Below are 230686 nucleotides of genomic sequence, written 5' to 3' on the forward strand. Positions count from 1 at the left end.
CGCCAATTCGATATTTTGCAAGGGCCAGTGCGCTTCTCGGCAACCGGCCGGATTCGCGAGCCTGCTGCCAGCTAACACGGCATCATTCATTTAGAAAATCCTACATCGTGTGCGTGGGGCGATCCGAGCTCAAAGAGCCAGCAAGGTATGACTCAATTTTGGTTCGCGCGGTTTCATCATCACCGTTAAATTGAACACCAATACCCGCAGCCCGATTACCCTGAGCGCCTTTTGGCGTAATCCACACCACTTTACCGGCCACTGGAATTTTCTCTGGCTCGTCCATCAGATTGAGCAACAGGAAGACTTCGTCCCCCAGCTGGTATTGTTTTTGGGTGGGTATGAACAACCCGCCTTGTCGGATGTACGGCATGTAGGCAGCGTAAAGTACCGCCTTATCTTTAATGGTCAGGGTCAGTATACCGCTGCGTGCTCCGAATCCGGGGCCCATATCAAACACCTTTGAATGCTAAAAGTTTCGTGACGTTATTTTATGCTATTTTTCGCCAAGAATTTCCCGATAATTCACAATCATAGCAGCTGAACTTAAACAAAGCTCAACTTGCCTTACGCCGCATCGGCATCAACGATCGCCAGGCGATCAGTAGTTGACTGGCTTCCAGTTCGGGACTGGCGTTATAAACCGCTGCACTCCGGCTTTCTTTTACTTTATCCAACAACTCATGGGCACGCCAAGCCGGATTGCTTCGGGCAAGGTAGCCAAACATGTCCGCGGTTTCGGGGTCAGACACTTCTCCACCGGCACAGCAGCGCGCCAGATCTGCTGCCCAGCTCTCAAACAGCCCAAGCGCATCATCAACACCCAATGTTTTGAATTTCTTGGCCGCTTCACCTACCCCAACCTGTCCCTTCATGAACTGGCGAAAGGCGCCGAAAGCGGCATCCCGAAGCGACAGAAACTCGCCAGTGGCGTATTCAAGTGCTAATCGAGGCGCATTGCCGGAAAGCAACAAACTTCGCGCAAGATCCCGATCCGATGGACGGCTTTCCTCGTCTAGGCTCGCCACCTTCGTAGCCATCCATTGGCTCGCCTGCTCGGCGGTGGGAAGCGGCAACACGAGCGCCTGACAGCGCGACCGAATCGTAGGCAATATCGGTCGGCCGCTCTCCTGCAATAACAGTAAGGTTACATCCGGCTGGGGCTCTTCCAAGGTTTTGAGCAACGCGTTAGCAGCATTAATATTAAGCTGGTCCGCCCGGTCAATGATGGCGACCTTATGCTGGGCCACTTGAGACGAAGACACCGCAAAAGAGGTCAAAGACCGGATCTGATCAACTTTGATCATCCTTGATTTTTCAGGGGCGTAGACTCGCAAATCGGGATGAGTTCCTGCTGCTACCAGCTCACACTGTTTGCAACGCCCGCACGCCAACGGCAAACCATTCGCCATCCCGCTCGGTGTTTCACATAGAAGGAGCGCTCCCACGGCTTGCGCCCAGGCTTGCTTACCGACACCTCGTTCACCACCAACCAACAACGCATGAGGCAGGCGCCTTTGAGTCAAACGCTGCTGGATGCTTTGCCAGTGGTTGGCGAGCCAAGGCATTTCCTGTGCTATGTCCGTCATTGATCCGGGCCTGTGGAACGTCGTTGACCATCATGTCGAAGTTGACGCTTGATGGCTTTTAATAATCGCTTGAGCCGATGCAGATCTTCATCGCGTTGCGATAGCGGCTCCTGCCTATAGTAATGGCTGTTTACCGCACGGGCAAAAGTCCTTGCAGATTCCGCCACGGCGGGGCGCACAAGGGCCAAACGTTCGGCTTGCACCATCGGGGTTTCGCCACTGCGCACCGGAACCCCGGCTTGTTGACAGATACGCCGCCAGTTATCCAAGGCTCTGCCAAACCCATCACGCCGCTCGCCAGACTTCAGACTGAGCCCCGAAACAACACCCGCAATCAATAGCGCCAAACCGACAATGCCAGCCGTGATATACCCCAGCTCCTTCAACCCCATTCCTCCCGGTAAACGGGACATAAGATCTAACTGGCTCTGGCCTTGATAACCTACGACCCAGCGTTGCCACTGGTAGTTAATCCGGTCTAGCTGAAGCCCGACCCACTGGAGTGCCGCGAAATCCTGATAGCGCTGCAGCGATGTGACATCATTTTCAAGAAACGAGCCTTCTTCCTCTACTGCATCTCTCAGCCCGGATTCTATTCGGCTCGGGGCAATGGCCGCTGTGGGATCCACTCTCACCCAGCCACGGCCCTCTAACCACACTTCTACCCAAGCGTGTGCGTCGTATTGGCGCACGATCAGATATTCTCCTCCCACACCCGGGTCACCGCCCTGATAACCAACAACGACCCTGGCCGGAATGCCCGCCGCTCGAAACAAGAAGGTCGAAGCCCCTGCGTAATGAGCACAAAAACCACGCTTATTATCAAACAGCAAAGCGTCTACCCCATCGTCCGGCATGGCGGGCGGGCGAAGAGTGTAGTAATACGCCTGTTCACGGAACCTGCCCATGAGTGTATCCACCAACTGTTCAGGCTTCAGGTCAGCGGCCATGGTTTCAGCAAGCGCACGGGTTCTCGGGTTGCCACTGGGCGGTAATTGCAGATAGCGGTTTCGCTGAACAGGGTTTAGCTCCGACATCGACGCGCTCGGTGCTTCAGCCAAGGCCATGCGGTAACGTATCGGGCTGTTGGCAGGTCTCTCAAACCGAAACAAATCCTCGCCGGCCCCAAAAACATTGTTTGAAGCCGCTACTGAGTTCTCAAGGGTAAAGGCCCAGCGCTGATCTGTTGGCTCCATCAATACATCGTATTCATTCTCTGCCAGTGGGCCAGCCCCGCCGTCGGTCGCGACCCGCCCCAGCCGCCGGAAGGGCTCCTCATCTCGCTGGCGCCAGGTTTCGCCGTCCAGATAATCAAGGATCAGCCCTCGCCAATAACGATCCCGGTAAGCCGGATTTTCATCGCCGAAGGTGACCCGAAAAGCCCGCTCACTGCTTTGAGCCAGATTGGAAATATCACCGGGGCGCATGGTATCCGAGATACCACTGCGCGCCTGCCCCGATACCAACGGCACGCTCCACAATGGCGCCATTCGCGGGAAAAACACGAAGAGCAACACCACAATTGGCAGGGTTTTAAGCAACAACAACCCTAACCGTTTCCAGCCTGCGCGGAAGTTACCCGGCAACGCCGGCGCATTCAAAATTTGAAGCCCTACCAATAGACACCCTATGGCGGCAAAGGTAATCAGCGCCCAAATAATGCTTTGTTGAAACAGAAAATTTACAGCCGCGAGATAAATCAGGATAAAAAACAAAACATAAAAATCCCGGGCTGTTCGGGTTTCCAGCCATTTCAAACCGACCGCCAGCACAAAAAAAGAGGCTGCGGTATCAACCGTAAACCGGCCTTGCACCGTAGCCACATACACAGCGACCAACACCAACATAACGCCGATTTTCAACCACCGACCAGGTAGTCGGAACCTTCCTTGCTGGGCTAACCAACGCCACACGGCCAACACAGCACAGGCAGCCACCAACCACAAAGGTAATCGATCCCACTGCGGAGCGAGTAGTAAGACAAAGGCCCCAATCAACCAAAGCAAGGCGCCTGTAGGAATGGCCTGCATCGTGCTATCGCCATCGACAGCGTGCCTCAGGCTGAAACGGCTCAACAAGCTCATTCCGATGCCCCCGTGTAACCCGTATTCAAGGATTTTCGTGTTCCATACGACAAAGAATCTTGATCCCTAGGCGGCATTTCGCCCCAAACGGCGAGTGCACGTAAGCAGCGCTCCCCATGAGCCGAGCCAGAATCCGGCTCAATGATTCCACCCGGAAGATTGAGACCGAACTGGGCCCCTTGCTGAACGCGGTCCGCCACAAGCCAAGCCAGATAACTTAAACGAAGCTCTGTATCTGCGCCCGGAAACGCATTAAAGTCCAGCCAATGGGGGCTCCCCTGTTCGCCTTGCCAATCTGCGACCACCATCTGGCCGGAACGGGCAAAGCGTTTCCACATAACACGCTGACTGAGATCTCCCTCCCGGAACGGCCGCAAATCCGCATTATCCTGCCCGATCACCGGCTTAGCGGCCGTTGTTTCAGCGCCGTCGTCAACCTGACTTCCCACTTCCGGCGCGATCAAAGGGCGCGGATACGCTAGAGCGGCCGAAGAAGGTCGCAGCCAGGACCAGGCTTTTAACAACCCAAAGGGAAAGCGGGTTTCTATGCGGATCCGATCCGGGCGCACATACCCCCGATGGGCAGATGGAACCGGCAAAACTACGTCTTTAGTTGCGCCTGCGAGGATATGAAGCTGCTCTAGCATCGAATCTTCCACGGACACCTGGATCGCCACGGCCTGATTCTTACCGGCAGTCAGCCTTAAATAAAAAGGAATATCACCACCGGCTGTGCCTTCGCCGGTCCGCGTCACCGACAGAGACAGGCCCGACAGATTTCGGTGGGTTTGGTGCATGGCACCAATAAACACAGTTCCCAGCACGAAGGTCATCAGGTAAATGAGACTGTTTTGATAGTTGATACCAGTAATCAGCATGATCAGCAGCAGGATGCCAAATACAACCCCTGCCCCGGTGGGCAAAATGAAGAGATTCTTCTGGTTTAACAGCTGGTTATCAGAACGGGGAATGCGCCGATTAACCCAACCCCGCCATTGATGTAATAAACCTTGCCTCAACATCCTCTCCAAGCCTTATATGCTTTTAACTCTCACCCGGTTTGGCGCTCATCAAACCACAGTTTGGCACCTTAGACACAACTATACTGATTAACTGTGGGTTCTGATCACACCTAAGGCACTTTCTGATTGAAAAAGTGTCTGACAACCCGAATACTCCGTTAAAGGGAGCATATCGGCTGAACATAGCATTCTCAGCGACGGCTCTGAACAGACACGGTAACGCACGAGGCACTAGTTATGACTCGCCCATCACTTCTTGCAGCAACCATTGCAACTACCTTGACCAGCCCCGCTTGGGCCGGCGTACAAGCCATGAGTTCTGATGAGATGGTTGATACCTACGTTAAAGACTCCGCCGTTATCGTAGTGCCCAGAAATCAGCAAAAATCCGAAACTGACCGTCAAAAAGTGATTCGTGCCCTGACCATTTCACCAGGTGAGCCGGTGATCACCGAAGCAGAAGAGGAAGCCTATCGGGAAGCGTTGCAGCGGTATATTGACGATGGCCGAAGAGATGCGTTGTCCGATGCCGAAAAGGAATTTGTGCGCAAAGCACTGCTCCTCCCCATCGACGAACTCGCAAGCGCGCAACCGCCGGCTGATTTTACACCAAGAACGCTGCCTTTGGTTTTCGGTCAGCAGCCCGAGATTCCGGACGAGCCGTTCACGCAGACGTTCATGAACGATCAGCTTGGGCTTGGGTTTGACGGGAAAAATTTGAATTTCAGCATTGGCAACCCACCGGGGTTAGATCAGATACAGGTACCACAGGGGATTAATGAGGGGCCGGTTACTTTAACACCTCGGCCAGGCGGCGGGTTTGATTTATCGATTGCAGTGCCAGACCGTTGATCACTTAGATGCAGCTCTACACGTAAAAACGGCAATCCGCGGGTTGCCGTTTTTACGTTCATGCATTTAATTCAGGCATAAAAAACGCCCCGCAGAGCGGAGCGTTTCTTCACCAGTTAAGCGATCAGATCAGATTAGTGACCGTATACTGCCAGCTTGGAGTTAGAGATGGTCAGGTTATCGAGGGCAACCGAACCAATAGAGGTACCGCCAATCTCGATCGCACCGATGTTCATGTCCATGGTGATGTCGTTGATATCGATACGTAGAACGTCAGTCGCGGTAGAAGCACCCAAGCCGTTACCTTTGTATACATCTACGTCGGCAATAGCGAAGTTGTCAGTAAGCGGGTTGCCGGCCTGCTCGAAGAAGGTTCCACCCATGATAGCCATATCCCGGATACCAACGCCCAAAAACTCGACGTCAAAATCCATATCTACCACGTTAAACGCTACGTCCAACTGCAACTGATCAGTAGCTGTGTCAACACGGATATCGAGCTGAGCCAGATTACCGTGACCAGACAGGTTGGAAACAAGAGTCGTGCTTTGGCTTCCGTCAGCGGCAACCAAAGACATAGAGTTAGCGGTCATACCCCAGTCGATCGGAGCGCCGGAGGTTGAGTGTACAGAGATGAACGCATCACCATCGGCTTCAACGTCAATATCAATATACAAGTCATCCAACAGGTTTGTGCCAGCGCCGCCCGCCAAACCAGAACCACCAATTTCAATGCCGTTTACAGTAAACGAACCTTCATCCGTATACACGAAGGATCCGATGCTTACTTGGGTTTCCAGCTCGATGGTCACACCAGCCTGACCGGTGATGTCGCCCATCATACTGTCATCCATAGCTTTCAGGTCAGCATTCGCTGCAAAAGGTGCGGCAGCGATAGCGGTTACCAGAGCAATTTTTTTCAGGCCTTTCATCTTATTCTCCTTATGAAACTCATCTTGTTTTTATCTGAGCTTTTTAATGGCGTGGAGTTGGATACCCCACGACTTCATTTAAGATTGTTTTACACTCTTAATCTGTGACCATACTCACAAACCGCTACCTTTCGATTACATTCAGAAACAAACAACGATGAGTTCACATTTTAGTCAGGAAGCATCTTCCTTCGCGTCATAAAACCACTGGAAAGGCTTTGTTTGGGTTACGGGTGCAGCCCAAGCAATATCCCCGCCCTCTACCTCGTACCCAATCACTTTATTTCCCGAGACCCCGAGCCGGTGTTCATGTTCTATCACGAGCACTTCGGTCTCATTTTCCTCACTTAGCCGCCCAGTGTAGAGAATTGCTGCAGCATTGATTTCTCCTTTTCTTGCCACAGATTTGAAAGCAGCCCTATACACGCTAATTTTCGCAGCCGCAGGCATCCCTTCGACCTGACTGTCGAGGTTAAGTCGCTTTACCGTCTCCCCATCTTTCATGAGCATCCAGGCCACGGGCTCGTTTGGCTCGGAATCCAGAAGCGCCCCTTGATATTCGTCCGTTGCCGTATCAGATAATCGAATGAGTTGTTGCTGGGCCGTTGCCAGAATGCCCGCCAACTCTACCTCTGAAATTTTGCCATCAGCCAAAGGCCCATGTTCAGGGAGACCTTGAGCTAATGACACCGAAGCCCCAAGCGTAAAAAGACTGAAGGTTGCGACAAGTGCGTGCTTTTTAATTCCGAACATAGTGATACATCCATTATTGTTATGCAGATTTTCGGTTCGGGGACGTAAAAACAGGTAAAATGCCACGCAGCCCGAACAGCAACGTCGCTTATTAAATCAGCGCGCAGCCTTAGCGGACAATGCAGATTATGTGCAGCATGTATCATTCTTCCAATTTTTAACGGAGGTAACTTGGCTCTTCCTCTTTGTCAGCCGCTATCCCGAAAACAGTACGAAATACTCTGTAGCCACGCCTCATGCCAAGATGATTTCGTATTTCTGGGCAGCCCGGCCAACGCTGGAGAGCGCGGTTCTGCCCAAGGGTTTTCAAGCAATGCTGCAGATCAGGTCGTGCTGAACGCCACAAACGGTGCAGGAATCGATACCGGGGTTGTGGCTGATCGCATGGATGCCATTCAAGGGCCTTACGCCACAATTCACTTGGAAGAGCCCGAACACACTAGCCCGTTCACGGGGGGATGGGTTGGCCACATCGCTTACGAGTTTGGCTACGCTCGGGAACCACGCCTGAATCAACTGCAACCCGAGGGACAATTCCCATTACTCTTTGCCGGTCTCTATCTATGGTTCGCCAGTGAAGACCTGGAATCCGGCAATTGTTACTTATGGGTTCACCCAAAGCTCTGCGACACCGAACAAGAAAGATTGGCTAATTGGCTAAAAGATGAAGACGGTTCGAATCGCCGAGGTTCCTGGGATATCAGGCGAACCTTCAAGGCCACTCAAAGCGCAAGTTCGTTCCGCAACAAAGTGCAGCAGGTACGAGATTATATTGAGGCTGGCGATTGTTATCAGGTGAACCTGTCGCAGTCATTTGAAGGTCAGTACCAAGGCGTACCTTGGACGGGTTTCAGCGCATTAAGCAAAGCGAATCCCACACCTTATGCCGCCTTTTTGAAGCACCGGAACCGTACGATCGTATCCGTATCGCCCGAACGGTTTTTGGATATCCGAGGGAACCGAGTGGCCACCAGTCCCATTAAAGGCACCCGCCCCCGAGGAACCACCCCCGAACAAGATGCAGCACTGGCTCAGGAACTACTCGCATCCGAAAAAGATCGTGCTGAAAATCTGATGATTGTCGACTTGCTAAGGAACGATCTGAGCGTGAACGCCCAACCCGGCTCAGTAAAAGTTGACGAGCTTTTTACGTTGGAAAGCTACGAAAACGTGCACCACTTGGTCAGCCACATCAGGGCGGAACTGAAAGACGGCGTATCACCGTTGCAGGCATTATTCGATGCCTTCCCCGGCGGATCAATTACCGGTGCGCCTAAAATTCGTGCGATGGAAATCATTCGTGAATTAGAACCTCACTGGCGTGGGCCCTATTGTGGCTCGGTATTTTATTACGGGTTAGACGGAAAACTCGACAGCAACATCGCTATTCGCACCTTACTCTGCGAGAACGAGCATACGGATGAAGACGGGCTTGAGCATGGCACCATTCGGTGCTGGGGAGGCGGTGGAATCGTTGCGGATTCGGAGCCAGAAGCGGAGTATCAGGAAACGTTGACGAAAGTTCAGCCCTTAATGAAGTTCCTTGAGGATTTGAAACTCTGACCTGCACCGCCTTCTGGCGGCACAGGTCAGTCACTTGAGCGATTAAGCGCTGTGCACGGCGCTGGCCTTCAGGAACTCTTGTTTGAGATCTTCAAAGGTCTGCACCGCTGGGAACTGCGGGAATTCCTCAATCACGTTCTGTGGTGCATGGAACAGAATACCGGCCTCGGCCTGCCCCAGCATGGTGGTGTCGTTGTAGGAATCACCGGCTGCAATCACGCGGTAGTTCAGCAATTGGAAAGCACGGACCGACTGGCGCTTAGGGTCACGCTGACGCAGCAAATAATTGGTGATCTGGCCATTCTCGGCTACTTCCAATTTATGACACAGCAACGCTGGGTAACCCAGTTTCTTCATCAACGGCATGGCGAATTCGTAGAAGGTGTCAGACAAGATCACCACCTGGAAACGCTCACGCAACCAATCCAGAAACTCACGGGCACCCGGCAGCGGGTCCAGCGTTCCGATCACTTCCTGAATGGCCGGCAAACCATAACCGTGCTCGTCTAGAATACGCAGACGCTGTTTCATCAGCACATCGTAATCAGGAATATCCCGGGTGGTTGCCTTGAGCTCCTCAATACCGGTTTTTTCTGCAAATGCGATCCAGATTTCCGGGATCAATACGCCCTCAAGGTCAAGACATGCGAGTTCCACGACGGTCTCCTGATTCATTGATTGTTGAGAGAGCACAACCTGCGCTCATCTTTCGTGCGGGTATCATATGAAAAAAGAGGCGCAAATGCATCGGGTATCGGGGTAGCTCTCCTACCGACAATGCATAAACATATAGATTGTCATTCCTTCAGGTTATGTGGTGTTTGTTGTAGCCTTGGAAAATTCTGTATTACCAATGCTGGAGCAACATGACTGATATCGACTCTCTCCGCACGGAACTTGACGGCCAAAGCCCCCGAGCGATTCTAAAAGCCGCCTTGGCACGTTACGACAACATCGCCATTTCTTTTAGCGGTGCTGAAGACGTGGTGCTCATCGAAATGGCCCACAAGCTAACGGATAATCTGAGAGTATTCACGTTAGATACTGGCCGCCTGCACCCCGAGACTTACGAGTTCATAGAGAAAGTCCGGCAGCATTATGGTATTGAGATCGAAGTGTTATTCCCGGAGGCCGAGGCCGTTCAGAATCTTGTCAGCAAAAAGGGCATGTTCAGTTTCTACGAGGATGGCCATTCCGAGTGTTGCGGTATTCGCAAAGTGGCACCGCTACGCAAGAAACTGGCCACGGTGGACGCCTGGATCACCGGCCAACGTCGTGACCAAAGCCCGGGGACCCGCAACGATGTCCCCGTGGTACAGATTGACGGGGCCTTTTCAACAGACGACAAGTCACTGGTAAAGTTCAACCCATTGGCAAACTGGAGCTCGAAAGAAGTATGGGACTACATCCGGATGTCGGAAGCCCCTTACAACGCACTTCACGAAAAAGGCTTCATCAGTATTGGTTGTCAACCCTGCACCCGCCCCGTATTGCCGGGCCAACACGAACGCGAAGGCCGTTGGTGGTGGGAAGAAGCCACCCATAAGGAATGCGGGCTCCACGCCGGCAACCTGATTGGTAAATCCGGATAATCCAAGCCCAGAAGAAAGCCCGCCGGTGCTCCCACAGGCGGGCTTTTTATTACTCGCGGCTAATACGTAGGCAATTCGATGTTTTCAAACAGTGCGGCAATTTCGGTACGGCTGCCCTGATGTGCCACCACACGATCGATCATTTCTTTGGTCAGGTGTGGCGCAAACCGGTTCATGAAATCGTACATATAACCGCGCAGGAAAGTCCCTTTACGAAAGCCAAGACGCGTGATGGACGGGCGGAACAATTTGCTAGCATCCAACGCAACCAGGTCGGTATCCACTTTCGGATCGTAGGCCATACTGGCGATGATCCCTACCCCCAAGCCAAGCCTTACATAAGTTTTAATCACGTCAGCATCGGCAGCCGTGAACACAACTTTTGGTGACAACCCCTTAGACTGGAATGCTTCGTCCAGCTTGGAACGCCCGGTAAAGCCAAAGACATAGGTCACCAACTGGTATGCCGCGAGTTCTTCCAGAGTCAGGTCTTGCCCTTGTGCCAACGGATGGTCTTTGGGCACCACCACACACCGGTTCCAGCGATAGCACGGCATCATCAGCAGGTCGTTAAATAACTCCATGCCTTCGGTGGCGATGGCAAAATCGACAGCGCCGTTCGCTGCCATTTCCGAAATCTGCATCGGGGTGCCCTGATGCATATGTAACGACACGTCGGGATACTCTTCAATAAAACCCTGAATGACCGGCGGCAGTGCGTAGCGGGCTTGCGTATGAGTGGTGGCAATACTCAGATCGCCCTTACGCTGGTTACTGAACTCTTGGGCAATTTTTTTAATACCTTCCGCGCGCCGCAGAATCTCGCCGGCTTCTCGGATGATAATTTCACCCCCCGGAGTAATGCGCGTTAAATGCTTTCCGCTTCGCGCAAAAACTTCCAACCCTAGCTCGTCTTCCAGCAAACGGATTTGCTTTGAAATCCCAGGCTGAGAGGTAAAGAGGCTCTGGGCGGTTGCCGACACATTCAAATCGTGGTGTGCAACTTCCCAGATATAACGCAGCTGTTGTAATTTCATTAAATCCGTCGCTCCCAGATAAGACCTTTTACCGAATAATACGCATAAAAAAAATAATTTTCATTCTTTTTGGGTATACATGAACGCCTATCACTAGTGTAGCTTAATTAACTGCTTTCACAGCTCCACCAGAGAGTTGCATCTGTTTTACTCTTGACTTGAGCGTGACAAAGCACACAATCGCTTATCGAAGCTATTTATGATTGCGTTGAACCATGCTGTTAAACACCAAGTTTCTAAGGCCAGCCCCCGATCGTCGAGCGGTTGTAAGAGAGCGTCTGAACACGCTTCTTGAACCCTCTGGCAACAAGAGGCTGAATCTAGTTGTTGCGCCAGCAGGCTTTGGTAAATCGACACTTGTCAGCCAGTGGTGCGCGCACACCACCTCCCCCATAGCCTGGCTTTCGTTAGATTCCCATGACGACAAACCCGGGCAGTTTTGGCAGTACCTGATTGGTGCTTTTGAACACGCCGGCTTGATGGGATTAGAAGACGCGAAAAAACAGCTTTCTCAAGCGTCCGGCGAAGACCCGACGGCTGCGATAACTTGCCTAATTAACACATTAGCGACCGAAGACACGCCTTGGTCGTTAATTCTGGATGACTACCACGTCATTTCTAATGCTGACGTTCATCGCCAACTCGCATGGTTTATTGATTACCTGCCGCACCGCATGCTGGTCACCCTAGCTTCTCGTACCGAACCACCTTTACCCTTGGCCCGCTGGCGTGTCCGCAGACAAGTTCAAGACATTTACCCGAGCTTGCTCGCGTTCTCTGAAGACGAGTGTCTCTCGTTTTTCCGCGACAGTATGGCGATGGATCTGACCGAACCGGAAATCCGTGCGATTTGCCGGCGCACGGAAGGCTGGGTGGCTGCGATGCAGTTATCCGCTTTATCCGGAAAAACCAGACAAGAACCGCGAAGTCAAAGCACTCTTAGCACGCCTGTCGCGGCTGAAGGCAAGCTGATCAGCGATTACGTGTTAACGGAAGTGCTCGAGCAACTGCCCGATGAGGTTACAAGTTTTTTGTTGGATACGGCCTGCTGCCCCCGGCTGTGCGCGCCTCTCTGCAATGAGATTCTGGAGCGAACAGACAGTGACGAGATGCTTGAATCTTTAGTCACTCAGAACCTTTTTATTATTCCTCTGGACAATCGTAACGAGTGGTTCCGATACCACGATTTGTTCCGCGAAGCATTACTGCAGCGCGCGCGCATCCTCGATAGTGAAAAGGCGAACACGCTGCAACGGCGCACCGTAAACTGGCTACTCAATCACGGTCACGTACAGGAGGCCATTGCCCAGATCGTCAGCAGTGAAGATACTAAACGATTAGCCCAGGTGCTGGCAGAGCACGGTAACAACCTGATTCACAGCGGCTTTCATTTACCGGTACTGGATTGGCTCAGATACTTGCCTGACGAACAGGTGCAAGAAAGCCCTCAACTAATGATGCTGAAAGTCTGGGGGTTGTACTTCGCGAATCGTGTTGATGGGTTGGAGCCAGTCCTGATCCAGGTAGAAGACTTACTGGATCGGCAGGTCGCCGATTCCCACCCGGATGCTGAAGGCGCGCTGGCAATCCACGCTGAGCTGTCCTTGGTACGCTCGTATCTGGCCCGCAGCCGAAACGACGAACGAAACGCATCGGACCTCACTCGTCAGGCATTGGAAGATATCGACCACAACCAGATTCCCCTGAAATCCGTTACCTATTACGGATTAGGGCTGGATTACTTTGGTAAAGGCGAGCTTAACGACGCACAGGAAGCTTTAGAGGCAGCAGTCCGTTTTGGACAGGTGGAGCGAAAACCCAGCACGGTGCTATCCTCCGGCGGCCTGTTGTCCTGGATTCAGTACCATCGCGGCGATACCGATCTTGCGCTTGACACCACTACCCGCATCCGCCGCTGGGTGGATGAGCATTACTCAGACCCGAGCCAACCGCAACTCATTTCATGCTGGCAAAATTCGGCGCTGACAGAAATATTCCGGGAACGAAACGAGCTCGAATTAGCGGCCAGTTATCTATCGCCGCTGCTTGAACATGTCGAGAACGGGACCGAGCCGGGCCAACACGTGGTTATCCAATACGTGCGCGGTCATTTGGCCTTTAGTGGAGGAAATCTGGAAGTAGCGATTGAGGCTCTGGAAGACGCCTTGTTTGTAGGCAAAAAACGCCGTGAGCATATTGTTTTCGAGCCACCGGCCGTCTCTTCCTTGCTAGCCCGCTGCTATCTGGCCGCGGGAGATCAAGCAAAAGCCATGCGCTGTATTGAACCAGCCATCCGACAACCGGCCAATAACCCGCTGAACCGGGAACAGAACCAGATTGCGCTGGCACGAACCCTCATATCCGGAGGGCAATACCGTGAAGCACAAGACACGCTTTCGGTGCTAATCCCTATTGCCGAGCGCAATGCCCACAACCGGCACTTGGTTGAAATCCTTCTGGTATATGCCGAGGCCCTGCAGCATGAAGGCCGGACAGACGAGGCCTCTGCCATGTTGGCACGTGCTCTAGATAAGGCAGAAGATGCGGGCTTTTTGCGGTTGTTCGCTGAGGAATCCAGCACACTGAAACGAGCATTAATGGATTTGCCTCGGCTAAAAACACCGGGCCGCTGGAATCGAGAGCTGCTGGCCATGCTGGAGCATCAGCAAATCGGCTCCATTGAACACCCTCAGGCCAGCCCCCAAGCTCAGCGTCAGCCACAGGCACAAACGGCAACTGCAAACTCATCCCTTGTAGAGCCACTTAGCCTGCGTGAGCAAGAAGTTCTTCAGCTGATCAATCTAGGCTTGGCGAATAAGGACATTGCCGTGAAGATGGCTGTGGCACCCGCTACTGTGAAAGCACACATTCGCAACCTGTACAGCAAGCTAGGTGTGGGCCGCAGAACAGAAGCTCTAGCCAAAGCACGAGAGCTCGGTTTATTGGACGAGTCACTCTAAAGTGTGACTTGCGTCACACTTTTCAGGAATTAAGGCGACCTACTACGCCTTTAGGACGATCCCTATACGCCCCTCTCGGCCTTATGATGTATCCATCGTGAGATTAACGCCTCACACGAGATCTGAAACTCAGGCCTTCAGTCTCCTTGTATTGCGTTGTTTGGACGCTGGGGTTCTTTTAGAACCCTTTCTACAAGAGCCACCCCTTTCGGGCTGGCTCTTTTTTTTGGAGAACCATAAATGCGGGGTTAATGCTCAATTAATCGGCGGAACGGAGGCAGTGCATCCAACAGCAACTGTCCATAACGCCGGGCAACAATACGCCTATCAAGAATTGTCACTCGGCCGGTGTCTTCCTCAGTTCTCAGAAGCCGCCCAACGGCTTGCACCAGCTTCACAGACGCATCCGGCACCGTAATTTCCATAAAGGGATTGCCACCCCGGTGAGTCACCCACTCAGCTAAGCTGGCTTCAATGGGATCATCCGGAACCGAGAACGGTAATCGGGTAATCACCACGTGATGCAGATACTTTCCGGGCAAATCGATCCCTTCAGCAAAACTTGCCACCCCAAACAGCACACTGGCTTTACCTTCATCAACTCGACTGCAATGGGTTCGAAGCACTTCGTTCTTGGCCATATCGTCCTGAGTCAGAATCAGCCCCGGATATTCCGGTGCCAGCGCATCTCTAACCTGCTGCATTTGCCGACGAGAGGTAAACAGTACCAGCGTGGCCTTCTCACCTGCCCATAAGTCCGGTAGACGTTTGATCAACGCATCACCAAACCCGTCATCGGTCGGCATGACCTCAATGGCAGGCACTTCGACCGTAGCCATCTCGTTATATTTAAAAGAACTCGGCACCACCATGTATCGACTGGCTTCCGGCAATCCTGCCCGTGAGCGCAGGCGATCGAACCGCCCCAGCGCGGTTAAGGTCGCACTGGTCAACACCGCACCGTAAACTCGGGACCACAAGCGCGAATACAAAAGGTTGTCCGCCAGCACCGGTGAACTGAATAGCGTAATGTCTTCGGCGTGCTCCCATCGTTGACGAACCGACCAGCGTGCAGCAGGTGGTCCTCGACGGGGAACCGGTTGGGCGCTTTCATCCTGATCCGGCTTTGCCGCAACAGTCCCTTCTGACCAAGCTTCCCATAATCGCAGCTGCTCCTCGGCACGGCTATGGAATGCGCCAATCACCGGATACCAAGAATCCGCCGTATCACGGTCGAGTTCGGGATCTTTACGTTCGTCGAACGCGCTTTGCAGCTCTTCAACCAAAGCTCCGAGGTTTCGGCACAAGCCGGCTGTGACAATTCGTGTTTCGCCGGCCAATTCAGCCAAGCTATCGGGCAACTCACCCTCCGGGTACCGCCATTGAGCACTTCGCCGCTCTTCGTTGAAATCCCAGCCGGTATTATGCTCGACCTCTTCGTACACTTTCGCCAAAGCAATATCGAGATCCCGCCCTGCCAAACTGATTTTTTCAACAGCCTTGGTTGCCTGCGAGCCCCCCGGCAGCCAAGGCTGCATTTTCACCAAAGCCTGTGACAATTGCTTCAACCATTGACGTGTCGAATTCAAAGGCACGGAAGCCGCAAAATGGTTCAGTGCCTTATCCGGCAGGTGGTGCGCCTCGTCAAAAATAAACAACGCGTTTTCCGGCTCGGGAAGAATAGCCCCGCCCCCTAATGCTAGGTCTGCCAGCACCAGGTCGTGGTTAGCCACCACAATATCGGCGTCGTCCAGATCTTTACGAGCTTCGAAAAAAGCGCAACTATCGAAGTAGGCGCAATGTCTATTGGTGCACTGGCGGTGGTCGGTGGTGACTTGTCGCCAGATATCGTCAGGAATTTGCTCCGGCCAATGGTCTCGGTCGCCATCCCATTCCCGTGAACCGTAGGTGCCAAGCATCTTCTCAAAGGTCGCTCGGCTACTGGCCTCGTCACCAACCGGGTTATCCAACAAAAAGAGTGGCATGGTGTCGCTGTCGCCGCGCCCTTCATCGTGCAAACGGGCTTCGAGGCGTGACATGCACAAGTACCGACCTCTACCTTTAGCAAGGGTCCAGTTGAATTTCAGTTTGCTGTGTTTGCGTAAGTCCGGCAGGTCTTTCAGAACAATCTGATCCTGCAGAGCCACAGTCGCCGTGGAAATCACCAGAGTCTTTCCCAAGGCCTTGGCGACTGGAATCGCAGAAATCAGATAGGCCAGCGTTTTACCCGTACCAGTACCGGCTTCAACCACACACGCTGATGCAGGCGATGTTCGCTGGCCATCGTTCTCGGTGATCTCGCCCATGTAACGGGCAATTTCGGCGATCATCAGGCGCTGGCCATAGCGGGCTCGGACGCCCTTACCCGCTAATACATCTCGATACGCCTGTTGAATGTCCTGTTTTACGTCGTCGGTTAGCGCCATTATCGCGGGCTCACCCAATCACGCACGATTCCCACCCGAAACCGCAGACCATTTTTACTCAGCACCACGCCGTCTTCGGTGATGTTTTCAACCAGCAGCGAGCCCAGGCTTTGGCCCGTTCGCAAATATCGGTTGTTGATCATCACTCGGCTAGCTGAAGGGTCTGAGGAATAGATATGGCTATTGAAGGTCAAATCAGGAACACTCTTTTGGAACGAAAGTGGTAATTCTACCAGATGCGGCACCCGCCCTTGGGGCCGTGATTGTACGGGGACCGGCGCCCTTCGCGGCTGCGGCTGACTGGGCACGATAATAGTGGGTTGTTCGAACTGAGGCTCAGTCACACCGGATTCCGCTACCGCTTGCGACGCTTCAACAGGCGCAACTGGAACCTGATAGTCGGACGCTGGCTTAGGCGAAACCGCGGGCTTCACCGTCTGTTCTGGCTCGACCGAAGAGGCTTCGGTAACTTTTTCTTCCGCGGGCGCGGGAGTTGTCGCTTGCTCCGGAAGTTGTCTTGAAGGCCAAAATGCATACGCTAAAACACCAGCATTGATAGTTAACGCCAAGACCACCCAAACTACCGCCGATACCGGCTTTTTCTTGGGGCGATAAATCATCTGAACCTGTTGGCCGAGATCTGGCGCCTTACCCTGACGGCGTTCTGCTTCGGATTTCTTTAGGGCTTCGAGTATGTATGACATAACTTAGCTACGTCCCGCCGCCGGATCGGCTACTAATCGCGGCACATCAACCCCCAGATCGTTATGAATCTGGATAACCGTCATGGCACCGGGAATACCGTCCACTGTTAACCCACGCAACTCTTGATACCAGCGCACCTGATCAGGCACTGCTAATCGTTTGATGCGATCAGCTTCTTGCTCATTGCCCCCGTATCGAGCCGCAAGCTCCATCATTCTTGAGCTAATCCACAGGGCTTGGCCTTGTTTGTCGCTGTAGATGCCGTCGCCCCGCTTAAAGTCCGGCGCTTGCCAAAGAACACGGAACTCGCCAAACCAATACGGTTCGATTTGTTGGAATGGTACGGTAACCGGCCCCTCTGCGGTCTTTAATATTGCTTTGTTACCCTGTAGTGCCTGCAAAACAACCTGGACCTCCTGCCCCGGCGCTACGCGCAAACTCAGAATCGCAGGGCGGTCAAGGAACTCCAATGTCCGGCGTGTCCCTTCACGCTGTAAGCAATCCAAACCAAGGTTTTGGGCGTGCTGGCACGGGTACGGCGCAACTTCGGGGTGATAAATTTTCCCCCACAAATCGAAGAGTTCAACATAAGCATCTTGTTTAGAAAGCCCATGCTGCTTCGGGACAAACTCGTTCTCTTCGAAACGGGCTGGCTCGTTTGGTATTTGCACCTCGAAGAAGTTCTCCTCAGCTTCCGTAGTAGCGGCCACAACCCGCTCTATAACACCCGACACCGATTGCCCGTCTTCGCTCTCTGCGAGATCTTGATATTGTGGGAGTTCCAGCACCCAAAGTGTGCCCATAATCGCGATCAGAGCCGACGCAACCACCAACCACAAATGACTGACATGGTCGCCAAACCGGGTGGGTTTGCCGTTTTTTTGCTTCAGGCCACCACTGACTTCCTTGGCTGCTCGCTTTATATGTAATGCGGTAATCTGGTGATCGCCTTCCGCGTATGCGCCCAACAAGGCACGATCACTAATCAGATTAATCAGACGAGGAATACCTTGGCTGGCGCTGTACAGTTTACGAATCGCAGCAGGAGTGAACAATTCGCCTCTTAGCCCGGCCACGCTCACCCGATACTGCAAATAAGCAGGCAGTTCTGCCTTATCAATTGCATCCAAGTGGTAGCGCGCGGTGACTCTTTGATTAAGTTGGCGCAACTCCGGCAGCGCCAGAATCCCCTGTAATTCTGGCTGTCCCAGCAGAACAATCTGCAGCAATTTCTTTTCAGCGGTTTCCAGGTTGGTTAACAGGCGAAGCTGTTCAAGTACATCCGTAGATAAGTTTTGCGCCTCATCAATAATAAGAACTTTGTGTCGGCCAGCAGCGTGGGCTTTCAACAAATCGGCATTGATGGCGTCGACCAACACCTTGATACTCGCGTCGGTAGCATGAGCAATTTCGAGCTCATCACAAACGGCTGACAGCAACTCCTGTGCGGAAAGCCGTGGGTTGAGGATCAGGGCAATATCAACGTGTTCAGGAGCGTTATCAAGAAAGCAGCGGCACACCGTGGTTTTACCGGTGCCCACTTCGCCGGTGATCACAATGAATCCGCCCTGCCCCTGTACGCCATACATCAAGTGTGCAAGCGCTTCTTTGTGGCGATCACTCAGGTACAGGTATCGCGGGTCCGGGGCAATTGAAAATGGCGGCTCTCGAAAACCGAAAAAATCGTAGTACATGGTTTCTAGTGCCTTGCCGAGTCGCTGCTGCTGCTGACCAACTTAAGTTCTGCAGCGCGACGGCTTTGATATTTCAGGCGTCGCACGCAGCGTTCCAGCGTTTTTGATATGCGTGCGTGAGAGCGAATCATAGAGATCTTCGGCCAAGTAGCCCTTTCACCCTGAAGAATCATTTCCCGCACGTATTCGGGAGTCGGGCTAGACAAAATATGACGGTAATGGCGAAGAGAATAATTCGGCGCTATGGTCACGTCACCGGAATAACGCTGCGCCATAATCGTATACATTTGACCGGATACTTGCCGCAAAAGCTCTGGCTTAACCCGTTTGCGCAAGAAATCAAATACACCCTGGCCGTGAAACGCCACTTCTGCCTTTAACAAATGCGAGGGCAAATTCAGCAGCGACAGCTTCTCATCCTGCCCCTTGGCGTTCAGAAATGGAATAACATGGGGGTTGGTTTGACTCACGATGGTAAAATTCACGTCGTACAGATGCATAAGCCGGTCAACAGGAAGGTCACTGACCACCGAACCGTCTACGAACTTCAAACGCGGCATATACGGCAAAGTGTTTCCATTGAGATCTTTCTTCATCAATGTAACCGGCGGAAACACCCCGGGCACAGCTGCGCTTGCCAGCGCGGCACTCCACATCATCAGATAAGGCGAGGTATAGCCACTTAACAACCGAGCTTTCTGATGGGTTTGTACCGGCGACACGCTAATATTTACACTTCGCCCTGTGCGCTGGTAGGCCTCTTCAAAGGTATATTCGCCGATATTGTCACGAAGACACTGCTTCAGCGTGTTCTGATCCATCAACCCATCGCCACGAATCGCGCTGAATAAACCGCGCCATTTCCAAGCTTTGAGATTGTGGTTTTCGGGCACCAACATTTCCGGTATTTCGGCATCCGAATGCACGCCCAGAATCCCAGCAATGATGGCCCCTACACTCGACCCGGCGATCACCTGTGGCAGCAGGCCCTTCTCCCACAAAGCCTTGATTACACCGAAATGAAACATGCCCAGCCCCGCGCCGCCACTGAGCAATAGCGCCGGCCGGCCAAAGCTGGTTAAGGTATCCCGGAAGAACTGAAGTTTATCGTGCACCGAGAAATTCGGCACAGGGTGGTCGCACAGGTAAGCTAACGACTCACAAACTTGCGTGATGTACTCTTCAACCAAGTGCTTGGTGCCTACCCGAGAGCGAGTGTAAAGCGCCGGATTGCCCATGTTGCCTAAGTCGTGATGAAGCCCCTCACGCAGGGCTCGCTTCAAACGTTCGAAATCGTTTTGTTGACGATACTGCTTAAGATTGCAAAGCCTGTCGTAGATCAGCTCGTAGTGATACAGATCCGAGGCGAAGTCTTCCTTCCACTCCACATTGCCTTCGAGGTAATCCAACTCCAGCGCAGCCGCTTTCCACTGCTCATAGTTCTGAGCATCCGCCAGCTGCTTACGGAATCGATTTATTCTCGGATCTTTAATCAACATCGATCTCCCGGCGCTGCTCAGAAATCGTCGAGCATCAGGTCGTCTTCGTCGTCATTGGCGAAGGGGTCAGCTGTGATCTTACCATCGTTAATCAGGAATTCACGACGCTGCAGGAAGGCATTTCTCACGAACGTGTACCGATCCCCAGAAATAAGACCTTCTGCCGGGATCAAGTCCGCGCGCTTATCGACAATTTGCAGCGCTCGAAGATAGTACACGTCAGGCTCTTCCACCGCTTCCCAAGCTGAGGGCAAGATGAACCTGTCGGATGCCAAGCCCGAGAAATGCCGCGGGGTTGATGGCCCGAGAAACGGCAACATCAGGTACGGGCCGGAGCCGACGCCCCAATACCCTAGGGTTTGACCAAAATCTTCCGGACGTTCCGGCAGATCAAAAGCCGTGGCCACATCAAAAATGCCCCCCAACCCAAATACTGTATTGAAGGTAAACCGGCCGAATGCGACAACCGCAGATTCGCCCTTAAGCTGGAACAGGCTGTTACTGAAGTTACGAATTTCTGTAAGGTTGTTGAAAACGTTAGTGACACCCCGGTCCACAATATCCGGAGTAACCGAACGATAGGTCTGCGCGACGGGGCGAAGAACCCAGTCATCAACCGTTTCGTTGAACGAAAATACACTTCGGTTCCAGCTTTCGTAAGGATCCGTCGGATTCACAGTTGTCGCGCGTTGACCTGCAGGCTCCTGCACGGTCTGAGCGACTGCAGGGGGAGTGGCCGTAACGACAAAGAGCACCAGCATTAATGCTGCGAGTATCCAATACCGAGTAGTCGTTTGAGTCATTTCAGTCTCTTGGGTTGTTTAATCTGATTCCATTAGTCGACAATACCGGCGTTGTGTTCTTTTTTTATCTCAGTCATCCGGAGGAAATTAAATGTCAGTTCAGGGAAATCTCGTCAGCTCCCTTGCCATGGCCCTGCGATGGGGCGACATGGATGCATACGGTCACGCCAACAACACAGTTTACTTTCGCTTCTTTGAAGAGGCTCGTATTGTCTGGCTGGCGCAGCTTGAGCTTGGCGGCACAGGCGAACCTACCGGTCCCGTTATTATAAAGACCAGCGCCACGTTTCTGAAGGAATTAACGCACCCCGCCACCGTTGTGGTGGAAACATACGCTGGCAAAGCTGGAAATACCAGTCTGGACACCTACCATTTGCTGAAAGATGCAGACACCGGGGGCGTGTACGCGGAGGGATATGCAAAGATTGTCTGGATCGATAAAACCACCAGAAAATCTACCCTACTGCCAGACACTCTGAGAGATCTGGCAGCGGAGTAAACGGAATCAGCGTTGGCGCACAACCACACTGCCGATGGAATAGCCGGCGCCGAAGGAGCAAATAACGCCCAAATCGCCGGCTTTCAGATCGCCTTTAAATTTATGGAACGCAATGATTGAACCGGCGGAGCTGGTGTTTGCGTACTCATCCAAAATCACTGGAGCCTCTTCAACCGTGGCATCTCGGCCCAGCACTCGACGGGCAATCAACTGATTCATATTAAGGTTGGCCTGATGCAGCCACATGCGGGCCAGATTGTCAGGACCCAACTCCAAAGACTCCAAATGACCTTGGATCGTAGACGCAACCAGCGGCGACACTTCTTTGAACACCTTCCGGCCCTGCTGAATAAACAGTTTGTCTGGTTTGCCCACGCCGGACTCATCCGCACGATTCAAAAAACCAAAGTTATTCCGGATATTGTTGGAGAATTTGGTCACCAAGCGGGTGCCAACGATCGCGAAACCTTGCCCCGGCTCCACATTTTCCTCACGCTCAACAAGCATCGCAGTGCAAGCATCACCGAAAATAAAGTGGCTATCGCGATCGCCGAAGTTCAAATGACCGGAGCAAATTTCGGGGCTAACAACCAGAACGGCACGAGCTGTTCCGTTTTCAACGGCGTTTGCTGCTGCTTGAAGACCAAACGTAGCCGAACTGCAGGCCACGTTCATGTCGTAGGCGAAGCCATCAATACCCAGGGCTTGTTGTACTTCGATGGAAATCGCTGGATAGGCTCGTTGCAGGTTGGAGCACGCCACGATAACGGCATCGACATCTGCCACGGTCTTGCCGGCTTGCTCCAGGGCTTCATTACATGCAACTACGGCCATGTCACACTGTACGGAAGGCTCGTTGTTGCTCCGCTCGGGAATGTGCGGTGTCATGCGTTTGGGGTCGAGGATACCTTCACGATCGATAACGTGCCGACGTTTAATGCCAGACGCTTTTTCAATAAATGAAGAAGACGAGGGTTGCAGCGCCGTCAGTTCACCGCGGGCTATCTCATCCGCATGCTCAGTGTTGTAAAGATCCACATACTGGTTGAAGGCTTCTACCAGTTCGTCGTTTTCGATGGTGGCGGGCGGCGTATACAGGCCGGTTCCGCTAATGACGGCTTTAATCACAATAACCCCACGTCATGGTTATAGAAACAGTTTTTGGTAATGCTCTGCCAGAAATACTAACACAGTCCTGAGGATTTGCCCGTTGGACTATCGTTCAGTAACTAGGCCTTCAACGGTCGCACATTTCATCAAACCCGGGTTAACGCCCATTGTTTATCCAAACGCTTAACCGACACGGTCATTGCCGTGCCTAATTGCTGGGCAAAAAACGACACTCGGTACTCTTCCAGCATCCAGCGATACAGATTCAACTCGGGATCGCAAACACTCAGGCGCTTTTGCTGCTCCTGCTTCTTCACGTAGCGAGTCCACAGCACATCGATACTGTGCAGAAATTCCCGCTCTTTGCCCATTTCTCTCGGCATCTTTTCCAGGCGGATGAGCGCTGCCTGAAAGTATATTCCGAAACGGGCTAGCCATTCTGAAGGCGTTTCAACAAGAAATCCCGGGTAAACAAGATGTTGAAGCTGAAATTTAATGTCCGCCATGCTGTTCGCCAAGGCCAGATTAATCTTGCCTTTTAACTGCTTTGCTACTTTTTGGTATCCCGTCATAGCTGCATGAAGGCGTTCGTCGGCCAATTCCAGTGCTGGGATAAAATCGCCCCGATGCTGATCAAACACTCGATTAAAACCATCGGAATTTCGTGGCACCTCCGCTGACAGAAAGTGTTCCATCACAGCCGAAAGCAACAAATCATCCAGCAGTGCTTTCGCTTGCCCCACCGGCGCAAACATTAACGCAGACTGCTTAAACCTAGGCAGGCGACGCTCGAGATCCGTTAAGGTGCTGCCAAACCGGTTGATGATTAATCGGGCAACACCCCGACGCATGGTTGTTTCCGCCGTCAAGGGATCAAGGCAACGGATCGCCCTCACCTGCTTTCCAAGATCTTCCAATGCCGGGTAGACGGTCACTTGCATGCCGCCCTTTTCAGTCTGAACACGTTCCGGCAACGTGCCAAACTGCCAATCCGGGTGCTCAACCACTTTGGCTCCCGCAGTGTCGTCCGACGCAGCGGTGGTCAACGCCATTTCAGCCTGATCACCCAGATTAGCCTGAAGGTCATCCGCGCTTCGGCTTTCGGCCATCACCTTGCCTTTATTACCGGTGACTTTCAGGTTCATCCGCAAATGCCGGGGCAACTCTTCTTCTGGCCAGACGTCGGGGTCTATTCGAACGCCCGTCATTCGCCGCAATTGATCGGCCAGCTTTACGGTTAAAGGTTCATTGCTGGCTTGCATGTTTTCAAGCGCGGCATCGACAAAATCCGGCACCGGTACGAAGTTTCGACGAACGGACTTAGGCAAGCCTTTCACCAGTGCAATGCATTTCTCTCGTAACAAACCCGGCACCAGCCATTCCAAACGGCGAGCGGGGATTTGCTTCAGCGCCATCAAAGGCACATTCAGGGTCACTCCATCCCGCTCACTGGTCGGCTCAAACTCGTAGCTCAAGGGGTATTTGGCCCCCTCCCATTCCAGATAGTCCGGATAAAGCGCTTCTGCGGACTGATCGACCGGCCGCTGCAGCACATCGGTTTCGGTGAGCTCCATGTTTCGCAGTGCTTCGGCGGACAAGTTCTTCCACCAATTTTCGAAATGCCGACCGCTAACGATATCGTCCGGCAAGCGCTCGTCGTAAAACGCCACCAACGCTTCGTCATCCACTAACAAGTCTCGACGCCGTGTTTTCTTTTCAAGATTTTCGACGGTATCCAGCATCTGGCGGTTTCGAGCGATAAAAGGCGCCTTTGACCGTAATTCTCCTTCTACCAGTGCCCGACGGATAAACAGATTCCGGCATTCGGCGGGGTCTACCTTCGTGTAAGGAATCCGGCGCTTCGGAACCACATCCAGCCCGTACAGAGTAACCTTCTCATACCCCATCACTTGCGCACGCTTTTGTTCCCAGTGGGGTTCAAAAAAGTGGCGTTTAACAATGTGCCCAGCCAACGGTTCCACCCATTCAGGCTGAATACCAGCCACCATGCGAGCAAACACCTTGCTGGTTTCAACAATCTCGGCGGCTACAACCCACTTGGGACCGGCTTTGGCCACTTTCGATCCTGGGAAGATCATGACTTTGCGATTACGGGTCGCCAGATATTCACGTTTTTCCACTTTCACTGCGATCTGGCCCAACAAGCCCGCCAAAATGGGCTTATGAATGGCGTCGTAGTTTGCTGGTTGCCGGTTCATGGTGAGTTTCTGATCCCGGCAAATTAACGTGAGCTGCCGATGTATATCCCGCCACTCACGCATGCGCATCCAGCTCAGGAAATTTTTCTGGCACAGTTTTTTGAGCTGATTCTGTGACAATTCCTGACGCTGCTCTTCAAACCAGTTCCAGATATTCAGCAATGTTGCGAAATCCGATTCTTTATCGTTGAACGGCGCATGGGCCTGATCCGCAGCCTGCTGTTTTTCTTGGGGCCTTTCCCGTGGGTCTTGCACACTCAGACCAGCAATCACAATCAAAACTTCTGCTAAGCTGCCATGGTCTGCCGAGGTGACCAACATTCTGGCCAACCGTGGATCCAAGGGAAGCCGAGACATAGTGCGCCCGAGCTTAGTGACCCGCCGTTTGTCATCAACCGCACTGAGCTCCTCAAGCAATTTGTAGCCATCATTAACCTGGCGGCGGTCCGGCGATTCCAGAAACGGAAATTGGCGTATTTCGCCCAAGCCAGAGGTGGCCATTTGCAAAATGACGGAAGCCAGGTTGGTACGCAGAATCTCCGGATCGGTGTATTCTGGCCGATTGATAAAATCAGCTTCGTCGTACAACCGGAAGCAAATGCCGGGCGCAACCCGGCCACAACGCCCCGCTCGCTGGTTTGCACTGGCCTGGGAGATCGGCTCAATCGGCAATCTCTGAATTTTCGAGCGTACGCTGTACCGGCTGATTCGAGCGACACCGGTATCGATAACGTAACGAATGCCCGGCACGGTGAGTGAGGTTTCCGCCACGTTGGTGGATAGTACAATTCGCCGCCCACGATGCGATTGGAACACCCGATTCTGCTCTTGATTGCTCAAGCGGGAATAAAGCGGCAACACTTCGGTATGACGCAGCTCTGCGTGCCGGAGCACTTTGCTCACGGCTCGGATTTCTCTCTCGCCCGGCAGGAATACCAATACATCACCCGGGGGCTTTTTTTCCGAGCGCTCGTGCTGCTCGATTTCCTCAATGGCAGAAAGAATGCCGTCGGTCCAGCCTTGGTCCTTATCGTCCTCATCACCGACCAACGGCCGATAACGAACATCAACGGGATACGTCCGGCCGCTCACCTCTATAACCGGGGCTTTGTCGAAAAACTCACTGAAACGTTCCACCTCAATGGTTGCCGAGGTGATAATTACTTTCAGGTCCGGGCGTTTAGGTAAAAGCTGCCTTAGGTAACCCAGCAGAAAATCAATATTCAGGCTTCGTTCATGGGCTTCGTCAATGATCAGCGTATCGTAGCGGTCCAGAAACCGATCATGTTGCACTTCCGCCAGCAAGATACCGTCGGTCATCACTTTTATTTGCGATTGCTCCGAGGTGTTGTCGGTAAATCGAACCTGATACCCCACGCGTTGGCCTACCTGCTCACCTAGTTCCTCAGCGATCCGACTCGACACGCTACGCGCTGCAATGCGCCGAGGTTGTGTATGCCCCACCAAACCACGAACGCCACGACCGAGGTTTAAACAAATTTTGGGAATCTGAGTAGTCTTTCCCGATCCAGTTTCACCGGCAACAATGACAACTTGGTGCGCCTCAATGGCTTTGCTGATGTCGTCAACCCGGTCGCTAACGGGTAAGCCTTCCGGGAAAGTTGCTAACTTGTGCATCGTCTGACGCTTTCGAACTTTTTCTTTGCCCTGCTCCAGCCAGTCGCTCATCACAACCATATCTTTTTGATCGGGCAGGCCTTTGCTTCGGGCCAAACGCCGGACAATACGAGCTGCTTCTTGCTGATTGCAATCAGCAAGTTGGCGTTTAAGGTTGGTCACATTGGATGCGGAAGCTTTGTTCGGAATCGAATCAGACATTACTTGCCATTGGCTCTCAAAGTTTCAATCAGGGTAATCAGGCGCCACAGTCTAGCCGGAAAGACACACCGTATAAACACAAAAACCCTGCCGAGGCAGGGTCTTTAGGTGCGGGAGAAGCCCCGCAGGGCAGACGGTTTACGCGTTCGCCTCTTCATCTCGCAGTTCACGACGAAGAATCTTGCCCACGTTACTCTTCGGCAGTTCTTCCCGAAACTCAAAGTGCTTGGGCACTTTATAAGCGGTCAAACGCTCACGGCAGAATTCTTTCAGCTCGTTCGCCGACACGCCTTCTTTGGTCGCGACAACGTAAACCTTAACCGCTTCGCCGCTCTTGGCATCTTCAATACCAACCGCCGCACACTCAACCACTTTCGGGTGACTGGTTACCACGTCTTCGATTTCATTCGGGAACACGTTGAAACCAGACACAATAATCATGTCTTTCTTACGATCCACAATGCGGATGTAGCCGTCTTCCTGAATCAATGCGATGTCGCCGGTCTGAATAAAACCGTCTTCTGTAAAGGACTGACGGGTATCTTCAGGGCGCTGCCAGTAGCCACGCATAACCTGCGGACCTTTCACACACAGTTCGCCGGGCTCACCCACCGCTGTTTCGTTGCCTTCATCATCAATGGTTTTGACGATGGTAGACGGGATCGGAAGACCGATAGTACCCAGTTTGATCGCGCTGCGTGGGTTAAAGGTAACCACCGGCGAGGTTTCCGTCATACCGTAACCTTCGCTGATTTCACAGCCCGTAACACGCTCCCACATTTTCGCTGCGTCGCTGGTCAAAGCCATGCCACCCGAGGCGGTCAGCTTCACACCGGAGAAATCCAATTTCTGGAAATCTTCGTTGTTGCACAGAGCGACAAACAAAGTATTCAGGCCGATGAAAGCCGAGAATTTTTGCTTCTGAAGTTCTTTTACGAAGCCCGGGATATCACGCGGGTTCGGGATCAGGATGTTGTGAGCACCGGCTTCCAGCATGATCCCGCAGTTCAGCGTGAAGGAATAAATGTGGTACAGAGGCAGCGGAGCAATAACCACCTCTTCGCCTTCGGCAACCTGATCTTCCAACATCGGGCGAACCTGAGTCAGGTTGGCAACCAGATTGGCGTGAGTCAGCATGGCACCTTTTGCCACACCGGTTGTGCCGCCGGTGTATTGCAGCACGGCCAGATCGTCCAGCTTGATTTCTACAGGGCTGAACTTCTCGCGCGCGCCCGCACTAAGAACCGCTGGCAGCTTATGGGAGCCCGTTATATTGAACGGAGGCACCATCTTCTTAACGTGCTTCACAACCGCGTTCATCAGCTTGCGCTTGATGGGTGAATGCATATCAGCCACTTCGGTGACGATAACGTGCTCAATGCCCGTATGCGGAAGCACTTTCTCAGCGTTCTCAGCCATATTGGCAAGAACCACAAGCGCTTTAGCACCGGAATCGTTAAACTGGTGCTCCATTTCCCGCGTGGTGTAAAGCGGGTTGGTGTTCACCACAATCAAGCCGGCGCGCATTGCACCAAAAACAACCACCGGATACTGAGTGATGTTTGGCATCTGAACAGCAATACGGTCGCCAGGTTTCAGGTCGGTTTTGTTTTGCAGCCAAGCCGCGAAATTGCGACTCTGAGTATCAAGATCTTTGTACGTCAGAGTGACGCCGACCGCACTGAACGCAGGCTTATCTGCGTATTTTTTAACGGCCTGCTCAAAAACATCTACCATGTTTTTGTACTTACTGAGATCTACCTCACGGGGAATGCCCGCAGGGTATTTATCTTGATAGAACTGCTCAAAATCCATCACCATCTCCTGTCTGATTGGTGGTAATCGGGCCAAAAGAGCAACCCGACTAAAGTCTCAATCCTTAAAAGTGGTGAGAGAATAGCAGTTTTGGTAACGATGAGGTAGCTTTCAAAAATCTATCCGCCTACACCATCCACATGCCCTTTATCACCAGAGGTCACTATGAGCGACACCTTGGACATTCTTGAAAATATTACCTACAACGAACTGAATGAAGGTGATTCCGCAACCTTCACCCGCACCCTCACCGAAGACGAACTGGTTTTGTTTGCTGCAGTGTCAGGTGACGTAAACCCAGTGCATTTGGATTCAGAATTTGCGGCAGACACCCTGTTTAAAGAACGCATTGCACACGGCATGTGGAGTGGTTCGTTAATCTCTGCTGCACTCGCGACGGTTATGCCTGGTCCCGGCACCATCTATTTGGATCAGACCTTGTCATTTAAACGCCCGGTAAAGCTAGACGACACACTTACCGTAAAACTCACCGTCTCTGAAAAAGGCGCAAAAAACCGCGTCACACTGGCGTGTGATGTTCGTAACCAAAACGGTGACCAAGTCGTGGTCGGGGAAGCCAAGGTCATTGCACCGACTGAAAAAGTCTCCCTGCAAAAACCCCGCTTGCCGAAAATCACCATCGAAGGCTAAGCACTTAGCCCGGAAGGAAGTCGATCGGAAACTGAACCTTCCGGGTGCTCACCTGAGCCGCCCCGAAATCAAACATTTGCACCCTCATGGCAATACGCTGCTCCAATGTCGGATTGCTCAATTCGGACGCTACCACACGGCAAGCGGATACAGAGCCATTAGGCTCGATCGTTAGCTCCAAGGTAACCTTACCCTCAAGCGTCGGATCTTTCCTGAGCTCTCTCTTATAAAGCGAGTACAGAACACTCTTCTGAGCAGCGAAAACCTGACGAATATTGCTCATAGCACGTTGTTTAGAGGATTTGCGCGCCGTTTTTTCGGCCTTCGCTACAACCACTTCCTCGGGCGCTTTCACATCCGCAACCTGATGGCCTGCAACCACAACTTCTCTGGCCGGACCTTCACGGGTTTCGACACCACCGCTGTTGGCCAGCGCATCAGCGCTCGGCGAATCCGCTGACAAACCGGTCGCTTCCGCAGCGGGCACATTAGCCGTAAGTTTTCGTCTGTGTTGCGGCTGGTTTTTGGTTAGAGCCTGCAGCCGATTTTTCATGGCGAACAATCCGGACTTAGATGCGGTTTCACGAGCCTGTTCTTTAGTTTGCGTAGGCTGATTGATTACCTCAGGGACAACGTCGGGTTGCTGAGGCTCAGGGGCCGGCTTCGGCATCACCTTCTCTTGCGCTATCGCGGGCACAGGTTCAGGCTCTGGCTCGGGTTCTTTGACTGGCTCAGGCTGTCTGGGTGGCTCCGGAGGGGGCGGAGCAACCAATTTGGCAAGCCGCGGCGGTATCCGCTCCGCTTCAGCTCGATCAATCTCGGAAATATCCAGGCCAGGAATCAGCACTGCCGGTACCAAGAACAGACCCAACACCACCGCCATGATCACACCGAAGCGAGCGTTTTCTGCGCGATCGCGACTCCACGACAAGCGAGTATTCGCGTGACGTTTAACGCGATCAACCATTGCTGACCTCCGCTTCCACCGCGAGCCGGACCTGGCGAAATTGCTCGTCAACACAGGTTTGCATAATTCTGCGCAACAATCGGTAATCGGTATCTCTAGCGGCCATGATGGTAATTTCCAGCCCTTGTTCGGGCACCGCATCCCATCGACTTCTGCGGTAAGCCAACTCATCAGACAAACCGTCTATTCGCGTATCTGTCGCTTCAATCCCGTCAAGCGTAGCCACTTCGCGGCCCTGCACGAGTATCGATTGGCCAACAACCTGTACGGTCAGGTTTTCGACTGCCTCCTGCTCCGCCGTTGAAGTCGGCAAAGGCACATCGGCATTGTTCTGCATCACTTTGACGTCGGACGAGTTCACCATCAGAAAGAACACGAGAATGGTGAATATGTCCATCAAAGACACCAGATTCAAACCACCGGCCTTGTGCATTCGGCGGTAATGGCGCTTGCGCATCCGGGCTCTGCGAGATGCTTTCATACGCCCTCCCCGTCTTCGGCATTAGGGCTTTGCGCCAACACACGGTTTTCGGCGGCATCCATCAGTGAAACATCCGGAAACAGTTCGGCCTCCACCACACTGGTTGCCACAACCGCAGGGTAGGAGCGCACCGTATCCATCACCGATACCAACGTTTGATAATCAACGCTAGGCCCAACCTCCAGGATTACATCGGTTTTATCGGGAACGTGGCGCTTGATCTGTTGCAGCACGCTGCGCAGCCCATGGTAATTTTGAGCCTCACCGGAGATGGGCAACACTTCGATAAGACCGTGCTCGCTGTCAGCGATTTCCAAGCCCGTGGGGATGACCGTGACAACCAGTCGCAAATCTTCTGCTGCGGGCACGTCGCCTGCTTCCATACCCGGAAAGTTAAGTTCGATCATGCGAACCTGGCTGAACACCATGCCCAAAAGCAACACTGGCACCAGCACGATCATCAGATTCATAAAGGCCGTAATGTCCAGTTCCGCCTCGGTGGTTAACCGGCGGTGTCGACGTCTCATATCGCCCTGCTCCTGTTCAAACTTGTTTGAGAACCTGACGGGTCACGCCGCAGCGTTATGAGCTTCAGGCTCAGTCACAATGTTCAGGAGTTTGACGCCTGCCATTTCGAAGCTATCAACGATTTCATTAGTGCGGGTTTGCAGCAGCGCATGGAACAACAGTAAGGGGATGGCGGAGATCAAACCGAAGGCTGTGGTGTTCATAGCAACGGATATACTTTCAGAGAGCAGACTCGCCTTCTGGGCCGGGTCAGCTGCGGCCACAGCCGTAAAAGCGGCGATCAACCCAATGATGGTTCCAAGCAGGCCGAGCAACGTTGCAACGTTTGCCAAAGTCGCTAGATACTGGGTTCGTTTTTCCAGCCTCGGAAGCACTTCCATCAAGCCTTCTTCCATGGCGTACTCGATCTCTTCACGGCGACTGTTATTCAACAAGCGTGCAATACCTGCACCGAGCACAGAGGCAATAGCGCTGTCCGAGCTGCTTGCTGCCTTCATTGCGCGAGAATAATCCCGCTTTTGTAATGCCGGCAGAATGCCGCGTTCGAACGCCATGCGATTGCGGCGGCGAACCGAACCCAGGTAAACGAATCGTTCCAAAGTGATCGCTAACCCAATCGCCAAAACGACCGCAATCGGGTACATGAAAGGACCACCGTCCTGGAAGAATCGGATAAGAGTGTCGAGCATGATGTTGTTCTCCGTTGTTACTGCTGAATCACGGTTTATCCCGGTTTGGAGCAACGCCTGTTGGCTCCAATACCAGTGGGTTCAGGGTTTCACGAAACAGCCGGTGGTTTTCCACGGCGGTTGCGGTTACCGGTTGGGTGAGTTCGGGTAATTCCTGGTTCAACTCAGCCCTTGGCCTTCTGGGCAAGCTGGGACCTTGCCATGGCAAGATGTAAAGAATGCGCGGGTCATCCTCGCCCGAACTCGCGGATATTCCCGCAACGCTCAAAGGCGGCTTCGGAGCTGGCTCAGCGGACGTTTCTGATTGCGCGGTTACGGGCACACCAATCGCCAAGGCAAGAGTAAGAAAACAGCCAATGTTTACCCACAAACGCATCATCGAAGCCTCCGTTCCAGATCAACGATCCAGCCGGCAACCGCTGTATCTTCAGCGCTGGCCAGCTGCTGATAGCGCTTGTAGTGGGCCAACGCTTTCTCAAGTTGGAGCAGATAGAGCTCGGAGATAACCGCCAGGTTGTAATGCAATTCGGCCGTTTCCGGAGACGCATCTACGCCCTTTTCCAATAGTTTCACAGCCTCAGCGAATCGGTTTTCGTCTTTTAAAACCAAAGCAAGATTGTTGACGGTGGCAGCATCGGCCGGGTTAAACGACACCGCACCCTGCCAGGATTGGATGGCGGCTTGTACGTCGCCCCGCTCATAAGCTTGCCTGCCTTCACGAGCCAAAACCTCCGCCTGCTCGGGTGAATACGCGAGTTGTGATGGCGGTATAAGCATTTCCGAACCAGACCCGTTACTGGTTGCCGCACATCCCGATATCACCGTCACAACCGCTACCAGAAGGCCGAGGCCTGCTTTCCATGTACCATCAAGCACCATCGTTCTCCTTCGCAGCCCAAGTCATCCAGCGCAAATTCCGGCTATACCGGCCCGGGTGCATGGCGGCCAGCGCCTTCAGACTTTGTCCAATCCACTTGTCGTAACCTTGTTCCTTAATTTTTTGATGATTCCGCGAGTGCAGTTCTAGGGCCCGTTCTTCCAACGGATAGGCTTCTTCCTCAAGCAACATCTGGTATTGCATGGTTTCCAGCTCATTGAGCTCCGTAGGCACCTCAGATTCCATCAAGTCGACTGCCAGTACGCGATAGAGTTCGGCCCGCCTGAACAGCATCTCGGTTGCCACGGCTTTACCGGCAAATGACTCGGCATCCAGCAGGTGATTTTGTGCACGCTCCAGGGCTGCCTGTTTGCGAACCAAGGTTTCTTCCAGAGGGTGAACCAGCCCAATGGCCGCAAAGTCATCAGCGGCGCGGGCACCAAGCTGTAAAGCCGCATCTGCGGCCCACGCGAGGGTTTCATCCGAGTGCCACTGGCTATGAGATTCCTTGGCCACTAACGCCTGCAAGGTTGCAGAATCGCTCGCGCCGGACTCGATCAACCGGTACCGCATGGTTTGCTGCAGCACATGCTCACTGGCGCTCGCGGCAGCTGGCGCAACGGAAAGCCACTCGCGATAGAGCCCATTACGGCGTTCAATTTGATCGGCATCGTGATAGATAGCTGCGGCCCGCAATCGGTGGGGCCACGGGTCCGCCAACTGGGATGCAGAGGCAAGCAATTCGTTGGCAGCTTTTAATGGCTGCTCGGACTGCCGATAGGAAAGTACCAGCTTCTCGCTCACTTGATCCGTTAAGGAGTGCTTCGGATAGTCCGACCGGAACTGTTTCAACTCGTTGATTGCGGCAAGCCATTCCGAAGCCTTCAATAAGGTGTTGGCCGCATCAAAACGGGATTTAATCGTCAATTCTGACCCCGGCACCACGTTTATCACCCGCTTGAAATGTGCAACAGCCAAGGTCGAGTTACCCGTCGATGCGGCTTGCTCGCCCTGTTTATATATCGCTACAGCCATCTGTTCGCGAATGTCGTTTTGCTCATGCGATGGAACGGTTAACTGGCTTTCCGTTTCAGCAAGCGCTAACGCTTGGCGCCACGCTCGCTCGGCCAAGCCAAACTCACGCTTTTGCTGCTGTACGCGGGCGATGACCAGCCACGCGGCGTACTGTTGTTCCGCGCTTGGCGACGCCCAATCAAGTGTTTTCCTGGCATAGCCCAGAGCATTTTCATAGTCGCCATGGGCATACCAACGGTTCGCTAAGTCGGCACGTAATGCGGACACTCGATCAGCGGCTCCGAAGGCGTTCGAATAACGTTGCTCCTCCGAGCTTAGCGCCGTTAACGCTTTCTGAGCGTCAGTGGTTTTCGGGCTCTGACTTTGAGGTGGGAGCGCGTTTCTGAGCAACGTGATCGCAGCCCAACCTGCTTCTTCGGCTTGCGAATAGTCTGCACCGTAGGCTGCACGCCGGAAATTCGCTAAGGCTTGTGCATCCTGTTCTGCGAGCAACCTGGCATCACCGGCGAGATGCATTAGCTCACCTTCCGCCACCGAACGCGGGGCCAGCATTTCGTAATATTCGGCCGCTTGATGGGTTGAGCCGGTGGCGTAATAGTAATCAGCCAACGACCGTCCATAGGTCTGCCAGCGCTTTCGATGGTGGTCCGTCAGATTCCGGTAGCGCTCGTCAGCTAAATACTGCGCCACAAACTCGGCTTTGGCTTCCCGAACTGGCTCGGGTTCGCCTGCAATCTTCCAGAACTCGACGTTCTGAACGAGAAAATCGGGTTTTGATTCATGTTCAGAATGCGCCCGTACAAAAGCGTTATTCACTGCGACGGCCTGATCATAACGGCCTTCAATAGCATGCAAGTCGGCCAGCCGATCGTACAACAGGTAAAACCACTGTGACTGGCTTCGGCCCGCCAGCCAGCGTTCCAGGGTTTGATGATCATTCATTCGGGAAGCCATCAATGCTAGTACCCGAAAGCTGTCTTCGATCATGTCCAGACTGGACGAGAGCGGTTGTTGGTTTTGGTGGATACCAGGTAGCTGCTGGTCTAGCACATCCATGAACGTGTTTGCCGCCCTTTCCCAAGCTGAGCCACCTTGTTTAAACTGACTCCACCCCATCATGTAGCTGGCCTTGGTGGCCAGCTCTGAATCCGGCTCTGCCGATACCAATGCCTGATACCCACGTTCCGACTCACGGTACCGACCGGCAGAAAACTCGGCCTCGGCGATGCGGAAACGTGCTTCGGGAACCAACACCGACTTCGGGTACAGCCCTACCAGTTGCCGCAATCGCTGGATGGATTCCTGGTGCTGGCCAGTCAGGGAATGTGCTTTGGCCATTTGATAAAGCAATTCGTCTAAACGTCCCGAAAACGAACCGCGCGACAGAATGCTTTCGTAACTGCCTAATACGTCTCGGTAAATTTCAGCTTCTTGGGCTTGTGAGAACCCAACATCCTGGCCCGAACGGTCTCGAATGTTATTCAAGCGATTCAGCGCGTCGATCCGCACCTCGGGTTCATCGGAATCTTCAAACAGCTTCTGGTACCGTCGCGCTACTTCCGCGGGAGAAATGGCGGGCAACGGCCGGGCTTCAAAGGTTAGAAACACCGGCCGCATGTCGCGCAGGGTTTCACCGTCTTTTCCCAGCTCTACTCGAAACGATTCCTGTGCGGACACGTCGCTATGCCCCAATGAAGCCACCACTATCAAGGGCAGAAGCCGCTTGGAAACGAAAGGCAGTTTCATTGCTCGCCCTCCCCTAGTGTCTCAAGAGCAAGGTATTCGTAGAGGTGCGCAATCTGCTGTTCCGTTTTATCGAGAGCATGCCCCATCAACTGATATTGGTTTTCAACAAAATCTAAAGCCAGCCGATCGAGAGTTTGCTCGGCGCGTGCTCTCTCCGCCTTTACCTGAGCAAGCAATCCATGGATTCGTTGCTTTAAATGTTTTGACTCCGAAAGCATGACTTTTAAGGAAGAGGCCGTGTTCCCGGAGTTCAGCAAGTCGGTTAACGCGACAACAAACACGGATAGATCATGAGCGTTGCGGTTGAGCTGCGATGTCATCTCATCGAGCAGTGCAACTGTTCTGACAGCGTCCTGTGCGTTTGGCGCCTCAAGAAACGTCAATAAATACGCCATCCGGGGCTGAGTTAACGTTCGGCTATCCGCCAGAAACCATTCCGGGCCTGTGTTTCGGGCATCCTCGACCAGAGCCTTATAAGCCCCGTGTTGTTTAATTCGCTGGGCCAATTCCTTCAACGTCACTCGCTCGCCCTGGTAGGCCGCGTTCGCTGCCAACCAGGATTCTCCGGCCTGCCCCGGGTACCCCGCCATATCGTAGCCCCGCCCCATACCAATCCAGGCATCTGTTACACCGGGAAACGCCAATGGAAACTTCTTGGCGCGATGCCAACTCTGCATGGCAGCCCGGTGATTGCCTTTGTTTGCCAGCGCGAGCCCATGAAGGTACAAGGCCTGGGGCGCGTAGTAGCTATCAAGCCTTACTTTTTCGAGTAAATTAATGGCCTTATCGTGTTCGTCACTTTTTAGGGCGAGGTAACCGGCGCGAAGATGCAACTGGTCAAGGAGGTTATTACCGCGTGCCTGTTTGTGATCTTTGGCCGCCATGGCCATTGCTACTCTTAGAGATACAAGCGCCCTCGTAGAGTTCAAGTCGTCTCGGGCAAAATCGTTGGCAAGATTGAGGTAACCCATTGCCGCCCAATACCCCTCATCCATTTTTGCGAGATAGCGACCGGCCGCATCTGTTCTGCCTTTGATTCGTTCCTGTTCAGCCAGCTCAAACATTTCTTGTTCCCGACGTTCCCGGAAGACATGTTTGGCATCGCCTTGCTGAGCTGAATGAGCGGATTCGCGGGATGGAGGCGAAGCAGGATCCCCTGCTCTCTCAGTAAACAGCGCGTCGGGCTCAAAGTCAGGCGCTTTGGCGTGCAGGGTGATCTTCAGGTGATTTATGACGGATTGCTTAACGAAAGAATGGACAAACTCACGACGCACGAATCGATTATTATCAACGCGAGCATTCACAACCGTTTTCAAGTGGTGAGTGCCGCTGGACAGGTTTCCTTGATACAGCGGCAGTGTTTGCCCCTGTGCTAAGTCTTCTCGATCATTTTCTGCGTAGCGACGGGATGCCACCAACTGCTCGTCGAGATAGATCTCCAAAGAGTCGACAGCCAAAGCTGTCGGCGTGGAAATCGCAAACGCCACCGTTACACGAGTATCTGTATGGGGCAAAAGCTGCTGCTCGATCGCCCGTACGCCAGCCGTATGACGCGCAACCGTATCGGTAAGCTGCGCCATCTGAGTATCGGGAGATGCAGCGTGAGCACTGGCCGCCATGAATACAGCGAGCAATCCGGATATCCAACGCTCCAACGTCCTTGGAGCAATAATCCGGCACAATTGTGATTTTTGTTTGCCGAACATAGCTGTCCTGTGGTGTCTGGCCGCAACGATAACGGCAGCCGTGTAACAATTCGAAATAAAGAGTAACACCAGCTAACAGCCAAGAACGGTATCCAATTCACCAAATGGACATTTGAAGCGCGATCACCAAATAAAGTGTCGAGATATTTGACAGGTTAAGACCCCAAAGGGTGTGCAGAGCGAACAATGAAAGGCAGGAAGGAAGATCAAGCTATTGATTTTTATATGTATAAAGGAACGCTGGCCTAATCTCTGCTTACGTTAAACAGGCGGGCGCGCCACAAGGCTGCACCCGCTTGAATATGCCGAGCTTTGCCGATGCTGCAATATGCATCGGCTTTTTTATGGGCGATCGAAACGCTACTTGGTCAGTTGTTTCATGGCCGACTCGAGGCCTTCGATGGTCAGCGGGAACATATGATCGTTCACCAACTGCCGAGTGACTCCCAAGGAACCCCCGGTACCCCAATAGCTTTCCGGCAACGGGTTCAACCAAACCACTTTGTGAAAATGCTCGGTCACACGCTGCATCCAGGTAGCGCCGGCCTCTTCATTCCAGTGCTCGATTGACCCACCCGGGTGCGTCACTTCATAAGGCGCCATCGTGGCATCACCTACAAAGATCACTTTGTAGTCCGGCGTGTATTTATGAAGAATATCCCAAGTGCTGGTGGTTTCATTCATGCGGCGAATATTGTTCTTCCATACACTTTCATAAATGAAGTTGTGGAAGTAAAAATATTCCATGTGCTTGAACTCAAGCCTGGCCGCTGAGAACAGCTCTTCACACACGCGGATGTGCGGGTCCATGGAACCGCCCACATCGAAAAAGATCAGGACCTTCACAGCATTGTGCCGTTCCGGCACCATTTTAAGATCCAAGTAACCGGCATTTCGGGCCGTTGACCGAATGGTGTCATCAAGATCGAGCTGATCGGCCGCCCCCTGGCGCGCAAATTTTCGCAAGCGGCGCAAGGCAACTTTGATGTTGCGAAGCCCCAAAGTGATGCTGTCGTCCAGATCTTTGTAGTCCCGCTTCTCCCAAACCTTCACCGCCCTTCCTTGGCGACCATCCTTCTGGCCGATACGAAAACCTTCCGGGTTGTAACCGTTGGCCCCAAAAGGCGATGTACCGCCGGTGCCAACCCACTTGTTACCACCCGCATGGCGCTCTTTCTGCTCTTCCATGCGTTTTTTGAAGGTTTCGATCAGCTCTTCAAGGCCGCCGAGCGACTCGATCTTAGCCTTTTCTTCTTCGCTTAAGTGCTTTTCGAACTCGGCTCTCAGCCACTCATCGGGAATCAATGCCTCGAGCAAGTCGTCGAGGTTTTCGATGCCATCGAAGTAGGCTTTGAACGCCCGGTCAAACTTGTCGAAATGCCGTTCATCCTTAACCAGGCAAACACGGGCGAGATAATAGAACTCTTCCATATCGGCAAACGCCAGACGCTGCTGGATAGCTTCCAGCAGATCCAGAAATTCCCGCAGGCTGGCCGGTACTTTCGCGCGGCGGATTTCGAGAAAAAAATCAATCAACATAAAGCGATGCTCTTGCCAGCAATCAGTTGCGACGGCGCGCCATAAACGCCAGTCTCTGCAGCAAATGAACGTCTTGCTCGTTTTTCACCAGCGCGCCGTAGAGCGGTGGCAATGCAGAGCTGCTGTCTTTTTCCTGCAGCGCTTTGGCGGACAGTTCATCGGCCATCAGTAGTTTCAGCCAGTCGATCAGCTCTGATGTGGACGGCTTTTTCTTCAGGCCGGGCACTTTGCGAACATCGAAAAAGACTTCCAAAGCATCGCGCACTACTTGCTGCTGCAAGCCCGGGAAATGAACATCCACGATGTCTTTCATGGTGTCGTGGTCCGGGAAGCTGATGTAATGGAAGAAGCAACGGCGCAAGAACGCATCCGGCAGCTCTTTTTCGTTGTTACTGGTGATCACGATGATCGGGCGCTTCTTGGCTTTAACGAATTCCTGGGTTTCGTAAACAAAGAACTCCATACGGTCGAGTTCTAGCAACAGGTCGTTCGGGAACTCAATGTCGGCCTTGTCGATTTCATCGATCAGCAGGATCACTTGCTCGTCAGACTCGAAGGCTTCCCACAACTTACCTTTAACGATGTAGTTGCGGATGTCTTTCACCTTCTCATCGCCGAGCTGGGAATCACGCAGGCGGGATACCGCATCGTACTCGTACAGGCCCTGCTGGGCTTTGGTGGTTGACTTGATGTGCCACGGAATCAGCTTCATGCCCAGAGAGGCTGCCATTTCTTCCGCCAACAAGGTTTTGCCGGTGCCGGGCTCGCCTTTAATCAGCAATGGGCGCTGAAGCGCGATGGCTGCGTTAACGGCCATTTGCAGGTCGTCGGTGGCTACGTATTTTTCGGTACCGGTAAACTTCATGGGTCTAATTCCTGTTAGTTACTTTAAAACTTAATCTTTTTTGGTTTTGTCTTCAGGCAGATCATCGAATTCTGACAGATCAAAATCCTCTAAACCAAATTCCTCCAATTCGTCCTTGTATAACTTCGGCTCAGGGTCGATTGTCTCAGTGACTTCGGGAATCTGCTCTTCTGCTTCAATTTCGGCCTCTGGTACCAACTCAGGTACCTCTTCTGGCTCTGGCTCTGGCACAGTTTCCTCAAGAACCGGCAACGTTTCTTCTGGCTCGTCTTTCTCTTGCTTGCGGCGCACCGCAAATATTACAAACCCAACAATGATAACGATCAGGGCGGCGATTGCACCCAGCACCCAAACTGGAATACCCCACAAGGTACCTTTCCCGGGCTCGTGAATCGGTTGGCCTTCGGCTACTGGTGTTTTCGGTTCAACCGGCTCCGGCAGAGGCTCGCTAACGACCACCGCTTCATTTTGTACGGCAGGCTCGGCAGCTGGCTCCGATTCGGTCGTTAGTTCAGGCTCGGGCTCGGGAGCTGCGTCATTATCAGGAATGGTCGCATCTGCCATTTGCTCGCCATTGAGAGCTAAGGGTTCCAACGGCTGACTCAAGTCTGGAACCAAGGGCTCTGAGACTACCGCAACGGGCGGCTCTTCACCCGGGACAACAAAACTGGTTTCAGCGCTGAATTTACGGGCAAAGGTTCCACCATCGGCAACGACTTCAACCCGATAAACTCCCGATTTGGACAACTGTTTCAGTGATTCGCGGTAAACGCCGTCTTCCGGGGGAGCTCCATCGGAAAGTACTTTAGACCCCTTTCGCTCACTACCCGAACTGAGCGAAAGCGTCACTTCCATCACATCCAGGAAGCCAGGATCTTTCAACGGCTCGTTGTCTTCATAAAAAGCAACTTCAATCTCTAACGGTTCATCCGTGCTGAACTGCGACGGAATCGGGCTGACGACCATTCTCAGATTGCTAACCACGGTAACGCGACTACCCTGCCCCAAGTCCCCGTCAATCTCCCAATTGCCCGCTTGAGGGTCGGTCACTGTAATTAGGTCGTATCCCGGCTCGGCCAACCAGCGAACGCTATCCGGTGCTTCTGAAACGGTGAACAGTTCGCCACCCGGCTGAGCCAACCGAAGCTGACTCTGCTCCGAAGATGGCCCGCCAGTAAAGATGAGTGCGGTAAACTCTTCGACCCCTTCATCAACTGAAAACTGATTTCCCTCAATAGGAAGTTGCGACTGTGGGGCTGCAGCATTCAAAGCATCGGCAAATGCCAGATTCAGAGCCTCAGCCGAACGCGCCAACCGGAACGTGCCACCGGTTTCATCGGCCAAAGTGCGAAGAAAAGAAACATCGGCAAACTCCGACAAGCCCACCGTGTGGACGGTTAATCCTTTTGCCTTCAACTCCGGTAACATAGATTGGAGAATCCGCTTCTCCTCAACGCGGCTGGCCGCCTCGCCATTCGGGATATCGACCTTACCGTCGCTCAAGAGAATCAGATGCGTGTGTTCGAGGGTTCCTCCCGACAACCAGTCATTACTGGCCTTTTCAATCGCTAGCCCTAAATTGGTATGTAAAGCGACGGAATTAATCTGCTTTGATCGCTCAACCGCTGTGCCCCGCCAAGCTTGATCAACCGAATCATGGGGTACCAACATGTTCACGTACTGACCGAAAGTCCATACACCGGCACCCGCCCCGTCTGGAAGCAACCCGGCCAGCAATCTGACGGCTGGACGCCGAAGGTTATCCGGATCGGTTTCTTTCATCGATCCGGAAATATCGACAACAAGCCGAACATCGATAGGCGGTGAACCAGCGGCTGTTTCAGCTGCGGACACCTGCCATGGCATCAAAACAAGAAAAACGACTGCAAACAGCCTGGTTATTCGATTACGTATCACGGGTCGTCCACCAGTTATTTTGGATAGTTGCCAGAGTTATTTGTGTACGAGTCGGTATCGGACCAGATCAAGCATCCAAACCAACAGCGTCACCGCAGCCGCCAATCCAAAGTTAAACAGCGCAACACCCGCGGCATCTATATCCCCAAGAATCAGTTCGTAGCCTGCATAGAGCCATGCAGGAATCCACCATCCTGCAAGGTCTGGCGATTCAACCGGCGTAAGCACCAAAACGGTTAGAGCCGCCAGCAAGAGTGTGCGAAAACCATAAAATGGCAAAAACCGAAACAACGCTTTCATCATAAAAAACAGCACGACGAAAGCCACGGCGTATGCGCCCCAGAAAATGGCGTAAGCCATAGAAGCATCTGCATCAATCATTAGAGAATCCAGTGAATTATATGTTCTTCCCATTCCTCTTCCGGCACATCGCTTTCGGAGGTCACTCTGCCTTGAATGGATAACCCAGCCTTGCGCACGGAAGCCGGGTCACCCGACCGTAGCGGATGCCAATCGGCTAGTGGTCGCCCTTCGGCGAGCGTTCGATAGGCACAAGTATGGGGTAGCCATGCATAATCGCCAACAGTGTCTGGCGTTAGTACCGTGCATTCCGGAACCACGTCCGATCTATGAGAATAGACCGTGCAGTGGCCGCTTTCGATGTTCATACACCGACAGACCAAGTCGGTGTGGTAAACGTCTCCGGTTTCTTCATCTTCAAGCTTCTGGAGACAACATTGGCCACAGCCATCACACAAAGACTCCCACTCTGACGGGGTCATTTCATCAAGGTGCTTACGCTGCCAGAATGGAATCTGAGCACTCATTTTTTATGCTGCTCTACCTTGCGCTTGAAATCGACAATGTAGGTGTCCTGCTCTTCGGGCATCTGCAAGAAAAAACCTTTCTCTTCCAACGCATTCAACACCTCTTTACCCGTTGTCCGGGCTAACTGTTTATCCGGTGTCAGCAGCAAATCCATGGCATGGGCGGGCTGGCCGAAAATCGAACGGAGGGCTTCGGGAAGCTCTTGCCAATCATGACCTCGACGGACATAAATGTAGGTATCCGTTTTTTTGGTACTGCGAAATACCGATACAAATTCACGGGTGGTCATGGTTTTACAAGTTCCTCAATTTCTCTGACGACGGACCCTAACAGTCTTGCGCGCCAGCCTTCGAAAAAAGCTTGCCCCTGCAGCGACTGGTCTTGAATCACTTTCTCAATACGTTTTCTAGGCGCCATAATTTCTATTGGAATATCATGCTGTTCCGCAACTTTTTTGAAGCATTTTTTAACACTTTTATAAAGTGTTTGCTGATCTCGTGTGAGCGGTCTTTGGATGGGTTCGAAATCAGAAGTGTTGGCATTTTTGCCCGCACGAACGAGTTCCAGCAAGTGTTCGCCGTACCGCTTAACAATCCCACCCGGGACACCTTGAATGTCGTTCAGCTCGCTCAACGAGTTGGGGCTTCGCTCCGCGATGGCCAGTAACAGTGCATCACTTAACACCCGGTTTCTGGGCCGATCCACCTTATGGCATTCCTGCTCACGCCATGCGGCCAAACGTTGAAGCACGGCTTGCTGGGCCAGCGCCAACGTCCAACCACCACGAAGCTTGAGATAATGCCGGTCAACACTCTCAGGTGCAGCGGCTTCGTCTGCAAAGCGGCGAGACTCTTCGGTCAAGGCGTGCTCCAAATTGCGCTCTTTCAGCTGGGCGGTCACCCAGTTCGCCAGTGGCTCCAGGTACCGAATGTCGTCTACCGCGTAGCGTTCTTGCTCAGGCGACAGTGGTCGCGATAACCAGTCTGATCGGGTGACTGACTTATCCAGAGTTTCTCCAAACAGAGTTTCAACCAAACGTGCATAGCCTAAAGAGAAGCCCGCCCCTGCCAGCGCAGCGCCAATTTGCAGATCTCGAAGGCCTTTCGGTGCCACCTGCAGCCAATGCCGAAACAGCTCGAGGTCCTCGCTCATGGCGTAAAACAACTTCGAACGCTCGCCGTCTGACAGCATTTGCCGGAATTGGGTTGAGGCCTCCGCCACATGCGGCTCAACGAGCCAAAAATCCCCACCTCCACCCAACTGAACCAAACCAGGTATTGGGTAAAAGGTAGAAACCCGCTCGAACTCGGTATCGAGCGCGACTGGACAGCCGTTAGGCAGACTGGCCAGCCACTGGTCGAGCTGTTCCGGGGTTTCCAGCCAGCGAATGGTTTCCGGCGCTGGCGGAACCGTTAAGGCCGTATGGCTATGACTCATAAATTAACCTGAAACTATTCTGAGAGGGGTTTACGGCCCCGGAAGGCATGCGTGAGGGTAAAGCCATCGACATAACCCAGTTCGCCGCCAACCGGTATACCGTGTGCGAGACGGGTAATCAAAATGTCCTGACCATCCAGACGGTCAGCAATGTAATGAGCAGTGGCTTCACCTTCCACAGTCGGGTTGGTGGCCAATATCAGTTCAGTCACCCCTTCCTCGCGAATCCTCAGCAACAGGCGCTCAATTCCGATTTCTTCTGGGCCAACTCCGTCGATGGGTGACAAATGGCCCATGAGCACAAAATAACTTCCGCGATAATCACCCGCCTGCTCTATTGCCAACAAGTCTGAGGGGCTTTCAACCACACACAGGGTTCCGGTGCGGCGCTCAGGCTTGGCGCAAAGCTGACAGATTTCAGTATCCGAGAAATTCTGACAGCTGTTACAACGGCGAACGTTGTCCATTGCCTGATTCAAAGCACCGGCTAAACGAACGCCGCCCGATCGACCACGCTCAAGCAAATGGAACGCCATACGCTGCGCGGTCTTTTGGCCTACCCCGGGCAAACAGCGAAGGGACTCGACCAATTCATCAACCATGGGGCTGAATGCCATGAATACTCCTCAAACAACAACTAGACCGCTCTGAGTTAGAACGGCATTTTGAACCCTGGCGGCATCCCCATACCCGACATCATGCCGGACATTTTGTCTTTCTGGTTTGCGTCAACCCGGCGAACGGCGTCATTAACCGCAGCAGCCAGAAGATCTTCCAGAATTTCCTTGTCTTCAGACAGCAAGGAAGGATCAATGTCGACCTTTCGAACATCGTGACGGCCATTCATAGTCACTTTGACCATGCCTGCACCGGACTCGCCAGTCACTTCCGCTTTGGCAGCTTCTTCCTGGGCCTTTTGCATCTGCTCTTGCATCTGCTGGGCCTTTTTCATCAGATCGCCCATATTATTCATCATTCGATTATCTCCTACCTGTTTCTATGGGGCGGATGCTGTCTTCGACAACCCGCCCTTCAAACCGTTCAACAATGTTCTGTACCAGCGGGTCTTTGCGAATCGACTCTACGGCTGACTTCAGGCGGGCCACTCGCTGCCGCTCTTCAAAGGCAGCCGGTGTATGCAAGCCGGGAACACCTTCTACCACTTTCAATTGTGTGGCGTCACCAAAGCGCAATCTCAAGGCCGCAAGAATTTTTTCTTCGTGCCGTTCGTTCAAAAGCCGCGCGTGACCTTCCTCCAGTGTTAACACAACCGTCTCACCATCACGTTCCATGGCGCTGTAGCTGGCCAGATTCCCGGGCATGCCATTAATCTCAAGAGACCGATAGTCACGCTCCCAAACAAAACCATCCTCACTGACCGGTGCCGCCAGCTCGATCGTCGGCGCTACACTCGTATTTTCGGGACCAAGCTGCGGTATCGGTTCAGCTTGCTGCGCCTCTTCAGGCATCAGCTCTGACTCTGCACCACCTGCAATGTGTTCCTCTGCAATGGCAGCAGGTACAGGTTCCGGAGGGGCTGTTGCGAATGCCGGCTCATTCGGCTCAGGGTCCCAAGGCGGGGCATCGTCCATAACCGGTGGCGGAGCCTGCTCTATAACCGGCTCAGTGTGAGGAGCAGGCTCTGGTGCGGATGCTGCCACCTCGGTCGTGTCAGGCTTTGGTTCAGGTGCTTCCAGAGCTACAGGCTGTGCTCGGGCAGGCTCCGGTTCGGGCTCTGCGCGCCCCGCGCTTTCACTGCCGCTTGCGGAAATGCCAGGCGGGGCTTTCCGATCAGCCCCTGGGCGGAAGGCCAACATGCGCAGCAGCGTCATTTCAAACCCCATACGAGCATCGGGAGTAATGGCGAGATCCTTTCGACCCATCAGCGCGGTTTGATAGAACAGCTGCGCGTCTTCCGCACTGAGCTTGCGCGCCAACGCCTGAGCTTGGGCGGCATCACCCATCGCATTGTCAGCGCTACCCGGCACCACCTGTTCCATGGTGACACGATGGAACAACGACAACAGGTCCGCCAGGATAACGTCATAATCCGGCGCGAAGTCAGAAATACGACTGATTTCAGCCAGCAATCCAGGACCGTCCCGTTCGACCAGTGCACCGACAATGCGCTCGATGTCTTGCTGGTCGATGGTACCCAGCATGGTACTGACGTCACTGGCGGCCAACTTCTGGTTACCAAACGCAATCGCCTGATCGGTCAGGCTCAATGCGTCACGCATACTCCCGTCCGCGGCTCGAGCCAAAAGCCATAATGCCGAATCTTCAAAGGGAATTTGCTCTTCAGCCAAAACCTTCTGCAAATGCCCCACGATGTGCTCTGGGGTCATACGCTTGAGATTAAACTGCAGGCACCGCGACAACACGGTAACCGGCAATTTTTGGGGATCGGTTGTCGCGAGCAGGAATTTTACGTGCTCGGGTGGCTCTTCCAATGTTTTCAGGAAGGCGTTGAACGATTGGTTGGTGAGCATGTGAACCTCATCAATGAGGTACACTTTGTAGCGGCCACGCGTGGGTGAATACTGCACGTTATCGGTCAACTCGCGCATGTCGTCCACCCCGGTACGGGACGCAGCGTCAATCTCGATAAGATCGACGAACCGTCCGTCCAGGATCTCTTTACAACTGCCACATTCACCGCAAGGGTTTGCCGTAATACCCGTTTCGCAATTCAGGCAACGGGCCAGCAAACGACCAATGGTGGTTTTACCAACACCACGGGTGCCGGTAAATAGATAGGCATGATGAAGCCGCTGGTGCTCCAACGCGTGTACAAGTGCCTGAAGCACATGCTCTTGCCCCACCATATCTTCGAAGGTACGGGGGCGCCATTTTCGGGCTAAAACCTGGTAGCTCATGATTCGCCAATTGCTCTGAAATCAGGGCTTAACAATACCATGGACCCGTTGCCAGAAGAAGGATGATCAGGCTAGCCCGCCGTTTCGGCTATCTTGTCCAAAGCACGAATACGGCGCAATTCATGCCCTTCAAACATCGACTCCCTCAATAACTTAAGCGCCTCGTTACGATCTTGCGGCGCCAAACCTTCACTTTGCATGACTGCCTGCTTCCGCCGCTGGTAGTCAGTAAGCCGCTCCCGCCATTGCCGCTGCTCCCTATCTACCTTTTCAAGCCTGGCAGTTGCTTCGGCGCCGTATTGCTGTAACCGCAACTCACGAATCTCTGCCTCATTTGCACCCGATTGTCGCAGCGCCTGAACTTGTTGAACCGTGCTAACCACTGTTTGTGAGGTTTCTTTCGATTTCCGAACATGCTCGGGCAGGCTTTGGTCAATCTGCACCAACGCCCTACTCTTTTCAGCAGCACTTAAACGTTCATCCGACATCACACGCTGACGATCGAGAGCCAATCGCAAACGACGTTCCTCCGCACCGTAAAAGCCTTCAGCAACGTCCGGCCCCAGATATTCTCGACGCAGCTGATACACCGTCTCAAAAGCAGCAACAATATCCATCGAACCAGGCTCTGTCTGAAGATCCATTTCCTCGGACGCCTCCCGATAAGCCAGATACTGATCAAGAATATCGAGCACTTCTCGTTGCACCGATCCAGGAACGCCCTTCGCTTCCATAACAGCTTGGACACGATGCTTCATGGCGGGCTCTTGCTCACGCTCGGGCGCCAAACCTATAAAGAAATCAAGAAAACGACGGAGTTGCCGATCAAGCACCAAGTTCCGGTTCATGTCGAGACGAACCGCGCCATCAACTTCAACATCAGAAACGCGTTCATCTCGTGGCAACGCAGGCAACTCTTGCGCTTTATCTTGCTCCTTCAAAGCAGAGACAGCGCGCCCAACATATTTGGCAACAAATGGGTCTTGGTCAACGGAAGCTGTGGGTACGCCTTCGCTAAAACCCGCATCAGCGTACCAATAGAACAAACCAGTACACGACACGATAAAGAGCAGTACACCAAAACAAACAACGATGTAACGCTTACTCATGAACCACCTCTAGGGCGAGCCCTACCGGCCCGCCCAGCAATAAGACCGTATCAGAGCCCCAGATTCTTTAGACGATTGGCCTGCTGCCGATACAGCTGCACCGGATCGGCGGCATTGCGCCCGACCAATCCAAACAACTGATTCACTTGATCAAGATGGTTGTGAGCATAATCAACCCCAAGTACCTTTCCGACTTTCATGCTGCAGGCTGGCACCAGCCCGTCGGTCGGCTCGTCAAACGCTGGCTTCAGCGTCAGCAACAATGCATCGCTGGCATCCAGAACGTTGGTCCACACTTTATTACCACCCCAAGAGTAGTAGCGCACACCATTGACGATCTCTTCACCGTCGCTACCGCAGTATGTTGAAGGTAGGCCGGCAGGGAATTGCGCGTTAAACGCGAGCGAACCGTCTGTACTGAGAGAAGCGATCGCTGCACCCGTATCCTGAGGGAGGCCACCGCCACCGGAGAAGGTGTCAATCAAACCAAAAAAGAAGTTGCCAAGGCCGTCCAGCGCGCCATTATTGGCTAAATCGGCAACCGGAGTGCCCCAGTTTACACCGCCGACACTGGAAACAGACGCCACGAGGTCAGGCCGAATACCGGCAACATAGCGGATGGTAGGGCCGCCATGACTGTGGCCGATTAGGTGCACCTTATCTGCCCCTGTCACCGCCACATATTCTTCAATCTGCGCAAGCAGTTGCTCACCACGCACTTCCGTCGAATTTGCTGCCGACACTTGCGGCACGAACACTTCAGCACCGCTTTCTGTCAGCGCTTCAGGAACACCGTTAAAGTATTCAACAAAACCCAACAGCTTGTTAAAGCCGGACAACCCATGCACCAACACAATTGGGTGTTCCGTTTGGGTGTATGTATCCGCGGTTTTCCCGAACAGCCAATCGAACCATCCGGCAGACGCAGATTGCGAAGACAAACCAATAGCAAAAGCACCGGCCACAACAGCCAGCTTCCGATTTGAACGTTTCATTTCGTCACCTGTTTTATTGTTTTAGTTCAGAATGCAACATATCAAGCAAAATCAGCTTAACGCACAAGCATGACTTGAATTGCGAACATGGTCACAAGTGCAGAACAGACAAACAGGTCTTAAGAGGCCAAAAAATTTGGAAAGATTAGGAAAGCAAGGAAGGAAATGGGGGTGACCCCACCAGCAATTCTCCGGCACACAATTCCACCGCTTCGGCTGCTCCCTTCCGGGCCTGACCGGGTTCACGGTTTCATGTTGCGGAGGCACCAATGGGGCCACCATAACGGCGTTTCAGAAGATTTCCCTGAAAGCGGCGCGAATAGTATCAGAGAGTTACGGGGACTACAACGCCTATAGTGGCAAAGGCACTTCGTCTTGCCGAAACCAGCAGGCAATGCTGTATCGGGTCCGCCTTGCCGGCAATACCTCGTGAGGGACAGTTTCGCTCAGGAAGAACACGGCACGCCCGGTTTCCGGCCTAAACAAGCCTACTGGTACCTCGTGATTTTCAGCGTCGAACACTCTCAACTCCCCACCGTCTTCAAGCCCCCAGCTGTCGTTCAAATAGAGAACCAAACTAATCATCCTGGAGGCCCTCCCCTGGAAGCTGTCCACGTGTTGCTTATAGAAATCCCCCGGTTGATAGGTGGCGTAATGCGCCTCATACCGCTTCAAACTCAAAAACAAACGGCGATTCAAACCGTCTCTAACGTGATCAAAAAAACGGAACAGCTCCGTCTGGGGTGCACTGGCGCCATCCATCCAGACAATCTTGTCGCGCCGCACACCGCGGTCTTTCAGTAAATCGGAGCCTCGACCTATACCCGCCCGGGTCATGGCTTCCGTTTTATCGAGAATCTCTACTTCACGCTTCAACTCGCCCAGTAACCCTGCGGGCAAGCGCAAGCTCAGGTCACACTCAATCCACCCTGTACCTGCAAGGCCATCAGCTAGCTCGTCGAGCCAGGACTCACCCACTAGATTGGGCGTCGAAGGCGCCTCACCGATGCTTTTTGGGTCATCCCCGGCTAACCGATCCATTACTTCACCGCCTCGTTCAAGCCTAGGCTCGATCAGCGGTACTACAACACCCTTTGTCTTCTCTGAGTCCATTAACAGCGCTCCAGCAATTTGAGATAGTGTATGACTAAAGTCGCCGAATTGGCGCTTTTATTTTAACCTGATAGTACGCAAATGCACCTAAACAAACGGCACCAGCATGTCTGAACGCAGCGACAAACCCTCAACGTCTTTGGCACCCGGTCAATGGTCTTTTACTCGCTGGAAAACCATCGGCCAATTGGAAGCTGTGGAAGTACATCATCCTTTGTTTAAAGCAGCTATCACCCTGCAGGGTGCCCACTTGGTGCACTTCTCCGATCCCAACGAGAACAACTGGCTCTGGCTCAGCGATTTCGCACGATTCCAGCCAGGGCGGGCTATTAGAGGCGGCATCCCCGTTTGCTGGCCCTGGTTTGGCGACCCGGCGAAAAATCCGCCGGCAATCCGAAACCACATTAAGACGCCGTCAGCACACGGTTTTGCGCGCACAACTTTGTGGCAACTGGAAAGTGTCAGCGAGAGCGCTCACGAAGTGGAAATCAGCCTTTCCTTGAATACAGCTAATGAATTTTCCAAGGAGTGGGAGGGCCGCGCCTTGGCTCTGATTACATTCCACTTTTCAATTCGAGGCTGCCAAATCGCTCTCACAACAACCAACCTTGCCCAAGAACCTTTAGCCTTAAGCCAGGCCTTGCATACCTACCTACCCACCTCGGACATCACCAACACTCGGCTTCTCGGCCTGGGCAACAGCCAGTACATCGATACTTTGAAAGACTGGAATTACGCAACGCAGGACGGACCCGTTTATTTTGAGGGAGAAACCGACCGCATTTATGAAACCGGCGAGGTGCTGATTGCGACAACGCCCGAGCAGCGAACCAAGCTCATCGGTTTTGGCAGTGATTCCACCGTCGTGTGGAATCCGGGGCCTGAAAAATCCCGGCGGCTTTCCGACTTCCCTGAGACTGGCTGGCGAAACATGCTATGTGTCGAAACAGCCAATGCGGCTGGCGACTATCGAGTATTAAATACCGGTCAGAGCCACACACTGGGCGTATTGATTGAGCGTGGATAATTGATAATCCCAGCATGCACCGGGATTCAAACAAGGAGCAGGTATGGGCCTGGCGTCTTTTATCAAATCTAAATTGGCTTCGTCTGAAGTAGAAAGCCAAATTGATCGTATCAAAAAACCGATTGGAACCTTGGGATATGACCCGTGGGGCTATAACAAGGAAGCGGTCAAATTCGGGATGAACCTTACCCGGCATCTTTATGAAAAATATTTTCGTGTAGAAACCAGCGGCATCGAAAACATACCCGCCGAAGGCCCAGTATTGATCATAGGCAACCACTCTGGCCAGCTTCCCCTGGATGGCATCCTCGTTGGCCATGCGCTTGCAAATCGAGAGGTGAACCCGCGCTTGCCAAGAGCAATGATTGAACGATTTTTCCCAACCGTGCCATGGCTTGGCAATATGTTAAATGAAGTCGGCGCTGTTCTTGGCGACCCAATCAATTGCGCCAAAATGCTTGAAAACGACGAAGCGATTATTGTGTTCCCGGAAGGTGTCCGCGGGTCTGGGAAACTCTACAAGGATCGCTACCAACTCCAGCGCTTTGGTAACGGCTTCATGCACCTGGCGATGAAGTACAACGCGCCCATCGTGCCGGTCGGCGTGGTTGGGTGCGAGGAGACAATCCCGGCCATTGCCAACATTAAACCGCTCGCGAGCGCGCTGGGTGTGCCTTACGCTCCAGTAGCCCTGCCCTTCATTTTTCCCGCGAAAGTACATCTTAATTTCGGAAAGCCCATGTATTTTGACAGCAACGAAATTCCGGAAGAACAAATCACCGAACGGGTTGAAGCGGTTAAATCAGAGGTTAACCGTCTCATTAATAAAGGCCTGACCGAGAGAAAAAGGTTGTTCTGATGACAAAGAAATCCAGGCCAAAAATTCTAGTGACAGGCGCCGCCGGTGCACTCGCCCAGCAAGTCATCAAACGATTGAGCACCACCTGCGATATCGTCGCAGTGGATTTCCGCGAAAAGGTCGATTTGGGTGATTCGATCCCCAGTTTCTGCATTGACTTCAACAAACGCGTGTTTGAAGACCTGTTCCGTCGGTACCCGTTCGATGGCGTTATTCACTTGGGCCGTGTGCAGTCCAGCGAACTCACCCGCATGCGTCGGTACAACGCCAATGTTTTGGGCACTCAGAAACTGCTTGATCTGTCCCAAAAATACGGCATTAAACGGGTAATCGTTCTGTCCACCTATCACGTGTACGGCGCGGTTGCATATAACCCGGCACTGATCGATGAATGCGCACCGCTAAAAAGTGCCGGCCTAAGTGCCGATCTGATTGATTCAGTGGAGCTGGAGAACCTCGCCAATCTGTATTTGTGGCGCTACCCGGAACTGAATGTCACCATTTTGCGAGCCTGCAACATCGTTGGGCCCGGTGTACGCAATACGATGAGCCGTCTGCTGAGCAGCAAGGCCACGCCGGTTCTGGCAGGCTTCTCTCCGATGATGCAATTCATCCACATCGACGATATGGCGGATGCGATTACAATAGCTTGGCAGAAAACAACCAAAGGCGTATTTAACGTGGCGCCTCACGACTGGGTTGCCTATCAACAGGCTTTAAAACTTTGTGGTTGCACGCGCATTCCTATCGTTTCGGTCCCACCGGTTCTGCCTAAAACCATCGCAAAAATTCTGCGCCTCCGCAGTTTCCCGCACTATCTGTTGGCGTTCTTTAAATACCCGGTTGTGATTGATGGCCGCACCTTTACCAAAGAATTCAACTTCACGCCAAAAAGATCGCTGTCAGAAATATTCCGGTATTACCGAGACAACAAATAACCCTGTGACCGGACCAGCTAAATTGGCAATTTAAATGGACGCAAACAGAGGTTCGAAGCTACTCTGTAGAGGTTAGTGACAGATCCGCGGTTTAAGGAAAGACCGAATGTTCAGTGACCTCAGCGTTATCAGCTATGGCGCATCGGCGATCGTATTTGCCGTGCTGTCGACATTGGTAGCAACACGCTACCTTCGGCGTGAGCTTGATCGCGCTCTGTTTCTTGCGGCTTTTGTTACCACCCTTTGGGCATCGGCTTTGGTGTCCCAAAGCCTTTGGGGGGAACCCGGGTTTTTCATCCGATACCTGCTTGAATTACTTCGGGACGCCGCGTGGTTACTTCTGCTTTTTGCCCTACTTCGAGACTCCTTCCGGCAAGCGAGATTTACAGGACAACTCCGCAAAACGCTTGGGATCGCAACCACAGTACTGATCATCACCCTTCTCTCGCTCGGCACATTAGAGTTTGCGTTCGATGCAGATCTGGTCAGCGGAAAAACCAAGTTGATCGGGCAGATCGCTCTTTCCTTACTCGGCTTATCATTAGTCGAACAGATCTGGCGCAATTCCCCCGCATTAGGCCGGTCCAGCGTTAAATATCTATGCATTGGTACCGCTACCATTTTCGCGTACGACTTTATTATGTTCGCCGATGCTTTGCTGTTCGGAAAAATAGCCGATTCATTTTGGGATGCTCGCGGTTTCATTAACGCCGCCCTCGTTCCCTTGTTTGCCGTCAACATCATCAATTCACGCAAACAACCGGTCGACTTTCAACTTTCACGCGCTGCGGTATTCCATGCCGGTGCCCTGCTTATGGGTGGCGGCTACCTGATACTTCTAGCGGTAGGCGGTTATTACGTTCGCAGCCTTGGCGGTGAGTGGGGCGATGCGCTTCAGGTACTGTTTATCACTGTCGCTCTCACTTTTCTTGTTACTCTCGTGATGTCCCGACGAATTCGTGCTCGAATTATGGTGTTCATCAGCCAAAACTTTTTCGACTACAAATACGACTACCGGGAAGAATGGCTACGGATGACCCAGGAGCTCGCCAACCTAAGTGAAGAGCCACCGCTTCCCGAGCGAGCCATCCGCATTTTGGCAGATCTCGTTGAAAGCAACGCGGGCGTGATCTGGATAAAATCCGATCAGAATAACTATGAGCTAAAAAGTAGCGTTAACATCGCCACGCCGAAACACACAACCATCGATGGTGACTGCGACCTTGTTCGCCTGTTTCAAAATAAAGAGTGGATCATCGATCTGGCCGAGTATCGCGTTGACCCTCTTAGCTACGACTTGATCGAGTTGCCGGAAACCATCACCAACCTTCCCGACGCGTGGTTGGTCGTTCCTTTATTTCTCGGCAGCGAACTGTACGGCATTGCAATGGTCGGGCGGCCTTACGCCAAAGTTATTTTGAACTGGGAGAACTTTGACCTGATTAAAGTAGTGGCGCGTCAAACCTGTAACTTGCTTGCGCAAGCCGATGCACAAAACCGACTGTCACGGGCCATGCAGTTTGAAGCGGTCAGTAAAGCTTCGGCGTTCATGGTGCATGACCTGAAAACCCTCATCGCACAACTTTCCTTGTTGGTTACAAACGCCCCAAAGCACCGAGCTAACCCAGCCTTTATTGACGACATGATTTCTACAACAGATCACGCGGTTCGCAAGATGTCGAATTTGGTCGACCATATAAGGAAACCCGCAACACCCAACGAATTGGCCCGAAGCAAGGTGGACCTGACCCAAGTTGTGCGCACAGTGATTGAGAACAACAGTCAGCGTCTACCGTTCCCCCAATTACTGGGTGACCCACCCTCCATCCTCGTGTGTGCAGAACCCGAACAACTCAGAAGCGTGCTTGGCCATCTTATTCGAAATGCTCAGGATGCGACCCCGCCTGATGGTGAAATCACACTAAACCTGAAAACAGCCAAAGGCAGCGTGGTCTTGTTTATACAAGATACCGGAACAGGTATGACAGACGAGTTCATTCGCTCTCAATTGTTCAAGCCGTTCGAGAGCACCAAAGGTTTAACTGGCATGGGTATTGGTGCTTATCAAGCCCGCGAGTACGTGCAAGAACTTGGAGGAAATATCGATGTAACCAGCGAGCCGGACGTTGGGTCTTGTTTCTCTGTGCGCATTCCGATGGCGAGCATAGCCATCGAAAAAACAAGCGATTCCGATACACCGTCAAACCTCGAGACGCACCTACCACATAAAACCGTCAACTAATCGACGCTACATGGATTTTTTGTTGCCTCAGCATTGCAAAGTGTCAATCTTAAGTTAAGAATCTTATATGGGGAGCAGGCAAGGACAACTCAAGCCCCGTAACGGACCACAAACCAAAGGAATGATGGCTGTTGTGAAGCAACTATTGATTGTAGAAGACGACCCGGGCCTTCAAAGCCAAATGCGCTGGTGTTTTAGCGACAACGTTGAAGTAACCGTGGCGTCTGACCGTGACACCGCACTGGCCGCACTGCGCCGCCTCGAACCCCAGGTGGTTACGTTGGATTTGGGTCTGCCACCTGATCCCGGCGGCGCTACGGAAGGCTTCGCGCTTCTTGAAGATATTTTACGTCTGTCTCCTCAAACCAAAGTGGTTGTGGTCACTGGCCGGGAAGATAAAGAAAATGCGGTCAAAGCTGTGGGCATGGGCGCGTGTGATTTCTATCAAAAGCCCTTGGATGCAGACATTCTCACCTTTGTCGTAAACCGTGCTTTCCGTTTAGCCGAGCTTGAGCAGGAAAACCGCTTACTGGCTAGCCAAAACAACGGCACGCATATAAAAGGCATTGTCGCTTCAAGCCCGGAAATGTTAACCATATGCCGAACCGTAGAGAAGGTTGCACCGACCGATGTCACCACGTTGATCACCGGTGAAACCGGTACCGGCAAAGAACTGCTCGCACAAGCGTTGCACGATCACAGCCAGCGCGCTGACAAACCCTTCGCAGCTATTAACTGCGCAGCCATTCCAGAGAATTTGCTTGAGAGCGAACTTTTCGGTTTCGAAAAAGGCTCGTTCACCGGTGCTACCCAAAGCAAAAAAGGCAAGATCGAAAGCGCAAACGGCGGCACCCTGTTCCTCGATGAAATCGGCGACATGCCCATGCCACTGCAGGCAAAACTACTGCGCTTCCTGCAAGAACGCGTGGTTGACCGTGTGGGCTCTGTAAACCCTATTCCGGTAGACATCCGAGTGGTGTGCGCGACTCACAGAAACGTGCAGGACCTAATCACCGAAGGCACATTCCGTGAGGATCTTTATTATCGCATCAGCGAGATCACGTTAGATGTCCCGGCACTGCGTGATCGAGAAGGCGACGCGATCGTTATTGCACAAACGTTATTGATGAGTCTCGGCAAACAGATGGACCGCCCTAACCTCTCTTTCTCCGAAGACGCGGCTCAAGCAATCAGCGCCTATTCATGGCCAGGCAACGTTCGTGAAATGATCAACAAGGTCAAACGGGCGATTATTATGGCAGATGACAAGCGGATCACAGCTGAGGATCTGTTATTGCCTTATGAGCAGACCTGCGATTCTGATTATCAGTTAAACCTTCGGCAAGTTCGAGAACACGCAGAGCGAAAAGCGATATTGCAGGCACTCTCGAGTTGCGGCCACAACATGGCCCAAGCATCACGCCTACTCGGCATTACACGGCCGACGCTTTACAACTTGACGGATAAGTACCGGATAGAGACATCAACCGCTACCAACGATACCTGAGATCTTCGAACGGAATATGAAAGACCCGACAAGAAAAGGAACAGGGCATGAAAATGAACAACATTGTGCGCGCGTCACTACTCTCAATTGCCATCGCGTCGATCGGCCTAGCGGGTTGCAACAACGAACCTGACATGTCCCAGGATGACATTCAGTACATCAGCCACGTTGACCAAGCGCGTTTCTTCCAAAGGCAGGGTGAACTAAAAGCAAGCACCATAGAAGCCCGGAGCGCCATACAACTCCAACCTGAACGGCCTGCCCCCTACTTTGTTATTATCGATAACCTGTTAACTGCCGGTGATGCCTCAAACGCTGAACGCCAAGTCGACAAGCTCGTCGCTGAAATCGGAGCCAATCAGTTGACTCAGGCAGATAACAATAAAGCCGCTCTGATTCGCGCCAAAGCGCGGGCGCTTAGGGGTAAAACCGAAGGTGCTCTTGAAGCTCTCAAACAACTTGAGTCCCCTTCTCCCGATCAGTTACGGGAAGCTGACAACCTGAAAGGCAAGGCTTGGCTGATTAATGGCGATCTCGACAAAGCCGAACAGGCCTACCAAGACGCCATCGGCAGTCACAACAACAATGCATTGGGCCACATCGGCTTATCCCGAGTAGCCGCCGCTCGCGAAAACTTCGAATCCGCGAAAACCCATTTGGGTCATGCCGAAAGCATAGACGCAGAACACGAAGAGGTTTGGCTCTGGAAGGCACAGCTGGCTCATACGCAAGGTAACTGGGCGGAAGCAGAGCAAGCGTATATCCGAGCCCTGGAGACCATTGGCCAGTACGACGTGATGACCTTCCAAAAGTATCAGACCATCTCTGCACTTGTGACTGTTTTACGCCAACAAGGCAAATCAGCTGAAGCGTTTGTATACGAAGAAATCTTAGCGAAGTCAGCGCCGGGAACCATCAAAAGCAACCTTGAAGCTGCAATCGCTGCCTACACAGATGGGGATATCGATACTGCCGGCAGATACCTGCAGGAAGTACTGAACCAAGCACCAGGCCATGAGCAAAGCACCCTTATGCTAGGTGTTGTACGGTTCCGGCAGGGGCGAGCCAAAGATGCCGAAAAGCTACTCGAGCCCCTGACGAATATGGAGGATGCCGATCGGGTTCGTAAACTACTGGCCGCAACACGAATTTCTATGCGCGATCCCCAAGGCGCGCAATCGATACTCGACAACATAGACAACAAAGATACAGATCCACAAACACTCGCCTTGGTTGGCATCGCTGCCCTTGCATCGGGCGACGACCAAACGGGTCGCCCACTGCTAGAAAAGTCTTTGGAACTAGACCCAAGCAACAACAATCTCAGGATTCGCTACGCAGCCTACCTGACACAAATGAACAAGTACGAACCGGCAATCGAACAAGTACGCAAAGTACCGAATGATGCTGACGAAGCATTACAGGCCCAGCTACTAACCGCCCGTATTCAAGCACTATCCGGTGACACTGACAGTGCTCAGAAAACATTGGACAGCTGGCTTTCGGATAATCCGGAGAGTATCCGCGTGCTTCTGGCAAGAGGCCACCTAGCGAACAACCTAGAACGGCATTCAGAGGCAGAAAAATATTACAAAACCGCGCAGGCCAAAGCCCCTGACAACCCCGCCCCGTTGGTTGCGCTGGGCAACTTAGCCCGGAAATCAGACAATGCCGACCAGGCGATAGAGTATTATAAGAAAGCTATCACCCTTGACCCCAACCACGCCGCTGCCATCCAAGCTGCTGCAGTTACCATGGGCCGGGATGAGCTAACAGCGTTCATGCAGAAAATTAACGAACAAAATCCGCAAGCCGCTGGCCCTCGCCTCGTGATGCTTGAGTCCGCTTTGATCAATAACAAGGCCACTCAAGCCGATGAGCTCACGGCCCAACTCATGGAGCGCAAACAGGAAGACCTCCCTAGTCCCAATGAGCCAATGGTTGCCACTGTCTATGAAGGCATTGCCACACAAATGGCTCAGCGCGGGAATTTCGAACGAGCGCTGGAGATACTAAATAGAGGCCGGATTCTGTTTCCGGAATCCGAAAGCATATCCCTGAAACTGGCTGCGGTTGAGTTCCAACAAGGCAACACATCTGAAGCACGCGATGCTTTGCAAGATGTAAAACAACACCATCCCGACTCTCCCGCCCCCTATCAGGTTGAAGCCAACTTCTACGAAAACACCGGAGAACACCAGCAAGCCGCCGAGCTCTACGAATTGGCACTCGAGAAACACCACACTCCGGAACTGGAGGTAGCGCACGCACGCGCCCTCACTCGTTCAGGGCAAGCGCAGAAGGCACTCGAATCATTGGAAGCTGCATCTGAGCAGTTCCCTGGCAATCAATCGATTCTTCTAAGTTTGGCGATGACCCATCAGCAACTGAATCAGCCCGATGAAGCAATTGCGCGCTATCAGGCATTGATGGACATCAACCCTGACAACCCCTTGGTACTGAACAATTTGGCATGGCTCTATTATGAGAAGGGTGATACGGAGGCAGCTAACCTCGCAAAAAAGGCGTTTGAGCTAGCACCCAACAACGCAGCCATTGCTGACACTTACGGATGGATTCTGTTTGAGGCCGGCGACCTAGACAAAAGTCTTGAAACGCTAGAGAAAGCACACAGCCTCGACCCCGACTCCTCGGATATCGCAATGCACCTAGCCGAAGCCTACAAAGCTGCCGGCCTGCCTCAAAAAGCAAAGGCAATCTTGAAAGGCAGTTAACCAAAGAGGAATTAAATCTAATAAGGTCGCCACAATATCAAAACGTTCCATTTACCCAGTGGCGACCTAGTAACTGATCGACAATACTTATTAGAACAATTTTAAACCAGCGAACTGGGTGATCTATGTCTGTTTACAGGGTTCTGAGTCTTGGAAGCGCCATAATCATCATCAGCGGTTGCCAAAGCTGGCAACTGGGAAGGCTGCCTCCCACGGCTGCTGTCCCCGATAAGATCACACCGGGCATGGTTGAAGTTCGGTATTACGATGGAATTTCGGGGACCTCGCTCTCGAACCTTGGCAGCAGTGCTCAATTTCCAGATAACCCTAACGTCACCGAAGAATTGACTGAACTGAGTATCCCCAGCGGCCGAGGTGATAATTATGGCAGTTTCGTACGTGGATTCATTTTGCCCCCTGCAACCGGCGACTATCGTTTTTTTATGGCGGCTGACGACAACGCCGAATTTGCCCTTAGCACCAACGACCGACCGGAAGACATTCGAACCATAGCATCCATCCCAGGTTGGACCCGAGTTAATGAATACGGCAAGTATTCTTCTCAAGCATCAGGAATCATCCCCCTCGATGCAGACAAGCTATATTACTTTGAGTTAAGACATAAAGAAGGCGGAGGTGGTGACCATTTTTCTGTGGCCTGGGAAGGTCCCGGGTTCGCCCAGTCGGTCATTGGCAGTGCCTACATAGCAAGCTGGGCACAAACCGCGGAAACTCCATCTCAAAGTAGCGGAGAATCCTACAATCTGGGTTACCGCGTCGGGTTTGTTGATGGCCAGAACGGCTTGGCGTTTAACCCCCAGTTTCCTCCTCTAGATCAAGATAAAGACGGTCTGTATGACAACTGGGAAATTCTCAATGGTTTGGATCCCCAAGATCCGAATGACGGCACAAGCGATCCAGACGGAGACTTCTTGGTCAGTGCCGATGAATTCCTGATTGGTACGCGAGAAAACAATCCGGATACAGACGAAGATGGAATTCCGGATGGTGCAGAGTATGCCTATGACCTAGATCCGCTAAATAATACAGATGCTTCGGAAGACATGGACGGCGACGGGTACTCCAACCTTGAAGAGCACTTCGCTGGAACTTCGGTAAACGATGCCAACGACACTCCCGCCCCAGCAGAGCCTACAGCAGTTTCAGGCTTCACAGCCCAATATTTTGAAGGCTCAGATTTCCAACGTTTGGTGGCTGTAGAGGTACAAGACTCTGTGGACTTCGATTGGAGCCGCGGCCAACCACGCCCCGACATGCCCGATGACCGCTTCAGCGTGCGCTGGAACGGCACCTTTACCGCACCCAATACCAGTGGGACAAACCAATACCGTTTCACAGTCCGTACCAACGATGGTGTGCGCCTCTATGCTGATGGCAAATTGGTCATCGACGATTGGACCGAACGGCCAACCACTCAATATTCCTACGAACATTCGCTCAAGGCAGGAGAAAAGCTGAACCTGACTATCGAGTACTTCGAAGGGACAGGCAGTGCGGTAGCTGAGTACTCAGCCACCAACCTGACCACAGGGCAAGCGTTGTCTACGGCTGAAACTGTCTCTACTCTGGACAACTCTGGCTTTAGTACACAAGACACCGACGGTGACCAAATCCCTGATACCTGGGAGCTACAGCATGGCCTGAGCCCATGGATTTCGGACGCTAATAGCGTCAATAATTCTGAGGGCCTCACCAACATTCAAGCCTATCAAAGTGCGTTGGACCCCTTCTCTCTCGAGACCGCAGAAACCCCGGACTCGGGCTCTTCCTCCGGAGGCACGGATACAGGCGGCTCTACGCCACCTCCTGAAGTGCCGGAAGACCCTGCGATCAACTCGCTAACCCTGAGTTGGACGGCACCGTTAACCCGGATCGATGGCAGTTCGATTGCTCTCAGTGAAATTGACTCCTACACCATCAATTACGGGCAAAGCACTTCGAACCTTGATCAAACCCAGCAAGTCAGTGGTGATCAAACCTCCTATACCTTTGAAAATCTTTCACTCGGTACTTGGTACTTTACGATTCAAGTAACCGATACTGCGGGTCTAAGCAGCCCACCGTCAGACGTGGTTTCTGGTGATGTAAAATAAACCCAGCCTGAACCGAGATTGACCGTTCGTACCCGAACGGTCAATCTCCCTTTTCAATCCAACCTTGAAGTTGATACTCAGCACGCTTTCTTATGAGGGGCATCAGCTTGTCTAACTCCGCTCGGCCATTGCACTGCTCACAAGACACACCGAGTGCCAACAAAGAAGCATCTGTACGACCATTGAAGATACCGGGAATTTGCGCCAGTTTAGCCCGTAGCTTATCGCTCTCCCAGCGCCCTTCAACGTTGTAACCATAGGCCACAAAGAGCTCCTTGCCAGATTGCCTGAGCTTCAATCGCATGCCCCGAAAACGCGCTCCGTCACCCGCATCAACCTCAAATGTTTCCTCGGGTATAAACAAAGCGCGGTCAAACAGGCGATTGTTGTAGCCGACCAGTTCCCCCCCCGGCCTCTGATAGCCATAAACATAAAGACCACTTAACACCTCCAACCGCAACCTGTCATTTTCAGTAGCGGTTTCACGTTCCAGATAAACATCAACTCGGTAAGCGTCAGGATTCCGCACAACAGGCGCCCAGCCATTTAGATCAGACCGAAACAGAGGCAGCCACTGATCGCGTTCAAGCAACGGTTCCAAAGAAGAGAGCGCCTGTGCGTGTTGTTCTTGGTGCTGACGCGCATCTAGGACAAGTGCGGTCGCGGAAAACAAAACAAGCGGCCCAAAGACCAGAATGGCCATTGGTATCAAACTTGTCGTTTTTCTTGCGCTCTCGTCAGAGAAACCCTTCGATATGATAATCGGCGGCTCTGTACCTTCTAGCCATCGGGCAAAAAAGAACAGTGGCACCAGAGTTCCTGCGAAAACCCACCAACCAAAAAAGTCATGCTCGTTGATCAGCGATGAGGTCATGTTTGAATCGTAACCAATATAGATGATCACGAAAACCCGAATCCAATTGGCCACCAGCGCCAAGAGAATCCCCGCCACTATTAACGCCGCCCGAGTGCGAACTCTTGAATAATTCAACTCTCCATAGAGCAGAGAGAGCGTCAGGCCGACTAAAAGATACCGTAAGCCGGAGCAGCCATGAGCAATTTCAAAGGCACCAACGCCCGGAAAATAGACGAAAACACCCTCGACATAGAATTCAATATTGAAAAACGAAAGTAAGAAGTCGTTTACCGAAACCGTGATAACCTGAAGGGGCCAAGACACGTAATCCCAAACGGGGATGGTAAAAGCTAAGAGCCCTAGCGGAAGGAAGAAAGGCTTCGCCTGCTCCCACCCCCAAATGAGTAAAAACGAACCGAGCACCAATGGCAATAGGGCAAGTTGCTGCGCAGCCTCAATCAACAAAATAGAACCGGCAAGATAAACCAACGAAGCAATGCTCAATGGCAAGAGCCAGAACGGATAAGCCCCCACTCTTGGCCTCAGTCGAATCCATTTATTCAGCGTTAACACAAGGCTAACCACCAGCACCATGAATCCATGGGAATAGGATTCATCAAACTTCAACCAACGCTCCATTAGTACTTCTATTGCCGGCCAAAGACCTACAAACAAGATGGCGACTGCAGCCAATGGCAGCAACCCATCGGGCCTGGTGTGCGAATTCGAACGTTCCATGTCATCCCTTCTCAATGTTTAAGCCAGTACAACAGCTTCAAAAACCGTCCACGCACGACCATCAAAGAAACCATTAGTGACTCCCGATTGGCGAGTCGTTTTTTATAATTTTCGTTTTTCCCCTCGCCTGCCAACAGATCAAAACTGTCTACTTCAGGATCCGAACACGCCATTTCAATGCAGTAGCCTAAGTGAAGCGTGCCCAGTGCTAGCTTACGATGAAATCCTTCTATATAGCCGGCTTGGATATTGTATACCCTACCCTCATAGCGAACATTGTACAGAAGCGATACATCCTTGTTATCACAGCTTAGAACAGACAGCTCCGGTCTTCCGCCTTCTTCGACAATTCTGGATAAGAAACGTAAATGGAAATCAAGGCTGAGCCGCCCAAAACAGGGTGCCCCCCACCGAATCGTATGGAGCTCGTTTAACCGATGGAAAAAGTGCTCAACCTTGTTCGGCCAAAGGTTGTCTATCGCGATGTCGCCGCAAGCCTCTAATACCTTACGGCGGTTAAACAAACGCAGACGGGTATTAGAACCAAGACTGGCAAGATAATCATTAAACGAAATATCAGTCGCAATATGATAAGCAGTGTCTTGATGGACGGTTCGCAACAGCCAGCCCCGCTCACGACAAAGCTGTCGCAAACGATCCACCTCGGGCGTGCCATCGATCAGGTCGCGAAAAACGGCCTCGCTCCATGACCTTTCGGACCCTACACCTTCTGCCGACAAACTGTCATAAAACGTTGATAAATCGTTGTACTCAGCTCTCGGTGTAGAAACCCGCCGATAGTTGGTGCCGACAAGTTGCAAGCAATGAATCGGCACCACACTTCGCCACCGATACGTGTCAAGGTACAGCCCACAGTGACCATTCTCGCCCCTATTTACCAAGCTGAACCCCGGCGTACTGCCCCAGATCTCCCACCATGTGTTTTGCCAGGCATTGCTCTGAAATAGGCTCACAAGCCATATCGTCCATGAGAAAGTTACGTTAAAAAAATCGCACGCCGTCAGGCTGCTCGATTGTCAGGAAACCTTACACACCGTTTAAATCCACTGCATCTTAAGCAGAGTATCACACTGTTATTTTGGGTGAAGTTATAATCTGGCACTCATGATGCTGCGATTACCGAAAAGGACGAACGACCGTTTCGGGGGATAACAAGCATGAGCTTTCTGAGCCGCGTAGTACCAGCCCGTAGTAGATTGCTAGCATTTATTCTATTGATTCTATCCACTGCCTTACCCTGTTCCCCGCTTCTGGCTGCACCCGACATATTGGTCAGTGAATACCCTAACCGCTCAGCGCCAATCCCATTGGCCGGCGCCGAGCTTCACGGGGTTCGATATATATTCATTTCACCGGATACTGACGTTAAGCGCGTCGAATTTCACCTAGACGCGGCGCCGCCATCTGGAGCATTCAGCGTTGAGAACGTCGCACCTTTCGACTTTAACGGAACTGAGGCTAACGATTTCGCCAAACCGTATGGCACCAACTCAATAAACGATGGCCAGCACAGCATTTACGCCACCGTGCGCTATAACAACGGCACTTCCGAGCTTATTTCCTCCGCGTTTACGGTATACAACTCGGCCCCCGCATTAGAGTTCAGCCGATCAGCGGTGGCTTTCTCTGCACAAGAAGGCAGCACGACGGCGACCTCTCAAACTGTGCCGTTGCAGACCTCAGATTCAAATCCGGTTTCCTTTACATTATCCGATAACGCTACCTGGCTTACAGCCACACCGAGCTCCGGCACAACCCCCCAAAGCATAAACCTAACGGCCGACCCTTCCGGATTACCGCCCGGGCAATACAGCGCGCAGGTAATCGCAGACAGCAACAATGCCAGCAGTGACAGCTTGCAAGTTACCTTTAATGTCGTGCCTCAATCGTCAAACACCTATGCATTAATGGTCGGTAGTGTTCCTGATCGCTCCTCGGCAATTTCACTTCGCGGTGCATCTTTAAGCGGAGACGTTTACGTATTTGTTCCCCAGCAATCGGACATGACACAGGTCCGGTTCTACATCGACAACACTCAAAAGAACGGCTCGCCCGATCAAACAGAAAACGTCGCGCCCTATGATTTAGTAGGTACAGCATCCAATGATCAGGCCCAAGCGTTCGATACAACTCAGCTAACTGACGACACTCATACCGTAACTGCTGTGATCAGGCTCAATGATGGTTCAACGCATGAAGTCACCGAATTCTTTGACATTGCCAACAACGTTGTCTTCTTGAGTTTTGATCCAACGTCTTTGGCGGGCTCAAGGCATGTTGATAATCCCAGTCCAATGATTTCCAGCAGCACTCTGAGCGACAGTGACAATTCCGGTGCATCGTTTAATTTAACCACAAGCGAAACATGGCTCTCGGCCTCCGCGGACTCTGGCACCACTCCTGCCACCGTTACCGTAACTGCAGATCCAGCCGGGCTGCCTGCTGGCACCTACAACGCAGAACTTACCGCTTCCGCTACGAGCTATGTGTCAGCCGTTCTCAATTACACCCTGACCGTTAACGATGGCCCACAAGGGCTGCTCGCCGCGCCAAGCGCGCTATCCTTTAATGCTGCACCCGATTCAACACCCGCAAGCCAAACAGTTTCCGTAAGCCACACGAGCAATCAATCCGTTGCATTTACGGTTAGTACAAATGAACTCTGGTTATCTGCCTCTCCATCAAACACGAACACTCCCGACAACATTGCAGTGTCGGTTGATACCAATGGTATGGCGTCAGGAAATTACAATGGCGTGGTCACCCTCAGCCCTGCCAGTGGAGACCCTGTAGATGTGCCCGTTCAACTGACCGTCGCAAGTTCAGACAAATGCGCCCCGGTTCAGTGCAGCGATGTCCGCGTAGACCTTCCTTACCAACTCAGTTTCACCGAGGGCCAAGGCTACTACATGGATAAAAACGGCAGAGGTACCGGATTTACTTGGGTGGACAAACCTACCGCGGGAACCGGCTACATCCAGGACAACCTAGAGATGTTTTTCTTACAGGGTTATCTGGAGCTGACCACAACGTCCGGCCTGAATATCGGCGGCGTTAACTCTCTAGACAACGCTCTGGCCGTTGGTTTTGCTGCTCCCAATCAAATTACGCGAATCACCACTCAAATACTGGATGTCCCGCAAGGCACGGGCAACTATGAACAAGCAGGGCTTTGGTTCGGAAATGATGAAGATAACTACCTTAAACTTGTGGCCGCCTCTATACCCAGCGGCACCGTTCTACATTATCTGCTGGAAGTAAACGGGCAAAAATTGATCGAGAAAAACGTTGCTGTCGCAGGGCTGGCTGGCTCGGATGCTAAGTTCGGCCTGATTGTAGACCCCTACTCCCGGAGCGTAGATCTGAATTACAGCCTTAATGGCGGATCAACCTATAAGCTCGAAACTGTGTATCCGCCCGATGAATTCTTCAGCTTCGACGCAGCGGGTATCGATCCCGAAATCGGTACTCGCAGTTTTACCGGTATTTTTGCGACACACCGGCACGCGGCCGCCCCGATGATCTACCGCTTCAACGAATTCACTATGCAAGAAGGCGAAGCTCCACTTTCACCTAATTCGGGCGTCGACTTCATCAAACGCCAATACAACATAGATTACCCGACATCAATGGTCTGGGGGCCCGATGACAGGCTCTATGTGACGCAACTCTTCGGCACCATACGAGCGCTCACCTTTGACACCGAACTCAACGTCATCAATGACGAAGTCATCAACGCACTTGAGAACGATTTAGGCCCAAGGCTGACACTGGGCATTACCGTCTCGCCCTATTCCACTGCCAACGACATCGAACTGTGGGTGGCCCATAGCAGCCCGTCCATTGATAACGGCGAACCAAACTCCGGTATGGTAACCCGCATTGGTGGCCAAGGCTTTGGAACAGTGGAACACGTCATTAGCGGCTTGCCGAGGGCAATTGCCAATCATTCGATCAACTCCATACACTTCGGCCCGGATGACAATCGTCTTTATATTGCCATTGGCGGCAATACCGGCGCGGGCGCACCGAACGAATCGAACTCTGAATTCGGGCAAATGCAAGAGCAGCCATTAAGCGCGGCCATTTTGGTAGCTGACGTGTTTTCTGCGAGCTTTGATGGCTCATGCAACAACACCAATGATCTGTTCGGACCACCTCCCTGTGATGTAACCACTTACGCTACAGGCCTGCGCAATAGCTATGACTTTGTATTCCATACCAACGGTAACATGTACGCGACCGACAACGGGCTTGGTGTAACTGGCACCTTCCCACCGCAACCGGAGCCTCAGTGTCTTGGACTGGCGAGCACAGCAAGCTACCAAGACGGTGGGCATAACCCTGGCGCCCAACCGGACTTGTTGCAGCTTATCAAGCAGGGCGCTTATTATGGTCACCCTAACCCGCACCGTGATGAGTGCGTATTCAAAGACGGTTCCTACCAAAACGTTGCGCCATTACCGAACTACGAGGAGCCCGCCTACCTCCTTGGCGAACATAAATCTTCCAATGCCATTATCGAATATCAAGGTGGCCAAGGTTGCGTGGGCGAATATCTGAATGGCCAACTACTTATTACGAACTATTCGGTGGGTGACGATATATTCCGGGTTAAACTCGACAGCACAGGCAATTACGGTATCGAAGGCAGCCCACTTGTAACGGGCTTTAATGACCCTCTGCCAATGACAAAGTCACCATCTGGCAACCTATTTGTCGGTGAATTCGGTGGAGGCAACCTCACCTCGCTTAGACCCGTCAGCCTAGGCTGCTGGGAATCAAAGGCACCGGCGCCCATTGCGGTATTGGATGCCTCCGGCTCAACCATTGACGGTAAGTTCTATGCTGTAGGCGGAAAAAACAGCAGCGGGCACCTTAAAACCCTGTTCATATACAACCCGACTGCAGACAGCTGGAGCCAAGGAGCACCACTGCCGAGCTCCGGTGTTGAAAACCCCGCTGTTGCCGCATACAACGGCAAGCTCTACGTATTTGGCGGCTCAAAAGCGCCCTTCTCAGGAGCAGTGGCCAACACCACGGTGTATGACCCTTTAACCAACACTTGGGCGGCGCTTCCTGATATGCCAACCGCAAGAGGTGGCGCAACCGCCCAAGTCCTCAACGGCAATATCTACATCATTGGCGGTATGGGGTCTGCCGGCAATTCACTAAATACCGTAGAAGTGTTCAACCCTATTTCCAATTCTTGGCAGCCTAGCCAATCGCTAACGTATGTTCGCGACAACCCCGGGTCTGCGATGATCAACAATAAAATCTACGTCTTTGGAGGACGTCATCGCGAAGCTAACGGCAACACGGTCGAGGGCGCAATGAAAACTGTTGAGATGTTCGACCCCGCAACCGGGAATTGGACGAACATGACCCCAATGCCAACGGGCAGACGAACCATGAGCGTGGGCGTTATAGGCGGAAAAATCCAAGTGGCCGGCGGCGAGTTTAATGCTAACAATACAAGTGGCATATTTGAGCAAAACGAAGAATTCGATCCAGCAACGAACACATGGCGCCCTCTGACAAATGTTCCGACACCCAAGCATGGAGCCGCGGCAGCGACGATCAACGACACACTGTACATAATGGGCGGTGGCGCAACAGCTGGATCATCGTATACCAGCTCTATGGAAGCGTTAAGATACTAATTCAAGGAACCATCAGAGGGACTGATTGATTTGCCTATCGAATACCCATGAAACTGGCTATACTTTAGGCTCTCAAACATCCTCTGAAGTGGCAAGGACGCAAATGCCAAAAGCTTCAATCATTGTCCCCGCGTACAACGCGGCGCAATACATCAGCAAGACTCTAGATTCGATCCTGAATCAGTCATTTCAGGACTTCGAAATCATCATTATTGACGATGGGTCATCTGACCAAACCGCCAGTATTATCGATCAGTACGACGACCCCAGAATTCGATACCACCATCAAGCTAACAGCGGTAAGCCCGCCATTCCCAGGAACCGGGCAATAAAAAAAGCTCGTGGCGAATTCATCTTCATCTTTGATTCAGACGACATCATGCTGCCAGAAAAACTGGCAACAACGATTGAATGCATGGAACAAACTCCACAAGCCGGGCTCGCCTTTACAGGGTTTGCATGTATCGATGAGGGGGGCCATGTAATCAATCCAGATTTTCTAGCCCCGTATCAGACTCTGCATAATCTGGAAAAGATCGCCGTATCGGACAATGCCTATCTAATACAAGCAAGAGAAGCGCTGAAAGGTCTGGCCGTGTCAAATTACCTGGGTACGTCAGGTGTGGCTATTCGGCGCGGAGTCTTCGAACAGGTGGGCGGTTTCGATGAAGACGTTCGGAACTCCGACGACTATCTAATGTGGCAAGCTGTCGCGAGCCGTTATGACTTTATTTATATCCCTGCCATTTTTCACCAATACCGGGTCCGATCCGGCAGCATCTCCCTCCGTAGCATTGAAGACCGGGCACCCGGCCTAATTGCCTGCACCGAAAAAATGATGCAATACCACGCAGGCGACCCCACATCGCTTAACCACCTGCAACAAAGGATCGGGCGTTTCCACTTTGAAGTTGGCTACTCACGCTTTAAACAACAAGAGATGCCACAAGCTCGCAAAGCATTGATCAAGGCGCTCATTAAACGTAAAGACCGAAAAAGCCTTTTTTACCTACTCCTGGCCTGCCTCCCCCCCTTTATCCTCGGCCAACTCAAACAACTAAAAACATCAGGTACCAACAGCTAACGTGTCGACCGCCATTGAACTTTTAAAAGGATCCGTTACAAGGGTTTCTCAAACCTTTGTCAGCATCATCGTCGCGTTCTTCATGATGCCCTTCCTGATACATGAACTTGGCGACCATTGGTACGGCATCTGGACGGTAGTGGGAAGCCTGGCTGCAGCCTATCACCTTTTTGACATGGGCATGGCCAGCGCGGTCACCCGTTATGTCAGCAGGGCTTTTGGCATCAACGACGAACATCAGGCCAATGTCACCATCAATACCGCACTGGCCATTTACATCGCCATCGCGCTTGTCATCATCCTCGTGAGCATCGCGGCCAGTTTCGCTAGCCGAGGGTATATTGATAACGAAGCCGATAAAGATATTATCCAATGGCTTGTCCTGATCATCGGCGTCTCGGTAGCCCTAGAGTTTCCCTTTAACGCGCTGGCCGGGGTTGCCAACGCCAAACTCCGCTTTCATCACGTCGCCCTCGTTCGAATAGTCATGACCCTGTTAGGGGCAGCACTGACTTGGTGGTTCATATCTAATGGCTATGGCATAGTCGCGCTAGCAGTCATCACTTTCTGTACCGCAAGAACTTCCAACATTCTCTATTACCTAGTCTGCAAATCGGCCTTCCCAGCGCTCAAGATATCCTGGTCTCTAGCATCCCGAAACAACAGTAAAGAACTGTTCAAATACAGCATTTGGTCGTTTGTGATTGCCATTGCCTACCAGATGCGAAACAACGTGGATAATTTTGTTATTGCCGGTTTCCTTTCTGCTGCTAGTGTAACGCCGTATGCCATCGGCCTAAGGCTGGTTGACTATGTCGCCCAATTTCTCAGCCAGGCCACCAACATGTTCGTGCCCATTTTTACGGCCTACCACGCTAAAAAAGATACTCGCGAGCTGCACTCTAAACTACTGTTTATCACACGCCTCAATCTTGTACTGGCTCTGATTGCCGGCGGTGGGTTAGTGATATTCGGTGATACCTTTATCAATCGGTGGATGGGACCAAGTTACTCAGAAGCCTATTGGGTAATGGTAATATTGCTAATTGGGCGAATGATTGGTTTCGCCAACCACCCTCTGAATTCCGCCATGTATGCTGCAAACAAACACAGCATCGTGGCGAAAATCGATGTAGTAGAAGTTGGTCTTAACTTGGCCTTAAGCCTTATTTTAGTTCGATATTATGAATTGATTGGAGTTGCTCTGGGAACCATGATACCGCTACTAGTACTTCGCTTGCTCGTCCTGCCCGCACTTGCTTGTCGCGCTATCGAAATGCCGGTGAAAGACTATTACATTTGCCTGATTCGTCCAATAACAGCAACGATCTTGCCTCTCACAGGAATGTACCTATGGGTACATAACACTGTAAAGCCCGAGAGCTACAGTCAGATTTTCGCCCTAGCAGCACTCATGACGGCAGTCACTGCGGCGACGGGGATAAAGCTTGGTTTTTCAGCTCTTGAAAAAAGCGAACTTCGCAAAGTCATTCCTGGGCGTCGACTCAAGCTATTCCTCTAAGTACAGATCAAACCGAAACCAAGATAACCTTAGCGCAATGACAAATTGGCAGGATAAAAAAGATGGAACATACACCAAATCCCAAACCGCTCGTTTCCATTGTGATTGCAGCTTACAACGCTTCGGAATATATCCGTGAAACGTTGGACAGCATCTTGGCACAAACCTATGGAAACCTTGAAATCATCGTTGTTGATGATGGTTCTACAGATAACACCGCTGCCATTGTAAAGGCATACATACCGCGGGTTAACTATTATTACCAAAAAAACAGTGGTAGTTGTGCATCCCCTCGAAATACAGGATTAGGAAAAATAAAGGGAGATTTTGTTACTTTCTTTGATGCTGACGACATCATGCTGCCTGAAAAAATTGAGATTCAAGTAGTTGCATTAGTAGCCAACCCCGAAGCCGTAATGAGTATTATTAACTACCGAAATTTTAAGGGTAATGAACGCACCGCGGACCACTTCTCCAACTGTCCTATTTTTTCTTCGTATGTAGGGCGTAATCATAGTAAAACTTTCGCGCTACTCTCTGAGGAGTGTCGGCGTATCATGATCGATGAAAATTTCACCATCGCGTCTTCGCCAGTTTTCCGGTCTGAATACCTGAAGCAGGAGCAAGGCTTTGATGAGACCTTAACTGCCTGTGAAGATTTCCATTTAATTTACCGCCTAGCGATTCATGGTCAGGTCATAATTCATCCTGAGATAGGATTTGAACGCCGACTACATGACCAAAATATGAGTAGCGATAATGAACGAATGTTAAAAAACTTAGTAAATAGCAGGTCCTCTTTACGTATGATCGAAAAAAACAATCAGTTTAGTAGGTTCTTAAATGTCAGAGTTAGACAATACCTAAGAAAGTTACAATCATGCTTAATCAACAAAGGCGAGACAATATCAGCACTAAAATTATACAGCAAAACATTTCCGCCAAAATCTATTGATGAATTACGGCACGACATTAAACAATTTATTAAAATTTTTATAACTTTCAATTCGAGAAACTTATGATCTAAAGTATAATTATATACAGGGTCGCCATATAAAATATATCACACTATTACTTGAAGATTTTAATATATTATGACTTCACCTAAAGCCGATTTATTTTTCTTGCCAACTGAAACACCTCTGGTTTCTCTGAACCTAACTGAACATGGCTTTCCTGGACACAAATTTTATTTTTAACAATCGATAAAATAACAACAGACAGACCACCAAAGAAATACCATTCATAACTTTTCAAACCGTAGCTAGCAAAACTAAATAAAAAATTCATTAAAAGCCAAACTTGCATTGCCTCTAAGCAGCGATAAACAAAATCAGATCTATATAGATTTTTTTTGACCAAACACCCTGCTTGAAGAAAATTTTTGACCATTGATTTCAAATAAAAAATAAACAAAAAAAGCCCTATAACGCCAATTTCTTGCCAAACCTCGGCCCATAAAATATGCGAAACCCTATCGATTCCCGCAACATTCCAATTAGCTTCCCTTGAAGTCCCAAGCCCATGGCCTATGAGAGGTCGATTCATGGCAACTTTTAAATCAACAAACCAACCATCTATTCGGCCATGAGCGGTTCCAGACTGCTGTGCCTCATCACTAACAATCGAAAAATACCTATCCTTCTGAACATCATTCAAATTCACATATATAATAAAAACAGAAAAAATACCCACAACAACAAGCATAAACTTGTGAGAACTTTTTATCCAAACCCCAAGAGCAATTATACACAATGCAATGATCCCAGATCTCGAGAGCGTCAGAGCCATCGTATATAATAAAACAGGCATCAAAATTATATAAACAGAAAACATGAAACGATTAATAGGCGCCATGACATAATGCAAAAAAGGAATCACTGTCGCTATAATAAAGGCTAGACCATTTGGGTTTACTACATCTGATGGGGCACCAGATAGCCTACCAGCAAACTCTCCGCCACCCAAATAGGTCGAAGACCCAAGATATCCAGAAGTAATATTTAGGACCAAGGGTTCTATAACACGCATTAAATTACATAAAACAAAGACGAAAACCGTCAACTTCAAACGCTTTTCACTAACAACCAAACTAACCGTAAAGAAATAAAAAATAGCTCCTTTTATAAACAAAACTATACCATTATTTATTACCGAACCAGGCCAATGGACCAAAGGCAATGTCACAATTGAAAAACATAATATATAAAACAAATATCTTGAAGAATCATCAAAATTAGACTTCAATCGAGATCTATTCAAAAAAATTAAAAAACAAATAATTGATACGAGAATTAAATCCATCCTTATGGAACCTAGGATAGATATTCGTGCTGGCAAATGAATAAAAAAACTAACCAAATAAAACAAATATAAAGAAAATGCCACACTCGTTTTATTATCCACTTGGTCAGCGAAAAAGTTCAATCTCGATTCACTTTTCAAATGATTACAACCCCGCAGAAAATTCTAAAGAACAGTTAATCAAGCCACAATCACAAAACGACTTCTCCAAAGACACTCTATCATTATTAATCGGAAAAGCCTTTAAAACAACATTTCCTTCGAAAATACAAAATAAAAAATTGATATAACATTTCGGAATGAGTGGTAAATCAAAATTTGGAATAAAATTTACCTAAAAAGAAAATATAGTTATATCAATATGAAACTAAAGTTTCCCTGCTTCTTTAACTTGGGCTACAATTCTCCTAGGATCATCGATCAAACGGCTGAAAACCTAAAGACCAAGGAGCCAACATAATGAAAACGTCAACGTTGAAATCCTCTATATTTTCTTTAGTTATCACATCAACTTTTTGTTTTCATAGTATTTTGGCCGTAGGAGCTCCAAATATTCAGGACGTCTCCGGCGAACTTCAACATGGTAGCTCCCTTACCATTCGAGGTGGAGGATTTGGAGAATCCCAAGCAGCTAAACACGCGCTTTGGGATACCGTTGAGAACCAACCCGAATTTGAAGCCCTTAATAGTGGAGCTGACGTGCCTACCGATAGAGGCCCTTGGGAACGAAACGGAAGCCCATGGGCTAAACCGGTCACGTTGTATCGAGGTAGCGATCAGCGGCATCAACACTCCAGCGCCAACTACTTAGGACTAGAGAAAGCTTTCCTTGGTGTGCCCAGCGCATTTTCGGACAGTACGAATAAAAATATTTATGTTAGTTGGTGGTTCAAACCCAGCGGTGACATTAATGAATTTGGAGGTGCAAACAAGCTTATTAGAATTTGGGATTCATTAGACGGTAAAGATACAAGGATCTCATGGACTCAAGCACTATTAGGTGCATATAAAGACGGTAGCGAGTGGGATAGTTGGGCTGGAAAATCAGGTGTTTGGAATAGACTTGAAATATTTGCAAATGGCGAAAAAGGAACAATTAAAGCTTGGACAAACGGAAAAATAATTCACTCAGTAAGTGACTTCGAAAAGTCCACTATACAAGATGGTTTAACTGTGTGGCTGATTGGGTTTGATCCTAACTATGATGTTTACGAATCACTTGAAATAAAAATGGATGATATTTTTATTTCAAGTTCGCCAGAACGCATTGAGTTGTCAACAAGTCAGTATTGGTCAGAAGCAGGGAGCAAGAAAGAAATTCAACCTGTTGTTTCTTGGAACGACAGTGAGATCTCGATCAAACTAAATCTTGGACAATTTGACAAAAATGATGATTTATATATTTATGTTGTAACAAAAGACGAATCTGTAAACGAAAATGGTATAAGGTTAAATAATGAGCCATGCAAAAAATGCCCAAGTAGTCCATCAAGCGTAGGGATAGAATAACCGGAAAGTTAAATCTGATGAGATTAATTAATCGAAATAAAATTATATATTTCTCTTTTGTAACTTTTGATAAGTCCAACCGTCCGTGCCACCAAGTATAAATAATTTAAAATGAAAACTTGAAAAAATAGAAAAAAACTAAATTGTGCACTTGCCCGCCTATACCTATAAATGGAGAGCATCATTGCGATACCTCCGCTAATGACAATAGCTGTTAACCCGACTTTTAAATTAGAAAATAAAGAAACCAAAAACACTAAAAATGACACCAAAAACAAATTAGCTAAGATGAACACTGGATCAAGGCCAGACTTTCGCGTTCTAACATAGTCCGAAGCTTGCCATACCTGCCTCTCATAAAATGATCGAAGAGTTAAAGGATATCCTAAATGAATCACGCGAATAGCTGATGAAAGAATTAGTTTTTTATTATTAACAATTATCTCTTTAGATATTTCAGTATCCTCTCCTGCCCTTACCGTTTCATTAAATCCTCCAACTTTTTCAAAAGTATCCTTAGTGATAAAAAAGCTTCCGGTAGCTAAAATTTTCACATAGGTAGCTTCTATGTAAGGCCTATTAATTACCCAGGCTCTTTCCACCCAAGACGCTGAAGGTCCTATGTCACACCCGCCGCCAACAGCGCCAATATCACTCTCTAGATATAATAACGACACGCCTGACTGTATCCAATTTTTTGGAGCTAAACAATCAGCATCGATGTACGCTAGAATGTCACCTTTCGCAACCTTCGCTCCCGCGTTCCTCACTCCACCAATCAATAACCCAGAAGCATCAATTACAGTCACACCAAGCTCTGTAGCAATTTTAGTTGTCCGATCAGTGGAACCATTATCCATCACTATAACTTCGTAACGTTCTTTAGGGTAATCTTGTTCATCAATACTTAAAATACATCTAGATATATTTTTATCTTCATTAAACGCAGGAATTAGTATTGAAACAAATGGCAACATAACAACTACCGTATGATGTTTTCACATTATAATATCAAGAACTTCCACTTAAGCCTGGTTTGTAAAAACTTTTTACTGGCCTAAATTTTCCATTAGTTTCTTTTTTTAAACAATCAACTTCAAACAAGTTAATTGACAAAGAGCATCCTATCCTCTCAGTGGCCTCAGATAGAATAAGTTCTCGATGGGTGGCAGTATACCCTTGATCAGGAACAACATAAATATCCACGCTGCCATCAATTTTCTGCACAACTTGCGATGACTTTATATTTTTGTCACTCCGAAAAATAGGACTAAGGCGACCTATCTTTCTGCCATCTTTGGTATAAATCAAATCATCCGTTCTCCCCTCTAACTCAGTGATTTTCGGAAAACTTGGATAGAGTTCATCATTCATCTCAGAAATCAGGACGCTATCACCTACTCGATATCGGATTAAAGGCATCACTTCATTTATCAAGCTAGTGGCTATCAATTCACCAGAACCTGCATTGCGTATTGTCCCAGAACCATGGTCTCTTACCTCAATCACAGAATGCTCAGGATGGAACAGCATAGAGCCAGACTTGCACTGTGATGCAAAGAATGCCATTTCAGTACAACCATATTGGTCTACAACAACACAATTAAATGCTTTTTGAATAATTTCCCTTTGATACGGCATTAGTGTTTCAGCAGTGGTCATCACTATTTTTAGTCGTATCGGATTTAGATTCTGACGCACAATATATAGAGCCAAAAAATAAATGCTAGAAGCATAACCAAATATCTCTTCAGGTTTAAATTCCCTTAATTTTATATAATAAAATTCCATATTTTCTTCAGATAAATGATAGGACGACATTATCAAATTTTTCTGTACTGCATCATATCTCCAATAAGGAGGCGTATTTTGCTTCCAACTTACGACTACTCGCCCCAAAAATGTCGCTCTCTTGCTTCTTTTACTGATACCATACCAACGTCTAACTCGCGTAAAGAATGCATAGTGAAAAGTTCTGGTTTTTTGATCACAATATATCTTCAATGGAGTTCCAGTACTACCACTTGTGCTTAGCTCTATTAACTTCCTATCTCTATGCCTATCCGATATAAATAAACCTGGTGATTCTTGAATTTGTTTTTTCTCAACCACAGGGAAGTATTTTAGATCCTTAATAGATTTAATATCATTAAGTTCAACATTATTTCGTTTCGCCCAATCTCTATAAAAAGGAACATTTCGAATTGACAAACTAGCAATATAAATAAACTTCTTTTCTTGATAATCCCTCATCTGTTCTTGGCTATAATCTTGAGAAATTTTTAGGTATTTATCAAACTTTTTTGACCCAAAACCATATCTCTCCCTATACATTTCTATTCCATATATGCTCACTAAAATATTTTGAACCGCTACCGGAAGTGACAGATAAAGATGTTGAATATTTTTATTCATTTTAAATCCAAAATTTATGCCATCAACTATATATTAATTTTTTTAATGAGGTATGTCATACCGAAAAGATGCTTTTCAAATTGATAATCCTGATTACTTGCTGGATACCTATTAATAGACCACCTATTCACGAACGGCTCAACCCCAGAATATGCAGAAACGCCATAATTGTACCCTGCTTTTCTTACACAACATTCAATTTCAACAGTTATATCTTTTTCCAAACCGTTAGGATAACAAAATATTTTTGACTCTATACCCAGAACCTCTTTTATTTTATCCCTAGATCTAATTAATTCCAATTTCAACTGAATCCAATTCAAATTTACAATGCTAGGATGATTGACTGAATGACTTTCAACATCTAACCCAAACCTCATCATTTCCTTTATATCGTCCCAACTTACTGGTCTAAACATGGATGGTGCCTTTCTAGGGAGGGATAATCCTAACTTTACGTATAGTTCCTCTATCATACTTAACCTATCTTCCTGACCCAACGACAATCCATAATCTGCAATCTTACTCCAACATTCTTTTTTATTTTTGACGAAATTTAAATCTTCATCTATCCCGCTAATTCTAATTTTTTCGTTATCACTTGCATTATCAATCGCGAATTTTATCTGATCCGGCCATAACCAAATATCACCATTTACAAACCCTGTAGTAATAAACAAAGTTGCTGGTATTCCTTCCTCTTTCATAACCGGAAATGCATAGTCCCCAAAATCACTATAGCCATCATCAAACGTGACGGCGACCGCATGCTTCGGGGTGATTCCCTTTTCATGCAGCTCAATTAACTTCGACAAAGAGATCGGATTAAAGAATTTTTTTATCAGCTTCATCTGCTTACGAAACTGATCCACAGAAATGGTGCCAGGGGCCCCGTCTGGAGAGATGCGGTGGTACATCAGGATGCGGGGGTGATTACGTGCAAGGAATCGCGCGACCTGTAAAATCCCGAAAGGCCTTGCTACCTTGTATATGAAATGGTTCACCGTCACTGATTATCCCTCGACTCGACCATAGCTTTATACCCGCCGGATCATCAGTTTAATCAGGCTTTTCCAGCCACGCAGGTACGATATGTCGTATTTCAAGCCTGTGAAGATGTCTGATAAAGGCTCCGAGATCGATTTTTCCGCACTGGCAATGGCCATTCCTCGGCCAATATACATGTCAGCCCAAGCACGCGAGGCTAGGCGCGCCGAGACTTTGGTTGGATTTGCTTTGATAAACTTCCTAAGAATACGGAATGCGTTCTCGTATCGACCCCGATAATTTTTAGACATCTGCCCTGACCATATTCGGTATATGTAGGTCACCTCCGGGCAATAGCTGAACTCCCAGTCAACCGAGTATCTCAGCCATAAGTCCCAATCAATGCCCATAGGCAACTCTTCGTCGAACTCTCCATTTTGCTCTAGGCACTTTCGACGAATTACAGAGGTTCCAAAAGGTATGAAGTTCGAGATAACCAATGCATCCGTTATGTTGCCGCTGTAGCGAGTATAGGGAGCCTCTTTCTCAACGGGACTTGTGTGCTGGTCGATGTACGAAACCTCACTGTAGACGACCCCAACCCTTGGGTTCTCGAACCTCGGCATCTGAACCTCAAGCTTGTTTTTAACCCATAGGTCATCCGCGTCGCAAAAGGCGATAAAATCACCACGTGCTTCTTTGAGTCCTCGATTCTTGGCTTTGGGTTGGCCCCGATTTTCGGTTCGGATATAGCGCACACGACCGTCGTGTTCGAACGTTGCTATACGTGCTTCTGTTTCATCTTCAGAGCCATCATCTATCACAACAACTTCGAGGTTGCTCCAGGTTTGATCGAGCACGGAAGCCACAGCAGCCGGCAAATATTGATCGGTGTTGTAGGTCGCAATCACTACCGAAACCAGCGGTTGATCACTCATTGATTAACCCTGCAAATTGAAAACCTGTATTTACCGGATGCCTCTTGGGGAATTTCTTCTACGTCGTTGATCGTCAGAACCACTTCTTCCCCAAATACCTCCCTCATCGCTTGCTCTAGCTCTTTGTCGGTTTTTTCTGTGTATTCGCGCCCTTTAACACGATTGATTGCCACTTCGTTGATCTGCTCTTGTATCAGCTGCATTTGTTCAATTCCGGGCACTTTGGTCAGCGTGCGCTCAACCAGCGAGATGCCCGATACCTGGCCACCGGCTGGTAGCCTCAAAAAGTCCGCCACTCGCCCTTCAAGCCTCTCTAGCAACGGGAACCCACGGCCGCATTCGCAAACGCGCTCGCCAAACACCCCCACATCCTCAACACGGTATCGTATGAGTGGCATGGCAAAATTGTTGAGGTCCGTTACCACGACTTTGCCCGGTTCACCCTGAGTAACGGGCCTGTCGTTTGCGTCCAGAAATTCTACGTATACGTGGGGCAAATTAATGTGCATACCGTTGTGTTGTTCACACTCGCAGGCGATCAAGCCAACTTCTTCACAGCCATAGCGGTTCGTGACCTTGCAGCCGAACGCTTGTTCAATGCTGGCTCTTTCGTGTTCTAACAGCATCATCGATGTTGCAACGATGCCCTGAGGCCGCAAATCGGTGATGCCTTTCTGAAGGAGGTATTTCGCAAATATGTAGATTGAATGCGCATGGCCAAACACGGCCCCGGGTTTCTCTTTTCGCCATCGCTCAACGAACGAACTCATGGACTGATCATTCAAGTCCATGGTGTCCAAGTATACGGTTCGATCGAGAAGGTTATGGCGTAGCTTCTGTTTAACGCTGCCGGGTACTGGCGGGTTGCCCCACACCGATGCCCGTTTCATGCCGAGATCCCAGCCAGACCATCTGTCTGCCATCAACTGGGCGGCGTTTCTTTTTTCCTGGCAGGTTTCATCGAAATAGAGGTTTAAAGAAACGCCTGTTGATCCACCGGTCTTGGCCGATACCAACGCTTGTTTCTCGAGCTGATCACTGATGAATTGGTCTCCGCCGTTACGGATATCCTGTTTGGTCGTCACGGGTATCCGCTCAATATCCGTCAGCTTTTGGATATCCTTGGCTTTGAATCCAAGTTGTTTGAAGATTTTTCGGTAATAGGGACTGTGTTCTTCGGCGTAACTCAGGAGCGTTCTCAGCCGGTTTAGTTGAAGACGACCCAGGTTGTCTTGCGACCACCACTGCTGTTTTTCGAGCTGCCGCCATTCCACCAGCCTCTGACTACCGTCTTTTAGATCCCAGGCGGGATAAAAGACATACTTGGACAGTGCGCTCATCATTATTGAGGAACCTTTGGCTGAATCATCTCGTAGAGCGCGATGTGCTGGTCAAGCATGGCATCAATGTTGTATTTTCCCGCCACTCTCTCTGCTCCTTTAGATCCCAATCGCTCTCTCAATGCGGGTTGGTCAATAAGCTCTCTAAGTTTTTCTGCTAAAGCTCGGATGTCTCCCACGTTAACCAAGTAGCCATTTTCTCCCTCCTCCACAATTTCCGGATTCCCGCCGGTACGGGTGCAAACTACCGGCTTTCCACAGCGCATATATTCAATGATGGCGTTTGAGAAGCCTTCTGTTTCCGAACACAAAACCGCTATGTCGAAATCCTCTATAAACGTCTCTGGTTCCGGCTGGGAGCCTAGAAACTGTGTAGAGTCCCTGACGCCAAGTTCATCAGCCAACTGCTCATAGGGAGAGGAATCTCCGCCGCCTACAATAGTTAAACTAGTCCTCAAGCCTGCCTTTCTCAACTCTGCGACTGCTTTGATTAAGTCATCAATCCGCTTGATTGGGCGCAGGTTAGCAACAACACCGATTACCACCGGCCTGCTCCGCTCCTGATCAGGCTTGGCTACTTTCGTGGCATCGCGGGAGCCCGGATAGCCGTTGTAAATAACGTTAATTTTTTTGGCCGGAATCCGCTCTGAAGCACCGGTAATCTCTCCAACTGCTTCGCTATTACAGACAACTGCGGATACAAAGCGCCCCGTTAGCGTTAAGGCCTTCAGATACTGCTTGTTGTACCAAAACCCCATATCACGACGGGAAATAATGGTTTTTAAACCGGCGAAGCGCAGAGCGGGTGGACATAACACGGAGGCATCGTTAAAAAATACGTGTACCAGCTGGAACCCACGGTTTTTCAGTTGCCGGCCATACCGGTAGATTTTTAACCAATTTTTGGGGTTAGAGATCGAGCTGATATTCAGCTCTTCAATGGGCACGGGGAACTCGCCACTACGACTAAATTCGGTGCCCCTCAACACGGCAAAGCGAACTTCCCAACCTCGTTCAATTAGCCCCGAAACCAACTTCAGCACCTGGCTTTCAGTACCCGCATAGGGATTGTTATATTGATCCATTATGATGCTCAGCTTCATCTCAGGGCCTGCTGGTATACGGATGAATATCCCCGCGCCATAGCGTTAGAGGAATAATCCGCTTGCACGCGCTCACGGGACCAAGCCTTGGCTCTATCCCACGCCTTTGGATCTGACATCACTGCAGTAAGGCTTTCGAGCAAGACTGAGTCGTCGCCCTGCGGAAGGATCATCCCTCCTTTGGCTACGCCTTGCGTCTTCCCTAAAACGCGGCCAATTTCCCCCACATCGGTTGCCATAATTGTTACACCCGACGCCATAGCTTCAAGCAGGGTAATCGGCAACCCTTCTGTACGTGAGGGCATACAAAGTAAATCTGCCCGCGCCATTAACGCGGGCACGTCATCGAAATAACCCGGTAACAAGAGACAGGACGACAGATCAAGCTCTTCCGCCTGGCGTTCCAGTTCAGAACGCATTGCACCCTCTCCAATGATGATCAGTCCTGCGCGGGGGTGATCTCGCCGCAACTGGCTAAACGCGCAGATCAATCCATCAAACCCCTTCTCCGGTGACAACCGCCCCACTCCCAGTAACACCGGCGAGTGCTTTCCAAGAAATCCCGTAAAGTTTTCACTAAGCGGGTTTTGTGCTTTTTTGCGAACGGCTTCGGTATCCAGGCCATTTGGTATGACGGCTACTTTATCGGACCCAGAAATTGCCTTTGGTATTTGCTGTTTCATCGCCTCAGACACCAGCACTACAGCTTTCATTTGTTTAAGCGCTAAACGGTCCACACTCTCGTACAGCCAGGATTTGGTATAACGCGGGGCTTTGATGTAGCCGTGAAGCGTGGTGACTAACGGCAGGGAACGAATAGATTCTGGCCACAGGCCCATCAACACGTTGAATTTATAGCCATGGGAGTGCAGTAACTGAAAGCCGTTATGCTTCGCCCAGCGGATAATCTCCCAAGCTCCGCTTAGGTTGAAACCCGGCTTCAGACGCCAAGGCGTAACAGGTAAGCCTAGGCGCGTGGCCTCGGCTTCGATGGGTTTCTCTGACTGGCCCGGCCCACCGGCGCTGAGTATCATTGGTGCCAAACCTTGTTTGATTTGTTCGGCCACGAGCGTCAGCAGCATTTTTTCTGCACCGTACAGACCGCCACTATCAATCAAATGCAACACTCTGATTGACATAGTGTTCACCCCTTCCTTGGGTTCCAGACAACTTTCCTTTCACCCTTCAAAAATGCGACAGCGGCTTTGAGAGAGGCGAAATTCAGTAACATGAAATAGTAAGGCACGGTTATAAACACTGAGTTGGGATTACCGTCTTTCGCCTTGTACTGTCCTAACCAAGCCAGCACATAAAGCGCGACCAACCCCACGAATGCCAACGCGTAGATGCCACCACGTGCGGCCAGCAGCATCGCTGCCACCGAAACGCTGGCAAGCGGCAAAAATGCGGCGTATCGCAGCAATTTGTGAGATATGAGCTGGACCGCAAACACACCATAGGTAAACGGGTTCATAAGATGGCGCATATCCCTTAACGCCCACATTGCCCGCAGGCTGACCCGCACCCGCATACTGAACTCACTGCCACTGTCATCCAGAGCGGCTTCCTTCAGCAATGCCTGCGGTTCGTACACAACGCGATAGCCTTGCTCGATCACTTTCAGGGGTTGTACAAAGTCAGGCAGCTGGTCCGCTCGCAGTGGCTGGTAAAGGTCTTTACGCATGGCATCGATTCCGCCATCCACACCTACAATCGAGCCGATCGCTGTCTCTTGTTCGCGCAGCCAGTTTTCATACTTCATGTACGCACTGCAGCCGTCGCCCACTAACGATCCGTCGCCATTTACGTAGACCATTTTGCCGGTGGCATAGCCGACATTGGTACCTTCAAAGCAATTCACCAGATGGCGAGCAGCCTGTTTATCCCATTGCGAGTTGGCATCAGAGAACAGCAGGATGCTGCCTTTTGCTTTAGGCACCAGGGTATTCAGACCGGCGGTTTTACCCTGTCGAGGGGACTGACGAAAAAGCCGAACGGGAATCGCGGAATGCGCACTGAAACGTTGCACGATTTTGTCAGTGCCATCTTCGGATTCATCCGAGATAACCAACACTTCGATTTTGTCTGAGGGGTAGTCCAATGCTTGTTTGTTGGCGAGTGTCACCTCTATATCCGGAGCTTCGTTATAAGCCGCGATGAGTATGGACACGAATGGCAGATCATCGTCGCCGCTGTTTTTTACAGGCTGTCGCTGTGGTGAAGAAATGCTTGCCATCAACGATGCCAACATCGGGTAACCGATATAGATATACAGCAGCAACACCAATGAAATCCAAAAGATTAAATACAGCATGGGTTACGCATCCAGCACACCACGGCTCCGGAGAACCTGGGTCATCGTTGTGAATTTGAATCGGGATAGCAGTTGTTTAAGGCGTGCTTCACAAACATCGAGATTGTTGTAATGCCTGAACCGCGAGAACCATTTAACGTCTAACCTTGGCTGGCCAGGGTCCACTTCCCATGGGTGTAGATAAAATACAAACGGCTGCCCCTTCCGGTTAATCGAGCCCAGGCCCCACTGACTGAACCAATAAGGAAATAGCCGGAAGTACCCGCCGCCAGCTATTGGCAACGTATAGCCGGGCAATTTCAGCGTACTTAGAGGAAATTCCGCCAGCTCGTGGCCTTTATCTGTTCTTAACCGGTGGGGCCACCTAGGGGTACCGGGCATGCCATAGCGGTCGTGATGTACCGGGAAAATCGACGAATCCCAAGTGAAGCCTTCTTCGCAAAGAACATCCAGTGCCCAGCGTGATTGGTGGGTGATGGAATAGCTCGCTGCGCGATACCCCGTGACGGCCTGCCCGGTTGTGTCTTCCAGAATCTTTTTCGATTTACGGGTTTCTTCACGGAAAACGTCAGGGGTTTGGTTATAGATGAGCTGGTGGCTGTAGCCATGACTCGCAATTTCGTGGCCCTGCTCCGCGATTCGTTTAACTAATGCAGGCGAACGCTCTGCCACCCAACCTAAGGTGAAAAAGGTCGCTTTGGTTTTCGCATGGTCAAGTAAGGCAAGGATTCGGTCGGTATTAGCCTCTACCCGATACTCCATTGACGGCCAATCATCGTACTGAACCGCTTCAGCAAGGGCTGCCACCTGGAAGTAATCTTCAACATCAAATGTCAGCGCATTCAAGATATTTTCCGTCATGCTCTAAGCTAGTCCTTGTGGTGGTTGATTTAACGAAGCTGGTATTCCAAACCAACCAATGCCCAACGCTCCCCGTACCGGCGAGCCACAACGTCGCTGCCTTTCTCTTCGTACCCAACACTGGCATATACGCTGAGCGCGCGACTGGCTTGGTAATTCAAGCCCATCTCCATATTAAGCTGCTCGTCTTCGGATTCGTCTTGTTCAAATGTGGTGTATCGATATCCATACTTTGCAAACAGCGATACCAACTGCGAAAGCGGCTTTGAAGCGCTTAGCCGCACTCCGGTGCTCTGCTCCTCTTCGTTGGAATCCAGATAATCGGAATTGTTAGCGAACACCGCAGCACTGAGACTGCTGCCACTAGAGAACCTTTTATTGAGCCCCGCCTCTAGCGACGATGTCTCTACCGCTAGGCTTTCCGTCAAGTTGAACTCGAATTCCTCAAATCGAATATCGAAACTCGAGGTGCTATCCGTTAACTCCCTTGCTCCCCGCAAATACAACTCAGCCCTTTCATTAATCTCACGGATAAACTCGAGGTTTCCAACACTGCCGCGGCTCGTGGACGAGGTTGCGCCAAATTCTGTTTCAATTTCACTCACACCCAGCGCACCTGATAATGAGGCCGTTGCCCACCGCTTTCCAAAAGTCATCTGGGCAGTGCGGACCTCTATGGTTCCGCTTGAGTCATGCTCGGTTTCGCTCGTTGTCAGGCTAAGACCACCATTCATAGTCGAACTGAATAGATGATTCCAGGCAGCTGTACCTATCACGCGTTCGCTATCACGCTCCTCGGGCTCGCTGAATTCGGTGCTCTCGTACCTTGCTTCGAAATTCACCGAATCCACGGTGCTCAATCGAAAGAGATAATTAGGGCCTGTGGACAACAGATTTTTGCGAGTCCTATTATTGGGCGTGTCACTATTAGATGTATCCTGAGTGACTTCTCGCAAATTGTTGGAGATTGTCCAGCTAAAGCTATCTGATAACTCGCACCTTCCTAACGCATCCATTTGAGCGTCGGTTTCATTATCGAATGAGTCGTCCGACCAAACGGTATAACCGAGACTACCCGCAAGACCACCAACGCACCGGCCATCGTTATTTTCGTAATTGGCATTCAGGTAGGTCCTACTTTTTGTATCATCTTGTCTGTTCTCCTTAAGCACTTTGGTTGCGTTATTAGTGGTTAGAATCGTTTGCCCGACAACCAACTGAACAGGATCAGCAACCGCGGATAGAGACACAAAACCAAAGCACATCCCAGCCATACAAAGCAACGGAAGACAACACTTCCCTGCGCTGCGTAATCTAACCATTGATTACGGCCCCCACAAATTTATCTGGATTAAACGCCGTGGCGGCTTTTTCAACAGTTGATGATGTTATCTTTCCGTGTGGCACCACCAACATACCGTAGTCGCAAAGCTCCGTGAGAATACGTGCATCCGGGGAGTCCGATATCGGGGCTGTGTCCAACACAATAAAACGGTCTGGATACCGCCGACGGATAGCTTGGAGGAATTGCTTCATGCGAAACGAGGTGAAGAATTCAGCGGGTGTTTCGCGGCGACTGCCCGCTGGGATCAACCGAAGCCTGGGTATTCCGGTCGGATACAAAATGCGACTGATATCAAAGTTAGGATCGTCAAGAAAATCGGTTAATCCCGTCTCCGGTATGACATCTAGAGAGCTATGAATGGAAGGCTCTCGTAGATTGCAGTCGATGACCAGTGCTGTTTTCGCTTGATCAAAAGCGAAAGCCGCTGCCAAATTGAGCGCCACGAACGAAGAGCCTGCGCCCGGGGCAGCTCCGCTGACCACCATGGTAAAGTTGTTGCCTTCGGATAACTCCAGTAACTTGGTTCGCAGATCCCGAAACCGGTTAACAAGCATTCGATTCGAAGACTCAGGGTAGATGATTCTCCGCTCATCAAGATCATCAGGAGTGAGTTTCCTCGGCTCCTGCATTTTGGTGATCTGCTTGCTGATTAAATATCGGTCTACTGCACCAGGCCCCAACTCTAAAGAGCTTGGGACCAAAAGCTTCGAGTCTTCTTCACCGGATGACCCAACTTCCTTTTCTAGGCGCTCTTTTCTCCGCTGGAAGTACGGATGCCGCTCTACGTGATCAGGCTGGTTGTTGCGACGTTCATGATCAGAACGTTCTAGCCCCGCATCGTCAACTCGGGAGCTTTCGCTCTTCCAATCTGCCATTACAGAACTCCCATGTATTCAGCTGCCACAATGGCCCCATACACCGCCACAATCAGCAAGGCACATAAGCCGATGACACCCGTTACCCTCCGGTCACGACGCTTTTCATACGGCGTTCGAACCGCGGGGATATCAGTCAGCACTGGTAAGCCAATTTCTTCTTCCAGCTGTTCCCTTACCCGCACTCGGGGATCGATCTGTAACAATCCGGCGATGGCGCCAAAGGGGATAAATGCCCCTGCCAACAGCCCGGCAGCTGCAAATGCGGAAAACCGGGGACCTGACGGTTGGTTCGGATATTGTGCAGCTTCGTTAATCCTATAACTGAGCCCTTGGCCTTCAACATCTAGGTGCATAGACACTCGGGCCTTTTCGCGCCGCTTCAGGAGATCGTCGTATATTTCCCGGTTTACCTGCAGATCTCTTGTAAGATCGGAGTACTGGGCCTTATTCTCCTGAATCCTCTCCATTCTTAGATTTTGCTCGGTGATAAGTTTCTCAAGCGAGGAAATTCTTATATCAATTGTGGCGACATCAGCTCGGGCCTTGGTGATGTCGGCGGTGATTTCCTGGTACAGCGGATTAAAGGTTCGCGCGCCTTCATCTTCACCACCGAAACTTTGATCGCCCGCCAAATGGGCTCGGCGCTGTTTTTTTAGCTCGGCAATTTGCTCGCGCAAGATCACAATATCAGGATAGGTGTCGTGGTATTGCAGTCGAAGGGTGTCCAAACGTTCTTCAAGAACACTGATCCTTTGACGGTACACATCCTCTGTTTTTCCTTGGCGGATGGTCTGCCGAACCCCACCGCGTTGTTGCTGCAATGACTCCACTCTTGCGTTGAGCTCTTGCCGTTCAAGTCGGGCTAGCTCGAGCTGATTACGGAGCTGGGCCAAGCGGGCATTGGCTTCCCCCTCGGTGCCATCGGTATTTTCTGACAAAAATTCTTTAAGCTGCTGTTCCACTTCTGCCAACTGTTGCTCGTAGCTCTTCACCTGTTTATCAATAAAATCGTAGGCGCCACGGCTTTCCTTACGCTTACGGTCATTGGATTCCTCAATAAACAACTGAGCGAGCTTTTGCGCCACCCGGAAAGTTTCCAGCTGGGATTCCGATGAGAACCCGATACTGAAATAACTATCGCCCCTGGGGCGAACAAATAGGTTGCCGCGAATACGGCCAATGCGTTGTTCTACGGCAGTCTCCTCCATAGAAGCATCGGGATACACAGCTGAATCACGAGCCAAACGCTCAATTACAGATCTAGTTAATAGGAGTTCCCGAGCGCCAGAGATGCGATCATTTATTTTTGTGGTAACGGCTCGGCCTTCCATGAGTGGACGAATGATATTGCTATCATCCACAAAGATCACAACGGAGGCCTGATACTTATACGGAAAAACAAACCCCACACTCAATACCGTGAAACTGATCACAAGAAAGGCAAGTAGCACTAACCATTTGCGCTCTCTAACCTCACGAATAATCTCGTTCGGCATTTTCGATAAGGGTAAAGCCATATTCACACCTGGCAGATAGAGGTTTGGAAGTCGTGGGCTGTTAGAAACTACGCTCAGGTATCGTCAATATATCCCCCGGTCGCATCGAATAGTTGGTAGCTATCCGCCCCTTACTCAAAATGTCCTCAAGCTGAACAGGTATCGCGACAACCTTGTCCTCGACCTGCCGATACAGCATCGAGTCGTTCAGATCCGCAAATTGGTTGGCACCGCCTGCATTCAGGAACAGATCAAGAACTGTCATACCGCTACGATGTGGTATCGAAATCGGTTGACGAACAGCTCCAGTTACACGGACTCGGTCGGTGAATTCATGACTTCCCATCGAGGTGACCACAACGCTCACCTGCGGTTCTCGAATATACTCTGACAACTTCGCTCGTATGGATTGGGCTAGCCGCTCGGGGGTCTCCCCGCTCGCCCGCACATCACCAACCAGCGGTACAGATATCATGCCATCAGGCCGAACCGGAACGGAGATGCTGATGTCTTCATTGCGCCAAACGGAGACCCGTACCACATCGGTGGCGCCCAAAACGTACTGGTCAACGCTGTCTCGCGTTTCCATTGCCAAAGCGCGTTGAACCATTTCCGGTGAAGAGGGAGCATTAGAAGCACAGCCAACCAACAAGATGGCCGCCATTAGTGGAAGAAATACTGCAGAGACAAGTGACTTCAGAGACATTGTTTTTCTCTCTTTTATTGATGCTGATTTCCGTGTTCCAGGGCCATTAACCCCGAAGCTACCTTGAGCCTTTCTTGAACAAAACCACCTCAACTGTCTGAAGTACAATCAGAAGGTCGAGAAGGAGACTCTGATTCTTTATGTAGTATAGGTCATACCGGAGTTTTTCCCGGGTATCCTCTTCATTATCTGCATAGGCAAAACATAATTGTGCCCAGCCGGTCAGGCCTGGCTTAACCCTATGCCGTTCCGCATAGAACGGGATCTTATTGGTTAACTGCTCCACAAAAACCGGACGCTCAGGCCGTGGCCCTACAAAAGCCATACTTCCGTTCAAAACGTTGAATATCTGCGGCAGCTCATCAATCCGCACACGACGGATAAAGTCGCCGACTTTAGTAACCCTTGAATCGTTTTGCTTCGCCCAGACTGCACCACCCTTCTCGGCATCCGTAACCATTGATCGAAATTTATAAACGCGGAATACCCGATTGTTCACACCAACCCTTTCCTGACTGTATACAACCGGGGCCGAGATGCCGTCTTCAACTTTGATCGCCAGTGCCGTCAGTAACATGATCGGGAAAGTAAAAACCAGAAGTACCGCCGCAGTAATAATATCGAGAGCCCGCTTACCCATTCCGTACACTGCTGAAAACGTGTAGCCATCGGAAAACACCAGCCAACCTCGTGTAAGCATCTCAAGAGCTACTTTTCGGGATTCACGTTCGTAGAAATTGATACCGTCAATAATGCTGACACCCGCCATCTTGCATTCCAGAAGATCATCCATCGGCAAGCCTCTGCGACGATCATCAACGGCTATAACAATTTCACGGACAGGGTGTCGAATCACATATTCATGCAAGGAACCCGGATTATTTATCAGGTGTTTCTCGTTAACCTCCACACTCTCATCGGGCATAGGGATAAAGCCATCGAGCGTAAATCCCTTGCGATTGAAAGGAGTTGTAAGGTCTTGAAGTAATCGCTTTGCTTGACGCCCCGCGCCCAGTACCACGACACGTCGCTTGAACCGATCTTTGCCCAATATCCCAAAAAAAAGAACCCGGGCTATCCCAAGGCAAAATACCGATAAGACGGCTGCCGAAGACAGCAGATCGAAGCTGCCCAGATACCAGAGCCAGTCACTAGCCACAAAATAGGCAAATCCTTGAACAGGGATGGCCAATATCAGGGCCAGAATAGTGCGAAGCATCATTCCAGACATGCCCTCTTCAACGCTTGCTTGATATGCGCCTAAAGCCATCATGACTGTTAGATTAATCATCGAAAAAACAACGAGCGAGGGGAAAACAATAGCGAAATGTTCATTGAAGAACGCTGCGTCTCCGAAGAACCTAAAAAACACAGCTAAAGAGCAAGAAGCCACTAAAACAACTAGGTCGATTAAACCCAGAAGCATAAAAGGCAGGTGGAAGTAGTGCTTAAACAACCTGACGTGGGCCACGCCGACTCCTTGTTATGTTCACAATAAAAACAAATCGCATCCAATGCGACTTACTACCAGTTGTGAACATGTAGTTTAGTACACAATCCCATTACCGCAATAACAATCTGAAGCACTAGTTAACAAAAACTTACAAACCCCGCTAAGCGCGCATCCCGCACTTAGCGGACTCAAATCTTATACCTTAGCCTTGTTGCTCCGAACCAAAACCAATCCAATCAAGCCCAATCCCATCAATGCCAAGGTTCCTGGCTCTGGGACTGTTCCTATGGTTACGTTGTCGAGTCCGTAACCATCGTTAGAACTGTTAGAGTAGATACTGAGATCCCCCAACCCACTGTCGTCATACAAAGAAATATAAAAGATTTTTCCATTTCCCAGAGATGACCCAAAAATGTCGGAAAACGAAAAATCCACGCCCCCGATAGAGAACCTACCGCCGGAATCGTTAGGGTCAGTCATGTAGAACCCCATCGCGGTATACCCGCCAGAAGGAGAAATCGTCATCTTCTGTGCATCCATGCTGTCCAGCCAGTTGTCTGGAGAGACATCAAACCGACCGGAATACGGTGAGCTTACAGAATCGAGAACGGCCAAGCCGGCGTTACAAGAATACGGGCTGGTGTCACACGCACCGCCTGTACCGGCCGTATCCATTGTGAACGATCCGACACCTGCGAGTGACGTCACCGTCATGGATTGCGCACCAACCGCGTAACCGCTGTCGAATGTTTCGGTCATATACCCTGCATTCAAATTGCCTAGAAAAGCCGCTTCCGCTGCCTGCGCTGCACTAAATCCTTCGGAACTGATATTGATGACTGGTGCCGCCGCTGCACTACCAACGCTTCCGGCAAACATTAATGCCGCTACTGCCGTTGCCATGTTTTTCATTGCTAACGCTCCATGATTGTTATTAATCAACAGGAACGAAGCAGTATCTATGCCATAAAAAAAAGACTTTTAAAACAACACCTTAAAATTCGAGTTATTTCTTGGCGTAAAAAAAGCTGACAATAGAAGCTGACGTTCTTTCAGGAGACCACAAACAAGCCCACAAACTCATGAACCGGCATAACCTCCAGTACCCCTAAATCTTCACAGCTGGCCATAATCGCCTGGCATCTCCGGGGCACAAATCGGGTCTTTAAGCTGTTCTCGAACTTCTTCACCAATAACGGCATACCCTCTTCCCGCCTTCTTCGATGACCAATCGGATATTCAACGGCAACTTTTTCCGTACGGCTTCCATCGGCGAAAAACACCTGAATGGCGTTCGCGATTGAACGCTTGTCTGGCTCCAGATACTCCTGAGTGAATCGCTCGTCTTCGATTACCTGCATTTTGTTGCGTAGGCGGTCGATTTCGGGATAGGTTTCGTGAAAGCTGTCTTCGTAGTGCTCTGCGGTGAGGCCGCCAAAAATCAGAGGGACTGCGCTCATGTATTGCAAACAATGATCACGGTCGGCCGGGTTAGCCAGTTCGCCCTGCTTTGAAATGATGCGAATAGCGGATTCGTGCGTGGTCAATTCGATGCGGTCAATCTCATCGAGCCGGTCTTTCACTTCGGGGTGGAGTTTCACAGCAGCTTCGGCCGCGGTTTGCGCATGAAACTCCGCCGGGAACGAAATCTTGAACAGTACGTTCTCCATCACATAGGAGCCAAACGGCTGCGGTAATGAGAACTTGCGAAGAGCGTCTGGCTTTAAGGCTTGATCGCGGTTGGTTTTACTGAAGAGCACATCGTAGAAGCCCCACTGATTGGCGGTCAGGGCACCGGGAACACCCATCTCGCCTCTCATGGCGATATCGGCTAGGCGCACACCTCGTGAGGCAGCATCGCCTGCGGCCCAAGATTTTCGGGAGCCTGCGTTAGGGGCGTGGCGATAGGTACGAAGGGATTGCCCGTCTGCCCAAGCGTGGGAAAGAGCCGAAAGCATTTGCTCCCGATCCGCCCCCATCAATTTGGCGCTGACGGCCGTGGAGGCCACTTTTACGAGTACCACATGATCTAGCCCGACTCGATTAAACGAGTTTTCCAGAGCGAGGACACCCTGAATTTCATGGGCCATGATCATGGCTTCCAGCACGGCTTTCATGGCAAGCGGCGCTTGCCCGTTAGCGACACGTTTCTGGGATAGGTGATCGGCCACGGCCAGAATGGCACCGAGGTTATCCGAGGGATGGCCCCATTCGGCCGCCAGCCAGGTATCGTTGTAATCCAGCCAACGTACGATACACCCAATATCCCAGGCCGCTTTAATCGGGTCTAACCGATAAGGCGTGCCGGGCACCCTGGCCCCATGAGGAACCACAGTGCCCTCCACATAGGGGCCAAGGTGTTTGGTGCATTCCGGAAATCTCAGGGCAAGAAGCCCGCAGCCCAGAGTGTCCATCAAACAGTAACGGGCGGTTTCCCATGCCTCTTCACTGTCGATGCGGTAATTGAGGACATAGTCCGCAATTTCCTGTAACACCACATCGTAGTCAGGACGTGTGTTCTGGTCTGCGTTAGCTCCCATGGCAAAATCCTCCCATTTCCGGAATCGTCAGGGTATGCCTCAGCTTAGTTCAGAAACTGTCTTGAGGCACCCTCACCCAGCCTTCCATAATAACCCGCGCACTGCGGCTCATGATGGCTTTGGTTGCAGTCCACTGACCATTCACTTCTTTGGCTTCCGCGCCTACGCGCAAAGTGCCTGAAGGATGACCGAAAGTCACTTCGGTACGGTCACCGCCGCCAGCCGCGAGGTTCACCAATGTACCGGGAATCGCTGAAGCCGTAGCAATCGCCACCGCTGCCGTGCCCATCATGGCGTGATGCAACTTACCCATAGACATAGCGCGCACAAGCAAGTCCACTTCCGAGGTGGTAATTTGCTTTCCGCTGGAGGATACATAATCCACCGGCTTAGCGACGAAGGCTACTTTCGGCGTGTGCTGACGATTCGCTGCCTCGGCGATGTCTTTAATCAAGCCCATTTTTACCGCACCATGGGCGCGAATGGTTTCGAACATGGCCAGTGCTTTCGGGTCGCTGTTGATGTCGCCCTGAAGCTCACTGCCTTTATAGCCAATGTCTTCGGCGTTCACGAAGATGGTGGGGATACCGGCGTTGATCATGGTCGCTTTAAGCATACCCACGCCCGGCACGTCCAGATCGTCTACCAGATTACCCGTGGGGAACATGGAGCCTTCGCCGTCGGCCGGATCCATAAATTCGATCTTCACTTCAGCTGCCGGGAAGGTGACACCGTCCAGCGCAAAGTCGCCGGTTTCCTGCACCTCACCCTTGGTGATGGGCACGTGGGCAACGATGGTTTTCTTAATGTTAGCTTGCCAGATCCGAACGGTGCATATGCCGTTTTCGGGAACCCGATCTTTAGCAACAAAACCGCCGTTGATAGCGAAAGCACCAACTGCCGCAGTCAGGTTGCCGCAGTTACCGCTCCAATCCACGAAGGGTTTGTCGATCGAAACCTGACCAAACAGGTAATCCACGTCGTGGTCTGGTTGCGTCGGTGCCGCCAATATTACGGTTTTACTGGTACTGGAAGTGGCGTTACCCAAACCGTCGATTTGCTTCTCATAGGGGTCGGGGCTGCCGATCACCCGAAGCAACAACTTGTCGCGGGCCTCACCGGGCACCTGACAGGCTTCCGGCAAGTCTTGCAGGCGGAAAAACGCGCCCTTACTCGTTCCGCCACGTATGTAGGTCGCGGGTACTTTAATTTGTGAGGGGAAGCTCATGAAATGCCTCTCTGAATTGAGTGGGATCTGACCCCGAAGGGTCAGATGTCCAAACGACAATCTGCTTACGCTGCGCCTTCGGCTTCCAGGAAATCCTGAGCGAAGCGCTGAAGTACGCCGCCGGCCGAATAGATATTCAGCTCAGCGAAGGTGTCTAGACGACATTTCACCGGCACTTCGACGGACTCACCGTTTTTACGGTTGATCACCAGAGTGAGCTCCGCACCCGGTGCGATTTCGCCTTTCATATCGAAGGTTTCGGTCCCGTCGATATTGTAGGTCTGGCGAGTTTCGCCTTCACGGAACTGAACCGGCAATACGCCCATGCCCACTAGGTTGGTACGGTGAATACGCTCGAAGCCTTCCGCGACAATCACCTCCACACCTGCCAGACGAACACCTTTGGCTGCCCAGTCACGGGAAGAGCCTTGGCCGTAGTCCGCACCGGCCACGATGATCAACGGCTGCTTGCGTTCCATGTAAGTTTCGATCGCTTCCCACATGCGAGTGACCTGCCCTTCTGGCTCAATACGAGCGAACGAGCCTTGCTTCACTTCGCCGCTTTCATCTCGAACCATTTCGTTCAGCAGTTTCGGATTGGCAAAGGTAGCCCGCTGCGCGGTCAGGTGATCACCACGGTGCGTAGCGTAGGAGTTGAAGTCTTCCTCCGGAACACCCATTTTGTGCAGATATTCACCGGCTGCGGAGTCCATCATGATGGCGTTAGATGGCGACAGATGATCCGTGGTGATGTTGTCACCCAAAACGGCCAGCGGGCGCATACCCGTCATGGTGCGCTCGGCAGCCAACGCACCTTCCCAGTATGGCGGGCGACGGATGTACGTAGACATCGAGCGCCAGTCGTACAGTGGGCTCTTGGCCTGCTCAACAGCATCCAGGTTGAACATCGGGATGTAGACTTCTTTGAACTGCTCCGGCTTCACGAACTCGCCCACGATGCGGTCGATTTCTTCATCGGAAGGCCACAGGTCTTTCAGGGTGACCGGCTTGCCGTCTTTGTCGTAACCCAAGGCGTCCTGTTCGATGTCGAAGCGTACGGTACCGGCAATAGCATAGGCCACAACCAGCGGCGGTGACGCTAGGAAAGCTTGCTTGGCATAGGGATGGATACGGCCATCGAAGTTCCGGTTGCCGGACAGTACCGCAGTTGAGTACAGGTCACGGTCAATGATTTCCTGCTGGATTTTCGGGTCCAGAGCGCCAGACATACCGTTACACGTAGTGCAGGCGTAGGCCACGATACCGAAGCCCAATTTTTCCATTTCTGGCAGTAGGCCGGCTTCTTCCAGATACAGGCGAGCCACTTTGGAGCCCGGGGCAAAGGAAGATTTAACCCAGGGCTTACGCACCAAGCCCAGCTCGTTGGCTTTTTTCGCCACCAAACCAGCCGCTACTACGTTGCGAGGGTTAGAGGTGTTAGTACAAGATGTGATTGCAGCGATGATCACTGCCCCATCCGGCATCAAACCTTTCTTCTCTTCTTCCAGAGCCTTGTCCAAATTCACCGCAATACCGCGATCACCCAGCTCTGACGTTGCGACACGGCGATGCGGGTTAGACGGACCAGCCACGTTTCGAACAACCGTAGACAAATCAAATTCCAGTACACGCTCGTACTGAGCTTCTGTCATTTCGGTGGCCCACAGGCCGGTTTCTTTCGCGTACTTCTCAACCAGATCAACCTGTTCTGGTTCCCGGCCAGTAAGCTTCAGATAATCGATGGTCTGCTCGTCGATGTAGAACATTGCTGCCGTGGCGCCATATTCCGGTGTCATGTTGGAAATGGTGGCACGGTCGCCGATGGTCAGGCTGGAAGCACCTTCACCAAAGAACTCAAGATACGCCCCTACGACCCTTTCCTTACGCAAGAATTCGGTAATCGCCAGAACGATGTCGGTTGCAGTAATGCCCGGCTGGCGTTTGCCCGTGAGCTTCACACCGACAATGTCCGGCAGGCGCATCATAGACGGCTGGCCCAGCATGACTGTCTCTGCTTCCAAACCGCCCACACCCACAGCAATAACGCCCAATGCATCGATGTGTGGGGTGTGGCTGTCGGTGCCGACACAGGTATCAGGGAAAGCAATCGGATGACCGTCTTCATCGGCACGGTTCTGGATCACCGGAGACATTTTCTCCAGGTTGATCTGATGCATGATGCCGTTACCCGCGGGGATCACATCCACATTGTGGAATGCGGTACGAGTCCAGTTAATGAAGTGAAAACGGTCTTCGTTGCGGCGCTCTTCAATGGCACGGTTTTTATCGAACGCATCGGGGTCAAAGCCCGCGGCTTCCACCGCCAGCGAGTGATCCACGATCAGCTGGGTTGGCACCACAGGGTTTACTTTAGCGGGATCGCCGCCCTTTTCGGCAATGGCGTCACGCAGACCGGCCAAGTCTACCAATGCGGTCTGGCCAAGAATGTCGTGGCACACCACGCGCGCCGGATACCAAGGGAAGTCTAGTTCGCTCTTACGCTCGATCAACTGTTTCAAGGAGTCGGTGAGCGTCTCGGCATCACAGCGACGAACCAATTGCTCGGCCAAAATTTTAGAGGTATACGGCAGTTTGGCGTATGAGCCGGGCTGAATGTCTTCGATGGCCTGACGGGTGTCGTAGTACTTCAGATCGGTACCCGGAAGGGGTTTTCTGTATTCGGTGTTCATGATTCTGTTCTCTTTCGGGGAGATGGGCGCGACAAAAACGGTTGGGGTCTGGCCCCGAGGGGGACAGACCCCTTCGGGGATTCCAGACTATTCCTTCCTGTTCAGCCTTTAGCTGCGTTTTTCAAGAGGCAGCCATTCCTGATTTTCCGGGCCGGTATAATCCGCACTGGGGCGAATAATACGGTTCTTGGCGCGCTGTTCTTTAACGTGGGCCGTCCAGCCAGATACCCGAGACATTACGAAGATGGGTGTAAACAACTCGGTCGGAATGCCCATAAAGTGGTAGGCCGATGCGTGGAAGAAATCCGCGTTGCAGAACAATTTCTTCTCACGCCACATCACTTCTTCACAGCGGACAGAAACCGGGTACAGAACGGTATCACCCACTTCTTGCGCCAGCTTCTCAGACCACTGCTTGATAATGCCGTTACGCGGATCAGAATCGGTGTAGATCGCGTGGCCGAAGCCCATAATCTTTTCTTTACGCTTAAGCATACCCATCAGGCCGGTTTCGGCTTCGTCTGCACTATTAAAGCGCTGGATCAACTCCATCGCAGCTTCATTGGCACCTCCGTGCAAAGGTCCACGCAGGGAACCGATAGCACCGGTGACACAGCTGTGAATATCCGACAGCGTTGAAGCACACACGCGAGCGGTAAAGGTAGACGCGTTGAACTCGTGCTCTGCGTATAGAATCAGCGACACGTTCATAACGCGCTCATGCAACTCGCTCGGCTTCTTGCCGTGCAGCAGCTCCAAGAACAGGCCGCCAATAGAGTCGGATTCGCTGTTCGCAGTATCGATGCGCACGCCTTCGTGGGCAAAGCGATACCAATAGGTGATGATCGCCGGGAATGCCGCCAGCATGCGGTCGATTTTGTCGTCCTGTTCACTGAAATCGTTTTCAGTTTCCAGGTTACCCAACACGGAACAGCCAGTGCGCATCACGTCCATCGGGTGAGCGTTGCTCGGGATCTGCTCCAACACCGTTTTCAGGGCATCCGGCAGGGATCGCAGGCTCTTAAGCTTAGCTGTGTAGGCATCCAATTCTTGCTGGTTAGGCAGCTTGCCTCGCAGCAGCAGGTAAGCCACTTCTTCAAACTGGGCATGCTCCGCCAGATCTTTTACGTCGTATCCGCGATACGTCAGGCCGGCACCGGATTTGCCTACAGTACACAACGCGGTTTCACCAGCCACTTGGCCACGCAGACCTGCTCCACCTAGTTTCTTTGCTTCAGCCATGTCGGTCTCCCTCAATCTCCAGTTATTAGAGTTTTAACGATTCAGTCTTTTTTCTGAGTGAACAATTCGTCCAGCTTCTGCTCGAAGTCGTGGTAGTTCAGGAAGTCGTAGAGTTCCATGCGGGTTTGCATCAAGTCTACTACGTCTTTCTGATCGCCTTTTTCCAGAATGTTCTGGTAAACCGTCAGTGCCGCTTTGTTCATCGCGCGGAAAGCACTTAGCGGATACAGAACCATGGCGGCACCGGCTTCAGCCAGCTCAGACTTGTTGTATAGAGGCGTAGCGCCGAACTCGGTGATGTTCGCGAGAATCGGCGCATCGATGGCTTCGGCAAAGGCTTTGTAGTCCGACAGTTCATGGACCGCTTCAGCGAAGATGCCATCCGCACCGGCTTCGATACAGGCTTTCGCACGGTCAATCGCAGCTTTCAGACCTTCTTTCTGAAAAGCATCGGTACGGGCCATGATGAAGAAATCTTTGTCTTCCCGAGCATCGGCTGCTGCACGGATACGATCTACCATTTCCTCTTTGGAGACAATTTCTTTGTTCGGACGGTGACCACAGCGCTTTTGGGCCACTTGGTCTTCAATGTGAACCGCGGCCGCGCCTGCACGCTCCATTTCACGAATGGTACGGCCAATATTGAAGGCGCCGCCCCAACCCGTGTCGATATCAACCAGAAGCGGTACATCGGTGGCTGCAGTAATGCGGCGCACGTCTTCGACAACGTCGTTCATGCTGGTCATGCCCAGGTCCGGCAGACCGTAGGATGCGTTAGCAACACCACCACCTGACAGGTAAATGGCTTGATGCCCTACCCGCTCAGCCATCATGGCCGCATAGGCATTGATGGTGCCGACAATCTGCAGCGGTTGGTTTTCTTTCAGAGCTTTACGGAAACGAGCACCTGCGGAAAGCTTAGCCATAATAATTACCTCTTAATCAGATGGTTAAAACGCCTTCTTCAATCTTTTTCTCAATATTTTGACGGGCGGCGTTGATGTGTCTTTTCATTAAAAATTCGGCGAGTTCACCATCGCGCTGAGCAATGGCTTCGACGATACTTCGGTGTTCGCCCAGCGCCATATGGGGGCGCCCGGCGGATGTACTTAATCGGTAGCGGTACATGCGTACCATGTAATAAAGATCACCCAGAAGCATCTGGGCTAACTTTGTGTTTCGACTGCCGGTGGCAATGCGGTGATGAAAATCGTAATCGCCTTCGGCCTGATAATAGGCTTGCCCTTGGGCTTCTTCGATCATGGCTTCGTGGCTGTCCAGCGTCGCTAACAAGTCCTGGATTTCCTCATCAGTCATGCGCTCGGCTGCTTGCCGAGCCGCCAGGCCTTCCATCACTTCACGAATCCGGTACAGCTCGATCAGCTCATCCGCACTGACAGAGACCACCTTTACTCCGGCATGAGGCCGGCGCACTAACAGGCCGCGGGACTCCAATCGGCCCAGCGCTTCCCTGAGCGGCCCGCGTGTCAAGTTGAATCGAGAGCAGAGCTCGACCTCACCGATTTTTTCGCCCGGCGCCAAATCGCCTTTTACGATTGCGGTTTGCAAACAATCGAATGCTTCGTCGGCGCGGGTTTGAGCTTGCAACTGAACTTCAGCCATGTTTTGTTAACAATCCAAGTGATGATGATTCGAAAACTACGCTTCAACACACGGATTGTCAACAATACGCATTGCGGCGAAAGTATAATTGTTAGCAGATATCCGGCCTAAACCTGCTCCACCCTCCTTCATAGCCACGAAACCCTCCATTTAGCCACGCAACTTCGCTACACTTAACGCACTTTGTGGGAAGGCTCCCAACAAACTCGAATCGAATGAAGGATGAACCCTATGATCAAGAAGTGTCTCTTCCCCGTTGCCGGTTATGGCACACGCTTCCTCCCGGCCACCAAGGCCATGCCCAAAGAAATCCTGCCGGTTGTTAATAAGCCGCTGGTTCAGTATGGCGTGGAAGAAGCGTCAGACGCCGGCATACACGAATTCGGATTCGTGACGGGTCGCGGTAAGCGCGCTATCGAAGACCACTTCGACATCAGTTACGAATTGGAACATCAAATTGCTGGTTCAGGAAAAGAAGGCCTGCTTACCTCTATTCGCGATCTGATCGACAACAACACCTTCGCGTTTACCCGCCAGAGCGAAATGAAAGGCTTGGGGCACGCTATTCTGACAGGCCGCAACTTGGTCGGTGACAACCCGTTTGCGGTGGTTCTGGCTGACGACTTCTGCGTAGGCCCGGAAAACGACGACGGTGTGTTGAGCCAGATGGTAAAACTGTACAACCAGTTCCGCTGTTCAATTGTCGCCATTGAAGAAGTGCCTATGGATGAAACTCATAAGTACGGTGTGATCGCTGGTGAATCTATGAAAGACGGTTTGTACCGCATCACCGACATGGTTGAAAAACCCACGCCGGAGAACGCACCGAGTAATCTTGCCATCATCGGCCGCTACATTTTGACACCAGACATCTTTGAAATTCTGAAGCGCACGCCTCCGGGCAAAAACGGCGAGGTACAGATCACTGATGCCCTGCTGGAACAAGCCAAGAACGGCTGCGTGCTGGCGTATCAATTTAAAGGCAAGCGTTTCGACTGCGGCAGCATTGATGGTTTCGTTGAAGCCACCAACTACGTGTACGAAAATATCTATAAGAAAGGCAAGTAAGGGCCTAGCCCCCTAGCAGCTGTAATACCATGCGCCGGTTATCTGTTGAGGCTTTACGGAACCGGCGCAGAATTTCGATCTCCTCGTCCGACAATTTCACGCGCTCTATTTCGTACTCCAACTCTTTCAGCGCTTCCGCAAGACCGTCACCACTACCAACAACCAAACCCGGCAACTCCAGCTGGTCTGCGTCGCTGTCGTCGTTCATGTCCAGCAATTGTTCGAGGGGTGTTTCTGTTTTTACACACAAATCCAGTAGTTCGGCCACGCCCGGGTATCGACGTTGCTTTAGCTCCGGTTCCTCCCAACGCTGAACCACAGCTTCTTCTACGCCGCACATGGCCGCAATGTCCGAACAAGAAAGCTGACCCGCTTCGCGAAGATAGCGCAAGCGACGGTGAAACGATTGCAGGTACCGCATCCTGATGCCTCTGACCTGTGAGCTGTGGCTTTTAACAGCCACGAAGCGTTGTGCGTGATGGAGAAGGTTATACGGAAATGTATCGTATATGTCGCTTTCGGCACAACGTATTACTACGGATAGCCGCCACGCCTCGCCAACCAGACACCATCAATCCCAAACGACACCAGCAATCCGCGAGCACCGATCAAGACCATACCAGTCGAACCCAACGACAACCGGCCCACAGGTGGTGGGAAACAACCTCTCAGCGCCCCTGGAAACCTCGCCAGACCGTGATAAAGCGGACACAACGACATTGGAACCTGCGAACTCAACGGGCTATTTCGACGGCAGTCTCAGCTCTGGGGTTCTGGCGACCAATATCTCGAAGTGCCAGGCTCAAACCAGACCAGCATGCCTAACCTGCTGTACTCCAGCCTAAACAACTAACAAATCCCCACCGGCTCATGGACGAGCCACTCCCCCTCGGTTTTCGCTGCTTTCTTTTTTAGCGACCTAACGATAAATTGGTCCACCTTTTTATATATGCAGGCTTTGCCTAATCATGTCTGACGCTCACAAATCCGACCTTCTCTTGGTTGTCGTCACGCTTCTAGCGGCGGTCGGCTGGATATTTTCGAAAGAAGCGGTACTGATGATGCCGCCGCTTTTGTTTATGGCCGTCCGCTTTTTAATTGCCGGTGGTGTGCTGTTTCTTTTGGCCTTGCCCTCTCTGCGCCGCCTGAGCTTGGATCAAATTCAGCGCAGTATTGGCGTTGGAGCTGTGTTCGGGATTGCGATGACCTGCTGGATCATGGGGCTTTTCCACGGCGACAGCATGGGTGAAGGCGCTTTTCTGACCAGCCTTGGCGTGGTTATTGTGCCCATACTCGCAAGGCTATTATTTGGTGAAACGCAGCCCATTAGCACATGGATAGCGATACCCATCGCGGTGTCGGGCTTAGCCCTGCTTTCACTGGAAAACGGTTTCAGGCCGGACCCAGGCCAACTCTATTTCGTCATGGCCGCGTTTATTTTTGCGCTCTACTTCACTCTGAACACCCGAACCGCCAATCAACGGACAGTGGTGAACAAGCACGGCGAAACCATCGAGAAAAAGAAAGTCCCCGCCCTTCCGCTCACCGCCATGGCACTTCTGACCGTGGGCGTAGTTACTCTGGCGGAATCCGCCATCACAGAACCTTGGGCGACCACCTTCGCCAATCCACCACCCATCCTATACGTTTGGGTACTGGCCAGCGCCATCATAGCGACAGCGGGACGTTTTCTGCTGCAAACCTATGCTCAAAGCCTGTCAGCGCACAGTCACGGGGTGGTGATTCTCATATTGGAACCAGTATGGGTCGCCCTGTTTGCCGCCGTGTGGTTTAACGAGAGTATGGCCCTTCTCCAAATCGGCGGATGCGCCCTTATATTCGCGGCTTTATTGGTCAATCGCTGGAATGCCTTGCTGCGCGCGATTAAAGGCCTAATGAAAGTGAAAAATACGCTTCAAAGTAGTTGACCAGTAACGGGATAATCAGTATATTTCGTCCCCGTTGCAGGACATAGGACCATAGCTCAGTTGGTTAGAGCGCTACCTTGACATGGTAGAGGTCCCCAGTTCGAATCTGGGTGGTCCTACCATTCCCTGCAAGCAGGAAAGTCACTTAGGCGTAAGACAAGTGGCTTTTTTCGTTTCTGGCGCACACCTTTCACAAAACCAGCTATTCCCCCTACTCTTAACAGCCTACCCCCTCCACATCTCCATTTCGGTGCGGTGTAAGAACAGCACAAAAAACTGGTGACCCGCCCAACGCCTACTATCCTTGTCGTAAGCACTCTTAAATATGTAGCTGTTGATCGCATATCTCGGAATAAAAACGTGCCGCTTAGAAGGAGTTAAGCGTGGGAACTGGGAAAAAGTGTACTTGTGCAGCGGGAATCATGGCCTTGGCAGTGATCGCAGACCACCCTGAGTTGCTTGAAACCAAATACTTGGATCCTTACTACTATTACGACTGGGCTTTCTATTTCGCCCAGAGTTATGTGTTACTGGCTGGCCTCTAAAACTATCCATCCCGCTTTTCCTCTTCTCGTTCTTCTTTCTCGAGCTGAGCTTTTCGAGCGCGGATTTTTTCCAGCTTCTCTTCCGGGATTTGCATATTGGCACTGTCTCTGAGGAATAACAGGCTACCAACCACCATGGCAATCGCAGCTAATATAAACAACCATCCTATGAGCGGCATTTTCATTCTCCTCTGAAAATTCTATATTCAGTGTACACCCTGCCCTTCGATTGGTTAACTCAGTCCCGCAGCACGAAACCACTTGTCCCGCGTTCTGTAGCTTCGTACCATTGCCCTGACATCCGCAGCCTCCTGGACCCCCCGATGCGCAAACAGATTGATATCACCGTTGATTCCGCTCAAACCGCCGTGGATGCACTTGCGCCGGCCTCCGGTCTGCCGAAGCAGCGTATAAAAGACGCAATGGCGAAAGGGGCTTGCTGGTGGCTGCAGAAGGGCAAACGCGTGCGGCTGCGGAAAGCCAAACGGGAATTACAACCGGGAACTAGGATTGAGCTGTTTTATGATGACACCGTGTTGGCCCGCGAGCCAGAAACTCCAACGCTCATTGAGGATAAAGGTCGTTACAGTGTCTGGAATAAACCCCATGGGCTGTTATCTCAAGGATCCCAATGGGGGGATCATTGCAGCTTGCTCCGCCTCGCCGAACTTCAACTGAACCGATCTTGCTTTTTAGTGCACCGCCTAGATGCGGATGCCGCAGGATTAATGCTTGTTGCCCATGATGGCAAGGCCGCAGCTGCCCTCTCTACCCTGTTTTCAAGCCGGGCCATGACCAAAATCTATCGGGCACGGGTTACCGGACAACTGCTCGCTCAAGATACTAAAATTGACGCCCCTATTGATGGCAAAGCATCGGTAAGTCACGTCAAGACCATTAACGTCGATTCGGAAACGAACACAACACTCGTGGAAGTCAAAATAGACACAGGCAGAAAACATCAGATACGGCGCCATCTAGCGGAGGTCGGACATCCGATTGTGGGCGATCGGCTTTATGGCACCAAAGCCCCATCAGGTCTCCAGCTAGTCGCGAAATACCTTGCCTTTGATTGCCCGTTACAAAAGCACCCTGTTCGCTTTACCCTCAAATGCGAGCCGTCGGTCAACAACTAAGGCCAAGAATGCAGCCTTAAGTTTGTCAGCTTTTTATACAGTCATTCTCACTGTCTGCATCAACGCCTTCATAACACGCTGTTTTAAAGTATAAAAATAACCACCAAAAACATGGCACGCAGCATGCCTTTTGTTCCCTTACGCTCAAACGAATAACGGGCGATTTCGAATAAAATGGAACGAGGGAACCAACCATGAATATCAAAAAGCTATTCTCAGGGCTTCTGTTAGGGGCCTCCATCGCGATATCACCCGTGCAGGCGGCCCCCATTCTCAGTGACATCGTATTTGTTGTCGATGAATCTGGCTCTATGGGTAATGTTCAAACTAACCTAAGGAACAACATTGGGTTATTTGCCAGTATCCTGACAGGAACCAACCAAGTTGATGCGCAGTATGGACTGGTAGGGTACGGAAGCAGATCACCCGCGCCCCGAATGATCACCGATTTCACCGATGCCAATAACTTCTCGACGGCAGCTCAAGGTCTGTTAACCAACGGCGGATCAGAACCAGGCTACACAGCTACGGCGTTCGCACTCAACGAATTAGACAACCAAACAGACCTGTTCTCTTTCCGCGGCAATGCAGTCAAGAACATCATCATCTTGACCGACGAACCATCCAATGGCGACTTCGCTTCCCGAGGAGCTGTAGGTGGTCAAGCCGTTTCAGAGAGCATTCTGGATGGCCTACTGACCAGCAACAACGCGCTGTACAATGGTGTACTTAGAGGAACAAGCACTAAGAATTCTTATACAGATTTGATCACTGATCACGGTGGCACAGTGTTCGACCTGAACCTGTTTAACACCAATGACCAGAATGTTGTTCAGCAGTTCGTCACTGACTTCGCAAACAAGAAACTGCAGGAAACACTGGATTTCTGCCAACTCAATCCAAATGATCCGGCATGCCAGCCATCCACCTCGGTACCTGAGCCTTCATCTTTGGCTCTTATCGGCCTAGGCCTGTTGGGAATCGGTTTACGAGCGCGCCGTAAAGCAGTCGTTGCTTGAGATTACCCTGGAGTTAAAAAAACGGCCGACATAATTGTCGGCCGTTTTTTATTACGCGGGACTCGAGGCGAAATCAGACTTTGTAGAAGTCCCGATACCAGTCCACGAAGTTAGCAATGCCCTCTTCAACCGGCGTTGCAGGTTTATAATCCACATCGTTGATCAGATCATCAACGTTGGCGTAAGTAGCCGGCACATCACCCGGCTGCAGCGGCAGCAAATTCTTCTGAGCTTTCTTACCCACCCGCTCCTCAATGATCTCAATAAACCGAGATAGCTCGACCGGGTTATTGCTACCTATGTTGTAGATGCGGTACGGCGCCTTGCTGGTACCTGGGTCTGGCTGAGCGCCTGACCATTCCGGGTTTGGTTCGGCTACATGGTCCAGGGTGCGGATTACGCCTTCAACGATGTCATCGATGTAGGTGAAATCTCGGCGGTGTTGACCGTGATTGAATACATCAATCGGTTCGCCCGCCAGAATCTTCTTGGTGAATATAAATAACGCCATATCCGGGCGCCCCCAAGGGCCGTAAACGGTAAAGAACCGTAAACCGGTGGTCGGCATGTCGTAAAGATGGCTGTAGGTGTGAGCCATCAGCTCATTAGCCTTTTTGGATGCGGCGTACAAGCTCAACGGGTGATCCACGTTGTCATGCACTGAAAACGGCATGGTTTCGTTGGCACCGTATACCGAGCTGCTGGAGGCATACACCAGATGCTTCACGTCGTTGTGACGGCAGCCTTCCAATATATTGGTAAAGCCCACCAAATTAGCATCGATGTAGGCATGGGGATTTTCCAATGAATAACGAACACCGGCTTGCGCCGCCAGATGCACAACCCGCTCAGGCTTGTGCTCGCGGAACAGAACTTCCATTGCTTCACGATTAGCGACATCTTCGCGCACTTCGGTGAAGCCCGGCTTATCCAACAACCGCGCCAATCGCGCTTCCTTGAGGTTGACGTCATAATAGTCGTTAACGTTGTCCACACCAATCACTTCATCACCGCGATCCAACAGCCGATGAGCCAGGTGCGAGCCGATAAAACCGGCAGTGCCCGTTACCAGGATTTTCAAAATCTGCTCTCCAAAAAAATGGCGCCCGGAGGCGCCTGTTCGTCTACTTAGAAGTCAACGCCAATACTTGCAAACGGGCCGGATAGCTTCACATCCAGCCGATCGTCGTCGTCTTCATAATCAATGGCCATCTCACGGTAGCCGGCGCGCAGGCGCAGTACCGCCACATCGAACTGACCGTAAACATTGACGTCGTACAATGAATCACCGCTGTAGGAAATCACGTTGCCTTCACCACCCACGGACACGCCGGTGAACGGTAGGTCGAAGCGAACAGCGGCGTAGCCCAAGGGCAAAACGGCATCTACAGAAGTCTTACTGACTCTGCCGCCGAAAGCTGTATCTCGCACGATAAGCTCAGCATCCATCTTCCGCGCCGTCAGGCCTAGATCCAAGTTCACCCAGTTGTCCAACACTTCGTAATAGAAGGTCGCATCGAGTTGCTCGATGTCGAGGTCAGATTTGACGTCAGCGCCAACACCAATTCCGTCAAACTCCGCGAGGCCAATCTCGCCCCGACCACTCTGAGAAATACCGGTGTAGTTCAACCGCACGTTGGGCAGTACCGGAATTGGGTGCTCAAAGTTAGCGGTAAAATTGGCGTTGCCGTCGCTGCTCATATTGAGGTCTTTGTCGATATCGACAACGTCTCCTTTGTTAACCACGTCTCCGGAAAAATCCGAGTTCCAGTAGCTAACACTTGCGCCTGCGCCTACTACGTCGGCGCAGGCCAAAGGAGCAGCAAGTACCAAAGAACCACCCACGGCAATCATCAATTTACGCATAACAAACACCTGTCGTTTAGGTTTTTATTGTAGTGATCAGTCAAAACTGATGCCGAGACGACGACCTACTTCTTCGTAGGTTTCGATCACGCTACCCAGCCCCTGGCGGAACCGGTCTTTATCCATCTTTTTGCGGGTTTCCTTATCCCAAATACGACAGCCATCCGGGCTGAACTCATCACCCAATACAATCTTGCCTTCACTGCGGCCAAATTCCAGTTTGTAATCAACCAGCAGCATGCCAGCCTCGTCAAACAGAGTTTTGAGCACGTCATTCACTTTGTAGGTCAATTCTTTCATCTGCGCCAGTTCGGCTTCTGACGCCCAACCGAAGCTCACCGCCAAAGATTCGTTGACCATAGGGTCGTGCAAGGCATCATCTTTCAGGAACAGCTCGTAGGTTGGTGGGTTCAGCTCAACACCTTCTTCCACACCAATTCTACGGCACAGGCTGCCAGCAGAGACGTTGCGCACAACGCATTCAACCGGAATCATATCGAGTTTTTTGACCAAAGATTCGGTGCCGGATAACAGTCCTTCAAAGTGAGTCGGCACGCCGGCCGCTTCAAGCTTTTCCATCACGAAGGCATTGAATTTGTTGTTTACCATGCCTTTGCGGTTAAGCTGTTCTTTCTTCTCGCCGTCAAAGGCAGACGTGTCGTCCCGGAATACCAAAACGAAACGATTGGGGTCATCGGTGCGGTAAACAGATTTTGCCTTGCCCGCATACAGTTCTTCGCGCTTTTCCATTAGAGTCTCCAAACGGTCGGCAGCCTGCCCGGCCGCCCCGTTAATCAGTACAGATGTTCAAACAGTTTGGTAAGCAGGTCGGCACTGGTTTGCTCACCATTATAGGTGTCAACGCGCTCGGCCGTAACCGCCATGGCAGGGGCTGCCTGGCTGATTGTTACCGTGTGGGTATGAATGAGCTTTTCGTCGTCGCTGAACCAAGAAAACCAGCCGGGCGAACGTTCGTCTTCAGTGCGAAAATTCACCTGAACCCAACCGGCGCTGCGATCAATATCGACAATATTCGCGCCAATTTCTTCAAGTGATCGATTCACCTCAGCCCATGTTCGGCCGTAATCCAACTCGACCTCAACAGCTTTTGCCTGCTCGTTTTCCGAAATCAAACGAACCAGTGGCTTAGCCACCATGTCTGAAGCCGCCCTGGAGAACGATTTACTGTCCTCTTTCTGTTTCAAAAACTCCGCCAACTCACCCAAGAGTTTTTTCTGAAGCGCTTTCGATGGTTCATTATCAGTTGAATCCGGGTTCCAGGCGACCAAGCCCTCTGGCCCTTCATCGAATTCCAATACCTGAGCACGAATTTCCGTCGTTTTACGACGAATACCAGGCGCTAGCCTTAACTGAACAAGCACCTTCGGTTCAGTCGCAGCCGGAGCGTTATCCAACTCGAGCAGAGTACGGGCCGCTATGCTGAAGTTAGCCAGTTCGCTTTGCAAAACGCCCAACTGTGGGCTGTCGTGGGCAACACCCAAACCAGCTTGACTCATCCACGCACTCGCTGCTGGCCATAAACGCCCAGGCACATCGTTTACGAGCAACCACAATCGGCCGTCCAATTCTTCGATAACGTAGTTCTCGTCGAGAATATCGGACGTCATATCGGGAGGACGGGGAATGGTAGATGGGTACATTCGGCGGGAATCATCCGTGCGAATGCTGCGAATGGGCATGGCTTCGCCAAGACGGGAATTATCATAGCCGGCAGGCACCACAATGGGCGTACCTTCAGGTGCATTGACATAATCTTCGGAACGATCGGGCAAAAAGCCACAACCAGCCAGCGTGCCAGCAAACACAAACCCGGCAACAGGCCGGGCTAGAGATACAAGTTTGTAACGGGTTCTTCCAGGAACCTGCATCGGGTTACTCCGGTTGAGGAGAAAAGGAGTTGGCCTCAGAGAACACCTGAAGCCTTGAGTGCGTCTTCCACTTCACCGTGGAACTTCTCGCTGAGCGGAGTCAGCGGCAGACGAATCCCTTCACCAATTACGCCCATATGCTGCAGAGCCCATTTAACCGGAATCGGGTTCGCTTCCAGAAACAGCTTGTGGTTTAAGGGGGTCAATAGCTCGTTCAGCCGGCGGGTCTCTTCTTCATTCCCGGCGATTGCGGCCTCACACAACTGTGACATGCCCTTTGGCGCGACATTAGCGGTAACTGACACATTCCCTTTAGCGCCCGCGAGCATGAGTTCTGCTGCCGTGGCGTCATCTCCGGAGTAGACGGCCAAGCGCCCGGCCAAGCCTTCAATCAACTCGATTCCACGAGGGATATTGCCGGTTGCATCTTTGATGCCGACAATATTGGGAATATCAGCAAGACGCAGAACCGTTTCGTTCAACATATCGCAGGCGGTACGCCCGGGCACGTTGTATACAATTTGGCTCATAGCTGGCACAGCTTCTGCGATGGCTTTGAAATGCTGATACAAGCCTTCCTGAGTTGGTTTGTTGTAATACGGCACAACCAACAAACACGCATCCGCACCTAGTTTATGGGCTTCTGTGGTCAGGTCGATCGCTTCCCGGGTACTGTTACCGCCGCTACCGGCGATCACAGGGATCCTGCCGTCCACTCGTTTTATGATATGGCCGATCACCCGACAATGCTCTTTCGGGTCCAAAGTGGCGGACTCACCAGTGGTGCCCACAGCCACAATGCCATGAGTGCCATTTTCGATATGAAAGTCCACTAGTTTGTCCAAATCTTCCCAGTGAATATCACCATTGGGATGCATGGGCGTAACTAGTGCGACGAGGCTACCCGTAATCATAAAAACTCCGTCCGAATTAAACCGATATGGTAATGTTGGGCTCGAACTGACACAAGGGAATTAAAGGAGATGTCATGTCATCCGTAGCATTGAATCAGCCTGTACCCGATTTTCAGGCCCAGGCCACCGGTGATCAATCAATTACCCTGGCTGGCCTTAAGGGTAAAAACGTTATTATCTACTTTTATCCGAAAGACAACACCCCCGGATGCACCACCGAAGGCCAAGATTTTCGTGATCGCATGGAGCAATTCTCGGCTCTGGACACTGAAATATTCGGTGTTTCCCGCGACAGCTTGCGTGTACACGAGAACTTTCGTGCCAAGTACGAGTTCCCGTTTCACCTGATTTCAGACAAAGACGAAGACCTGTGCAAGCTTTTTGATGTTATTAAGCTCAAAAAGCTTTATGGCAAAGAGCATTTGGGCATTGAAAGAAGCACCTTCCTGGTTGATAAGGAAGGTGTACTCCGTCAAGAATGGCGCGGCGTTAAAGTAAAAGGCCACGCCGATGAGGTACTAGACGCCGTCAAAGCTCTATAAGCCTAGCCCTCCGCTGCCGGTGGGGAAGCCACATTCTTCACCGGCCAAGCTGCGAATATTGCCTTCAGCATGGTTGCCAGCGGTATCGCAAAGAAAACACCCCACAACCCCCACACACCACCGAAAAACAAAACCGCGACAATGATCGCAACCGGGTGCAGGTTGTTCACTTCCGAAAACAACACCGGCACCAACACATTACCGTCTAACGCCTGGATGATGCCGTATACCACCATCACCCAAATAAAATGGCTGCCCCAACCGAACGCAAACAGCCCAATCACCGCAACCGGAATGGTGACCACCGCCGCGCCAATGTACGGAATCACCACGCTAATCCCCACCAACAACGACAGCAAAGCCGCATAAGGCATGCCCAAGACTTTAAACGCGATGTAGGTCGCAGAGCCCACGATTAAGATTTCCAGCGCTTTGCCTCGGACATAATTGGCACACTGCATGTTCACCTCACGCCAGATGCCAATCATCATCGGACGTTGCTTTGGCAATAACCGCGCGAACGAGCTCACCAGCAATTCCCGATCTTTCAGGAAGAAGAACACCAGAATGGGCACCAAGACCATATAGATTAGAAGCGCGACGAGGTCCGGTATGCTGGATAGCGAGAACGACACCAGCCACTGGGTTATATGAGCCACTTCCGTAGAAACCTGCTGGTACACTGCGTTGACCGCCTCAGCGGAGACCAAATGCGGATACTCGTCGGGCAAGACCTCCAGATACGATTGGAGCTCGCGAATGATTCGTGGCGCTTCTTTCGCGAGATTCGACACCTGTGACCAAATCAGTGGCAGCAAGCCGAAGAGAAAGCCCACCAGCACTCCGAGAAACATCAGAAATACACTGATGATCGCCACAAAGTCAGGCACACCCCACCGTTGCAGTTTGAGCACCAACCCTTGCAGAATAAAGGCAACAATCAAGGAAGCAATAGCCGGTGCCAGCATCGCCCCGAACCACACAATAAAAACGGTGCCCGCCAACAAGATGAGAAACAGCACCACCGCCTCTTCATCCGAAAAGTATTTATTCGCGAGATCTCGCAAGACTCTGATCATGAAACGCTCCGACGATTATCCGCCGCACTCTATCACGAACCGGTATTCACCGTTATCTTCCTTATTGCTAAGGAGTTCGTGAGCGGATAATTTTATATAGGCAGGAATATCCCGTGCTGACCCAGCATCCGTAGCGATCACTTCCAAACGCTCACCGGAGGCCATTGCATTAAGCTCTAACTTGGTTTTCAGTAGCGGCATCGGACAACGAAGCCCACTTGCATCCAGAGTTCTGTCAGCCATCTTGGGAAACACCATTAATATTCATTCAACAATGGGCAAGCATTATGCCGACAGTGTTACTCTAATGCATCAAAACAGTTGGTAATACTGCCCGGGCCCCGTGCACGAAGCACCATAGAGCCGTTTGCAGCAAACCCACACACTCTTGTTGAGGCAACATCAAAGTTCATGACGCTCCTTCGCACCAATCGCCGCACCTTTACGCTTTTTAGTGCGGCCGCCCTGTTCACAGCGTTTCTCGTAACACCCGCGGTAAAGGCTGACTCAACACCCTTGCCCTCGTTTGGCGGCAGTGGTGGGCTGATAGCCGGCCAACAGGAGGCCAGCATTGGCGAGCAGGTGATGACCTCTATTCGGCGGTCGGCGCCGCAGGTGCAAGACCCCTTGGTGTATGACTACTTAAACAACGTGATTTATCGGTTGGTGCCGTTCGCCCCTCTGGATAATAGAAACCTCAAGCTTGTTCTCATCGACAGCCCCGCACTTAATGCGTTCGCTGTGCCGGGGGGTGTGGTTGGAGTAAATGGCGGACTCTTTCTTAATGCCACTACAGAACAACAGTTTGCTTCGGTACTCGCACACGAATTGGCTCACTTGAGCCAACGCCACTTTGCGCGGCGCATGGAGCAACAGGAAACCAGCACACCGTTAACATTGGCTGGCATGATCGCCGGCATCATCCTCTCTGCCGTCACCCAATCTGACATTGGTATAGCCGCTATCGCGGGCACACAGGCTATGGCCATTCAAAACATGCTGTCCTACAGCCGGGCTCATGAACAGGAAGCCGACCGTGTGGGCCTGGACATTCTCGCCAATGCCGGTCTTGACCCAAGAGGCATGCCCGAGATGTTCGAAATCATGATGCGGCAGAACCGCCTGCAAGGGAACAAGATGCCGGAATATCTCTCAACCCACCCGCTGACACAGAGCCGTGTCTCCGACACGCAAAATCGGGCTGAGCAATACCCCAGCAAGACGGTGCACGACAGTCAGGAATACCACCTGATGCGCAGCCGCTTGCAGGTTCATTACGCCAACACTCCCGCATCGGCTGTCGAGATATTCGAGTCGTACTTGAATCGAGACGACGTTAAAAAGAACGATGCGATACGCTACGGACTTGCCGTGGCTTATAAAGAAAACAAGCAACTGGATAAAGCTGAAAGCATTCTGCGGGAGCTTCTATCGAAAAATCCGGGGCGCATTACGTTCCAAGTATCTCTCGCTGAAGTCTATACCGAGCAAAAGCGCTACGAAGATGCCCGAGACATTCTGAAAACAGCACTATCAAGAAACCCAAGTAATTACCCGATCACCTGGGCATTAGCTGGGCTTGAGATTGCGGATGGCAATGGCTCTGCAGCCGCCAGTTATTTAAAAGAACTGACCCGCCAGCGCCCTTCCGGCGACCAGATTTGGCTCCGGCTTGCGGAAGCTGAAGGCATGGCAAGAAACATCGTCGGCGTTCATAGAGCGAGAGCGGAATACGATGCCTTGCGAGGGGACTACCGGTCCGCTCAGCGCCAGCTGAGGCAAGCTCAGGAGAAACTGCCTGCGGGCTCTTCGGAAAGACAGGTGGTTAGCGAACGGCTGAGCGAAATCGCCAGCCGCATTCAGCAAGCCAACAGATCCTGATCAGGACCTACCAACCCATCAAGAGGCGTTACCAGCCGCCTTGAGGTTCATACCTTTCGTGAAATTCAACATGCGTTTGAGAGGGCGCAAGGCGTCTTCACGAAGGGTCGGGTCGACGTGCACTTCCTGATCACCGATTTCAAGCACATGAAGCAGGTTCTCCAAACCGTTCATCGCCATCCAGGGACATTGTGCACAGCTCCGGCATGTAGCGCCGTTCCCAGCTGTCGGTGCCTCAATCAGTGTTTTATTTGGGGCCAACTGCTGCATCTTGTAGAAGATGCCGTTGTCAGTGGCCACAATAAATTCTTCATTCGGCATACTCTGTACCGCATGGATCAACTGCGATGTTGAGCCCACCACGTCAGCCATTTCGACGACTGCGTCAGGTGACTCGGGGTGCACCAAAATCGCAGCATTAGGGTACAGCGCTTTCAAATCTTCAAGCCCTCTCGACTTGAATTCTTCGTGCACGATGCAGGAACCGTCCCACAAGAGCACGTCAGCGCCGGTTGTTTTCTGTACGTAATGACCCAAATGCTTGTCGGGTGCCCAGAGAATCTTTTCTCCCTTGGCATCCAGGTCTTCTACAATAGCCTGTGCACAGCTTGAGGTGACTACCCAGTCTGCCCTCGCCTTAACGGCCGCAGAGGTGTTGGCATACACGACCACGGTGCGATCGGGGTGCTGATCACAGAAATCTGAAAACTCGTCTGCGGGACAACCAACGTCTAGCGAACAGGTCGCTTCAAGCGTTGGCATCAACACGCGTTTTTCAGGGTTTAGAATCTTCGCTGTTTCGCCCATAAACCTGACACCGGCCACGACCACGGTCGTGGCTGAATGCTGGTTACCGAAACGCGCCATTTCCAAAGAGTCAGCCACACAGCCGCCCGTTTCTTCAGCCAATCGCTGGATATCAGGGTCGGTATAGTAATGAGCAACCAGCACAGCATCTTTGTCTAAAAGTACCTGTTTGATGCGGGCCTCAAGCTCGGCTTTCTCGTTAGTGCTGAGAGGCTTAGGCTCAGCGGCATGAGCCAGGTGTTCCTGAACAAGGATGCGGTCTTGCGCTCGTGTCATTGATGGATCTCTGCGTTGAACGTTACAGGCCGAGTATATCACTTCCCCATTTGAATTGAGGACAGTGAGACATCTCCCCAAAAACTGCAGGCAAAAAAAAAGAGCCCGAAGGCTCTTTTTTCTAGCAAAACCACTAGTCCGGCTTTGCTATGTTGGTGGGTCGTGATGGATTCGAACCATCGACCAATTGGTTAAAAGCCAACTGCTCTACCAACTGAGCTAACGACCCATAACTGGTATTGCCGGTTTTTCACCCGACGAACAACGGAAAAATCCGGTGCTCTGTAATTGGTGGGTCGTGATGGATTCGAACCATCGACCAATTGGTTAAAAGCCAACTGCTCTACCAACTGAGCTAACGACCCAATGAAGACGCGTATATTAATGATATTTTTGTGCTGATCAACCCCTTTTTCAGGGTTTTTTGATTTTTTTCAGATACTGACTAAACACCGATCAACTTGGTGGTTATGCGAACAATTTCACGCTTCACCTAGAAACTTTCGAGCCAGATCGGCTGCACTGGAATCCGGGTAATGATCCACCACCATCTGCATTCGACGTTTAGCTTCGCCTTTCTCACCCAACTTGTCGAGCGTCACACCTAGTTTGTATACCGCATCGGCCGCTTTACGATGATCATCATAGCGGGTAGCCACGATCGTAAAAGCTTGCTTGGCTTGCTCAAGCTGAGGTTTAGCCAGATACACTTCACCCAGCCAATAATAGGCATTAACGGTTAAGTCGCCTTCCGGGTACTGATCAACGAACTCGTATAGCTGAGTAATCGCATCGTCGTAGGCCTTTTGATTGCGGATCAGATCGATAATCTGATTATAGGTTTGCCGTTCCTCCGCATCTGGCGCTCGATATTTACGCACTTCCGGCTTGGCCGTCGATGACCCAGGGCCGCTTGCTTCACCACTTGATGACGAAGCCTTTTCTTCCAATGTTTTCGACAAATCGAGTATTCGCTGGTCGAGGTCGACGTATCGATCCCTTCCTTGCTGCTGCAGTTTCCGGATTTCGTACTGCTGCTCTTCCACCGTTCCCTGAAGCCGCCGTACATCGCCCTGAAGCTGTTGAATCATATAAAACAACTCGGCCGTTGCCTGGCTGTTGCCAGCCTTACGCTGGGCTTCTGATGCGGTATTCTGATATGCAGGCGTCGACGACTGTGCAGCAACTGCTCCCGCCAGACCGAAGCCTAGCGGGATGAGCACGGCCGCCATGAGTGTTTGTCTCATGGGTCAGTCCGTTTATTAACGTTCATTACTTGAAAATCAGCTCAACGCGACGGTTCTGGCCATAAGCGCTTTCGCTGGAGCCACGAACCACCGGCTTCTCTTCACCATAGCTTACGGTTTCGATCTGGCCACGTGAAGCACCATTCACAACAAGGAAGCGCTCAACGGCTTTGGCACGACGTTCGCCCAGAGCAAGGTTGTATTCCTTGCTGCCGCGTTCGTCTGCATGACCTTCAAGACGTACTTGCTGGCGCGGGTTGCTAGACAGGAAGCGAGCATGGGTTACGAGCGCGTTGCGGGCTTCTTGCTTAATCTCGGAGGTGTCGAAATCGAAGTAGAAGGTTGTGATGTTACGCAAAGCTTCTTGCTCTGCTTTCGCACGAGCTTCGGCGCGCTCTTCATCACTTAGAACCGAAGAGGAAACACCCTCACCGTCTTCACCGCCGTAAACAGTAGAACCGCCTTCTTGATCAATCGCAGCAACGTCTGAGCCGGAATCGTAACCGTACTCTCCGTCTTCCATGGTGTCGCCAGTCGAGCTACAACCCGCAACCAGACCAAAAGACAACAACATCGCAAATGCTTTGTTTTGTGCAGACACTTTCATAACTACCTTCCTTCTCTTCGTGACATTGACATTTTTTGGCTATAAGGCGATTAGCGTGTAATCGGACCCCAAGCAGGTTCTCTTACTTCACCCTCTGAGGCGGGCAAACTGTAAGCCGCACCGCCATCAGCGGAAACCACCGTCAGCACCCCTTTGCCACCTTGTTCAGTGGCATAGATCAGCATACGGCCGTTCGGCGACACACTGGGAGATTCATCTGTTCCGGTACGTGTAACAATTGACTCTTCATCAGTTTTCAAATTGCGGCGTGCAATGTGGAATGATCGCTCCCGTTGATGCACGTAGTAAACGTATTCGCCTTTGGAATCTGGACGCGCTCGAGCGTTGTAACGACTTCCAAAGGTAATTCTGCGCGCTTCCGCCCCGGGGCGTTCCATGTAATAAATCTGGGGTCCGCCTGACCGATCAGAGGTAAAGAACACACCCTTCCCCGAGTGATCCCAGGCAGCCTCGGTATCAATGGCCCAATGATTGGTCAGCTTTGTGATCTGACCACTGGTCAGATTCTTTTCATACACCTCGGCATTACCGTCTTTGGACAACGTCATTAGTAGCGACTTGCCATCGGGCGACCAAGCGGGAGCGGAATTCAGTCCGGGGAAATCCGCGGCTTTTGAGCGCTTGCCGGTACCCAACTCGTGAATGTAGATAACCGGCTTACCAGTCTCGAAAGACACGTAAGCTAGCTTCTTGCCATCCGGCGACCATGAGGGCGACAAAATGGGTTCATCGCTTTCCAGGCGTACCTTGGAACGTTGACCATCAATATCACTAACGTGTAAACGATAGACGCTGTTCTTGCCGGTGCCCGAGAGCGTGACGTAAGCCAACTTAGTGGAGAAGGCTCCAGGCTCGCCGGTAATCGCCTCATACACGCGATCACTAATGTGATGAGCTAGAGAACGTACATTTCCGGCCGGCGCTGCGGCAGTTTCGCCCAAAATCCGCTGTTCGCGATTCACATCGAAAAGCTCGTAACGCGCCTCCACTTTCCCATTATTGCTAGTCAGTTGACCAACCAAAACATAGCGCTGCCCCAGCATGCGCCAGTCACGGAAGTATACTTCGGAACGCTCAGACGGCAGGCTCAACATTTTGGAAGGATCCAGCGGTTTGAACTCACCGCTCATGGTCAAATCGGCCTGCACAATGCTGCTGATCTTGTCCCCGGCTGGCATGGCCCCGCTTTCCGCGAAAGGAACGACAGCCACCGGAATCGCCGAGTTTGCGCCTTCGGTGATGCGAATCAGTAATTCAGCTCGAGCACTCGATGCAACAAAACACATAACCAACAAGCAGCTGATCACGGTTAGGTTTTGTTTTCCCAATCGTCTCTTCGAGTTTCTGTTCTTAAACATATTCAGCCTCACCGCAACCGTTTGGGGTTGAATTCAATCGTAAACTGTCGGAAATATCGCTCGAACGTATCTCTGTCGCCCGGCACGGGATATCGGTTCAGAGAGCGCACAGCGCTCAGCGCCGAGTTATCAAACGCAGTATTACCGCTGCTACTGACTAACGTGACACCTTGCAACTCACCGGTCGGCAGCAACGTTATCTGCAGCCGCGCTACCATGTTTTCGGTCGCTGACGCCGGCGGATACCAAGCCTGTGCCAGGCGATCACGAATCAACGCTTGGTACTTTTCACTGTCGCTCAGCATTTGCGCATCCCGGGCCTTGGCTGCAGCCGCTTCACGCTGGCGACGCGCTTCACTTTCACGAGCCTTCTCGGCCTCATCCGCCAGCGCATTGAGCTGCTGCTCTCTCAGCCTGCGCTCGGCTTCCTTGCGCTTTTGTTCGGCCTCTTTCCGAGCCTGCTCTTCTTTACGCTTACGCTCCGCCTCTTCTGCGCGGCGCTGCTCTTCTTGGCGTTTTTTCTCTTCCTCGGCTTTGCGTTTGGCCTCTTGGCGCTTTCGTTCCTGCTCGGCCTTCTGGCGCTCACGCTCTTTCGCTTCGGCTTCGGCCTTTTTACGAGCAGCCTCTTTAGCGCGTGCCTGCTGCTCAGCCTTTTCACGAGCTTTAGCTTCTTGTTGCTTGCGCTCTTGCTCTATTTTTCGAGCTTTTTCCTGAGCGGCTTTTTCAGTCGCCTCACGTTCGGCTTCTTGCTGCTGTTTTCTACGCTCTGCCTCGTCTTTTTTTCGCTGCTTCTCTGCAGCCTGCTCCCGTTTCTCAGCCTCGTCCCGTTGATCTTGCTCATCAACAACAGGGCTCGGTTTCGGCTCCGGGCTAATCAGCCTGGCAGAAATACTACGCGGCTCCGGCTCTTGCACCGGATTGGTCCATGACCATCCCGCAAGCGCAACCACGACAATCATCAAATGCAACCCAAGCGACATCGCTACAGGCGACTTCAATGAAATACTGTCTTTATTTACCGTGTCCCGTTCGTGACCCTTCACAACAATCCCGCCACCTGATTAAGGCTGTTCCTGAGGTGCATCGGTAATCAGGCCAATGCCAGAAGCACCGGCGGCCTGAAGCTCCGCCATCAAACGAACAACCACGCCGTAATCGACAAATTCATCACCACGAACCATCACTTCTGCGTTTGCACGTTGCGACAAAATTTTTGAAACCTGGGCCCGCACGTTTTCCAAAGACATAGGCTCACTGCTGTCGTCACCCACTTCCAGAAAATAAGCACCATTGCTGTCCACCGACACGGTGATGGTTTCAACGTCTTTGTCTTGAGTGATCGGATCCGACGTCGTTTCCGGTAAATCCACCTTCACACCTTGGGTGAGCATAGGTGCGGTTACCATGAAAATCACAAGTAGGACCAACATGACGTCAATGTAGGGCACCACGTTAATTTCCGACATGGACTTTCGCGGTTCCCGGGACATCATTCCCATACTTTTCATCGAACTACTCTCCCTTTATCGTCAGAACCCATCACGAGCCAGCCTGTTCAGAATTATGAACTCGACGATGAAGAATGCTGGAGAATTCGTCTGCGAAGGTCTCATAGTTCTTCAAGAGGGCATCAGACATAGTCGAAAAACGGTTGTAGGCGATGACCGCAGGAATCGCTGCGAACAGACCCATTGCTGTCGCAATCAATGCTTCCGAAATCCCTGGAGCAACCGTTGCCAAAGTCGCCTGTTGCACCTGGGCCAAACCACGGAAGGAGTTCATGATGCCCCAAACGGTGCCAAACAACCCCACGTAAGGACTGGTAGAACCGACCGTGGCCAGAAACGGAAGGTGCATATCCAGGCGCTCATGCTCTCGGGAGAAAGCAACACGCATCGCTCGCTGGGTACCTTCCATGACGGCATCGGCATCACGGCTTTGCTGACGAAGCCTGGAAAACTCTTTGAAGCCTGCCCGGAAGAGCGATTCCATACCCGAATTCGGCGTTGGGTTGGCATTCACATCTTTATACAACTGACCGAGATCCATACCAGACCAGAAGCGCTCTTCAAACGCCAACTGAGCTTGTTTCGCTTGGCGGTAGACCTTCACCCTCTGAAAGATAAGCGCCCAAGACACGACAGAAGCCATCACCAATAACAGCATGACGAGCTGCACCAGAAGCCCTGCGTTCGCAATCAGATGCCAGACTGATAGTTCGGATCCCACTGTACACTCCCAAAAAGTTTCTATGTTTTCAGCTAATTAAAGCACGTTCTTCAAAATTACACTCATATTATCTGGCAAACGCCGAGGCTTACCGGTATCCAGAGCCACACAAGCCACCCTTACCTCTGCATCACACAGCACGGCCCGACTATCGGCATTAAGCACCTGCTGACGAAAGGTCATCCATACTCTAGACGAAGCAATCGGCTCGGCGGTTACCAGCAGCTGGTCATCCAGCTTGGCCGGAGCCGCATAATGCAATGTCATTTTTTGCACAACGTAACTAACGTTTTGCTCGAGTCCTGCCCGTAATTCTACCCCCTGGCTGCGAACCCATTCCGTGCGGGCACGCTCCATGTAGTGAAGGTACTTGGCATGAAAGACAATCCCGCCCGCGTCGGTATCTTCTATATAGACCCGAATCGGTAATTCGAAAATCGGAGCTCTCGCCATCTCAGTCAAAGCCATTGCTCTCTTTATCGGACTTGGGCGGCACCACGCCAAAATGCTGATAGGCATTTGATGTCACCATACGCCCTCTTTGGGTCCGCACCATGTACCCTTGTTGAATCAAAAACGGCTCAAGCACGTCTTCGATGGTACCTCGCTCTTCACTAATCGCAGCCGCCAGACTTTCCACACCGACAGGGCCGCCATCAAACTTTTCGATCATCGCTAATAACAACCGGCGATCCATGTGATCGAAACCTTGGCTATCAACCTTCAACATATTCAACGCCTGATCGGCGATCTCGGCGGTAATTCGACCGTCTGAACGCACTTCGGCGAAGTCGCGCACCCGGCGCAACAAACGATTGGCGATTCGCGGCGTGCCCCGCGAACGGCGAGCAATTTCAAACGCGCCACCCTCATCAAGCGTTACCGACGATAATCGGGCCGATCGGGCAATAATATGAGTCAAGTCGGCGGTATTGTAGAATTCAAGGCGCTGAACAATACCAAAACGATCCCTCAACGGTGACGTTAGCAGGCCTGCACGAGTGGTCGCTCCCACCAGAGTAAACGGAGGCAAATCCAACTTGATCGAACGCGCTGCCGGGCCTTCACCAATCATAATATCCAGCTGATAATCTTCCATTGCTGGATACAACACCTCTTCAACTGCCGCGCTAAGACGATGAATTTCATCGATGAAGAGAACGTCGCCTTCTTCAAGGTTGGTCAGCATCGCAGCCAAGTCGCCTGCTTTTTCAAGCACCGGCCCAGAAGTGGTTTTGATGGCAACACCCATCTCATTAGCAATGATATTTGCCAATGTCGTCTTACCAAGGCCTGGCGGGCCGAAAATCAAGGTGTGATCCAAAGCTTCCTGACGGGCCCGCGCAGCAGAGATAAAGATCTCCATTTGTTCGCGCACCGTCGGCTGACCAACGTATTCAGACAACAGCGTCGGGCGGATGGCGCGATCATGCACCTCTTCGTATTCTCCGGCTTTGGCCGTTATCAGTCGGTCCGATTCAATCATGGCATTATCCGCTTACTGGGAATAAACAACGTGCCTGCTGGTCGCCCTTGGCTATATGTGCCCTAATTGTACAAAGGGCTCGGGCTGAGTCACGTTAAGCTCTATACACATTAGTGTCATCATACGACACAAAAAAGCCGGGCTTACCCGGCTGGAATCATGTTTCGCAGTGCAAGCCTTATTAACTGTTCGCTGTTCATACCTGACTCTGCCACTTTGCTGATGGCTTTTGCCGCTTCCTGTGGTTTGTAGCCCAACGCGATCAGGGCCGCTTCTGCCTCCTCCCGGGGGTCCGGTACCGCTGCAGGCGAGCTGCTGACTGCTCCGCCGACCAATTGCCCCGGCATTGAAGGGGCGAACAGCCCTTCCAACTGTTTGATGCGGTCTGTCATATCAATCAACAAACGCTCAGCGGTTTTCTTGCCAACGCCCGGTAACTTTACCAGCGCGTTGACATCCCGTGCTTCCACACACTGAATAAACTGCTGCGCATCCAGCCCTGACAAAATACCAATGGCCATTTTCGGCCCCACGCCGTTCACCTTAATCAATAACCGAAACAGATTACGATCAAGCAAAGAAGTGAACCCGAAGAGACTTTGTGCGTCTTCACGGACAGCAAAATGGGTATGGAGCGTCACCTCTTGGCCGGTGTCGGGCAGGTGAAAGAACGTGGTGTAAGGAATATCGACTTCATAGCCAAGCCCGGCGCATTCCACCAGCGCCTGACCCGGCGTCTTCTCAAGCAGCAAACCTCGAATACGACCTATCAAAGCCCGTCTCCTCTGGCTTTCATCAATCTTTGTTTATTGTCGGCGGGCGCGACCGCCTCGAACTTTGCCGCCAACTCCGGCAAGCTTCAGTGTGCTCTGATTCATGTGGGCATGACACAGAGCAATGGCAAGTGCATCAGCTGCATCTTCTTGCGGTTTTCGGGACAATCCCAGCAACGCCTGAACCATATGTTGCACCTGAGACTTATCGGCACCGCCAGTCCCCACAACTGCCTGCTTAACCTGCCTTGCAGAATACTCATGAACCGCCAAGCCGCTGTTGGCTGCGCTGACAATTGCCGCCCCTCTCGCTTGCCCCAACTTAAGTGCAGAATCCGGATTGCGCGCCATGAACACTTGCTCGATAGCAAACTCTTCCGGGCGATACTCACCAATCAACACTGCAAGGCTCTGAAAGATGGTTTGCAACCGTTCGGCCATGGGCTTTTGCCCCACCCGGATGCAGCCACTATCAAGATATTCGGTCTGGCGACCATCCACTCGGATAATTCCATAACCGGTAATTCTGGAACCGGGGTCTACGCCCAGAATGATTGGCATCCGACTACCCTCAACTCTGCGAGAGGATCACCAAAACAAAGAGGCGACCGAAGCCGCCTCTCGTCGTGTACACTTACGCTTTGTCTTCAGCTTTACCGCCATCAGCGGCTTTGGCTGACCGTCGCAAGCGGATGTGCAGCTCTTTCAACTGCTTCTCGTCCACTTCCCCTGGCGCCTGAGTCATCAAGCAAGTGGCGCTCTGGGTTTTCGGGAACGCGATTACGTCACGGATAGAAGCAGAGCCGGTCATCAACATCACCAGACGGTCCAGACCAAAGGCCAGACCACCGTGTGGCGGGCAACCGAACTTCAACGCATCCAGCAAGAAGCCGAACTTCGCTCGGGCTTCTTCTTCACCAATACCCAGAATGCGGAATACGGTGTCCTGCATAGCGCCGTCGTGGATACGGATAGAACCACCACCCAACTCAGTACCATTTAACACCATGTCGTATGCACGTGACAGAGCGTTTGCCGGATCAGCCGTCAGCTCTTCTGGGGTGCACGAAGGTGCGGTGAACGGGTGGTGGATAGCCGTGAGGCCGCCGTCGGACGTTTCCTCAAACATCGGGAAATCAACCACCCACATGGGCGCCCATTCACAGGTCAGCATGTTCAGGTCATGGCCAACCTTAATACGCAGTGCACCCAAGGCCTCGTTCACAACGGTAGTTTTATCAGCACCGAAGAATACAATGTCGCCGTCTTCCGCACCTACGCGCTCCATAATCGCCATGGCAACGTCGTCACCCAGGAACTTAACGATCGGAGACTGCAAGCCCTCGACGCCCTTGGCCAATTCGTTGACCTTGATGTAAGCCAGACCTTTAGCACCGTAGATGCCGACGAACTTGGTGTACTCGTCAATCTGCTTACGGCTCAGTTCGCCACCTTTCGGTACACGCAGCGCGGCCACACGGCCTTTTGGATCTTTGGCGGGGCCGGCGAAAACTTTGAAGTCGACGCTTTCAACCAGATCGTTCACGTCCTGAAGTTCCAGCGGGATACGCAGATCCGGCTTATCGCTGCCGTAGCGATGCATCGCTTCAGCGTATGGCATGCGCGGAAACTCAGGAAGCTCAACGTCCAGCACGTCTTTGAACAGAGTGCGGATCATGTCTTCGTTCAGGTTCATCAGGCTTTCTTCATCAACAAAAGAAGCCTCGATATCCACTTGAGTAAACTCTGGCTGACGATCTGCACGAAGGTCTTCGTCTCGGAAGCACTTGGCGATCTGGTAGTAGCGATCAACACCAGACACCATCAACATCTGCTTGAACAGCTGCGGAGACTGAGGCAGCGCGAAGAAGGAACCGTCATGGGTGCGGCTCGGCACCAAGTAGTCACGAGCACCTTCCGGGGTTGCACGAGTCAGGATGGGCGTTTCCACATCCATAAAGCCGCGGCTGTCCAGGAAGTTACGAATGTAGCTGGTTACCCGAGAGCGGAAACGCAAGCGATTGATCATTTCCGGACGACGCAGGTCGATAAAGCGGTAGCGCAGGCGAACGTCTTCACCCACGTCGACGTGCTCGTCCAGCGGGAAGGGAGGCGTGGCTGCAGCATTCAGAATAACCAGCTCTTTACCCAACAGCTCCACTTGACCAGTCGGCATATTGTCGTTTTCTGTTCCGGCAGGGCGACGACGCACGCGACCGGTTACTTTGACAACGTATTCGCTGCGAACTTTTTCAGCCAGAGCAAAGCTTTCTTCGGTATCCGGGTCAACAACGACCTGAGAAATGCCATCCCGGTCCCGCAGATCCAGGAATATAACCCCACCGTGGTCACGGCGGCGATGTACCCATCCACAGAGTGTAACTTCCTGATCAATGTGAGATTCGTTGATCCCACCGCAATAATGACTGCGCATACCGGTTCCCGTAGTTTCTGTCTGAATGTGTGCGTTGTGTCCCGCGTCAGGCGGCGGACAAGGTGAAAAGCCGCCCATTATAAACACAATGACGCCGAAAATCAGGCGTACAAGAACGCATTTAAGACACTCTGATGACTCTATGGAGACAGGCGGCTAGAATGGCCGTCTTTAGCCGCAATTGGAGCAGCCGTTTTGGCCACCAGAGCAGAGCAAAAACTAAAAACCCGACGGGCACTGATGGATGCCGCCCTCGCGCAACTGAGTGCAGACCGGGGCTTTGGCAGTTTGAGTTTACGCGAAGTGGCCCGTGAAGCCGGCATTGCCCCCACCTCGTTTTACCGGCACTTCTCTGAACTGGACGAATTGGGCCTGGCACTCGTGGACGAAGGCGGCGTTGCGCTTCGCCAACTGATGCGTCAAGCGCGGAAGCGCATCGTGCGGGATGGAAGTGCCATCTCCACGTCGGTGGATACCTTTATGGAGTACCTTGGCAACAACGCCAACTTGTTCCGTTTGATGTTGCGGGAGCGAACCGGTGTGTCCAAACCTTTCCGTACCGCAGTAAAAGCCGAGATCGAGCATTTTGTTACAGAATTGGCGGCTGACTTGCGCCGCTTCGCAGAAGAACAGAACAAGCTAATTTCAGATGCCCGAATCGTAGCTGAAGCCATGGTCACACTGGTGTTCAATCAAGGTGCGGAAGCCTTGGATGCCACACCCAAAGAGCGTGAAGAGCTTAAGGCAAAACTGAAAATCGAACTGAGAATGATATTGGTAGGATCCCAAACCCTGGCTCAGTGGCAACAGGGTCGGGAATAATCAGATACAGGGTAACGCCAATAACTCGAGGACCGGCTGGAGCTTTTCAGTGACACGCCTTAGTTCTTCATCACCGTAAGGCACTGATGCCTGCGCGCCCCATACGGGCCCCGGCCAAGCCGGATCATCCTGAAACCGGACAATATGATGAAGATGTAGTTGCGGCACCATATTACCCAGTGCCGCCACGTTCATCTTGTCGCCCCCAAAGAGCTCCATCATCCCTTTACTCAATGCCGACGATTCTTTCAACAATTGCATCTGTTGATCGGCCGTAAGCTGATAGATTTCCCGAATACCAGACACAGCCGGCACCAGAATAATCCACGGCCAAGTGCGATCGTTCATTAACCGCACTTCGCACAGAGCCGACTGACCCAAGCTATGGGTGTCGGCCGCGAGTCGTTCATGGAGTTCAAACATGGCTTGCCCTCAATCAGCTCGCCGAATGAAACTGGTTTTGACCACGCCCTATGGCGTAATAAGTGAGACCATAACGCTCTAGCATTTCTGGTTCATACAGATTACGACCGTCAAACACTGCCGGCTCTTTCAGCGTGCCGGCAATGGCATCAAAGTCAGGCGAACGGAACTCTTTCCACTCGGTGCAAATCACCAACACGTCAGCTCCCTTCAGTGCCTGTTCTTTGGTACCGCATAAAGTCAGTCCGTCATGGTCGCCATAGATACGCTGAGTTTCGTTCATCGCTTCCGGATCAAAAGCCTGAATCTTCGCACCCACTTTCCACAAACTTTCCATCAACGTTCGGGATGACGCCTCACGCATATCATCCGTATTCGGTTTGAATGCCAAGCCCCAAAGCGCGACAACTTTACCTTCCAAAGCGCCCTGAAAGTAGTGACTGATTTTGTCAAACAACACATGCTTCTGGGCGTAATTCACGGCTTCGACCGCATTCAACAATTTGGATTCGTAATCGCAATCTCGGGCGGTTCGGGCGAGTGCCTGAACATCCTTCGGGAAACAGGAGCCGCCGTAACCACAACCTGGGTAGATAAAGTGGTAGCCGATGCGCGGATCAGAACCAATCCCGCGACGGACAGCTTCAATATCAGCACCCAATCGTTCAGCCAGATTAGACATCTCGTTCATGAAGCTGATTTTAGTGGCCAACATGGAGTTCGCAGCATATTTGGTCAATTCCGCGGACCGGATATCCATAAAGATCATACGATCTCGGTTCCGGTTAAACGGGTAATACACTTCACGCAGCAAATCCGCCGCTTGCTCGCTGTCGGTGCCAATCACGATGCGGTCCGGCTTCATAAAGTCGTTAATGGCCGCACCTTCTTTTAGAAACTCTGGGTTCGAGACAACATCGAACTCCAGCTCAAGCCCGCGCTTGTCCAGTTGCGCACGAACCGCACTTTTCACCTTGTCACCGGTGCCTACGGGTACCGTAGACTTATCGACCACAACTTTGTATTCATCCATGTACTGGCCGATCGATTTCGCCACTGCCAGCACATACTGTAGGTCTGCTGAACCGTCTTCATCCGGAGGCGTACCGACCGCGATGAACTGCAAAGTGCCGTGCCTAACCGCCTCTTCAACATCGGTGGTAAAAGATAAGCGACCAGCTTCAAATGTATGTTTAACGATCGACTCAAGGCCCGGCTCATAGATGGGAATCTGCCCGTTTTTGAGCTTGCGGATCTTGCCCTCATCAATGTCCATGCACAACACATCGTGCCCGACATCCGCCAAACAGGCGCCCGTCACCAGACCGACATAACCCGTTCCAAAAATCGTAATCTTCATGAAGTCTTTCCCGAAAACAATAGGTTAAAGCGTTATTTCGCCGCTTTTTTCTGAAGCCAGATCTTTTCCCACGCCAACGCAGTTCGCACGATGGTATTGAGATCATCGTAATCGGGCTGCCAACCTAATACTCGCTTGATTCTGGCATTATCTGCCATGAGTGCTGCCGGATCGCCTGCTCGCCGACCGGTTTCTTCAACGGGGAAATCGACTCCGGACTCTTCCTTCACCACATCGATCACTTCGCTGACGGTGAAGCCGCTGCCATAGCCACAGTTAAGTACCTGAGACTCACCACCTCCTGCCATGTAACTCAGTGCCATCACGTGAGCTTTGGCCAGGTCCTCTACATGAATATAGTCACGCACACAGGTGCCATCGCGGGTTTCGTAGTCGGTGCCGAAAACACTCATGCCTTGACGCTGTCCGGTTACACACTCACAAGCCACTTTGATGAGGTGCGTCGCTTCAGGCGTTGCCTGCCCCAGCAGGCCATCCGGGTTCGCACCCGCAACGTTGAAGTATCGCAAGACCACATAATTTAGGCTGGAAGCGGCGGCCAGATCCATGATCATCCGCTCGCTCATCATTTTCGATGCGCCATAGGGATTGATCGGGGCCAATGGCAAATCTTCCGTTAGCACCGTCTGTTCCGGCATTCCGTACACCGCCGCAGTCGATGAAAACACCATATATGGTGTTTTATGGCGCTCAATTGCCTTGAGCAGATTCAGAGTGTTCCGCGTATTGTTACCGTAGTACTTCAGGGGATTGCTGACCGATTCAGGCACCACAATATTCGCTGCAAAGTGCAAAATGGCCTCAAAATCGTGAGCGGCGAACACCGCTTCAACGGCGTCTTCATCGCAAAGATCTCCTACCACTAACTCACCGGCCGTCACCGCCCACCGGTAGCCCGTAGACAGGTTATCAAACACCACGATGTCATGGCCGGCCTCGGCCAGCTGACGAACAACGTGGCTGCCGATATAGCCGGCACCGCCAGTCACAAGTACTTTCACGCGGAATTACTCCTTCCCTGAATATTGTTTACGCTGACGACGGATTTCATTCCGCCGGCGGCTGAAAAAGTCACTGATCATTCGCCCGCATTCATCGGCAAGAACCCCACCGACCGTCTCGACTTGCCAGTTGAGAAAAGGCTCCTCAAGGGTCCGCCGTGCCGATTCAACGGCACCGGCTTTAGGCTCTAGCGCACCGTAAACAATGCGGCTTACTCTGCTATGCACGATAGCACCTACACACATGGTACAGGGCTCTAGAGTAACGTAAAGCGTAGCTCCACTGAGCCGGTAGTTTCCTGCTCTGGCAGCGGCATCGCGCAAAGCACGCACCTCTGCATGGGCTGTCGGGTCGCACCCGGTAATAGGCGCATTATAACCTACCCCCAACTCTCGGCCATCGCGAACGACAATCGCACCGACCGGAACCTCATCGATCTGAGCCGCTTTAGCAGCCAGCGACAAAGCGCGAGCCATCCAGTATTCATCAAGGGCATGTACATCGGACATAAACGAAGTTCGTATGAGCGGGGCTTAAAAAATCGCATTAGCGGGCCAATCAACAACGCGAAAATACCACTATTCCGTTCTCCAACCAACACCGGCTCGACCGCACACTGCAAAACCAGCTCATTAATAATGGGGCGCTCAGCTCACGGTTTCAGCAATCGGTCTTGAAGCGTTCTTTTAAATTGAATGCCAACATCTCAAGTGAACAAATGGGTTTGCTGAAATAATAACCCTGCGCCACATCACAACCTAGCTCATTTAAAAGTGTAAGCTGCTCACTCGTTTCAACACCTTCGGCTACAACGTCCAGATTTAAGCTGTGAGCCATCGCGATGGTCGCCGTTACTAGATCACGATCCTCTTTGTTCGCTGTGATACCACTGACGAAACTGCGGTCTATTTTCAGAAGATCAAAGTCGTATTGCCTGAGGTAGCTTAACGATGAATACCCGGTTCCGAAGTCATCCATCGACAACTTCACTCCCAAAGCGTGCAAAGCCGACAGCAGTTCATCCACACAGGACTGCCTTATCATTAACACACCTTCGGTAATTTCAAACTCCAAGCGCTCAGGTGAAACATTCGATGAACCAAGGCATTCTTTCACAAAATCAACGAAGTCCTTATCTCTGAACTGCCGTGGCGAAAGGTTGACTGCCACGGTGTATTCTTGCCGATGAGCCATCCCCCATTCGCTCAAAAAAGCCAGTGCCCGAGCGAGCACAAACTTTCCAATAGGGACAATCAACCCGGTATGCTCGGCAATGGGTATAAACTCATCAGGTGTAACCTGCCCCAACAAAGGGTTATTCCACCGAAGCAACGCCTCGGCACCCATAACTTTACGGTCTTTCAAGCTGATTTTCGGCTGATAGTAAACCTCGAACTCGTTACGCTCCAACGCTCCATATAATTGTGCTTCGATTTCCAGTCTGCGCAAAATCATCTCATTCATTTGCTTCGTGAAAAACGAATAGGTATTCCGCCCCCGCTCTTTGGATTGATACATTGCGGCATCGGCGTTTCGCAACAGCTCAGTCGCGCTTGTACCATTATCGGGGTAAATCGAAACGCCAATACTGATGGTTAGGATTAACTCTCTAGCGTCGATTCTGAAGGGTTCTCTGAAGGCATTCAGCAGCTTCTCAACAACATCGACAGCATCAAAGCTTTCGGCCAAGGACCCCAACAAAACAATGAACTCATCACCGCCTAATCGTCCCACCGTATCAGAGTCCCGGACGATCGAGCTCAATCTCTTGGCCGCTTCAATGAGGACTCTGTCTCCTACATCATGACCTAACGAATCATTGATCTTTTTAAAATCGTCAACATCCAGAAACACTACCGCTGCTTTTTCACCGTTACGCTCCATTTCTTTGATCATCTGCGACAATCGATCAAGTGATAACAAACGGTTGGGTATGGAGGTTAGAGAATCAAAATAAGCCTGCTGTCGAATCAGCTCTGCGGCCTCATGGGACTCTGTGATATCCCGAACGATGATGACGAGCTGCCTCTGGCCTGCCAAATGACTGATCCTTGCTTCAAAATAAGCTTTTCCAGTCGGAAGATTCAAGCAATATTCGAAGCTAAGCACTCCATCATCTTGCATCGATTTTTCGATGTAATTCCTAAACTTAGCTGCCACCTCTTCAGGCAGAAAATCAGCCATATTTCCACCCAGTATATTTTCATACTGGACGTATAGCTTCCGATTATCCCCAGCGTGATAATCAATAATACTTCCGCCTTCAGTCACCAAGAAAAATAAATCGGGAATCGATTCAAACACACCCTTAAGAAGCTCTTCCTTCGAGACCGCTTGCGACTGAGCTTTTTTCACTTCACCCAAATCGACATCAATGCAATACATTTCGTATTCATCGTGCGCGTTCCGAAACATGACATGGCTTGAATAAACACTCACGCCCTGGCCGCCCTTGCTTCGTAAAGTAAGCTCAGCGGAGGGTACTTCAACACCGTTAACCACCCAGTTATGGTGCGACGATACAACCCCTTCTCGCATATGATCCGGGATAATCAGGTCTTCCAATTTTTGCCCTATCGCCTCTTCGGCGGTATAGCCGTATATTTTTTCACTACCTACATTCCAGTAAACAACCCTTCGTTCTTGGTCGTACCCTTGTACGGAGATAGCATCCACGCTATCAAATAGCTGACGTACAGCGTCCCTTGTATCTTCGCGATGGTTTTCCATATCCGCACTCTTTTGTTATCCATCAGGATGCAAAAATGCCAGTCCGCCCCTATTCTGCCCCAAACAACCACATTTTCCATGCTCCATTAGCCTCTAGGGGAGCATGGAAAATGACTGAATAATGCAAAGCGCCAACTAAAGTGTAGCACCGGCCATTTCAGTTGCAGAATCACTGACAGAGCATGCGGCAAATTATCTCAGACAGCCCTGAATGAATTGCACACAGTCGCTCTCTAAGAGACCCTCAAGGTACAAAAAACGGGGCCAGATTTTCATCTGGCCCCGTTACGGTACTCTCTTTATTTTGTTAAATCGCGCTTAGCTCGCCACTCGACGACGGGCGCGCAACCCAAACCCTAAAAGACCGGCCGCTAACAGACCTAAAGTACCAGGCTCTGGTACCTGGCTCGCCTCGCGTACAAGAGTAATGGTAGCTTTAACCTTCGCACCATACTTTTCGCCATCGTTAATTCCGAAGGCCCCTTTATTGAATTTGGTATCAGATAGACTTACTTCTAACAGGCCATCTCCAAGCGCGCCAAACACCAACTGCAACGGTGCGCCCCATGAGAGGTACCCGCCCTGGAAAAGTCCACCGATCCACTTTTTACCGACGGTATTTCCGTTTGTTGAACCAGACACCAGTGCTGGCGAGGTAAAGTTAAAATCAACGGAGATAGGTTTTGCGGCCTGATCATCACCATTGACCGCCGACTCATCTGTCCAAATCTTGAACAACTTAAAGGTCGTGCTGTCACCTTCGTTCAACGTGAAGGAAAACGGATTTGATGCGACGTCAGCGGAGTCGACTACCAGCCCAGGATCAGAGTCGTTCAGATTTACCTGATAGCTAGCCGAAATCAGCGCAGCGTTCGCTAGACCTGGCAAACAAATTGAAACAAAAAGTACTACGGCGAGTTTAAAGTGTTGCATGAAGAGCTCCCTGGGTTTCCCCCAATTTCGTTCTATGAGTACCACTCGCTCACAGAAAGCACTTCCCATGCCAAAACTTAAACTTAATTAAATTCAATCAGTTATGTAAATCCAAGCGTGTTCGCACCGGAATCATGTAAAATTATTGGACACATCATTCAACACGAACCGGTACGATGCTTACTACCTGATCATTCCCATTCAATGGTTGCAGGCGGCTTAGATGACACATCGTAGGTCACCCGGGAAATACCACTGATTTCGTTGATGATCCGGTTGGAAACCGTTTCAAGCAGATCATACGGCAAATGCGCCCACCGAGCGGTCATAAAGTCGATAGTCTCCACCGCTCGCAGAGCCACGACCCATTCGTAGCGGCGCGCATCACCCACCACGCCCACTGATCTCACCGGCAAGAAGACCGCAAACGCTTGGCTGGTTTTATGATACAAGTCAGCGCGATGCAGCTCCTCAAGAAAGATAGCATCGGCGTGACGCAGAATATCGGCGTATTCTTTCTTAACTTCGCCCAGAATCCGCACACCCAAACCCGGCCCCGGGAAAGGATGGCGGTACACCATATCGTAAGGCAAGCCTAGCTCGAGACCGATTCTCCGCACTTCATCTTTGAACAGCTCACGCAGTGGCTCAACCAATTTCATCTTCATGGTTTCTGGCAGGCCGCCCACGTTGTGGTGCGACTTGATCACATGCGCTTTACCAGTCTTCGAGGCTGCGGACTCGATGACGTCAGGGTAGATCGTGCCCTGAGCCAGCCAGTTCACATCTTTAATTCTGGCAGCTTCGTCATCGAACACGTCAATAAAGGTGTTACCGATCACTTTCCGCTTTTGCTCAGGGTCGCTGACCCCTTTCAGCTTCGACAGGAACAGATCTTCTGCATCAGCACGGATGACCTTTACGCCCATGCTGCTGCCGAACATATCCATTACCTGATCGCCTTCGTTCAGACGCAGCAAGCCGTTATCGACGAACACGCAAGTCAGCTGATCACCGATGGCTTTGTGCAACAGGGCTGCTGTGACCGAGGAATCGACACCACCGGATAGACCAAGCAGCACCTTATCGGTACCCACCTGCTCACGAATTTGGCGAACAGCATCGTCTACGATTTTGGCCGGAGTCCATAACGCTTCACAATCACAGATGCTGAGAACAAAGTGCTCCAAAATCCGCTTGCCTTGCAGAGTGTGAGTAACCTCCGGGTGGAACTGAACACCGTACAGATTGCGCGACAAATCCTGCATAGCAGCGATTGGAGCGCTTTCGGTGGAAGCCAGAAGCTCGAAACCTTCAGGCATGGTCACGACCTTATCACCATGGCTCATCCAAACATCCAGCAAGGAATCCCCAGCCGGCGTCAGGTGATCGGTGATATCGTTCAGCAGAGGCCCTTTCGCGCGCACTTTAACCTGGGCATAACCAAACTCGCGCTTCTCCGAGCTGGCGACTCGCCCACCCAACTGCTCAGCCATGGTCTGCATGCCGTAGCAAATACCGAGTACAGGAATGCCTCTATCAAAAAGGTTCTCCGGCGCTCGCGGCCCACCTAGTTCGGTAACCGATTCAGGCCCGCCGGCCAAAACGATGCCTTTTGGATTGAAGTGATTGAGTTCTTCTTCGGTGATATCAAAAGCTTTAACTTCGCAATACACGCCAATTTCCCGCACACGGCGAGCAATCAGTTGGGTGTATTGGGAACCAAAATCGAGAATCAGGATACGGTGGTCGTGAATGTTCTGAGCCATGGAGTCCTCGGGCTGAAGAGAAACAACACAACCCGGAAACCGGGCTGTGTCAGATCAAGCAATAATTAACCGACGCGGTAGTTTGGAGCTTCTTTGGTGATGGTTACGTCATGAACATGGCTCTCACGCATACCCGCATTGGTAATACGGACAAACTCCGGTTTGGTACGCATTTCCTCGATATTCGCGCTGCCGGTATACCCCATAGAGGCACGCAAGCCACCAATCAGCTGATGAATAATGTTGCGCATGGGACCTTTGCAGGCAACGCGACCTTCAATGCCTTCCGGCACCAACTTTTCAATACCTTTACTAGCATCTTGGAAGTATCGGTCACTGGAGCCCTGCCCCATAGCGCCGATGGAGCCCATGCCACGGTATGCTTTGTAGCTACGACCTTGGAACAATTCAATTTCGCCCGGCGCCTCATCCGTACCGGCCAGCAGGCTACCAATCATGACGCAGTTAGCGCCCGCCGCAACCGCTTTGGCAATATCACCAGAGAAACGAACACCGCCATCAGCGATCAGCGGGACACCGCGGCCTTTCAAAGCCGCCGCTACATTGGATACCGCTGAAATTTGGGGAACGCCAATCCCTGCCACAATACGTGTTGTACAGATAGAACCTGGGCCAATACCCACTTTAACCGCATCCGCGCCGGCATCCGCCAAGGCAATCGCCGCATCTGAAGTCGCAATGTTACCGCCAATCACCTGCACCTGAGGAAAGTTTTCCTTAACCCAGCGCACGCGATCAATAACGCCTTTGGAATGACCATGGGCGGTATCCACAACGACCACGTCGACGCCAGCCTCTACCAACGCCTGAACCCGTGCTTCAGTATCACCACCGGTACTAACCGCAGCACCCACCCGAAGGCGGCCTTGATCGTCTTTACAGGCCATCGGGTAATCTTTTGCTTTCTGAATATCTTTAACGGTAATCAGGCCGCGAAGTTCGTAGTTATCGTTAACAACCAGAATCTTCTCGATGCGGTGCTTGTGCAGTAGCTCTTTCACCTCAACGAGGTCAGCGCCTTCTTTCACCGTCACCAGATTTTCTTTTCTGGTCATAATATCTCGAACCGGAGTGTCCATCCGGCTTTCGAAGCGGATATCACGGCCAGTAACAATGCCCACCAGATCGTTGCCGTCAACAACCGGCAATCCGGAAATGTTGTTCGCCATGGTGATATCAACCAACTCGCGAACGGTGGTGTCCGGCGAAACAGTAATAGGATCTTTAACCACACCGCTTTCGTGCTTCTTGACCCTGCGCACTTCAGCAGCCTGCTGCTCCACCGTCATGTTCTTATGCATGATACCGATACCGCCTTCCTGGGCCATCGCGACAGCCAGCTCGGCGTCAGTAACCGTATCCATAGCGGCAGATATCAACGGAATATTCAGGGTAATTCCCTTGGTCAACTGAGTTTTTAACTCAACCTGATGAGGAAGCACTTCGGAAAATCCGGGCACAAGCAGAACGTCGTCAAACGTGAGGGCTTCTTCGGCAATACGCAGCATTTGGGTCCGCCTTTTGATCATGCTAAGTTGGGAGTTCCTAAGCTACACCGTCAGCGGCGTAGCAGAGCAAAATCCTTAATCGATCTATTATAAAGTGGTGGCAGAACACAGTAAACCACGGGGTTCTTACCATCAGGTTGCATCTTTCTGAATTTCCGTTACTTTTACCTGTCACCTTCTCGGCTATTGCGTATAAAATCCACGGAGCCCGACTTTGATCCCCGCCTACCCGGACACACGCCCCCACGCTCTGAGCGTCAGCGAACTTAACCGTCAGGCTCGCCGCCTGCTGGAAACTAGCTTTATGCAAGTGTGGGTGGAAGGAGAAATATCCGGGCTATCCCGGCCATCTTCGGGGCACTGGTATTTCTCCCTAAAAGACCAAAAATGTCAGATCCGCTGCGCCATGTTTCGAGGCGCCAATCAGCACATTCGCGCCCTGCCCCGCGAAGGCGACCAAATACGGATTCGCGGCAAGGTCACCCTGTACGAAAACCGCGGTGATTTTCAGATCATTGTCGAACACATGGAACCTGCCGGCCTTGGGGCTCTTCAGCAAGCGTTCGAAGCACTTAAGGCAAAGCTTCAAGCCGAAGGTTTGTTTGAGCCAACCCGCAAAAAACCACTCCCACACACTCCCAGACACATTGGCGTGATCACCTCCCCCACGGGCGCGGCAATTCACGATATCCTGACCGTACTTGCACGGCGCTGCCCTGCCATTCCTGTGACGCTTTATCCAACCGCCGTTCAGGGCAAGGCGGCTACCACTGAAATCGTGAATGCCATCGAGCGTGCCCAGCGGCATAACGTCGCGGACATTTTAATCATCGGCCGGGGCGGTGGCTCGCTTGAAGACTTGTGGTGCTTCAACGAGGAGGCGGTAGCCAGAGCAATTGCCGGCTGCCCTATTCCCACGGTCAGCGCTGTTGGCCACGAAGTAGACGTCACCATTGCAGACTTCGTCGCTGACTTGCGGGCCCCGACACCCTCAGCGGCCGCTGAGAAAATATCTCCAGACCAACAAGACTGGCTTCGCCGCCTGAGTGAACAGCAGGTTCGCCTAGGTCACTCGGCCCAACGCCTGTTTAAACGGCTGGAAAAGCACCTGCAGCACCTTAGCGCTCGACTGCGAGACCCGCGCCGTGAATTACAGGATAAAGCACAACGCATGGACGAACTCGACATGCGCCTGAGCAAGGCCATGCAACAAAAACTGGAGCGCCAGTCGCTTGCAACTGACCACCTGGCCCAGCGACTGGGAACCCAATCTCCGCAAAAGCTCATCACCAGCACGCACGAACAGGTGATCAGGCTGAATGAGCGCATGCAAGGGGCAATACAGCGCAACCTGAGACTGCAACAACACAAGCTCCTGTTGCAGGCGCAGACCCTGAACGTTGTCAGCCCGCTTGCTACGCTGGGCCGGGGCTACGCCATTGTGAAAAATGATTCCGGCAGCATCGTTCGAAACGCAAGCCAACTATCAACAGGCGACACCATTCGCACCCAATTCGGCCAGGGTTATATTTCTGCAAACGTCACAGAGGTTGAACCACAGTAAATCGAAGGCCGTTCCGCGTACTACGCCTATGGTCTACTAGCTCAGCCCCACAAATCTCCTAAAGTTGACGAAACCAACCACAAAACAAAAATCACTCAACTAAGGTGGAGCCTATGAGCTACAACTCCGCATTTCGCCGTTCCATCGATCAGCGTGATGACTTCTGGCGCCATCAAGCCCAGAACATCGACTGGACCTCGGCACCCGGCACTATCTGGCGACCCCTCGAAAACGGTCATGGCGAATGGTTCCCGGACGGAACCCTGAATACCAGCGATGTCGCTCTGGACGCCAACATCCGCGCTGGCCGTGGCGATCAGGCTGCTCTTATTTACGACTCACCGGTAACCAACACTCAGCAGACCTACACCTACAATCAATTACGAGACGAAGTCGCACTGTTCGCGGGCGCACTTAAAGCGCAAGGCATACAAAAAGGCGACCGTGTCATAATCTATATGCCGATGATCCCTCAAGCCGCCATTGCCATGCTGGCTTGCGCTCGCCTTGGAGTTATCCACTCGGTGGTCTTTGGTGGGTTTGCCGCTCATGAACTGGCGGTGCGTATCGACGATGCCACCCCCAAAGCACTTATCACCGCCTCTTGCGGCATCGAAATCAGCACGGTAATCGAATATAAACCGTTGGTCGATAAGGCCATTGAGCAATCGAGGCACAAGCCTGAGATGTGCGTGGTATTCCAACGCCCCCAAGCTAAAGCCACCCTGAAAGCCAGCCGGGATCGCGACTGGAATGATCTGTGCACAAACGCCACACCTGCCGAACCTGTGCCAGTGAAAGCAACCGATCCGCTCTATATTCTTTACACGTCTGGCACCACGGGCAAACCGAAAGGCGTAGTTCGGGATAACGGCGGCCACGCCGTTGCACTCAAGTACAGCATGAGCCTGGTCTACGACGCGAAACCCGGAGATGTATATTGGGCAGCCTCGGATGTCGGCTGGGTAGTTGGGCACAGCTACATTGTTTACGGGCCACTGTTCGCCGGCTGCACCACGGTACTTTACGAAGGCAAACCCATTAAAACTCCCGATGCCGGAGCCTTCTGGCGGGTAATACAGGACCACAAGGTAGACATACTGTTCACCGCCCCCACGGCATTTCGTGCCGTTCGAAAGGAAGACCCCGAAGCCACTCAGTTCGAAAAATACGACACGTCGTCATTGAAACGAATCTATCTGGCCGGTGAGCGCCTGGACCCGCCTACCTACGAATGGCTGAAAGAGAACACCAACCTTCCCATTCTTGACCACTGGTGGCAAACCGAAACCGGCTGGGCAATCTGCTGCAACCCGGCAGGCATCGAAATGATGGCTACCAAACCCGGATCCTCGACAGTACCGTCACCCGGTTTTGATGTGCGGGTGGTCAACATGGACGGCTCTTCCGTTCCCGATGGAGAACAAGGCCAGATTGCAGTTAAGCTCCCGTTGCCACCCGGGTGCCTGATGACCGTTTGGGGTGACGACGAGCGCTTCCTGAACAGCTACCTACGCCCAATTCCGGGCTACTACAGTTCAGGTGATGGCGGCTACGTTGACGAGGACGGTTACGTTTTCATCATGGGTCGAACCGATGATGTAATCAATGTGGCAGGGCACCGCCTTTCGACCGGAGAGATGGAAGAAGTGGTCGCGTCTCATCCAGCAATCGCAGAATGCTGCGTTGTGGGAGCCCATGACGACCTCAAAGGTCAATTGCCCATTGGCTTGGTACTGATTAAAGACGGCGCGACCATCGACCCTGACGAGCTTGAAGAAGAACTCATTGAGATGGTACGAGAAAAAATTGGTGCAATTGCCTGTTTCCGGCGCGCCATTGTGGTCGAGCGACTGCCAAAAACCCGATCCGGCAAAATACTTAGGCGGGTCATTCGCCAGATTGCCGATCAAGAAGAATACAGCGTGCCAAGCACGATAGACGATCCGGCCATTTTGGAGGAAATTAGCGCAGCACTCAGGCACTAATCACCAAACACACCTCCGCTGAAAAGACGCGAGACTACCCCTTTTGGGGGTAGTCTTTGTTTCGACAAAAGATACAACTACCTGTTTTTTATCACAAAAAAAATCATAAAACCGACCTATAAAAAATTGACGGACGGCAAAGTCGGTCTATACTGAAATTGCTGTGTAATTCTGCAGCGGTATTTGGCGAATGTGCTTCAACGTCCTGCCCCGGCTTTTCGTTGCCCCTTTCCTCAGAACGCCCCGAATTATTCAGCATGCATGGCCCCGTGAGGGCAAACCTTTTAGTAAGTACAGGAAAGATCAATGTCTGATACAAAAACTGGCCAGGTCAAATGGTTCAACGAAGCAAAAGGCTTTGGCTTTATTGAGCAGGAAGGCGGCAGTGACGTTTTCGTTCACTACAGCGCAATCAACTCAGGTGGCTTCCGCACTCTGGCTGAAGGCCAGCAGGTGCAGTTCACCGTTACTCAGGGTCCGAAAGGCCCACAGGCAGAGAACGTAACGCCGCTATAATGGGCTTATGTTGATTGCCTGACGCCCCTCACGGGCAGACGGAACAAAACAGCCGGCATTCGTGCCGGCTGTTTTGGTTTAGACTCAAGCTAAAACTACAATCGTTAGACGGAGACAGGCTCCGAGCTTTCAATCGTCTCAGGCATCTGTTCGCCAACTTCCTGAGCCACCGCTGAAAACAAAGCCTGCAAGGTCGCAGATGTGGTGTCTTCAGCCAATGCAGCGGCACTGCAGAGCCTACCGTTAGCGTTTAAACGAATACACGCCAAAGCATTGGCTTTAGTCCCCTCACCCAAAGCGAACTCATCGTAAGCCTCTACTGCAATGGTTACCCCGAAGCGCCGGGTCAGCGCGTCCGACACAGCCTCAACCGCACCCAAGCCTCGGCCCTCCAACGTAACAGACGCTTCGTTAGCGCCCACGACCACATCGGCTCGCACGCCATCGTCATCACGATGCAGATTATAAGTACGCAGCTTCCAGTCTTTCCGTACCTTCAGGTACCGTTCTTCAAAGAGATGATGAATGGTATTTGAATCGATCTCGCCACCGTTGGTTTCGGCTTCCGATTGGACCACCTTACTGAACTCAATCTGCAGCCATCGAGGCAAGCTAATATCGTAATCACGCTCCAGTACGTAGGCGACGCCACCCTTACCGGATTGACTGTTTATCCTCACCACCTCTTCATAACGACGACCCAGGTCTGAAGGATCAATTGGCAAATAGGCAACGTTCCACACATCTCCATCCTGGCGGCGCGCCAAACATTTTCGAATCGCGTCCTGATGGCTACCGGAAAACGCCGTAAAGACCAACTCACCGGCATAAGGATGACGAGGATGAGTCGAGATCTCTGTGCAAGCTTCCACCACCTCGCTGATTTCAGCCATACCCGACAAAACCAGCTCAGGATCAACACCTTGGGAGTATAAATTCATGGCCATTGTGACCAAATCCATATTGCCCGTACGCTCACCGTTGCCCATCAAAGTGCCTTCAACCCTATCCGCACCCGCCATGACCGCCAACTCGGCTGCCGCCACGCCGCAGCCCCGATCGTTATGAGTGTGAACGCTAATGCTCAACGAATCCCGGTATTGAATCTTTTCACAGATCCATTCCACCTGATCCGCGAAAACGTTCGGTGTCGACATTTCAACAGTTGCAGGCAAGTTGATGATTACAGGCTGCCCCTGATCTGGCCGCCAGACACTTGTGACCTCATCAATGACATCTGCAGCAAAATCCAATTCTGTGCCGGTGAAGCTCTCGGGGGAATACTGGAACGTCCAATCGGTATTCGGATAACGACCAGCAATCTCTTTTACCAACGCTGCTCCATTGCGGGCAATCTTGCAGATACCCTCACGATCCAACCCGAATACCTGCTCACGCTGAACCGTAGAGGTCGAATTGTAGACATGAACTATGGCCTGCTTCGCACCATCAAGAGCCTCGTAGGTACGCTCGATCAATTCCGCCCGAGCCTGAGTCAGCACCTGAATAGTGACATCGTCAGGAATCCTGTTCTCCTCGATAAGTTTTCGACAAAAATCGAAGTCTGGCTGACTGGCTGCTGGAAAACCTATCTCAATCTCCTTAAAGCCCAGCTTCACCAGTAAATCAAACAAGCGCTGTTTTTGCGCAACCGACATCGGCTTGATCAGAGACTGGTTACCGTCCCGAAGATCCACGGCACACCAAGTTGGAGCCTTTTCGATGACCACATCCGGCCAACGACGATCTTTTTTGGCTACGGGCTTAAAAGGAGCATATTTCCGATGATCAAAAGCCATGTCTGACAATTCCTTTCACTGATCGAAGAGATAACGACAGTTTAACCAACATAGCGCGCCATCCGATTGCGAACTTTAGCCGAAGCCATCAAAAATATGGCACAATATTGCCAACATTAGATAAATGGTGAAATATTGTGCTCAACAATGACAAAGCGTTAGTTAAACTAGATAAAATTGACCGAAAAATTCTCGAACAGTTGCAGAAAGATGGATCATTAACCAATCAGCAACTCGCCGAAAAGGTCGGTCTATCACCTTCCCCCTGCCTTCGCCGGGTCCGATCGTTGGAAGATGCGGGCGTCATCGTCAGAACCGCCACGATTCTTGACCACAAGAAACTGGGATTAGCCCTGACCGCTGTCATCCTGATCGGCATGGACCGGCACACCCCGGAGAGATTCGCAGACTTCGAGGAGCAAATTGCGAACTACCCCGAAGTTCAGGAATGCTATCTGATTACCGGGCAAAGCGCGGATTACATGCTAAAGGTTGTGGTACCTGATATGGATCATTACCACCAGTTCCTGCTGAACCGCATCACCCGTATACCCGGGGTCAGCGGCGTTCACTCAAGCTTTGTATTACGACGAGTCATCGACAGCACAGCCCTGCCCCTGGGCTATCTGTCCTGACCAATCAGTTCCATCAAGTAGGCGCGAGCCATACATTTAAGCTCAGTTGCCAGCAATGCGCCCTGCGACTCTGGCAAAGTTGCCGCCAACCTGAGAATGGAGCCAGCAGAACGCGGCAGTAACAAGCTCGCCGTCCATCGGCGTTCTTCCGGTATGCCGGGGAACTCCTGTTTTAGGCGCGCATCAAAGTCCCGAGCGTTGCTGTAAAGTTCCCTCAAATCCAGCTCACGGAGTTCCGGCATGGATTCAACACCACTCCAAATCGCAGAGTAAGCCGGTTCAGTCCGATAGAATTCGTAAAACAGGTCGATCAGCACGTCGACGGCTTCCGACAACCCAACTTCTTGAAGGCGTTCACGCAACGCCGTTTCCATCTTCTCGACATGCCCTTCTGCGAGCGCATGGACAATGGCCGCTTTATTCGGGAAATAGCGATAGAGCGAGGCCAGCGACATCCCCGACTGCCGGGCGATGGCCGACATACTGGTGCCATCGACACCATTCTCATGAAAGATCTCGGCAGCGTGGCGGAGAATGCTGTCTACACGCTCCCGGCTACGCGCCTGCACCGGCTTTCTGCGCGGTGCTACATTTATAGATTCGTCTGTCATCATCTGTACCTTAAGGGGCAGGCTCCGTACAATAACGCTCACTTTAAGACAATGAAAGGCAGTTTCGGGCCAGTACCACTGCCAATTAGTCCAATCCCCACTTTTCAATAAAGCGGAAGACACGATGCGAGCTAGCCGTTATCTGATTGCCACCCAAAAAGAGACCCCTTCTGACGCGGAAATTATCAGCCACCAGCTGATGTTACGTGCAGGTATGATCCGTAAATTGGCCGCAGGCCTCTACTCTTGGCTACCACTTGGCCTAAAAACCTTGCGCAAAGTAGAACGAATTGTACGTGAAGAGATGGACAAAAGTGGAGCCCAGGAAGTACTCATGCCTGCGGTTCAGCCGGCTGAACTTTGGCAGGAATCCGGCCGTTGGGAGCAATACGGCGGTGAGCTTCTGCGCCTGCACGACCGACACGGCCGTGATTTTTGTGTGGGGCCGACCCATGAAGAAGTCATCACCGATCTGGTTCGCAATGAGCTGAAAAGCTATAAAGAGCTTCCTGCTAACTTTTACCAGATTCAAACCAAGTTCCGTGATGAACGCCGCCCACGGTTCGGCGTGATGCGTGCCCGCGAGTTCATCATGAAGGACGCTTATTCCTTCCATATTGATGCAGGATCGCTGGAGGACACCTATCAGCTCATGCATCGGACCTACTGCAACATTTTTGATCGTCTGGGCCTGGATTACCGCCCAGTTCAGGCAGACTCCGGCTCCATTGGCGGCAGCAGCTCCCACGAATTCCACGTGTTGGCGTCTTCTGGTGAAGATGCCATCGTATTCAGTACGGGCGGTGGTTACGCCGCGAACATCGAGAAGGCGGAAGCGGTAGCTCCGGCTGGCGATCGTCCGGCGGCCTCAGAAGAAATCAAAGAGGTACACACCCCGGATCAGAAAACGATTGATGCAGTCTCCGAGTTCTTGGGTCTGCCGGCTGAGCGCAGCGTGAAAACTCTGATCGTGAAAGCCGAAGCCGACGAGAACGGAGAATCAGGCTTGGTTGCGCTTGTTTTGCGCGGCGATCACAGCCTGAATGAGATCAAAGCTGAAAATCTGCAAGGTGTGGCTGAGCCTTTAACCATGGCCACCGACGAAGAGATCGAGAAAGCCATTGGCTGCAAAGCTGGCTCTATTGGTCCGGTCAACTTGCCGATTTCGACCATTGTCGATCGCAGCGCGGCCCATTTGGTGGACTTCGTGTGCGGCGCCAATAAAGACGACTATCACCTGATTGGCGCTAACTGGGAGCGTGATGTTCCAGTTGGCCGCGTTGAAGATATTCGCAACGTTGTAGAAGGTGACCCAAGTCCAGACGGCAACGGCACGCTGGAAATTCGCCGCGGCATCGAAGTTGGGCATATTTTCAAGCTGGGCAACAAATACAGCTCAGCCTTAAACGCTACAGTACTGGATGAAAACGGAAAATCAGTCGTGATGGAAATGGGCTGCTACGGCATTGGTGTGTCGCGCATCGTGGCCTCATCCATTGAACAAAATCACGACGACAAGGGCATCATTTGGCCAGACGCGATTGCGCCCTTCCAGGTTGCCATTGTGCTGCTGAACGCTCACAAAGCACCGACCGTTGCCGAGGCAGGCGAAAAGCTTTACAACGACCTGCGTGAAGCTGGCTATGATGTTCTTCTGGATGACCGCAACCTACGCCCAGGCGTAAAATTCGCAGATATGGAACTGATGGGCATTCCGCACCGGTTCGTTATTTCGGAGCGCGGACTGAATGCTGGCACTTTGGAATACAAAGGCCGTCGTGATGAAGATAAACAGGATATTGCGGTAGAAGACGCACTGCCTGTGCTGATGAACGCTTCGCCGAAAGCGGGCCTGTAAGATGCAAACAGTCGAGGTAGCCTGGAGTGGCTACCCCGACTGTGCCAATTTTATTAACGTGTTCCGATAATACCCGGTTCGACTTCCAACTCTACCCCGAACTTTTCCCGCACCGATTTGCGCACATCCCTTGCCAATGCCAGCACATCCTCACCTGTGCCTTGAGAATGGTTGATCAACACTAACGCCTGTCGGTTATGGATGCCCACTCGCGCGTTGCGATAGCCTTTCCAGCCTGCCTGATCAATCAACCAAGCCGCGGCCAGTTTGACACCCTCAGTTAGCGGGTAATGCACCACTTCCGGAAAACGTTTTTGCAGCTGTTCGAATTGGGTCTGATCGATCACCGGATTCTTAAAAAAACTTCCGGTGTTTGGCAAGGTATCGGGATCCGGCAGTTTTCGCCGGCGCACAGCCATAACTGCCTCAGCCACTTCCAGCGAGCTAAGTTTCGCCTCATCAACATCGCTCAGATAATCCTGAAGATCCCGATATCCCAGTTTAAGAGGTGCCGTACGAGATAGCCGCAGGCGTATTTCAAGTATGATATATCGCCCCGGGTTGCGCTTAAAAAAACTGTCGCGATAGGCGAACTGACAGTCTTCAGCACTCAATGTAACCACTTGCCGTACATCGCAATCCAAAGCCGTTACGCTCGTCAGCGAATCGCACAACTCTACTCCGTAGGCACCAATGTTCTGAACCGGTGCAGCCCCAGCTGTTCCAGGAATCAGCGCAAGGTTCTCAATACCGCGATAGCCAGAGCGCGCAGCGTAGAGCACCGCATCGTGCCAGTTCTCACCTGCGGCCAACGCCAGTACAGCCGTCTCGCCTTCGACCTGTTCCCAACGCCTTCCGCGTAGGGCCATGTGCAGGACAAGCCCCTCATAGTCGCCGGCGAACACCAGGTTGCTGCCACCGCCCAGCACCAGCGTTTCAAGTTGCCGGTCAGCGGCCATGTCGAGAGCCTCGACAAGTTGGTCAGCACTTTCGATATCCGCAAATTGCTTGGCGTTAACGGCAATAGCCATCGTATTCAGGTCTTTCAAATCAACCTGTTCGTGAATATGAAGCCCGTAGCTCAAGCCAACCTTCCTCGAATATCTTCCAGCAACCCTTCACTGGCGCTTTGGATCAAATCGAGAACATACTCGAAGCCCTGACCACCGCCGTAATAAGGGTCTGGCACTTCCACTTCATCGGATCGGCCAAATTCAAGAAACAATTTTGGCTCCGTGCCTCCGTTTTGGCGCCAAATATCGCGCACGTCGGCCAGATTAGAGCGGTCCATCACCAATACATAATCAAAGGTATCTAGGTCGTCCGATTGGATCTGACGTGCTTTGAGATCAGATAGATCAATGCCTCTGCGCCCAGCCGCTTCAATAGACCGAGAGTCAGCCGACTTTCCGGTGTGCCAATCTGCCGTGCCGCATGAATCGATAGACACCCTATCTGTCATGCCCTGCTCCGTGACGAGCTTACGAAACACACCTTCCGCGCTGGGCGAACGACAAATGTTTCCCAAACAAACAAAAAGAACCCGAACCGATTCAGACATAACGTCCTCCGGCTTCCATCAACTTTCTAATTCGCTCTAAGTCTTCTTCCGTATCCACGCCCGGCGCTGGAGGCCGCTCTGCGATATCCACATGAATACTGGCGCCGTTATAAAGTGCTCGTAGTTGCTCCAAAGCTTCCACTTGCTCAGTTGGCGCGGGTGCCCAACTAACAAAATCACTCAGCACGCTGGCCCGATAACCGTAGATGCCAATGTGACGGAAATACCCCATTCCATCCGGCAAGTCGATTTCCGCACCGTTGGCGTTTTGAGGCCATATATCACGCGCCCAGGGGATCGGGGCTCGACTGAAATAATGGGCAATTCCTCGAGCATCAAACACCACTTTAACCACGTTCGGGTTAAACACCTGGCGAGCGTCGTGAATGCGCTCGCACAAAGTCGATATCGCAACGTCTGGATAAAATTCAAGATTGTCGGCCACCTGATTGATCAATGCAGGCGGCAAGAGTGGTTCATCACCTTGAACATTGACAACACGATGATCGGGTTCGAGTTCCAGCTTACGGGCAACTTCTTCGAGCCGGTCTGTACCGCTGGCGTGGTTCGGCGAGGTCATCACCACTTCTGACCCGAACGCTTGGCACACCTCTTCGATGCGCGAATCGTCCGTTGCGATCACGACACGGCCCGCCCTGCTTTCCTGGGCACGTTCATGGACATGTTGAATCATGGGCTTGCCAGCAATCATTGCCAACGGCTTGCCTGGCAATCGGCTGGACGCGAAGCGGGCGGGAATCACGACAGTAAAAGACATACAGACAGTCCTGCTTGCGGTTAACTCAGTGCTTGTCCAGACGCTCGTCTGTGCTCAGCGTACGAGCTTCGACGGCAATCATAACGGGAATACCTTCCCGAATCGGAAACGCCATAGCGTCCTGATAACACACTAACTCGGTGCGAGCATCGTTCAGTTTGAGCTCACCTTTACACACTGGGCAAGCCAGCATAGACAGAAGTTTCTTATCCATGATTTGATCTCTCGGTCATTTGAGGCTGCAACTGCTCCGCACATTCGTCGAGCCGTTCCAGAAAGCGTTGTTCAAAAGGTTCCGACAAGCAGGCCTCAACGGTCAGTACCCATGCGTTATCGGGCGCAAAACCGCGACATTTCACTGCGTCTTTTGCGGTCATCACTAACCATTCTCCAGCACCTGAAGCCAGATCCTCAGGCCGGAACCGGTGATGATCAGGAAATGCCTCTTCTTGTACATGAGCACCCAGTTGTCTAAGGGTGTCGAAGAATCGACCCGGATTACCAATGCCTGCAACCCCGCGCACGGGCTTCCCGTTAAGGGCTTCCGGCGAGCGGATTTCCCCAGAGTTGATGTTAACGAGTGAGGCCGGCCGCAAGGCCATAGCGTGGGCATTGGCGTGTTCGACACCGGCGAATTCGCCGATGCTCTCGCCGGTTTTCGGAAATTCACCTCCATTGAGTATCACGAAATCGACAGCACGCAGCCGATCAACGGGCTCCCTCAACGGCCCTACCGGCAGAATCGCTCCGTTTCCGATACCGCGCTGGGCATCAAATACCGCCAATTCGATATCACGGGGCAGGCGGTAATGCTGAAGGCCATCGTCGCAGACCAACACATTACCCAAACCTTGCTCCAATGCCCAACGAGCCCCACGTAAACGTTCAGGATCCACCACAACCGGGCAACCGGTTGCGAGCGACAGCATAAGGGGTTCGTCACCACAAACGCCGGCGGGAGTCCCCTCCTTTACCAGTAACGGGTAGTTATCACTCTTACCACCGTAGCCCCGGCTCAAGATAACCGGCCGCCAACCCTGCTGGCGCATACATTCTACTAATCGGGCCGTTAACGGCGACTTCCCGGTTCCGCCGACCGTAATGTTACCCACCACGACCACAGGCACCGGTAGGTTTTCCGCCTCAGCCTGCCAAGCCTTTCGACGTTTGGATTCGGATATTACGCGGTATAGCCACGCGAACGGCGCCAAAACACTTAGAGGGCGCTTTTGGCCGTACCATAAACGATCGATTACATTACTCATGCATGCTCGCTGAACTGCACCTGATGCAACTGCGCATAAGCACCGCCAGCCGCCAACAGCTCATCATGGGTTCCTGATTCAACAATGCGGCCGTTATCCATCACCAAAATCCGGTCGGCTTTTTCGATGGTTGAAAGCCGGTGAGCAATTACCAAAGTAGTGCGCCCCTGCATAACGGTTTCGAGTGCCTGTTGGATGTGACGCTCGGATTCGGTGTCCAAAGCCGACGTGGCTTCATCCAATATCAAAATCGGGACATTTTTAAGAAGCGCTCGGGCAATGGCCAAACGCTGTCGCTGGCCACCCGATAGCATCACACCGTTATCACCGATCACGGTATCCAGACCTTCGGGCATTCGATCGATAAACTCAAGCGCATGGGCTTTAGCGGCGGCTTCGCGAATCTCATCTCTGCTGCAATCCCGCAGCGCACCATAGGCGATGTTTGCGGCAATGGTGTCATTAAACAAGACCACGTTCTGGGTCACTAACGCTATTTGGGCACGCAGTGCTTCAAGAGAGAAGTCCATCAGGGAACGACCATCAACCCGGATATCTCCACCGGTGAAGTCGTAAAACCGTGGCAACAGACTGACCAAAGTGGACTTACCACTCCCGGAGCGACCTACCAGCGCCACGCTCTGGCCCGCGGGCAAATCGATCGAAATCTGATCGAGTACATTATCAAGTTGATCACGGTAGCGAAACGATACCTGATCAAACTCGATACGCCCTTCTACGCGATCAGGGGCATAGGTGCCGCCGTCTTTTTCCGGCTGTTCGTCCATGGTTTCGAACACGTCGTAGGCTGCGGCAACACCTTTTTGAATCTTGGAATGAATGGACGTCACCTGTCGAATCGGCTTCGCCATGGTCGTCGCAGCGGTTATGAAGGCTATTAGTTGACCGGTGGTCATTTCACCGCGAATTTCCGGGGCGAGCATGGTCCATACCAATGCAGCGATCGCGATCGCAACCAATACCTGAATGACGGGAACACTGATGGCCTGGGTTGACGCCATTTTCAGACTTTGTTTCAGGTTGCGCGCACTAACCTGGCGGAAACGGTCCCGCTCATAGTCGGCACCACCAAAGGTACGCACCACACGATAGCCCGAAATCGATTCAGTTGCGACATGGGTGATATCGCCCATGGAGCCCTGGATACGCTTGCTGATCTTGCGAAACCGCTTACTGGCATAACTAACCACAAAGCCAATAACCGGCCCAACCGTCAAAAACACCAACGTGAGCTTCCAGTTGGTGTAAATCATGAAACTCAGCAACCCGACGATGGTCAAACCTTCACGCAGAGTGATGGTGATTGCGTTGGTAGCCGCCTCCGCCACCTGCTCGACGTTGAATGTGAGTTTGGACACCAATCTACCGGCCGCATTCTCATCAAAATAGCGGGATGGCAGCGTCATCATTCGGTCAAACACATCGTTACGCAGGGCGTTAATCACATTACGCCCAACGTAACTGATGAAGTACTGACTGAAGAACGTGCCCACTCCCCGTAAAGCAAACACACCAACGATCAAACCGGTCAACAGCACTCGATTCTGTGATGTCGGATTTTCGATCGCCGTGATGACGTACTCCATGGCTGCGGCCATGCCGGTAGATGCGGCTGCGTATAGCACGTTCCCAAAAACGGCCAATGAAAACGCCAACCAAAAGGGTTTAACGTAAGCCAACAACCGCTTATAGGTAGTCCAGCTTCCGGCCGGCGGTGTTTTCAGGGACTCTGGAATTGCACGGCTCACTGGGATTCAGCCTCCCGTTCGGTGGTGATGCTTAATTTGGCAAAACCCAACCGGCCCGCTACATCCATGGCACGAACCACAAACTCGTGAGGCGTGCGAGCGTCAGCAGTAATGATATACGGCAAACTGTTATCCCCTTCGGCCAACTCGCTGACGCCGCGCTCGAGAGTCTCCCGTCGATTATTCACCAGCGTTTTGTCGTTCAGAATATATTGCCCTTCGGCATTGATCACCACATCGATCTGCCGTACGTCAGCCGGCTCTACGGGATCACCACTGGCTTCAGGCAACTCGACCTCAAGATGACTTTCCCGGGTAAAAGTTGTGGAGACCATAAAGAAAATCAGCAGCAGGAATACCACGTCGATCAATGGCGTCAGGTCTACCCCGACTTCCTGGCTTCTCTGGCGCTTGAACTTCACGGTGTTCAGGCTCCTTCCACGTCGATTTCGCGATCACCATGAACCACTTCAACCAACTTGATGGCTTCTTGTTCCATGTTGACCACCAGTTCATCAACCCGGCGAATAAAATAGCGATGGGCGATCAGCGCCGGGATGGCTACGCTCAATCCGGATGCCGTGGTAATCAAGGCTTCCGAAATGCCGCCCGCAAGGTTGCCGGCGTTGCCAACGCCCGCCAGCTGAATTTCGGCAAACACTTTGATCATACCAATCACGGTGCCCAGAAGACCAAGCAACGGCGTAATGGTCGCAACGGTACCTAGGGGATTTAGGAAACGTTCAAGCTCGTGAATAACCTGACTGGCTTCATGCTCGATGCTTTCCTTCATGATCTCGCGACCATGCTTTGCGTTCATAAGCCCACTTGCGAGCACTCTGCCCATGGGGGACGAGCCCTGCAGTGCTTTAAGCTTACGTCCATTCAGCTCTTTCTTTTTAATCCAGCGCCAAAGTTCGTTAAGCGATTGGGAAGGCGCTACACGGGAAGCACGCAACGACCAGAAACGCTCCAAAATAATCGCAAGCGCTAAAATGGAACAGGCAACAATGGGCACCATCAGGATGCCACCAGCTTTCAACAGCTCAAACACGCTTGATCTCCCTGATTAATGACAAGCCGCGCTACTTTAGCATAGCTGCCGGTGCAGGCCACACCTGCAATGTCACGGTATTTTACATTGGTCACGGGTAAGGCCCCGGCCAGCAATCCAAAACGGTGAATTGTGCTTTGATTCGATAATCTTCGGGCCCTCCGCTTCAAAACGTATAGATAGCTGGCCTGAACACGCAGAATTCAAAGGCACCGCGTCCACCTGCCTGTACCGACTGACGACGTCTCGATGCGGGTGACCATAGCGATGGCGATATCCAGCGGTATAAATCACCCAATTCGGCTTTACCGCCCTCACCCACTCCATTGAAGACGATGTTTTGCTGCCGTGATGCGGCGCAACCAGGATTCGGCGCCCGGGAAACGCTGATAACCAAGCCAGCTCAGCGTCCGCCAGCATCTCCGATTCCACATCACCACCAATGTCGCCGGTGAGGAGTAGATCCACTCCCGACTCACGATGGAATAGCCTCAACACACACGAGGCGTCGTTACCCGAGTGCGGCAACGGGCTCCTCCAGAAGTTTAATTCAAAGGCTCCCATCACCTTCGGTAAACGAGGGCACGGTTGAATTGCCACTGCGGGCTGGCGCTTCATTTTATTTTGCACCACCTCTGGCTCTCCGGTTGAGATCACTTTTATCGATAATTCGTTCATCAACAGGTCCAACCCACCCGAATGATCGCTATCACCATGACTCACGACCAGATGATCGATTTGGTTCACACCGAGCGCCTTCAAATTCGGCAGCAAGACTGACTCGGCAGCAGAATAAACGCCTTTCACTTCCGGACCCGTGTCATACATCAAGACTTGGTTTTCCGAGCGAACCAATACCGACAATCCCTGCCCGACGTCCCAAATGCGAACCTCAGGAAACTCGACCGAAGGATTTTCAGGCTTCGCGTTATTCAGCCAGCCAAACACTAACCACCCTAAAAAAACCAAGCTACTCAACGCCCGGAACGACCGGCTCGGGAAACGCAATAGCAGCAGAACAACCGCAACAAAAGCCACCAAGACGATAGGCGACGCACCTGGTAGTGGGTATATCGGCAAAGCTGCGACCCCTTGGAGCAAACCCCATAACACCCCAAGTACGGCATCAAAGCTTTTAACTACATAAACGGTTAAAAAGCCACCACTCGAAAAGACCAACAAGGTTCCGGCAAACAAGACGGGCATCACTACAAATGACACCCAGGGAATCGCCACTAAGTTGGCGAGCACGCCCGCCAAGGGCTGAGTTTGGTCGAACGACTGGAGAACAGGCCAAAGCCCGGCAAATACCGCACACTGGGCCAACAACAAACCGGACAGCCATCCCATGCGCCCCAAACGGTTGGCGAACACCCAAATCAGTAGTGCAACCGCGGAAAAGGACAGCCAAAAACCCTGATCGAGGGGCGCGAATGGATCGAGCAAAAGCACGCCTGCCATGGCGATGACGAACGGCCACCAGGGGCTCACCTCCCGGGCCTTTAGAAGAAACCATCCGCCAACAACTACCATCAACAGCGCTCGACGCGTGGGCACCGTCATCCCCGCCAGCAAAGCGTAGAACAGGCACGCAAGCAGCACCGCGCAATAGACTGTGTTACGGATAACATTCTCGGGGATAGATCCCGCCGGTAGAATCAATAAAAGGCGGCGAACAACCAACCCGGCAATCAGCGCCACCAACCCCAAATGCAATCCGGAAATAGCGACTAAATGAATCGTGCCGGTGGCCTTAAGGGTTTGCCATTGTTCAGCAGACAGGTGCCCACGGTTACCAATCAACAATGACGCAACTAACGGATAATGCACTGCGTCGCCGAAATGGCGCTCAACAGCAGATGCCACTCCTCGATGCCAAACATGATAGGAGCAGGCCAAACCACAGGAAGCATCCGGCAGTTCCATCGCGTTGCGGACGCTTCCCGTTGCACCTACGCCGTGCCTGAACAACCAATCCTCGTAACGAAAACCAACGTCATTGAGACTTCCGTGTGGTCGTTTAAGAACCGCTTGCAGCGCTATTGGCCCTGAGGGCAACACCTTATCGCTAGAACCGTACCAGGCCAGACGAATCTTATGTGGGCGCGCACCGCCTTCCACAGAACCAGGAGCTTCTGGCCAACGGTCCACGCAAAAGTTGAATCGAATACTGTTAAAGCTGCCAGGCTGTGGTAGGTCACAGGCATACCCGAAGAGGGTTATTGGTACGCCCTCTTCCACGGGTGTAAGCTGTTCCTGTAGGCGGGCATCGGCATGCCATGCAGTCCACCCTAAACCCGTAGCAAGCCAAATCACGCCAAGAACCAAGACACGAAAACGGGCTGTTTCAGGTTTAAAAAGTAGCGGTAGTACAAATAGGGATGAAAACAGCCACGGATAAGGTGGCAAAACCGAGAACCGATACAGTAAGATAACGCCGCAACTAAATGCGAACACGCCCAATGGGCAAAGTAGAGATCTTTCAGCTTTCGTGCTGAACTGGGTGTTTCTGGACAATCCTTGTCCTCCGATCAAAATCGTCGCTCCCCATGCGCCGGTTACCATCCATACCGAGAGAACAGGCCGAACGTCCAATGCCGAAGAGGTTTATGAAACGGTATTTGCCGACCCCAGAAAAAGTGCAGTCTATGAAAAGTCTGCACTTTCTAGGCGATATCCTTCACGAGCCCAACCTGTGGCACATCAACCGCCACTGCGTGGCACGAGCATTTCTGATCGGCATCTGGTTTTGTTTTATCCCAATGCCTTTCCAGATGGTTGCCGCAGCTTTTTTTGCTATTTGGTTCAACGCAAATCTGCCGTTATCCGTCGCATTGGTTTGGATCAGTAATCCGCTGACCATGCCACCGATTTTCTACTTCAATTACAAAGTGGGAGCCTGGATACTGGACCGACCGGTACTGCCGCTCGAGTTCCACGTAAACTGGCATTGGGTCAGCGACCGGCTGTTTGAAATCGGCATTCCGCTATATCTGGGTTCCCTGTTACTTGCAACAATCAGCGCGTGTATAGCCTACCTGGCCGTACAATTCCTATGGCGCCGAAAAGTACGCTCGGACTGGCAACTGCGCCACCGCCTGAGAGCCAAGCGTAAGCGCACCAAGGTTTAAGATTCTTGAACCAAGACCCCTTGCTCTAACCGCAGTACCCGCCCCAAACTTTTCGCCATCCCCATGTCGTGGGTCACCATGATAAAGGCCGTACCCGAGTTATCGCGTAAGTCCTGAATTAAACCCCGTATGCCTTCGCCGGTGTGCTGGTCCAGGTTGCCTGTGGGTTCATCCATCAATACGCAGTTGGGCTCGTTGACCAAAGCACGTGCAATGGCCACTCGCTGGCGCTCCCCACCCGAAAGTTCCCCCGGCTTGTGACGAAGACGTTGCCCCAACCCGACACGCTCCAAAAGCGCTTCAGCTTTGGGCTTCGCTTGTCGGGGAGATTGACCTCCAAGCGCCAACGGCATCATGACATTCTCAAGCGCGGTAAATTCCGGCAGAAGATGGTGGAACTGATAGACAAAGCCGAGATGCCCATTACGGAATCGCGCGCGCCCCGCCTCAGACATTCCGTGAATATTCTGGCCACAGATTTGTATTTGCCCGGAAGACGGCTTATCCAAACCACCTAGAAGGTTCAGCAGCGTGGTTTTACCCGCGCCGCTGCTTCCGACAATCGCCACTGTTTCTCCGGCCGACACTTCCAGGGAAATATCGGAGAATATTGTCAGTTTTTCCGGACCTTCGCTGTAGGTCCGCGTCACTTGCCGGCAATCAATCACCAGAGGCGTAGCTGTATTTGTCATCGTTGCATCACTCATAGCGCAAAGCCTCCGCTGGTTCGACTCGCGACGCCCGCCACGCGGGGTAAATCGTTGCCAGCAGGCTCATCGCCAATCCGGCACCACTAATCACTGTCACATCCTGCCATTGCAACTGAGACGGCAGGTAGCTGATAAAGTACACATCGGCACTCAGGAACTGGTGCCCCATGGCAGCCTCAAGCCAGGCGATGAAGGCGCTAATATTCAGGGCGCCCAGCACACCCAGCGCTGTGCCAATCAAAGTACCAAACACACCGATCACAGCGCCCTGAATAATAAAGATGCGCATAATTCGGCCCGGAGTCGCGCCCATGGTGCGCAGAATTGCGATATCTGCCGTTTTGTCAGTAACCACCATGACCAACGTAGACACAATGTTGAAGGCGGCAACCGCAACGATAAACATCAACAACAGCCCAATCATGGTCTTTTCCATGCGGATGGCGTTGAACAAGTTACCGTGAGTGCGAGTCCAATCCGACACGTAATAACGGCCACCTAAACTAGAGGCTACATCGTTGACCACTCGCGGGGCGGAGAACAAATCGCCCATTAGCAGACGTAGCCCTTCAGCCTTGCCCCCCGTACGCATCAGACGCGACGCATCGTCCATGTGAATCAGCGCATAATTGCCGTCCAATTCAGCACCGACACTGAAAATACCCTTTACCGTGAAGCGTTTGAGTCTGGGCAATACTCCGGCTGGTGTCACTGATGCCTCGGGCAAAACCACCGTTAGCTTATCCCCGACCCCCAGCCTCAGGCTGTTAGCCATCAGACGGCCTATGATAATGCCGAACTCACCGGATTCGAGATCGCCGAGCCCACCCTCTACAAAATGGTTTTCAATGATTGAGACAGAAGCTTCCTGCTCCGGCAAAATGCCGTTCAGCATCACGCCGCGCACGTTACCCCCTCCGGTAACCATACCCTGCCCCTGAATAAACGGAGCCGCGGCCAAAACATCAGGATTTTGCTCTACACGACGGTCCAGCTCTTCCCAATCGTTTAGCGGGCCGGACGCACCCTGAATGGTGGCATGGGGAACCATGCCCAAAATGCGTTGTTTGAGTTCCTGATCAAAACCGTTCATCACGGACAACACAATGATCAGTACCGCCACTCCCAACATCAAGCCAATCATGGATGTGAGGGAGATAAACGAAATAAAGTGATTACGACGCTTGGCTGCGGTGTACCGCAAACCAATGTAAAACGATAAGGGTCTGAACATGGGGAGGTGCCTGTCGCTACCTTCGGGTCTGTCGTGGTTTAAGAAACTGCTAAACTATTTTGTACTATCAACTTTTTTAGCTATCCGGAGAAAGGATGCCAAGCCAAGATACTACGGGCTCAGTGCCTCGGTCGCCACAAGATCGTCGGGAGTTTTTCCGGATCGAGGATCGTATTGGCCTGGAAGTCCGGCGACTCGGAGAAAATGATTCGGCAGACCCCGACCTTTTCAACGACACGCCTCTGGACTCCCTGAAAGCCGAATACCGTCGGCTAGACCAAGACATAAAAACCCATCTGGCCAACCTCTCAGAACGCGACCGCTTGCTAACGGGGCTAATAACAACCCTGAACAGCAAGCTGGATACGTTGGCGCGCATTATCGCCTTTGAGCAAAATCCGTTGCAACCGGATGACTGGCAAGATGTGACACTGAGCGAAGGTGGCTTGGCCTTTTTCAGCCGCTCTGTCGCGTGGCAGGCAGGCGATCGAATAGCCGTACGTATGACATTGCCCCCTGAACTTTACCAACCACAAGGGATTGCTAGAGTGATCGACCTAGACCGCACTACCACTGGGGGGGCGTGGGTTCAGGCCGCATTTATCGAGTTGGACGAAAGCGACCGCCAACAAATTGCTCGTCATGTGATGCGATGGCAAATACGGCAGAAACAAAAACAGTAAACTTCCAATAAAGTGTTGGCTTTTAGTAAGCTTTTCACCATATTACGCTTTATCCATGTGCCAAAAAGGCCGAAGCAAACTCAGCATTTACGGAGTCTATAATGAAAAAGAAGCACAATCTGGGCGCAGCACTCGGCCTCGCAGCGTTTCTGGCCACCGCAATGGCACCGGCAGTTCAGGCAGAAGATCTGGCGATTCCAGTCGGCAGTCAAGCAGACCGCAGTGCAATCAGCCTTCCCAGCAACGGCCTGAGCCAAGCGTCGGTGCGCCAGCGCTGGGGTAATCCTCTTGATGTTCAAGGCCCCGTTGGCCAACCACCCATCAGTCAGTGGCATTATTCAGACTTTGTGGTCTATTTCGAGCGCGATCTCGTCATGCACGCGGTGGTGAAACGCCAGAAAAATTAAATACACCAGTTAGAAAGACAAGTTTCTTCTCTCTAGGCCTGACGTTCCGATAACGGTCAGATAGAATGACAGTTTTTGCGAACCAAGGTGGCTTAATACAGTGAGTTCCAAACGAGTTTTACCTGCCGAGTGGGCACCCCAGAGCGCCGTCCTGCTAACCTGGCCCCATCCCGGCACCGATTGGGCCGAGGTAATGCCTGAGGTAGAGCCTGTATTTCTGGCAATTGCCAAGACCACCCTCCGTTTCGAGCACCTGATTATCAGCTGTGAGTACGTTGCTCGACTCCAAGAGCTCGGCCACGAACTCAACGCATGGGCAGAAGATAACCAAATGCCCGGTAGAGTAATCACCGTGCCAGCACCCGCCAACGACACCTGGGCAAGAGATCACGGTCCAATCACGGTAGAAACAGAAGGCGGCCCTATCCTGATCGACTTCAAGTTCAATGCATGGGGCGAAAAATTTAACTGGGAAAAAGACAACGCTCTCAATATGCATTTGGCCGGCGCCCGCGTGTTTGGAAAACACCCTATGCAAACCGTGGACTTCGTGCTGGAAGGCGGCTCCATAGAGTCTGACGGTGAAGGAACGCTACTTACCACTAGCGAATGCCTGCTCACGCCATCCCGCAACCCGACTATGGATCGCACGAGCATTGAACAATTGCTCATCGAAATGCTTGGCGCTGACCGCATCCTGTGGCTGAACCACGGTTATCTGGCCGGCGACGACACCGACAGCCACATCGATACGCTAGCCCGTTTCTGCGCACCGGACCACATCTGCTACGTAGTCTGCCCAGACGTCGCTGATGAGCATTACAGCGCACTCGCCGCCATGGAAGAAGAGCTACAAGGTTTCTGCCAAAAGAATGGAACCCCATACAAATTAACGGCCTTGCCGTGGCCTGATGCCATTTTCGACGAAGACGGCGAACGGCTTCCCGCAACCTACGCCAACTTTTTGATCATCAATGGTGCTGTGTTACTGCCGACTTACAGCGTGCCACAAGATCAAGAAGCCATACGGATCATCGGTGACATTTTTCCCGACAGAGAGATCATCCCCATCAACTGCCGCCCTCTGATCTATCAGCATGGCAGCTTACACTGCGTCACCATGCAAATTCCCGCCGGAGTTGTCGAAGTATGACCTGGGTAGAAGCCTCCAACACGTTGACCGTTGCCGCTATTCAGCAAAATTGCAGTGACGACAAAGCGGTCAGCCTGGCCACGTCCGAACGCTTAATTCGAAAGGCGGCAGACGGCGGCGCGCAACTGGTAGTTTTACAAGAACTGCACGCTACCCTGTATTTCTGCCAAACTGAAGACACCGATGTTTTTGAGTTGGCCGAATCCATTCCCGGACCGACCAGCGAACACCTATCAGCTCTAGCCAAAGAGCTGGGCATCGTGTTGGTAGGCTCGATTTTTGAGCGCCGCATGAATGGCGTTTACCACAACACCTCCGTTGTTTTTGAAACGGACGGCAGTCTTGCCGGCATTTATCGGAAAATGCACATACCCGACGACCCGGGCTTCTACGAAAAATTCTATTTCACTCCGGGCGACGCAAACTTTAACAACGGCAATAGCGGGTTTACGCCGATTCAAACCTCAGTTGGGAAATTGGGTGTCTTGGTGTGCTGGGATCAATGGTACCCGGAAGCCGCCCGACTAATGGCACTGGCCGGCGCTGAAGTTCTGATCTACCCGACCGCCATTGGTTGGGACATCACCGACGACAAAGACGAGCAAGCTCGCCAACTCGATGCTTGGATTACCGTGCAGCGCGGCCATTCCGTGGCTAACAACCTGCCGGTGATCACACCAAACCGGGTAGGCACAGAACCAGATCCTTCAGAACAAACCGCCGGCATTCGTTTTTGGGGCAACAGCTTCATCAGCGGCCCTCAGGGCGAAATTCTTGCGCGGTCCGACGAACAGCAAGAAGGGATCCTGGTCGCCAAGCTGGACCGGAATCGTTCGGAATCCGTTCGTAGAATCTGGCCGTACCTGAGAGACAGGCGAATCGATGCCTACGGCGACATTCTTAAACGGGTCAGGGATTAACCAAGGCATGAAGGAAAAGCTGGACAACGTCGTTAACGAACTCAACACCATTTTGCTGGGGAAAGAGTCACAAGTACGCCTTGCTTTGTGCGGCTTGCTCGCTCGCGGCCATTTGCTGATCGAAGATATTCCCGGCATGGGCAAAACAACCTTGTCTCATGCACTGGCCAGCATCATGGGCCTAAGTTATCAGCGCATCCAGTTCACCAACGACTTGCTGCCAGCCGACGTACTGGGCTATTCCATGTACGACAAACAAGCCAACAGCCTGGTGTTTCACCCGGGCCCCATTTTCGCGCAAGTCGTGCTGGCCGACGAAATCAACCGGGCATCCCCACGCACCCAAAGTGCCTTGCTGGAAGCCATGGAAGAGCGACAAGTTTCAATAGAAGGTGAAACCCGCCCTCTGCCCTCTCCGTTTTTCGTGATCGCTACTCAAAACCCGATCGAACAAGGCGGCACCTTCCCGTTACCAGAATCGCAACTTGACCGTTTCCTTATGCGCCTGAAATTAGGCTACCCGGATCCAAAAGCAGAACGTGAGCTATTAGAAGGTGAAGACAGAAGAGCATTGACGGCCCGCCTTACGGCACTCCTGCCACAAACAGAGCTGGAGCAGGCTCAGGCGGCCGCGGAGAAAGTGTCCGCCAGCCCCGCTCTGCTCGATTACCTGCAGCGGTTACTGGAACAAAGCCGTCGCATGCCGGGCTTAATGTACGGTCTATCACCCCGAGCCGGCCTTGGCTTGTTACGTGCAGCCAAAGCTTGGGCCTTAATGGCCGGGCGAGATCACGTGTTACCCGACGATCTTCAGGCTGTATTTCCGTCGGTGGCCGAACATCGACTTGAACAAGGCGAAACCGGCAAAAGCCATGAACGTGTTCGCCAGCTTCTAAGCACCGTATCGGTGCTTTAATTCCAGCCACCGTCCCTATAGCCAGTTTCAATGAACGGTATATTGTGAAACAAATTGCAGCCAATCAAATTCATGATAGCCTTCTACCACACTTGGAACACCGAGCTCGCGCAACGAGCTCAAACCAGACCTAACTACTAGCGAGATTTCGATGAGCACAACCCAACACCACCGCCTGATCATTCTTGGCTCCGGCCCGGCCGGTTATACCGCTGCAGTCTACGCAGCCCGCGCTAACCTGAACCCGACATTGATTACCGGCATTGAAGTGGGCGGGCAGCTTACCACCACGACCGACGTCGATAACTGGCCTGGCGACAACGACGGCGTTCAGGGCCCTGAGTTGATGCAGCGCATGCAGAAGCATGCCGAGCGTTTCGAAACCTCCATTGTTTACGACACCATCAATGAAGCCGACCTGCAAAACCGCCCCTTCCGCCTGAAAGGCGACAGCGGCGAATACACCTGCGATGCTCTGATCATCGCCACGGGTGCTTCGGCGATGTATCTGGGCCTGGACTCGGAAGAAAAATTCAAAGGCCAAGGCGTATCGGCTTGTGCAACCTGCGATGGTTTTTTCTACCGCAAGCAGAAAGTTGCTGTCATCGGTGGTGGTAATACCGCCGTTGAAGAAGCTCTGTATCTGTCCAACATCGCGGATGAAGTCACTCTGGTTCACCGTCGCGACAAGCTGCGTTCTGAAAAGATTCTTCAGGACAAGCTGTTCGATAAAGCTGAAAACGGCAACGTAAACATCATTTGGAATCATACCCTGGAAGAAGTACTTGGTGATGGCACGGGTGTTACGGGCATGCGCATCAAGAGCACTGAAAACGGCAACACCCAAGATATGGATCTAGCGGGCGTATTTATCGCCATCGGCCACAAACCAAACACCGATTTGTTTGCCGGGCAGCTGGATATGGAAAACGGCTATCTGAAAATTAAATCCGGACTGGAAGGCATGGCTACTCAAACCAGCATCCCCGGTGTCTTTGCGGCCGGTGATGTTGCAGACCACGTGTACCGCCAAGCGGTAACCTCTGCAGGTTTTGGCTGCATGGCCGCCCTGGATGCAGAGAAGTTCCTGGATCAGCAAGACTAAGGCGAACCAGCCAGCATGACGTCGTTACCATGGATAGAACCAGACAAACTCTGGTTCCCTCCTGCCGAAGAGGCCTTGGACGACCCTGACGGCCTGCTGGCCGTCGGGGGGGATTTGTCTGCAGACAGGCTGCAACTGGCCTACCGGAACGGAATTTTTCCTTGGTTCAGCGATGACCAACCCATTTTATGGTGGTCGCCCAACCCAAGGTGCGTCTTAATCCCTGGAAAGATTCACGTCTCACGAAGCCTTCGCCGCACGCTCAATCAGCAGCGTTTTCGCATCACATCAGACCAGTGCTTTGGACGGATTATCCGGCTTTGCGCCTCTATCCGAGCTGAAGGCACCTGGATTACCGATGAAATGATCGACGCCTATAGCGAGCTTCATCGGCTCGGCATCGCTCACTCTATCGAAGTGTGGAACCAAAACGGCGACCTTGCGGGCGGCATGTACGGCGTTGCTCTGGGGCGATGTTTCTTTGGTGAATCCATGTTCTCGCTTGAAACCAACGCCTCAAAGGCTCTCATGGTTCACCTCGCTCACCAACTGGAAGAGTGGGGCTATGAGCTGATGGATTGCCAGGTTGAAAGTAGCCACTTGCTATCCATGGGCGCAACGACAGTTTCCCGCCCACAATTTTTATCTATACTCAAAACATGTGTAGACGCCAAGCCCAAAGAGTCAGGGTGGAAATTCACTTGGCAGTGGACTCGTTAGGAGAAGCGCATGAGTAATCTCCGAACGCTCGTTTTCTTTGCGACCCCCGCTCATGATTGCAGTTACCTTCCTGATCGTGAAGCCACCACCATGTTTGTGGACCCGCGTGCGGATATTGACAAAAAACTCTACAGTCAGCTAACGGCACTGGGGTTTCGTCGCAGCGGATCTCATTACTATCGACCCCATTGCGAATCTTGCTCCGCTTGTGTTCCTGTACGTTTGAAAGTTGATAATTTTCAGCCGGACCGAGGTCAGCGCAGAGTGCTCAAAAAAAATGCCGATCTTGAATGCCGGCTGGTACCTGCAACCTACAGCGAACGCTATTACCGCTTATACGCTCACTACATCGAGGAACGCCATCAAGACGGTGATATGTACCCGCCGACGCGAGAGCAGTTCACATCGTTTTTGGTGGAAGGCTCCACCGACTCCTGGTTCCTAGAAATTACTTTAGGCGATGAACTGATAGGGCTGGCTGCCATCGACTTGCTCGACGATGGCCTGTCGGCGATATACACCGTATTCGCACCGGAATACGAGGATCGAAGCCTCGGTACATTTGCGGTGCTTTGGCAAATAGAAGAAACCAAAGCACGAGAATTGCCGCACCTTTACCTAGGCTATTGGATTAAAAACTGCAAAAAAATGAGCTACAAAACCCGCTACAGACCTATCGAAGCGCTGCAAGAGGGTCAGTGGCATGAAATGAGAAGTACCTGATTTTTGCCAAACGGCAAGAATTCAGGCAGAATTGCGCAATTTAAAATCACCGAAAGTATTCCGAACGAGGTTTTTACTGAATGGCGAAATCAGATGTCATTGAAATGGAAGGCGTTATTCTAGACACCCTTCCTAACACCATGTTCCGCGTTGAGCTGTCGAATGGCCACGTTGTGACCGCACACATCTCAGGAAAGATGCGCAAGAACTACATCCGCATCCTGACTGGAGACAAGGTCAAGGTAGAGTTGACTCCCTATGACCTGAGCAAGGGCCGCATCGTTTACCGCGCCCGTTAATGCTCCAGTGACATCTGAAAAGCCCCGCTAATGCGGGGCTTTTTTGTTGCTTCAGATGGCTTCTGCCGGTTCATCTTCGTATTCAAAGACAAGTTCATCGTTCTCAAGCTGGATGAACACATCTCCGCCCTTCTCCGATAACTTTCCGAACAGTATCTGCTCTGCCAAAGGCCGCTTAATCTTATCCTGAATCAAACGGGCCATCGGCCTGGCACCCATGGTCACATCGTAGCCTTTCTCCGCCAACCAGGACTTGGCAGCCTCATCCACATGCAAGACCACATGCTTCTCATCCAGCTGCGCCTGCAACTCGGTCAAGAACTTGTCTACCACGTGAGTGATGGTCGCCTTTTGTAGGTCGCCGAACTGAATAATACCATCCAGCCGGTTTCGGAACTCAGGCGTAAAGGTTTTGCTGATCACTTCCATACCGTCAGTGCTGTGGTCCTGCTCGCTGAAACCAATAGAGCGACGAGCCATGTTTTCAGCACCCGCGTTGGTGGTCATCACCAGGATCACATGCCGGAAGTCCGCTTTGCGGCCGTTGTTGTCCGTCAGCGTACCGTGATCCATAACCTGTAGCAGCAGGTTAAACACTTCGGGATGCGCCTTCTCGATCTCATCCAGCAACAATACACAGTGCGGATGCTTGTTAACGGCTTCCGTCAGCAGACCACCCTGGTCATAACCGACATATCCCGGAGGCGCGCCAATCAAACGAGACACCGTGTGACGCTCCATGTATTCAGACATATCAAAGCGGACCAGTTCGATCCCCAGAACCTTGGCCAACTGTTTGGTCACCTCTGTTTTACCAACACCCGTTGGGCCAGCAAACAGGAAAGCACCTTCAGGCTTCTCTGGTGCCTTCAAGCCTGCACGAGCCAGCTTGATAGCGGTCGACAAGGACTCGATAGCAGGATCCTGCCCGAACACCACCATTTTCAGGTTGCGCTCAAGATTGCGCAGAAGATCTTTGTCGTTGGTGGAGACATTCTTCGGGGGAATCCGGGCAATGCTGGCTACCACATCCTCGATATCAACCACTTCGACTGACTTCTTACGCTTGTCTTCCGGCTGTAAGCGCTGGCGAGCACCGGCTTCATCGATCACATCAATGGCTTTGTCTGGCATGTGCCGATCAGTGATGTAACGGTCCGCCAACTCGGCTGCAACCCGCAGCGCCTGATCGGTATAGGTCAGGTCATGATGCTTCTCAAAGCTTGGTTTGAGGCCTTTGAGAATCTGGTAAGTATCCTCAACACTGGGCTCATTGACATCGATCTTCTGAAAACGGCGCGCCAACGCACTGTCTTTCTCGAAGATGCCACGGAATTCCTGATACGTGGTTGAACCAATGCAGCGCAACTCACCGGAACTGAGCATTGGCTTGAGCAGATTGGAGGCATCCATAACCCCACCGGATGCCGAACCCGCACCAATAATGGTGTGAATTTCATCAATGAAAAGAATCGCATGCTCTTGCTTCTTCAAATCACTGAGAAGACCTTTCAGGCGTTTTTCGAAATCACCACGGTATTTCGTACCAGCCAACAGAGCGCCCATATCCAAGGAGTAGACCACGGCGTCCGAGATGATATCCGGTACTTCGCCGTCAACAATACGTCGGGCCAAACCTTCCGCAATGGCGGTTTTACCCACGCCAGCCTCACCAACCAACAGCGGGTTATTCTTTCGGCGGCGTGCCAAAATCTGCACCACCCGCTCGACTTCAATTTCTCGGCCAATCAAGGGGTCAATACGCCCTGCACGGGCTTGTTCATTCAGGTTTGCTGCGTAATTTTCTAAAGGGCGTGCATGCCCACTTTCTTCGCCTACTTCTTCTTCGGAGGCATGGTCCGCACCGTCCTGATCCTCAGCACCCTGCACACGCGAGATGCCATGCGAAACAAAGTTCACCACGTCAATGCGGGCAATGTTCTGTTTCTTGAGAGCATAAACCGCCTGACTTTCCTGCTCACTGAATATCGCAACCAGTACGTTCGCACCAGTCACTTCTTTTTTACCCGAAGACTGCACATGGAACACAGCCCGCTGCAGCACTCGCTGGAAGCCAAGTGTCGGTTGGGTTTCCCGGTCGCCGTCGGTGGACGGAATCAGAGGAGTTGTGGAATCCACAAACTCAATCAATTCATCCTCAAGCTGCTTGAGGTCTGCACCGCACGCTTTCAACACCCCCACTGCCGATTCGTTTTCTAGAAGAGCCAACATCAAATGCTCGACGGTCATGAACTCATGGCGCTTGTCGCGGGCATTTTTGAAGGCTGTATTCAGCGTAAATTCAAGATCTTTACTCAGCATGGGCTACCCCTAGGTCTGTCAGTCCGCGCGTTCTATCTCGCAAAGCAACGGGTGTTCGCATTCTGAAGAATACTGGTTCACCTGCGCCGCTTTCGTTTCTGCGATGTCGCGGGTATATACCCCACATACGGCCTTTCCTTGCGTATGGACGAGCAGCATCACCTGCGTCGCCTTCTCTTCGTTCATACCGAAGAACGTCATCAACACTTCCACCACAAAATCCATCGGGGTGTAATCATCGTTCAGGAGCAACACCCTAAAGCGGGCGGGACGTTTAAGGGCCGGCTTTTCGGGCGCTATACTCACCCCTTCTTGACGCCCGGGCTGATCGTCCTCCCCCTGATTAAATATTAGTAGAGAATTTTCAATTGTCCGCATGGTTCTATGTACCGATTATTCGGATGGCTATCTTAATGTGGTTACCCGGTCAGACATTTTCAAGGCAAGCGCCTATTCAAGCACCGGTTCTCTAACTCTACGAGCATGATACCGATTCCATACCCTGATGAAACACTTATTCAATCAGCTGTGATCCTTGACTCAGAAACATGATTGGTCGACAGTTAACATCTTATGTAATTTAATGTAACAATTTGAAGCGAAAATGTATCAGCATCATTATTAGCCGGGGAGGCAAGTCCCGGCCGGCATTGAGTACCTGCTGGTGGCGACAAAAAACGCTCCAACAATAAAAGAGACAGCTAAGGGACGGGGGAGTTCATCATGCCAAGGGGTAAGGTTAAGTGGTTCAACAACGCCAAGGGATACGGCTTCATCATAGAAGATGGCTGCAGCGACGATTTATTCGCGCACTTTTCTTCCGTTCAGATCGAAGGCTACAAAACCCTTAAGGCTGGCCAAGCCGTCACATTTGATAAAAAACCAAGTGACAAAGGTGTTCATGCAGTAAACATCGTGCCAGATGTCGCCGCTAGCGATACGACACCCGCTCAGCACGACGTCCGAGCCGCAAACGCCTGAGCCAAACCCGGGCCAGCGCATCCGCTTCCCTGCCGGCATTTGCCGGAGGGAGCCAAGCCCCCTCCTTTTTTCGTAGCCTCCATTACAGTAGGCTTGTCAGCCCTAGCCCACCCGCAACTGACAGGAACCTGTGAATGGCGGACATCATCCTGTTTAACAAACCGTTTCAGGTTCTCAGCCAATTCACGGACGAACGGCTTGAAAATCCTCGGTCAACGCTCGCAGAGTGGATTAAGAAACCGGGTTTTTACGCGGCTGGACGGCTGGACTACGATTCCGAAGGGCTACTTCTTCTGACTGATCACGGCCCACTGCAGCACCGAATTGCCTCGCCACGCAACAAAATACCCAAAACCTATTGGGCTCAAGTGGAGGGTAACGTAACGGCCGACGCAATTGATCAACTATCCCGAGGTGTCAACCTGAAAGACGGTCCAACCCGCGCAGCAAAAGTCCGAAAAATGAATGCACCGGATCTATGGCCGCGTACCCCACCCGTGCGGCATCGGGAAACCGTTCCCACGAGCTGGATTGAACTGACCATCAGTGAAGGTCGCAACCGGCAAGTACGTAGAATGACAGCAGCCGTTGGTTACCCTACCCTGAGATTGATACGTTACCGAATCGGCGACTGGACGCTCGACACGCTGCAGCCAGGTGAATTTCGAATAGAACACGTGCACCTTCCCGATGCCCCAACGGCTCCTACCGGGCAGGCGCGCCGGCCACGCTCATCAAAAGCGCGCCGTCCCAATAGGAGAACCGCCTCAAAATGACTTGGAAGCCTCATGCAACCGTTGCCGTAATCGCCGAAGATGATGACGGTCGTTTCTTATTGGTAGAAGAACTCAGTAACGGCCAGGTCGTTTTTAATCAACCGGCTGGACACATTGAAGAAGACGAATTGATCCTCGATGCGGCGTGCAGGGAAACACTGGAAGAAACAGGCTGGGAAGTTGAGCCTCGCTACTTTCTCGGCATTTACACCTATAAAGCCCCGGCTAACGGCGTCACGTACCACCGTTTTTGCTACGCAGCCAAACCGATTCGAAAGATCACAGACGAACTGGACAATGGCATCATCGCCCCGCATTGGTTGACGATAGATGAGATTCGAGGGCTCGGAAGTAAATTACGCAGTCCTTTGGTGCTGCAATGCATCGAGGATTACCGAAACGGTCGCCAATTCCCCCTTGAAGTCGTCATCGACGGACAGACGTAACCCTCACAAGATGGTAAAATCGCCGCTTTCTAACCGGTTATCAATAGGCCCATGACTTCCAATCCTGATTCCAAAGCCCCAGAAAACACCCGCGTCATCGTTGGCATGTCCGGCGGTGTAGATTCCTCGGTTGCCGCTTGGTTATTGAAAGACCAGGGGTACCAGGTGGAAGGCCTGTTCATGAAGAACTGGGACGAAGATGACGGAACAGAATACTGCACCGCCATGACCGATCTGGCGGACGCGCAAGCTGTAGCCGATGCCATTGCCATCAAATTGCATACCGCCAGTTTTGCAGCGGAATACTGGGATCGAGTCTTCGAACACTTTTTATCCGAATACAGCGCCGGCCGCACGCCCAACCCCGACATTTTGTGTAACAAGGAAGTGAAATTCCGCGCCTTTTTAGATTACGCCGTGACCCTTGGCGCAGACTACATTGCAACGGGACACTATACCCGCCAGCGCCCATTGAACGATGGCAGCGGCATGGCTGAACTGCTCAAAGGGCTGGATCCGAACAAAGACCAAAGCTATTTTCTGCACGCTGTCTCTGGCGATCGCATTGCCCGCACCCTGTTCCCGGTCGGTGAACTGGAAAAACCAGAAGTGCGCCGTATTGCGGAAGAGCAAGGGTTTATCACCCACAACAAAAAAGATTCCACCGGCATCTGTTTTATCGGCGAGCGCAAATTCACCGATTTTTTGAAACAGTATCTGCCTGCCCAACCCGGCACCATTGAAACCCCGGATGGCGAAGTGATTGGCAAACATCAGGGCTTGATGTACCACACCATTGGTCAGCGTCAGGGTTTGGGAATCGGTGGCTTGGCCAAATACGGCGACGACCCGTGGTACGTAGCCGAGAAGGACTTAAGCCGAAATGTACTAATAGCCGTACAAGGCAAACACCACCCGCTGCTATTCTCGCGCGGACTTGTGTCCGGTCCAATTGACTGGATTGCCGGCAAAGCGCCTTCCCCGCAATTCCGCTGCAGGGCAAAAACCCGGTATCGTCAACCGGATCAGGATTGCGAGGTCACCGTCATCGAGGGCGGCGTAAAAGTCGTATTCGATGATGCTCAACGAGCAGTCACACCCGGCCAGTCGGTGGTGTTTTACATCGACGACGTGTGTCTCGGCGGTGGCGTTATTGAGGAAACCTGGCGCGATAATGAAGCGTTTCCCTCACGCCTAAACCAAGAGAACTCAGCCGAGGCGCGTTCATGAGCCGTACCTTGCACGACCAGACACTGGCCTTGGCCGGATTGTTTCAGGCAGCTTCTTTGGTTCAACAAATTGCTCATAAAGGAACTTGCAACGAAGAGAGCTTGGAAACCTCGCTGCGTTCGCTATTCGCCACGGACCCGGCGTCGACTCTCGACGTTTATGGTGGCGAGTTATCCGATATACAGGAAGGTCTGAAAGCCCTGTCCACCTCGCTGGCTCAACAAAGCGGCACCCAAGATGTCGAGACACTTCGCTATGTTCTGAACTTGGTGCAACTGGAATCCAAGCTCAAAAGCAGTCCGGACATCCTTGACGTGATCGGCAGCCGCATAGAGCAAGCTCGCCACACCGCTAGCCATTTCGGATACAACCATAGCAATCTGATTGGCAACCTGGCTTCGATCTACACCGATACCATCAGTACCTTCCGTTTGCGCATCCAGGTCAGCGGCAATCCGCAAGTCCTGCAGCAAGATGAGAACGCTGCCAAAGTCCGCGCCCTGCTCCTTGCTGGCATTCGCTCCGCTGTGCTTTGGCGACAATGCGGCGGCCGCCGCTGGCAACTGATTTTTGCTCGTAAAAAAGTGATCAACCACGCCCGCGAGTTGTTGCGCTGATTCGCAACGCGGGCTGGTGTATCATAACGACCCTAATTTTCTTATCCGATTCTTTGATGAACTGAGAGGTTTTCGATGGAACTCAACGCCCTGACCGCCATTTCTCCGGTCGATGGACGCTACGGCAGCAAAGTCAGCGTATTTCGCAGCATCTTCAGTGAATACGGTCTGATCCGTAACCGGGTAACCGTCGAGATCCGCTGGCTGCAAAAACTCGCTGAACACCCGGCCATTACCGAAGTGCCGGCGTTCTCGGCAGAAGCCAATGCCTTCCTGGACAAGATGGTCACCGAATTCAGCCTCGCCGACGCTGAACGCATCAAAGAAATCGAGCGCACCACCAACCACGACGTAAAAGCGGTTGAATACCTCATCAAAGAAAAGATTGCCGAGGTTCCCGAACTTCACGCCGTTACTGAATTCGTCCACTTCGCGTGCACTTCCGAAGACATCAACAATCTGTCTCACGCCCTGATGCTTCGCGAAGGCCTGGATCACGGCTTGCTACCGGGCATGGAAAAAGTCGTCGATAAGCTGACCGAGCTTTCCAAAGAACACGCCGAACAGCCCATGTTGTCGCGTACACACGGTCAGACAGCGTCCCCTACGACGGTCGGCAAAGAACTGGCTAACGTGGTTTACCGCCTACGCCGCCAGCTCAAGCAGATCAAATCTGTCGAGCTACTGGGCAAGATCAACGGTGCCGTTGGTAACTACAACGCACACCTGTCTGCTTACCCGCAGGTGGACTGGGCCACAAACGCTAAAGAATTCATCGAACGCCTCGGCCTCGACTGGAACCCGTACACCACGCAGATTGAACCGCACGATTACATAGCAGAGTTGTACGATGCCATTGCCCGCTTCAACACCATCCTGATCGATCTGGATCGTGACATCTGGGGTTACATCTCTCTGGGCTACTTCAAGCAAAAGACCGTAGCCGGCGAGATAGGCTCTTCAACCATGCCCCACAAGGTCAACCCGATCGACTTCGAAAATTCTGAAGGCAATCTTGGTATCGCCAACGCCATCTTCAGCCACTTGTCGACCAAGTTGCCGATTTCCCGCTGGCAGCGCGACCTGACCGACTCTACGGTTCTGCGTAATTTAGGTGTTGGGTTTGCGCACAGCTTGATCGCGTACGAAGCCACGCTGAAAGGCTTGGGCAAGCTGGAACTTAACCCGGCTCGTTTGGGCGAAGACCTCAACAGCGCTTGGGAAGTGTTGGCGGAACCCATCCAGACCGTGATGCGCCGTTACAACATCGAAAAGCCCTACGAAAAGCTCAAAGATCTGACCCGCGGCAAAACCATGTCGGCGGAAGTGATTCAGAATTTCGTAGAGACTTTGGAGATTCCGGAAGAAGCGAAAGCGGAGCTCCGCGCCCTGACACCGGAATCTTACATTGGTAACGCCGTCGAACAAGCCGGCAACATCTAAATCTGGAGCAGTACCATGGACATGCTTGGCGGACTGACAGCCACTGAATTTCTGCGCGACTACTGGCAGAAGAAACCCCTTGTCATCCGTCAGGCATTTCCCGGCTTTCAATGCCCGGTCAGCCCGGACGAACTGGCTGGCCTAGCCTGTGAAGAAGCGGTGGAATCTCGTATCGTTATTGAAAGCGAGGCCGGTAAGCCTTGGCAATTGCATAACGGCCCATTTACACCAGAACGGTTCAGCACACTACCTGAACAAGATTGGACGCTGCTGGTGCAAGGCTTGGATCACTGGGTTCCGGAAATATCCGATTTGCTGGAAGCCTTCCGCTTCGTCCCTAACTGGCGGCTTGATGACATCATGGCCAGCTATGCGCCCAAAGGCGGTAGCGTTGGGCCTCATTACGATCAGTACGATGTTTTCCTGCTGCAGGCCGAAGGCCATCGGCGCTGGACCTTTGGCGGCCATTGCGACCACACCTCCCCTAGAGTTGATGGCACACCGTTGAGAATTCTCAGCAGCTGGGACGGCGAAGAAACCGTCACACTGGCGCCGGGCGACATGCTCTATCTTCCGCCCGGAGTCGGCCACCACGGTGTTGCTGAAGACGAATGCATCACCTTGTCGATCGGCTTTAGAGCGCCCACAATCGATGACTTGCTGACCGGCTTTACTGACTTCCTGTGCAATCAGGAAAAAGCCGCTAAGCACCTCGGTGACCCCGACCTAAAAGTTCAGGACAATCCCGGCACTATTTCTCCAGACGTGATTGATCGCCTGGATCAAGTGATTCGCGAACAAGTCAGCGACCGGCGCAAGCTGGCTCTTTGGTTTGGTCAATACACGACGGCACCGAAAAGCCTCGATATCGTCGTGCCCGCAGAAGAGCCGGCTGCGCCTGAAGATTTAGCTGCTGCCATCGAAGCCGGCGAGCAATTACGCTGGAACGAAGGTTCTCGTTTTGCCTATCACGAATTTGAAGGCGAAACCGCCCTGTTCGTAGACGGCGAACAATATTTACTGAGAGGTGATGCTCAACCGATCGCACTTCTTTTGTGCTCAGGTGCCCGCATCGATCCATCCAAGCTGGCATACTTTGCTCAGGATGAAGCGCTCATGGGCCTGCTAACCACGCTTTATAATCAAGGCTCTGTGTACTTCGAGTAAGCAATGACTCCGAGATTCCGAAAATACAGCTGGCAACTGGCCCCACGCTCCATTCGCGATATCCGTCAACGGGTGTTTGTCGACGAACAGCAAGTGCCAGCGGAATTAGAGTGGGACGACACAGACGAAATAGCCGATCACTACCTGGCCGTCGATTCAAACAATCAGCCCATGGCTACCGCGCGCTTGTTCTCCGCCTTGGAAGAAACCGGCTACATCGGACGCATGGCTGTGCTTCCGGAATATCGCGGGCGCGGCATGGGCGAAGCTCTGATACAACACCTGTTGAAAGAATCTTCCGGGCGCTACCACGAGCTCAGGCTTTCGGCTCAACAACACGCTATCGGCTTCTACCAACGCAGCGGCTTCCATGTTTGCTCATCCCCCTATGACGATGCGGGCATTCCTCATCTGGATATGCGCTGCCTAGCACCAGGGCTAGCTCATCAGGGGCTCAGTCAACGCTCACAACCGTTAATTTTAGGCGTAGACAACGAAAGTTGGCTGTTCGATCACGAAACCGCGTTTCTCGGGCTGTTGGACTCTATGGTGGGCCAGACAAGACAGCGGTTATGGATTTATGATCGCTTACTGGATCATGATCGCTACGACCGCCATCAACTGCGCGAATTAATCTCCGCCGTTGCCCGCCAGCATCGCCTGAGTGATGTTCGCATTCTGATCCACGACGACAAACCCTTGGTTCAGAAGCGGCATCGTTTGATCGAGCTGATGCGCCGAATACCCAGCCGTATCGAACTTCGTGTCATCAGCGACGATTATCCGCAGGATGACCAACCCTTCGTCATGGCGGATCGTGACGGCCTACTCTGCCGCCACGACTTCAACAAACCGGAAGGATTCGCTAACTTTAACGCTGGCCGGCGGCTAAAACTCAAGGAAGAAAGATTTCAGCGCATGTGGGACACCGCCCAAGCATCGCTGGAATTGCGCGAACTACCGATCTGACCCAAACGCCTGAGGCGATTCAAACTGAGCACCGAAAGGCGCAAATTCGTCGTCCACTTCTTCAGCCACTTCTGCGACCAATTTTCTCAGCCATTGATGGTCCGAGTTATGCTGCAACAACGGGCTCCACGCCATTTTGAGCTCAAATGGAGGAATTTCAAACGGCGGCACCTTAACCACAAGGTTTGAATTATCTTTTTGTAGCCAGGCCGCTCTTGACGGCAAGGTTGCGATCAAGTCGTGCTGTTCAGCCAGCAACATTGCTACCTGATAGTGGCGTGTGAACACCGAGATCTGGCGTTTACGCCCCATCAACCCCAAGGCTTCATCCACCCAGCCCAAACGCTGCACATCCTTCGGGTTAACCCCGACTCCCACACCAAAGCCGGTTTTACTAACCCAGATATGGCTCGCGTCCAGATAGGTATCCAGAGTGAAGGGTTCCACCAGAACCGGATTATGGGCATTCATCAAACAGGCGAAGTATTCCGTCCAAAGCGTTTTCTGGTGAAACGATTGTGGAATCTTGTCGAACCGGTTAATGGCCATATCCAAGCGACCCTGCTCCACGTCCAGAAAGCTGACGTCACTCGGCGTCAGCACATCCAGTGTAACGTGCGGTGCTTCTTGTCGAATACGGCGCAACACCCGAGGCATGAGGCAGGATTCCGCATAGTCACTAGCCATAATCCGGAACACCCGTTGACTGTTCTCTGCGGCAAAAGGCGTTTTTTCCTGAACCGCCTGCTCAATGTTCGAAAGAATTGAACGCACCAGCGGCTGCAATTCTTGCGCTCGCTCTGTGGCGGTCATCCCCTCGCTGGTACGCACCAGAATAGGGTCTCCGAAAAGATCCCTGAGCCGCCTCAAACCATTACTCATGGCCGGTTGGGTGATCCCCAGATGGTTGGCGGCTTTGGTTACGTTCCGCTCCCGCAGCAATACATCGAGGAAAACCAGCAAATTAAGATCCACACGGGAAATATCCATTAACGACACCTTGTGAACAGAAATGAGAACGTTAAAACGACGCTCATTCACCCGAGTAATATAGCGTGTTATCGGAATTCATTAAATCTATACTTCGGTGAATTCCATTGTCAGCAACCGGACGCATCAAAAGATTTCTGCTAGTCTTTCAGACTGTTATAACGCAAAATTCGTTGGCATCCCCCATGCTGCCCTCTTTTGCCATTCTTTATTCGGAGCTATGCCCAGAACATGGAAGCGACCACCATCGTCATCGTACTTGCGGCTATCGTTGCCCTGTCTTTAGTGATCATCGTGGTTAGCCAGATGCGCGAAAAGGCCCGCATCGAACGAATGCGCGAAATACGGACCCAACGAGACAACTACCATCGAGCCTCGCGACTGCTGACTGAAATTCCGGGCCAATATTTGAATTCGGGGCTTAAACTTATCCTGCTGAAACAGATGGAAGACGCCTGTAAGAACTTGGCCACCCTCAAGACCGACAAACCCATTGATCAGTGGCTGAATACAATCAAACAAACCCGGCAACAGGTTATTGATAAAACGGACAACCATCCACCCGTTAAAATTGACTCCCCTGAAAAATCTCAGCAAGTCAAAGAACTTTTGAACAACCTTTTTAAACTGATCGAAAGCATGCACAAAAGCGGTCGGATCGATGCCCCAACCGCCAAACAGAACCTCAAGTATGTGTTATTTCTGATCCATAAAACCCATGCCGACTTGCACGTATTTCAAGCCCGAGATCACATTCGCCAGCACGAAACTCGCAAAGCTATTCACTCCTATCATTCGGCAAGTATGGAAATGGTTAAATCTAAGGACAACCCACTGGCATTGAAAGCCGTCAAAAGTTTCCGGACACGAATTAAAGAGCTGGAAGCCAGCCTGCACGATGAAGAGACAGCTGCAGAACATGGGACCAAGCTCGACCAAGAATGGGACAATATGCTGCAAGATGAAGAGTCCTGGAAAAAACGAAAAGACTTCGACGATTAACCCGAAGCCTTGAGCGCCAAAAAATAGGGACCACCAACCACCGTGCTTAACAGGTTCAACAAGCGGCTTTCGTATCGCCTCACCAGAGATACCGTCCTCGTAGCCATGGCATTAGGGCTACTGCTGAATCTGATTCAGATAACCTTGGACTACTCCAATGCCCAGGATGCGATGGATCAGGAAGTTCACGCCTTGCTCGAGATCAGTCGCAGCCCTGCTTCACAGATTGCCTATAACATAGACGTTCGTCTGGCCGAAGAATTACTGGACGGGTTATTACTGCATCCAGCCACGATCGATGCCCGGCTCATTGATAGCGACCAAAAAACCATGGCAGCGTCCAGTACACCGAGTGCAAGCTCGCCTTACCGCTGGATCAGTGATTCGTTATTTGGACAAAACCGCACGTTTTCCGAAACCCTGCAGGTGCCCCAACTGAAAGGTCTGTCCCTTGGTCGTTTGGTTCTGACCATCGACACCTACCATTACGGGCTTCAGTTTCTGAAGCGGGCAGGCAATACCCTTCTGATCGGGTTACTAAAAAGCCTGGTACTCACACTAGCCCTGCTGGCCATTTTTTACGTTGTACTGACCCGCCCCATGATGGGACTGATCAGAGCATTGGGACGGGCAAATAGCCGGTCGCCAGAGAAAGTCCGGCTCCCTATCCCTCAGAATCACGAACGCGACGAAATCGGTTCGATGGTCGAAATCATCAACGACCACCTGCAAAACATGGAGGCCAGTGTCGCCAAGCTCCGTTCAGCGGAACGCACCATGAAAAACTACTCGACGCGTCTGGAGCATGAAGTCGAAGAACGAACCCGTGAAATATCGGAGAAAAACACTGCGCTCCAGCGCGGTAACCGGGCACTCGTTAAAGCAAAGGAAGACGCAGTACGCAGAGCCCGTGCCCGTGCGAACTTCCTTGCTAGCATGAGCCACGAAATACGTACGCCATTAAACGGCATGCTGGGTATGCTTGGGCTTGCCGTAGAAGACGAAGGTGATCCCCGACAAAAAAGCCGCATAGAAATTGCTTCAAAAGCAGGTGAAAACTTGCTGGACCTTCTCAATGACATCCTTGACATATCGAAAGTTGAAGCAGGAAAACTGAGCCTTGAAATCATTCCGTTTTCAGCACGGGAATTGACCCGTGAATGCACAACACTGCACGCACAACAAGCGCGGCGGAAGCGGATTGCATTGGTCAACGAGATCGACAGTGACTTACCTGAATACTTTTTGGGCGATCCAACGCGAACCCGTCAGGTACTCAACAATCTACTGAGTAACGCCATCAAGTTTACTGACCAGGGCAAGGTGAAGGTCAAGGTTAGCTATTCAACCGGAAAACTTCGCATCGAGGTCATCGATACCGGCATCGGGATGTCCCGTGACGGCCTGCACAAGATCTTTTCACCTTTCTCGCAAGCCGATACCGATACAACGCGCCTCTACGGCGGTACCGGCCTGGGCCTAACGCTTTGCCGACAACTGATTGAGCGCATGAACGGCAGGATCGAAGTAGACTCCACGCCCGGTAAAGGAACACATTTTACCGTTACGCTGCCCTTGCCTGTTCACGATGAACCGATTCAGGAAAAAGCACTACTGGAGGAACCCGCGTCCGAATCGATGACCGTGTTGAAGATTCTTCTGGTAGAAGACAACCATGTTAACCAGTTGGTGGCGAGTGCAATTCTTCGGCGACTGGGGCACAAGGTAGACAATGCAGAAAACGGACAGCGCGCAATCGAAGCCCTCAAACGCGAAAGCTACGATCTGGTGCTCATGGACTGCCAAATGCCCGTAATGGATGGCTACGAAGCCACTCGAGAGATACGGCGTAACCCCCGCTGGAAGAACCTGCCAGTGATCGCCGTAACCGCGAACGTTATGCAAGGAGACAAAGAGGATTGCTTTGCCTCCGGTATGGATGACTACATCATCAAGCCCTACAATCGTGAAGAGCTTAAAGCGGCTATTGTGCGGTGGGCGCCCGCCCCTCAAGAACCTCAAGAAGACCCCTGAGTTCTCCCCGCAACGAGGCTACCTGCGCCGAATCAATGTCAAGACCGCACATCAAGCGCTCTGGCACAGACACTGCCTCGGCGCGCAACAGACGGCCGGCATTCGTCAGCGCCAGCCTCACCACGCGCTCATCATCGAGCCCCCGCGCGCGCTTGAGCAAGCAGCGCTCTTCTAGCCTTTTCAGCAACGGTGTCAAGGTACCGGAATCCAGCCGCAAACGCTGACCGATCTCCGATACCGTAGGTAATTCGCTGCTCTGATCCTGCTGCCAAAGCACCAACATCACCAAGTATTGAGGGTAAGTCAGCCCCAACTCTTTCAGCAGCGGCCGATAACGTGCCGTAACGGCCCTATTCGCGGCGTAAAGCGCGAAACACAGCTGATTATCCAGCGCCAGAAGCTGATCGGCCCACTGAGATTCAGAGCAGCTTTTCGATGTCATTCCGGATATCCGCTGGCTTGACCGTCGGTGCATAGCGTCGCACCACCTGACCTTCCTGATTAACCAGGAATTTTGTGAAATTCCATTTCACCTTTTCACTGCCCATCAGACCTTTTGCTTCTTTCTTCAAGAATCGATACAGCGGGTGGGCATCATCGCCATTCACTTCGACTTTCGCGAACATGGGGAAATCAACCCCATAATTCAGCGAGCAAAACTCGGTGATAGATTCATTACTACCCGGGTCTTGATTCATAAATTGGTTACAAGGGAAACCAAGCACCTCGAAGCCCTTGGCGCCGAGTTCGCTATGCAGCTGCTGAAGACCTTCAAATTGGGGTGTGAAACCGCATTTGGATGCGGTGTTGACAACCAATAACACTTTACCCTGGTAATCGGACATCGCAACGTCGTTGCCCTTCACGTCCTTAGCACTGAAATCATAAATCGATTCGTTCGCCATATTCTTCGCTCCTTTAATTTTGAACCGCTCTTTTTAGATTGTGCACAATTTAATTGCAGAAAACCATTCTTGAATTTAAGACACAAACCGCACCGCCGATCTTTTACTACAACATTCGACGGTAAACTCGCCCGATTTCGCCACAATTGAACACATTTGCCCCTGTTACCCCTGCCCCTCCCTCCGCTAGAATAGATGGCTTGTGTTATCCCGTATAACTCTCCCAGACTGTTAGTTAAGGACCTCTGCACGCCATGCATAACTTCTCCAAATCCGCCAAGCTCGACAATGTGTGTTATGAAATCCGCGGTGTGGTTCTACGGGAGGCGCGCAGGCTGGAAGAAGAGGGGCACCGCGTCCTTAAACTGAATATCGGAAACCCGGCGGCATTCGAACTCGATGTGCCGGAAGAAATTCAACAAGACGTGATTTACAACATGCCTCAGGCACAAGGCTATGTTGAATCGAAAGGCCTGTTTTCGGCCCGAAAGGCGGTCATGCACTACTGTCAGCAGCGTGGTATCGCCAAAGTTGATATTGATGACATTTATCTGGGCAATGGCGTCAGTGAGTTGATCGTTATGTCCATGCAGGCTCTGCTCAATACCGGTGACGAAGTCCTCATCCCCGCCCCGGATTATCCGCTATGGACCGCAGCTGTCACACTCTCCAGTGGCAAGCCTGTACATTATCGCTGCGACGAACAGCAGAACTGGTTCCCGGACATTGAAGACATTAAAAAGAAGATCACTCCGCGCACCAAAGCCATTGTATTGATCAACCCGAACAACCCCACCGGCGCGGTCTATTCGGTCGAACTGTTGCACCAAGTCATCGAGTTAGCCAGAAAGCACAATTTGATCGTGCTGTCCGACGAGATCTACGACAAAATTCTCTACGACGGAACCGTACACACCTCTACGGCATCTTTAGCGGAAGACGTTCTATTCTTCACTTACAACGGTTTATCGAAAAACTACCGGGCCGCTGGTTACCGCGCAGGCTGGATGATCATCAGCGGTGCCAAACACCGAGCCAAAGATCTGATCGAAGGCATCGAAATGCTTTCCAACATGCGCCTGTGCGCCAACGTACCTGCACAGCTTGCCATTCAAACGGCCCTGGGTGGTTACCAATCCATCAACGACCTGGTCGCCCCGGGAGGACGCCTGTACGAACAACGGGACACAGCATGGCGTATGCTGAACGACATACCGGGCGTCAGCTGCGTGAAGCCTCAGGGTGCACTGTATCTATTCCCAAAGCTGGACCCGAAACACTTCCCGATCCACAACGACGAGAAACTGGTTTTAGACCTGCTATTGCAAGAAAAGATTCTTCTGGTGCAAGGCTCGGCGTTTAATGTTGATGATCACCAGCACCTACGCGTTGTGTTCCTGCCGCGCAAAGAAGCGCTGGCAGATGCCATGGGTCGATTGGGCAATTTCTTGGAACACTACCGGCAGTAATCGGAGCGATCATGGCCGATATACACGTAGAAGAGTTTTACAAAGACGTTGCCATTGCACTGGCCCAGCTGTACGCCGCCTTTCCACGGCGCATCAGCTTGTTCGTAGAGGACATAGCGGGGCCCGACGACCCGGATGATTTCGGGCTGCACAGCAAACGGCACATGGCCTGTTTTGGCGCCCTACTTTGGCTGTCGGAAGAAGGCTTTCTACGCTATGTGGACACCATCCGGCAGGAAGCCCTCGATCAAACGGTTTTATCCCGGAGCGCATTCACTCGATTGAGCGCGCCGGCACCACAGGCATTGACCGCGAAATTTGATCCCAACCCGGGCGACTCCGAGCTCCCAACCTCAGTCGAACGGGACCGATCAACCTATATCCATCTTCTGCGCTCCGCCCTGAAGAGTGGAAGTTCGAATCAAATCAGCCTGATCGTGCAGGCGACGTTCTTCCTGGATCGCGACCTTCACCCGGCCCATTAAACCGCCTTCAGCCTCTTGAAGACGTGAACCCAGCCCACATATATCGGTCAGATAGAAAACGACGTTTGGCGTAATCTTAAACAGGGAAACTCTATGCGCATTTTGTTGTTTCTGGCCACCAACCTGGCCGTTATTCTGGTAGCTAGCTTTACTCTGCGTTTGCTAGGGGTGGACAGCTATCTGGCTCATCAGGGAATTAACTACAGCTCTCTGCTGATTTTCGCAGCAGTGTTCGGTTTTGCAGGATCGTTTATTTCCCTGCTGATCTCCAAGCCGATGGCCAAGTGGAGCACCAAAGCCAAAATTATTGAATCACCGCGCACCCCTGCGGAGCGCTGGTTAATGGAAACGGTAGCAGAACTCGCGCAGAAGGCGGGCATCGGCATGCCGGAAGTGGCGATTTTTCCTGCCTCCCAGTCCAACGCGTTTGCCACGGGGTGGAACAAAAACAACGCGCTGGTCGCGGTCAGCGAAGGTCTACTACATCGATTCAACCAAGATGAAATTCGTGCCGTACTCGGCCATGAGATTGGTCATGTGGCAAACGGCGACATGGTCACGCTGTCTTTGATCCAGGGTGTTGTAAACACCTTCGTAATTTTCGCCTCCCGGGTGATCGGCTCGTTCGTGGACCGGGTTGTGTTCAAAAATGAAAATGGCCACGGTATGGGCTTTTTCATCGTCAGTTTAGTCGCCGAAATCGTGCTGGGCATTCTAGCCAGCACCATCGTGTTCTGGTTCTCCCGCCGTCGGGAATTTCGAGCCGATATTGCGGGTGCGCAATTGGCCGGCCGAGGTGCCATGATCAACGCGTTGGCGCGTCTGAAACAGGAAAGCGAAGTTCCGGATCAAATGCCGGATACGCTACAAGCGTTCGGCATTAACCGGGGCTCGCGTTCGGGCCTAGCAGCATTGTTCACGACCCACCCGCCGCTGGAAGACCGAATTGCCGCATTGCAAAAGGCATCCCTTTAATTCGTAAGTAAACACTTAAAACAAGAAGGGGGCGCATAAGCGCCCCCTTCTTGTATGCAGTCGATATTATTTCTCAGATTTTGAGCTTAAAGCCCATCGCTCTGAAGCGATCCTGCAGAGATTTGCTGCTGCCCTTCAATTGAATCTTCAAGCTGGAGCACTCGCGGCGCACAGGGTAGTCCCGACGCAACCGATCGAAGGCTTCAGGCCGCTTATCTGCGGACTCTTTCATCGAACGCCTTAATCGAAGATCGTCTTTTCTCGGATCGTAGCAGGCCCCAAGAGCGAGACGCAGTGCGTCATCTTCAATAGCGTTACGAGTAAACGACATTTTACTCAAGGCGGGTTCAGGCAAGAACTGCCCGGCTTTTTTGCGAACCGGCAGGCCTAGGAATCGGCACAAGGCTTGGTACACCATTTCCGTACCTTTCACTTTACCTTCCAAGCTATAACCGGCGACATGCGGTGTCGCCAGCCACACTTTATCAACCAGTTCAGGGTCAATCGCGGGCTCGCTCTCCCAGACATCCAGCACGACAACAGGGGCGTCAGGCTGCTCGAGCCTGTGCATCAAAGCTGAACCGTCAACAACCTCACCGCGCCCGGCATTAATGAGTAACTGGTCAGCATGCAGTCCGGCAAGCTGTTGATCAGACACCATATGATAAGTCGCGTGATCGCCGGTTCGGGTCAGCGGGGTGTGGAAAGTCACTACGTCGCAAGCTAGCGCTTCCGACAAGCCGGCAAAGTTGTCGGCGTTCTCTGGTTCGGCATCCTGCCGGGGCGGGTCACACAGCTTAACCTCGAAATCGAGACGTTCTAACATTCTGGCAAGCTCACTGCCAACGTTTCCAGCACCCACAATACCGACACTCAGTGTTGACCAATCACTCAGATCCCGCTGATCAGAAAACAATGAAATAACCGCCAGAACATACTCGGCGACGCTTCGCGCATTGCAGCCCGGAGCCGCCGAAAAACCAATTCCCTGGGCCGTGAGCCAGTCCACATCAACATGATCAGTGCCAATCGTTGCTGTGCCCACAAAACGCACGCGAGTCCCTTCCAGTAACTCCCGATTTACGCGAGTCACAGAGCGAACCAACAGAACATCCGCATCTTTGACTTCGTTCCGTGTCAACCCTCGGCCGGTGACCCGGCGAATCTCGCCTATATCTCCGAAAAACGAATCCAACAACGGAATGTTTTCATCAGCAACGATCAACATAACCCGGTCCTTATTGCGCTAATCAGTTGCGACGAGGACGCTGAGCGCCGCGCCCACCGGCATTTCGCCCACCGCTGCTACGGTTTCCCTGAGGCCTGCGGCCTCCGCGCTTGCGGGTGATTGGCGGGTGTTCCATCGCAATCATCAAGTCTTCTTCCGGTATTGCGGTTTTCAGTTTCTGACTGATGTAGGTCTCGATAGACGGCAGTGCGTACGAATCGTCTTCACCCGCGAAACTGATGGAGACACCAGTCTGCCCCGCTCGTCCAGTCCGTCCGATGCGGTGTACGTAATCTTCCGCATTTTCCGGCAGGTTGTAGTTGAACACGTGAGTCACGCCATTTACGTGGATACCACGGCCAGCCACATCGGTTGCAACCAGTACCTGAATATCACCTTTCTTGAACTGATCCAGGGTTTTGAGGCGTTTGTTTTGTGCGATTTCACCCGACATCAACGACACCTTAACACCCTGATTCTTCAGGTCTTCCTCAAGGTCCCGGCATTGGTCACGACGATTGGCAAAGACAATGGCTTTTTCCACTTCTGGACGCTTTAGGTAGTTTACCAGCACCGGAAGCTTGTCTTCGTCGGAAATCAAATAAACCGTTTGCTCTACTCGCTCAGCGGTTTTCTGGTCAGGTTCGATTTCGACAAACTCGGCGTTTTGTGTCCACATAGATGCCAAATTCAAAACGTCCTGATTAAAGGTGGCACTGAACAGCAAGGTTTGACGCTCTTCCTTAGGTGTACACTTGCGAATAATGCGTTTTACATCGGGAATAAAGCCCATATCCAGCATACGGTCAGCTTCATCCAAAATCAGGATGTCCAGCTGATCAAGGAACACATCCTGCGAACCCAGGAAGTCGATCAAGCGGCCCGGTGTTGCGACCAGAATATCAACCACGTCGTTCTGCAGCTGTTCCCGCTGCTTATCGTAATTCATGCCGCCTACGACCGTGACCACATTGTGCCCCGTGTACTGACACAAGTGCTCTGCATCTTTGGCGATCTGCATGGCCAGTTCACGGGTCGGCGCCAGCGCCAGAACCCGCGGCTCGGAGGCGAATCGCTCTCCTTCTTTTACTGGGGTTTCCAGCAGAGTCTGAATCGCCGTGATCAAAAACGCGGCGGTTTTGCCAGTACCGGTTTGCGCCTGGCCAATGAGATCTTCGCAGGCCAGAGTCCATGGCAAGGTTTCGGCTTGGATGGGTGTGCAGTACTCGAAGCCAATTTTACTGATGGCGTCGAGCAGCTTCTGGTCCAGATTCAAATCACTAAAACGCAGTTTACTGGTGTATTTAGTTTCAATCGTCATAAAGTTTCAGGTGTCCTTGTTTGATCGGTTTCCATGCCCGTTGCTGCGATGCGAACCTGGTCGAGGTTCCAGCTCTCCGCAAAATGGGCTGAAGTCTTGTAGAAATGTCTGAGGGTTTCAAAGAAGGCTTGCGCGCGCTCCGGCAAACCATATTCGAGATAGTGGGTCGCCTGTTTACGTACATTAGCGCGAAAGCCTTGCTCGTTGGCTGCGCCATTGCCAGCCAGATTATCCACGCTGATATGAAAACGTGATCCGGAGGCCAGAGAAAACAGCCATTCAATGGCTTGCGGCTTTATTTCAACATTTTCAAACGCTTGCTGTTGTTCGGGCGTGCGCCCATCGGGACAATACCAGTAGCCGTAGTCATGGAGTGTACGGCGATGCTCACCCGCCAGACACCAATGTGCACTTTCGTGCAGCGCACTGGCAAAAAAACCATGGGCAAACACAACCCTTGCGAGCCCATCGGGTTCGCTGGCTGGCAGATATTCTGGTTCGTCACTGCCTTTGACCAGTATAGTCCGATGCTTTTCCCGGAACAGGCCGTTAAACAGAATGATAAGATCGTCTGGATTGTGATTCATTGGTTCGCTATTGTGCGACTTTAAAGCAGCCAATACCAGCGGGAACTTCTGACAGTCTGCTTGGTCAATCCCCCCGACATAACCTCTTCACGCATTGACGAGACAGGATATTAAAATCGCCATGACAGTGTCCCCACGAGCTCAGCACTTTATGTCACTAAAAGTGCTGTCTGCTGTTGCCGTATTCACACTACTTAGCTTTTTTGTTACCGCCACAGCACACGCTGCAGGAAGCTCTTTTTTTAACACCTCAAACAGCGACTTTTTACCTGTAGAGCAAGCTCTCCCGTTTAACTACACCTCTGACGGGGGCGATCTTGTGTTGTCGTGGGACATCGCTCCCGAGCATTATTTATACAGAAGTCGAATCAAAGTGACTCCCCTAACCGAAGGCGTCACCATTGGAGAGCCTCAGTTTTCTTTACCCGGCACTCTGACCAACGACGAATTTTTCGGAGAGATGACGGTGTTCTTCGACCCCGTCGAGGTTCGCTACCCGGTCACATTGCCTGAAGGGGTAACTGAAGCGAACGTGCAGGTATCCTTTCAGGGCTGCGCAGAGGCCGGCCTCTGTTACCCGCCACAAAATCACGACATTCTGTATTACCCCGGCTCAGGCAATTCTAAAGCTGCTGCTAACGCCCCCTCATCCGCAAACACTGCACCATCCAGTGCAAGCACAGACACTCATAGTGCCAGTGGGCTAGCCGGCTTCCTGTCCAGTCAATCTATAGGGATGATCGCAGGCCTGTTCTTTTTGCTCGGTTTAGGTTTGACCTTCACCCCCTGCGTGCTCCCAATGGTGCCCATTATTTCGAGCATGGTGTCTGGGCAGAACACCCGCACCACGGGCCACGCCCTCCTGCTGTCCGGTAGCTACGTGCTCGGCATGGCAATCACTTACGCAGCGGCAGGGGTTATCACCGGTTTATTAGGAGCCAGTTTTAACCTGCAAGCGCAACTCCAGTCCCCTTGGGTACTCGGGGTGTTTGCCATTTTATTTGTGGTGTTCGCACTTTCCATGTTCGACTTGTTCGAAATTCAGCTGCCTCGATTTATCCGCGAACCGCTTAATGATGCCAGTCAGCGACTTACCGGCGGCCGCGTACTGGGAATCTTCGGTATTGGTGCCCTCTCAGCCTTGGTGGTTTCGCCGTGCGTATCCGCCCCTCTAGCCGGCAGTTTGCTTTATATCTCCACCACACAGGACGCTGTCATCGGGGGGGTTGCCCTGCTATCACTGGGGTTAGGCATGGGCGTGCCGTTAATTCTCGTGGCCGTTGGTGGCCGAAAGCTGCTACCCACTTCTGGCCGCTGGATGACGACCGTCAAACATTTTTACGGCGTGATGTTACTGGCCGTTGCGATTTGGCTTGTCGAGAGACTGATTCCCGCTTGGGCTGGATTAACACTCTGGGGACTGCTGATCACCATTACCGCCGTTCAGCTGGGTGCATTTGATGCAGCGAAAGCAGGCTGGGGGCGCACTCGTAAAGGCTTTGGCCTGGTGATGTTTGCCTACGGCTTGGCATTGCTGGCAGGTGCTGTCAGTGGCGCCTCCGACCCCCTTCGCCCTCTGGCTCCTTTCACAGCAACGGCGGGGAGTAGCCACGGTGCCACACAGGCCCATGCGGGCTTTGATCGCGTCGAAGATCCCGAGCAGATTCGCTCGCTGTTAAGTCAGGCCCAGGCGGCAGGCCAACCCGTAATGTTGGATTTCTACGCAGATTGGTGCATTTCCTGCAAAGTGATGGAGCGAAATGTATTCAATCAGTCAGACGTGATTCAGGCGCTGCAGCCTTTCACCTTGCTGCAAATCGACATGACAGATAACACACCAGCCCAGCAAGCACTTCTTGACGAACTTGGCTTGTTCGGACCTCCGTCTATTCTGTTTTACGACGGTACAGGTGAAGAATTGGCCGATGCCCGCATTCTCGGTGAGATGAATAAGCAGGAATTCCTCAATCACGTCGGTCAGCTATCTTCAGCGACGCAAGGCTAAAGTACGCTTATCTGATCAGACGTCACAACGCTTGATCAGATACACGAATTCCCCACCCTGCTCGTCATGCTCGAGCAATTCGTGCCCCAAAAACTGACAAAAACGAGGGATATCCCGAGTGGTTGAGGGGTCGGTCGCAATCACTCTTAATACCTGTCCAACCTCCACATCGGTGATGCGCGTGTGCAACATCATCACCGGTTCTGGACAAAATAAACCCCGTGTATCCAATTCCGCATGAAAATTCTTGTCCGACAAGGGTAACTTCCTCTAGTTCTCGTGATTTTAAGAATTCGGTGCTAAATTATTGTTTATAGCAACGAAAAAACGGGAGACTTACATGATTCGGGTTTTAATTGAACGCCACATTGCCGAGACACTTGAAACCGCTTACGAAGATCGCGCCCGAAAGGTGCTGCAGCAAGCGATCAGTGCTCCCGGGTTCATTTCTGGCGAAACTCTGGTCGACAGCAAGGACCCCAACCACCGCATTACTCTGGCCAATTGGCGCTCAGAATTTGACTGGGACCGCTGGTACAACTCCGAAGAGCGTAAAAACCTGATGTCAGAGCTGGTGCCTATGATGGATCAGGACGAGCATATCACCGTTCTGGATCAAAGCCCTATGCCCTGAAAATTCTATTCGTGCCGTTCTATAAAGCACGTAATTTCTTCGCGATCATGATACAGATGCCGGGCTTTTAGCGTGCAGCTGAGGCCCGCCTCTTCCAATCCTCGGGTGATCATGTCCCGGCAGGTCAGCCATTCTTCATAACGTTTTTTCATTGGAAGCTTCAGATTAAACACGGTGTAGCGGCAAAGCCTGTTGCTAAGCCAGTCAACGGCTAACTTAGCCGTTCGCTGGGGCTTATCAATGATGTCACACACCATCCAATCGACCGCGCGCCTGGGCTGCCAACTGTAACCATCGGCCACCACGTGCTCAACGTGCCCACTCGCCATCAGCTCAGGGTTCATCGGCCCGTTATCAACCGCCGCGACCAACATACCTTGTTGCACTAGCTGCCACGTCCAACCGCCCGGTGCGGCCCCGAGATCGACGGCTTTTTTACCACCCCCGAGATAGTCCAACCAGCGTTCTTTCGGCAGAAACACCTTCCAGGCTTCTTCTAACTTCAGGGCCGAACGGCTTGGAGCTGAGGCTGGCAGACGTAAACGAAGAATACCGTCAGGAAAAGGCGAACGATTACCTTCCAGGCTAAAACCTACGACGGCTGTGCCGAAGTCGCCAAGCAGCACCTCCAAGCGAACTTTAGCCGGTGCTTTCGGGTCGGCCATTAAAAGACCTGCTTCGCGCAAGGCCCGAGATAAAGGCGCAACCCATTTTCGCGAAAAGTTACCGAGGTCCTTATCGTCGTTGTTCTCGGGCAAGCGCACCTCCACGCGAGCGCAATCATCGCCTGGCCAATCATGTTCCTGGAGAAAAGCCTCAATCGCACCTACCCGATCCTTCCCGGGCAGCTCACACTCGCCCACCACGACAAACCAATCACGAGAAAACACCAGCTGGCTCAAAGGCAGGCGAGCCATCAGCGCCTCAGCGGTTTCACTGCCCGCGATTGTAAAACGTACCTGACCGGAATTCCGCTCAGGCTGGAAGTATCCGAAAACACCCTTTTCTGAGGCCTGATCGATCAGCTCCTGCCCGGCTTCCGTCTCAAACCCTGGCCGACATATCAACATTACCTGCTGCATTCATTACCTACGTATTCATTTTATGCCGGATTTCTGACACACCGACAGGAGTGAAATTTAACCTGCTTAACAGCGATGCTTGATAACTCGCGCTACAGTTAACCTCCATTTTAAACAGATAACGCCTACGATGCTCGGCACACGGTTCTGGATACTTGCAAGCTTCCTTATATGGGCGAGTCTATGCGTGACCTCCGATGCCTTTGCCCAAAGCCAATGCCCAACACTTGAGGCCAACCATGGCAATGCGCGTCAAGCCATTAACCACTACCTCTGCTATGCCGTTACAAACCCTGGCGAACCCGCGCACCAGGCTACGGCCCCGGACAAACTTCCCAACGCGTTAACATGGCGGCCTGCCGGCGGGCACGATCTGATCTTTAGCCACACACAAGCTACCTACTGGATCAAACTCACACTTGAAAACACGAGCACCCAGCAATCCCTCTGGTACTTGAAGCTCAATTACCCGTTACTTGACGAGATCACGTTTTGGCAAAAACGTGAAACGCAAAAACAGCACAACCCGACACCCGATTTGACCACAGGGGATCACAAGCCTTTTGCAAGCCGGGGCATAGACTACCGCTATTACCTGCTTCCCGTCACACTAGCAGCCAATGAAGCCGCCACTATCTATATACGTGTGCACAGCAGTGGCGCTCTCAATATTCCCCTAAGCTTGGTAACACCCGAACAAGCCATTGAGGAAAGCAACCACCTAACGCTGATTCACGGGCTGTTTTACGGTGCGCTGGTCATACTCGCGATATTCAACCTTTTACTTTATGCCAGCTCAGGCACCCGTTATTACCTTCTCAATGCTTTCAACACTGCCTCAATGGCCATGTTTCTGTTTGCTATGGGAGGCTTTGCGAACCAGTATTTCTGGCCGGCGAACTCCCAGCTCTCGAATCTTTCGATCCCTTTCCTACTCGCTACGATTGGCGTGTCCATGACACTCTTCGGCTGGTCTTTCCTAGAGGTTCCGCGGCGCACGCTGTCCGGTAAAACACTGCATACACTGACGTGGATCGGCGTCGGCTTACTTGTGATGACGCTGTTAATGCCTTACACCAAATCCATTCTGATCAACACGATTTTTGCCCTGACCGTCATCGGAATTCTGACTGTCGTTGCAACGCTTCGCTGGCGCCAAGGGTATCAGCCAGCCTTTTGGTACTTGGCGGCTTGGGCGGTGATGGTCGTGGGTGCCCTGTTTTATGCCTCTGCCGCTTTCGGTTACCTTGGAGACTACCTGGCGCGAGAAGTGATGATGCAAGCCGTGGTGGGCGCGCAAGTTGTCCTTATAAATTACGCGCTGGTTCAGCGTTGGCGACTGTTGAACGAAAAGCTATTAAATGTTGAACATCAAGCCCGCAGTGAGCTTGAAATAAAAGTTCACGAACGTACCTCGCAGTTACGTACCGCCATGTATCGGCTAGAGCAGGCGAATCGAAAGCTTGAAGCCTTGAGCCTGAAAGATGCCCTCACCGGCTTACATAACCGAAGGCACATGGACAACCTGCTCCCTGAACTTTGCCTGGAAGCCCAAAGAACCGGGAAACCATTGACCCTGGCACTGCTGGATGCGGACCACTTCAAACGCATTAACGACACTTGGGGGCACGACTTCGGTGATACTTGCCTGCGGCTGATTGCCGACATTCTGGCAGATCGTGTAAAACGCCCCCGTGATGTTGCGGTGCGATTCGGCGGCGAAGAGTTTGCCCTGCTGCTGCCGGATACGGACGCCGACGGGGCAGTCGGCATATGCACCAGCATTCAGGAAGCCATCCGCTCCAAACCCATAAATACACCAACCGGTGAAACAGTGACGGTCACCATGAGCGCAGGTATTGCGGAGTTCGCCGGGCACAAAAATGCCCAAGAATTGTTTCAAAGCGCCGATGAAGCACTCTATACCTCGAAGCACCGAGGGCGGGACACTCTTACCTGCGCCCGGGCTGTGCCTCAAACACCGGCATAATCATCCAAAAATTGGCGGGTAATATTTGCTGCTTCGCGAATCAGGTCAGGCTGATCTAACGGATGTCTTACCAAGGTGGCGAAATCGTGGTTGCCACCGTCCAGCCAACAAAGCCGTGTTATGCCTTCTATATTGCCCTTCGCATCAATCTCTTCCAGTTTACCAAACGGGTCGCGCGTTCCCTGCACTACCAAAAGCGGACAGGTCACGTCGGGCAAATGATCTATGCGCCATCGGTCAAGCTTGCCGGGCGGATGAAAGGGATAACCAAAACAAACCACGGCATCCACCTGGTTATCATCCCCGCTGGCAACCATTGAAGCCATACGCCCTCCCATCGATTTACCACCGATGACGAGCCTACATTCGGGACCCACTTCAGCACGAACCTGTTCAATCTGCTGCATGAACGCTTCGAGCAAAACGGGCGCCCTGTCGGGAGGTCTTTTTTTCCCATCTTCACGCCGTTTCTGCATATAGTGGAACTCAAAACGAACAGATGTGACGCCCTGAAGCTCGAGCTCTTCCGCCAACTGCTCCATAAAGGGTGAATCGGCAGGGGCCCCTGCGCCGTGCGCAAGAATAAGAACCGTTTTTGCGCCTTTGGGATAGCTTTTATGAGTAATTCGGACCACAACATTCACCTTAGTGTTATCAAGCGGTATCATTAGCATCTTGAGAAAAACCTGCAAGACCCTTTTACGTAATAAGAATCTATCCCAACCCACTGGCAACGCTGCCGATTCTGGCAGATTTGACGAATGTCAGTAGTTGACCTGAGTCATTGCAAAGGGGTCATGGTTTCTCCATACTTGCGACCGCATAATTTCCCCATCCTGAACCCATTGGTAAGGCTATGAGCACAGTAAACGCAAACCTGACATACAACTACAAGGTGGTGAGACAGTTCGCCATCATGACAGTAGTGTGGGGTATTGTTGGCATGGCTCTGGGTGTGCTGATTGCAGCACAGCTGGTTTGGCCATCTCTCAACCTCGATCTACCCTTCACGCATTTCGGCCGTCTGCGGCCGCTGCACACCAACGCCGTTATTTTCGGTTTTGGTGGTAGTGCCCTGTTCGCGACATCGTACTATGTTGTACAACGAACTTGTCAGGCACGCTTGATTTCCGATGGCCTCGCCGCCTTCACCTTCTGGGGTTGGCAAGCCATTCTACTATCAGCCGTTATCACCTTGCCGATGGGGCTGACCTCCACCAAAGAATACGCCGAACTGGAGTGGCCGATTGACATCGCCATCACCATCGTTTGGGTAAGTTACGCCCTGGTATTCTTTGGCACGATCACTAAGCGCAGCACGCCTCACATCTACGTGGCCAACTGGTTCTATGGTGGCTTCATTGTGACCGTTGCTATGTTGCATATTTTCAACAACCTGGCCCTGCCGGCAACGGCTTTCAAATCCTACTCAGCATACGCCGGTGTTACGGATGCCATGATGCAATGGTGGTACGGCCACAACGCCGTAGGCTTCTACCTGACTGCGGGCTTCTTGGGCATGATGTACTACTTTGTACCCAAACAAGCTGATCGCCCTGTTTACTCCTACCGTTTGTCTATCGTTCACTTCTGGGCTCTGATTGCGACCTACGTATGGGCTGGTGGCCACCACCTGCACTACTCCGCACTTCCAGACTGGGCGCAGACTGCCGGTATGGTTATGTCCCTGATCCTTCTCGCACCTTCATGGGGCGGTATGATCAACGGCATGATGACCTTGTCTGGCGCTTGGCATAAGCTGCGTACTGACCCTATTCTTCGCTTCCTGGTGGTTTCTCTGTCGTTCTACGGCATGTCCACCTTCGAAGGCCCGATGATGGCGATCAAAACCGTCAACGCACTGTCGCACAACACTGACTGGACCATCGGTCACGTACACGCTGGCGCGCTGGGCTGGGTTGCCATGATCAGTATTGGCTCCATTTATCACCTGATCCCGAAACTCTGGGGCGTGAAAGAGATGTACAGCACTTCGTTGATCAACGTTCACTTCTGGTTGGCGACCGTTGGTACCGTTTTGTATATCGCCGCTATGTGGGTTAACGGCATCATGCAGGGTCTGATGTGGCGTGCTGTTAACGAAGACGGCACTCTGACCTACAGCTTCGTAGAGGCGCTTGAGGCTTCTTACCCAGGTTATCTGGTTCGCTTCATCGGCGGTGCCACCTTCCTGACTGGCATGCTGATCATGGCGTACAACGTTCACATGACTGTACGTCAGAAAGAAGCGGTTGCCGTAAACAATGCGGCAACTCAGGCGGCCTAAGGGGAGAACCATTAAATGAAACACGAAACTATTGAGAAGAACCTAGGCCTCATGATTGCGCTGATGATCATTACCATCAGCGGGGGCTTCTTGGCGGAAGTAGTTCCCCTCTTCTTCCATAAAGAAGTTAACCAGCCGATCGAAGGGCTTGAGCCTCTCAACGCACTGGAACTGGAAGGTCGGGACATTTACATCCGTGAAGGCTGTCACGTATGCCATACCCAGCAAATCCGTCCTTTCCGTGCGGAAACTGAGCGTTATGGCCACTACTCCGTTGCGGGCGAGTTCGTATACGACCGCCCGTTCTTGTGGGGATCGAAGCGTACTGGACCTGACCTTGCCCGTGTAGGTGGTCGTTACTCAGATGCCTGGCAGCGCCAGCACCTGTTTGACCCACGCAGCGTGGTACCTGAGTCCAACATGCCAGCGTTTCCATGGCTCTTCGAGAACCGTGCTGACCACGGTTCTATCGAGGCTCGCATGACAACCTTGCAGACGCTTGGCGTTCCTTATACCGACGAACAAATTGCCGGTGCAGCCGATGAGCTGAAAGGTAAATTTGAAATTGAAGCATTGGTCGCGTACTTGCAGCAGTTAGGCACCGTGCTTTCAGAGAAACGGTGACCCCATGGATATCAATGAGTTACGTGGAATTCACTCTCTAATAGTAATGGCAGCGTTCTTCGGCATCATCTGGTGGGCGTACAGCGCCCACCGCAAGAAAGCCAATGATGAGGCGGCACACCTGCCCTTCGATGATGACGAAGTGGATAAGCGTACGCTCGAACAGGAAAAAACGGAGAAAAAGCAATGAGTACCTTTTGGAGCGTCTGGGTCATCGTGATCGTGCTCGGTACCATATTCGGCTGCGCTTGGCTGCTATTGGCTACCCGCAAAGGGCAGACAAACGATACCGAAACCGAAAATACCACTGGCCATTCTTACGATGGCATCGAAGAGTATGACAACCCGCTACCTAAGTGGTGGTTCTACCTGTATCTAGGCACCTGTGTCTTTGCGCTGGGATACCTGGTTCTTTATCCGGGGCTTGGCAACTACGAAGGCCTTCTCGGCTGGACTTCCACCAACCAGTGGGAAGCTGAAGTACAGGAAGCCGAAGAGAAATATGGCCCGATCTACGCGCAGTTTGGCGAAACACCAATCCCCGAACTCTCACAGAACGAAGACGCCATGAAAATCGGTCAGCGCTTGTTCGCAAACAACTGTTCTGTTTGTCACGGTACAGCTGCACGCGGCCAGGTTGGCTTCCCTAACCTCACCGATGATGACTGGTTGTGGGGCGGTGAACCCGAGCAAATCGTTCACACGATTGCTAATGGTCGCCAAGGCAATATGACACCGAAAGGCGTCATGCCGAACATGTCCAATGAGCAGGTTGATCAAGTGGTGAATTACGTTCTGAGTTTCAGTGGTCGTGAAAAAGACGCTGAAGCTGCCGAAGCCGGTGCCGCTGTGTTCGCACAAGCGTGTACCGCATGTCACGGTGCGGACGGCACAGGCATGCAAGCGGTAGGCGCCCCCAACCTTACTGACAACATTTGGCTCTACGGCTCCACTTACGAGTGGATCAAAGAGACGGTTGTCAACGGTCGCCAGAACCAGATGCCCGCCCAAGAAGGTCGCCTGACGGATGACCAGATTCACATCTTGTCAGCTTACGTTTATAGCCTGTCAAACTGAATCAAACCCGGCCGGGTAACCCCCGGCCTGGTCTTTTCAACCCTGTATCTGCTCGGCGGGTACAGGCTTGAAAAGATCCGCAGACCCTCCGAGGCCCGCTCCCAGCACGTTTATTTACCGGGAGGTATCCATGAACAAGCAGATTCCTGTAAAGCAGGTAGATCCCAACCCTTCCGACAACAACAAAAATCCCGGAACGTACGATCTTTACGAAAGCCGTGAAAAGATCTACGTAAAAGAAGTCAAAGGGCTGTTCCAGAGAATTCGCAACGTCAGTCTTGTTGCGCTCATGGGCATGTACTTTTTGTTTGCCTGGCTCACTCTGGATGGCCAGCCACTGATTCATTTCGATTTGCCTGCCCGGGAATTCCATCTCTACGGTATGACCTTCTACCCGAAGGATTTCTTTTTGCTGTCTGCCATGCTGATTATCTCGGCATTTGGCTTATTCTTCATCACCACCCTGTTCGGCCGAGTATGGTGTGGCTATACCTGCCCACAAACCGTGTGGACTTTCATTTTCATGTGGATTGAGGAAAAGGTCGAGGGCAATCGTAATAAGCGCATCAAACTCGACAAAGCTTCCAACTCGGCCGAGAAGATCACGAAAAAAACGATCAAGCACACGCTTTGGCTTCTAGTCGCGCTGGCGACCGGCATCACCTTCATTGGGTACTTTTACCCGATCCGCGAATTGATCGTGGATATGTTCACGCTACAAGCGAATGGCTGGGCCTATTTCTGGGTCGGTTTTTTTACTGTCGCAACTTACCTGAATGCGGGCTGGATGCGTGAGCAGGTATGCCTGTACATGTGCCCCTACGCGCGCTTCCAATCGGTCATGTTCGATGAAAACACCCGCATCGTATCCTACGACCCAAACCGCGGCGAACCTCGCGGAAAACGCAAAAAAGGCGTAGAGCCTGCGGAAGTGGGCTTGGGAGACTGTATCGACTGTGAGCAATGTGTGCAGGTTTGCCCTACCGGTATCGATATCCGGGACGGCCTTCAGTACGAATGCATTGGCTGTGCTCTTTGCATCGATGCCTGTGACGAAATCATGGAAAAGATGGATTATCCGAAAGGCTTGATCCGTTACACCACTGAAAACGAACTCGAAGGAAAAACTTCGAAACTGCTCCGTCCCCGAACCTTTGGCTACGGCCTTCTGTTGGCGGTCATGATTGGTGCAGTAGGCTACATTATCGCCACTCGCGTGCCCGCCAAACTCGAGGTCATCCGAGATCGCGGTACACTCTTCAAGTTCAATGGCGAAGGCCGTGTGGAGAACTCTTTCACTTTGAAGCTGCAGAATATGACGGAAGTACCCCAAACATTCTTGCTGTCAGTAGATGGCATGGAAGGCATCCGCATTTTGACTCAAACCACCGTAAACATTAAAAGCGGTGAAAACCTGTCACTGCCGACCGTTGTGGATGTGATACCGGAATCTATTGAGGGAACCAATAGCACCATCAGCTTCCGCGCAAAATCCAAAACGGATCCATCGCTGCAACTTGAAACTGAAAGCCGTTTTGTCGGTCCAAGGCCACGCTAATCGCTGCGCGCACCGCTCAAACACCTTAAGTGAGACGATCAAGTTATGACTGACAACACCCCCGTAGCCCCGTGGTACCGCCAGCCCTGGTTCTGGTTTCTGGCCATATTTCCGCTGGCTTCTATTATCTTTGGCCTAACGATGCTGGCGATCTCAGTGAATCTGGATACCGCCATGGTTACCGACGATTATTCGAAGGAAGGCCGCGGTATAAATATGGCTATCGCCAGAGATCAGAAAGCGTCGGAGATGCAGGTATCAGGGCAGTTGGAACTGACAAACCGTAAGGCCACGCTCACCTTAAACACAAAAGACGGTCCGGCTGACTTCCCGTACCTCGTTCTTCACCTTTATCACCCGACCCTCGAAGACAAAGATAGCGTGATCCAGTTCAACCGACTGGCTGACGGAGAGTATTCCGGACAAATGCTGGAAGACCTTGAGGGACGCAGGTATTACGACATACAGGGCCCCGACAACAACTGGCGCGTCAAAGGCGAACTCTGGCTACCCGCAGAGCACCCTATCACCATTCAAGCAAAGGCTAGCGCGCAAGAGTGAGCCCCACCACTTGCTTTCATTGTGGCGAGCTTGCCGAGGGTAATCCAGCGATTACCCTCGAACTTGATGATCAAGAACGGCATTTTTGTTGTCAGGGCTGTAAAGCGGTATGCCAGACCATCCATCAGGAAGGTCTGACTAACTTTTACGACATCCGTACCGAACCTGCCAGCACTCCGAGAGAGCTCAGCGAATCCGAACTTCTGCGCTTGCGTGAACTGGACCACCCACTGGTGCAACAATCGTTTGTTGCACCGGTTAAGGCCGGCCAGGAAGCACAATTGTTGATCGGCGAAATCACCTGCGCGGCGTGCATCTGGTTGCTTGAGAATCACATGAAGCACCAGGTCGGCGTCCAGAGCTTTACGGTGAACCACACCACCCAACGAGCAAGGCTGGTATGGTCGCCCGAACAAGCCCGATTGAGCGACCTGCTCATCGCCATCTACGAGCTAGGCTACACCGCTCGCCCCTACCAGGCAGACGCGGCCGAACAAGCACTCAAGGCTGAAAACCGCTCTATGCTCATTCGGCTTGCCGTTGCCGGCATTGCCACCATGCAAAGCATGATGTTGGCGTTCCCGCTGTATTTTGAAATCATCAGCGAGCTGTCACCCGAATTTATCAATATGTTTCGTTGGTTCGGTTTGTTCGTGGCAACACCGGTTGTGTTCTACAGTGCGCGGCCTTTCTTCCGGAACGCCCGGCGAGATCTCGCCTCGCGGCATCTGACCATGGATGTACCTGTCGCAATTGCGATCGGCCTTGCCTACGCGGCAAGTGCCTGGGTAACGGTATTCGGCGGCCAGGAAGTCTACTTTGAATCCGTATGCATGTTTGCGTTCTTCCTGTTGCTCGGGCGCTACATCGAGGTACAAGCGCGCTATCGAGCAGGACTGAGCGGAAATGCCCTTGCAGGCTTCCAACCGGCAGTTGCGGCATTGGTCACCGACGGCGAAGCAGAGATCGTTCCGGCGCATCAAATCAAACCTGATGACATTATCCGGGTGCGGCCTGGTGAAACACTCCCAGCAGACGGTATCATCCTTTCCGGCGAATCCACGCTGAATGAAGCAGCCCTGACTGGAGAATATTTGCCAGAAACCCGTTCACCGGGTGATACGGTCCATGCTGGTACGGTCAACGGCGAAAACCCGCTCGATATTCGTGTAACTCGCGCCGGGGCACAGACCCGCCTATCGGGTATTCTTAGGGTGTTGGACCGGGTCCAATCCGAGAAGCCACCGGTTGCCAGAATGGCGGATCGGATTGCCGGCAAGTTTGTCGGCCGGGTTCTTATACTTGCCCCGATAGTTTGGATCGGTTGGTGGTTGGCTGGCGCCGACAATGCCTTTGATATTACGCTATCGGTCCTGGTGGCCACCTGCCCTTGCGCGCTCTCGCTGGCGACACCTACCGCCATTACCTCTGCCACCGTGCGTTTGAGAAAACTGGGGTTTCTTACCACTCGCGGCCACACCCTGGAATCGATGAATGCAATCGATACCGTTGTGTTCGACAAAACCGGCACTCTCACCCGTGGTGAACTCACGCTGACAGACCACACCATTTTCGGCCCGATTGACGAAGCGACGTGTCTAAGAATCGCCGCAGGGCTGGAAAAACAATCCGAGCATCCAATCGCGAAAGTATTTCACAACATGCCGTCGCTTCCCGTGACTATGGTCACCAATCACCTCGGCGGTGGCTTGTCAGGAGAATTCGACGGCGAAGCGGTTTATATCGGCCATAAAGCGTTTGTTGCCAGCTACACCCATGCACCCGAACCAGAAACAGTGGGTGCCGCGGGAATGGAAATTTGGTTAGCAACGGCCACTTGCTGGCTGGCCAGTTTCCAATTGGACGACCAAATCCGTGATGATGCGGCCAAAGCAATCGGCACACTGCAAAACATGGGCATTCAAACCATGCTTCTTAGTGGTGACCGGTCCGGTCACGTCCAGGATGTTGCATCGGAGCTCGGGATTTCCCATGCCATCGGCGAAGCTTCGCCAGAACAAAAACTGGAAGTGCTGGATAAGCTCAGTCAAGAAGGTCATCGTGTTATGATGGTTGGGGACGGTCTGAATGACCTGCCTTCGATGGCCGGCGCGGGCATTTCAGTTGCCATGGGTACCGCTGCTGATCTCACTCAGCTGAAAGCCGATGCAGTTTTATTGAACGGCCAACTGTATCAACTCGTTGAAGCTATTCATACAAGCCAGAAGACTCGCCATATCATTCGCCAAAACATGATTTGGGCGTTCGGCTACAACGTTTCTGCGCTGCCTTTGGCTGCTGCAGGTCTCGTGCCCCCGTGGCTTGCTGCGATTGGCATGTCCCTCAGCTCACTCTTCGTCGTCCTTAATGCTTTGCGCCTTAGTAGAGCACGACTCAACAAATAGGAGTTAACAATGAACATTGTCATGCTTCTGATCCCATTGATGCTGATACTGGTCGCCCTTGGCGTCCTCCTGTTCTCTTGGGCTGTAAAAAATGGCCAATACGATGATCTGGATGGCCCTGCACACAGGATCTTGCACGACGACGATAAAGATATGATCCCCTCAGAAGCGCGCCCTTTAAAATCGTCCGCCAAAGACAATCAAGCACAGAGCGGTTCGGTCAAAGCAACCAGCCGCCGAGACTGATTTCATTCATGCAGCCGGAACTCTACCTCAGTTATTCGAGCGCTTTTGCGATTGGACTTCTTGGCAGTACCCACTGCTTGGGTATGTGCGGGGGCATTAGCGCTTCGCTCTCCATGGCTTTGCCCGTGGGCCGTGGTTTTCGGCTTCGCCAGACAGTGCTCTTACTGGCGTTCAACTTTGGTCGAATCGGTAGCTATTCGCTGATTGCAGCTGGCATTGCATTACTCAGCACTCAGGCTGCTGACCAATGGGCATGGGCGGGGTTTCTGCTAATGACGCTTGCCGGCGTCATGCTAATAGTCATGGGGCTATCGATGGGGCAATGGTGGCAGGGCATTCGATACATAGAGCGAGCGGGAGCTCCTGTATGGCGAACCTTGTCACCGCTCACCAAACGCTTCCTGCCGGTCAATAACGCCGGGCAAGCATTGGCGCTGGGCTCTTTGTGGGGCTGGCTACCCTGCGGATTGGTCTACAGCACACTGGGCTGGGCAGCACTTCAGCCCACCGTACCCAGCGCTGCACTCACCATGTTCTTTTTTGGCTTGGGCACCCTACCCTCAATGCTGGCAACCGGATACGCAGCTCAATGGATCCGAGGCATCAAGAGCCATCAAGGTGTTCGCAAAATCAGCGGGATTCTGCTAATCCTGTTCGGGCTTTGGACACTGCCCGTCCAGGCACTATTGAATCTCTAAGATTTAGAGGTTCAATACATCCAAGCGACCAAAGTCTTGCTCGGGCTCTGCATTCTGCACGACAGCTTGACGCTTGCCGCCCAAGCGCTTTCCTTCCTTGAAATCATATAGATTCGGGTCAGAAAGATGGGAAGGCTCAACGTTACACATCGCACGGAACATGGTTTCTAGACGGCCTGGGTGCTGCTTATCCCACGTCTGGAACATATCCTTGATCACCTGCCGCTGCAGGTTTTCCTGAGAACCGCATAGGTTACAGGGAATAATGGGGTACTCTCGCAACTCGGCGTATCGGGCAATGTCTTTTTCCCGGCTAAAGGCCAAAGGCCTGATCACCGTATTACGACCATCATCGCTATGCAGAACCGGCGGCATAGACTTTAATTTGCCACCGTAGAACATGTTCAGAAACAAGGTTTCTAGCATATCGTCCCGGTGATGACCCAGCGCGATTTTGGTTACGCCATGCTCTTCCGCAAAGTTATAGAGGATTCCGCGACGCAGGCGCGAGCATAACCCGCAGGTGGTCTTCCCTTCCGGGACTTTTTCCTTAACTATGCTATAGGTGTCTTTCTCAATGATGTGGTATTCGACCCCAAGTGCATCCAAATAGGCCGGAAGCACTTCTTCGGGAAAAGCGGGCTGCTTTTGGTCGAGGTTAACAGCAATGATTTCAAAGTCGACCGGGGCGCTCTTCTGAAGGTTAAGCAGTATATCCAGCATCGCGTAGGAATCTTTGCCCCCTGATAAGCAACACATAACTTTGTCGCCGGCCTCAATCATCGAGTACTCAGCAATGGCCTGCCCGACCTCTCGGCGCAAGCGCTTCTGGAGTTTATTGAGCTCCACCTTTCGGAGTCGCTCTTGCTCAGAAACTGGTTGGGATTCAGATTTGACAGACATTGCTTCAGACATAGGTTATTCGCTCACGAGGTAAGTGAGCCCGGAATTATACGCATGACAAACATTCAGGGACAGGACAGCAACATGGATATGTTGAATTTGAAACCGGAAACTACGGGTAAACGCGCACTCAATCTCGGCGATCCAGCAGCGCTGGGGGTCCTTCCAAGCGAAGACTGACTGGCTTACTATGCGTGTATGAAAACTGACCATACAACCCGCCCGACCTACAAAAGCACCCCCAACGAATTGAACTGGTTACATCAGCAGGTTGAGCACCTGGTGGTGGCCGCTGAGCACGAGTTGAGGGCAGCGGGTCCGTCAGGGCTCAGCGAGCTGGCTTTGATTAAAACGCTTCAAAGCAACCATTGGCAGTTAATCGGGCCGGTAGACTTTGGCCGCACTGAACAACTCTACCCGGTGCATTTCCTACTGTTTCATACGCTGTATCGCCTCAGCGATGAGCTTTTACCCGGTGGCGAAAGCATTCATTTATCGCCTCTCCAAATTCGCCTACTCCCGACAGATTCAATCAGTAGCACATCCGTTCCGGGGCCAACGGACACGCTGCGCGCATTTTATATGGATCTTGAACAATACTACCTATCCAACTCAGAAATCAGTGACATGATGGATCGCTTTTGGGCAGGTACAATAGTGCAAAAACCGAATAGTGCATCCGTCACCTCAGCTGCAACAGTGCTCGGATTTGAGTCAGTTCCATCAACGTTTGACACTGCAAAGCGTCGGTTCAGAAAGCTAATGATGAAAGCTCACCCCGATCGCGGTGGCAGCACAATAGAAGTGCAACGCCTGAACGATGCGTTCGCGGTGCTCAAAGCGCACTATTCGTAACATCCCGTCTTGATTGGAATGCTCTGCACATGATCACTTTCAGAAAACTGATATCCCTGCCCGCTCTGTCCTTGATAATGGCTCTTCCTTACGCAGCGAAAGCCGACTTGGTGGTGTTGCAATATCACCATGTGGCTGACAGCACACCGCCGGCAACCAGCACCTCACTCTCGCTTTTTGAGGCGCAAATGAAGATGATCTCCGATTTGGGGTTAGACGTTGTTTCATTGGGGCCAGCGACTCGCGAAGCGCTCTCCGGTGACGCACCACAAACCAATCAAGTCGCCATTACGTTTGATGATGCCTATGAATCCGTTTACAACGCTGCGGCGCCGATACTGGATCAAAAGCAGATGCCCTACACCATCTTTGTAAACACCGATGCCGTAGGTGGTCCGGGTTATATGGACTGGGCGGAGTTGAAAGAACTGAGCAGCAACGACTGGGTCACCATAGCCAACCACAGCATAGGTCATGGACATTTGGCGCGAAGGTCTGGGGAAGCGGAAGCAGATTGGCACAAGCGCACTAACCGCAGCCTCGACGTTGCCCAAAAAATGTTAGAAAAACAATTGGGGGCCACTGCGCAGCTGTTCGCCTACCCCTATGGAGAATACGACGAAGCGCTCGAACAAAAGGTGACAGAAAGAGATTGGCTGGGGTTTGGCCAGCAGTCCGGCGCCATAGGGCACTACTCCCACGGTACCAGACTCCCCCGCTTCCCAATGGCCAACGCTTACGGACAACTCAGCAGTTTAAAAGACAAGCTGCTAAGCAAAGCATTCCCCATTGACGCCAGCCGCCTGCCAGATGGCGTTGTATCTGATAACCCACCGTCGTTGACGTTGAAGCTGGAGGCTCCACTATCGGCGTCCCGGCTTACCTGTTTTGCCTCTGGTCTGGGCAGGATTAATTTCAGCGCCAGTTCTGATACCGTGACCATCCAAGCACCAAAAGCCTTGAACGCCCGCCGTTTCCGCTACAACTGCACCCACCCGGCAGGCAATGGCAGTTTTTACTGGCTATCACAACAATGGCTGAATCTGGACGCCCCTGAAGACTAACCAGGACTTACGGCTCAAAGGTTGCAATACCCAATTCACCTGTTCCGGTATGCGGGATAGCTTTGGGCCCCGACTCGGTGGCGATAACCGTTTGCTTTCCAAGATCTTGCGAGCGTGTATACAGTACGAGCCACCGCTCACCTTGGTCAGGTAAAGCCGGAACCCAAGCTTCAAGATACCCGCGGCGGTGCCAGTTCTCTGGGGTATAGTCCATTACCAGATCTGTGACCATCCTCACCACCTGAAACTCTCGATTAAGAAAGGCCAGGCTCGGAACAAACACACCGTGGTGATCGTAAGCGCGAAGCCGCATAACAAATCCCGAGTTCGAGACCGACAGCGGCAAGGCAATTAACTGGAAAGGAGATTCACCAGAACTAAATCGATGGTTAGGTGAGTCACCATCCATCTGTACGCCGAACTCACTCCCTTCTACCCAGTTTTGATAGTCCCTGTTTGCCAAGCCTTCACAGCAATACTCGACAAACTCGTCAAACTCACTGGTCAGGTTTTTCTCAATACCCAAGATTGCAAAAGCGTTTGGATCGTACCCCTCTACCGGCTCGACTTCGCCTACGGATTTCGATGGCAAATGCACCGAAGCCGGAGTTAGATTGATCGGGCTGGAACGAGTGCCTTTGCTCTTGCTGTCGAGATCAGGCGTGTAGTAGCTGACACGGACATTGCCCTCAGCATCGAGCCACGTAAAATACGGCTGCCTCTGGCCATCACGAACAAACCCTTTGTCCGCCAGTGCCTGACCATCCGGATAGTTTTCATCGGTAAAGTCATCCTCTTTAGGCGGTGTGCTGGCCAAAAACGGGTCATTGACTGGCGTATCCTGTGACCCGACTTCGTGAGAGCTCCTTTCAGGTGCCTCCGATTCAGGAATTCGGGTGTAACGTACCCGACCCTGCTCATCCACCCAGGTAAAATATCCTTCGCGCTCGGCAACGTGGGAATTCCCGCTACCAAACTGGCAACCGGCCAGAACCGATACTGTTACAAGCAACAGTGATAACGTTTTTGCGCGGGCCCGTATCATTGGCAAACTCCGCAGTTAAATCAGAACTTGGTCCTGAAACTCAAACCGGCCATAACAACCCGCAATGAGGTTTTTATATCCAAACCAGCATATGGGTTGTAAATGATGTTCGTTATATTGTCACAGTTTACGTTACAACTGGAATCCGCCGGAATCGTCTCTATCGAATGCAAATACGACAAGTTCATGTCAATTTCGGTGTCTTTATCCCAGCGATATCCCATACCGATACTGTAAAGGTTTGCGCCACCGAAAGGTGCCATGATTGAGCGCTGATCATCGGGGATGACGGAATCACGGATTTCTACACCGGCTCTCAGATCCAGACGTGACGACGCATGAAACTCCATGCCAAACGCCCAGTTCCACTGGCTCTTGAAACCTAGAGGAAGCTTCAAGGTATTGGGTGTCGCATTATCAGGAGACAGAATTCTTGCCGCATTCAGGAATTCGAGATCTCGGTCGAACCGTAAATTAAAAGCATCCCACTGGGCAAAATCAGTCCAACCTATATCCGCATTAAGGGTCAGCTTGGGGTGCACATCCACGCTGATCCCGGTTTGAAAATGCTGCGGGTAGACTAGGTCCATCGACACGTTACCAGCCTCGCGAGGCGCACCCGACGGCAGACTAAGGATGGCGGAGGTGATCGCCCCCAGTACCGAACCATTCAAGCCCTGCCAGAACCCCGCCCAATCGTCGGTGTACTGAATTTCGAACTGGCCTTTGAGATTCATGTCTGCTTCGGACGTGTAGCTTGCCCCCCAGCGGAACCAATCGGTGGGTTCCCACATGACACCCAAGGCATAGGTGGGCGAGATGCTCTCCTGCATGTTCAGGCTCAAGGCTCCAATATCATCAAACGGCCCGATATTACCACCACACAGCGCCAGCCAAGGTTGCAGTGGCTCATCACCACTTTCACAGTTGAAGGCATCCTGCAAAACTTCAGCAACACCGAGTAGCATATTTGGGGCTCGCATGTACTGATCAGCAGCCAAACCGAAGTGGGACAAGTGAATGCCGGCACCGACCGACCATTCGTCGTTAATCTCGTAGCCCACTGTTGGAGAGAGGTAGGTGGTTCTTTGGAGCGCCGTTGCCTGGGGCTGGTACCGGCCTGGGTCGTCCTTGTCTCTGTAAAAGCCTGCGGCCATGGGCATAAAAAACGCATTGGCAAACGTCAGCTTCGAGCCTGGCGACTTAATACTGATTCCGGCTGACGGTGCAACCGCAGGTCCCGGCGGCAACCGAAGAACGCCGTATCCGGGCACGTAAAGTGCCACGTTGTTCGTGTGACTGTGGCTATTGGCAACGGGGTCACGCTGCTTTCCTGTTAAGGGATCCGTTTCCAGCCCTTTAATACCGAAGATCTCGTACTCTTCATCAGCGATAAAGTCCGCATCAATATCCAGATAGATGCTGAGAATATTCACTTCTAATTGACGGCCATCCAATTTCGTAAGGCCGGCTGGGTTGTAGTGAATTGACATGATCCCCGGAGGATCAGCGGTCACGGCGTTGCCAAGCGCAAGTGCTTTGGGGTGGATCGTCAGGTTCTGCGTCATCTGTGCTTGCGCACCACACGAAAGACCAACCGCAATTAAAGCCGCAAGAACGTGTTGTTTGTAGCTAGGTTGTCCCATGAAATACATCCCCTTCCCTTAGAATATCTGCAGCGCCAATCACTCTTTGAGGCCGGAGAAATTAATGGGCAGGGATACACCCAGGGAAAAGTCTGGAGCATCTTCGGTTAGACCAATCCCCAGACTGGTATTCACAATGGTCATATCGCTGACGCGAGTACCGAGCGACATACTCAAAAACCCAGTCATTTGGTCTTGTGCCGCCGCTTGATCACCGTTGGAAAAAGTCAGTATCGTTTCATCGCTGTAGCTGACCTGAGCCGACACACTTAAGGAAATATCGTAGGACAACGAATAGGCAAAACCGGCCGACCCGGAAAGCCCGAAGCCGGGTTCAACTTCGACCAGCAGACGGCCACCCCGAACTTGCTCCAAATCATCGGCGGTGACGTTGTAAGTCGCACTTAGAGAGCCGAACACAACCACCGGATCTAACACTTTGGACATACTCAAGCCACCACCCACCGAGTAGTAACCACTGCCAGTAGACAGCTGTTCCTTAATGTCGATTTCGTAGGGACTAACGCCAGTTTTGGTGCTTAAAGTGCCAAAGAAGGTGGTCGACATTTTCCCCGGTACGTACGCAAATGGCTGCCAACGGCCCGTAAAGGAAACATCTCCCATGTCGTAGACGTTCAATTCGTCTTCAGTATCGTACTTAACCACCAAGGGAAGCCGGGCACCAATCGTTAAATTGTCCAAAAGTCCGTAATCGTAGGAAAACGAGTTGGTGAAAGTGTGCGTTGCTGAGGGGACCACATCCAGATTCCGCACCGAACCATTGGTAATCGCGAGGTCTAGACGCTGATCACCGGTATACGAGTAATCAAAGGAGTAGTTCAGGGAATGAGTCCCCTTCTTCTGCAACGAGTAGTTTTTCTCCGCCGCCTGGAATACCTCTTCCAACTGACGACTAGAATCTTCATCCCCATCTTGACGCGACAGCGCTTCTCGCGCCTGATCCACACTCCCTTCTTGGCCCAGCGCCATACTTGGAAGCAGACCCGCCGTGGAAACAAGGAAAAAGCCTCGCACTAACCAACGATTCATCCTGACTCCCTACTCTTATTGATTTTATTCCTGTCCCGGTGGCTAACCGGAAAATTAGTTACGACGGTAGTGAAGTTGTTTTCGTGTGTTTTCCACACTACCGTCGGGATTATTTTTCTGACGTTCCAACAGGTTCTGCAGTCTGCGCTCCGTTGCTTCATGAAATAATGGAATTTCATGCTGGGCGAGCAGGGTCATTGTCTGATCATCCACGAACCGAAGGTCTTCCTCTTTCAGCTCAAGGTTATCCAGAGGTTTATCACTCCCCGGAAACACAATGAACAGCACATTGTCATCCCACTTTTCTTCGAATTGAGCCAAAGTGAAGGAAATATTGCCCACGGCAGGATCGGCTAGGTATACCCGGCCATCTCGTATGGTTCGAAGAACAACAAAGTGTTTGAAGCCTGCGTGTTGAATAGGAACGATTGCGGGATGATCGAGCTCCATGAGGTCATCGATACCGGCACGAAACCCACCTGAAGGGTACCCAAGGGCAGTCACTAGTTTTTTCATGTCCAGCATGGAGAAAGCACGGCGCTCAACAATCCGCTCACTTTCGCCGTAATGCAGTAACCCCTCCATTACTTGGCGCTCTGAAAGTGTTCGCCCCAGATAATTATTCAACACGGTGGTGAGTGCTGCGCTGCCGCAACTGTAGTCGTAGGCTTGGCGAACAATATTTCGGAAAGTTTGTTCAACCAACGGTTCAACGCGAACATCGGTGCGATGCTCCACGGGGCTGGAATCCACCTTGTGCTCAAGCACAATGGTACCCCGATCATACGGTTCTACTTCGGTAGCTTCCTGCACCATTGCGAACGTCAGGATAGACCCGGCCAACACCAGCAGCATTATGGAATGTCCCTGTTTTTATTAGACATGCAACTTAGTGGTTACATCATGTAACGGTAAGATACCGAAATCGTGAGGGGCTTAAAGATAACTGTGCCTCAAATCGACCGCTGCAGCGGACACCAGTCAGGAGGGGAGTGAGAACTGGTTCAAGAGCCGTCAATTCAATGGAGATGTGGCCTAACCTAGAATATCGGCGACTCTTTCCTGCAACCGCGGCAGTACCTCCTCCTCGAACCAGGGATTCCTCCGAAACCATAAATTGTTTCGGGGGCTTGGATGAGGGGCTGGTAACAGCCGCGGCCAATATTCTTGCCACGCTTTCACGTTGTCGGTGACCGAACGCCGACTATCAGGCAAGTGCCACGCGTGCGCGTATTGCCCGATCACCAAGGTCAACTCAACCCGTTTAAGCCGGGCCAATAATGCATCACGCCAGGTAGCCGCGCATTTCGCAATGGGTGGCAAATCCCCAGATTTCCCAGTACCCGGGAAACAAAATCCCATAGGAAGAATTGCCATTCGGGTTTCATCGTAAAACGTCTCTCTGTCTACCCCCATCCATCGGCGTAATCGATCCCCGCTGGGATCGTTAAAGGGAATCCCCGTTTCGTGCACTTTTCTGCCCGGCGCTTGCCCCACAATCAGAATACGGGATGACTCGGAAAGCTGAACAACCGGGCGAGGTTCATGAGGCAACTTGTCACGGCACAGGGTACAAGCCCGGACACGACCAACTAACTGCTCAAAACCAAGTTCGTCGAGTTCATTATTCTCTGACACCACAATCAGTGCTCCCGGTTTGCATCTATAAAATTAACTAAGCACGACCTTCCGCTGTCCAAAATACACTGGCGCCCTGCTCCGGGTTACTGGCCCCTTGCCGCATCCAGCCAAATAATTCACGACCGTAATCTTGGCGCTGTTGAGCAAGGTCACGACTGGCATTAGCCCGCGCATTTAGGCTGGCATCTTCCAGCAGCACAGACAGCTTCCCGTTAACGGCATCCAAACGGATGACATCACCGTTCTGAATCTTAGCCAACGGTCCACCTTCCAACGCCTCGGGATACACATGAATGGCGGCGGGCACCTTGCCGGAAGCGCCCGACATGCGGCCGTCCGTCACCAACCCAACCCTAAAGCCGCGATCCTGAAGAACACCCAGATACGGGGTCAATTTATGAAGCTCCGGCATACCATTGGCCCGGGGCCCCTGAAACCGGACCACGACAATGCAGTCCCGATCAAGATTTCCCGCCTCGAAAGCTGCCTTTAAATCGTTCTGGTCGTCAAACACAACTGCAGCTGCTTCGACGCAATGATGTTCTGCAGCAACCGCAGACACTTTAATAATGCCTCGGCCAAGATTGCCCTCAAGCACTTTCAGCCCTCCGTCGGGTGCAAACGGCTGTTCGACAGAACTCAACACGTTTGGCTGCAGACTCTCATGGACCGCTGGATGCCATCGCAGCGCCTGCTCACTCATTTCCGGCATGCGGGCATACTGGGCCAACCCCGGCCCCATCACTGTGTTCACGTCCTCATGAAGAAGCCCTGCGCTCAGTAACGCCTGAATCAAATAGGGCGTTCCACCCGCCTCATGAAAAGCATTAATGTCTTCTTGACCATTCGGATAAATCCGGGTCATAGACGGCACGACCGAAGAAAGGTCAGCGTAGTCATTCCAATCGATTAGAATACCAGCGGCCCGGGCAATCGCGACCCAATGAATGGTGTGATTGGTAGAACCACCGGTAACCAGCAGGGCGACCAAAGCGTTAACGATCGCCTTTTCATCGACCATTTCGGCCAGCCCAAGCTTGCCACCCTGTGGCTGAGACAACCGAATCACCTGTTCCGTGGCTGCGCGGGTTAAAGCATCTCGCAGCGGTGTGTTCGGATGAACAAAGGCCGCTCCGGGCAAATGTAAGCCCATTACCTCCACCAACAGCTGATTACTGTTCGCTGTCCCGTAAAATGTGCAGGTGCCAGGACTGTGGTAAGACTGGCTTTCGGCTTCAAGGAGTTCGTCTTGCCCTATTTTCCCTTCCGCGAACAACTGGCGAACCCGCTGTTTCTCTTTATTTGGCAAACCAGAAGGCATCGGCCCCGCCGGTATCAAGACGGCAGGCAGATGACCAAAGCTCAACGCACCAATCAGGAGGCCTGGCACAATTTTGTCACATATACCCAGTAAGGTGACGGCATCAAACATGTTGTGGCTTAGAGCCACGGCAGTGCTCATGGCAATGGTGTCGCGGGAAAACAGGCTCAGATCCATACCCGGCTGGCCTTGGGTAACACCGTCGCACATCGCAGGTGTGCCACCGGCAAACTGGGCTACAGAACCCATACCATGAGCCGCTTCACGAATAGCATCCGGGAAACGATGGTAAGGTTGATGCGCAGAAAGCATATCGTTGTACGCCGAGACGATCGCAACATTGGCTCGGTTCATCAGTTTGAGCTGATTTTTATCGCCCGGCTGGCATGCCGCAAAACCGTGAGCCAAATTACTGCACGACAAAGTTCCGCGCTGTGGCCCCTGCTCCCTGAGCGCCCGCATTCTTGCCAAATACGCCTGCCGTGTCGCTCGGCTTCGCTCGATAACCCGGTCAGTAACCCTGGAAACAACAGGCTGCATGGCATAACTCCCAAATTGATAAACACACGACGTAAGTGTACTTCCTTAAAGACTCGCGTTCCGATTCAATTAACCATACTCAATCCACTCTCCGTTTTCGACACATCAAAAGGACACGCCCTATGCTCCGGCGCACAAAAATCGTAGCCACCCTTGGTCCCGCAACTGACAGTAAGGAAGCTTTGGTCAGCATTATTGCGGCCGGTGTAGATGTCACTCGCCTGAATTTTTCTCACGGCAGCGCACAGGAACACATCGAGCGGGCAAAGAATGTGCGCCAAACCGCTGCCGCACAAGGTCGCTTCGTTGCGCTACTGGCAGACCTTCAAGGACCAAAACTCAGAATTGCACGCTTCAGCAACAACAAAGTGACGCTCAAACCCGGGCAAACATTTGTTCTTGATGCCTCGATGGATAAAGACGCTGGCACTGAATCATCCGTAGGTATCGATTACGAAGAGCTGATTAACGATGTCACCCCCGGCGATATTCTGGTTCTGGACGATGGCCGTATCGAAATGGAGGTGACCGCCGTAGATGATCACAGCATCACCTCCACGGTTCTGATTGGTGGTCCGTTGTCCAACAACAAAGGGTTGAACAAGCGCGGCGGCGGATTATCAGCTGACGCACTGACCGACAAAGACAAGCAAGACATCGTTACCGCCGCTAGCTTGGGCGCCGATTACGTTGCAGTCTCATTCGTGCGCACCGCTGAAGATATGCACATCGCTCGCCGGCTGCTGAAAGAAGCCGGCTCTGACGCGGGTTTGGTAGCGAAAATCGAACGAGCCGAACTGGCTCACGACACCGAAGCCCTGGACGCTGTCATCAAGGCATCTGATGCCGTTATGGTCGCCCGTGGTGATTTAGCCGTAGAGATCGGTGATGCGGAATTGGTGGCGGTCCAGAAGCATATTATTGCACGCGCTCGTGTGCTCGACCGTGTCGTTATTACCGCGACCCAGATGATGGAATCTATGATCACCAATCCCATGCCGACGCGCGCTGAAGTTTCTGATGTGGCGAACGCAGTTATGGACTACACCGATGCGGTTATGCTGTCGGCCGAAACCGCAGTGGGTGATTATCCCACTGAGGCTGTTGAGGCTATGGTGAGAATCTGTAAAGGTGCCGAGCGCCATCCCTCTATGCGTCAGTCAAAACACCGCATTAACGAAAGCATGGACGCCGTTGATGAAGCCATTGCGTTATCTGCTATGTACGCAGCAAACCATTTGCAAGGCGTAACGGCCATCATCTGCCTGACAGAAACCGGCTCGACACCACGCCTGATGTCACGCATCAAATCAGCCTTACCCATTTTCGCCTTCTCTCGGCATCATTCGACCCAACACAAAGTCGCTCTATACCGCGGCGTTCAAACCGTACCGTTTGATTCTGCCAATCACGAAAAAGAGCAGGTGAAAAACCTGGCACTGGATGAGTTAGTCAAACGGGACTACGTCAAACAGGGTGACCTGGTTGTCATTACCAACGGTGATTTTGTGAACGCTCATGGCGGCACCAATACCATGAAAATCGTTCAGGTCGGCTCCGAGATCCACTGATCCGAGAACTACCCTTGTTGCCTGGCATCGAGAAGGCTGGCGCGCGCGATCTCCGTGATTGCGGCCCAGTCTTTTGCTGCGACTTTCTCAGACGGTGTCAGCCAGCTACCTCCCACCGCGGCAACATTCCTAAGGGTCAGGTAGTCGACTGCTGTATGCTGCTGAATGCCACCCGTGGGGCAAAACTGCACGTCTGGAAACGGCCCTGCCAACGCTTTTAACGCCGCCACTCCTCCGGACACTTCCGCAGGGAAGAACTTAAAATGCCGGTAGCCATGAATATGGCCCATCATCAGCTCTGAGGCCGTCGAAATACCCGGCAACAGCGGCGCCTCAGAAGTTACGCCAAACTCCAGAACCGCTTCGGTAACGCCAGGTGTGATCACAAACTGGGCTCCGGCCAGTTCAACCTCGCGATACTGCGCAATACTGGTCACAGATCCAGCTCCTACCAATGCATCCGGAAGGGCCTCGCGCACCTCCCGGATAGCTGCGACGCCAAACTCGGTGCGCAGGGTGATCTCAAGAACCCCTAGCCCGCCTTCATACAACGCCGTACACAAAGGTACGGCATCGGCCAAACGATCAATGGTAATCACCGGTATCAGCGGCGATCGTGTCAGTACCTTCTCAATTTCCAGCTTATGGTCATTCGAGAGTTGTGGCATCACGGGCTCCAGTAAATATTCAATCCGGCTTGCAGGAAAGCCCGAATCGGCATAGCTGACCAATCGTCCGGAGCTTCAGCGGCTCGAGCCAGCGTAGCAATTTTATCGTGTCCTTTAAGGTGTAGCACTTTAAAGCGCGCTTGGGCCAGCACCGGCAGTGTCAGGGTCACTCGCTGGTGCGCCTGTGATGGCGGTGTCATCACCATTACGCGCTGCTCACCAGATGGCTCCATCGCACACGCCAACTCCGGCGCATCCGGGAACAGCGAAGCCGTGTGCCCGTCAGTACCCATGCCTAGCACCAACACATCCACCGGAAAGGTTAATCCTGTGGCATCAGCCTCAAGCTCCGATACTGCATCAGCGGCATCTTTGTCAGAAACGTTAAATAACACAAAGCGGGCCTCAGCAGCAGCATCTTTCAGCAGCTCCCTTTTCACCAAGGCCGCATTGCTGGCGGGATCGCTTTCCAGCACCCAACGCTCATCGGCCAAAGCTATTTTTATCCTTGCCCACTCCAACGGTTTGTCCCGCAAGGCACGAAAAAATGGTAGCGGCGTTGAGCCACCTGAAACGACCAGCGTCGCCTCTGGAGCTTCCGCAAGACGAAGGCGTAAATATTCCGCGACACGCTCCGCGAGGATTTCCGCGATAGCCTGCGGCGACTGCGCCGAATGCAAACTCACTCCCACCGGTAGTTGCAATTCAGGCATCTTCATACCAACTCCTCCCGTCTCGGGTGATCAGCGCGATAGACGCCACTGGCCCCCATGTACCGGCAGCATAGCGTTTCGGCGGCTCGCCCAAATCACGCCAGTTTTGGATAATATGATCCACCCAACGCCAGGCGTGCTCGACTTCATCACGTCGCACGAATAAGTACTGACTGCCCCGCATTACCTCCCACAATAACCGCTCGTAGGCATCCGGAATGCGCTCCGCACCGAAGGTTTCCGAAAATGTCAGTTCCAGCGGACCCTGACGCAACCGCATACCCTTATCCAACCCGTGTTCTTTGGTAAGAATCTTAAGCGCCATGCCCTCGTCTGGCTGAAGCCGAATAATGAGTTTGTTATTGGCCAGATGCTTCTGGTCGGAGTCAAAGATGTAGTGCGGAGCCGGCTTGAAGTGGATGATAATCTGAGCCATTTTTTCAGGCATCCGTTTGCCGGTTCGGATATAGAAGGGCACGCCCGACCAACGCCAATTGTCGATCTCCACTTTCAACGCAACAAAGGTTTCCGTCAGGCTGGACTTGTCCGCACCCTCTTCTTCGAGATAACCCGGCACCACCTTGCCCTGACTGGCTCCCGCCGCATACTGTCCGCGCACCACATATTGCTCCATCATCTCGGGCGGGATCCCCTTGAGCGCTTTCAGAATTTTCACCTTTTCGTCGCGAATACTGTCGGCAGATAAATCCGCAGGCGGGTCCATGGCAATCAAACAGAGCAGCTGCAATAAGTGGTTCTGGATCATATCCCGAACTTGCCCCGCCTTATCAAAATAGCCCCAGCGCCCGTCTATGCCCGTGCTCTCAGCCACTGTAATCTCAACGTGGGAAATATGGTTTTGATCCCACTGGGACGCAAACAGGTTGTTGGCAAAACGCAGGGCAATCAGGTTCTGTACCGTCTCTTTACCTAGATAATGGTCGATACGGAACAGCTGGCTTTCGTCGTAAACCTCGGCTAATGCATCATTAATCACTTTGGATGAGGCCAGATCGTGCCCAATGGGCTTTTCCACCACAACCCGGGTTCTGTCTGTACAACAGCTTTGATCTTTAAGATTGCGCGCGATCACGCCATACATGGTCGGCGGCGTTGCCATATAAACAATCAGTTGATTCTCGGCGTTTCGCCAACGATTCAATTCAGAGAACCCAGCTGTATCGGTAAAATTCAACAACTGGTAATCCACCCTCGCCACAAACCGTTCCACAAGCTCCCGATCAAATTCCTCATCAGAAACCTCAGCTTTCAGGTTTGAGGCCAATTCTTCCCTTATGCCCTTCACACTTTCATCACGACGTGCGATGGCCAGAATTCTACTATTTTCCGCCAACAAACCGGCTCGATCCAGTTGATAGAGGGCAGGAAAGAGTTTCTTTCGGGCTAGGTTCCCCATCGCCCCGAAAAGCATAAGATCACACGAGGCTGGCAGCGGCTCAGACATTCAACTCCCCATCTTGACGGCGGATTATTGTCGTAACTTTAGCTAAATAATGACACTGCCAATCATGGAAGCCAAGGTGGCGAGCTATCCATGACGTTTTTACTACTCAGATTTCATTTCAAGAAAGGTATAATGACGAATCATTACAACCATTGCGTGCAGACAGGGAGCATTCCGTATGGCAGTCAGTGCGGTCCGTAGAGAAGAGAATTTGCTGGAAGAAATCCAGAACCGCCTGGAAACCCTCAATAAATCCGAGCGGAAGGTCGCCGGCGCGATCCTACGTGATCCCAGCGCCGCTACTCGATACAGCATTGCGGCTCTGGCCCGGGCTGCAGATGTCAGCGAACCAACGGTCAACCGCTTTTGTCGCGGTTTCTCAGCCACTGGTTTCCCAGACTTCAAGATACGGTTGGCACAGAGCATCGCCACAGGCACCCCCTATGTGGGAGAAAACATTAAGCCTGATGACAACGCGTCAGAATATTCGGATAAGATCATGTTCAGCACCATCGCCAGCCTGGACAAAGCCCGACAGGCGCTAGACCCTGAGTCGATTGCAACGGTCGTCGATTACCTGATTCAGGCGAAACAGATCATATTCTTTGGCATGGGCGGGTCCGCTTCGGTGGCGATGGATGCCCAGCATAAGTTTTTCCGATTCAATACGCCGGTTGCCGCCTACGAAGATGCACTGATGCAACGAATGATCGCAGCGGGCGCTGGCGTGGGAGATACCATTGTCGTGATTTCCTATACCGGCCGCACTCGGGAGTCTGTCGAGTCCGCCGAATTGGCCCGCAGCAATGGCGCCACCGTTATAGGAATCACCAATCCGGACTCGCCTTTGGCCGAAGTGTGCACCACCGTTTTGGGAGTGACCTCCCCGGAAGACACTGAAGTGTATATGCCGATGTCTTCACGCATCATTCACCTTACCGTGATCGACATACTGGCGACTGGCGTTACTCTGAAGCGAGGCCCCGATTTCCTCAATCACCTCAAAAAAGTGAAAGAAAGCCTGAAAGCTACGCGCTTCCCGCTAAACCAAAAGACATAAAAAAAAGGGTGCCGAAGCACCCTTTTCCTGTTTCCTGCGAGAGATCGACTAGTTACGCTCGATCTCTGCGGTTTCCCTCAGATATTGCTGATAGACCGCGTATTCGCGCTGACCTTCCAGCTGGGTCAGGAACTGTTGAACTTGCTGGAACTCACCGTTTTCCCGATCAACTTCACCTTCGTTGACCGCATCAAGCGCGATAATATGCGCTTCCGCCAAACCGACAACGGCGTCTACAGACGGCTGCTCGTCATCAGGGCGCGGCATGGTGAACGCTTTGCGAAGAACCAACTGACTAAGGTCACCGGCCGCACCACGGCCCTGAGATTCAAATTGCTTCCAGCTGCCTTCCTCTACGCCTTCGCCAGACTCCATGTCTGCCACCAGTTTGTTCGCTTTCGCTTGCAGTGCCTCTCGGGTAGCCATCACTTCAAGTGTCGCTTTGATGTCATCACGAACATCGGCTAACTCAAGCTGACGAGCTTCATGATGGGTTTTAACGCGAGCTACAACGGAGACATTGTCGCCTACATCTATCAGTTCCGTATTGTAGCCATCTTCCAGCACATCTGCGGAGAACAGCTGACGTACCAGCCCGGAATGATCAAACGGTGCAGCACCACCGTCTCGAGTGACACTCTGAACTTCACGCAGCTCCAGCCCCAATTCGCTGGCTGGGCCGGCCAAGTCATCCGCAGCATAAGCGGCGTCCGCTAAGTCAGAACGTACTTCAACATAACGCTCTTCCGCTTTGGAGCGAGCTAACTCGCTACGCAGCTGCGCTTCAAGCTCTTCGAATGCGGGTACGTCGGAACGGCGAACGTCGTCCAAGCGAATCAAATGGATACCAAAACTGGTTTCAACCGGTTCTGAAACTTCACCTTCTTCCAAGGCAAAAAGCGCATCTTCGAACGCTTCGTCGTATACCCCACGGCCTGCGTAACCCAAATCACCACCTTCGCGACCAGATACGGTATCGGCGGAGAACTCTTTAGCGAGTTCGGCGAAAGACTCACCGTCATTCATGCGAGACTGGATGGTAGATATCGTTTCTTCTGCTTCCGCGCCCCCCTCGATCAGAATATGGGCCGCCTTGCGTTCTTCCCGAGCGAACTGCTCGGCCCGAGATTCATACTCGGCCCGCACTTCGTCCTCACTCACCTCAACAGCTTCAGCCAAAGTGCCCTGAGACAACGTCAGATATACCGCATCGACCTTTTCTGGCTCCTGGAATTGAGCCTTATTCTCGTCGTAATACGCGGAAACTTCTTCATCTGTCACGGACACCTGATCAACAACTTCGTCTTTGGACAACGACAGTACACGGAAATCCCGGGTCTGATTCTGAATCGCCAGGAGCTGAGCCGCACTTTCAGGTGCCGCCAATGCGGTCTGCGCGATCGCCGCGCGGATCTGGTTGGTCACGTAGCTCTTGTGCATACTGGCCCGGAATTCGGCAACGCCCATTCCGAGATTGCGAACTGTCGCCGCAAACCTTTCAGGACTGTACGTACCGTCGACCTGAAACTGTGGCATTTGAGTGATCAGCGCATCGATGTCGGCATCCGACAACTCAAGCCCTTGGTTTTCCGCATCTTGGGTCAGCACAGCCTCTTGAATAAGGGCTTCCAGAACGTCGGTACGCAGCTGGTCTTCATCGACCAGCGACGGATCTGGATTTTCCATCTGCATCAGACGCTGCTGGGTTTCCAGTTGAACGGTTCGGAGGAACTCCCGTTCGGTGATGTCGGTGCCATTCACAGTAGCCACTTCTGGCTCACCGGTAAAACCGCCAATAATGGCATCCATTCCCCAGATGGAAAGCGAAACAATCAAAAGGCCAACGATGACCTTGGCGATAGTACTCTGGGCATTATCCCGAATATCTTGAAGCATGTTAGTTCTGAATCCCTGTTCAAGGTCGTGCTGGTGATTATTGTGCGAGCTGAAGCCCCGGCTACCTTTAACGTAAAAAGGCGCACCCTGTCCGGAATGCGCCTTGAATTCTTATGGCAACTTCCGCCAGCGGAAGCTGCCAGAGAAAGAGCTATTACTTAACAGCGTCTTTCAGGGCCTTGCCTGCCTTGAATCCAGGCACTTTAGAGGCCGGAATCTTGATCTCAGCGCCAGTCTGCGGGTTGCGGCCGGTACGAGCGGCGCGCTCCTTCACAGAAAAGGTACCGAAGCCGATCAGAGTAACCTGATCGTCATTCTTCAGAGCACCAGTGATGGTGTTCGTCATAGCATCCAGCGCACGGCCAGCTGCAGCTTTGGAAATATCTGCGGATTCTGCAATTGCATCAATCAGTTCGGACTTGTTCACACTAAACCCCTTCGATATCAGGTTGAAGATGTTATAGGTTGGTTTGTTTTTCGCGGACGCTCACGACTATCGCATAAGCGGTCGGAGAATTCCATTCTTCACTTTTATTATTCCTTTCGGCGATTAACCGGTGTTTGGAATAGGCACATACTGCGCGGGAGCCCTTGGTATTGGCTGCTTCACGGCGAAACAGTTATACCAATGGGCTCTCCGACATGTCAACAACTCATCTAGGGTTTAATGTGTATTTATGCGCTCTGCGGCATCATTGGAGTCGTCATTCCCCTTGGCAGAAGTTGTCTTTTCTTCGCCTTCTGCCGCTCTAGGCTCGGGCGGATAAGCCAGCGCAATATCGAGCACTTCGTCAATCCACTTAACCGGTTTGATTTCGAGAGATTCCTTTATATTCTCCGGTATCTCTTTGAGATCACGGACATTTTCATCCGGAATTAAAACGGTCTTAATGCCGCCCCGGTGCGCTGCAAGGAGCTTCTCTTTAAGCCCTCCAATCGGCAACACACGGCCTCTCAGAGTGATCTCACCAGTCATCGCAACGTCCGCGCGGACGGGTATTTTCGTGAGTGAAGAAACAAGAGCTGTACACATCCCGATACCTGCACTTGGACCGTCTTTTGGCGTTGCACCTTCCGGTACGTGAACGTGTAAATCGTGCTTTTCATGGAAATCGTCGGCTACGCCGAGTCCGGTTGCTCGACTTCTGACCACTGTCAGGGCCGTCTGAATCGACTCTTGCATGACGTCACCGAGGGAACCGGTCTTCACAACCCGTCCTTTACCCGGTGTTAACGCACACTCAATCGTCAGCAGTTCGCCACCAACCTGAGTCCAAGCCAAGCCTGTCACTTGACCAATCTGGTTGTTCTCTTCTGCAAGGCCGTACTTGAACTTTTTCACGCCCGAATAGTCTTCCAACATTTCTGGCGTGATCGTTACAGAAGCCTTGTCGCTGCTTTCTACGTGCTCGCGGACAACCTTCCGACAAATCTTGGCGATTTCACGTTCTAGCCCACGAACACCCGCTTCACGGGTGTAGTACCGAATGAGATCCCGCAATGTTTCTTCGGGCATTTCCAATTCATTCTTGCGCAGGCCGTTGGCCACAATCTGCTTGGGCACCAGGTATCGAAGCGCAATGTTGACCTTTTCATCTTCGGTATACCCTGGGATTCGGATAATTTCCATCCGATCCAGCAAGGCTGGCGGTATATCCATAGAATTCGATGTGCACACAAACATCACGTCGGAGAGGTCGTAATCCACCTCGAGGTAATGGTCGTTAAACGTATGATTCTGCTCGGGGTCCAACACTTCCAGCAGAGCGGAAGCAGGATCACCGCGATGATCCATTCCCATCTTGTCGATTTCATCAAACAGGAACAGAGGGTTCTTCACGCCAACCTTCGACAGCTTCTGCACCAACTTGCCCGGCAACGCACCGATATAGGTCTTGCGGTGCCCGCGAATTTCGGCTTCATCACGTACGCCGCCCAGTGCCATACGGGTGTACTTACGGTTGGTTGCCTTGGCAATCGACTGCCCAAGAGAGGTCTTACCAACACCTGGAGGCCCTACCAGGCAAAGCACAGGCCCTTTCACCTTCTTCACCCGACTTTGAACCGCCAGATATTCAAGAATGCGCTTTTTGACTTCGTCCAGGCCATAATGATCCTTATCGAGGATCTCGCGGGCTTTCTCAAGATCGTGGCGCACTCGGCTGCGTTTTTTCCAAGGCACCGCCAGCATCCAGTCGATGTAGCCGCGCACCACCGTTGCTTCTGCAGACATCGGTGACATCATCTTCAACTTGTTCAGCTCGGCTTCGGTCTTTTTTCGAGCTTCTTCGGGCAGCCCTGCTTCTTCCAGCTTCTGCTCGAGCTCTTCGAAGTCGTTGTTCCCTTCACCGAGTTGGCCCATCTCTTTCTGGATAGCCTTCATTTGCTCGTTCAGGTAGTACTCACGCTGGCTCCGCTCCATCTGCTTTTTAACACGACCACGAATGCGCTTCTCAACTTCGATCAGGTCTGTCTCGCTGTCCAGCTTCCCCAACAACAGATCCACTCGCTTACGAACATCAAGGGCTTCCAAGAGCTCCTGCTTTTCCGGAATCTGCATATCGAGATGCGCGGCCATGGTATCCACAAGGCGATCGATCTCGTTAATGTCGGTTAGAGAATTAGAAACTTCAGACGGCACTTTTTTGGAGAGTTTTACGTACTTCTCAAACTCACCCTGCAGCGTTTTAATCAGAACGCCCTGCTCCCGCTCAGGCAGCTGGTCTTCGTCCATCAACACGGCGCCGGCGGTCAGGTATTCACCCTCTTCAACAGCGGAAATGCTGGCGCGGGCATTACCCTCTACCAGAACTTTTACAGTACCGTCCGGTAAGCGAAGCATCTGCAGCACGGTAGCCAAAGTGCCCATTTCAAACACGTCAGCCGAGCCAGGCTCATCTGTGGCCGCATCTTTCTGTGCAACCAACAAAATCTCTTTGCTACCCTCCATCGCAGCTTCGAGCGCCTGAATGGACTTCTCGCGTCCTACAAACAGCGGCACCACCATGTGCGGAAATACCACCACATCGCGAAGCGGAAGCAGCGGATATTCTTGCACGGTTTCTTCGGATATAAGGGTCATAGAGAATCCTCTGAAAGCATTTTATTCAGCATATCACCCATCATTGGGGCGCAGACCAAAATTGCAATCTTTTTACGGGGTGAAAATCCTTGCGGGTACTTTGTCAGCAGCCATGAAAAAGGGGCGTTAAACGCCCCTTTTTCAGATCACTGATCTTTCGCCTGTAGAGAAAGTCAGTCTTCTGATGCTGCCTTCGCATGATCGCTGTTCGCATAGATCTTGAACGGCTCGGATTCACCGTCAATCACACTTTCATCGACCACGACTTTGGACACATCGGTTTCAGACGGAATCTGATACATGGTATCCAACAAGGTCGCCTCCATGATGGAACGGAGACCTCGAGCACCCGTTTTACGAGACATCGCCTTACGAGCGACGGCACGCAACGCGTCTTCTCGGAAGTCCAGCTCAACACCCTCAAGATCAAACAGCTTCTGGTACTGCTTGGTCAGGGCGTTCTTGGGCTCGGTCAGAATCTGAACCAGTGCGTCTTCGTCCAGCTCGGTCAGTGTCGCCACAACCGGCAAACGACCCACAAATTCCGGAATCAAACCGAACTTGACCAGATCTTCAGTTTCCACGTCCTGGATGATATCGCCAGCGCTCTTGCTGTCGTCCTGACTCTTAACGGTTGCCGAGAAGCCGATAGAGCTACGTTCTGAACGCTCCTGAATAACCTTTTCCAGTCCGGCAAAAGCACCACCGCAGATAAATAGGATGTTTCCGGTATCTACTTGCAGGAATTCCTGCTGGGGATGCTTTCGACCGCCCTGGGGAGGTACAGAAGCAACGGTGCCTTCGATCAACTTCAGCAACGCCTGCTGAACGCCTTCACCTGACACGTCTCGCGTGATGGAAGGGTTATCGGACTTCCGGGAAATCTTGTCAATTTCGTCAATATAGACAATCCCGCGCTGGGCCTTTTCGACGTCGTAGTCACACTTCTGTAGCAGCTTCTGAATGATGTTTTCAACATCTTCACCAACATAACCGGCTTCGGTCAGGGTGGTCGCATCTGCAATCGTGAAAGGTACATTCAACGTACGAGCTAAGGTTTCCGCCAATAGAGTTTTACCGCTACCGGTCGGACCAATCAGCAGAATGTTACTTTTGCCCAGCTCAACGTCGCTTTTGCCTTCACCGTAGCGCAAGCGCTTGTAGTGATTATAGACGGCGACAGCCAGCACGACTTTAGCGCGATCCTGGCCAATCACATATTCGTTCAGAGTATCTCGGATCTCTGCCGGCACCGGAAGACGATCACTCGCTTCTTCCTGGGCATTCTCCTGAATCTCTTCCCGAATAATGTCGTTGCACAGATCCACGCACTCGTCGCAGATGAAAACCGAGGGCCCTGCAATGAGCTTACGGACTTCATGCTGGCTCTTTCCGCAAAACGAGCAGTACAGCAACTTGCCGTTATCGTCGCCTCTGCCGTTTCTTTCATCTGCCATTGAAATACCTCTGTTCTTCGTTGGCCTGCAGAAACATTAAATACGCAGACCAAGGGTGATGCGATGACTTTCAGTATTAGTTATTCGGTACACGCTTATCAAGCACTGTATCAATTAGCCCGTACTCTTTCGCCTGATCAGGATCCATAAAGTTGTCACGATCGGTGTCGCGAGCAATGGTTTCCAGATCCTGCCCGGTATGGTGAGCCAAGATCGTATTCAGGGTATTACGAATTTTGAGAATCTCACGGGTGTGGATTTCGATATCGGTAGCCTGCCCCTGATAACCACCTAATGGTTGGTGGATCATGACACGGGAATTAGGTAGGCATGCACGCTTGCCCTCTGCACCACCGGCGAGAAGGAAGGCACCCATGCTTGCCGCTTGACCGATACACAAGGTAGCCACATCCGGCTTGATAAACTGCATGGTATCGTAGATCGACATACCGGCCGTGACCGAACCACCCGGGCTATTGATATAAAGATGAATATCCTTATCCGGGTTTTCGGATTCCAGGAACAGCAACTGAGCAACGACTAGGTTGGCCATGTGATCTTCCACTTGACCGACAAGAAAAATTACCCGCTCTTTCAGAAGGCGCGAATAAATGTCGAAAGACCGCTCTCCACGTGCCGTCTGCTCGATTACCATCGGCACCAGACCGGCGCTCGTTATCATTGTTGGGCCATCAAACGGTTTTTGCGTCATGTGTGCCTGAACTCCTTAAAGACATTGGGCATGGACTCCTGCTGCAGGACATCCGGAATATAAAGCCTAGATACCCTTATACTTTGCCAGCAGTGAGCCCAGATGAAAACAGCCGGATACACCGGCTGTTTCCAGAAAGCGACTCAGGGCTATGCCCGAGCGATCAACGCTGGGCTTGACCCGCCTTGACAGCTTCCTCGTACTTCATCTTCTTTTCTTTCACTTTGGCCTGACCCAGCACCAAATCAACAACCGCTTCTTCCAGAACAACAGATTCAACCTGTGTCTTCTGCTCTTGGCTGCTATTGAAGTGTGCTACCACTTCTTCTGGCTGCTCGTAGGTCGAAGCAATTTCCTGAATCTTTTCGTCTACTTTCGCAGCATCAGCTTTCAAGTCGTTGGTTTTAACGACTTCTTGGAACAACAAGCCGGTCTTCACGCGACGCTGAGCTTGCTCTTCGAAGATCTCTTTCGGCAACTGCTGGAAGTCTACCTGACCACCAAAGCGTTGAACGGCCTCTTGGCGAAGGCGATCAATTTCCTGATCAACCAAAGACGACGGTACGTCCAGTTCAGTCGTTTCCAACAAACCTTCAACAACGTCATTCTTAACCTTGTTGGATACTGCTTGCTTCAGCTCGCGCTCCATGTTTTTCTTCACTTCTTCACGGAACCCGGCTTCGTCTTCAGCGTCAATACCAAACTTCTGGAAGAACTCGGCATCCAACTCTGGCAACTGAGGTTCTTCTACTTTATGAACCGTGATTGCAAAGGTAGCGGCTTTACCAGCCAACTCTTCGTTGTGGTAGTCATCCGGGAAGGTGACTTCGATGTCGAACTCTTCACCGGTTTTACCACCGACAATGCCTTTCTCGAAACCTGGAATCATCTCTCCAGAGCCCAAAGTCAGACGGTGACCTTCCGCGGCGCCACCCTCAAAGTCTTCACCGTCGATGGTGCCTTTGAAGTCGATGGTTACAACGTCTTTGTTCTTGGACTTACGCTTTACTTCTTTCATTGGAGCCTGCTGACGACGCAGGTTATCGATCATGGTGTCGATATCCTTGTCAGTCACTTCCGTTACGGGCTTTTCAACTTTAATCTTGCTCAAGTCACCCAGCTCGATTTCCGGCAATACTTCGAACACGGCCACGAATTCGAGGTCTTTGCCCTCTTCCATGGTTTTTGGCTCAAACTGAGGCCAGCCCGCTGGATTAACATCCTGTTCCTGCAACGCCTTGATGTAGTTGTCGCGCATTACTTCGCCAACGATTTCCTGACGGATGCTGTCACCGAAACGACGCTTAACCACGCTCATGGGCACCTTGCCTGGACGGAAACCGTTCAAGCGCACAGTGCGAGCAGTTTCCTGTAGGCGTTTCTGGACCGCCTGATCAATTTCCTGGGCGGGCACACCAATCGTCATGCGACGTTCGATGTTAGAGGTCGTTTCAACAGACACTTGCATGGAAGATCCTCGAATTACAGATTCTGTATGTGAATGAAAATTAAAACAAAATCCCACTAAGAGCGAAACACTCTAACGGGACGCAAAATTAAAAGCCGGTAGTTTATCACGGTTTACCCTGTCGAGAGAATCATTGCACCAACCAGAATGACGGTTTATCAACATGATTTCGGCAGTAAACGTGAATATGGGATCAAAAACAGAAAAAACAAGAAAGGATGGTGCGAGAGGAGAGACTTGAACTCTCACAGGTTGCCCCGCTGGAACCTAAATCCAGTGCGTCTACCAATTCCGCCACTCTCGCATGCCCGAATATATTCTGAAGAACTCAGAACGTCGGAAATAACCAAACAGATAAAGTGGGGTGGACGAAGGGGTTCGAACCCTCGACCGCAGGAGTCACAATCCTGAGCTCTACCAACTGAGCTACGTCCACCACATTAAAAAAGTGCCCGATGGCACTTTAATCTATTTAGCTTTAACTTTGCTGGTTTGACGAGCCCGGTGCAGACCGAACTTAGAGCCTAATGGCGCGCCCGGCAGGACTCGAACCTGCGACCATCCGCTTAGAAGGCGGATGCTCTATCCAGCTGAGCTACGGGCGCTTGACCTTTCGCCCACCTGAATATTCAGAAAAATGGTCGGGGTAGAGAGATTCGAACTCCCGACATCCTGCTCCCAAAGCAGGCGCGCTACCAGACTGCGCTATACCCCGATAAGACTGAACAACAAGTGCTTCAGCAAAGTTGGCGCGCATATTACCTTCGAGTTTCGCATCCGTCAACAAAGAATTTGAAAATCATTCAGATAATTTTAAAAACGCCTTCTCACAACCCTCTTAAGAGGAGCATTTACGCCGCCTACTTACGTTGGCGAGAATGCTGAACCATGAGACAATGCCTGACCTTCATTATTAGACCATTATTCATGCCCAACCTACAAGATGGAAACATGACCGCCACACTGATTAAAGGAAAAGAAATTGCCGCACAAGTTCGACAGCAAGTTGCTGTCGGCGTTGAAGCCCGCAAACAGAAAGGCCTCAGAGCCCCGGGCCTGGCCGTCATTCTGGTCGGCAGCGACCCCGCCTCACAGGTGTACGTAGGCAATAAACGCAAAGCCTGCGACCAGGCCGGCATCATGTCGCTGTCTTACGACCTACCCGAAGACACCTCTCAGGGTGCCTTGGAAGCATTGGTAGACGAGCTGAACGAGAACCCGGCCATCGACGGCATTCTCGTACAACTCCCCCTACCCTCTCACCTGGACGCAGACCCAATTCTGGTAAAGATTCGTCCCGACAAAGATGTCGATGGGTTTCACCCCTTCAACATCGGCCGCCTGATGCAGCGCAAGCCCACTCTGCGCCCATGCACGCCTGCAGGTGTCATTACCCTGCTCGACTTCATTGGCACCCCTTACAAGGGCCAGCACGCCGTCATTGTGGGCGCATCCAACATCGTTGGGCGCCCCATGAGCATGGAACTGCTGCTCAAAGGCGCAACTGCCACCGTCTGCCACCGTTTTACGGACAACCTTGAGAAGTTTGTTGGCGAAGCCGACATCCTGATCGCCGCCGTTGGCAAACCTGGCATCATCAAAGGCGAATGGGTAAAACCGGGCGCTACGGTTATCGATGTGGGCATCAACCGGATGGAAGACGGTTCACTGTGCGGCGACGTCGACTTCAAGGCCGCCTCAGAGCGCGCAGCCTACATCACCCCCGTTCCGGGCGGCGTAGGCCCCATGACCATCGCCAAGCTGCTGGAAAACACGCTGTACGCGGCCGACGTATTACACGCCGACTAACGTCAGCCGTAACAAGCGCATAAAGTAAGCAGCCACAAAAAACCCCGCATCAGCGGGGTTTTTCATTTCTACAGTCCGATTACTGGCTGGCTTTCGCCTTCAGGCGGTAAGCGTGCAGAAGCGGCTCTGTGTAGCCATTCGGCTGTTCACGACCCTTCAGAACCAGATCCAAGGCAGCTTGGAAGGCAATGCCATCGAAGCCTGGCGCCATATTCTGGTAAGACGGATCATTGGCGTTCTGACGATCAACAACCGCAGCCATACGCTTCATAGTTTCCAGGATCTGCTCTTCAGTGCAAATACCGTGGTACAACCAGTTCGTTAGCAGCTGCGAAGAAATGCGCAGAGTTGCACGATCTTCCATCAGGCCAACATCGTTGATGTCCGGCACTTTCGAGCAACCCACACCACTATCGATCCAACGAACAACGTAACCCAGGATGCCCTGCGCGTTGTTGTCCAGCTCCTGCTGAATGTCTTCAGCGGTCAGCGAAGACGGATCTTCCATAACCGGCACGGTCAGGATGTCTTCCAGAGCTGCGCGCTGACGGCTAGCCAATTCTTTCTGAACATCAAACACGTTCACCTGGTGGTAATGAGTCGCGTGCAGAGTAGCGGCAGTCGGAGACGGAACCCATGCGGTATTCGCACCAGACTTCGGATGACCGATCTTCTGCTCTAGCATGCCCGCCATTAGATCTGGCATGGCCCACATACCCTTACCAATCTGTGCAACACCAGAAAGGCCGGCCTCAAGACCGATATCGACGTTCCACTGCTCGTAAGCGCCGATCCAGGCAGCCTGCTTCATCTGACCTTTGCGGATGAAAGGACCGAGCTCCATGGAGGTGTGCATCTCATCACCGGTGCGATCCAGGAAGCCAGTGTTAATGAATACCGTGCGCTCTTTAGCTGCGTGGATACAGGCTTTCAGGTTAACCGTGGTGCGACGCTCTTCGTCCATGATACCCACTTTCAGAGTGAAGCGTGGCAGGCCAAGAGCATCTTCTACGCGACCGAAGAATTCGTTGGTGAACGCAACTTCTTCAGGACCGTGCATTTTTGGCTTAACAATGTACACAGAACCCTTGGTGCTGTTCTGGAACTGACCATCACCCTTCAGGTCGTGAATGGCGATCAATGAAGTAACGAAACCATCCATCAGACCTTCAGGAACTTCGCTACCGTCACTCAGCAAAATGGCGGGATTAGTCATCAAGTGACCAACGTTGCGCACGAACATCATGCTGCGACCTTTCAAAGCCAAGTCGCTGCCATCCGCCGCTGTATAAGCGCGATCGGGATTCATACGACGAGTCACCTGCTTTCCGCCTTTTTCAAAAGACTCTTCCAGGTCGCCCTTCATCAGGCCCAGCCAATTCTTGTAAGCCACAACCTTGTCTTCAGCATCGACCGCCGCAACGGAATCTTCACAGTCCATAATGGTAGTCAGAGCTGACTCCATCAGAACATCTTTAACGTTTGCGCCGTCGTCTTTTCCGATCGGATGGCTGGCATCGATCTGGATTTCAAAGTGCATGCCGTTCTTGACCAGCAACAGGCCAGTCGGCTCACCAGCTACACCCGTGAAACCAACGAAACCAGACTCGTCTTTTAGACCGGTCACTTCGCCATTTTGCAGTTTGACTGCCAGCTTGCCGCCATCAACGTAGTATTTAGCCGCATCTTTGTGACTGCCAGCAGCCAAAGGTGCAGAGCTGTCCAGCAGATTGCGAGCCCACTCGATTACCTTGGCGCCACGTACCGGGTTGTAGCCACGCCCCTTCTCAGCGCCGTCTTCCTCAGACAGTGCATCTGTACCGTAAAGCGCATCGTACAAGCTACCCCAGCGGGCATTAGCCGCGTTCAAGGCAAAGCGTGCATTCATTACCGGCACAACCAGCTGAGGGCCGGCCATGGTGGCAACTTCAGGATCCACGTTTGATGTAGAGATTTTGAATTCTTCCGGCTCATCCACCAAGTAACCGATTTCTTTCAGGAATGACTTGTACTCAGCCATGTCCAGCTTCTGGCCTTTGTGATCACGGCTCCAAGTGTCCAGCTTTTCTTGAATCGCATCACGCTTGGCGAGCAAATCACGGTTGCGCGGCGCCAGCTCGTTCACAATCTTGTCGAACTCGGCCCAGAATTTGTCGGCATCAATACCGGTGCCTAGAATGGCTTCGTTGTTCACGAAGTCATACAGATTCTTTGCGACCTGAATGCCGCCAACTTGAACGCGTTCTGTCATCGTTACCTGCCTCAATGGGTTGTGTTTCCCGGCTCCCTGATGGCTTAAAGCTCTCAGGGACATGAATATTTGAGCGCCGCATTATACGTGAAATTCCCTACAAGGTCATTCCCGAAAATCACAATGCGGCTTTTGTCGAAACTCCAGGCGTCAAGCCCGGCGCCAAGTTGTCCCTTCGCGACTGTCGTCCAGAACAATACCCTTCTCAAGCAACTCATCCCGAATTCGATCACTTTCTGCGAAGTCCTTGGCTTTACGAGCCTCGGCACGGGCCTGAATCATGGCGTCGATATCATTCGCACTCAGCTCACTACCGGTGTCCGCTTGGAAGAACGCTTCCGGATCCTGTTGCAGCAACCCCAGCACACCACCCAAACGCACCAGAACAGCAGCACTATACGCCGCCTTCTCTTCATCGCCTTCACGACGATGTTGATTTATGTCATTTGCCACTGCATGCAATACCGCAATCGCACCCGCAGTGTTGAAATCATCATCCATCACCTCGGTAAATCGACGATCATGCTCGGTTTCCGGAACACCATCACTCGAAGCTGGCTTAACACCTCGCAAGGCATGATAGAGCTTGGTCAGCGTCCGGCTAGCTTCTGCCAGACTGTCTGCCGAGTAATCCACCTGGCTACGGTAATGACTGGACACCAGGAAGTAACGGACCACTTCCGCCGGATGAGTTTCAAAAATTTCGCGAATGGTAAAGAAGTTGCCCAAAGACTTGGACATCTTCTCTTTGTTTACGCGAATCGCACCCGCGTGCATCCAGGTGTGAACAAACTTATGGCCGGTGGCACATTCAGACTGCGCGATCTCGTTTTCATGGTGCGGGAACAGCAAATCGGGTCCCCCACCGTGAATATCAAACGTATCACCCAGGCACTTAGTGGACATGGCCGAGCACTCGATGTGCCAACCCGGGCGACCATCGCCCCACGGCGAAGGCCAGCTTACCTCACCCGATTTCGCAGCCTTCCAAAGAGCAAAATCTGCAGGACTCCGCTTGGCCTCCTGCACACCAACCCGGGCACCGGCCACCAAATCTTCGAGTTTTTTCTTGCTCAGCTTGCCGTAATCCGAAAAAGACTCCACCGAGAAATACACATCACCGTTGTCGGCGGCGTAGGCGTTACCGCCATCGATCAGCGTTTCGATCATGGAAATGATTTCGCTGATAAACGCCGTTGCCCGCGGCTCTTCGTTCGGAGACTGCACGCCCAAACGAGCTTCGTCCTCGTGCATCGCATCAATCATGCGCTCGGTCAAAGCGGTATACACCTCACCGTTTTCATCGGCACGGCGTAAAATCTTGTCGTCGATATCCGTGACATTGCGAACGTAATGCACGTCATAGCCGCGGTGACGCAGATACCGGCTGATCACATCGAAAGCCACCAACACCCGACCATGCCCGAGGTGGCAGTAGTCGTAGACGGTCATGCCGCAGACATACATACTCACTTTACCCGGCTCGATGGGCTGAAACTCTTCCTTCTTCTGCGTCAGCGTGTTGTAGATACGCATTATTTACCCCCCTTGCCCCAAGAATCCCGCAAGGTCACTGTACGGTTGAAAACTGGCTTACCAGCGTTTGCAGCCAGCTCCTGATCGTAGAAGAAGTAGCCTTCACGCTCGAACTGGTACGGCAAATCGGTGCGCGGCGACGCCAAGCTTTTCTCGACTCGTGCGCCCTCAAGAACCACTAAAGAATCCGAGTTGACATGATCCATCATGTCGCCGTCTTTATCGCTATCCGGCGCTTCGTGGTTGAACAGACGATCATATTGATTAATACGCACTTCAACGCTGTCCGCGGCCGACACCCAGTGAATCACGCCGTTCGGTTTGTAGCCTTCAGGGTTAACGCCCAACGTTTTCGGATCGAACTCGCACTTGAGCTCGACAATGTCTCCGCTGTCGTCGCAAATTACTTCTTTGCACGTCATTACGTAACCACCGCGCAGGCGCACCGCCTGATCCGGGGCCAAACGCTTCCACTTACGCGGGGGCTCAAGCGCGAAGTCTTCACGGTCGATATACAACACCTGACTCCAGGTGACTTCACGTTCGCCCATATCCGGGTTCTGCGGATGAACCGGCAGGGTCAGCGTTTCAGTCTGCCCTTCGGGATAGTTGGTCAAAGTGACCTTAATCGGACGCATCACACACATCGCTCGTGGCGCACGGGCGTTCAGATCTTCCCGGATCGCATGCTCAAGCATGCCCACATCCACAGTACCGCCGGCTTTATTCACACCGATCATGTCACAGAAGGTGCGAATAGATTCGGGCGTAAAACCACGGCGGCGCATACCGGAAATGGTCGGCATACGAGGGTCGTCCCAGCCATCAACCACGTTATCGTCAACCAACCGCTTAAGCTTCCGCTTACTGGTGACGGTGTAGTTCAAGTTCAGACGCGCAAACTCGATCTGCCGCGGATGACAAGGAATGGTGATATTGTCCAACACCCAGTCGTAGAGCGGACGGTGGTCCTCAAATTCAAGGGTGCACAGAGAATGGGTAACACCTTCCAGCGCGTCCGAAATGGGATGCGTAAAATCGTACATCGGATAGATGCACCATTTGTCGCCGGTTTGATGATGGTCCGCGTAAC

206 protein-coding genes, 7 tRNA genes and 1 other RNA gene (2 of these 214 running past the window's edge) are annotated in these 230686 nt (G+C 52.1%); 73 read left to right on the top strand and 141 right to left on the bottom strand.

What is annotated here, in order from left to right; genetic code table 11:
* The 5 genes from K5L82_RS05500 to K5L82_RS05520 form a co-directional block, all read right to left on the bottom strand.
* A protein-coding gene (locus tag K5L82_RS05500; RefSeq protein ID WP_223133469.1) for an alpha/beta fold hydrolase crosses the window boundary here: on the bottom strand, positions 1-90 show its 5' end (the start). It extends 831 nt beyond the left edge of the window; only the first 90 of its 921 coding nucleotides appear in the window; the start codon lies at positions 88-90; its stop codon lies off the left edge, out of view.
* A gap of 10 nt (positions 91-100) precedes the next feature.
* Positions 101-451 (bottom strand): PilZ domain-containing protein, encoded by a 351-nt coding sequence (locus tag K5L82_RS05505; RefSeq protein WP_114333655.1) that lies wholly within the window; start codon positions 449-451, stop codon positions 101-103.
* A 106-nt stretch (positions 452-557) separates the two neighbouring features.
* Positions 558-1589, bottom strand: a complete 1032-nt coding sequence (gene holB / locus K5L82_RS05510; protein WP_223133470.1) for a DNA polymerase III subunit delta' — start codon at positions 1587-1589, stop codon at positions 558-560.
* Entirely contained in the window at positions 1586-3673 is a 2088-nt protein-coding gene (locus tag K5L82_RS05515; protein ID WP_262492525.1) for a DUF3488 and DUF4129 domain-containing transglutaminase family protein, read from the bottom strand. The genes holB and K5L82_RS05515 overlap by 4 nt, the downstream gene beginning before the upstream one ends.
* Positions 3670-4695, bottom strand: a complete 1026-nt coding sequence (locus K5L82_RS05520; protein WP_133005656.1) for a DUF58 domain-containing protein — start codon at positions 4693-4695, stop codon at positions 3670-3672. Before K5L82_RS05520 ends, K5L82_RS05515 begins: the two co-directional genes overlap by 4 nt.
* A 237-nt stretch (positions 4696-4932) precedes the next feature.
* On the opposite strand from K5L82_RS05520, the gene K5L82_RS05525 reads away from it, so the two are divergent.
* A complete protein-coding gene (locus K5L82_RS05525) occupies positions 4933-5547 on the top strand; it encodes a hypothetical protein (protein WP_133005657.1) in 615 nt (204 codons plus the stop codon).
* A 134-nt stretch (positions 5548-5681) separates the two neighbouring features.
* Here K5L82_RS05525 and K5L82_RS05530 read toward each other — a convergent pair whose 3' ends face one another.
* Entirely contained in the window at positions 5682-6479 is a 798-nt protein-coding gene (locus K5L82_RS05530; protein WP_223133471.1) for a DUF6160 family protein, read from the bottom strand.
* Between the two features lie 174 nt (positions 6480-6653).
* On the bottom strand, positions 6654-7232 hold the full coding sequence (locus K5L82_RS05535; protein ID WP_133005659.1) for a hypothetical protein: 579 nt from the start codon (positions 7230-7232) through the stop codon (positions 6654-6656).
* A gap of 171 nt (positions 7233-7403) precedes the next feature.
* Between K5L82_RS05535 and pabB the strand changes: the two genes are divergently transcribed.
* Positions 7404-8795, top strand: coding sequence for an aminodeoxychorismate synthase component I (pabB, locus tag K5L82_RS05540; RefSeq protein ID WP_165950595.1), 1392 nt, complete (start codon positions 7404-7406; stop codon positions 8793-8795).
* 42 nt (positions 8796-8837) lie between these two features.
* On the opposite strand, the gene thrH is transcribed toward pabB, so the two are convergent.
* Positions 8838-9452, bottom strand: a complete 615-nt coding sequence (thrH, locus tag K5L82_RS05545) for a bifunctional phosphoserine phosphatase/homoserine phosphotransferase ThrH (RefSeq protein WP_223133472.1) — start codon at positions 9450-9452, stop codon at positions 8838-8840.
* A 209-nt stretch (positions 9453-9661) separates the two neighbouring features.
* Here thrH and K5L82_RS05550 point away from each other — a divergent pair, with 209 nt between their 5' ends.
* Entirely contained in the window at positions 9662-10387 is a 726-nt protein-coding gene (locus K5L82_RS05550) for a phosphoadenylyl-sulfate reductase (RefSeq protein WP_223133473.1), read from the top strand.
* 59 nt (positions 10388-10446) lie between these two features.
* On the opposite strand, the gene cysB is transcribed toward K5L82_RS05550, so the two are convergent.
* Entirely contained in the window at positions 10447-11424 is a 978-nt protein-coding gene (gene cysB / locus K5L82_RS05555) for an HTH-type transcriptional regulator CysB (protein WP_133005662.1), read from the bottom strand.
* A 215-nt stretch (positions 11425-11639) separates the two neighbouring features.
* Here cysB and K5L82_RS05560 point away from each other — a divergent pair, with 215 nt between their 5' ends.
* Positions 11640-14384 carry a LuxR C-terminal-related transcriptional regulator gene (locus K5L82_RS05560; RefSeq protein ID WP_223133474.1) on the top strand — a complete coding sequence of 915 codons (2745 nt, stop codon included), beginning with the start codon at positions 11640-11642 and terminating at the stop codon, positions 14382-14384.
* Positions 14385-14632: 248 nt separating this feature from the next.
* Here K5L82_RS05560 and dinG read toward each other — a convergent pair whose 3' ends face one another.
* Genes dinG through K5L82_RS05585 form a run of 5 tightly spaced genes read right to left on the bottom strand, consistent with a single transcriptional unit; the run spans position 14633 to position 21469 of the window.
* On the bottom strand, positions 14633-16810 hold the full coding sequence (gene dinG / locus K5L82_RS05565; protein WP_223133475.1) for an ATP-dependent DNA helicase DinG: 2178 nt from the start codon (positions 16808-16810) through the stop codon (positions 14633-14635).
* Positions 16810-17514: a general secretion pathway protein GspB gene (locus tag K5L82_RS05570; protein ID WP_223133476.1), complete on the bottom strand. Its 705-nt coding sequence runs from the start codon at positions 17512-17514 to the stop codon at positions 16810-16812. Before K5L82_RS05570 ends, dinG begins: the two co-directional genes overlap by 1 nt.
* A 3-nt stretch (positions 17515-17517) precedes the next feature.
* On the bottom strand, positions 17518-19209 hold the full coding sequence (locus tag K5L82_RS05575) for an ExeA family protein (RefSeq protein ID WP_133005666.1): 1692 nt from the start codon (positions 19207-19209) through the stop codon (positions 17518-17520).
* Between the two features lie 5 nt (positions 19210-19214).
* Positions 19215-20708 (bottom strand): DUF3336 domain-containing protein, encoded by a 1494-nt coding sequence (locus K5L82_RS05580; RefSeq protein ID WP_262492526.1) that lies wholly within the window; start codon positions 20706-20708, stop codon positions 19215-19217.
* A gap of 17 nt (positions 20709-20725) precedes the next feature.
* Positions 20726-21469, bottom strand: a complete 744-nt coding sequence (locus K5L82_RS05585) for a VacJ family lipoprotein (RefSeq protein ID WP_228259091.1) — start codon at positions 21467-21469, stop codon at positions 20726-20728.
* Between the two features lie 133 nt (positions 21470-21602).
* Between K5L82_RS05585 and K5L82_RS05590 the strand changes: the two genes are divergently transcribed.
* A complete protein-coding gene (locus tag K5L82_RS05590) occupies positions 21603-22010 on the top strand; it encodes an acyl-CoA thioesterase (RefSeq protein WP_223133477.1) in 408 nt (135 codons plus the stop codon).
* A 6-nt stretch (positions 22011-22016) separates the two neighbouring features.
* Here the strand turns inward: K5L82_RS05590 and K5L82_RS05595 are convergent, their stop codons facing one another.
* The 3 genes from K5L82_RS05595 to K5L82_RS05605 form a co-directional block, all read right to left on the bottom strand.
* Positions 22017-23138 carry a beta-ketoacyl-ACP synthase III gene (locus K5L82_RS05595; RefSeq protein ID WP_133005669.1) on the bottom strand — a complete coding sequence of 374 codons (1122 nt, stop codon included), beginning with the start codon at positions 23136-23138 and terminating at the stop codon, positions 22017-22019.
* A gap of 128 nt (positions 23139-23266) precedes the next feature.
* Complete coding sequence (gene hrpA / locus K5L82_RS05600) at positions 23267-27178, bottom strand: ATP-dependent RNA helicase HrpA (RefSeq protein ID WP_223133478.1); 3912 nt, start codon at positions 27176-27178, stop codon at positions 23267-23269.
* Between the two features lie 138 nt (positions 27179-27316).
* Positions 27317-28993: an AMP-binding protein gene (locus tag K5L82_RS05605; protein WP_223133479.1), complete on the bottom strand. Its 1677-nt coding sequence runs from the start codon at positions 28991-28993 to the stop codon at positions 27317-27319.
* 165 nt (positions 28994-29158) lie between these two features.
* On the opposite strand from K5L82_RS05605, the gene K5L82_RS05610 reads away from it, so the two are divergent.
* Positions 29159-29644 (top strand): MaoC/PaaZ C-terminal domain-containing protein, encoded by a 486-nt coding sequence (locus K5L82_RS05610; protein ID WP_223133480.1) that lies wholly within the window; start codon positions 29159-29161, stop codon positions 29642-29644.
* Between the two features lie 4 nt (positions 29645-29648).
* On the opposite strand, the gene K5L82_RS05615 is transcribed toward K5L82_RS05610, so the two are convergent.
* The 22 genes from K5L82_RS05615 to K5L82_RS05720 form a co-directional block, all read right to left on the bottom strand.
* Positions 29649-30611 (bottom strand): AgmX/PglI C-terminal domain-containing protein, encoded by a 963-nt coding sequence (locus tag K5L82_RS05615; RefSeq protein WP_223133481.1) that lies wholly within the window; start codon positions 30609-30611, stop codon positions 29649-29651.
* The gene (locus K5L82_RS05620) at positions 30604-31092 is read right to left on the bottom strand and encodes an ExbD/TolR family protein (protein ID WP_133005674.1); all 489 of its coding nucleotides are present in this window, start codon (positions 31090-31092) and stop codon (positions 30604-30606) included. The genes K5L82_RS05615 and K5L82_RS05620 overlap by 8 nt, the downstream gene beginning before the upstream one ends.
* Positions 31089-31619 carry an ExbD/TolR family protein gene (locus K5L82_RS05625; RefSeq protein WP_223133482.1) on the bottom strand — a complete coding sequence of 177 codons (531 nt, stop codon included), beginning with the start codon at positions 31617-31619 and terminating at the stop codon, positions 31089-31091. Before K5L82_RS05625 ends, K5L82_RS05620 begins: the two co-directional genes overlap by 4 nt.
* Before the next feature lie 42 nt (positions 31620-31661).
* A complete protein-coding gene (locus K5L82_RS05630) occupies positions 31662-32309 on the bottom strand; it encodes a MotA/TolQ/ExbB proton channel family protein (RefSeq protein ID WP_223133483.1) in 648 nt (215 codons plus the stop codon).
* A 28-nt stretch (positions 32310-32337) separates the two neighbouring features.
* Complete coding sequence (locus tag K5L82_RS05635; RefSeq protein ID WP_262492527.1) at positions 32338-32688, bottom strand: hypothetical protein; 351 nt, start codon at positions 32686-32688, stop codon at positions 32338-32340.
* The gene (locus tag K5L82_RS05640; RefSeq protein WP_223133484.1) at positions 32685-33188 is read right to left on the bottom strand and encodes a tetratricopeptide repeat protein; all 504 of its coding nucleotides are present in this window, start codon (positions 33186-33188) and stop codon (positions 32685-32687) included. The genes K5L82_RS05635 and K5L82_RS05640 overlap by 4 nt, the downstream gene beginning before the upstream one ends.
* On the bottom strand, positions 33178-35967 hold the full coding sequence (locus tag K5L82_RS05645; protein ID WP_223133485.1) for a tetratricopeptide repeat protein: 2790 nt from the start codon (positions 35965-35967) through the stop codon (positions 33178-33180). The genes K5L82_RS05640 and K5L82_RS05645 overlap by 11 nt, the downstream gene beginning before the upstream one ends.
* Entirely contained in the window at positions 35964-37673 is a 1710-nt protein-coding gene (locus K5L82_RS05650; RefSeq protein WP_223133486.1) for a hypothetical protein, read from the bottom strand. Before K5L82_RS05650 ends, K5L82_RS05645 begins: the two co-directional genes overlap by 4 nt.
* A gap of 360 nt (positions 37674-38033) precedes the next feature.
* Positions 38034-39212: a vWA domain-containing protein gene (locus K5L82_RS05655; RefSeq protein WP_223133487.1), complete on the bottom strand. Its 1179-nt coding sequence runs from the start codon at positions 39210-39212 to the stop codon at positions 38034-38036.
* Positions 39213-39234: 22 nt separating this feature from the next.
* Entirely contained in the window at positions 39235-40077 is an 843-nt protein-coding gene (locus tag K5L82_RS05660; RefSeq protein WP_114333626.1) for an AAA family ATPase, read from the bottom strand.
* Positions 40078-40107: 30 nt separating this feature from the next.
* A complete protein-coding gene (locus K5L82_RS05665) occupies positions 40108-41994 on the bottom strand; it encodes a VWA domain-containing protein (protein WP_316933368.1) in 1887 nt (628 codons plus the stop codon).
* A gap of 36 nt (positions 41995-42030) precedes the next feature.
* Positions 42031-42375, bottom strand: a complete 345-nt coding sequence (locus tag K5L82_RS05670; protein ID WP_133005682.1) for a hypothetical protein — start codon at positions 42373-42375, stop codon at positions 42031-42033.
* Positions 42375-42821, bottom strand: a complete 447-nt coding sequence (locus K5L82_RS05675) for a YcgN family cysteine cluster protein (RefSeq protein ID WP_133005683.1) — start codon at positions 42819-42821, stop codon at positions 42375-42377. The genes K5L82_RS05670 and K5L82_RS05675 overlap by 1 nt, the downstream gene beginning before the upstream one ends.
* Positions 42818-43111, bottom strand: coding sequence for a YcgL domain-containing protein (locus tag K5L82_RS05680; RefSeq protein ID WP_133005684.1), 294 nt, complete (start codon positions 43109-43111; stop codon positions 42818-42820). Before K5L82_RS05680 ends, K5L82_RS05675 begins: the two co-directional genes overlap by 4 nt.
* Entirely contained in the window at positions 43108-44259 is a 1152-nt protein-coding gene (locus tag K5L82_RS05685) for a ribonuclease D (RefSeq protein WP_223133488.1), read from the bottom strand. The genes K5L82_RS05680 and K5L82_RS05685 overlap by 4 nt, the downstream gene beginning before the upstream one ends.
* 14 nt (positions 44260-44273) lie before the next feature.
* Positions 44274-44876, bottom strand: coding sequence for a recombination mediator RecR (gene recR, locus K5L82_RS05690; protein ID WP_133005686.1), 603 nt, complete (start codon positions 44874-44876; stop codon positions 44274-44276).
* A 35-nt stretch (positions 44877-44911) separates the two neighbouring features.
* On the bottom strand, positions 44912-45235 hold the full coding sequence (locus tag K5L82_RS05695; protein WP_133005687.1) for a YbaB/EbfC family nucleoid-associated protein: 324 nt from the start codon (positions 45233-45235) through the stop codon (positions 44912-44914).
* 4 nt (positions 45236-45239) lie between these two features.
* A complete protein-coding gene (dnaX, locus tag K5L82_RS05700) occupies positions 45240-47138 on the bottom strand; it encodes a DNA polymerase III subunit gamma/tau (RefSeq protein ID WP_223133489.1) in 1899 nt (632 codons plus the stop codon).
* A gap of 71 nt (positions 47139-47209) precedes the next feature.
* Positions 47210-48247 (bottom strand): lipase secretion chaperone, encoded by a 1038-nt coding sequence (locus K5L82_RS05705; RefSeq protein WP_223133490.1) that lies wholly within the window; start codon positions 48245-48247, stop codon positions 47210-47212.
* A gap of 50 nt (positions 48248-48297) precedes the next feature.
* Positions 48298-49242: an esterase/lipase family protein gene (locus K5L82_RS05710; protein ID WP_223133491.1), complete on the bottom strand. Its 945-nt coding sequence runs from the start codon at positions 49240-49242 to the stop codon at positions 48298-48300.
* Positions 49243-49417: 175 nt separating this feature from the next.
* Positions 49418-49514, bottom strand: an RNA gene (gene ffs, locus K5L82_RS05715) — signal recognition particle sRNA small type.
* Positions 49515-49593: 79 nt separating this feature from the next.
* Positions 49594-50355, bottom strand: coding sequence for a 2OG-Fe(II) oxygenase (locus tag K5L82_RS05720; protein ID WP_228259056.1), 762 nt, complete (start codon positions 50353-50355; stop codon positions 49594-49596).
* Positions 50356-50461: 106 nt separating this feature from the next.
* Here K5L82_RS05720 and K5L82_RS05725 point away from each other — a divergent pair, with 106 nt between their 5' ends.
* From K5L82_RS05725 to K5L82_RS05755, 7 genes are all read left to right on the top strand, one after another.
* Positions 50462-51382 (top strand): D-hexose-6-phosphate mutarotase, encoded by a 921-nt coding sequence (locus K5L82_RS05725; RefSeq protein ID WP_223133492.1) that lies wholly within the window; start codon positions 50462-50464, stop codon positions 51380-51382.
* Positions 51383-51425: 43 nt separating this feature from the next.
* A complete protein-coding gene (locus K5L82_RS05730; RefSeq protein WP_223133493.1) occupies positions 51426-52241 on the top strand; it encodes a lysophospholipid acyltransferase family protein in 816 nt (271 codons plus the stop codon).
* Positions 52241-53179: an SDR family oxidoreductase gene (locus tag K5L82_RS05735; protein WP_223133494.1), complete on the top strand. Its 939-nt coding sequence runs from the start codon at positions 52241-52243 to the stop codon at positions 53177-53179. The genes K5L82_RS05730 and K5L82_RS05735 overlap by 1 nt, the downstream gene beginning before the upstream one ends.
* Positions 53180-53285: 106 nt before the next feature.
* Positions 53286-55421, top strand: a complete 2136-nt coding sequence (gene prsK / locus K5L82_RS05740; RefSeq protein ID WP_223133495.1) for an XrtA/PEP-CTERM system histidine kinase PrsK — start codon at positions 53286-53288, stop codon at positions 55419-55421.
* 124 nt (positions 55422-55545) lie between these two features.
* The gene (gene prsR, locus K5L82_RS05745) at positions 55546-56928 is read left to right on the top strand and encodes a PEP-CTERM-box response regulator transcription factor (protein ID WP_223134002.1); all 1383 of its coding nucleotides are present in this window, start codon (positions 55546-55548) and stop codon (positions 56926-56928) included.
* 47 nt (positions 56929-56975) lie between these two features.
* Entirely contained in the window at positions 56976-59663 is a 2688-nt protein-coding gene (locus tag K5L82_RS05750) for a tetratricopeptide repeat protein (protein ID WP_223133496.1), read from the top strand.
* Positions 59664-59788: 125 nt separating this feature from the next.
* A complete protein-coding gene (locus K5L82_RS05755) occupies positions 59789-61777 on the top strand; it encodes a PA14 domain-containing protein (protein WP_223133497.1) in 1989 nt (662 codons plus the stop codon).
* A 40-nt stretch (positions 61778-61817) separates the two neighbouring features.
* On the opposite strand, the gene xrt is transcribed toward K5L82_RS05755, so the two are convergent.
* A complete protein-coding gene (gene xrt / locus K5L82_RS05760; RefSeq protein WP_223133498.1) occupies positions 61818-63371 on the bottom strand; it encodes an exosortase in 1554 nt (517 codons plus the stop codon).
* A gap of 11 nt (positions 63372-63382) precedes the next feature.
* Positions 63383-64210, bottom strand: a complete 828-nt coding sequence (locus tag K5L82_RS05765; protein WP_223133499.1) for a GNAT family N-acetyltransferase — start codon at positions 64208-64210, stop codon at positions 63383-63385.
* A 339-nt stretch (positions 64211-64549) separates the two neighbouring features.
* Here K5L82_RS05765 and K5L82_RS05770 point away from each other — a divergent pair, with 339 nt between their 5' ends.
* The 4 genes from K5L82_RS05770 to K5L82_RS05785 all read left to right on the top strand — a co-directional run bounded on the left by K5L82_RS05770 (position 64550) and on the right by K5L82_RS05785 (position 72683).
* Positions 64550-69055, top strand: a complete 4506-nt coding sequence (locus K5L82_RS05770; RefSeq protein ID WP_223133500.1) for a kelch repeat-containing protein — start codon at positions 64550-64552, stop codon at positions 69053-69055.
* A gap of 103 nt (positions 69056-69158) precedes the next feature.
* Positions 69159-70139, top strand: coding sequence for a glycosyltransferase family 2 protein (locus tag K5L82_RS05775; protein ID WP_223133501.1), 981 nt, complete (start codon positions 69159-69161; stop codon positions 70137-70139).
* 1 nt (position 70140) lies between these two features.
* Positions 70141-71661 (top strand): lipopolysaccharide biosynthesis protein, encoded by a 1521-nt coding sequence (locus K5L82_RS16730; RefSeq protein WP_223133502.1) that lies wholly within the window; start codon positions 70141-70143, stop codon positions 71659-71661.
* 62 nt (positions 71662-71723) lie between these two features.
* Positions 71724-72683, top strand: a complete 960-nt coding sequence (locus tag K5L82_RS05785) for a glycosyltransferase family 2 protein (RefSeq protein WP_223133503.1) — start codon at positions 71724-71726, stop codon at positions 72681-72683.
* 82 nt (positions 72684-72765) lie between these two features.
* Here the strand turns inward: K5L82_RS05785 and K5L82_RS05790 are convergent, their stop codons facing one another.
* Positions 72766-73965, bottom strand: a complete 1200-nt coding sequence (locus K5L82_RS05790) for an O-antigen ligase family protein (RefSeq protein WP_223133504.1) — start codon at positions 73963-73965, stop codon at positions 72766-72768.
* A gap of 459 nt (positions 73966-74424) precedes the next feature.
* Here K5L82_RS05790 and K5L82_RS05795 point away from each other — a divergent pair, with 459 nt between their 5' ends.
* On the top strand, positions 74425-75474 hold the full coding sequence (locus K5L82_RS05795) for a hypothetical protein (protein ID WP_223133505.1): 1050 nt from the start codon (positions 74425-74427) through the stop codon (positions 75472-75474).
* A gap of 23 nt (positions 75475-75497) precedes the next feature.
* Here the strand turns inward: K5L82_RS05795 and K5L82_RS05800 are convergent, their stop codons facing one another.
* The 21 genes from K5L82_RS05800 to K5L82_RS05900 all read right to left on the bottom strand — a co-directional run bounded on the left by K5L82_RS05800 (position 75498) and on the right by K5L82_RS05900 (position 100633).
* Positions 75498-76451 (bottom strand): glycosyltransferase, encoded by a 954-nt coding sequence (locus K5L82_RS05800; protein ID WP_223133506.1) that lies wholly within the window; start codon positions 76449-76451, stop codon positions 75498-75500.
* Between the two features lie 34 nt (positions 76452-76485).
* Positions 76486-77889 (bottom strand): phenylacetate--CoA ligase family protein, encoded by a 1404-nt coding sequence (locus tag K5L82_RS05805; protein WP_223133507.1) that lies wholly within the window; start codon positions 77887-77889, stop codon positions 76486-76488.
* A 26-nt stretch (positions 77890-77915) separates the two neighbouring features.
* Complete coding sequence (locus tag K5L82_RS05810) at positions 77916-78899, bottom strand: polysaccharide deacetylase family protein (protein WP_223133508.1); 984 nt, start codon at positions 78897-78899, stop codon at positions 77916-77918.
* A gap of 27 nt (positions 78900-78926) precedes the next feature.
* Positions 78927-79814, bottom strand: coding sequence for a glycosyltransferase family 2 protein (locus K5L82_RS05815; protein WP_223133509.1), 888 nt, complete (start codon positions 79812-79814; stop codon positions 78927-78929).
* Positions 79811-81157: a phenylacetate--CoA ligase family protein gene (locus K5L82_RS05820; RefSeq protein WP_223133510.1), complete on the bottom strand. Its 1347-nt coding sequence runs from the start codon at positions 81155-81157 to the stop codon at positions 79811-79813. Before K5L82_RS05820 ends, K5L82_RS05815 begins: the two co-directional genes overlap by 4 nt.
* Complete coding sequence (locus K5L82_RS05825; protein ID WP_223133511.1) at positions 81157-82257, bottom strand: glycosyltransferase; 1101 nt, start codon at positions 82255-82257, stop codon at positions 81157-81159. Before K5L82_RS05825 ends, K5L82_RS05820 begins: the two co-directional genes overlap by 1 nt.
* Positions 82254-83396 carry a glycosyltransferase gene (locus K5L82_RS05830; protein WP_223133512.1) on the bottom strand — a complete coding sequence of 381 codons (1143 nt, stop codon included), beginning with the start codon at positions 83394-83396 and terminating at the stop codon, positions 82254-82256. The genes K5L82_RS05825 and K5L82_RS05830 overlap by 4 nt, the downstream gene beginning before the upstream one ends.
* A 5-nt stretch (positions 83397-83401) precedes the next feature.
* Complete coding sequence (locus K5L82_RS05835) at positions 83402-84571, bottom strand: glycosyltransferase family 2 protein (protein WP_223133513.1); 1170 nt, start codon at positions 84569-84571, stop codon at positions 83402-83404.
* A 3-nt stretch (positions 84572-84574) separates the two neighbouring features.
* Positions 84575-85432 (bottom strand): XrtA system polysaccharide deacetylase, encoded by an 858-nt coding sequence (locus K5L82_RS05840; protein ID WP_223133514.1) that lies wholly within the window; start codon positions 85430-85432, stop codon positions 84575-84577.
* A gap of 29 nt (positions 85433-85461) precedes the next feature.
* A complete protein-coding gene (locus K5L82_RS16735) occupies positions 85462-86682 on the bottom strand; it encodes an outer membrane beta-barrel protein (protein ID WP_223133515.1) in 1221 nt (406 codons plus the stop codon).
* 64 nt (positions 86683-86746) lie between these two features.
* Positions 86747-87652, bottom strand: a complete 906-nt coding sequence (locus tag K5L82_RS05850; protein ID WP_262492528.1) for a polysaccharide biosynthesis protein — start codon at positions 87650-87652, stop codon at positions 86747-86749.
* Positions 87652-89172 (bottom strand): XrtA system polysaccharide chain length determinant, encoded by a 1521-nt coding sequence (locus K5L82_RS05855; protein WP_223133516.1) that lies wholly within the window; start codon positions 89170-89172, stop codon positions 87652-87654. The genes K5L82_RS05850 and K5L82_RS05855 overlap by 1 nt, the downstream gene beginning before the upstream one ends.
* 40 nt (positions 89173-89212) lie before the next feature.
* Positions 89213-89857: an XrtA/PEP-CTERM system exopolysaccharide export protein gene (locus K5L82_RS05860; protein ID WP_223133517.1), complete on the bottom strand. Its 645-nt coding sequence runs from the start codon at positions 89855-89857 to the stop codon at positions 89213-89215.
* A 58-nt stretch (positions 89858-89915) separates the two neighbouring features.
* Complete coding sequence (locus K5L82_RS05865; RefSeq protein WP_223133518.1) at positions 89916-91328, bottom strand: TIGR03013 family XrtA/PEP-CTERM system glycosyltransferase; 1413 nt, start codon at positions 91326-91328, stop codon at positions 89916-89918.
* 177 nt (positions 91329-91505) lie between these two features.
* On the bottom strand, positions 91506-92222 hold the full coding sequence (locus K5L82_RS05870) for a PEP-CTERM sorting domain-containing protein (protein ID WP_223133519.1): 717 nt from the start codon (positions 92220-92222) through the stop codon (positions 91506-91508).
* Positions 92223-92362: 140 nt separating this feature from the next.
* Entirely contained in the window at positions 92363-93850 is a 1488-nt protein-coding gene (gene prpD, locus K5L82_RS05875; protein WP_223133520.1) for a 2-methylcitrate dehydratase, read from the bottom strand.
* Between the two features lie 49 nt (positions 93851-93899).
* Complete coding sequence (gene prpF / locus K5L82_RS05880) at positions 93900-95078, bottom strand: 2-methylaconitate cis-trans isomerase PrpF (RefSeq protein WP_223133521.1); 1179 nt, start codon at positions 95076-95078, stop codon at positions 93900-93902.
* Positions 95079-95143: 65 nt separating this feature from the next.
* A complete protein-coding gene (gene acnD, locus K5L82_RS05885) occupies positions 95144-97768 on the bottom strand; it encodes a Fe/S-dependent 2-methylisocitrate dehydratase AcnD (protein WP_223133522.1) in 2625 nt (874 codons plus the stop codon).
* 108 nt (positions 97769-97876) lie between these two features.
* Complete coding sequence (gene prpC, locus K5L82_RS05890) at positions 97877-99010, bottom strand: 2-methylcitrate synthase (protein ID WP_223133523.1); 1134 nt, start codon at positions 99008-99010, stop codon at positions 97877-97879.
* 41 nt (positions 99011-99051) lie between these two features.
* A complete protein-coding gene (gene prpB, locus K5L82_RS05895) occupies positions 99052-99939 on the bottom strand; it encodes a methylisocitrate lyase (protein ID WP_316933386.1) in 888 nt (295 codons plus the stop codon).
* A gap of 13 nt (positions 99940-99952) precedes the next feature.
* Entirely contained in the window at positions 99953-100633 is a 681-nt protein-coding gene (locus K5L82_RS05900) for a GntR family transcriptional regulator (RefSeq protein WP_133005727.1), read from the bottom strand.
* A 231-nt stretch (positions 100634-100864) separates the two neighbouring features.
* Between K5L82_RS05900 and galU the strand changes: the two genes are divergently transcribed.
* A complete protein-coding gene (galU, locus tag K5L82_RS05905) occupies positions 100865-101701 on the top strand; it encodes a UTP--glucose-1-phosphate uridylyltransferase GalU (RefSeq protein WP_223133525.1) in 837 nt (278 codons plus the stop codon).
* Positions 101702-101705: 4 nt separating this feature from the next.
* Here the strand turns inward: galU and K5L82_RS05910 are convergent, their stop codons facing one another.
* Positions 101706-102122: a helix-turn-helix domain-containing protein gene (locus tag K5L82_RS05910; protein WP_133005729.1), complete on the bottom strand. Its 417-nt coding sequence runs from the start codon at positions 102120-102122 to the stop codon at positions 101706-101708.
* A 547-nt stretch (positions 102123-102669) separates the two neighbouring features.
* Between K5L82_RS05910 and K5L82_RS05915 the strand changes: the two genes are divergently transcribed.
* From K5L82_RS05915 to K5L82_RS05925, 3 genes are all read left to right on the top strand, one after another.
* Positions 102670-103629: a DMT family transporter gene (locus tag K5L82_RS05915; RefSeq protein WP_223133526.1), complete on the top strand. Its 960-nt coding sequence runs from the start codon at positions 102670-102672 to the stop codon at positions 103627-103629.
* Positions 103630-103674: 45 nt separating this feature from the next.
* A tRNA-Val gene (locus K5L82_RS05920) sits at positions 103675-103751 on the top strand.
* A gap of 261 nt (positions 103752-104012) precedes the next feature.
* Entirely contained in the window at positions 104013-104174 is a 162-nt protein-coding gene (locus K5L82_RS05925; protein WP_165950598.1) for a hypothetical protein, read from the top strand.
* 2 nt (positions 104175-104176) lie between these two features.
* Here the strand turns inward: K5L82_RS05925 and K5L82_RS05930 are convergent, their stop codons facing one another.
* A complete protein-coding gene (locus tag K5L82_RS05930) occupies positions 104177-104353 on the bottom strand; it encodes a DUF2897 family protein (protein WP_133005759.1) in 177 nt (58 codons plus the stop codon).
* Positions 104354-104497: 144 nt separating this feature from the next.
* Between K5L82_RS05930 and K5L82_RS05935 the strand changes: the two genes are divergently transcribed.
* On the top strand, positions 104498-105310 hold the full coding sequence (locus tag K5L82_RS05935) for an RluA family pseudouridine synthase (RefSeq protein WP_223133527.1): 813 nt from the start codon (positions 104498-104500) through the stop codon (positions 105308-105310).
* A 194-nt stretch (positions 105311-105504) separates the two neighbouring features.
* Positions 105505-106329, top strand: a complete 825-nt coding sequence (locus K5L82_RS05940) for a vWA domain-containing protein (protein WP_223134004.1) — start codon at positions 105505-105507, stop codon at positions 106327-106329.
* A 73-nt stretch (positions 106330-106402) separates the two neighbouring features.
* Here K5L82_RS05940 and K5L82_RS05945 read toward each other — a convergent pair whose 3' ends face one another.
* From K5L82_RS05945 to dapA, 5 genes are read right to left on the bottom strand one after another with little or no spacing between them, the layout of a single operon-like run.
* A complete protein-coding gene (locus K5L82_RS05945) occupies positions 106403-107410 on the bottom strand; it encodes an NAD-dependent epimerase (RefSeq protein ID WP_223133528.1) in 1008 nt (335 codons plus the stop codon).
* A 47-nt stretch (positions 107411-107457) separates the two neighbouring features.
* Positions 107458-108195: a TIGR04219 family outer membrane beta-barrel protein gene (locus K5L82_RS05950; RefSeq protein WP_223133529.1), complete on the bottom strand. Its 738-nt coding sequence runs from the start codon at positions 108193-108195 to the stop codon at positions 107458-107460.
* A 36-nt stretch (positions 108196-108231) separates the two neighbouring features.
* Positions 108232-108945 (bottom strand): phosphoribosylaminoimidazolesuccinocarboxamide synthase, encoded by a 714-nt coding sequence (gene purC / locus K5L82_RS05955; RefSeq protein ID WP_223133530.1) that lies wholly within the window; start codon positions 108943-108945, stop codon positions 108232-108234.
* A gap of 44 nt (positions 108946-108989) precedes the next feature.
* Positions 108990-110084 (bottom strand): outer membrane protein assembly factor BamC, encoded by a 1095-nt coding sequence (gene bamC, locus K5L82_RS05960; protein WP_223133531.1) that lies wholly within the window; start codon positions 110082-110084, stop codon positions 108990-108992.
* 35 nt (positions 110085-110119) lie between these two features.
* Complete coding sequence (dapA, locus tag K5L82_RS05965; protein ID WP_223133532.1) at positions 110120-110998, bottom strand: 4-hydroxy-tetrahydrodipicolinate synthase; 879 nt, start codon at positions 110996-110998, stop codon at positions 110120-110122.
* Positions 110999-111072: 74 nt separating this feature from the next.
* Between dapA and K5L82_RS05970 the strand changes: the two genes are divergently transcribed.
* Complete coding sequence (locus K5L82_RS05970) at positions 111073-111540, top strand: peroxiredoxin (protein WP_133005767.1); 468 nt, start codon at positions 111073-111075, stop codon at positions 111538-111540.
* Between the two features lie 2 nt (positions 111541-111542).
* Here K5L82_RS05970 and K5L82_RS05975 read toward each other — a convergent pair whose 3' ends face one another.
* Both K5L82_RS05975 and K5L82_RS05980 read right to left on the bottom strand, forming a co-directional pair.
* Positions 111543-112619 carry an AI-2E family transporter gene (locus tag K5L82_RS05975; RefSeq protein ID WP_223133533.1) on the bottom strand — a complete coding sequence of 359 codons (1077 nt, stop codon included), beginning with the start codon at positions 112617-112619 and terminating at the stop codon, positions 111543-111545.
* A gap of 15 nt (positions 112620-112634) precedes the next feature.
* Positions 112635-112862, bottom strand: a complete 228-nt coding sequence (locus K5L82_RS05980) for a sulfurtransferase TusA family protein (protein ID WP_223133534.1) — start codon at positions 112860-112862, stop codon at positions 112635-112637.
* 168 nt (positions 112863-113030) lie between these two features.
* Here K5L82_RS05980 and K5L82_RS05985 point away from each other — a divergent pair, with 168 nt between their 5' ends.
* Positions 113031-114500, top strand: coding sequence for a M48 family metalloprotease (locus K5L82_RS05985; protein ID WP_223133535.1), 1470 nt, complete (start codon positions 113031-113033; stop codon positions 114498-114500).
* Between the two features lie 18 nt (positions 114501-114518).
* On the opposite strand, the gene nadA is transcribed toward K5L82_RS05985, so the two are convergent.
* The 14 genes from nadA to aspS all read right to left on the bottom strand — a co-directional run bounded on the left by nadA (position 114519) and on the right by aspS (position 125738).
* A complete protein-coding gene (nadA, locus tag K5L82_RS05990) occupies positions 114519-115583 on the bottom strand; it encodes a quinolinate synthase NadA (protein WP_223133536.1) in 1065 nt (354 codons plus the stop codon).
* A 153-nt stretch (positions 115584-115736) separates the two neighbouring features.
* Positions 115737-115812, bottom strand: a tRNA-Lys gene (locus K5L82_RS05995).
* Positions 115813-115872: 60 nt separating this feature from the next.
* Positions 115873-115948 (bottom strand) — tRNA-Lys (locus K5L82_RS06000).
* 117 nt (positions 115949-116065) lie between these two features.
* Positions 116066-116830, bottom strand: a complete 765-nt coding sequence (ybgF, locus tag K5L82_RS06005; protein ID WP_223133537.1) for a tol-pal system protein YbgF — start codon at positions 116828-116830, stop codon at positions 116066-116068.
* A gap of 25 nt (positions 116831-116855) precedes the next feature.
* The gene (pal, locus tag K5L82_RS06010; protein WP_223133538.1) at positions 116856-117437 is read right to left on the bottom strand and encodes a peptidoglycan-associated lipoprotein Pal; all 582 of its coding nucleotides are present in this window, start codon (positions 117435-117437) and stop codon (positions 116856-116858) included.
* Between the two features lie 50 nt (positions 117438-117487).
* The gene (tolB, locus tag K5L82_RS06015) at positions 117488-118744 is read right to left on the bottom strand and encodes a Tol-Pal system beta propeller repeat protein TolB (RefSeq protein ID WP_262492589.1); all 1257 of its coding nucleotides are present in this window, start codon (positions 118742-118744) and stop codon (positions 117488-117490) included.
* 80 nt (positions 118745-118824) lie between these two features.
* Positions 118825-119796, bottom strand: coding sequence for a cell envelope integrity protein TolA (gene tolA / locus K5L82_RS06020; RefSeq protein ID WP_223134005.1), 972 nt, complete (start codon positions 119794-119796; stop codon positions 118825-118827).
* A gap of 81 nt (positions 119797-119877) precedes the next feature.
* Positions 119878-120324: a protein TolR gene (gene tolR, locus K5L82_RS06025; protein WP_133005775.1), complete on the bottom strand. Its 447-nt coding sequence runs from the start codon at positions 120322-120324 to the stop codon at positions 119878-119880.
* Between the two features lie 31 nt (positions 120325-120355).
* On the bottom strand, positions 120356-121045 hold the full coding sequence (tolQ, locus tag K5L82_RS06030; protein ID WP_133005776.1) for a protein TolQ: 690 nt from the start codon (positions 121043-121045) through the stop codon (positions 120356-120358).
* Between the two features lie 36 nt (positions 121046-121081).
* Entirely contained in the window at positions 121082-121513 is a 432-nt protein-coding gene (gene ybgC, locus K5L82_RS06035) for a tol-pal system-associated acyl-CoA thioesterase (protein WP_133005777.1), read from the bottom strand.
* On the bottom strand, positions 121500-122531 hold the full coding sequence (ruvB, locus tag K5L82_RS06040; RefSeq protein WP_133005778.1) for a Holliday junction branch migration DNA helicase RuvB: 1032 nt from the start codon (positions 122529-122531) through the stop codon (positions 121500-121502). Before ruvB ends, ybgC begins: the two co-directional genes overlap by 14 nt.
* A gap of 143 nt (positions 122532-122674) precedes the next feature.
* Complete coding sequence (ruvA, locus tag K5L82_RS06045; protein ID WP_223133540.1) at positions 122675-123304, bottom strand: Holliday junction branch migration protein RuvA; 630 nt, start codon at positions 123302-123304, stop codon at positions 122675-122677.
* 33 nt (positions 123305-123337) lie between these two features.
* The gene (gene ruvC / locus K5L82_RS06050) at positions 123338-123865 is read right to left on the bottom strand and encodes a crossover junction endodeoxyribonuclease RuvC (RefSeq protein ID WP_133005780.1); all 528 of its coding nucleotides are present in this window, start codon (positions 123863-123865) and stop codon (positions 123338-123340) included.
* Between the two features lie 73 nt (positions 123866-123938).
* On the bottom strand, positions 123939-125738 hold the full coding sequence (aspS, locus tag K5L82_RS06055; protein ID WP_223133541.1) for an aspartate--tRNA ligase: 1800 nt from the start codon (positions 125736-125738) through the stop codon (positions 123939-123941).
* A gap of 195 nt (positions 125739-125933) precedes the next feature.
* Between aspS and fabR the strand changes: the two genes are divergently transcribed.
* Positions 125934-126560 carry an HTH-type transcriptional repressor FabR gene (gene fabR / locus K5L82_RS06060; RefSeq protein ID WP_133005782.1) on the top strand — a complete coding sequence of 209 codons (627 nt, stop codon included), beginning with the start codon at positions 125934-125936 and terminating at the stop codon, positions 126558-126560.
* On the opposite strand, the gene K5L82_RS06065 is transcribed toward fabR, so the two are convergent.
* The 8 genes from K5L82_RS06065 to guaB all read right to left on the bottom strand — a co-directional run bounded on the left by K5L82_RS06065 (position 126561) and on the right by guaB (position 136327).
* A complete protein-coding gene (locus K5L82_RS06065; RefSeq protein WP_133005783.1) occupies positions 126561-126983 on the bottom strand; it encodes an HIT domain-containing protein in 423 nt (140 codons plus the stop codon).
* Between the two features lie 13 nt (positions 126984-126996).
* On the bottom strand, positions 126997-128343 hold the full coding sequence (locus tag K5L82_RS06070) for a UDP-glucose dehydrogenase family protein (protein ID WP_133005784.1): 1347 nt from the start codon (positions 128341-128343) through the stop codon (positions 126997-126999).
* 32 nt (positions 128344-128375) lie between these two features.
* Positions 128376-129365, bottom strand: a complete 990-nt coding sequence (gene galE, locus K5L82_RS06075; RefSeq protein WP_223133542.1) for a UDP-glucose 4-epimerase GalE — start codon at positions 129363-129365, stop codon at positions 128376-128378.
* Positions 129366-129371: 6 nt separating this feature from the next.
* On the bottom strand, positions 129372-129875 hold the full coding sequence (tadA, locus tag K5L82_RS06080) for a tRNA adenosine(34) deaminase TadA (protein WP_133005786.1): 504 nt from the start codon (positions 129873-129875) through the stop codon (positions 129372-129374).
* Between the two features lie 151 nt (positions 129876-130026).
* A complete protein-coding gene (locus tag K5L82_RS06085) occupies positions 130027-132096 on the bottom strand; it encodes a bifunctional diguanylate cyclase/phosphodiesterase (protein WP_223133543.1) in 2070 nt (689 codons plus the stop codon).
* A 318-nt stretch (positions 132097-132414) separates the two neighbouring features.
* Positions 132415-133029: a PEP-CTERM sorting domain-containing protein gene (locus K5L82_RS06090; protein ID WP_223133544.1), complete on the bottom strand. Its 615-nt coding sequence runs from the start codon at positions 133027-133029 to the stop codon at positions 132415-132417.
* 191 nt (positions 133030-133220) lie between these two features.
* Entirely contained in the window at positions 133221-134798 is a 1578-nt protein-coding gene (guaA, locus tag K5L82_RS06095; protein WP_223133545.1) for a glutamine-hydrolyzing GMP synthase, read from the bottom strand.
* A 65-nt stretch (positions 134799-134863) separates the two neighbouring features.
* Positions 134864-136327 (bottom strand): IMP dehydrogenase, encoded by a 1464-nt coding sequence (guaB, locus tag K5L82_RS06100; protein ID WP_133005790.1) that lies wholly within the window; start codon positions 136325-136327, stop codon positions 134864-134866.
* Between the two features lie 214 nt (positions 136328-136541).
* Between guaB and xseA the strand changes: the two genes are divergently transcribed.
* From xseA to K5L82_RS06115, 3 genes are all read left to right on the top strand, one after another.
* Positions 136542-137891 carry an exodeoxyribonuclease VII large subunit gene (gene xseA / locus K5L82_RS06105; protein WP_223133546.1) on the top strand — a complete coding sequence of 450 codons (1350 nt, stop codon included), beginning with the start codon at positions 136542-136544 and terminating at the stop codon, positions 137889-137891.
* A 113-nt stretch (positions 137892-138004) separates the two neighbouring features.
* Entirely contained in the window at positions 138005-139879 is a 1875-nt protein-coding gene (locus K5L82_RS06110; protein WP_223133547.1) for a propionyl-CoA synthetase, read from the top strand.
* A gap of 306 nt (positions 139880-140185) precedes the next feature.
* Positions 140186-140395, top strand: a complete 210-nt coding sequence (locus K5L82_RS06115) for a cold-shock protein (RefSeq protein WP_114333539.1) — start codon at positions 140186-140188, stop codon at positions 140393-140395.
* Between the two features lie 104 nt (positions 140396-140499).
* Here K5L82_RS06115 and leuA read toward each other — a convergent pair whose 3' ends face one another.
* Complete coding sequence (gene leuA / locus K5L82_RS06120) at positions 140500-142194, bottom strand: 2-isopropylmalate synthase (protein WP_223133548.1); 1695 nt, start codon at positions 142192-142194, stop codon at positions 140500-140502.
* A gap of 137 nt (positions 142195-142331) precedes the next feature.
* Between leuA and K5L82_RS06125 the strand changes: the two genes are divergently transcribed.
* On the top strand, positions 142332-142829 hold the full coding sequence (locus K5L82_RS06125) for an Lrp/AsnC family transcriptional regulator (RefSeq protein WP_133005794.1): 498 nt from the start codon (positions 142332-142334) through the stop codon (positions 142827-142829).
* Here the strand turns inward: K5L82_RS06125 and K5L82_RS06130 are convergent.
* Positions 142817-143440 (bottom strand): TetR/AcrR family transcriptional regulator, encoded by a 624-nt coding sequence (locus K5L82_RS06130; protein ID WP_133005795.1) that lies wholly within the window; start codon positions 143438-143440, stop codon positions 142817-142819. The genes K5L82_RS06125 and K5L82_RS06130 overlap by 13 nt on opposite strands.
* Positions 143441-143564: 124 nt before the next feature.
* Here K5L82_RS06130 and K5L82_RS06135 point away from each other — a divergent pair, with 124 nt between their 5' ends.
* Entirely contained in the window at positions 143565-145298 is a 1734-nt protein-coding gene (locus K5L82_RS06135; protein ID WP_223133549.1) for a proline--tRNA ligase, read from the top strand.
* Between the two features lie 53 nt (positions 145299-145351).
* Here K5L82_RS06135 and murB read toward each other — a convergent pair whose 3' ends face one another.
* The 9 genes from murB to K5L82_RS06180 form a co-directional block, all read right to left on the bottom strand.
* On the bottom strand, positions 145352-146383 hold the full coding sequence (gene murB, locus K5L82_RS06140; RefSeq protein ID WP_223133550.1) for a UDP-N-acetylmuramate dehydrogenase: 1032 nt from the start codon (positions 146381-146383) through the stop codon (positions 145352-145354).
* Positions 146380-146859, bottom strand: coding sequence for a low molecular weight protein-tyrosine-phosphatase (locus K5L82_RS06145; protein ID WP_133005798.1), 480 nt, complete (start codon positions 146857-146859; stop codon positions 146380-146382). Before K5L82_RS06145 ends, murB begins: the two co-directional genes overlap by 4 nt.
* Positions 146852-147637, bottom strand: a complete 786-nt coding sequence (gene kdsB, locus K5L82_RS06150) for a 3-deoxy-manno-octulosonate cytidylyltransferase (protein ID WP_133005799.1) — start codon at positions 147635-147637, stop codon at positions 146852-146854. The genes K5L82_RS06145 and kdsB overlap by 8 nt, the downstream gene beginning before the upstream one ends.
* A 25-nt stretch (positions 147638-147662) precedes the next feature.
* On the bottom strand, positions 147663-147851 hold the full coding sequence (locus K5L82_RS06155) for a Trm112 family protein (RefSeq protein WP_133005800.1): 189 nt from the start codon (positions 147849-147851) through the stop codon (positions 147663-147665).
* Positions 147844-148902, bottom strand: a complete 1059-nt coding sequence (lpxK, locus tag K5L82_RS06160) for a tetraacyldisaccharide 4'-kinase (RefSeq protein ID WP_133005801.1) — start codon at positions 148900-148902, stop codon at positions 147844-147846. Before lpxK ends, K5L82_RS06155 begins: the two co-directional genes overlap by 8 nt.
* On the bottom strand, positions 148899-150671 hold the full coding sequence (msbA, locus tag K5L82_RS06165) for a lipid A export permease/ATP-binding protein MsbA (RefSeq protein WP_223133551.1): 1773 nt from the start codon (positions 150669-150671) through the stop codon (positions 148899-148901). Before msbA ends, lpxK begins: the two co-directional genes overlap by 4 nt.
* Positions 150668-151093 (bottom strand): ExbD/TolR family protein, encoded by a 426-nt coding sequence (locus K5L82_RS06170; RefSeq protein ID WP_133005803.1) that lies wholly within the window; start codon positions 151091-151093, stop codon positions 150668-150670. The genes msbA and K5L82_RS06170 overlap by 4 nt, the downstream gene beginning before the upstream one ends.
* 5 nt (positions 151094-151098) lie before the next feature.
* Positions 151099-151725, bottom strand: coding sequence for a MotA/TolQ/ExbB proton channel family protein (locus tag K5L82_RS06175; protein ID WP_114333528.1), 627 nt, complete (start codon positions 151723-151725; stop codon positions 151099-151101).
* Between the two features lie 72 nt (positions 151726-151797).
* Positions 151798-154290: a DNA internalization-related competence protein ComEC/Rec2 gene (locus K5L82_RS06180; RefSeq protein WP_223133552.1), complete on the bottom strand. Its 2493-nt coding sequence runs from the start codon at positions 154288-154290 to the stop codon at positions 151798-151800.
* Between the two features lie 29 nt (positions 154291-154319).
* Here K5L82_RS06180 and K5L82_RS06185 point away from each other — a divergent pair, with 29 nt between their 5' ends.
* Complete coding sequence (locus K5L82_RS06185) at positions 154320-154856, top strand: DUF2062 domain-containing protein (protein WP_133005804.1); 537 nt, start codon at positions 154320-154322, stop codon at positions 154854-154856.
* Here the strand turns inward: K5L82_RS06185 and lolD are convergent.
* Both lolD and K5L82_RS06195 read right to left on the bottom strand, forming a co-directional pair.
* Positions 154853-155563 (bottom strand): lipoprotein-releasing ABC transporter ATP-binding protein LolD, encoded by a 711-nt coding sequence (lolD, locus tag K5L82_RS06190; protein WP_165950599.1) that lies wholly within the window; start codon positions 155561-155563, stop codon positions 154853-154855. The genes K5L82_RS06185 and lolD overlap by 4 nt on opposite strands.
* Positions 155556-156800 (bottom strand): lipoprotein-releasing ABC transporter permease subunit, encoded by a 1245-nt coding sequence (locus K5L82_RS06195; RefSeq protein WP_223133553.1) that lies wholly within the window; start codon positions 156798-156800, stop codon positions 155556-155558. Before K5L82_RS06195 ends, lolD begins: the two co-directional genes overlap by 8 nt.
* Before the next feature lie 95 nt (positions 156801-156895).
* Here K5L82_RS06195 and K5L82_RS06200 point away from each other — a divergent pair, with 95 nt between their 5' ends.
* The 9 genes from K5L82_RS06200 (at position 156896) to infA (ending at position 163726) form a co-directional block, all read left to right on the top strand.
* Positions 156896-157483 (top strand): PilZ domain-containing protein, encoded by a 588-nt coding sequence (locus K5L82_RS06200; protein WP_223133554.1) that lies wholly within the window; start codon positions 156896-156898, stop codon positions 157481-157483.
* 101 nt (positions 157484-157584) lie between these two features.
* Positions 157585-157890 (top strand): hypothetical protein, encoded by a 306-nt coding sequence (locus K5L82_RS06205; protein ID WP_133005807.1) that lies wholly within the window; start codon positions 157585-157587, stop codon positions 157888-157890.
* Positions 157891-157990: 100 nt separating this feature from the next.
* The gene (locus tag K5L82_RS06210; RefSeq protein WP_223133555.1) at positions 157991-159043 is read left to right on the top strand and encodes an agmatine/peptidylarginine deiminase; all 1053 of its coding nucleotides are present in this window, start codon (positions 157991-157993) and stop codon (positions 159041-159043) included.
* A complete protein-coding gene (locus tag K5L82_RS06215; RefSeq protein WP_223133556.1) occupies positions 159040-159963 on the top strand; it encodes a carbon-nitrogen hydrolase in 924 nt (307 codons plus the stop codon). The genes K5L82_RS06210 and K5L82_RS06215 overlap by 4 nt, the downstream gene beginning before the upstream one ends.
* Positions 159964-159970: 7 nt before the next feature.
* The gene (locus K5L82_RS06220; RefSeq protein WP_133007569.1) at positions 159971-160879 is read left to right on the top strand and encodes an AAA family ATPase; all 909 of its coding nucleotides are present in this window, start codon (positions 159971-159973) and stop codon (positions 160877-160879) included.
* A gap of 151 nt (positions 160880-161030) precedes the next feature.
* On the top strand, positions 161031-161984 hold the full coding sequence (gene trxB / locus K5L82_RS06225; RefSeq protein WP_223133557.1) for a thioredoxin-disulfide reductase: 954 nt from the start codon (positions 161031-161033) through the stop codon (positions 161982-161984).
* Positions 161985-161999: 15 nt separating this feature from the next.
* Positions 162000-162704: a leucyl/phenylalanyl-tRNA--protein transferase gene (aat, locus tag K5L82_RS06230; protein WP_133005811.1), complete on the top strand. Its 705-nt coding sequence runs from the start codon at positions 162000-162002 to the stop codon at positions 162702-162704.
* Between the two features lie 9 nt (positions 162705-162713).
* Positions 162714-163427, top strand: coding sequence for an arginyltransferase (locus K5L82_RS06235; protein ID WP_223133558.1), 714 nt, complete (start codon positions 162714-162716; stop codon positions 163425-163427).
* Positions 163428-163507: 80 nt separating this feature from the next.
* Positions 163508-163726: a translation initiation factor IF-1 gene (infA, locus tag K5L82_RS06240; protein WP_044386042.1), complete on the top strand. Its 219-nt coding sequence runs from the start codon at positions 163508-163510 to the stop codon at positions 163724-163726.
* Positions 163727-163777: 51 nt separating this feature from the next.
* On the opposite strand, the gene clpA is transcribed toward infA, so the two are convergent.
* Entirely contained in the window at positions 163778-166048 is a 2271-nt protein-coding gene (gene clpA, locus K5L82_RS06245; RefSeq protein ID WP_133005813.1) for an ATP-dependent Clp protease ATP-binding subunit ClpA, read from the bottom strand.
* Between the two features lie 18 nt (positions 166049-166066).
* On the bottom strand, positions 166067-166426 hold the full coding sequence (gene clpS, locus K5L82_RS06250) for an ATP-dependent Clp protease adapter ClpS (RefSeq protein ID WP_133005814.1): 360 nt from the start codon (positions 166424-166426) through the stop codon (positions 166067-166069).
* Positions 166427-166771: 345 nt separating this feature from the next.
* Between clpS and K5L82_RS06255 the strand changes: the two genes are divergently transcribed.
* The 8 genes from K5L82_RS06255 to K5L82_RS06290 all read left to right on the top strand — a co-directional run bounded on the left by K5L82_RS06255 (position 166772) and on the right by K5L82_RS06290 (position 173677).
* Positions 166772-167029, top strand: coding sequence for a cold shock domain-containing protein (locus K5L82_RS06255; RefSeq protein ID WP_223133559.1), 258 nt, complete (start codon positions 166772-166774; stop codon positions 167027-167029).
* Positions 167030-167163: 134 nt separating this feature from the next.
* Positions 167164-167805 (top strand): pseudouridine synthase, encoded by a 642-nt coding sequence (locus K5L82_RS06260; protein WP_133005816.1) that lies wholly within the window; start codon positions 167164-167166, stop codon positions 167803-167805.
* Positions 167802-168251 carry an NUDIX hydrolase gene (locus K5L82_RS06265; protein WP_133005817.1) on the top strand — a complete coding sequence of 150 codons (450 nt, stop codon included), beginning with the start codon at positions 167802-167804 and terminating at the stop codon, positions 168249-168251. The genes K5L82_RS06260 and K5L82_RS06265 overlap by 4 nt, the downstream gene beginning before the upstream one ends.
* Before the next feature lie 51 nt (positions 168252-168302).
* A complete protein-coding gene (gene mnmA / locus K5L82_RS06270) occupies positions 168303-169481 on the top strand; it encodes a tRNA 2-thiouridine(34) synthase MnmA (protein WP_133005818.1) in 1179 nt (392 codons plus the stop codon).
* A complete protein-coding gene (hflD, locus tag K5L82_RS06275; protein ID WP_133005819.1) occupies positions 169478-170098 on the top strand; it encodes a high frequency lysogenization protein HflD in 621 nt (206 codons plus the stop codon). The genes mnmA and hflD overlap by 4 nt, the downstream gene beginning before the upstream one ends.
* A gap of 75 nt (positions 170099-170173) precedes the next feature.
* Entirely contained in the window at positions 170174-171541 is a 1368-nt protein-coding gene (purB, locus tag K5L82_RS06280; RefSeq protein ID WP_133005820.1) for an adenylosuccinate lyase, read from the top strand.
* Between the two features lie 15 nt (positions 171542-171556).
* Positions 171557-172708, top strand: coding sequence for a cupin domain-containing protein (locus tag K5L82_RS06285; protein WP_133005821.1), 1152 nt, complete (start codon positions 171557-171559; stop codon positions 172706-172708).
* A 3-nt stretch (positions 172709-172711) separates the two neighbouring features.
* A complete protein-coding gene (locus K5L82_RS06290; RefSeq protein WP_133005822.1) occupies positions 172712-173677 on the top strand; it encodes a GNAT family N-acetyltransferase in 966 nt (321 codons plus the stop codon).
* Here K5L82_RS06290 and K5L82_RS06295 read toward each other — a convergent pair.
* A complete protein-coding gene (locus tag K5L82_RS06295) occupies positions 173666-174667 on the bottom strand; it encodes a LysR family transcriptional regulator (RefSeq protein WP_223133560.1) in 1002 nt (333 codons plus the stop codon). The genes K5L82_RS06290 and K5L82_RS06295 overlap by 12 nt on opposite strands.
* Before the next feature lie 231 nt (positions 174668-174898).
* On the opposite strand from K5L82_RS06295, the gene K5L82_RS06300 reads away from it, so the two are divergent.
* Positions 174899-175669: a hypothetical protein gene (locus K5L82_RS06300; protein ID WP_133005824.1), complete on the top strand. Its 771-nt coding sequence runs from the start codon at positions 174899-174901 to the stop codon at positions 175667-175669.
* Between the two features lie 42 nt (positions 175670-175711).
* The gene (locus K5L82_RS06305; RefSeq protein WP_223133561.1) at positions 175712-177703 is read left to right on the top strand and encodes an ATP-binding protein; all 1992 of its coding nucleotides are present in this window, start codon (positions 175712-175714) and stop codon (positions 177701-177703) included.
* Here the strand turns inward: K5L82_RS06305 and K5L82_RS06310 are convergent.
* Together K5L82_RS06310 and K5L82_RS06315 are read right to left on the bottom strand one after the other, a co-directional pair.
* Positions 177654-178145, bottom strand: a complete 492-nt coding sequence (locus K5L82_RS06310; RefSeq protein ID WP_133005826.1) for a MarR family winged helix-turn-helix transcriptional regulator — start codon at positions 178143-178145, stop codon at positions 177654-177656. The two genes, K5L82_RS06305 and K5L82_RS06310, sit on opposite strands and share 50 nt — an antisense overlap.
* Positions 178123-178608, bottom strand: coding sequence for a glutathione peroxidase (locus tag K5L82_RS06315; RefSeq protein ID WP_133005827.1), 486 nt, complete (start codon positions 178606-178608; stop codon positions 178123-178125). Before K5L82_RS06315 ends, K5L82_RS06310 begins: the two co-directional genes overlap by 23 nt.
* A 254-nt stretch (positions 178609-178862) precedes the next feature.
* Here K5L82_RS06315 and K5L82_RS06320 point away from each other — a divergent pair, with 254 nt between their 5' ends.
* The 3 genes from K5L82_RS06320 (at position 178863) to htpX (ending at position 181537) form a co-directional block, all read left to right on the top strand.
* Positions 178863-180077, top strand: a complete 1215-nt coding sequence (locus K5L82_RS06320; protein WP_133005828.1) for a pyridoxal phosphate-dependent aminotransferase — start codon at positions 178863-178865, stop codon at positions 180075-180077.
* A gap of 11 nt (positions 180078-180088) precedes the next feature.
* Complete coding sequence (locus tag K5L82_RS06325; protein WP_133005829.1) at positions 180089-180562, top strand: hypothetical protein; 474 nt, start codon at positions 180089-180091, stop codon at positions 180560-180562.
* Positions 180563-180655: 93 nt separating this feature from the next.
* Positions 180656-181537: a protease HtpX gene (htpX, locus tag K5L82_RS06330; protein WP_133005830.1), complete on the top strand. Its 882-nt coding sequence runs from the start codon at positions 180656-180658 to the stop codon at positions 181535-181537.
* A gap of 73 nt (positions 181538-181610) precedes the next feature.
* On the opposite strand, the gene pdxB is transcribed toward htpX, so the two are convergent.
* The 3 genes from pdxB to K5L82_RS06345 are packed head-to-tail and all read right to left on the bottom strand — an operon-like array spanning position 181611 to position 184673.
* On the bottom strand, positions 181611-182765 hold the full coding sequence (pdxB, locus tag K5L82_RS06335) for a 4-phosphoerythronate dehydrogenase PdxB (protein ID WP_223133562.1): 1155 nt from the start codon (positions 182763-182765) through the stop codon (positions 181611-181613).
* A gap of 22 nt (positions 182766-182787) precedes the next feature.
* Positions 182788-184086: a DEAD/DEAH box helicase gene (locus K5L82_RS06340; RefSeq protein ID WP_223133563.1), complete on the bottom strand. Its 1299-nt coding sequence runs from the start codon at positions 184084-184086 to the stop codon at positions 182788-182790.
* Positions 184083-184673: an elongation factor P hydroxylase gene (locus tag K5L82_RS06345; protein WP_223133564.1), complete on the bottom strand. Its 591-nt coding sequence runs from the start codon at positions 184671-184673 to the stop codon at positions 184083-184085. Before K5L82_RS06345 ends, K5L82_RS06340 begins: the two co-directional genes overlap by 4 nt.
* Before the next feature lie 121 nt (positions 184674-184794).
* On the opposite strand from K5L82_RS06345, the gene dsbD reads away from it, so the two are divergent.
* Positions 184795-186678 (top strand): protein-disulfide reductase DsbD, encoded by a 1884-nt coding sequence (gene dsbD / locus K5L82_RS06350; protein WP_223133565.1) that lies wholly within the window; start codon positions 184795-184797, stop codon positions 186676-186678.
* 15 nt (positions 186679-186693) lie between these two features.
* Here dsbD and tusA read toward each other — a convergent pair whose 3' ends face one another.
* A complete protein-coding gene (gene tusA / locus K5L82_RS06355) occupies positions 186694-186936 on the bottom strand; it encodes a sulfurtransferase TusA (protein WP_223133566.1) in 243 nt (80 codons plus the stop codon).
* A gap of 82 nt (positions 186937-187018) precedes the next feature.
* Between tusA and K5L82_RS06360 the strand changes: the two genes are divergently transcribed.
* The gene (locus tag K5L82_RS06360; RefSeq protein WP_223133567.1) at positions 187019-187312 is read left to right on the top strand and encodes an antibiotic biosynthesis monooxygenase family protein; all 294 of its coding nucleotides are present in this window, start codon (positions 187019-187021) and stop codon (positions 187310-187312) included.
* Positions 187313-187317: 5 nt separating this feature from the next.
* Here K5L82_RS06360 and rlmM read toward each other — a convergent pair whose 3' ends face one another.
* A complete protein-coding gene (gene rlmM, locus K5L82_RS06365; protein WP_223133568.1) occupies positions 187318-188394 on the bottom strand; it encodes a 23S rRNA (cytidine(2498)-2'-O)-methyltransferase RlmM in 1077 nt (358 codons plus the stop codon).
* A 187-nt stretch (positions 188395-188581) separates the two neighbouring features.
* Here rlmM and K5L82_RS06370 point away from each other — a divergent pair, with 187 nt between their 5' ends.
* A complete protein-coding gene (locus K5L82_RS06370) occupies positions 188582-190384 on the top strand; it encodes a diguanylate cyclase (protein WP_316933369.1) in 1803 nt (600 codons plus the stop codon).
* Here the strand turns inward: K5L82_RS06370 and K5L82_RS06375 are convergent.
* Positions 190369-191076, bottom strand: coding sequence for an alpha/beta family hydrolase (locus tag K5L82_RS06375; protein ID WP_316933370.1), 708 nt, complete (start codon positions 191074-191076; stop codon positions 190369-190371). The two genes, K5L82_RS06370 and K5L82_RS06375, sit on opposite strands and share 16 nt — an antisense overlap.
* Before the next feature lie 164 nt (positions 191077-191240).
* Here K5L82_RS06375 and ccoN point away from each other — a divergent pair, with 164 nt between their 5' ends.
* The 9 genes from ccoN (at position 191241) to K5L82_RS06420 (ending at position 199840) form a co-directional block, all read left to right on the top strand.
* Positions 191241-192671 (top strand): cytochrome-c oxidase, cbb3-type subunit I, encoded by a 1431-nt coding sequence (gene ccoN / locus K5L82_RS06380; RefSeq protein WP_223133570.1) that lies wholly within the window; start codon positions 191241-191243, stop codon positions 192669-192671.
* A 15-nt stretch (positions 192672-192686) separates the two neighbouring features.
* A complete protein-coding gene (gene ccoO / locus K5L82_RS06385) occupies positions 192687-193295 on the top strand; it encodes a cytochrome-c oxidase, cbb3-type subunit II (RefSeq protein WP_223133571.1) in 609 nt (202 codons plus the stop codon).
* Between the two features lie 4 nt (positions 193296-193299).
* Entirely contained in the window at positions 193300-193485 is a 186-nt protein-coding gene (locus K5L82_RS06390; RefSeq protein ID WP_133005841.1) for a cbb3-type cytochrome oxidase subunit 3, read from the top strand.
* On the top strand, positions 193482-194372 hold the full coding sequence (gene ccoP, locus K5L82_RS06395) for a cytochrome-c oxidase, cbb3-type subunit III (RefSeq protein ID WP_223133572.1): 891 nt from the start codon (positions 193482-193484) through the stop codon (positions 194370-194372). The genes K5L82_RS06390 and ccoP overlap by 4 nt, the downstream gene beginning before the upstream one ends.
* 130 nt (positions 194373-194502) lie before the next feature.
* Positions 194503-195930: a cytochrome c oxidase accessory protein CcoG gene (ccoG, locus tag K5L82_RS06400; RefSeq protein ID WP_133005843.1), complete on the top strand. Its 1428-nt coding sequence runs from the start codon at positions 194503-194505 to the stop codon at positions 195928-195930.
* 45 nt (positions 195931-195975) lie between these two features.
* Entirely contained in the window at positions 195976-196491 is a 516-nt protein-coding gene (locus tag K5L82_RS06405; RefSeq protein ID WP_133005844.1) for a FixH family protein, read from the top strand.
* Positions 196488-198896 (top strand): heavy metal translocating P-type ATPase, encoded by a 2409-nt coding sequence (locus K5L82_RS06410; RefSeq protein WP_223133573.1) that lies wholly within the window; start codon positions 196488-196490, stop codon positions 198894-198896. The genes K5L82_RS06405 and K5L82_RS06410 overlap by 4 nt, the downstream gene beginning before the upstream one ends.
* A 9-nt stretch (positions 198897-198905) precedes the next feature.
* On the top strand, positions 198906-199142 hold the full coding sequence (gene ccoS / locus K5L82_RS06415) for a cbb3-type cytochrome oxidase assembly protein CcoS (RefSeq protein ID WP_133005846.1): 237 nt from the start codon (positions 198906-198908) through the stop codon (positions 199140-199142).
* Positions 199143-199150: 8 nt separating this feature from the next.
* Entirely contained in the window at positions 199151-199840 is a 690-nt protein-coding gene (locus K5L82_RS06420) for a sulfite exporter TauE/SafE family protein (RefSeq protein ID WP_223133574.1), read from the top strand.
* Positions 199841-199843: 3 nt separating this feature from the next.
* On the opposite strand, the gene ttcA is transcribed toward K5L82_RS06420, so the two are convergent.
* Complete coding sequence (gene ttcA, locus K5L82_RS06425) at positions 199844-200743, bottom strand: tRNA 2-thiocytidine(32) synthetase TtcA (RefSeq protein WP_410505854.1); 900 nt, start codon at positions 200741-200743, stop codon at positions 199844-199846.
* Between the two features lie 54 nt (positions 200744-200797).
* Between ttcA and K5L82_RS16630 the strand changes: the two genes are divergently transcribed.
* The 3 genes from K5L82_RS16630 to K5L82_RS06435 are packed head-to-tail and all read left to right on the top strand — an operon-like array spanning position 200798 to position 202662.
* A complete protein-coding gene (locus K5L82_RS16630; RefSeq protein WP_262492530.1) occupies positions 200798-200923 on the top strand; it encodes a hypothetical protein in 126 nt (41 codons plus the stop codon).
* An 18-nt stretch (positions 200924-200941) separates the two neighbouring features.
* A complete protein-coding gene (locus K5L82_RS06430; RefSeq protein WP_223133576.1) occupies positions 200942-201598 on the top strand; it encodes a DNA-J related domain-containing protein in 657 nt (218 codons plus the stop codon).
* Between the two features lie 29 nt (positions 201599-201627).
* Positions 201628-202662, top strand: coding sequence for a polysaccharide deacetylase family protein (locus K5L82_RS06435; RefSeq protein ID WP_223133577.1), 1035 nt, complete (start codon positions 201628-201630; stop codon positions 202660-202662).
* 7 nt (positions 202663-202669) lie between these two features.
* Here the strand turns inward: K5L82_RS06435 and K5L82_RS06440 are convergent, their stop codons facing one another.
* The 6 genes from K5L82_RS06440 to edd form a co-directional block, all read right to left on the bottom strand.
* Positions 202670-203707, bottom strand: coding sequence for a MalM family protein (locus tag K5L82_RS06440; RefSeq protein WP_223133578.1), 1038 nt, complete (start codon positions 203705-203707; stop codon positions 202670-202672).
* A 20-nt stretch (positions 203708-203727) separates the two neighbouring features.
* Positions 203728-205353: an OmpP1/FadL family transporter gene (locus K5L82_RS06445; protein ID WP_133005852.1), complete on the bottom strand. Its 1626-nt coding sequence runs from the start codon at positions 205351-205353 to the stop codon at positions 203728-203730.
* Between the two features lie 39 nt (positions 205354-205392).
* The gene (locus K5L82_RS06450) at positions 205393-206403 is read right to left on the bottom strand and encodes a transporter (RefSeq protein WP_133005853.1); all 1011 of its coding nucleotides are present in this window, start codon (positions 206401-206403) and stop codon (positions 205393-205395) included.
* Between the two features lie 54 nt (positions 206404-206457).
* Positions 206458-207258 (bottom strand): C39 family peptidase, encoded by an 801-nt coding sequence (locus K5L82_RS06455; protein WP_223133579.1) that lies wholly within the window; start codon positions 207256-207258, stop codon positions 206458-206460.
* A 180-nt stretch (positions 207259-207438) separates the two neighbouring features.
* Entirely contained in the window at positions 207439-208041 is a 603-nt protein-coding gene (locus tag K5L82_RS06460; protein ID WP_223133580.1) for a uracil-DNA glycosylase family protein, read from the bottom strand.
* Between the two features lie 37 nt (positions 208042-208078).
* Positions 208079-209905 carry a phosphogluconate dehydratase gene (gene edd, locus K5L82_RS06465; RefSeq protein ID WP_223133581.1) on the bottom strand — a complete coding sequence of 609 codons (1827 nt, stop codon included), beginning with the start codon at positions 209903-209905 and terminating at the stop codon, positions 208079-208081.
* 122 nt (positions 209906-210027) lie between these two features.
* On the opposite strand from edd, the gene pyk reads away from it, so the two are divergent.
* The gene (gene pyk, locus K5L82_RS06470) at positions 210028-211476 is read left to right on the top strand and encodes a pyruvate kinase (protein WP_223133582.1); all 1449 of its coding nucleotides are present in this window, start codon (positions 210028-210030) and stop codon (positions 211474-211476) included.
* An 8-nt stretch (positions 211477-211484) separates the two neighbouring features.
* Here the strand turns inward: pyk and K5L82_RS06475 are convergent, their stop codons facing one another.
* Genes K5L82_RS06475 through zwf form a run of 3 tightly spaced genes read right to left on the bottom strand, consistent with a single transcriptional unit; the run spans position 211485 to position 214322 of the window.
* Positions 211485-212144: a bifunctional 4-hydroxy-2-oxoglutarate aldolase/2-dehydro-3-deoxy-phosphogluconate aldolase gene (locus K5L82_RS06475; protein WP_223133583.1), complete on the bottom strand. Its 660-nt coding sequence runs from the start codon at positions 212142-212144 to the stop codon at positions 211485-211487.
* Positions 212144-212863 carry a 6-phosphogluconolactonase gene (gene pgl, locus K5L82_RS06480; RefSeq protein ID WP_262492531.1) on the bottom strand — a complete coding sequence of 240 codons (720 nt, stop codon included), beginning with the start codon at positions 212861-212863 and terminating at the stop codon, positions 212144-212146. The genes K5L82_RS06475 and pgl overlap by 1 nt, the downstream gene beginning before the upstream one ends.
* Positions 212850-214322 carry a glucose-6-phosphate dehydrogenase gene (gene zwf / locus K5L82_RS06485; protein WP_223133584.1) on the bottom strand — a complete coding sequence of 491 codons (1473 nt, stop codon included), beginning with the start codon at positions 214320-214322 and terminating at the stop codon, positions 212850-212852. The genes pgl and zwf overlap by 14 nt, the downstream gene beginning before the upstream one ends.
* A 178-nt stretch (positions 214323-214500) precedes the next feature.
* Here zwf and hexR point away from each other — a divergent pair, with 178 nt between their 5' ends.
* Positions 214501-215382 (top strand): transcriptional regulator HexR, encoded by an 882-nt coding sequence (gene hexR / locus K5L82_RS06490; RefSeq protein WP_133005861.1) that lies wholly within the window; start codon positions 214501-214503, stop codon positions 215380-215382.
* A gap of 48 nt (positions 215383-215430) precedes the next feature.
* On the opposite strand, the gene K5L82_RS06495 is transcribed toward hexR, so the two are convergent.
* The 10 genes from K5L82_RS06495 to K5L82_RS06540 form a co-directional block, all read right to left on the bottom strand.
* Positions 215431-217278, bottom strand: coding sequence for a SurA N-terminal domain-containing protein (locus K5L82_RS06495; protein WP_223133585.1), 1848 nt, complete (start codon positions 217276-217278; stop codon positions 215431-215433).
* Between the two features lie 154 nt (positions 217279-217432).
* A complete protein-coding gene (locus K5L82_RS06500) occupies positions 217433-217705 on the bottom strand; it encodes an HU family DNA-binding protein (RefSeq protein ID WP_114333466.1) in 273 nt (90 codons plus the stop codon).
* A gap of 237 nt (positions 217706-217942) precedes the next feature.
* Positions 217943-220360: an endopeptidase La gene (gene lon, locus K5L82_RS06505; RefSeq protein ID WP_223133586.1), complete on the bottom strand. Its 2418-nt coding sequence runs from the start codon at positions 220358-220360 to the stop codon at positions 217943-217945.
* A gap of 173 nt (positions 220361-220533) precedes the next feature.
* Complete coding sequence (gene clpX, locus K5L82_RS06510; RefSeq protein ID WP_133005864.1) at positions 220534-221817, bottom strand: ATP-dependent Clp protease ATP-binding subunit ClpX; 1284 nt, start codon at positions 221815-221817, stop codon at positions 220534-220536.
* A gap of 76 nt (positions 221818-221893) precedes the next feature.
* On the bottom strand, positions 221894-222529 hold the full coding sequence (gene clpP / locus K5L82_RS06515; RefSeq protein WP_133005865.1) for an ATP-dependent Clp endopeptidase proteolytic subunit ClpP: 636 nt from the start codon (positions 222527-222529) through the stop codon (positions 221894-221896).
* 163 nt (positions 222530-222692) lie between these two features.
* Entirely contained in the window at positions 222693-223997 is a 1305-nt protein-coding gene (gene tig, locus K5L82_RS06520) for a trigger factor (RefSeq protein ID WP_133005866.1), read from the bottom strand.
* Positions 223998-224216: 219 nt separating this feature from the next.
* A tRNA-Leu gene (locus K5L82_RS06525) sits at positions 224217-224301 on the bottom strand.
* 56 nt (positions 224302-224357) lie between these two features.
* Positions 224358-224433, bottom strand: a tRNA-His gene (locus K5L82_RS06530).
* Between the two features lie 92 nt (positions 224434-224525).
* Positions 224526-224602, bottom strand: a tRNA-Arg gene (locus K5L82_RS06535).
* Between the two features lie 33 nt (positions 224603-224635).
* Positions 224636-224712: transfer RNA gene (locus K5L82_RS06540), tRNA-Pro, on the bottom strand.
* A 236-nt stretch (positions 224713-224948) separates the two neighbouring features.
* Here K5L82_RS06540 and folD point away from each other — a divergent pair.
* Positions 224949-225806: a bifunctional methylenetetrahydrofolate dehydrogenase/methenyltetrahydrofolate cyclohydrolase FolD gene (gene folD / locus K5L82_RS06545; RefSeq protein ID WP_223133587.1), complete on the top strand. Its 858-nt coding sequence runs from the start codon at positions 224949-224951 to the stop codon at positions 225804-225806.
* 79 nt (positions 225807-225885) lie between these two features.
* On the opposite strand, the gene K5L82_RS06550 is transcribed toward folD, so the two are convergent.
* The 3 genes from K5L82_RS06550 to K5L82_RS06560 all read right to left on the bottom strand — a co-directional run.
* Positions 225886-228057 (bottom strand): malate synthase G, encoded by a 2172-nt coding sequence (locus K5L82_RS06550; protein WP_223133588.1) that lies wholly within the window; start codon positions 228055-228057, stop codon positions 225886-225888.
* A gap of 150 nt (positions 228058-228207) precedes the next feature.
* Positions 228208-229593 carry a cysteine--tRNA ligase gene (cysS, locus tag K5L82_RS06555; protein WP_223133589.1) on the bottom strand — a complete coding sequence of 462 codons (1386 nt, stop codon included), beginning with the start codon at positions 229591-229593 and terminating at the stop codon, positions 228208-228210.
* Positions 229593-230686: the 3' portion of a glutamine--tRNA ligase/YqeY domain fusion protein gene (locus tag K5L82_RS06560; protein ID WP_223133590.1), read on the bottom strand. 586 nt of this gene lie beyond the right edge of the window; only the last 1094 of its 1680 coding nucleotides appear in the window; its start codon lies beyond the right edge, outside the window; its stop codon occupies positions 229593-229595. The genes cysS and K5L82_RS06560 overlap by 1 nt, the downstream gene beginning before the upstream one ends.

Origin of the sequence: Marinobacter sp. AL4B (assembly GCF_019916045.1) — a bacterium.
Lineage (GTDB): Bacteria > Pseudomonadota > Gammaproteobacteria > Pseudomonadales > Oleiphilaceae > Marinobacter.

Excerpts from the sequence above, each read along its gene's own strand:
- K5L82_RS05505 (WP_114333655.1), bottom strand. The coding sequence starts at position 451 with ATGGGCCCCGGATTCGGAGCACGCAGCGGTATACTGACCCTGACCATT.
- holB (WP_223133470.1), bottom strand. The coding sequence starts at position 1,589 with ATGACGGACATAGCACAGGAAATGCCTTGGCTCGCCAACCACTGGCAA.
- K5L82_RS05515 (WP_262492525.1), bottom strand. The coding sequence starts at position 3,673 with ATGAGCTTGTTGAGCCGTTTCAGCCTGAGGCACGCTGTCGATGGCGAT.
- K5L82_RS05520 (WP_133005656.1), bottom strand. The coding sequence starts at position 4,695 with ATGTTGAGGCAAGGTTTATTACATCAATGGCGGGGTTGGGTTAATCGG.
- K5L82_RS05525 (WP_133005657.1), top strand. The coding sequence starts at position 4,933 with ATGACTCGCCCATCACTTCTTGCAGCAACCATTGCAACTACCTTGACC.
- K5L82_RS05530 (WP_223133471.1), bottom strand. The coding sequence starts at position 6,479 with ATGAAAGGCCTGAAAAAAATTGCTCTGGTAACCGCTATCGCTGCCGCA.
- K5L82_RS05535 (WP_133005659.1), bottom strand. The coding sequence starts at position 7,232 with ATGTTCGGAATTAAAAAGCACGCACTTGTCGCAACCTTCAGTCTTTTT.
- K5L82_RS05550 (WP_223133473.1), top strand. The coding sequence starts at position 9,662 with ATGACTGATATCGACTCTCTCCGCACGGAACTTGACGGCCAAAGCCCC.
- cysB (WP_133005662.1), bottom strand. The coding sequence starts at position 11,424 with ATGAAATTACAACAGCTGCGTTATATCTGGGAAGTTGCACACCACGAT.
- K5L82_RS05560 (WP_223133474.1), top strand. The coding sequence starts at position 11,640 with ATGCTGTTAAACACCAAGTTTCTAAGGCCAGCCCCCGATCGTCGAGCG.
- dinG (WP_223133475.1), bottom strand. The coding sequence starts at position 16,810 with ATGGCGCTAACCGACGACGTAAAACAGGACATTCAACAGGCGTATCGA.
- K5L82_RS05570 (WP_223133476.1), bottom strand. The coding sequence starts at position 17,514 with ATGTCATACATACTCGAAGCCCTAAAGAAATCCGAAGCAGAACGCCGT.
- K5L82_RS05575 (WP_133005666.1), bottom strand. The coding sequence starts at position 19,209 with ATGTACTACGATTTTTTCGGTTTTCGAGAGCCGCCATTTTCAATTGCC.
- K5L82_RS05580 (WP_262492526.1), bottom strand. The coding sequence starts at position 20,708 with ATGTTGATTAAAGATCCGAGAATAAATCGATTCCGTAAGCAGCTGGCG.
- K5L82_RS05585 (WP_228259091.1), bottom strand. The coding sequence starts at position 21,469 with ATGCTGGTGCTCTTTGTCGTTACGGCCACTCCCCCTGCAGTCGCTCAG.
- K5L82_RS05590 (WP_223133477.1), top strand. The coding sequence starts at position 21,603 with ATGTCAGTTCAGGGAAATCTCGTCAGCTCCCTTGCCATGGCCCTGCGA.
- hrpA (WP_223133478.1), bottom strand. The coding sequence starts at position 27,178 with ATGTCTGATTCGATTCCGAACAAAGCTTCCGCATCCAATGTGACCAAC.
- K5L82_RS05605 (WP_223133479.1), bottom strand. The coding sequence starts at position 28,993 with ATGGATTTTGAGCAGTTCTATCAAGATAAATACCCTGCGGGCATTCCC.
- K5L82_RS05610 (WP_223133480.1), top strand. The coding sequence starts at position 29,159 with ATGAGCGACACCTTGGACATTCTTGAAAATATTACCTACAACGAACTG.
- K5L82_RS05615 (WP_223133481.1), bottom strand. The coding sequence starts at position 30,611 with ATGGTTGATCGCGTTAAACGTCACGCGAATACTCGCTTGTCGTGGAGT.
- K5L82_RS05620 (WP_133005674.1), bottom strand. The coding sequence starts at position 31,092 with ATGAAAGCATCTCGCAGAGCCCGGATGCGCAAGCGCCATTACCGCCGA.
- K5L82_RS05625 (WP_223133482.1), bottom strand. The coding sequence starts at position 31,619 with ATGAGACGTCGACACCGCCGGTTAACCACCGAGGCGGAACTGGACATT.
- K5L82_RS05630 (WP_223133483.1), bottom strand. The coding sequence starts at position 32,309 with ATGCTCGACACTCTTATCCGATTCTTCCAGGACGGTGGTCCTTTCATG.
- K5L82_RS05635 (WP_262492527.1), bottom strand. The coding sequence starts at position 32,688 with ATGATGCGTTTGTGGGTAAACATTGGCTGTTTTCTTACTCTTGCCTTG.
- K5L82_RS05640 (WP_223133484.1), bottom strand. The coding sequence starts at position 33,188 with ATGGTGCTTGATGGTACATGGAAAGCAGGCCTCGGCCTTCTGGTAGCG.
- K5L82_RS05645 (WP_223133485.1), bottom strand. The coding sequence starts at position 35,967 with ATGAAACTGCCTTTCGTTTCCAAGCGGCTTCTGCCCTTGATAGTGGTG.
- K5L82_RS05650 (WP_223133486.1), bottom strand. The coding sequence starts at position 37,673 with ATGTTCGGCAAACAAAAATCACAATTGTGCCGGATTATTGCTCCAAGG.
- K5L82_RS05655 (WP_223133487.1), bottom strand. The coding sequence starts at position 39,212 with ATGTTGATTGATTTTTTTCTCGAAATCCGCCGCGCGAAAGTACCGGCC.
- K5L82_RS05660 (WP_114333626.1), bottom strand. The coding sequence starts at position 40,077 with ATGAAGTTTACCGGTACCGAAAAATACGTAGCCACCGACGACCTGCAA.
- K5L82_RS05670 (WP_133005682.1), bottom strand. The coding sequence starts at position 42,375 with ATGATTGATGCAGATGCTTCTATGGCTTACGCCATTTTCTGGGGCGCA.
- K5L82_RS05675 (WP_133005683.1), bottom strand. The coding sequence starts at position 42,821 with ATGAGTGCTCAGATTCCATTCTGGCAGCGTAAGCACCTTGATGAAATG.
- K5L82_RS05680 (WP_133005684.1), bottom strand. The coding sequence starts at position 43,111 with ATGACCACCCGTGAATTTGTATCGGTATTTCGCAGTACCAAAAAAACG.
- K5L82_RS05685 (WP_223133488.1), bottom strand. The coding sequence starts at position 44,259 with ATGAGTCATAGCCATACGGCCTTAACGGTTCCGCCAGCGCCGGAAACC.
- recR (WP_133005686.1), bottom strand. The coding sequence starts at position 44,876 with ATGGCATTCAGCCCCATGGTTGATGAATTGGTCGAGTCCCTTCGCTGT.
- K5L82_RS05695 (WP_133005687.1), bottom strand. The coding sequence starts at position 45,235 with ATGATGAATAATATGGGCGATCTGATGAAAAAGGCCCAGCAGATGCAA.
- dnaX (WP_223133489.1), bottom strand. The coding sequence starts at position 47,138 with ATGAGCTACCAGGTTTTAGCCCGAAAATGGCGCCCCCGTACCTTCGAA.
- K5L82_RS05705 (WP_223133490.1), bottom strand. The coding sequence starts at position 48,247 with ATGAGTAAGCGTTACATCGTTGTTTGTTTTGGTGTACTGCTCTTTATC.
- K5L82_RS05710 (WP_223133491.1), bottom strand. The coding sequence starts at position 49,242 with ATGAAACGTTCAAATCGGAAGCTGGCTGTTGTGGCCGGTGCTTTTGCT.
- K5L82_RS05720 (WP_228259056.1), bottom strand. The coding sequence starts at position 50,355 with ATGGACTCAGAGAAGACAAAGGGTGTTGTAGTACCGCTGATCGAGCCT.
- K5L82_RS05725 (WP_223133492.1), top strand. The coding sequence starts at position 50,462 with ATGTCTGAACGCAGCGACAAACCCTCAACGTCTTTGGCACCCGGTCAA.
- K5L82_RS05730 (WP_223133493.1), top strand. The coding sequence starts at position 51,426 with ATGGGCCTGGCGTCTTTTATCAAATCTAAATTGGCTTCGTCTGAAGTA.
- K5L82_RS05735 (WP_223133494.1), top strand. The coding sequence starts at position 52,241 with ATGACAAAGAAATCCAGGCCAAAAATTCTAGTGACAGGCGCCGCCGGT.
- prsK (WP_223133495.1), top strand. The coding sequence starts at position 53,286 with ATGTTCAGTGACCTCAGCGTTATCAGCTATGGCGCATCGGCGATCGTA.
- prsR (WP_223134002.1), top strand. The coding sequence starts at position 55,546 with ATGGCTGTTGTGAAGCAACTATTGATTGTAGAAGACGACCCGGGCCTT.
- K5L82_RS05750 (WP_223133496.1), top strand. The coding sequence starts at position 56,976 with ATGAAAATGAACAACATTGTGCGCGCGTCACTACTCTCAATTGCCATC.
- K5L82_RS05755 (WP_223133497.1), top strand. The coding sequence starts at position 59,789 with ATGTCTGTTTACAGGGTTCTGAGTCTTGGAAGCGCCATAATCATCATC.
- xrt (WP_223133498.1), bottom strand. The coding sequence starts at position 63,371 with ATGGAACGTTCGAATTCGCACACCAGGCCCGATGGGTTGCTGCCATTG.
- K5L82_RS05770 (WP_223133500.1), top strand. The coding sequence starts at position 64,550 with ATGAGCTTTCTGAGCCGCGTAGTACCAGCCCGTAGTAGATTGCTAGCA.
- K5L82_RS05775 (WP_223133501.1), top strand. The coding sequence starts at position 69,159 with ATGCCAAAAGCTTCAATCATTGTCCCCGCGTACAACGCGGCGCAATAC.
- K5L82_RS05785 (WP_223133503.1), top strand. The coding sequence starts at position 71,724 with ATGGAACATACACCAAATCCCAAACCGCTCGTTTCCATTGTGATTGCA.
- K5L82_RS05790 (WP_223133504.1), bottom strand. The coding sequence starts at position 73,965 with ATGGATTTAATTCTCGTATCAATTATTTGTTTTTTAATTTTTTTGAAT.
- K5L82_RS05795 (WP_223133505.1), top strand. The coding sequence starts at position 74,425 with ATGAAAACGTCAACGTTGAAATCCTCTATATTTTCTTTAGTTATCACA.
- K5L82_RS05800 (WP_223133506.1), bottom strand. The coding sequence starts at position 76,451 with ATGTTGCCATTTGTTTCAATACTAATTCCTGCGTTTAATGAAGATAAA.
- K5L82_RS05805 (WP_223133507.1), bottom strand. The coding sequence starts at position 77,889 with ATGAATAAAAATATTCAACATCTTTATCTGTCACTTCCGGTAGCGGTT.
- K5L82_RS05815 (WP_223133509.1), bottom strand. The coding sequence starts at position 79,814 with ATGAGTGATCAACCGCTGGTTTCGGTAGTGATTGCGACCTACAACACC.
- K5L82_RS05820 (WP_223133510.1), bottom strand. The coding sequence starts at position 81,157 with ATGATGAGCGCACTGTCCAAGTATGTCTTTTATCCCGCCTGGGATCTA.
- K5L82_RS05825 (WP_223133511.1), bottom strand. The coding sequence starts at position 82,257 with ATGAAGCTGAGCATCATAATGGATCAATATAACAATCCCTATGCGGGT.
- K5L82_RS05830 (WP_223133512.1), bottom strand. The coding sequence starts at position 83,396 with ATGTCAATCAGAGTGTTGCATTTGATTGATAGTGGCGGTCTGTACGGT.
- K5L82_RS05835 (WP_223133513.1), bottom strand. The coding sequence starts at position 84,571 with ATGCTGTATTTAATCTTTTGGATTTCATTGGTGTTGCTGCTGTATATC.
- K5L82_RS05840 (WP_223133514.1), bottom strand. The coding sequence starts at position 85,432 with ATGACGGAAAATATCTTGAATGCGCTGACATTTGATGTTGAAGATTAC.
- K5L82_RS05850 (WP_262492528.1), bottom strand. The coding sequence starts at position 87,652 with ATGGCAGATTGGAAGAGCGAAAGCTCCCGAGTTGACGATGCGGGGCTA.
- K5L82_RS05855 (WP_223133516.1), bottom strand. The coding sequence starts at position 89,172 with ATGGCTTTACCCTTATCGAAAATGCCGAACGAGATTATTCGTGAGGTT.
- K5L82_RS05860 (WP_223133517.1), bottom strand. The coding sequence starts at position 89,857 with ATGTCTCTGAAGTCACTTGTCTCTGCAGTATTTCTTCCACTAATGGCG.
- K5L82_RS05870 (WP_223133519.1), bottom strand. The coding sequence starts at position 92,222 with ATGAAAAACATGGCAACGGCAGTAGCGGCATTAATGTTTGCCGGAAGC.
- prpD (WP_223133520.1), bottom strand. The coding sequence starts at position 93,850 with ATGGGAGCTAACGCAGACCAGAACACACGTCCTGACTACGATGTGGTG.
- prpF (WP_223133521.1), bottom strand. The coding sequence starts at position 95,078 with ATGAGCTTCCCCTCACAAATTAAAGTACCCGCGACCTACATACGTGGC.
- acnD (WP_223133522.1), bottom strand. The coding sequence starts at position 97,768 with ATGAACACCGAATACAGAAAACCCCTTCCGGGTACCGATCTGAAGTAC.
- prpC (WP_223133523.1), bottom strand. The coding sequence starts at position 99,010 with ATGGCTGAAGCAAAGAAACTAGGTGGAGCAGGTCTGCGTGGCCAAGTG.
- K5L82_RS05900 (WP_133005727.1), bottom strand. The coding sequence starts at position 100,633 with ATGGCTGAAGTTCAGTTGCAAGCTCAAACCCGCGCCGACGAAGCATTC.
- galU (WP_223133525.1), top strand. The coding sequence starts at position 100,865 with ATGATCAAGAAGTGTCTCTTCCCCGTTGCCGGTTATGGCACACGCTTC.
- K5L82_RS05910 (WP_133005729.1), bottom strand. The coding sequence starts at position 102,122 with ATGCGGTACCTGCAATCGTTTCACCGTCGCTTGCGCTATCTTCGCGAA.
- K5L82_RS05915 (WP_223133526.1), top strand. The coding sequence starts at position 102,670 with ATGTCTGACGCTCACAAATCCGACCTTCTCTTGGTTGTCGTCACGCTT.
- K5L82_RS05930 (WP_133005759.1), bottom strand. The coding sequence starts at position 104,353 with ATGCCGCTCATAGGATGGTTGTTTATATTAGCTGCGATTGCCATGGTG.
- K5L82_RS05935 (WP_223133527.1), top strand. The coding sequence starts at position 104,498 with ATGCGCAAACAGATTGATATCACCGTTGATTCCGCTCAAACCGCCGTG.
- K5L82_RS05940 (WP_223134004.1), top strand. The coding sequence starts at position 105,505 with ATGAATATCAAAAAGCTATTCTCAGGGCTTCTGTTAGGGGCCTCCATC.
- K5L82_RS05950 (WP_223133529.1), bottom strand. The coding sequence starts at position 108,195 with ATGCGTAAATTGATGATTGCCGTGGGTGGTTCTTTGGTACTTGCTGCT.
- purC (WP_223133530.1), bottom strand. The coding sequence starts at position 108,945 with ATGGAAAAGCGCGAAGAACTGTATGCGGGCAAGGCAAAATCTGTTTAC.
- bamC (WP_223133531.1), bottom strand. The coding sequence starts at position 110,084 with ATGCAGGTTCCTGGAAGAACCCGTTACAAACTTGTATCTCTAGCCCGG.
- dapA (WP_223133532.1), bottom strand. The coding sequence starts at position 110,998 with ATGATTACGGGTAGCCTCGTCGCACTAGTTACGCCCATGCATCCCAAT.
- K5L82_RS05970 (WP_133005767.1), top strand. The coding sequence starts at position 111,073 with ATGTCATCCGTAGCATTGAATCAGCCTGTACCCGATTTTCAGGCCCAG.
- K5L82_RS05975 (WP_223133533.1), bottom strand. The coding sequence starts at position 112,619 with ATGATCAGAGTCTTGCGAGATCTCGCGAATAAATACTTTTCGGATGAA.
- K5L82_RS05980 (WP_223133534.1), bottom strand. The coding sequence starts at position 112,862 with ATGGCTGACAGAACTCTGGATGCAAGTGGGCTTCGTTGTCCGATGCCG.
- K5L82_RS05985 (WP_223133535.1), top strand. The coding sequence starts at position 113,031 with ATGACGCTCCTTCGCACCAATCGCCGCACCTTTACGCTTTTTAGTGCG.
- nadA (WP_223133536.1), bottom strand. The coding sequence starts at position 115,583 with ATGACACGAGCGCAAGACCGCATCCTTGTTCAGGAACACCTGGCTCAT.
- ybgF (WP_223133537.1), bottom strand. The coding sequence starts at position 116,830 with ATGAGACAAACACTCATGGCGGCCGTGCTCATCCCGCTAGGCTTCGGT.
- pal (WP_223133538.1), bottom strand. The coding sequence starts at position 117,437 with ATGAAAGTGTCTGCACAAAACAAAGCATTTGCGATGTTGTTGTCTTTT.
- tolB (WP_262492589.1), bottom strand. The coding sequence starts at position 118,744 with ATGTGTTTTGTTGCATCGAGTGCTCGAGCTGAATTACTGATTCGCATC.
- tolA (WP_223134005.1), bottom strand. The coding sequence starts at position 119,796 with ATGTCGCTTGGGTTGCATTTGATGATTGTCGTGGTTGCGCTTGCGGGA.
- tolR (WP_133005775.1), bottom strand. The coding sequence starts at position 120,324 with ATGAAAAGTATGGGAATGATGTCCCGGGAACCGCGAAAGTCCATGTCG.
- ybgC (WP_133005777.1), bottom strand. The coding sequence starts at position 121,513 with ATGGCTTTGACTGAGATGGCGAGAGCTCCGATTTTCGAATTACCGATT.
- ruvB (WP_133005778.1), bottom strand. The coding sequence starts at position 122,531 with ATGATTGAATCGGACCGACTGATAACGGCCAAAGCCGGAGAATACGAA.
- ruvC (WP_133005780.1), bottom strand. The coding sequence starts at position 123,865 with ATGCCAATCATTCTGGGCGTAGACCCCGGTTCCAGAATTACCGGTTAT.
- aspS (WP_223133541.1), bottom strand. The coding sequence starts at position 125,738 with ATGCGCAGTCATTATTGCGGTGGGATCAACGAATCTCACATTGATCAG.
- K5L82_RS06065 (WP_133005783.1), bottom strand. The coding sequence starts at position 126,983 with ATGTTTGAACTCCATGAACGACTCGCGGCCGACACCCATAGCTTGGGT.
- K5L82_RS06070 (WP_133005784.1), bottom strand. The coding sequence starts at position 128,343 with ATGAAGATTACGATTTTTGGAACGGGTTATGTCGGTCTGGTGACGGGC.
- tadA (WP_133005786.1), bottom strand. The coding sequence starts at position 129,875 with ATGTCCGATGTACATGCCCTTGATGAATACTGGATGGCTCGCGCTTTG.
- K5L82_RS06085 (WP_223133543.1), bottom strand. The coding sequence starts at position 132,096 with ATGGAAAACCATCGCGAAGATACAAGGGACGCTGTACGTCAGCTATTT.
- K5L82_RS06090 (WP_223133544.1), bottom strand. The coding sequence starts at position 133,029 with ATGCAACACTTTAAACTCGCCGTAGTACTTTTTGTTTCAATTTGTTTG.
- guaA (WP_223133545.1), bottom strand. The coding sequence starts at position 134,798 with ATGGCTCAGAACATTCACGACCACCGTATCCTGATTCTCGATTTTGGT.
- guaB (WP_133005790.1), bottom strand. The coding sequence starts at position 136,327 with ATGCTGCGTATTGCCGAAGAAGCCCTCACGTTTGACGACGTTCTGCTT.
- K5L82_RS06110 (WP_223133547.1), top strand. The coding sequence starts at position 138,005 with ATGAGCTACAACTCCGCATTTCGCCGTTCCATCGATCAGCGTGATGAC.
- K5L82_RS06115 (WP_114333539.1), top strand. The coding sequence starts at position 140,186 with ATGTCTGATACAAAAACTGGCCAGGTCAAATGGTTCAACGAAGCAAAA.
- leuA (WP_223133548.1), bottom strand. The coding sequence starts at position 142,194 with ATGGCTTTTGATCATCGGAAATATGCTCCTTTTAAGCCCGTAGCCAAA.
- K5L82_RS06130 (WP_133005795.1), bottom strand. The coding sequence starts at position 143,440 with ATGACAGACGAATCTATAAATGTAGCACCGCGCAGAAAGCCGGTGCAG.
- K5L82_RS06135 (WP_223133549.1), top strand. The coding sequence starts at position 143,565 with ATGCGAGCTAGCCGTTATCTGATTGCCACCCAAAAAGAGACCCCTTCT.
- K5L82_RS06145 (WP_133005798.1), bottom strand. The coding sequence starts at position 146,859 with ATGTCTGAATCGGTTCGGGTTCTTTTTGTTTGTTTGGGAAACATTTGT.
- kdsB (WP_133005799.1), bottom strand. The coding sequence starts at position 147,637 with ATGTCTTTTACTGTCGTGATTCCCGCCCGCTTCGCGTCCAGCCGATTG.
- K5L82_RS06155 (WP_133005800.1), bottom strand. The coding sequence starts at position 147,851 with ATGGATAAGAAACTTCTGTCTATGCTGGCTTGCCCAGTGTGTAAAGGT.
- lpxK (WP_133005801.1), bottom strand. The coding sequence starts at position 148,902 with ATGAGTAATGTAATCGATCGTTTATGGTACGGCCAAAAGCGCCCTCTA.
- K5L82_RS06180 (WP_223133552.1), bottom strand. The coding sequence starts at position 154,290 with ATGGTAACCGGCGCATGGGGAGCGACGATTTTGATCGGAGGACAAGGA.
- K5L82_RS06185 (WP_133005804.1), top strand. The coding sequence starts at position 154,320 with ATGCCGAAGAGGTTTATGAAACGGTATTTGCCGACCCCAGAAAAAGTG.
- lolD (WP_165950599.1), bottom strand. The coding sequence starts at position 155,563 with ATGAGTGATGCAACGATGACAAATACAGCTACGCCTCTGGTGATTGAT.
- K5L82_RS06195 (WP_223133553.1), bottom strand. The coding sequence starts at position 156,800 with ATGTTCAGACCCTTATCGTTTTACATTGGTTTGCGGTACACCGCAGCC.
- K5L82_RS06200 (WP_223133554.1), top strand. The coding sequence starts at position 156,896 with ATGCCAAGCCAAGATACTACGGGCTCAGTGCCTCGGTCGCCACAAGAT.
- K5L82_RS06205 (WP_133005807.1), top strand. The coding sequence starts at position 157,585 with ATGAAAAAGAAGCACAATCTGGGCGCAGCACTCGGCCTCGCAGCGTTT.
- K5L82_RS06215 (WP_223133556.1), top strand. The coding sequence starts at position 159,040 with ATGACCTGGGTAGAAGCCTCCAACACGTTGACCGTTGCCGCTATTCAG.
- K5L82_RS06220 (WP_133007569.1), top strand. The coding sequence starts at position 159,971 with ATGAAGGAAAAGCTGGACAACGTCGTTAACGAACTCAACACCATTTTG.
- trxB (WP_223133557.1), top strand. The coding sequence starts at position 161,031 with ATGAGCACAACCCAACACCACCGCCTGATCATTCTTGGCTCCGGCCCG.
- aat (WP_133005811.1), top strand. The coding sequence starts at position 162,000 with ATGACGTCGTTACCATGGATAGAACCAGACAAACTCTGGTTCCCTCCT.
- K5L82_RS06235 (WP_223133558.1), top strand. The coding sequence starts at position 162,714 with ATGAGTAATCTCCGAACGCTCGTTTTCTTTGCGACCCCCGCTCATGAT.
- infA (WP_044386042.1), top strand. The coding sequence starts at position 163,508 with ATGGCGAAATCAGATGTCATTGAAATGGAAGGCGTTATTCTAGACACC.
- clpA (WP_133005813.1), bottom strand. The coding sequence starts at position 166,048 with ATGCTGAGTAAAGATCTTGAATTTACGCTGAATACAGCCTTCAAAAAT.
- clpS (WP_133005814.1), bottom strand. The coding sequence starts at position 166,426 with ATGCGGACAATTGAAAATTCTCTACTAATATTTAATCAGGGGGAGGAC.
- K5L82_RS06255 (WP_223133559.1), top strand. The coding sequence starts at position 166,772 with ATGCCAAGGGGTAAGGTTAAGTGGTTCAACAACGCCAAGGGATACGGC.
- K5L82_RS06260 (WP_133005816.1), top strand. The coding sequence starts at position 167,164 with ATGGCGGACATCATCCTGTTTAACAAACCGTTTCAGGTTCTCAGCCAA.
- K5L82_RS06265 (WP_133005817.1), top strand. The coding sequence starts at position 167,802 with ATGACTTGGAAGCCTCATGCAACCGTTGCCGTAATCGCCGAAGATGAT.
- mnmA (WP_133005818.1), top strand. The coding sequence starts at position 168,303 with ATGACTTCCAATCCTGATTCCAAAGCCCCAGAAAACACCCGCGTCATC.
- hflD (WP_133005819.1), top strand. The coding sequence starts at position 169,478 with ATGAGCCGTACCTTGCACGACCAGACACTGGCCTTGGCCGGATTGTTT.
- purB (WP_133005820.1), top strand. The coding sequence starts at position 170,174 with ATGGAACTCAACGCCCTGACCGCCATTTCTCCGGTCGATGGACGCTAC.
- K5L82_RS06285 (WP_133005821.1), top strand. The coding sequence starts at position 171,557 with ATGGACATGCTTGGCGGACTGACAGCCACTGAATTTCTGCGCGACTAC.
- K5L82_RS06290 (WP_133005822.1), top strand. The coding sequence starts at position 172,712 with ATGACTCCGAGATTCCGAAAATACAGCTGGCAACTGGCCCCACGCTCC.
- K5L82_RS06295 (WP_223133560.1), bottom strand. The coding sequence starts at position 174,667 with ATGGATATTTCCCGTGTGGATCTTAATTTGCTGGTTTTCCTCGATGTA.
- K5L82_RS06300 (WP_133005824.1), top strand. The coding sequence starts at position 174,899 with ATGGAAGCGACCACCATCGTCATCGTACTTGCGGCTATCGTTGCCCTG.
- K5L82_RS06310 (WP_133005826.1), bottom strand. The coding sequence starts at position 178,145 with ATGACATCGAAAAGCTGCTCTGAATCTCAGTGGGCCGATCAGCTTCTG.
- K5L82_RS06315 (WP_133005827.1), bottom strand. The coding sequence starts at position 178,608 with ATGGCGAACGAATCGATTTATGATTTCAGTGCTAAGGACGTGAAGGGC.
- K5L82_RS06320 (WP_133005828.1), top strand. The coding sequence starts at position 178,863 with ATGCATAACTTCTCCAAATCCGCCAAGCTCGACAATGTGTGTTATGAA.
- K5L82_RS06325 (WP_133005829.1), top strand. The coding sequence starts at position 180,089 with ATGGCCGATATACACGTAGAAGAGTTTTACAAAGACGTTGCCATTGCA.
- htpX (WP_133005830.1), top strand. The coding sequence starts at position 180,656 with ATGCGCATTTTGTTGTTTCTGGCCACCAACCTGGCCGTTATTCTGGTA.
- pdxB (WP_223133562.1), bottom strand. The coding sequence starts at position 182,765 with ATGTTGATCGTTGCTGATGAAAACATTCCGTTGTTGGATTCGTTTTTC.
- K5L82_RS06340 (WP_223133563.1), bottom strand. The coding sequence starts at position 184,086 with ATGACGATTGAAACTAAATACACCAGTAAACTGCGTTTTAGTGATTTG.
- K5L82_RS06345 (WP_223133564.1), bottom strand. The coding sequence starts at position 184,673 with ATGAATCACAATCCAGACGATCTTATCATTCTGTTTAACGGCCTGTTC.
- dsbD (WP_223133565.1), top strand. The coding sequence starts at position 184,795 with ATGACAGTGTCCCCACGAGCTCAGCACTTTATGTCACTAAAAGTGCTG.
- K5L82_RS06360 (WP_223133567.1), top strand. The coding sequence starts at position 187,019 with ATGATTCGGGTTTTAATTGAACGCCACATTGCCGAGACACTTGAAACC.
- rlmM (WP_223133568.1), bottom strand. The coding sequence starts at position 188,394 with ATGCAGCAGGTAATGTTGATATGTCGGCCAGGGTTTGAGACGGAAGCC.
- ccoN (WP_223133570.1), top strand. The coding sequence starts at position 191,241 with ATGAGCACAGTAAACGCAAACCTGACATACAACTACAAGGTGGTGAGA.
- ccoO (WP_223133571.1), top strand. The coding sequence starts at position 192,687 with ATGAAACACGAAACTATTGAGAAGAACCTAGGCCTCATGATTGCGCTG.
- K5L82_RS06390 (WP_133005841.1), top strand. The coding sequence starts at position 193,300 with ATGGATATCAATGAGTTACGTGGAATTCACTCTCTAATAGTAATGGCA.
- ccoP (WP_223133572.1), top strand. The coding sequence starts at position 193,482 with ATGAGTACCTTTTGGAGCGTCTGGGTCATCGTGATCGTGCTCGGTACC.
- ccoG (WP_133005843.1), top strand. The coding sequence starts at position 194,503 with ATGAACAAGCAGATTCCTGTAAAGCAGGTAGATCCCAACCCTTCCGAC.
- K5L82_RS06405 (WP_133005844.1), top strand. The coding sequence starts at position 195,976 with ATGACTGACAACACCCCCGTAGCCCCGTGGTACCGCCAGCCCTGGTTC.
- ccoS (WP_133005846.1), top strand. The coding sequence starts at position 198,906 with ATGAACATTGTCATGCTTCTGATCCCATTGATGCTGATACTGGTCGCC.
- K5L82_RS06420 (WP_223133574.1), top strand. The coding sequence starts at position 199,151 with ATGCAGCCGGAACTCTACCTCAGTTATTCGAGCGCTTTTGCGATTGGA.
- ttcA (WP_410505854.1), bottom strand. The coding sequence starts at position 200,743 with ATGTCTGTCAAATCTGAATCCCAACCAGTTTCTGAGCAAGAGCGACTC.
- K5L82_RS16630 (WP_262492530.1), top strand. The coding sequence starts at position 200,798 with ATGACAAACATTCAGGGACAGGACAGCAACATGGATATGTTGAATTTG.
- K5L82_RS06430 (WP_223133576.1), top strand. The coding sequence starts at position 200,942 with ATGAAAACTGACCATACAACCCGCCCGACCTACAAAAGCACCCCCAAC.
- K5L82_RS06435 (WP_223133577.1), top strand. The coding sequence starts at position 201,628 with ATGATCACTTTCAGAAAACTGATATCCCTGCCCGCTCTGTCCTTGATA.
- K5L82_RS06440 (WP_223133578.1), bottom strand. The coding sequence starts at position 203,707 with ATGATACGGGCCCGCGCAAAAACGTTATCACTGTTGCTTGTAACAGTA.
- K5L82_RS06445 (WP_133005852.1), bottom strand. The coding sequence starts at position 205,353 with ATGGGACAACCTAGCTACAAACAACACGTTCTTGCGGCTTTAATTGCG.
- K5L82_RS06450 (WP_133005853.1), bottom strand. The coding sequence starts at position 206,403 with ATGAATCGTTGGTTAGTGCGAGGCTTTTTCCTTGTTTCCACGGCGGGT.
- K5L82_RS06455 (WP_223133579.1), bottom strand. The coding sequence starts at position 207,258 with ATGCTGCTGGTGTTGGCCGGGTCTATCCTGACGTTCGCAATGGTGCAG.
- edd (WP_223133581.1), bottom strand. The coding sequence starts at position 209,905 with ATGCAGCCTGTTGTTTCCAGGGTTACTGACCGGGTTATCGAGCGAAGC.
- pyk (WP_223133582.1), top strand. The coding sequence starts at position 210,028 with ATGCTCCGGCGCACAAAAATCGTAGCCACCCTTGGTCCCGCAACTGAC.
- K5L82_RS06475 (WP_223133583.1), bottom strand. The coding sequence starts at position 212,144 with ATGCCACAACTCTCGAATGACCATAAGCTGGAAATTGAGAAGGTACTG.
- pgl (WP_262492531.1), bottom strand. The coding sequence starts at position 212,863 with ATGAAGATGCCTGAATTGCAACTACCGGTGGGAGTGAGTTTGCATTCG.
- zwf (WP_223133584.1), bottom strand. The coding sequence starts at position 214,322 with ATGTCTGAGCCGCTGCCAGCCTCGTGTGATCTTATGCTTTTCGGGGCG.
- hexR (WP_133005861.1), top strand. The coding sequence starts at position 214,501 with ATGGCAGTCAGTGCGGTCCGTAGAGAAGAGAATTTGCTGGAAGAAATC.
- K5L82_RS06495 (WP_223133585.1), bottom strand. The coding sequence starts at position 217,278 with ATGCTTCAAGATATTCGGGATAATGCCCAGAGTACTATCGCCAAGGTC.
- lon (WP_223133586.1), bottom strand. The coding sequence starts at position 220,360 with ATGACCCTTATATCCGAAGAAACCGTGCAAGAATATCCGCTGCTTCCG.
- clpX (WP_133005864.1), bottom strand. The coding sequence starts at position 221,817 with ATGGCAGATGAAAGAAACGGCAGAGGCGACGATAACGGCAAGTTGCTG.
- clpP (WP_133005865.1), bottom strand. The coding sequence starts at position 222,529 with ATGACGCAAAAACCGTTTGATGGCCCAACAATGATAACGAGCGCCGGT.
- tig (WP_133005866.1), bottom strand. The coding sequence starts at position 223,997 with ATGCAAGTGTCTGTTGAAACGACCTCTAACATCGAACGTCGCATGACG.
- folD (WP_223133587.1), top strand. The coding sequence starts at position 224,949 with ATGACCGCCACACTGATTAAAGGAAAAGAAATTGCCGCACAAGTTCGA.
- K5L82_RS06550 (WP_223133588.1), bottom strand. The coding sequence starts at position 228,057 with ATGACAGAACGCGTTCAAGTTGGCGGCATTCAGGTCGCAAAGAATCTG.
- cysS (WP_223133589.1), bottom strand. The coding sequence starts at position 229,593 with ATGCGTATCTACAACACGCTGACGCAGAAGAAGGAAGAGTTTCAGCCC.